200 protein-coding genes and 2 tRNA genes (2 of these 202 running past the window's edge) are annotated in these 230,686 nt (G+C 31.5%); 82 read left to right on the top strand and 120 right to left on the bottom strand.

Annotated elements, in window-relative coordinates; all coding sequences use genetic code 11:
• The 21 genes from porW to AC3VJB_RS12820 all read right to left on the bottom strand — a co-directional run.
• A protein-coding gene (gene porW / locus AC3VJB_RS12920; protein ID WP_437823583.1) for a type IX secretion system periplasmic lipoprotein PorW/SprE crosses the window boundary here: on the bottom strand, positions 1–1,438 show its 5' portion. It extends 794 nt beyond the left edge of the window; the window shows 1,438 of its 2,232 coding nt (coding positions 1–1,438); its start codon is at positions 1,436–1,438; its stop codon lies off the left edge, out of view.
• Positions 1,439–1,532: 94 nt separating this feature from the next.
• The gene (locus tag AC3VJB_RS12915; protein WP_281979540.1) at positions 1,533–2,228 is read right to left on the bottom strand and encodes an ABC transporter ATP-binding protein; all 696 of its coding nucleotides are present in this window, start codon (positions 2,226–2,228) and stop codon (positions 1,533–1,535) included.
• 20 nt (positions 2,229–2,248) lie between these two features.
• Positions 2,249–3,721, bottom strand: coding sequence for a DUF5687 family protein (locus AC3VJB_RS12910; RefSeq protein ID WP_497667224.1), 1,473 nt, complete (start codon positions 3,719–3,721; stop codon positions 2,249–2,251).
• A gap of 114 nt (positions 3,722–3,835) precedes the next feature.
• Positions 3,836–4,828: a DUF4837 family protein gene (locus tag AC3VJB_RS12905; protein WP_437823581.1), complete on the bottom strand. Its 993-nt coding sequence runs from the start codon at positions 4,826–4,828 to the stop codon at positions 3,836–3,838.
• A gap of 26 nt (positions 4,829–4,854) precedes the next feature.
• Positions 4,855–6,363 carry a lytic transglycosylase domain-containing protein gene (locus tag AC3VJB_RS12900; RefSeq protein ID WP_281979539.1) on the bottom strand — a complete coding sequence of 503 codons (1,509 nt, stop codon included), beginning with the start codon at positions 6,361–6,363 and terminating at the stop codon, positions 4,855–4,857.
• Between the two features lie 7 nt (positions 6,364–6,370).
• Positions 6,371–7,132 carry an exodeoxyribonuclease III gene (locus tag AC3VJB_RS12895; protein ID WP_437823580.1) on the bottom strand — a complete coding sequence of 254 codons (762 nt, stop codon included), beginning with the start codon at positions 7,130–7,132 and terminating at the stop codon, positions 6,371–6,373.
• A 65-nt stretch (positions 7,133–7,197) separates the two neighbouring features.
• Positions 7,198–7,851 (bottom strand): CoA transferase subunit B, encoded by a 654-nt coding sequence (locus tag AC3VJB_RS12890; RefSeq protein ID WP_073182418.1) that lies wholly within the window; start codon positions 7,849–7,851, stop codon positions 7,198–7,200.
• 2 nt (positions 7,852–7,853) lie between these two features.
• Positions 7,854–8,555, bottom strand: coding sequence for a CoA transferase subunit A (locus AC3VJB_RS12885; RefSeq protein WP_437823579.1), 702 nt, complete (start codon positions 8,553–8,555; stop codon positions 7,854–7,856).
• 59 nt (positions 8,556–8,614) lie between these two features.
• Positions 8,615–10,891 carry a penicillin-binding protein 1A gene (locus tag AC3VJB_RS12880; protein WP_159488811.1) on the bottom strand — a complete coding sequence of 759 codons (2,277 nt, stop codon included), beginning with the start codon at positions 10,889–10,891 and terminating at the stop codon, positions 8,615–8,617.
• Entirely contained in the window at positions 10,891–11,376 is a 486-nt protein-coding gene (locus AC3VJB_RS12875; RefSeq protein WP_253055530.1) for a gliding motility lipoprotein GldH, read from the bottom strand. Before AC3VJB_RS12875 ends, AC3VJB_RS12880 begins: the two co-directional genes overlap by 1 nt.
• Positions 11,366–12,802: a PSP1 domain-containing protein gene (locus tag AC3VJB_RS12870; RefSeq protein ID WP_159488807.1), complete on the bottom strand. Its 1,437-nt coding sequence runs from the start codon at positions 12,800–12,802 to the stop codon at positions 11,366–11,368. The genes AC3VJB_RS12875 and AC3VJB_RS12870 overlap by 11 nt, the downstream gene beginning before the upstream one ends.
• A gap of 227 nt (positions 12,803–13,029) precedes the next feature.
• The gene (locus AC3VJB_RS12865) at positions 13,030–14,721 is read right to left on the bottom strand and encodes a glutamine--tRNA ligase/YqeY domain fusion protein (RefSeq protein ID WP_281979536.1); all 1,692 of its coding nucleotides are present in this window, start codon (positions 14,719–14,721) and stop codon (positions 13,030–13,032) included.
• 213 nt (positions 14,722–14,934) lie between these two features.
• On the bottom strand, positions 14,935–16,785 hold the full coding sequence (locus AC3VJB_RS12860; RefSeq protein ID WP_497667223.1) for a M1 family metallopeptidase: 1,851 nt from the start codon (positions 16,783–16,785) through the stop codon (positions 14,935–14,937).
• A 1-nt stretch (position 16,786) separates the two neighbouring features.
• Entirely contained in the window at positions 16,787–17,191 is a 405-nt protein-coding gene (locus AC3VJB_RS12855; protein ID WP_159488801.1) for a hypothetical protein, read from the bottom strand.
• 67 nt (positions 17,192–17,258) lie between these two features.
• Complete coding sequence (locus AC3VJB_RS12850) at positions 17,259–18,878, bottom strand: S8 family serine peptidase (RefSeq protein WP_159488799.1); 1,620 nt, start codon at positions 18,876–18,878, stop codon at positions 17,259–17,261.
• Positions 18,879–18,888: 10 nt separating this feature from the next.
• Positions 18,889–19,734 carry an MBL fold metallo-hydrolase gene (locus AC3VJB_RS12845; protein WP_047788132.1) on the bottom strand — a complete coding sequence of 282 codons (846 nt, stop codon included), beginning with the start codon at positions 19,732–19,734 and terminating at the stop codon, positions 18,889–18,891.
• A 56-nt stretch (positions 19,735–19,790) separates the two neighbouring features.
• On the bottom strand, positions 19,791–21,443 hold the full coding sequence (locus AC3VJB_RS12840) for a S8 family serine peptidase (RefSeq protein ID WP_159488797.1): 1,653 nt from the start codon (positions 21,441–21,443) through the stop codon (positions 19,791–19,793).
• A 97-nt stretch (positions 21,444–21,540) separates the two neighbouring features.
• The gene (locus AC3VJB_RS12835) at positions 21,541–21,711 is read right to left on the bottom strand and encodes a hypothetical protein (protein WP_159488795.1); all 171 of its coding nucleotides are present in this window, start codon (positions 21,709–21,711) and stop codon (positions 21,541–21,543) included.
• A 101-nt stretch (positions 21,712–21,812) separates the two neighbouring features.
• Positions 21,813–23,522 (bottom strand): helix-turn-helix domain-containing protein, encoded by a 1,710-nt coding sequence (locus tag AC3VJB_RS12830; RefSeq protein ID WP_497667222.1) that lies wholly within the window; start codon positions 23,520–23,522, stop codon positions 21,813–21,815.
• A gap of 104 nt (positions 23,523–23,626) precedes the next feature.
• Complete coding sequence (locus tag AC3VJB_RS12825) at positions 23,627–24,442, bottom strand: thiopeptide-type bacteriocin biosynthesis protein (RefSeq protein ID WP_159488791.1); 816 nt, start codon at positions 24,440–24,442, stop codon at positions 23,627–23,629.
• 5 nt (positions 24,443–24,447) lie between these two features.
• Positions 24,448–26,658 carry a lantibiotic dehydratase family protein gene (locus AC3VJB_RS12820; RefSeq protein ID WP_159488789.1) on the bottom strand — a complete coding sequence of 737 codons (2,211 nt, stop codon included), beginning with the start codon at positions 26,656–26,658 and terminating at the stop codon, positions 24,448–24,450.
• Positions 26,659–26,944: 286 nt separating this feature from the next.
• Between AC3VJB_RS12820 and AC3VJB_RS12815 the strand changes: the two genes are divergently transcribed.
• From AC3VJB_RS12815 to AC3VJB_RS12790, 6 genes are all read left to right on the top strand, one after another.
• Complete coding sequence (locus tag AC3VJB_RS12815; RefSeq protein WP_159488787.1) at positions 26,945–28,108, top strand: HlyD family secretion protein; 1,164 nt, start codon at positions 26,945–26,947, stop codon at positions 28,106–28,108.
• Between the two features lie 99 nt (positions 28,109–28,207).
• Entirely contained in the window at positions 28,208–28,516 is a 309-nt protein-coding gene (locus AC3VJB_RS12810) for a DNA-binding protein (protein WP_167712557.1), read from the top strand.
• 172 nt (positions 28,517–28,688) lie between these two features.
• Positions 28,689–28,865: a hypothetical protein gene (locus tag AC3VJB_RS12805; protein WP_159488783.1), complete on the top strand. Its 177-nt coding sequence runs from the start codon at positions 28,689–28,691 to the stop codon at positions 28,863–28,865.
• A gap of 20 nt (positions 28,866–28,885) precedes the next feature.
• On the top strand, positions 28,886–29,056 hold the full coding sequence (locus tag AC3VJB_RS12800) for a hypothetical protein (RefSeq protein ID WP_159488781.1): 171 nt from the start codon (positions 28,886–28,888) through the stop codon (positions 29,054–29,056).
• A gap of 196 nt (positions 29,057–29,252) precedes the next feature.
• Positions 29,253–29,810, top strand: coding sequence for a CPBP family glutamic-type intramembrane protease (locus AC3VJB_RS12795; protein ID WP_159509223.1), 558 nt, complete (start codon positions 29,253–29,255; stop codon positions 29,808–29,810).
• 203 nt (positions 29,811–30,013) lie between these two features.
• The gene (locus tag AC3VJB_RS12790) at positions 30,014–32,194 is read left to right on the top strand and encodes a peptidase domain-containing ABC transporter (protein WP_159488775.1); all 2,181 of its coding nucleotides are present in this window, start codon (positions 30,014–30,016) and stop codon (positions 32,192–32,194) included.
• An 11-nt stretch (positions 32,195–32,205) separates the two neighbouring features.
• Here the strand turns inward: AC3VJB_RS12790 and AC3VJB_RS12785 are convergent.
• The 3 genes from AC3VJB_RS12785 to AC3VJB_RS12775 form a co-directional block, all read right to left on the bottom strand.
• Positions 32,206–32,276 (bottom strand) — tRNA-Cys (locus AC3VJB_RS12785).
• 55 nt (positions 32,277–32,331) lie between these two features.
• Positions 32,332–32,694 carry a dihydroneopterin aldolase gene (folB, locus tag AC3VJB_RS12780; RefSeq protein ID WP_159488773.1) on the bottom strand — a complete coding sequence of 121 codons (363 nt, stop codon included), beginning with the start codon at positions 32,692–32,694 and terminating at the stop codon, positions 32,332–32,334.
• A gap of 96 nt (positions 32,695–32,790) precedes the next feature.
• The gene (locus AC3VJB_RS12775; RefSeq protein ID WP_497667221.1) at positions 32,791–35,616 is read right to left on the bottom strand and encodes a VPS10 domain-containing protein; all 2,826 of its coding nucleotides are present in this window, start codon (positions 35,614–35,616) and stop codon (positions 32,791–32,793) included.
• 142 nt (positions 35,617–35,758) lie between these two features.
• On the opposite strand from AC3VJB_RS12775, the gene AC3VJB_RS12770 reads away from it, so the two are divergent.
• From AC3VJB_RS12770 to AC3VJB_RS12740, 7 genes are all read left to right on the top strand, one after another.
• Entirely contained in the window at positions 35,759–36,646 is an 888-nt protein-coding gene (locus AC3VJB_RS12770; protein ID WP_073182409.1) for a RimK family alpha-L-glutamate ligase, read from the top strand.
• Positions 36,627–37,592 (top strand): succinylglutamate desuccinylase/aspartoacylase family protein, encoded by a 966-nt coding sequence (locus tag AC3VJB_RS12765; protein ID WP_073182408.1) that lies wholly within the window; start codon positions 36,627–36,629, stop codon positions 37,590–37,592. The genes AC3VJB_RS12770 and AC3VJB_RS12765 overlap by 20 nt, the downstream gene beginning before the upstream one ends.
• Positions 37,593–37,758: 166 nt before the next feature.
• On the top strand, positions 37,759–39,072 hold the full coding sequence (locus AC3VJB_RS12760; protein WP_073182407.1) for a DEAD/DEAH box helicase: 1,314 nt from the start codon (positions 37,759–37,761) through the stop codon (positions 39,070–39,072).
• A gap of 217 nt (positions 39,073–39,289) precedes the next feature.
• Complete coding sequence (locus AC3VJB_RS12755) at positions 39,290–39,874, top strand: Crp/Fnr family transcriptional regulator (protein WP_073182406.1); 585 nt, start codon at positions 39,290–39,292, stop codon at positions 39,872–39,874.
• A 73-nt stretch (positions 39,875–39,947) separates the two neighbouring features.
• Entirely contained in the window at positions 39,948–41,240 is a 1,293-nt protein-coding gene (locus tag AC3VJB_RS12750) for an aminopeptidase P family protein (protein ID WP_073182405.1), read from the top strand.
• 135 nt (positions 41,241–41,375) lie between these two features.
• A complete protein-coding gene (locus AC3VJB_RS12745; RefSeq protein ID WP_164505162.1) occupies positions 41,376–41,597 on the top strand; it encodes a PLD nuclease N-terminal domain-containing protein in 222 nt (73 codons plus the stop codon).
• Positions 41,598–41,613: 16 nt separating this feature from the next.
• The gene (locus tag AC3VJB_RS12740; protein ID WP_073182404.1) at positions 41,614–42,036 is read left to right on the top strand and encodes a hypothetical protein; all 423 of its coding nucleotides are present in this window, start codon (positions 41,614–41,616) and stop codon (positions 42,034–42,036) included.
• A 50-nt stretch (positions 42,037–42,086) separates the two neighbouring features.
• Here AC3VJB_RS12740 and AC3VJB_RS12735 read toward each other — a convergent pair whose 3' ends face one another.
• The 16 genes from AC3VJB_RS12735 to AC3VJB_RS12660 all read right to left on the bottom strand — a co-directional run bounded on the left by AC3VJB_RS12735 (position 42,087) and on the right by AC3VJB_RS12660 (position 60,963).
• Positions 42,087–42,449 carry a cupredoxin domain-containing protein gene (locus AC3VJB_RS12735; RefSeq protein ID WP_073182403.1) on the bottom strand — a complete coding sequence of 121 codons (363 nt, stop codon included), beginning with the start codon at positions 42,447–42,449 and terminating at the stop codon, positions 42,087–42,089.
• 103 nt (positions 42,450–42,552) lie between these two features.
• Positions 42,553–43,110 carry a carboxymuconolactone decarboxylase family protein gene (locus AC3VJB_RS12730; protein WP_173360493.1) on the bottom strand — a complete coding sequence of 186 codons (558 nt, stop codon included), beginning with the start codon at positions 43,108–43,110 and terminating at the stop codon, positions 42,553–42,555.
• 395 nt (positions 43,111–43,505) lie between these two features.
• A complete protein-coding gene (locus AC3VJB_RS12725; protein WP_073182401.1) occupies positions 43,506–44,351 on the bottom strand; it encodes a helix-turn-helix domain-containing protein in 846 nt (281 codons plus the stop codon).
• Positions 44,352–44,566: 215 nt separating this feature from the next.
• On the bottom strand, positions 44,567–44,953 hold the full coding sequence (locus AC3VJB_RS12720) for a hypothetical protein (RefSeq protein ID WP_437823573.1): 387 nt from the start codon (positions 44,951–44,953) through the stop codon (positions 44,567–44,569).
• Between the two features lie 77 nt (positions 44,954–45,030).
• Positions 45,031–45,243 carry a hypothetical protein gene (locus AC3VJB_RS12715; protein WP_437823572.1) on the bottom strand — a complete coding sequence of 71 codons (213 nt, stop codon included), beginning with the start codon at positions 45,241–45,243 and terminating at the stop codon, positions 45,031–45,033.
• Positions 45,244–45,723: 480 nt separating this feature from the next.
• Positions 45,724–46,206 (bottom strand): SMI1/KNR4 family protein, encoded by a 483-nt coding sequence (locus tag AC3VJB_RS12710; protein WP_173360496.1) that lies wholly within the window; start codon positions 46,204–46,206, stop codon positions 45,724–45,726.
• 33 nt (positions 46,207–46,239) lie between these two features.
• Positions 46,240–47,388 carry a hypothetical protein gene (locus AC3VJB_RS12705; RefSeq protein WP_497667220.1) on the bottom strand — a complete coding sequence of 383 codons (1,149 nt, stop codon included), beginning with the start codon at positions 47,386–47,388 and terminating at the stop codon, positions 46,240–46,242.
• 6 nt (positions 47,389–47,394) lie between these two features.
• A complete protein-coding gene (locus tag AC3VJB_RS12700) occupies positions 47,395–49,035 on the bottom strand; it encodes a hypothetical protein (protein ID WP_497667219.1) in 1,641 nt (546 codons plus the stop codon).
• Between the two features lie 10 nt (positions 49,036–49,045).
• Positions 49,046–49,645: a hypothetical protein gene (locus tag AC3VJB_RS12695; RefSeq protein WP_437823570.1), complete on the bottom strand. Its 600-nt coding sequence runs from the start codon at positions 49,643–49,645 to the stop codon at positions 49,046–49,048.
• 228 nt (positions 49,646–49,873) lie between these two features.
• Positions 49,874–51,853, bottom strand: a complete 1,980-nt coding sequence (locus AC3VJB_RS12690) for a hypothetical protein (protein ID WP_167712567.1) — start codon at positions 51,851–51,853, stop codon at positions 49,874–49,876.
• A 91-nt stretch (positions 51,854–51,944) separates the two neighbouring features.
• Positions 51,945–52,670 carry a hypothetical protein gene (locus tag AC3VJB_RS12685; RefSeq protein WP_167712568.1) on the bottom strand — a complete coding sequence of 242 codons (726 nt, stop codon included), beginning with the start codon at positions 52,668–52,670 and terminating at the stop codon, positions 51,945–51,947.
• 69 nt (positions 52,671–52,739) lie between these two features.
• The gene (locus AC3VJB_RS12680; protein WP_047788116.1) at positions 52,740–53,168 is read right to left on the bottom strand and encodes a phage holin family protein; all 429 of its coding nucleotides are present in this window, start codon (positions 53,166–53,168) and stop codon (positions 52,740–52,742) included.
• Positions 53,161–53,592 (bottom strand): TIGR02594 family protein, encoded by a 432-nt coding sequence (locus tag AC3VJB_RS12675; protein ID WP_167712569.1) that lies wholly within the window; start codon positions 53,590–53,592, stop codon positions 53,161–53,163. The genes AC3VJB_RS12680 and AC3VJB_RS12675 overlap by 8 nt, the downstream gene beginning before the upstream one ends.
• A gap of 406 nt (positions 53,593–53,998) precedes the next feature.
• A complete protein-coding gene (locus AC3VJB_RS12670; protein ID WP_159610653.1) occupies positions 53,999–54,460 on the bottom strand; it encodes an SMI1/KNR4 family protein in 462 nt (153 codons plus the stop codon).
• A gap of 10 nt (positions 54,461–54,470) precedes the next feature.
• The gene (locus AC3VJB_RS12665) at positions 54,471–57,173 is read right to left on the bottom strand and encodes an HNH endonuclease (RefSeq protein ID WP_497667218.1); all 2,703 of its coding nucleotides are present in this window, start codon (positions 57,171–57,173) and stop codon (positions 54,471–54,473) included.
• Between the two features lie 229 nt (positions 57,174–57,402).
• Complete coding sequence (locus AC3VJB_RS12660) at positions 57,403–60,963, bottom strand: hypothetical protein (protein ID WP_437823568.1); 3,561 nt, start codon at positions 60,961–60,963, stop codon at positions 57,403–57,405.
• A 312-nt stretch (positions 60,964–61,275) separates the two neighbouring features.
• On the opposite strand from AC3VJB_RS12660, the gene AC3VJB_RS12655 reads away from it, so the two are divergent.
• The 7 genes from AC3VJB_RS12655 to AC3VJB_RS12625 all read left to right on the top strand — a co-directional run bounded on the left by AC3VJB_RS12655 (position 61,276) and on the right by AC3VJB_RS12625 (position 67,629).
• A complete protein-coding gene (locus AC3VJB_RS12655) occupies positions 61,276–62,076 on the top strand; it encodes a S24 family peptidase (protein ID WP_167712571.1) in 801 nt (266 codons plus the stop codon).
• Positions 62,077–62,081: 5 nt separating this feature from the next.
• Positions 62,082–62,702: a DUF6973 domain-containing protein gene (locus tag AC3VJB_RS12650; protein ID WP_047788107.1), complete on the top strand. Its 621-nt coding sequence runs from the start codon at positions 62,082–62,084 to the stop codon at positions 62,700–62,702.
• On the top strand, positions 62,703–63,392 hold the full coding sequence (locus AC3VJB_RS12645; RefSeq protein ID WP_073182391.1) for an alpha/beta fold hydrolase: 690 nt from the start codon (positions 62,703–62,705) through the stop codon (positions 63,390–63,392).
• A gap of 6 nt (positions 63,393–63,398) precedes the next feature.
• A complete protein-coding gene (locus AC3VJB_RS12640) occupies positions 63,399–63,983 on the top strand; it encodes an alpha-ketoglutarate-dependent dioxygenase AlkB (RefSeq protein WP_239178331.1) in 585 nt (194 codons plus the stop codon).
• A gap of 184 nt (positions 63,984–64,167) precedes the next feature.
• Positions 64,168–64,845, top strand: a complete 678-nt coding sequence (locus AC3VJB_RS12635; RefSeq protein ID WP_073182389.1) for a succinate dehydrogenase cytochrome b subunit — start codon at positions 64,168–64,170, stop codon at positions 64,843–64,845.
• A 12-nt stretch (positions 64,846–64,857) separates the two neighbouring features.
• Positions 64,858–66,873, top strand: coding sequence for a fumarate reductase/succinate dehydrogenase flavoprotein subunit (locus AC3VJB_RS12630; RefSeq protein WP_167712575.1), 2,016 nt, complete (start codon positions 64,858–64,860; stop codon positions 66,871–66,873).
• Positions 66,874–66,882: 9 nt separating this feature from the next.
• Complete coding sequence (locus AC3VJB_RS12625) at positions 66,883–67,629, top strand: succinate dehydrogenase/fumarate reductase iron-sulfur subunit (RefSeq protein WP_073182387.1); 747 nt, start codon at positions 66,883–66,885, stop codon at positions 67,627–67,629.
• 393 nt (positions 67,630–68,022) lie between these two features.
• Here the strand turns inward: AC3VJB_RS12625 and AC3VJB_RS12620 are convergent, their stop codons facing one another.
• The 5 genes from AC3VJB_RS12620 to AC3VJB_RS12600 all read right to left on the bottom strand — a co-directional run bounded on the left by AC3VJB_RS12620 (position 68,023) and on the right by AC3VJB_RS12600 (position 72,032).
• Positions 68,023–68,406, bottom strand: coding sequence for an ankyrin repeat domain-containing protein (locus AC3VJB_RS12620; RefSeq protein WP_047788101.1), 384 nt, complete (start codon positions 68,404–68,406; stop codon positions 68,023–68,025).
• A gap of 110 nt (positions 68,407–68,516) precedes the next feature.
• A complete protein-coding gene (locus AC3VJB_RS12615; RefSeq protein ID WP_073182386.1) occupies positions 68,517–69,656 on the bottom strand; it encodes an ATP-binding protein in 1,140 nt (379 codons plus the stop codon).
• Between the two features lie 3 nt (positions 69,657–69,659).
• The gene (locus tag AC3VJB_RS12610; protein ID WP_073182385.1) at positions 69,660–70,415 is read right to left on the bottom strand and encodes an SDR family NAD(P)-dependent oxidoreductase; all 756 of its coding nucleotides are present in this window, start codon (positions 70,413–70,415) and stop codon (positions 69,660–69,662) included.
• 134 nt (positions 70,416–70,549) lie between these two features.
• The gene (locus AC3VJB_RS12605; RefSeq protein ID WP_497667217.1) at positions 70,550–71,467 is read right to left on the bottom strand and encodes a hypothetical protein; all 918 of its coding nucleotides are present in this window, start codon (positions 71,465–71,467) and stop codon (positions 70,550–70,552) included.
• Positions 71,468–71,570: 103 nt separating this feature from the next.
• The gene (locus tag AC3VJB_RS12600; RefSeq protein WP_497667216.1) at positions 71,571–72,032 is read right to left on the bottom strand and encodes a hypothetical protein; all 462 of its coding nucleotides are present in this window, start codon (positions 72,030–72,032) and stop codon (positions 71,571–71,573) included.
• A gap of 77 nt (positions 72,033–72,109) precedes the next feature.
• Here AC3VJB_RS12600 and AC3VJB_RS12595 point away from each other — a divergent pair, with 77 nt between their 5' ends.
• Together AC3VJB_RS12595 and AC3VJB_RS12590 are read left to right on the top strand one after the other, a co-directional pair.
• A complete protein-coding gene (locus AC3VJB_RS12595; protein ID WP_497667317.1) occupies positions 72,110–73,219 on the top strand; it encodes an NAD(P)/FAD-dependent oxidoreductase in 1,110 nt (369 codons plus the stop codon).
• A gap of 21 nt (positions 73,220–73,240) precedes the next feature.
• The gene (locus AC3VJB_RS12590) at positions 73,241–73,693 is read left to right on the top strand and encodes a GreA/GreB family elongation factor (RefSeq protein ID WP_497667215.1); all 453 of its coding nucleotides are present in this window, start codon (positions 73,241–73,243) and stop codon (positions 73,691–73,693) included.
• Positions 73,694–73,880: 187 nt separating this feature from the next.
• On the opposite strand, the gene AC3VJB_RS12585 is transcribed toward AC3VJB_RS12590, so the two are convergent.
• A complete protein-coding gene (locus AC3VJB_RS12585; RefSeq protein WP_047788097.1) occupies positions 73,881–74,816 on the bottom strand; it encodes an ABC transporter ATP-binding protein in 936 nt (311 codons plus the stop codon).
• 199 nt (positions 74,817–75,015) lie between these two features.
• Here AC3VJB_RS12585 and AC3VJB_RS12580 point away from each other — a divergent pair, with 199 nt between their 5' ends.
• Genes AC3VJB_RS12580 through AC3VJB_RS12570 form a run of 3 tightly spaced genes read left to right on the top strand, consistent with a single transcriptional unit; the run spans position 75,016 to position 76,207 of the window.
• A complete protein-coding gene (locus AC3VJB_RS12580; RefSeq protein ID WP_047788096.1) occupies positions 75,016–75,546 on the top strand; it encodes an RNA polymerase sigma factor in 531 nt (176 codons plus the stop codon).
• 9 nt (positions 75,547–75,555) lie between these two features.
• On the top strand, positions 75,556–75,975 hold the full coding sequence (locus AC3VJB_RS12575; RefSeq protein WP_053056624.1) for a hypothetical protein: 420 nt from the start codon (positions 75,556–75,558) through the stop codon (positions 75,973–75,975).
• A gap of 13 nt (positions 75,976–75,988) precedes the next feature.
• Positions 75,989–76,207, top strand: a complete 219-nt coding sequence (locus AC3VJB_RS12570; RefSeq protein ID WP_047788095.1) for a hypothetical protein — start codon at positions 75,989–75,991, stop codon at positions 76,205–76,207.
• Between the two features lie 42 nt (positions 76,208–76,249).
• On the opposite strand, the gene rimK is transcribed toward AC3VJB_RS12570, so the two are convergent.
• From rimK to AC3VJB_RS12550, 4 genes are all read right to left on the bottom strand, one after another.
• Entirely contained in the window at positions 76,250–77,122 is an 873-nt protein-coding gene (gene rimK, locus AC3VJB_RS12565; RefSeq protein WP_047788094.1) for a 30S ribosomal protein S6--L-glutamate ligase, read from the bottom strand.
• 3 nt (positions 77,123–77,125) lie between these two features.
• The gene (locus AC3VJB_RS12560; RefSeq protein WP_047788093.1) at positions 77,126–77,539 is read right to left on the bottom strand and encodes an ATP-dependent zinc protease family protein; all 414 of its coding nucleotides are present in this window, start codon (positions 77,537–77,539) and stop codon (positions 77,126–77,128) included.
• A 129-nt stretch (positions 77,540–77,668) separates the two neighbouring features.
• Positions 77,669–79,771, bottom strand: a complete 2,103-nt coding sequence (locus AC3VJB_RS12555) for a M13 family metallopeptidase (RefSeq protein WP_497667214.1) — start codon at positions 79,769–79,771, stop codon at positions 77,669–77,671.
• 113 nt (positions 79,772–79,884) lie between these two features.
• Positions 79,885–82,044, bottom strand: coding sequence for a prolyl oligopeptidase family serine peptidase (locus tag AC3VJB_RS12550; protein ID WP_497667213.1), 2,160 nt, complete (start codon positions 82,042–82,044; stop codon positions 79,885–79,887).
• A 142-nt stretch (positions 82,045–82,186) separates the two neighbouring features.
• Between AC3VJB_RS12550 and trxA the strand changes: the two genes are divergently transcribed.
• From trxA to AC3VJB_RS12525, 5 genes are all read left to right on the top strand, one after another.
• The gene (trxA, locus tag AC3VJB_RS12545; RefSeq protein WP_274638809.1) at positions 82,187–82,546 is read left to right on the top strand and encodes a thioredoxin; all 360 of its coding nucleotides are present in this window, start codon (positions 82,187–82,189) and stop codon (positions 82,544–82,546) included.
• 305 nt (positions 82,547–82,851) lie between these two features.
• Positions 82,852–83,823, top strand: a complete 972-nt coding sequence (locus AC3VJB_RS12540) for a ribonucleotide-diphosphate reductase subunit beta (RefSeq protein ID WP_274638808.1) — start codon at positions 82,852–82,854, stop codon at positions 83,821–83,823.
• A 172-nt stretch (positions 83,824–83,995) separates the two neighbouring features.
• Positions 83,996–86,383: a ribonucleoside-diphosphate reductase subunit alpha gene (locus AC3VJB_RS12535; RefSeq protein ID WP_497667212.1), complete on the top strand. Its 2,388-nt coding sequence runs from the start codon at positions 83,996–83,998 to the stop codon at positions 86,381–86,383.
• 68 nt (positions 86,384–86,451) lie between these two features.
• Positions 86,452–87,114, top strand: coding sequence for an SMI1/KNR4 family protein (locus tag AC3VJB_RS12530; RefSeq protein ID WP_167712581.1), 663 nt, complete (start codon positions 86,452–86,454; stop codon positions 87,112–87,114).
• 37 nt (positions 87,115–87,151) lie between these two features.
• Complete coding sequence (locus AC3VJB_RS12525; RefSeq protein WP_047788086.1) at positions 87,152–88,489, top strand: deoxyguanosinetriphosphate triphosphohydrolase; 1,338 nt, start codon at positions 87,152–87,154, stop codon at positions 88,487–88,489.
• A 52-nt stretch (positions 88,490–88,541) separates the two neighbouring features.
• Here the strand turns inward: AC3VJB_RS12525 and AC3VJB_RS12520 are convergent, their stop codons facing one another.
• A complete protein-coding gene (locus AC3VJB_RS12520; RefSeq protein ID WP_047788085.1) occupies positions 88,542–89,114 on the bottom strand; it encodes a DUF3109 family protein in 573 nt (190 codons plus the stop codon).
• A gap of 110 nt (positions 89,115–89,224) precedes the next feature.
• Between AC3VJB_RS12520 and AC3VJB_RS12515 the strand changes: the two genes are divergently transcribed.
• From AC3VJB_RS12515 to AC3VJB_RS12505, 3 genes are read left to right on the top strand one after another with little or no spacing between them, the layout of a single operon-like run.
• The gene (locus AC3VJB_RS12515) at positions 89,225–89,806 is read left to right on the top strand and encodes a MarC family protein (RefSeq protein ID WP_047788084.1); all 582 of its coding nucleotides are present in this window, start codon (positions 89,225–89,227) and stop codon (positions 89,804–89,806) included.
• A gap of 2 nt (positions 89,807–89,808) precedes the next feature.
• Positions 89,809–90,423, top strand: coding sequence for an FAD-dependent oxidoreductase (locus AC3VJB_RS12510; RefSeq protein WP_159610635.1), 615 nt, complete (start codon positions 89,809–89,811; stop codon positions 90,421–90,423).
• A gap of 17 nt (positions 90,424–90,440) precedes the next feature.
• Positions 90,441–91,571 carry an endonuclease gene (locus tag AC3VJB_RS12505; protein WP_167712582.1) on the top strand — a complete coding sequence of 377 codons (1,131 nt, stop codon included), beginning with the start codon at positions 90,441–90,443 and terminating at the stop codon, positions 91,569–91,571.
• A 10-nt stretch (positions 91,572–91,581) separates the two neighbouring features.
• Here the strand turns inward: AC3VJB_RS12505 and AC3VJB_RS12500 are convergent, their stop codons facing one another.
• Positions 91,582–92,271 carry a LytR/AlgR family response regulator transcription factor gene (locus tag AC3VJB_RS12500; RefSeq protein WP_167712583.1) on the bottom strand — a complete coding sequence of 230 codons (690 nt, stop codon included), beginning with the start codon at positions 92,269–92,271 and terminating at the stop codon, positions 91,582–91,584.
• Positions 92,268–93,239 carry a sensor histidine kinase gene (locus AC3VJB_RS12495; RefSeq protein ID WP_167712584.1) on the bottom strand — a complete coding sequence of 324 codons (972 nt, stop codon included), beginning with the start codon at positions 93,237–93,239 and terminating at the stop codon, positions 92,268–92,270. The genes AC3VJB_RS12500 and AC3VJB_RS12495 overlap by 4 nt, the downstream gene beginning before the upstream one ends.
• A gap of 198 nt (positions 93,240–93,437) precedes the next feature.
• Here AC3VJB_RS12495 and AC3VJB_RS12490 point away from each other — a divergent pair, with 198 nt between their 5' ends.
• Positions 93,438–93,821, top strand: coding sequence for a DUF1573 domain-containing protein (locus AC3VJB_RS12490; protein ID WP_167712585.1), 384 nt, complete (start codon positions 93,438–93,440; stop codon positions 93,819–93,821).
• 242 nt (positions 93,822–94,063) lie between these two features.
• Here the strand turns inward: AC3VJB_RS12490 and AC3VJB_RS12485 are convergent, their stop codons facing one another.
• From AC3VJB_RS12485 to AC3VJB_RS12455, 7 genes are all read right to left on the bottom strand, one after another.
• On the bottom strand, positions 94,064–94,555 hold the full coding sequence (locus AC3VJB_RS12485) for a hypothetical protein (protein WP_047788080.1): 492 nt from the start codon (positions 94,553–94,555) through the stop codon (positions 94,064–94,066).
• Positions 94,556–94,649: 94 nt separating this feature from the next.
• Positions 94,650–96,296: a glycerol-3-phosphate dehydrogenase/oxidase gene (locus AC3VJB_RS12480; RefSeq protein WP_497667211.1), complete on the bottom strand. Its 1,647-nt coding sequence runs from the start codon at positions 96,294–96,296 to the stop codon at positions 94,650–94,652.
• 112 nt (positions 96,297–96,408) lie between these two features.
• Complete coding sequence (locus AC3VJB_RS12475) at positions 96,409–96,843, bottom strand: YHS domain-containing (seleno)protein (RefSeq protein ID WP_073182369.1); 435 nt, start codon at positions 96,841–96,843, stop codon at positions 96,409–96,411.
• 1 nt (position 96,844) lies between these two features.
• Positions 96,845–97,300 (bottom strand): YHS domain-containing (seleno)protein, encoded by a 456-nt coding sequence (locus AC3VJB_RS12470; protein ID WP_047788077.1) that lies wholly within the window; start codon positions 97,298–97,300, stop codon positions 96,845–96,847.
• A gap of 56 nt (positions 97,301–97,356) precedes the next feature.
• On the bottom strand, positions 97,357–98,535 hold the full coding sequence (locus AC3VJB_RS12465) for an alanine racemase (protein WP_497667210.1): 1,179 nt from the start codon (positions 98,533–98,535) through the stop codon (positions 97,357–97,359).
• A gap of 4 nt (positions 98,536–98,539) precedes the next feature.
• Entirely contained in the window at positions 98,540–99,826 is a 1,287-nt protein-coding gene (locus AC3VJB_RS12460; protein WP_497667209.1) for an FAD-linked oxidoreductase, L-gulonolactone oxidase family, read from the bottom strand.
• 58 nt (positions 99,827–99,884) lie between these two features.
• Complete coding sequence (locus AC3VJB_RS12455) at positions 99,885–100,859, bottom strand: LuxE/PaaK family acyltransferase (protein ID WP_497667208.1); 975 nt, start codon at positions 100,857–100,859, stop codon at positions 99,885–99,887.
• Between the two features lie 104 nt (positions 100,860–100,963).
• On the opposite strand from AC3VJB_RS12455, the gene AC3VJB_RS12450 reads away from it, so the two are divergent.
• From AC3VJB_RS12450 to AC3VJB_RS12440, 3 genes are read left to right on the top strand one after another with little or no spacing between them, the layout of a single operon-like run.
• Complete coding sequence (locus AC3VJB_RS12450; protein ID WP_497667207.1) at positions 100,964–101,368, top strand: hypothetical protein; 405 nt, start codon at positions 100,964–100,966, stop codon at positions 101,366–101,368.
• Positions 101,361–101,912, top strand: coding sequence for an RNA polymerase sigma factor (locus tag AC3VJB_RS12445; protein WP_317039777.1), 552 nt, complete (start codon positions 101,361–101,363; stop codon positions 101,910–101,912). Before AC3VJB_RS12450 ends, AC3VJB_RS12445 begins: the two co-directional genes overlap by 8 nt.
• Positions 101,913–101,915: 3 nt before the next feature.
• On the top strand, positions 101,916–103,298 hold the full coding sequence (locus AC3VJB_RS12440) for an outer membrane beta-barrel protein (protein ID WP_497667206.1): 1,383 nt from the start codon (positions 101,916–101,918) through the stop codon (positions 103,296–103,298).
• On the opposite strand, the gene AC3VJB_RS12435 is transcribed toward AC3VJB_RS12440, so the two are convergent.
• Positions 103,295–104,347, bottom strand: a complete 1,053-nt coding sequence (locus tag AC3VJB_RS12435; protein WP_167712590.1) for an isoaspartyl peptidase/L-asparaginase family protein — start codon at positions 104,345–104,347, stop codon at positions 103,295–103,297. The two genes, AC3VJB_RS12440 and AC3VJB_RS12435, sit on opposite strands and share 4 nt — an antisense overlap.
• Before the next feature lie 110 nt (positions 104,348–104,457).
• On the opposite strand from AC3VJB_RS12435, the gene amaB reads away from it, so the two are divergent.
• Positions 104,458–105,999, top strand: coding sequence for an L-piperidine-6-carboxylate dehydrogenase (gene amaB / locus AC3VJB_RS12430; protein ID WP_167712591.1), 1,542 nt, complete (start codon positions 104,458–104,460; stop codon positions 105,997–105,999).
• Positions 106,000–106,078: 79 nt separating this feature from the next.
• On the opposite strand, the gene AC3VJB_RS12425 is transcribed toward amaB, so the two are convergent.
• The 3 genes from AC3VJB_RS12425 to AC3VJB_RS12415 all read right to left on the bottom strand — a co-directional run bounded on the left by AC3VJB_RS12425 (position 106,079) and on the right by AC3VJB_RS12415 (position 109,234).
• A complete protein-coding gene (locus tag AC3VJB_RS12425; protein WP_047788068.1) occupies positions 106,079–107,347 on the bottom strand; it encodes an MFS transporter in 1,269 nt (422 codons plus the stop codon).
• Positions 107,348–107,350: 3 nt separating this feature from the next.
• Positions 107,351–108,010 (bottom strand): hypothetical protein, encoded by a 660-nt coding sequence (locus tag AC3VJB_RS12420; RefSeq protein WP_047788067.1) that lies wholly within the window; start codon positions 108,008–108,010, stop codon positions 107,351–107,353.
• Positions 108,011–108,238: 228 nt separating this feature from the next.
• Positions 108,239–109,234, bottom strand: a complete 996-nt coding sequence (locus tag AC3VJB_RS12415) for an NAD(P)H-dependent glycerol-3-phosphate dehydrogenase (protein WP_173361122.1) — start codon at positions 109,232–109,234, stop codon at positions 108,239–108,241.
• Between the two features lie 98 nt (positions 109,235–109,332).
• Between AC3VJB_RS12415 and dut the strand changes: the two genes are divergently transcribed.
• On the top strand, positions 109,333–109,764 hold the full coding sequence (gene dut / locus AC3VJB_RS12410) for a dUTP diphosphatase (RefSeq protein WP_047788065.1): 432 nt from the start codon (positions 109,333–109,335) through the stop codon (positions 109,762–109,764).
• Positions 109,765–109,851: 87 nt separating this feature from the next.
• Here the strand turns inward: dut and recA are convergent, their stop codons facing one another.
• The gene (gene recA, locus AC3VJB_RS12405; protein ID WP_047788064.1) at positions 109,852–110,859 is read right to left on the bottom strand and encodes a recombinase RecA; all 1,008 of its coding nucleotides are present in this window, start codon (positions 110,857–110,859) and stop codon (positions 109,852–109,854) included.
• A 114-nt stretch (positions 110,860–110,973) separates the two neighbouring features.
• Here recA and AC3VJB_RS12400 point away from each other — a divergent pair, with 114 nt between their 5' ends.
• Positions 110,974–111,549 (top strand): pseudouridine synthase, encoded by a 576-nt coding sequence (locus tag AC3VJB_RS12400; protein ID WP_497667205.1) that lies wholly within the window; start codon positions 110,974–110,976, stop codon positions 111,547–111,549.
• Positions 111,550–111,580: 31 nt separating this feature from the next.
• Entirely contained in the window at positions 111,581–113,170 is a 1,590-nt protein-coding gene (locus AC3VJB_RS12395) for a T9SS type B sorting domain-containing protein (protein WP_497667204.1), read from the top strand.
• Here the strand turns inward: AC3VJB_RS12395 and AC3VJB_RS12390 are convergent.
• The 4 genes from AC3VJB_RS12390 to AC3VJB_RS12375 form a co-directional block, all read right to left on the bottom strand.
• Positions 113,167–113,607 (bottom strand): GNAT family N-acetyltransferase, encoded by a 441-nt coding sequence (locus AC3VJB_RS12390; protein WP_047788061.1) that lies wholly within the window; start codon positions 113,605–113,607, stop codon positions 113,167–113,169. The two genes, AC3VJB_RS12395 and AC3VJB_RS12390, sit on opposite strands and share 4 nt — an antisense overlap.
• Complete coding sequence (rpiB, locus tag AC3VJB_RS12385) at positions 113,607–114,038, bottom strand: ribose 5-phosphate isomerase B (RefSeq protein WP_073182358.1); 432 nt, start codon at positions 114,036–114,038, stop codon at positions 113,607–113,609. Before rpiB ends, AC3VJB_RS12390 begins: the two co-directional genes overlap by 1 nt.
• Positions 114,039–114,722: 684 nt before the next feature.
• Entirely contained in the window at positions 114,723–114,887 is a 165-nt protein-coding gene (locus tag AC3VJB_RS12380) for a hypothetical protein (RefSeq protein WP_164505163.1), read from the bottom strand.
• A 75-nt stretch (positions 114,888–114,962) separates the two neighbouring features.
• Positions 114,963–115,874, bottom strand: a complete 912-nt coding sequence (locus AC3VJB_RS12375) for a diacylglycerol/lipid kinase family protein (protein ID WP_167712596.1) — start codon at positions 115,872–115,874, stop codon at positions 114,963–114,965.
• Between the two features lie 116 nt (positions 115,875–115,990).
• Between AC3VJB_RS12375 and rnr the strand changes: the two genes are divergently transcribed.
• The 4 genes from rnr to AC3VJB_RS12355 all read left to right on the top strand — a co-directional run bounded on the left by rnr (position 115,991) and on the right by AC3VJB_RS12355 (position 119,807).
• Entirely contained in the window at positions 115,991–118,186 is a 2,196-nt protein-coding gene (rnr, locus tag AC3VJB_RS12370; protein WP_159488703.1) for a ribonuclease R, read from the top strand.
• A 19-nt stretch (positions 118,187–118,205) separates the two neighbouring features.
• Positions 118,206–118,826 (top strand): hypothetical protein, encoded by a 621-nt coding sequence (locus AC3VJB_RS12365; RefSeq protein WP_047788057.1) that lies wholly within the window; start codon positions 118,206–118,208, stop codon positions 118,824–118,826.
• Between the two features lie 78 nt (positions 118,827–118,904).
• Complete coding sequence (locus tag AC3VJB_RS12360) at positions 118,905–119,582, top strand: head GIN domain-containing protein (RefSeq protein ID WP_047788360.1); 678 nt, start codon at positions 118,905–118,907, stop codon at positions 119,580–119,582.
• Between the two features lie 33 nt (positions 119,583–119,615).
• On the top strand, positions 119,616–119,807 hold the full coding sequence (locus AC3VJB_RS12355) for a Sec-independent protein translocase subunit TatA/TatB (protein WP_047788056.1): 192 nt from the start codon (positions 119,616–119,618) through the stop codon (positions 119,805–119,807).
• A 64-nt stretch (positions 119,808–119,871) separates the two neighbouring features.
• On the opposite strand, the gene AC3VJB_RS12350 is transcribed toward AC3VJB_RS12355, so the two are convergent.
• Positions 119,872–120,189 carry a heavy metal-binding domain-containing protein gene (locus tag AC3VJB_RS12350; protein WP_167712597.1) on the bottom strand — a complete coding sequence of 106 codons (318 nt, stop codon included), beginning with the start codon at positions 120,187–120,189 and terminating at the stop codon, positions 119,872–119,874.
• Positions 120,190–120,191: 2 nt separating this feature from the next.
• Positions 120,192–121,118 (bottom strand): SPFH domain-containing protein, encoded by a 927-nt coding sequence (locus AC3VJB_RS12345; RefSeq protein ID WP_047788054.1) that lies wholly within the window; start codon positions 121,116–121,118, stop codon positions 120,192–120,194.
• Between the two features lie 131 nt (positions 121,119–121,249).
• Here AC3VJB_RS12345 and AC3VJB_RS12340 point away from each other — a divergent pair, with 131 nt between their 5' ends.
• Positions 121,250–121,648: a DoxX family membrane protein gene (locus AC3VJB_RS12340; protein WP_437823552.1), complete on the top strand. Its 399-nt coding sequence runs from the start codon at positions 121,250–121,252 to the stop codon at positions 121,646–121,648.
• Between the two features lie 143 nt (positions 121,649–121,791).
• On the opposite strand, the gene AC3VJB_RS12335 is transcribed toward AC3VJB_RS12340, so the two are convergent.
• From AC3VJB_RS12335 to AC3VJB_RS12320, 4 genes are all read right to left on the bottom strand, one after another.
• On the bottom strand, positions 121,792–122,685 hold the full coding sequence (locus tag AC3VJB_RS12335) for a class I SAM-dependent methyltransferase (protein WP_082118590.1): 894 nt from the start codon (positions 122,683–122,685) through the stop codon (positions 121,792–121,794).
• Between the two features lie 61 nt (positions 122,686–122,746).
• Entirely contained in the window at positions 122,747–124,624 is a 1,878-nt protein-coding gene (gene mnmG / locus AC3VJB_RS12330; RefSeq protein WP_349265609.1) for a tRNA uridine-5-carboxymethylaminomethyl(34) synthesis enzyme MnmG, read from the bottom strand.
• A 30-nt stretch (positions 124,625–124,654) separates the two neighbouring features.
• Complete coding sequence (gene ybeY, locus AC3VJB_RS12325; protein WP_253055574.1) at positions 124,655–125,071, bottom strand: rRNA maturation RNase YbeY; 417 nt, start codon at positions 125,069–125,071, stop codon at positions 124,655–124,657.
• An 87-nt stretch (positions 125,072–125,158) separates the two neighbouring features.
• Positions 125,159–128,452, bottom strand: a complete 3,294-nt coding sequence (locus AC3VJB_RS12320; RefSeq protein ID WP_497667203.1) for a DUF4175 family protein — start codon at positions 128,450–128,452, stop codon at positions 125,159–125,161.
• A gap of 200 nt (positions 128,453–128,652) precedes the next feature.
• On the opposite strand from AC3VJB_RS12320, the gene AC3VJB_RS12315 reads away from it, so the two are divergent.
• The 3 genes from AC3VJB_RS12315 (at position 128,653) to gltX (ending at position 131,733) form a co-directional block, all read left to right on the top strand.
• Complete coding sequence (locus AC3VJB_RS12315) at positions 128,653–128,886, top strand: hypothetical protein (protein WP_047788049.1); 234 nt, start codon at positions 128,653–128,655, stop codon at positions 128,884–128,886.
• Positions 128,887–129,015: 129 nt separating this feature from the next.
• Positions 129,016–129,861, top strand: coding sequence for a hypothetical protein (locus tag AC3VJB_RS12310; protein ID WP_159610584.1), 846 nt, complete (start codon positions 129,016–129,018; stop codon positions 129,859–129,861).
• A 354-nt stretch (positions 129,862–130,215) separates the two neighbouring features.
• Positions 130,216–131,733 (top strand): glutamate--tRNA ligase, encoded by a 1,518-nt coding sequence (gene gltX, locus AC3VJB_RS12305; protein ID WP_073182349.1) that lies wholly within the window; start codon positions 130,216–130,218, stop codon positions 131,731–131,733.
• Between the two features lie 52 nt (positions 131,734–131,785).
• Here the strand turns inward: gltX and AC3VJB_RS12300 are convergent, their stop codons facing one another.
• Together AC3VJB_RS12300 and AC3VJB_RS12295 are read right to left on the bottom strand one after the other, a co-directional pair.
• On the bottom strand, positions 131,786–132,379 hold the full coding sequence (locus tag AC3VJB_RS12300) for a transporter family protein (protein WP_047788046.1): 594 nt from the start codon (positions 132,377–132,379) through the stop codon (positions 131,786–131,788).
• A gap of 56 nt (positions 132,380–132,435) precedes the next feature.
• On the bottom strand, positions 132,436–132,870 hold the full coding sequence (locus AC3VJB_RS12295) for a tellurite resistance TerB family protein (RefSeq protein WP_047788045.1): 435 nt from the start codon (positions 132,868–132,870) through the stop codon (positions 132,436–132,438).
• 405 nt (positions 132,871–133,275) lie between these two features.
• Between AC3VJB_RS12295 and AC3VJB_RS12290 the strand changes: the two genes are divergently transcribed.
• The 8 genes from AC3VJB_RS12290 to AC3VJB_RS12255 all read left to right on the top strand — a co-directional run bounded on the left by AC3VJB_RS12290 (position 133,276) and on the right by AC3VJB_RS12255 (position 147,235).
• A complete protein-coding gene (locus AC3VJB_RS12290; RefSeq protein WP_437823548.1) occupies positions 133,276–133,773 on the top strand; it encodes a nuclear transport factor 2 family protein in 498 nt (165 codons plus the stop codon).
• Between the two features lie 367 nt (positions 133,774–134,140).
• On the top strand, positions 134,141–137,710 hold the full coding sequence (locus AC3VJB_RS12285; RefSeq protein WP_497667202.1) for a hypothetical protein: 3,570 nt from the start codon (positions 134,141–134,143) through the stop codon (positions 137,708–137,710).
• A gap of 244 nt (positions 137,711–137,954) precedes the next feature.
• A complete protein-coding gene (locus AC3VJB_RS12280; protein WP_497667201.1) occupies positions 137,955–139,184 on the top strand; it encodes an RNA methylase in 1,230 nt (409 codons plus the stop codon).
• Positions 139,185–139,333: 149 nt separating this feature from the next.
• Entirely contained in the window at positions 139,334–139,633 is a 300-nt protein-coding gene (locus tag AC3VJB_RS12275; RefSeq protein ID WP_073182345.1) for a GIY-YIG nuclease family protein, read from the top strand.
• Positions 139,634–140,118: 485 nt separating this feature from the next.
• Positions 140,119–141,933, top strand: a complete 1,815-nt coding sequence (locus AC3VJB_RS12270; RefSeq protein WP_437823544.1) for an AAA family ATPase — start codon at positions 140,119–140,121, stop codon at positions 141,931–141,933.
• 128 nt (positions 141,934–142,061) lie between these two features.
• Positions 142,062–145,436, top strand: coding sequence for a transcription-repair coupling factor (mfd, locus tag AC3VJB_RS12265; protein WP_497667200.1), 3,375 nt, complete (start codon positions 142,062–142,064; stop codon positions 145,434–145,436).
• A gap of 346 nt (positions 145,437–145,782) precedes the next feature.
• Positions 145,783–146,076 carry a GIY-YIG nuclease family protein gene (locus AC3VJB_RS12260; protein WP_047788038.1) on the top strand — a complete coding sequence of 98 codons (294 nt, stop codon included), beginning with the start codon at positions 145,783–145,785 and terminating at the stop codon, positions 146,074–146,076.
• 298 nt (positions 146,077–146,374) lie between these two features.
• Complete coding sequence (locus tag AC3VJB_RS12255) at positions 146,375–147,235, top strand: DMT family transporter (protein WP_047788037.1); 861 nt, start codon at positions 146,375–146,377, stop codon at positions 147,233–147,235.
• Here AC3VJB_RS12255 and AC3VJB_RS12250 read toward each other — a convergent pair.
• From AC3VJB_RS12250 to dprA, 3 genes are all read right to left on the bottom strand, one after another.
• Positions 147,232–148,317, bottom strand: coding sequence for a hypothetical protein (locus AC3VJB_RS12250; RefSeq protein ID WP_047788036.1), 1,086 nt, complete (start codon positions 148,315–148,317; stop codon positions 147,232–147,234). The genes AC3VJB_RS12255 and AC3VJB_RS12250 overlap by 4 nt on opposite strands.
• A gap of 120 nt (positions 148,318–148,437) precedes the next feature.
• Positions 148,438–148,749 carry a hypothetical protein gene (locus AC3VJB_RS12245; protein WP_497667199.1) on the bottom strand — a complete coding sequence of 104 codons (312 nt, stop codon included), beginning with the start codon at positions 148,747–148,749 and terminating at the stop codon, positions 148,438–148,440.
• A gap of 152 nt (positions 148,750–148,901) precedes the next feature.
• Positions 148,902–150,002, bottom strand: coding sequence for a DNA-processing protein DprA (gene dprA, locus AC3VJB_RS12240; protein WP_497667198.1), 1,101 nt, complete (start codon positions 150,000–150,002; stop codon positions 148,902–148,904).
• A 95-nt stretch (positions 150,003–150,097) separates the two neighbouring features.
• Between dprA and AC3VJB_RS12235 the strand changes: the two genes are divergently transcribed.
• Positions 150,098–150,988: an HU domain-containing protein gene (locus tag AC3VJB_RS12235; protein ID WP_253679283.1), complete on the top strand. Its 891-nt coding sequence runs from the start codon at positions 150,098–150,100 to the stop codon at positions 150,986–150,988.
• 59 nt (positions 150,989–151,047) lie between these two features.
• On the top strand, positions 151,048–151,560 hold the full coding sequence (locus AC3VJB_RS12230) for an acyl-CoA thioesterase (protein ID WP_047788033.1): 513 nt from the start codon (positions 151,048–151,050) through the stop codon (positions 151,558–151,560).
• 6 nt (positions 151,561–151,566) lie between these two features.
• Here the strand turns inward: AC3VJB_RS12230 and AC3VJB_RS12225 are convergent, their stop codons facing one another.
• Genes AC3VJB_RS12225 through AC3VJB_RS12200 form a run of 6 tightly spaced genes read right to left on the bottom strand, consistent with a single transcriptional unit; the run spans position 151,567 to position 158,375 of the window.
• Positions 151,567–152,601 carry an AI-2E family transporter gene (locus tag AC3VJB_RS12225; protein ID WP_047788032.1) on the bottom strand — a complete coding sequence of 345 codons (1,035 nt, stop codon included), beginning with the start codon at positions 152,599–152,601 and terminating at the stop codon, positions 151,567–151,569.
• A 54-nt stretch (positions 152,602–152,655) separates the two neighbouring features.
• Positions 152,656–153,873: a murein hydrolase activator EnvC family protein gene (locus AC3VJB_RS12220; RefSeq protein ID WP_172644825.1), complete on the bottom strand. Its 1,218-nt coding sequence runs from the start codon at positions 153,871–153,873 to the stop codon at positions 152,656–152,658.
• A gap of 2 nt (positions 153,874–153,875) precedes the next feature.
• Positions 153,876–154,643 (bottom strand): lipoprotein insertase outer membrane protein LolB1, encoded by a 768-nt coding sequence (lolB1, locus tag AC3VJB_RS12215; RefSeq protein WP_047788031.1) that lies wholly within the window; start codon positions 154,641–154,643, stop codon positions 153,876–153,878.
• A 20-nt stretch (positions 154,644–154,663) separates the two neighbouring features.
• A complete protein-coding gene (locus AC3VJB_RS12210; protein ID WP_497667197.1) occupies positions 154,664–155,662 on the bottom strand; it encodes a tetratricopeptide repeat protein in 999 nt (332 codons plus the stop codon).
• Complete coding sequence (locus AC3VJB_RS12205) at positions 155,640–156,656, bottom strand: sugar phosphate nucleotidyltransferase (protein ID WP_125343892.1); 1,017 nt, start codon at positions 156,654–156,656, stop codon at positions 155,640–155,642. Before AC3VJB_RS12205 ends, AC3VJB_RS12210 begins: the two co-directional genes overlap by 23 nt.
• Positions 156,657–156,713: 57 nt before the next feature.
• Positions 156,714–158,375 carry an ABC transporter ATP-binding protein gene (locus AC3VJB_RS12200; protein ID WP_497667196.1) on the bottom strand — a complete coding sequence of 554 codons (1,662 nt, stop codon included), beginning with the start codon at positions 158,373–158,375 and terminating at the stop codon, positions 156,714–156,716.
• A gap of 305 nt (positions 158,376–158,680) precedes the next feature.
• Here AC3VJB_RS12200 and AC3VJB_RS12195 point away from each other — a divergent pair, with 305 nt between their 5' ends.
• The 4 genes from AC3VJB_RS12195 (at position 158,681) to AC3VJB_RS12180 (ending at position 171,359) form a co-directional block, all read left to right on the top strand.
• Positions 158,681–161,377 carry a GEVED domain-containing protein gene (locus AC3VJB_RS12195; protein ID WP_497667195.1) on the top strand — a complete coding sequence of 899 codons (2,697 nt, stop codon included), beginning with the start codon at positions 158,681–158,683 and terminating at the stop codon, positions 161,375–161,377.
• A gap of 67 nt (positions 161,378–161,444) precedes the next feature.
• The gene (locus AC3VJB_RS12190) at positions 161,445–164,933 is read left to right on the top strand and encodes a M4 family metallopeptidase (protein WP_437823541.1); all 3,489 of its coding nucleotides are present in this window, start codon (positions 161,445–161,447) and stop codon (positions 164,931–164,933) included.
• A gap of 240 nt (positions 164,934–165,173) precedes the next feature.
• Positions 165,174–169,421, top strand: coding sequence for a GEVED domain-containing protein (locus AC3VJB_RS12185; protein ID WP_497667194.1), 4,248 nt, complete (start codon positions 165,174–165,176; stop codon positions 169,419–169,421).
• Positions 169,422–169,496: 75 nt separating this feature from the next.
• Positions 169,497–171,359: an ABC-F family ATP-binding cassette domain-containing protein gene (locus tag AC3VJB_RS12180; protein ID WP_497667193.1), complete on the top strand. Its 1,863-nt coding sequence runs from the start codon at positions 169,497–169,499 to the stop codon at positions 171,357–171,359.
• Positions 171,360–171,366: 7 nt separating this feature from the next.
• Here the strand turns inward: AC3VJB_RS12180 and AC3VJB_RS12175 are convergent, their stop codons facing one another.
• Both AC3VJB_RS12175 and AC3VJB_RS12170 read right to left on the bottom strand, forming a co-directional pair.
• Positions 171,367–172,083, bottom strand: coding sequence for a 3'-5' exonuclease (locus tag AC3VJB_RS12175; RefSeq protein ID WP_159488662.1), 717 nt, complete (start codon positions 172,081–172,083; stop codon positions 171,367–171,369).
• Positions 172,073–173,830 carry a DUF4153 domain-containing protein gene (locus AC3VJB_RS12170; RefSeq protein ID WP_394420419.1) on the bottom strand — a complete coding sequence of 586 codons (1,758 nt, stop codon included), beginning with the start codon at positions 173,828–173,830 and terminating at the stop codon, positions 172,073–172,075. The genes AC3VJB_RS12175 and AC3VJB_RS12170 overlap by 11 nt, the downstream gene beginning before the upstream one ends.
• Positions 173,831–174,002: 172 nt before the next feature.
• Between AC3VJB_RS12170 and AC3VJB_RS12165 the strand changes: the two genes are divergently transcribed.
• Positions 174,003–174,701 carry a response regulator transcription factor gene (locus tag AC3VJB_RS12165; RefSeq protein ID WP_047788022.1) on the top strand — a complete coding sequence of 233 codons (699 nt, stop codon included), beginning with the start codon at positions 174,003–174,005 and terminating at the stop codon, positions 174,699–174,701.
• Positions 174,702–174,846: 145 nt separating this feature from the next.
• Positions 174,847–175,893 carry a sensor histidine kinase gene (locus AC3VJB_RS12160; protein WP_173359021.1) on the top strand — a complete coding sequence of 349 codons (1,047 nt, stop codon included), beginning with the start codon at positions 174,847–174,849 and terminating at the stop codon, positions 175,891–175,893.
• Positions 175,894–175,931: 38 nt separating this feature from the next.
• On the opposite strand, the gene purD is transcribed toward AC3VJB_RS12160, so the two are convergent.
• The 4 genes from purD to rnpA all read right to left on the bottom strand — a co-directional run bounded on the left by purD (position 175,932) and on the right by rnpA (position 181,120).
• Positions 175,932–177,206, bottom strand: coding sequence for a phosphoribosylamine--glycine ligase (gene purD, locus AC3VJB_RS12155; RefSeq protein ID WP_394420421.1), 1,275 nt, complete (start codon positions 177,204–177,206; stop codon positions 175,932–175,934).
• Positions 177,207–177,365: 159 nt separating this feature from the next.
• Positions 177,366–179,045: a DUF6909 family protein gene (locus AC3VJB_RS12150; protein WP_047788019.1), complete on the bottom strand. Its 1,680-nt coding sequence runs from the start codon at positions 179,043–179,045 to the stop codon at positions 177,366–177,368.
• Between the two features lie 40 nt (positions 179,046–179,085).
• Complete coding sequence (locus AC3VJB_RS12145) at positions 179,086–180,711, bottom strand: S41 family peptidase (RefSeq protein ID WP_497667192.1); 1,626 nt, start codon at positions 180,709–180,711, stop codon at positions 179,086–179,088.
• Entirely contained in the window at positions 180,701–181,120 is a 420-nt protein-coding gene (gene rnpA, locus AC3VJB_RS12140; RefSeq protein ID WP_239178283.1) for a ribonuclease P protein component, read from the bottom strand. Before rnpA ends, AC3VJB_RS12145 begins: the two co-directional genes overlap by 11 nt.
• Positions 181,121–181,231: 111 nt before the next feature.
• On the opposite strand from rnpA, the gene AC3VJB_RS12135 reads away from it, so the two are divergent.
• Complete coding sequence (locus AC3VJB_RS12135) at positions 181,232–182,410, top strand: acyl-CoA dehydrogenase family protein (RefSeq protein ID WP_047788017.1); 1,179 nt, start codon at positions 181,232–181,234, stop codon at positions 182,408–182,410.
• A gap of 84 nt (positions 182,411–182,494) precedes the next feature.
• Here AC3VJB_RS12135 and AC3VJB_RS12130 read toward each other — a convergent pair whose 3' ends face one another.
• The 6 genes from AC3VJB_RS12130 to AC3VJB_RS12105 all read right to left on the bottom strand — a co-directional run bounded on the left by AC3VJB_RS12130 (position 182,495) and on the right by AC3VJB_RS12105 (position 188,961).
• Entirely contained in the window at positions 182,495–182,629 is a 135-nt protein-coding gene (locus AC3VJB_RS12130) for a hypothetical protein (RefSeq protein ID WP_255724753.1), read from the bottom strand.
• Between the two features lie 100 nt (positions 182,630–182,729).
• Positions 182,730–183,284 (bottom strand): pyridoxamine 5'-phosphate oxidase family protein, encoded by a 555-nt coding sequence (locus AC3VJB_RS12125; RefSeq protein ID WP_073182331.1) that lies wholly within the window; start codon positions 183,282–183,284, stop codon positions 182,730–182,732.
• Positions 183,285–183,296: 12 nt separating this feature from the next.
• Positions 183,297–184,781 (bottom strand): glycerol kinase GlpK, encoded by a 1,485-nt coding sequence (gene glpK / locus AC3VJB_RS12120; protein WP_159611146.1) that lies wholly within the window; start codon positions 184,779–184,781, stop codon positions 183,297–183,299.
• Between the two features lie 710 nt (positions 184,782–185,491).
• Positions 185,492–186,169 carry a response regulator gene (locus AC3VJB_RS12115; RefSeq protein ID WP_437823534.1) on the bottom strand — a complete coding sequence of 226 codons (678 nt, stop codon included), beginning with the start codon at positions 186,167–186,169 and terminating at the stop codon, positions 185,492–185,494.
• Complete coding sequence (locus AC3VJB_RS12110) at positions 186,138–188,066, bottom strand: tetratricopeptide repeat-containing sensor histidine kinase (RefSeq protein ID WP_497651522.1); 1,929 nt, start codon at positions 188,064–188,066, stop codon at positions 186,138–186,140. Before AC3VJB_RS12110 ends, AC3VJB_RS12115 begins: the two co-directional genes overlap by 32 nt.
• A 364-nt stretch (positions 188,067–188,430) precedes the next feature.
• Positions 188,431–188,961, bottom strand: coding sequence for an RNA methyltransferase (locus AC3VJB_RS12105; RefSeq protein WP_159488644.1), 531 nt, complete (start codon positions 188,959–188,961; stop codon positions 188,431–188,433).
• A gap of 104 nt (positions 188,962–189,065) precedes the next feature.
• Here AC3VJB_RS12105 and mutS point away from each other — a divergent pair, with 104 nt between their 5' ends.
• Positions 189,066–191,675, top strand: coding sequence for a DNA mismatch repair protein MutS (gene mutS, locus AC3VJB_RS12100; RefSeq protein WP_281979466.1), 2,610 nt, complete (start codon positions 189,066–189,068; stop codon positions 191,673–191,675).
• Positions 191,676–191,683: 8 nt separating this feature from the next.
• On the opposite strand, the gene folE is transcribed toward mutS, so the two are convergent.
• Together folE and AC3VJB_RS12090 are read right to left on the bottom strand one after the other, a co-directional pair.
• On the bottom strand, positions 191,684–192,343 hold the full coding sequence (folE, locus tag AC3VJB_RS12095; RefSeq protein ID WP_253679301.1) for a GTP cyclohydrolase I FolE: 660 nt from the start codon (positions 192,341–192,343) through the stop codon (positions 191,684–191,686).
• A 12-nt stretch (positions 192,344–192,355) separates the two neighbouring features.
• Positions 192,356–192,757: a MerC domain-containing protein gene (locus AC3VJB_RS12090; protein WP_253679303.1), complete on the bottom strand. Its 402-nt coding sequence runs from the start codon at positions 192,755–192,757 to the stop codon at positions 192,356–192,358.
• 79 nt (positions 192,758–192,836) lie between these two features.
• Between AC3VJB_RS12090 and AC3VJB_RS12085 the strand changes: the two genes are divergently transcribed.
• The 3 genes from AC3VJB_RS12085 (at position 192,837) to AC3VJB_RS12075 (ending at position 195,412) form a co-directional block, all read left to right on the top strand.
• Positions 192,837–193,214: a Fur family transcriptional regulator gene (locus AC3VJB_RS12085; RefSeq protein ID WP_159488636.1), complete on the top strand. Its 378-nt coding sequence runs from the start codon at positions 192,837–192,839 to the stop codon at positions 193,212–193,214.
• Positions 193,215–193,285: 71 nt separating this feature from the next.
• Entirely contained in the window at positions 193,286–194,620 is a 1,335-nt protein-coding gene (locus AC3VJB_RS12080) for an MATE family efflux transporter (protein WP_253679305.1), read from the top strand.
• A gap of 24 nt (positions 194,621–194,644) precedes the next feature.
• Positions 194,645–195,412: an enoyl-CoA hydratase/isomerase family protein gene (locus AC3VJB_RS12075; RefSeq protein ID WP_437823528.1), complete on the top strand. Its 768-nt coding sequence runs from the start codon at positions 194,645–194,647 to the stop codon at positions 195,410–195,412.
• Positions 195,413–195,480: 68 nt separating this feature from the next.
• Here AC3VJB_RS12075 and AC3VJB_RS12070 read toward each other — a convergent pair whose 3' ends face one another.
• Positions 195,481–196,350 carry a sterol desaturase family protein gene (locus tag AC3VJB_RS12070; protein WP_394420433.1) on the bottom strand — a complete coding sequence of 290 codons (870 nt, stop codon included), beginning with the start codon at positions 196,348–196,350 and terminating at the stop codon, positions 195,481–195,483.
• Between the two features lie 266 nt (positions 196,351–196,616).
• Positions 196,617–197,504: an AraC family transcriptional regulator gene (locus AC3VJB_RS12065; RefSeq protein ID WP_497667191.1), complete on the bottom strand. Its 888-nt coding sequence runs from the start codon at positions 197,502–197,504 to the stop codon at positions 196,617–196,619.
• 137 nt (positions 197,505–197,641) lie between these two features.
• On the opposite strand from AC3VJB_RS12065, the gene AC3VJB_RS12060 reads away from it, so the two are divergent.
• The 3 genes from AC3VJB_RS12060 to AC3VJB_RS12050 all read left to right on the top strand — a co-directional run bounded on the left by AC3VJB_RS12060 (position 197,642) and on the right by AC3VJB_RS12050 (position 199,282).
• On the top strand, positions 197,642–198,016 hold the full coding sequence (locus tag AC3VJB_RS12060; RefSeq protein ID WP_167712632.1) for a lipocalin family protein: 375 nt from the start codon (positions 197,642–197,644) through the stop codon (positions 198,014–198,016).
• 3 nt (positions 198,017–198,019) lie between these two features.
• Complete coding sequence (locus AC3VJB_RS12055) at positions 198,020–198,565, top strand: hypothetical protein (RefSeq protein ID WP_073182319.1); 546 nt, start codon at positions 198,020–198,022, stop codon at positions 198,563–198,565.
• A gap of 267 nt (positions 198,566–198,832) precedes the next feature.
• Complete coding sequence (locus AC3VJB_RS12050; protein ID WP_047788002.1) at positions 198,833–199,282, top strand: 6-pyruvoyl trahydropterin synthase family protein; 450 nt, start codon at positions 198,833–198,835, stop codon at positions 199,280–199,282.
• A gap of 31 nt (positions 199,283–199,313) precedes the next feature.
• On the opposite strand, the gene pth is transcribed toward AC3VJB_RS12050, so the two are convergent.
• The 3 genes from pth to AC3VJB_RS12035 all read right to left on the bottom strand — a co-directional run bounded on the left by pth (position 199,314) and on the right by AC3VJB_RS12035 (position 201,556).
• Positions 199,314–199,949: an aminoacyl-tRNA hydrolase gene (gene pth / locus AC3VJB_RS12045; RefSeq protein ID WP_436411295.1), complete on the bottom strand. Its 636-nt coding sequence runs from the start codon at positions 199,947–199,949 to the stop codon at positions 199,314–199,316.
• 68 nt (positions 199,950–200,017) lie between these two features.
• The gene (locus AC3VJB_RS12040) at positions 200,018–200,593 is read right to left on the bottom strand and encodes a 50S ribosomal protein L25/general stress protein Ctc (RefSeq protein WP_047788000.1); all 576 of its coding nucleotides are present in this window, start codon (positions 200,591–200,593) and stop codon (positions 200,018–200,020) included.
• 21 nt (positions 200,594–200,614) lie between these two features.
• Positions 200,615–201,556 carry a ribose-phosphate pyrophosphokinase gene (locus tag AC3VJB_RS12035; protein ID WP_047787999.1) on the bottom strand — a complete coding sequence of 314 codons (942 nt, stop codon included), beginning with the start codon at positions 201,554–201,556 and terminating at the stop codon, positions 200,615–200,617.
• 111 nt (positions 201,557–201,667) lie between these two features.
• On the opposite strand from AC3VJB_RS12035, the gene AC3VJB_RS12030 reads away from it, so the two are divergent.
• Positions 201,668–201,751 (top strand) — tRNA-Leu (locus tag AC3VJB_RS12030).
• Positions 201,752–201,934: 183 nt separating this feature from the next.
• Positions 201,935–204,217 (top strand): catalase/peroxidase HPI, encoded by a 2,283-nt coding sequence (katG, locus tag AC3VJB_RS12025; RefSeq protein ID WP_497667190.1) that lies wholly within the window; start codon positions 201,935–201,937, stop codon positions 204,215–204,217.
• A 99-nt stretch (positions 204,218–204,316) separates the two neighbouring features.
• On the opposite strand, the gene AC3VJB_RS12020 is transcribed toward katG, so the two are convergent.
• The 5 genes from AC3VJB_RS12020 to moaA form a co-directional block, all read right to left on the bottom strand.
• Positions 204,317–205,435, bottom strand: a complete 1,119-nt coding sequence (locus AC3VJB_RS12020; protein ID WP_497667189.1) for an NTP transferase domain-containing protein — start codon at positions 205,433–205,435, stop codon at positions 204,317–204,319.
• Entirely contained in the window at positions 205,428–205,904 is a 477-nt protein-coding gene (gene moaC / locus AC3VJB_RS12015) for a cyclic pyranopterin monophosphate synthase MoaC (RefSeq protein ID WP_437823524.1), read from the bottom strand. Before moaC ends, AC3VJB_RS12020 begins: the two co-directional genes overlap by 8 nt.
• Positions 205,905–206,047: 143 nt before the next feature.
• A complete protein-coding gene (locus AC3VJB_RS12010; protein ID WP_317039771.1) occupies positions 206,048–206,287 on the bottom strand; it encodes a four helix bundle protein in 240 nt (79 codons plus the stop codon).
• Between the two features lie 34 nt (positions 206,288–206,321).
• The gene (locus tag AC3VJB_RS12005; protein WP_497667188.1) at positions 206,322–207,518 is read right to left on the bottom strand and encodes a molybdopterin molybdotransferase MoeA; all 1,197 of its coding nucleotides are present in this window, start codon (positions 207,516–207,518) and stop codon (positions 206,322–206,324) included.
• Between the two features lie 69 nt (positions 207,519–207,587).
• Positions 207,588–208,577: a GTP 3',8-cyclase MoaA gene (moaA, locus tag AC3VJB_RS12000; RefSeq protein ID WP_497667187.1), complete on the bottom strand. Its 990-nt coding sequence runs from the start codon at positions 208,575–208,577 to the stop codon at positions 207,588–207,590.
• Between the two features lie 66 nt (positions 208,578–208,643).
• On the opposite strand from moaA, the gene uvrC reads away from it, so the two are divergent.
• Together uvrC and AC3VJB_RS11990 are read left to right on the top strand one after the other, a co-directional pair.
• Complete coding sequence (uvrC, locus tag AC3VJB_RS11995; protein ID WP_464838582.1) at positions 208,644–210,440, top strand: excinuclease ABC subunit UvrC; 1,797 nt, start codon at positions 208,644–208,646, stop codon at positions 210,438–210,440.
• Positions 210,437–212,626: a patatin-like phospholipase family protein gene (locus tag AC3VJB_RS11990; RefSeq protein ID WP_253679323.1), complete on the top strand. Its 2,190-nt coding sequence runs from the start codon at positions 210,437–210,439 to the stop codon at positions 212,624–212,626. Before uvrC ends, AC3VJB_RS11990 begins: the two co-directional genes overlap by 4 nt.
• 58 nt (positions 212,627–212,684) lie before the next feature.
• On the opposite strand, the gene AC3VJB_RS11985 is transcribed toward AC3VJB_RS11990, so the two are convergent.
• The 6 genes from AC3VJB_RS11985 to AC3VJB_RS11960 form a co-directional block, all read right to left on the bottom strand.
• The gene (locus AC3VJB_RS11985; RefSeq protein WP_349264756.1) at positions 212,685–214,229 is read right to left on the bottom strand and encodes an Rne/Rng family ribonuclease; all 1,545 of its coding nucleotides are present in this window, start codon (positions 214,227–214,229) and stop codon (positions 212,685–212,687) included.
• A 292-nt stretch (positions 214,230–214,521) separates the two neighbouring features.
• Complete coding sequence (locus AC3VJB_RS11980) at positions 214,522–214,812, bottom strand: HU family DNA-binding protein (RefSeq protein WP_047787990.1); 291 nt, start codon at positions 214,810–214,812, stop codon at positions 214,522–214,524.
• A gap of 136 nt (positions 214,813–214,948) precedes the next feature.
• On the bottom strand, positions 214,949–216,187 hold the full coding sequence (locus AC3VJB_RS11975) for a DUF4302 domain-containing protein (protein WP_497667186.1): 1,239 nt from the start codon (positions 216,185–216,187) through the stop codon (positions 214,949–214,951).
• A 5-nt stretch (positions 216,188–216,192) separates the two neighbouring features.
• Positions 216,193–217,053, bottom strand: coding sequence for a substrate import-associated zinc metallohydrolase lipoprotein (locus tag AC3VJB_RS11970; protein ID WP_073182310.1), 861 nt, complete (start codon positions 217,051–217,053; stop codon positions 216,193–216,195).
• 10 nt (positions 217,054–217,063) lie between these two features.
• A complete protein-coding gene (locus AC3VJB_RS11965) occupies positions 217,064–218,551 on the bottom strand; it encodes a RagB/SusD family nutrient uptake outer membrane protein (RefSeq protein WP_159611121.1) in 1,488 nt (495 codons plus the stop codon).
• A gap of 12 nt (positions 218,552–218,563) precedes the next feature.
• Positions 218,564–221,899: a SusC/RagA family TonB-linked outer membrane protein gene (locus AC3VJB_RS11960; protein WP_073182308.1), complete on the bottom strand. Its 3,336-nt coding sequence runs from the start codon at positions 221,897–221,899 to the stop codon at positions 218,564–218,566.
• A 211-nt stretch (positions 221,900–222,110) separates the two neighbouring features.
• Between AC3VJB_RS11960 and mutY the strand changes: the two genes are divergently transcribed.
• The 4 genes from mutY to gldD are packed head-to-tail and all read left to right on the top strand — an operon-like array spanning position 222,111 to position 225,494.
• Positions 222,111–223,151, top strand: coding sequence for an A/G-specific adenine glycosylase (gene mutY, locus AC3VJB_RS11955; RefSeq protein WP_159509305.1), 1,041 nt, complete (start codon positions 222,111–222,113; stop codon positions 223,149–223,151).
• Positions 223,152–223,188: 37 nt separating this feature from the next.
• Complete coding sequence (locus AC3VJB_RS11950; protein WP_047787984.1) at positions 223,189–223,626, top strand: single-stranded DNA-binding protein; 438 nt, start codon at positions 223,189–223,191, stop codon at positions 223,624–223,626.
• A 19-nt stretch (positions 223,627–223,645) separates the two neighbouring features.
• Entirely contained in the window at positions 223,646–224,947 is a 1,302-nt protein-coding gene (gldE, locus tag AC3VJB_RS11945; protein ID WP_497667185.1) for a gliding motility-associated protein GldE, read from the top strand.
• Positions 224,940–225,494: a gliding motility lipoprotein GldD gene (gldD, locus tag AC3VJB_RS11940; protein ID WP_073182305.1), complete on the top strand. Its 555-nt coding sequence runs from the start codon at positions 224,940–224,942 to the stop codon at positions 225,492–225,494. Before gldE ends, gldD begins: the two co-directional genes overlap by 8 nt.
• 1 nt (position 225,495) lies before the next feature.
• Here gldD and AC3VJB_RS11935 read toward each other — a convergent pair whose 3' ends face one another.
• Both AC3VJB_RS11935 and AC3VJB_RS11930 read right to left on the bottom strand, forming a co-directional pair.
• On the bottom strand, positions 225,496–226,521 hold the full coding sequence (locus tag AC3VJB_RS11935) for a COX15/CtaA family protein (RefSeq protein ID WP_047787981.1): 1,026 nt from the start codon (positions 226,519–226,521) through the stop codon (positions 225,496–225,498).
• A gap of 115 nt (positions 226,522–226,636) precedes the next feature.
• On the bottom strand, positions 226,637–227,005 hold the full coding sequence (locus tag AC3VJB_RS11930) for a cation transporter (protein WP_231128367.1): 369 nt from the start codon (positions 227,003–227,005) through the stop codon (positions 226,637–226,639).
• Between the two features lie 89 nt (positions 227,006–227,094).
• Here AC3VJB_RS11930 and AC3VJB_RS11925 point away from each other — a divergent pair, with 89 nt between their 5' ends.
• Positions 227,095–227,967, top strand: coding sequence for a DMT family transporter (locus AC3VJB_RS11925; RefSeq protein WP_239178268.1), 873 nt, complete (start codon positions 227,095–227,097; stop codon positions 227,965–227,967).
• A gap of 82 nt (positions 227,968–228,049) precedes the next feature.
• On the opposite strand, the gene AC3VJB_RS11920 is transcribed toward AC3VJB_RS11925, so the two are convergent.
• Positions 228,050–230,104: an insulinase family protein gene (locus AC3VJB_RS11920; protein ID WP_159611117.1), complete on the bottom strand. Its 2,055-nt coding sequence runs from the start codon at positions 230,102–230,104 to the stop codon at positions 228,050–228,052.
• 21 nt (positions 230,105–230,125) lie between these two features.
• On the bottom strand, positions 230,126–230,686 hold the 3' end of the coding sequence (locus AC3VJB_RS11915) for a M16 family metallopeptidase (protein WP_497667184.1). 756 nt of this gene lie beyond the right edge of the window; the window shows 561 of its 1,317 coding nt (coding positions 757–1,317); its start codon lies beyond the right edge, outside the window; its stop codon occupies positions 230,126–230,128.

Below are 230,686 nucleotides of genomic sequence, written 5' to 3'. Positions count from 1 at the left end.
TATTATTTATAGATACACCGCCTCCAAAACCATTTCCAAAGTTCTGAGCATTGAGCATTTGTTGTCTTTTTTCTTCGTCTTCTTTCTTTATTTTTTCTATGTATGTTTCAAAAAAAGAAGTTCTTTCATCTAGCGTCATTCCAACTAAACTAAGAATACTGTCGTTATTTTTAACAGTTTCCTCATATTTTCTTAAAGTTGTTAACCCTTTACTCTTTCTACGAATTCTACGAATTCTTTTTTCTTGATCAAACTCTTTGGAAACCACCTGCAATACGCTATCATAATATGAGCCTGCTAACAAATAATTCTCTTTTTCAAAAGCTATATTTGCCAAGCGTTCATACGCATATGTTTTTTGGTAATTGTTGTTATGCTTCGCTTGTAAAGATTTTTTATAATATTCTGCTGCCGCTTCAGGATTATTTCTCCCTTCTTGAATCACCCCTGCTTGGTAGTATAACTCGTTTAAAAACTTGCGGTTATCAGAGTTTTTAATCAGTTTTCTTAACCTTGCCAACATTAATATTGATGTTGAATCATTTGGAGTATTTTTAGCAAGTTCAATATTTGCTCGAATACGGAACTTGTCTGGTGCTCTTTTAAATTCTGATAATCTTCGAAACACCATTCTTGCTGAATCTTTTCTATCTAATTCGCTGTAAACCTGACCTAACACAAACATATTTCTTGCTGTTTGCTCTTTATTGTAACGTGTTTTAGTTGCTAATTTTAAATAATCTACCATTTTTTGAATGGTATCGGTTTGTTCATATGCCATTGCCATGGCTGTATAAGCTTGTTCTTTTACCGTTTTATTTATTTTTTCTTTCTCATCTAAAACATCTAATAACAACATTAATGTTTCTATAGCTCTTTTTTCATTACCTAGACGAATATTTGTTTTCGCCCTCCATATTTTTGTTTCATAATTTAAATTTGCTTTTGGATAATTAACTATTACGTAGTTAAAGGCTTCTAATGCTGGAATAAAACGCTGGGTATAATATCTTGATTTACCTAACAATAAATAAGCATCATCTATCTGGCTATTTTTTTCATAGCCATTAATATTCATTGAATGTGTTTGAACGGCTTTTATTGCTTTTTCTTCTGCTTTTTCAAAAGGAGTTAGGTTTTTGTCTTCTTCACTCTCTTCAGTATTAAATCCTGTACCTGGTGTAAGTACTTTCGTAGCTAACTTACTTTCATCAAAAGTTATAGGTTCTATTTGTAAGCGTTTCCAGAAATTGTCTTCGTGCTTTTCTTGAATTTCTTCAAGTCCTTTTAAATACGCTTGCTCTCCATTAAAAAGCACATTGTATTTAGTAGTAACGGCATGGTAACTTCTATTCAAAAAAGCATCCTTTTTAACACTACACGAATACACAATAGCTACTAAAACACTGAATACTATTATATTTACCCCTTTTTTCATATACTATTACTTTTACAGTACAACAACGTAATAATTGTATTTTTTGTACGTAAAGAGGTAAAAATAATAATTATAAGATGATTTATACACTGTTTTATTCAGAAAAATAGCTTTCTAGTTCTTTTAAGGTTTCTTGCGATGTGCTTATATCTTTTACTACATTTCCTTTATCTAAGACTACGATACGTTCACACACCTCAGTTACGTGACTTAAATCGTGACTAGAAACTAGTACAGTTACATCATTATTTTCTGTAAGTTTTTTAATTATTTTTTTTAATCTAATTTGTGTTGTAGGGTCTAAGTTTGCAAAAGGTTCATCTAAAATTATCACTTGTGGATTCCCCATCATTGCAGCTACAATACCTACTTTCTTTTGATTTCCTTTACTTAAGCTTCGTAAGTATTTTTTCTTTCCTAAAATCTCTTCATTAAAAAACTCGTCAAACTGAGCTAAAAAAGCTTTTACATCAGCTTTATTCATCCCGCGTAAATCTCCAACAAAATCAAAGTATTCTTCAGGTGTTAAATATCCTATTAAAAAAGTTTCATCTATAAACGACCCTGTAAATGTTTTCCAGTTCTCACTTTTATTTACAATTACTTCATTATTTACAATCCCTCCTGTAGTTGGTCTAATTAAATCTAATAACAGGTTAAACAAAGTTGTTTTTCCTGCTCCATTATTCCCTACTAACCCAAAAGCTTGTCCGCTTGGAATATTCAACTCTTCTATGTTTAAAACTTGTGTACTTCCGTATGTTTTTGAAATATTATGTATAGATATCATTTTGTTTAGTTTTTGGTTAGTTATGATTTTTGGCTGAATGCATGTATTACTGCGTACTTACTTTTAATGTATCTTTTTTCTATAAAGTTCATAAAGTAATTTTTGAACGCTAATGCTAGTACTCCTGCAATAGCAATTGCTAAAACTCCTGCATTGAAACTCACAAACTTGTTGAAAACCCAGAATAAGAACATAGGAATTCCGATTATGGGAATTATGATTAAAAAATGGGTTGCACTGGTTCCTTGATAATTTGAAAACCCACTTTTATTTAGGTCTATACGTTTTCGGTTAAAAGAACCTGCAAATAACAAAAAGAGCGAGTTAAAACCAATATTAAATATTGCTCCTGCGGTTATCATTAAAAAAATATTTACTCCATAGAAATAAGCATAAGGAATACTCAATAGGTATAATGCTCCTGACATTACAACCATTAAATACCATTTACTTTCTAAGAATTTTCGGTAACGAATATTTTGACTCATAAGCATGTTGTAGTACTCACTATCCCACGCAGGAATAAATTGTCCATAATTTATCGTAAAACCTCCTGTCACAAAAATTGCTGCAAAGACTAAGAAAGCAGGCATTTTTTCTCGATATGTTTCTTCTCCAAAGAAAATAGTTCCGTAAAAAAGAAATATAAACGACATAAAAAATACTGTTTTGGTACGTTTATTCCTCCAAATTTGACGAATATCATTTTTAATAAATGGCGCGACATCTCCTAATCTATCAACAAAAGATAAGTCTGATTCTTTTGCTACTTCTTCTTTACTTTTTATAGCGTCATCTAAATATGCTTTTTCTCTTAATAATTTAAAGTTTATATAATATAAACCTATCAATAGAACCATTCCTATTAATGCAAAAGCAGGAAAGTTATATGTTGATTGAAAAACAGGAGCAAACACATCATTTACGTTAAACAGCTGGTATTTATTTCCAAAAAACAATATTGCTAGTACAACAATCATTACTCCTAGTGCATAATTGTTTTTATTTATTAAAAAATTTACGTAGTTAGCACTTAACACTAGCATAACCATTAAAAACAACCATCCTAAAACCCCCATAATATCATAGCCTTGACCTATTAATACTATTGAAAAAGGCACATAAAAAAACAACGGCACTATATTGAAGAATGACACAGCTGATTTTCCTAATACAAAATGGACTAACTTTTCTTTTTTTACCGGTAAGTTTAGAAACGGCTTAATGTTTAGTACTGGTAATTTTTGCATTAAGTAGCGAAAAATTAAATCTCCAAGTAATAAAAAAACAAGAAATCCATTCACAAAAAAAAGTGGATCTGTATTTGGATATTCTTTTTTAATGAAAAAATACCCTCCTATTCCTATCATTAAAAATGAAACTAGCATATACAATGCAAAAAAGCCCATGATAATTTTTAATGCAATACTTTTTCCGAAATAAGAAGAGCGAAAAAACTGCTTCCACTCTAACTTTAAAAAATGTGCAATCATTTGGTTTTGTATTTGGTTGATTATCTTATTTGTCTTTTTCTACAACTTTTTGTTACATAAAAAAAGCATCAATTTAAAAATTGATGCTTTTCTACCGTTGTTATGATTTATCTTTTATTTTATTTTTAAAGATTTTGCTATTGCTTCTAACTCAAATATAAAATCTCTTTTATTTACTGAAGGTGCATAAGTAAAGCCTTCAAAAACAAGAACACGTTTGTTTTCTTTATCAATTATCGAGTAATTAATAAACGGTCCTGCCATAAAATCATTCTTTACTTCCCATTTACCTCTAGTTTCATAAGCTTTTCTTCCATCAATTTCTGCATCGAAAGTAAATGGTGTATATGCTTGTTCGGTAATCATGTGCATTCCTTCTTTACTTCCTGGAATATATTTTTTACCAATCGTATCGCGCATTCTTGTTATATTATCTTCTACTTTGCTTTCATCTTCTAATGGATAACTATACACTAAAATGTTGTTGGTTCCATCTCCTCTTGCTATTCCGCTTTTTAAGTGTTGACGTAACCATAAAAAGTCTCCCGTATCTTCAACAAGTTTAAACCTTTCAGGAATGGTTAATGAAATACCTAATTTTTTTATTGTTTTGAATTGGCTTTCATCTAATTTTTCTTTTTTAAAAATGTTTTGAGTAAATTTTACATCTTCATCTTTAAATAGTTTAATAATCTCTTTTCCTCTGTTGCGAATCAAGTCAACCAAAGCTCCTTTACTTTTAGCTGTTGCATAAACTAAAATTTGAGGTTCAGCATATTTGTTTTTTTCTACTGCTATTTTTTCTTTTTCTCCTTCTCTAAGAATCAAAACAGCTCTTGCATTCCTTATAAAACCTTTAAATCCTATAGGATCTATTTGTCCTACTGAAAGTAATGTTTCAGGCTGTGGTAATCCTACCTGATGCTCCCCAAAAACAGAGCGAATTTCGTCACCAATTTTACCTTCCCAATCATTTCCTTTAATTACTACTAATATTTTATTAGTATTTCCATTTGATGTTGGTAAAACATAGTCGCTTTTCTCTCCTTTATTTTTACACGAAACTGTTATAAAAATCAGGGCAAATAATGCTATTAGTTTATTCATAGTTTGTGGTGTTTAGTAGTTGTTTTTTAGCTTTTAAATATTTTAAGTTTCATTCCTGGTTTCAAACTCTTAACACTCCAAATATTGTTCCATTTTTTAATTTCATCAACAGAAACTGATGGATATTTTTTTGAAATAGTCCATAATGAATCTCCTTCTTTAACAACATACACCTCATGCTTACCTGTTGGTGCTTTATATTTTTTCTTTGAAACCTTCTTTGGAACAGCCATTCTTTTAGGATAAACACTTAATCTCTGACCTATTTTTAAATGATGTGTGCGTAAACCATTCCAACGTTTAATATCACTTACTCGTACTCCAAATTTATTAGCTATTTTACCTAAATAATCTCCACTTCGAACTCTGTAACGAATACGTTTATCCATTTCAAAATACTTTGGTAATGGCTTTTCTCTTTTAGCGTCATCTTCATTTGCTAAAGCATATATTTCTTTTTCCTTTTCTAAGAAGTCCATTAAGTTTCTTCGAGGTAATCGAACTGCATAATTTTTTTCTTTTACATATGGAATAATATCTAGCTTATACGACGGGTTTAGAAACGCTAATAAATCAGAATCTATCCCTGTTTTTTCTGAAATCTGATCAAAACTAATGGTTCTTTTTACACGAACTGTATCTGTCTCAAAATTGAAGATTTTCGGTGCTTCAGGGTAAATATGGTGCTTTTCTGCATACTCAAAAATATACATCGTTGCATAAAATGCTGGTACATACCCTGCTGTTTCACGGGGTAAAAAAGGGCGGATATTCCAATAGTTTTTATATCCTCCTGAACGCTTTATTGCCTTTGACACATTTCCTGGACCCGAATTATACGCTGCTAAAGCTAAATCCCAATCACCAAAAATTTTATATAGTTGACTTAAGTATTGACAAGCTGCTTTTGTTGATTTCACAGGATCTTGACGTTCATCTACATACGAATTTACTTTCAAATCAAACTGAACACCTGTTCCATACATAAACTGCCATAAACCTGTAGCTCCTACCCAAGAACGAGCGTCTGGTCTTAATGCTGACTCAACAATAGCCAAATATTTCATTTCTAACGGAATATCATATTGATCTAAGTATTGCTCAAACATTGGAAAGTAATATTGGGCACGAGCCATTAATGCTGGATAGTATTTTTTTCGGTATTTTAAATAACTGTTTATTACTTTTTCTAACGCAGGATTATACTCTAAATGAAACGGTGTTTTTACGTTTAGGTCTTGTAATCTTTTCTTTAATAAATCTGTTGTTAGAATTGTGGTTGTATTTCCTAAAATATCTTTATCGTTAATTACATATTGAATACTATCAAACAATGATGAGTTGAATTTTTCTTCAATTAGTAAACTATCAATTATTTTTAAATCTTCCGTAGAAAATAGCTCTTGGTTTTGCGCTAAGTTTATAGAGTCATTTACCACAACATCAACACTATCTTTAGCTATAAAAAGACTATCAACAGGTTGTTGTGCAAAAATTGAAGTTGTAAAAAGTAGTAGTGTTAGTAATTTCTTCATGTTGGTTTTATAAATCTAATTCAACTGCAATTGGGCAATGATCAGAATGTTTTGCTTCTGGTAAAATATACGCTCTTGAAATTTTGTTTTTTAAAGTTTCTGTTACCATGTTATAATCAATACGCCAACCTTTATTATTCGCTCTTGCATTTGCTCGATAACTCCACCAAGAATACTCTTGTTTTTCTGGGTGTAAATGGCGGAAACTATCAATAAATCCACTACTGATAAACTTCCCTAACCATTCACGCTCTTCTGGTAAAAACCCAGATACTCCTTTCATTTTCGGGTTGTGAATATCTATTTCTTCATGACAGATGTTGTAATCTCCACAAATAACCAAGTTAGGAATTTCTTTTCTTAACTCTGTAGCATAGGTTAAAATTTCATCCATGTAGTTGAACTTATAGTCTAATCGAGCACTATTAGTTCCTGAAGGTAAATACATACTCATTACAGAGACCTCATCAAAATCTACACGAAGATTTCTCCCTTCAAAATCCATTGATTCTATTCCTGTACCATACTCTACATGGTTTGGTTCTTCTTTACAAAAAATTGCTACTGATGAATACCCTTTTTTCTCTGCTGAAAACCAATAATGGTATGGATACCCTGCGTTTTCAAACTCAGTTACATCTAATTGTTCTTTATGAGCTTTGGTTTCTTGAATACATATTACATCAGGGTTCGCTGCTTGTAACCAATCGATAAACCCTTTTTTTAATGCGGCTCTAATTCCGTTTACGTTGTATGAGATTATTTTCATCTATTTTTAAAATACAAAAACGTAAAGCTTAACACTTTACGTCTTTTTTTTATCCTATAATTTTGTTAAATATTCATTTCTGGAATGTCTCCTTCGACTATTAAAGTTCCTTCTGTAGCTGCTTGAATTTCTTCTACAGATACTCCCGGTGCTCTTTCTAATAAGTAAAATTTACTGTCTTTAATTTCTAATACCGCTAGGTTGGTTACAATTTTAGTTACACAACCTACACCTGTTAATGGTAAGGAACATTTTTTAAGTAACTTCGACTCTCCTCTTTTATTGGTATGCATCATTGCTACAATAATGTTATCAGCAGAAGCAACTAAATCCATCGCTCCCCCCATACCTTTTACCATTTTTCCTGGTATCTTCCAGTTCGCTATATCTCCATTTTCAGCTACTTCCATAGCTCCTAAAATAGTTAAGTGAACATGTTTACCACGAATCATTGAAAAGCTAGTAGCAGAATCAAAAAAACTAGCTCCTGGCATAGTTGTTATAGTTTGTTTTCCTGCATTGATAATATCAGCATCTTCTTCTCCTTCAAAAGGAAAAGGTCCCATACCTAATACACCATTTTCTGATTGAAATTCTACTTCTATATCATCACGAACAAAATTGGCTACTAATGTTGGAATTCCGATACCAAGGTTTACATAATATCCGTCTTTTACTTCTTTTGCGATTCTTTTCGCTATTCCGTTTTTATCTAACATAACTAGCTTCTTTGTCTTACTGTTCGTTGTTCAATTCTCTTCTCATATTTTTCTCCTTGGAAAATGCGTTGTACAAAAATTCCTGGAATATGAATTTGATTTGGATCTAATTCTCCTACTGGGACTAACTCTTCAACCTCAGCAACTGTAATTGTAGCTGCCCCACACATATTAGGGTTAAAGTTTCTAGAAGTCCCTTTAAAAATTAAGTTTCCAGCAGCATCACCTTTCCATGCTTTTACAAAAGCAAAGTCTGCTTTAAATGCTGGTTCCAGTACATACATTTTTCCATCAAACTCACGAGTTTCTTTTCCTTCTGCTACCTCTGTTCCATAACCCGCTGGGGTATAAAATGCTGGAAAACCTGCTTGTGCTGCTCTACATTTTTCGGCTAAAGTTCCTTGAGGTGTTAATTCTACTTCTAATTCTCCAGATAACATTTGACGCTCAAATTCATCATTTTCTCCTACATAAGAAGAAATCATTTTCTTTATCTGACGATTTTGCAATAACAACCCTAAGCCAAAATCATCAACTCCTGCGTTATTAGAAATACAAGTAACATCTTTTACTCCTATTTTTACTAACTCAGCAATAGCATTTTCAGGTATTCCGCATAAACCGAACCCTCCTAACATAAGGGTCATTCCATCTTGCACACCTTGCAATGCTTCTTGTACGTTATTTACTTTTTTATTTATCATTATAGTTGTTGTTTTAAGCTTTATCCTACTAGGTGAGATTTTAAATACTTTACAATTTACTAAAAATCCGTATCGTCTGGTACTGTTTCTTCTTCTCCTTCTTTAGCTTCTTCAACTTTTGAACAGTCTAAATTAATACTTATATCTTTAGGTTTTTCAAAATTTCCTTTACTAACCTCTAGCGTTTTATCTTCATAGCATTTTCTCATAAATATTCCCCATGTTGGTAGTGACATTGTTGCCCCTTGACCATATCTTAGTCCTGCAAAGTGTGTTGCTCTATCTTCTCCTCCTGTCCATACTCCAGTTACTAAATTTGGAACCATTCCCATAAACCAACCATCTGATTGATTTTGTGTTGTACCTGTTTTACCTGCAATAGGATTCGTAAATTTATAAGGGAAACCTGTTACTGCATCTCCTCCTGATGTCCATGTTGATCTTAAACGAGCTCCGGAACCTACTTGAGTTACTCCTTTCATTAAATCTAAAATCACATAAGCTGACTCTTCACTTAACACTTCTTTTGTCTCAGGAACAAACTCTTCTAAAACTGTTCCGTTTTTATCTTCAATTCGAGTAACCATTAGTGGACTAACACGTAACCCTTTGTTCGCAAAAGTTGAATATGCACTAACCATTTCTAATAAAGATAAATCAATTGCTCCTAATGCAATAGACGGATTTGCTTCTAATTTGGATTGTATTCCTGAAGACTCTGCTAGTCGAACTACATTTATAGGTGAGACTTTATCAATTAATTGTGCTGTAATCACATTTACTGATTTTGCTAAGGCGTCTTTTAACGTTAATTCACCTCCATATTTACCTCCTGCATTTTTTGGTGTCCAATCTTCTGGCATTCCATATTTTTCCTTCGGAATGGTGTATGGTGTGTTTGGTAATTTATCACAAGGTGACATTTTTAATTGATTAATTGCAGTAGCATATACAAAAGGTTTAAATGTAGAACCTACTTGGCGTTTTTGTTGCTCAACTGCATCATATTTAAAGTATCTATGATTAATTCCTCCAACCCATGCTTTAATATGGCCTGTTTGAGGTTCAATAGACACCAAACCTGAACGCAAGAAGTGTTTATAATGACGTATTGAGTCATAAGGAGTCATTACTGTATCACGTTCACCTTTCCACGTAAAAATACGCATATCAGTAGCTGTGTTAAACACCTTATCTATTTCTTTTTCAGACTTACCTGCTGCTTTCATTCGCTTATAACGGTCTGAGTTTTGTTTTGCTCTTCTTATTATTTTTTCTATGTCCTTTTTCCCTATATCATAAAAAGGAGCTTTTTTATTTCTTTTTTGTTCTTTATCAAAATATGATTGAAGGTTTTCCATGTGTTCATAAACCGCTTCTTCAGCATATTTTTGCATACGAGAATCTATAGTAGTGTAAATTTTTAATCCATCTCTATAAATATTATACTCTTCTCCATTTGGTTTTGGGTTTTCTTTAACCCACTCTTTTAAGATACTTCTTAAATGCTCTCTAAAATATGTTGCTAAACCGTCACTATGCCCTTCTCTGTTTATATTAAGTCCTAGACCTAATTTTTGTAATGAATCTTTTTGTTTTAAAGTAATAAACTCACTTCTATTCATTTGCTTTAAAACAACATTCCTTCGTTGTTTTACCATCTCTTTTCTCCTTAAAGGATTAAAAAGGGAAGAGTTTTTAAGCATTCCTACTAGCATTGCAGATTCTTCTATATCTAACTCTTTGGGTTCTTTTCCAAAATAAATTCGAGCTGCTGAACGAACACCTACTGCTTGATTTAAGAAGTCATATTTATTCAAATACATGGTTATGATTTCTTCTTTAGTATATTGACGCTCTAACTTAACAGCTACTACCCATTCTTTTACCTTTTGAAGTACTCTTTTAAAAATGTTTCGAGAGGCTTTTTTCGTAAACAGCATTTTTGCTAGCTGTTGGGTTATTGTACTCGCTCCTCCACTTCCTGGTTTTAAAATAGCTCTTGCTGTTCCTCTAAAATCAATTCCTGAATGTTCATAAAAGCGCTCATCTTCTGTTGCAACTAACGCTTTTACCATATTTTGTGGAATGTCTTTATATTTTATAGGTGTTCTGTTTTCAACAGCATACTTACCTAAAGTTTTACCATCAGCTGAAATAATTTCTGTAGCTAAATTATTCTCTGGGTTTTCTAATTCTTCAAAAGTAGGTAGCGCACCAAACACCCCCCAAGAAGCTAGTAAAAATAGTAGGCAAACAAATAAGAATCCTCCTAAAATGATACTCCAAAACCATTTAATGTACTTACTAAAATTTGTTGTTTTTTTCTCTGTCATTACTTTATTTTTTCTATTCTAAACCCTACATGAGTAATTCCTTCTAATTCTGCAATTCCTTCTAATTCTCCATTTTTTCGCATGGCTTGTCTAACTTTAAAAGTATATTCTCCTTTTCGAGGAAACGTTATGTTTTCTTTATAAAAAAGTTTATTTTCTTTAATGTCTGTAAAACCTTGTCCTAAAAATTTCCCTGTAACGTCTGCCATATCATATTCCAATGTATCTATGATTATTTGTCCGTCAGGAAAATTCATTTGCGTAATTAAAAAAAGATTGCTGTATGCATAATCTTTATTATTTCTAAGGTTTATAAAAAGATTTTTCTTACCAATAGAGTCATTAATTGGAAATGTAAACTGTATTGCATTTTTTTTATTCCATGAGCTTTTAGGAAGCGCAATATAATTGTCAAACTCACTATTTGAGTCGCATGAAGCTAATAGTATGGCTACTAAAAAAATGATGCCAATTTTACTTCTCATTATTGGTATTGTTTTTATTATCGCTATTATTTCTTTTTCGTTGATTGTTGTTTTTTCTTCTAGGGTTTCTCGGTTTTTTTTGTTGTCCTTGTGGTTTATCAGTTGTTTTACTTTCTGGTTTTGGTTTTCTAGTTTTTGGATTGTTTTTAGGTCTTGGTTTCCTATTATCAACTCTCTTTTTTTCTGTTTTTTGGCCTCCTTCAGTTTTTTCCGTTTTTCCTTGTGGTTTTTTCTTTTGCCTTTTATTTGTTTGTGGCTGTTTATCTACTTCCGCTTTATTTGCTGGTTTTCTTTTTCTACGCCTACTGTTTTTACGACTTTTTTTAGGTGCATCAAAACGCGTTAAACTATCTTGACCAACAACATTCTCAAAATCGACAGAAACCTCTTCAGCTATCTCCAATTCATATTCTTCTAACGGTAACGCAAGTTCATTATTTTTGTTTAATTCTATAATCTCTTGAACTTGATCTAACGATAGTTTATACCATTTAAAACTTTCCTCTTTGTAGGTATACCAAAGTAATTTTTTGAATATGTCCATTTTAACGAAAACAGCATCTCCTTTTTCTGTTTTTAGCACTTTATCTTGCTTCGGAAAGCTTTGTAATGCATCTAAATACGTATCTAATTCGTAGTTTAAACAACACTTTAGTTTACCACACTGTCCTGCTAACTTTAATGGATTTAATGATAGTTGCTGATAACGGGCTGCTGCTGTATTTACTTTTCTAAAGTCGGTTAACCAAGTAGAGCAACATAATTCTCTACCGCAAGAACCAATTCCTCCTAAACGAGCTGCTTCTTGGCGCATTCCTACCTGACGCATTTCTACTCGTATAGAAAAAGCACTAGCTAAGTCACGAATTAACTGACGAAAGTCTACACGTTCGTCTGCTGTGTAATAAAAAGTAGCTTTGGTTCCGTCTCCTTGATATTCAACATCAGAAAGTTTCATTTTTAACCCTAAACGGCTAATAATTTCTCTTCCTTTTCGTTGTGTTTCTAACTCTCTTCCTCTGGCTTCTTGCCAAACATCAATATCTTTTTGAGATGCCTTTCTGTAAATTTTCTTTACATCATCACTATCTGCAGTAATTTTTCTTTTTTTCATTTGAACTCTTACAAGTTCGCCTGCTAAAGAAACAATACCTACATCATGCCCTGAAGATCCTTCAACTGCAACCACATCTCCCATGGAAAGGGTTAAGTTTTCAGGGTTTTTATAAAAGTGTTTTCGTCCATTTTTAAAACGGACTTCAAAAATATTAAATGGTGCTTCACCTGAAGGTAAAGTCATATTTGATAACCAATCAAAAACAGCGAGCTTATTTCCACTTCCACATGTACCTGTAGCACAATTTCCGTTACTCTTACAGCCATTTGGCACACCGCTTTTGTTAGTTGAGCAACTGCTACAACTCATACGATAATATATTTTTTTGAAATATTTTTTAAACCTGTGGTATTTACAGTATCAAAAAATATTTTTATTATTTGATTTTCAGCTGTATAAAATTTACTTTATAACAACTATCCTTAATCTGTAAAGATACATATTCTAATGAAAAGTGGAAATTGATTTTTTTGTTAAAAAAAATGCTGCTTTTAAGTTAAAAAGCAGCATTTTTTATTTATTCTAGTCTTTGGGCACTAATTATTCTTTTTCGCCCAATTATCTCTTAGTCCAACCGTTTTATTGAATACTAAATTTTCTGCTGTTGAATCATCATCTACATTAAAATATCCTAAACGTTGGAACTGAAAACGGTCTCCAATCTTTGCTGTTTGTAAGCTTGGTTCAACGTAAGCCGTAATTTTTTCTAACGAATTCGGATTTAAAAACTCCATAAAATCTTTGTCTTTATGACTGTCTGGTGCTTCATCTGAAAACAACCTATCATACGCTCTTACCTCAGCTTTTACTGCATGTTTTATAGAAACCCAGTGTAAGGTTCCTTTGACCTTACGCTTACTTTCTTCTGTTCCACTTCCTGATTTTGTTAATGGGTCATATGTACAGTGAATTACCGTAATGTTTCCATTTTCATCTTTTTCTACACTATTAGCCGTGATGAAATACGCATTCTTTAAACGCACTTCTTTTCCTAATTTTAAACGGAAGAATTTTTTGTTTGCTTCTTCTCTAAAATCTTCACGCTCTATATAAATCTCTCTTGAAAATGGAACTTCTCTTGTTCCTGAGTTTTCATCTTCTGGATTGTTTTCAGCAATTAAAATTTCTTCTTGATCTTCTGGATAATTATCTATTACCACTTTTACCGGATCTAAAACAGCCATTACACGATTTGCTGTTTTATTTAAATCTTCTCTAATTTTAAACTCTAGCAATGCTACATCAATCACGTTTTCACGTTTAGAAACTCCTACCGTTTCAATAAAGCTACGTATAGAAGCAGGTGTATAACCACGACGACGCAATCCTGAAATAGTTGGCATACGTGGATCATCCCATCCCGAAACGATTCCTTCTTCCACCAATTTCATTAACTTACGTTTACTCATTACTGTGTAGCTTAAGTTTAAACGTGAGAATTCTCTTTGTTTTGGTGGTAATGGGTATTCTGATTGACTATATTCATACACATTATCTCTAAACCAATTGTATAGTTCACGGTGCGGTTTAAACTCTAGTGAACATAGTGAATGAGAGATTTGCTCTATATAATCACTTTCTCCGTGTGTCCAGTCGTACATTGGATAAATTACCCAGTCACTTCCTGTACGGTGATGCTCTTTCTTTAAAATGCGGTACATAATAGGATCACGCATTAACATATTTGGTGAAGCCATATCTATTTTAGCACGTAACACATGAGAACCTTCTTCAAATTCACCGTTTTTCATACGTGTGAATAAATCTAAATTTTCTTCAATACTTCTATCTCTATTAGGTCCTGCTACTCCTGGTTGCGTTGGCGTTCCTTTTTGTTCTGCCATTGCTTCAGAAGATTGGTTGTCTACATATGCTTTTCCGTCTTTAATTAATTGAACTGCCCAATCATATAATTGTTGGAAATAATCAGAAGAATAGCATTCTTTTTCCCACTGATACCCTAACCAAGCTACATCTCGCTTAATAGCGTCTACATATTCTTGCTCTTCTTTTGCTGGGTTTGTATCATCAAAACGAAGGTTTACTGGAGCATTGTATTTTTCTCCTAAACCAAAACTAATACCAATAGCTTTTGTATGTCCTATATGTAAGTATCCGTTTGGTTCTGGCGGAAAACGAAAACGCAAATTTTCTTTTGGCATTCCATTTGCCAAATCTTCTTCAACAATTTGCTCTAAAAAATTCAATGATTTCTTTTCTTCTGACATCTTTATAAATTATGTACGTGTTCTATTTTTGTTACCTTCTATTATTCTCTCTTAAAATAGAATCAATTAAGAGCTTCCTAAAAGGTTTAAGCAACAAAATTACATAGAATCTATGAGATAATTACACAAAGAAAATTATGGATTATTTTTTTTAATAAAAAAACGGAAAACCTGTATAGATTTTCCGTTTTAATAATTTTATTTGGTTTGAACTTACTTTCCGAACGAATTGTTTTCTTGATTTACATCTGCCATTAGTTTTGATGGATCAATTTCAACTGATTTCACCTCTTTTTTTGTTGTAAAAGTGTATGTTGGATGTGCAAAAGTCCAATCTGTAATAACTGTAGCATTGGTTGGTTTTTCTCCACGCATCATACGTAACGGAATATTAAATGATTCTTTTGAGCCGTCTGTGTACGTTACCTCAACATCAATAGGCATTGGCATTTGACCAATACGTTCTAAGGTAATTTCTTTTCCGTTTACTGATTTTATTCCGTAATCGATAGTATGTGTTGTTTGCGTCCATTCATTTAAATACCAGTCTAACTGAAGTCCTGAAACTTTTTCAGCTGTACGTTTAATGTCATTTGGTGTTGGATGCTTAAAAGAAAAGTCTTCAAAATATTTCTTTAGTGTTTTTGCTACATTTTCTTTTCCAATAATATATTCTAATTGAGATAAGAAAATGTTTCCTTTTGAATAACTCGCAACTCCATACGCTGTATTTGTATGATACCTATCAGCATGTGTTGTTAAAGGTTCTTCAATATTATTTTTTACCACGTAATTATACCCTCGGTAAGATCCAGCATGTGGATTTTCTTTTCCTTCTCCTAAAATTTCATTCTCTGCTTTGTTTGAAATATAAGTGGTGAATCCTTCATCCATCCAAGGATGTTTACTTTCGTTAGTTGCTAACAAGAATTGAAACCAAGTATGTGCTAATTCGTGTGCTGTTACTCCAAATAAGCTTCCCCATTTACGTTGTCCTGTAATTAAGGTACACATTGCATATTCCATACCTCCATCTCCTCCTTGAATAACTGAATATTGCTTGTATGGATACTGACCTATGTGCTCACTAAAATATTTCATTAATTCAGCAGTTTTAGGTTGTAATTTTTTCCAGTTCTCTAGATATTCAGCGTCTAATGTTTTTTTGTAAAGGAAATGTAAATCGATTCCATTATCCATCTTATAAGTATCGTGAATAAACTCTGGATCTGCTCCCCAAGTAAAATCGTGTACGTTTGGCGCAGTGAATTTCCATGTTAATTTATCACCTGACGGAAGGTTTAATGGTTTTGTTTTGTCTTCGTAACCATGACCAACCTCTTGAGGGTTTTGCACATATCCAGTTCCTCCAACTACATAATTTTTATCAATATGAAGTGTTACATCAAAATTACCCCAAACTCCATGGAATTCTCTTCCTAAGTATGGTGGTGTATGCCAACCTTCAAAATCATATTCAGCCATTTTAGGATACCATTGTGTCATAGATAAGGCAACTCCTTCAGCACTGTTACGACCCGAACGACGGATTTGTTTTGGTACTTGCGCATCAAAAATCATATCGAACGTTACACTTTCTCCTGGTTGAATTGGTTTATTTAATGTAACTTCTAAAATGGTTCCAACAGTTTCGTGTTTTACTACCGAACCATTTTGTTTTAAAGAATTTACTTTAATGTATCCTATTTCTGAAGGTGATAATTTACTAATACGATCTCCTACTCTTCTATCTGGATCTTGAATATTTCTTGAACGAACATCCATTTGTGAGTTTGGTTGAAATGCATTGAAATATAAATGATAGAATACTTTATTTAATGCATCAGGCGAATTGTTTGTATACACCAATTTTTGTGTTCCTTTATATTGATATGTTTTAACATCCATATCAATATCCATAGTATAATCAACATGTTGCTGCCAATACCCTTGGCTAGATCGCTTGTGTACTTTTGTCTTTGTTTCGGTTTTGTTTTTTGCACTATTTACGGTAGCACAAGAAATAACCGGTAACAATAAAAGGCTTAAGATTATTTTCTTCATATTAAACTGGTTTAATCCCCATTGAGGTTAGTGTTTTCTTAAAATCGCTTAGTTCTTTTTCATTTTTTAACACTGGAAAACTACGTCTTTTTCCATTATGTAATTTTAGAAAAATTCGTTCTCTTCCGTAGGCTTTTCTTGTTTCTATTCCTTCAATTTCATTAAGATGATATTTAGATTTCCATGATCTTTTTATCACGTAATAAAATATTACTACTACAGAAACTACTGCAAGTAAAAACATAAAAACAAAAAGAGTTTCATTGTTTTCATAACTCATTAAATACAACTGAACTCCCATATTAATTCCATTAATTAACATTAAAGAGATAATTAACCATGAATGCATTGGCACTTCATCTTTAATTGTTAATTCCTGTGTTTTTTTGTTGAATTCTAGTTGCATGTGTTTTCCTATAACAAAAAAAGAGCATCAAAAAATAATGCTCTTTTTTAGCTTGTTTATACTGGTTTTATTTTCTTCCGTTTACCATCCTATCAGCCATTCTAACTGCATTGTATGCATTTACAACACGTCCTGATACTGATAGTTCTGAGAAAGGTACCATCTCATCTCTAGTTCCTGGTTTAACAACCTCTAAATCTATTTTAGTTCCAGAGTTCATTAAAATGTGCTTTACTTGACTTGCTGTTAATTCAGGATAGTAAGAACGTACTAATGCTGCAACTCCTGCTGCTGCTGGAGAAGCCATTGAAGTTCCACTAATTGATTCATAAGTATCATCTGGAAAAGTGGAGTAAATTTTCACACCTGGAGCAAATACGTCTACATTCTTTTTACCATAATTAGAGAAGTTTGCTGGTAATGTTTTATCATAATTAGCACTCATTGCTCCAATTGTTAATACATTGTCTGCAATTTCATTCTCTAAATCTGGTGCATCATTAGGGAAAGTTTTCTCTACGTCTATATTTTTACCGTCATTTCCTGCTGCATTTACGATTAATACATCTTTAGACTCTGCATATTTTATTGCATCGTAAACCCACTCTTTGTTTGGTGAAAAAGCCTTTCCAAAACTTGTATTAATTACTTTCGCTCCATTATCAACTGCATAACGAATACCCAAGGCAACATCCTTATCGTACTCATCTCCTTCAGAAACTGAACGTACAGCCATGATTTTTACATTGGCAACCCCGTTCATTCCTTTATCGTTGTTTCTTGTTGCTCCAATAATACCTGAAACGTGAGAACCATGCGCTTCATCTTTTTCAGAATGTCCTGTATTACCATTTCCGTATCCTGGTTTATCATTAATATCATACGCATCATCTCCAACTACTGTACGGTAATTTATTTTTAGGTTATCTCCTTTAATTGTTTTCTTGGCTTTCTCTAATAAACTTGTTATTTCTTTTTTAGCCTTAGATAAAGACAGTCCAAAACCATTCATTCTTTTAGCTGTTTCTATAGCTAAGAGTAAATTAGAGTCAGATGTATTAATTGCTTCAATTTCTTCAATAGTGTAATCTGATTTATCAAAATATTTCGTTAACTCTTCATCTGACTTACTAACCGCTGCTAAGATCTGACTATAACGTTGCTCATTAGCTTTTGCCTCCTTAATTTTTTCTGCTTGATAAGATTTTACTTCTGCTAGGGTTTCAGCATCTGCAACTTCTGGTCTCATTAGAATACGCTCGTATTCTAAGTGCTCTTTGTAAGAATCTCCTAAAAAGTTCCATCCATTAATATCATCAACATATCCATTTTTATCATTATCTATTCCATCTCCAGGTATTTCCTTGGTATTTACCCAAGCTACATCAACTAAATCCTCATGTTTTAAATCAGTTCCAGAATCAACGACACCAACTACAACTTCTACATGCTTTTTCCCTTTTAAAAACTCATAGGCTTTATTTACACTCATTCCTGGAATAGTATCTGTAGCCAAGTCTAAATGCTGCCAGTTTTCTTGCTCATAGTCTGTTAATTCAGCTTTTTTCGCTGGAATGTTCACTACGGTATTACTTCCTGCTGGCACAGGGATTTTGCTTACTGTTTTACAACTAGCCAAGGTAGCCACTGCAATTGCCGAGTAAAATACGGGCTTTAAAACTCTCATAATCTCTATCTTAATTAAAAATATCTGTAAACTTAAATGTTTCCTTTAAACGAACTCCTTTTTCTGTATGCTTTACGGTTATTACTTCGTTGTAAGCGTCATGTTCTAAAAACAGGTAAAATTCTTTATCTGCTGCTTCGTTTAAAAAAGCTTCTTTCTCTTTTAAGGTAAGTAGTGGCCTTGTATCGTACCCCATAACATAAGGCAAAGGAATATGACCCGCTGTTGGTAGTAAATCTGCCATAAACACCAATGTTTTTCCTTGATATTCTATTTTCGGTAGCATTTGTTTTTCGGTATGTCCATCTTTGAACAACACATCAAACCCAACATAATCTTTTGCGTTTAGATGCAAAAAGTTTAGTTGTCCGCTTTCTTCAATTGGTAAGATGTTTTCTTTTAAAAAAGATGCTTTTTCTCTCGCATTTGGGTGTACTGCCCAATCCCAATGACGTTGATTACTCCAAAAACGTGCGTTTTTAAAAGCTGGTTCATACCCCGTTCTATCTTTGTTCCATTGAATTGCTCCTCCACAATGATCGAAATGTAAATGTGTTAAAAACACGTCGGTAATATCATCTCTATGGAAACCATGTTTTGCTAAAGAAGTATCTAATGAAAAGTCTCCATATAAATAATAATATCCAAAAAACTTATCGGACTGCTTATTACCAATTCCTGTATCAATTAGCGTTAAACGATCACCATCTTCAATCAACATACAACGCATGCCCATTGAAATCATGTTGTTTTCATCGGCAGGATTTGTCTTTTGCCAAATTGTTTTCGGAACTACGCCAAACATAGCGCCTCCGTCTAATTTAAAGTTTCCTGTTTCTATCGGATAAATTCGCATAACTACAAAGATGCAGAATTTTAGCGAATTAATTTGTTAAGGAAAACAAAAAGTACCTAGTTTCTAGAAATGCTATCTGCCATAATTAAAGCATTGTAAGCGTTTAAAACTTTTCCTGATTTTGATAATTGATTAAAAGGTGTTGTTTTATTTTTATCTTCTTTTGTTGGTGTACTCACTTCAAAAGTATACTCCAAACCAGAATCCATTAAAATATGCTTTATCTGAGAGGCTGTTAAGTTAGGATAGTACGAATATATTAATGCTGCTACACCTGATGTAATCGCGGCAGATAAAGAAGTCCCATTATCCATTTTATATTTATTATTCGGTACAGCTGTATATATTTCCTGCCCTGGGGCAAATAAATCTACATCTATGTTTCCATAATTTGTATCCCTATATAAAAACTTTTTGCCTAACTTTTTTGATATAGCTCCAACTAGCACAAAATTATCACTTATTTCTTTACCATTATCAATATTATCGTTTGGATAGTAATCATTTACAATGTTTAAATTGAATTTAGAATTTCCTGCAGAAGATATGATTAAAACATTATTCTTTTCAGCATATTTAAAAGCACTAAAAACCCATTCAGTATGAAGCGAAAACTCTTTTCCAAAACTCATATTAATAACTTTTGCTCCATTATCAACAGCATAACGGATAGCCAGTGCTATATCTTTATCGTGTTCATCTCCAAAAGGAGATATACAAACAGGCATTATTTTTAGTTTTTTATTCTTAAAGTTAGCTATAACACCCGCTAATTCTGTTCCATGCTCAAATAAATTGATGTTTTTATTCACAAACTTATTACCATAGCTAAAATCATTAATATCATCTGGATTATCCTTTGTTATTTTTCTATCATTAAAGCTTAAATTCAATAACTTTTTAACCCTTTCTTCCGCATTAAGCTTATAATTATTTATATAGTTTTGTGTAAATCCATATTTAATAAAGTTTGTTCTTATTAATATTACTCTTTGCAATTCTTTGTTATCTGGAAATGCTTCTTTTAAACTATCTAAATCTTTTAAAGTATAGTCTCTATTTAAAAAATATTTAGCCAATTCTTTTTTAACATTAAACATACTGGTAGACAACATATTTGCATATTCTATGTCCTCTTTGGCATATTCTACCCTTTCTTTATATTTTTTTTGTGCTCTTATGAAAGTTTCATACAAAATAGAATCTTTAGAACCTACTTCTTCAGCCTTCTTTTCTTTAAAAAAAGAATCATACTTTTTTAAAAAACGAGTGAACTCATAACTCGTAAAGCTATTATTTTCTCCATTCATATTACCTAGAAAATTCCACCCATTAACATCATCAATATACCCATTATCATCATCATCAATACCATTATTAGGAGTTTCTTTTACATTTTCCCAGATAATATCTTCTAATACCTCATGGTTAATATCTATCTCAGAATCTAGGAATGCTATAACCACATCTTCTCCTTCTCTGTTTTTAAGTAAGCTGTCATTTGCTCTATAAAGACTAATCCCTGGCACTGTATCAAACTCTATATCTTTAGCATACCAACTTCTTAACTCTTCTTCTGAAAAAACCTCTCTTTTTTCAGATTGATCAATTAAGTTTGGAGACAGTTTTAATTTAGAATATTTTTTTTTGTAGTCACACCTAATAAATAAAATTATAATGGTAGAAAAAAGAAGAATGTTTTTAAGCATATTTAATGTTTAGAAGTTATAAAATGAGTTAGTAATTTACTAACCCATTTTATTTAATTTAAAAAAATATAAAAGCATTTGCCTATTTATATAATTATCATCTTGCCTCTTGGTCTTTTTCTTTAACAAAAACAGCAGATGCTAGATAACATTTATTTCCTTTTCCTGTTTCTCCTCCATCAGTCCCATCGTTTCCTCCTAAAATTTTTGATGGGTTTTTCAATTTTAAAACAGTAAATTTTTCTAGAGTTAATTTTTGTTTTTTCATTATATCTTAATTTTTCGGTTAAGCAAATGAAACATTTTCTTTTCAAAAAAACACCCTCTTTTTAGAAAAAAATACCGATATTTATAAATATCGATTGATTCTTATCTTTTATTTTCTCTTGTTTCTAATTCTTTCAAAAAATAAGAAGGTTTAATACCTTTTGACTTATAAAATGCTTTAGAAAAAGACTCTGCATTATTAAACCCTGCTTCATCTGCAATAGCTTTAATTGTAAATTTCCTAAGAACCTTATCTTCTTTTAACTTATCAACTATATATTCAATTCTTAAATTATTTAAATAGTTTGAAAAAGATTCATTTTTAAAATGATTGATAATTTTTGACAAGTAATTTGTATTTGTATTTAACTCTTTCGCCAAAGAGCTTAGTGTTATATTTTTAACGACATACTTTTTTTCCCTTTCGAAAAGGGATAAATCGCCTAATACTTTATCTATTGTTTCTTTAGGAATATTTAATTTTATTTCTGTTGCCTCAGTTGCCTCTGTTGCCTCTGTTGCCTCTGTTACCTCTGTTCTTTTAAGAATTCCCTCAAATCTATCTTTATATATCTTTCTTTTTTTATTCTGAACTATTACAATAATAATTAACACAAGAGTCGCTAATAATAATACCCCAAAAAACACTATAGATTTCTTCTCTTTATTCTTTAATTGAGAAATTAGTTTTTCTTTTTTTGAAATAAGGTTTGGTATATCATATTCTTTAATTAAGCTTTTATTTATGAAAAGCTCATTAGAATGAAGAATACTATCTAGTTTTATAAGTTGATTTGTATAACCGATTTGTGCCTTTAAATCATCATTTTTTTGTGCATGCTCAATCAAAAAATAATATGTGCTTCTCAAAACAGGCAGAAGATCGTATGTTTTTCTGAAAATAGAATCTACTCGTTTAAAACTTTCTACTGCCTCTGTAGTTTTACCTAATTTTTCATATGACTTTCCTAAAAAATAATATGATTCAGAAGTATTCGGTAAATCTCCTTTAATTTTGAAAAACTTAGATGCTTTAGTTAAACTATCAATGGACAACTTATATTGTTTTTTATGGTAATGTGTAATACCTTGACTTAAAGTAAAAAAAACAATACCTTCTCTTTCTTTTAATTTCAGAGCTTCATCTACTCCTAATTTATTATAATAAAAGGCTGAGTCTAAATTTGGTATATAATTGTATGTATCTGCTATTGCATAAATAGATTGAAGGTACTCTTTGTTAAGTTTTCCCTTTAAATACTTACTTGTTAGTTTTAGGTTTTTTTTATGAATACTCAGAGCCTCTTTATACTCCCCTATTCTATTTTTTACCAAGCCTATATTGTATTCCAGTAAACACCCTAATATTGGGAACTTATCATAATCTGCATACTCCTTAGCCAGCATGTAATTTTTTAACTCCCTCCTAAAGTCTCTTTTATTGTAAAAAAACTCTCCTTTTCTCATGTAAGCAGATGCTGTGAAAGCCTTATAATTATTATTCTTCAAACTTATTGATAGTATACTATCTAAATAAATTAAAGATTTGTCGTTATTATATAGTGTGCTTGCAAGTTCATAGGCAAGAAGTAGCTGAATCTCATTTTCTTCTTTTTTAGCTTTTTTTATCCAGTAACTCAAATAAAGTTTACTTTTTTTTAAACTTCGCTCATTATTATAAATATCCAACAACTCATCAAAGCTTTTACTTGAAAGTGTATCAACATTACTTTGTCCAAAAGAACTTATAGATAAGAATAAAAAGAAAAATAGTACAATATGTTTTTTATGTGTATTCAATTTATTTTTCATGTGTATATTTTTATTGTTTTTCAACGGTCACATGTAAACTTTGATGTTTAAAATGAATTCCGCTGTATGTTTAATGATGATTTTAAACATGTTGGTTTCATTGCTTAATAATTTCTTTTACATTTCTTATACAAAAAATCATATACTATCATTTCATACATTCGTTGCTTACTTTTAAATATTCTATTTACAGACATATGAATCAAGCTTCCAACTAAATCTTCTATAGAAACCAATAGTTTTTTCTCTGCTGCTTTGGTTTTAAAAACATTTATGAGTTGTTTTTGTGAGGTACTCAATACAACTGGCTCTATGTTTAAAGGAGCTTCACTTACCTCACTGTACATCACATTCATTTCTTTTTTCATCTTCTTATCAGCATTAAATTCTCTTTGAAATTGATTTTTATATCGTTCTAGAAACAACAACTCTTCATGTTTTGAAAAGTTGAAAGTGTTTATAATTTGCTCTAGGTATTTAAGTGTGTAAATAAACCTGTCCTTATCATCAATCGTTTGTTCAATAAGACCTAAAACTGTTTCACTATCTCTGTAAAAAAAAGTTTCTGCATCGGCAATCGTGTTTTTCCCATAACGTTCCAATTCTCTTTTATAGGTTCCTAATTGAATATCCCAAACTTGTTTGGTTTCAATAAAAGACGCTATATATTTTTGAAATTCTAAAACAACACTCCCTATATTTTCTGTTTCATTTAAATGAAAACGGATTCGTAAATGGTTGTCAGGATCGGTGTAACGAATGAAAAACCATTTATTTATAAGTTTCTTTTCAAAAAGAATTTCTACTAAAGGTTTTACACATTGTAACAACACATTCTCCGCTACTTCTTTTCCACAATATACTTTGTAGTACACCCACTTTTCTCCTGGAAAAAAATTTCTTTTTATTACAACTTCCATTTTCATCAATTAGTTTTATTGTTATAAAAAGATACTACAAATTGATTGCAAAAAGACGTCCCTTCTCTCTTTACAAGCTCATCATCAACAAATAAGAACTCTTCTAATACAAAGTTCTTTTTTCTTTTAACTGCATTGTATAACATTTGAACCGCTGTCTTATTTTCTAAATAAATAAGTAGTCTGTTGTCTCCTTCAACTAACTCAACATAATTGGGTAATTGCAGTTCCTTTTTCCAATTGACCATTTGTTTAAAAAAGTCTTTGCTTTTTAATATTTCTCCTAATTTATCGGTTTCAAGGTTCCATCTAGTTTTAGAAAAAATAATATCTTTATATACTACTCTTGGTAAAAAAGGTAGGTTCAAAAAAGTTGCATTCCAACTAAATCCTATACTAGCTCTTTTATTTTGAGTTTGTAATTCGCACAAAAAATGATAAATCGGCAATGTACTATTGCTATAATTATGAGCATTCCCTAATCTTGGAATTACTTCTTTATTTAATTTTTTAGAAAAAAGTTTAATCTCATCGTTTTTAACAGTAACTAAAATATCACTTAGTGGAATTTCTCTTTCTTTAGCTACATTGGATTTTCCTAAATAAGGAATTTCATAGTCTCTAAAATTAGGACGCTGTAAGATATTTCCTGTTCTAGCCTCTGGCAAATGGACTATTTCAGCTATGACTTTATCCTTTTCAATATTTTTTTCGGTTTCAGCTATATTATTTATGTGTTGTGACAAGCCTTCGCTACCGTGACCAAACCTACCTAATAAATTTATAGCACTACTACCTGCAGTTCCTTTTATAAACAGTTTTTCTTCACCTGAACTCTTAAACACTTCTATAATTGACGAAAACGTGTCGGGCAAATCGTCCCATCTTTCTTCTATACTTTCAAAATCTTGCTCCGTTAATTTAATTGTAGTTTTTCCTTCAGTCAGTACCTCAAATAACTTCTCTTGTAAAATACTATCTACATCTCTCCAAACTATATGTTTATATCTTTTCTTTTTGGGAGTGTTTACAATTTTATCTAAAAAAGGAGTGTTGTTTTCTTCTTTTTTTCCATAACCAATACCTGTTTCAACATCTAACACTAAACTTAACGGCAACCATTCACTTTCGTAACGTTTTGTATAAGCTCTTTTAAAATCTTCTAACCTTCCACTTGTAGAACGCAATGTCATTTTATTAAAAATCCTTAACGCTTTGTATAGATTGCTTTTATGTTTTCTGTTTAGTTTATTTTGAGTTGTTTTTGAAAAAGTATCCGTTTGGAATAAATACTTGACACCCTTTTTTGGGGTAACCTGTTTGCTTAGTTCCTCAATTTTTTTATATCTAGATGCTGAGTTTCCTAAAGAATCATCTATCTTATTTAAATGATTTGATAATTCCATAAGTTTGTTTTTAAGTTCTTCATTCTCAGAAATCTCAGAAACTTTTTTTATTAAATTAGAAAAGTAATCGCTTCCTGTAACAGTAACTTCAAGTTCAGACACCAAAATCTGATGCTCAATTAACTCTTCTATAAACCCTTTTGCTTCTATTAATTCAATATCATCGCTAACAAGCACTTTTGCTAACGCTGCAATTGTGTTTCCTTCTTTTGCAGCTTCAAGCACATCTTTCAAATAGGTAGAAAACTTAATTCCTTCAATTGAATACGCTCTTTTTTTGTTTTGTATTACATACTCAACATATCTGTAATGTTCTCCTACTTTATATAAGCTTGAATTCGGAAAAAACAGTAATTGTTTTCTAATTTCATCTTTCTTTATCAACTCTAAAGATAACTCTGCTAAAAAAGTGGTATCAAAACGAGTTATTCTTTTATAGTCCTCTATTGCTGCTAATTGAATTGATGTTTTATCACTAAAACTTCCTTGAGAACAAGAAGCAAATAAACCAAAAGGAGTACAACGAGTAGTTATTCTTGTAAAATATTTTAAAATTGTTAGTTCTAAGCTTTCTTTTTTCTTCTTGTCAAGAATTTCTTGATTTTCCCATTTTTGAATTTGCACTACCAATTCAGGAGAAGCTAAAAATAAAGCCTCTCTAAAAATTTTGTTTTGTAACAAGTTTCTAAAATCCGTTTCTAAAACCCCTTCTCTTTCTATTAAACTTTTATAATCAGAAAGAGAAAATAACGGAGTTCTTAAACAATAAGAATCAAAAATTTGATATGGTATTTTCTTCTTTTGAGTCAATTTTTAGTGTCTTTATCCTTGCAAATGTAGTTATTATTAAGACAAGCTCATAAAACAGTTAAATCCTTAAAAAACAGATACAAGCTAACAAAATTATAACTCGAAATTTATAAATAACGTCCATTTTTTTATAAATCTCGCTATATATGGATTTTTTACTGCATTTATTTTGCGTTGGTTTGTAGTGTATTCGTAGACAGGGAAAGTTATACGTGAAAAAGAAAAACCACCCCTTTATTTTTACTTTTTGTTCTCATAAATAAAGGGGTTTTATTTTAAAAAAGTTATGAGCAAACAAATATTTCCTAAAGAAATTATTGAAAACAGTACCGAAGTGCATCAGTTTAAGCACACCAACAAAAGTAAAATTATTTATAGTGTCTTTTTAGTAGCTTTAATAATTACTATAGCTTCTTTACCTTTTATTAAAATAACTATTTACAATACTTCACAAGGGTTGATACGCCCCGATAAAGAACGAATTTCTTTACAAAACAGCACTAATGGTAAAGTTATTTTCCATCAACTTAAAAATAATCAAGAAATACATGAAGGAGATACCTTATTACTGGTAAACAATTTAGCTATTACTCAAAAAATTGAAAACATTGAAAGTCAGACGCATGAAATTAAAGCTTTTATTGAAGATTTAGAGTTTTTATCTAAAAGCAAAAAACAAGTAACCCAAATACAATCATCAAAGTATCAACAAGAATATAATTTTTACCAACAAAAATTAAATGAGTTACGTACTCGCTTTAAAAAACTAAAAGATGATTATAAACGGAATCAACAATTATTTAAAAAAGGAGTTATTGCTAAAGTTGAATTAAACAATAGTCAATTAGAATATGATTTGGCGCTGAATGCTATTTATCAATATAAAAAGCAACAGTCGAGTACTTGGCAATCACAATTGGTAGACTATCAAAATCAATTAAAAGAGCTAAAAAACAATCATACTCAACTACAAGAGAGTACTAATTTATCAATCATAAAAGCTCCTGTTTCGGGTACTTTATTAAATGTGAAAGGAATTGAAAAAGGAAGTTTTATTCCTTCTGGTACTCAACTTGCTGAAATATCTCCAAAATCTGATTTGATTGTTGAGTGTTTTATAAGCCCAAGTGATATTGGATTGCTAAAAAAAGAAAACAAGGTAAATTTTCAAGTAAGTGCCTTTAATTATAACCAGTGGGGGTTAGCAACAGGAAACATACTAGAAGTAGGAAACGACATACAAATAGTGAACGATACGCCCATGTTTAGAGTAGCATGTTCTTTAAACCAACGTTTTTTAACGTTAAAAAATGGTTTTAAAGGTCAGCTAAAAAAAGGGATGTTGGTAAATGCTCGTTTTGAACTCACAGAACGTTCATTATTTGACTTATTATATGATAAAATAGATGATTGGTTGAATCCTAGTACTCAATTATTACATAACAATTAATAACATATCAGTTCGAGTAATTTTTGTTGGTTGAACGAAGTCGAAACCACCAAAAAATGTATTAAGAACTCACTAAAACATATAGAAAAAGGAAGAAGTATGAAAAACTTAAAAACATTAGAACGCTTACAGCAACTGCATAATTTAATTACAAACGAGAATACAGGAACTCCTAAAGAATTGGCTAACTTATTACAAATTAGCCAACGTTCGGTTCATTTATTAGTAGAACAATTAAAAGATTACAATGCAAATATCTGTTATAGCAGAAGTAGAAAAACTTATTACTATTGTGATGATTTTGATTTACAAGTATCTATCTCAGTAAATGTATTAACGAACAATGAGGTAACCCAAATATTTGGGGGTAGTTACTTTTTACAAAATAACTTGCACATTGCAAGTTAGTTGCAGTGAACGAAACTATACTTGTAGCATCAAAACAAACAAGAATAGGTGCACATATTTGGGTTAGTTTTGATATGGATTGTGATTTTTTATGTTATCCCTATTACTAGGTGATTAAGCGTAGTCGAAACCACAACCAAAAATCAAATATTAATTAAAAAATTTTATTTTTATGAAAAATTTAGAAAGTCTTGGGGTTCAGGAGATAAACACTAAAAGCGAATTATTAGATATAAATGGAGGTTGGTTTTACTCTTGGGAAGAGTTCACTAGGGCAGTTGACACAACAACTTCCTTAGTCCATGGTTTTTTTGACGCAGTAAATGGCGTAGAACATCATCAAGTATAATTAAAATAAAAACTATAAAAATGAATCTTAAAAATTTAACTACAGAAGAATTGCTAACTATTGATGGAGGCAATCAAGATGCTTATGATGCTGGGTATGCAGCTGGTCAACATGTAAGGGCTGCAGCCGAAACAGTAGGAAATATAATATCTTGGTGTGCTGATATAATTGATAAAGTTGTACCTGGATAGACAAGCTAACCTATTGAAAAAACATTAACACTTTTAAAGTGTTAATGTTTTTTAATTTAAATTATTAAAGTTGTATAAGAGTATAATTAAATTTTTATCTAGACCTGATTTCAGTAAAGTAGATATACATGTCAAGAATAAATTAAAAAATATCTTAAAAGTATATTTGTTTTATTTTTTATTAATATTAATAATAATGGGAATTGCTTTTTATATTTTCAATATTAAAGAGCAGAACTTAGTTGTAGAAAAAACAAAAAAGTGGAGCATTTTCAAAATTCTTTTATATGGTGTTTTTCTTGTGCCTATGCTTGAAGAATTAATGTTTCGACTTTCTATGGTTTATAAAAAAAATAACTTTTTAGTTTCCATTTTTATTTGTTCTTTTTTTTTAACCTCAGTTCTTTTTTTTAATCAAAACCTTTTAGATTTTTCAAAAAACCTACTAGAAAGGTTAATGTTTTCTTCTATTATTACATTTTTTGGATATTCTTTAATTAGCAAGTATAATCAAAAAATACGTTTTTTTTGGAGAAATAAATTTCCGTTTATATTTTATTTTTTTACTATGGCGTTTGCTTTCATGCATTTTTCTAATATTACTGAAATTCTTAACCCATATATAGTTCCTATTCTAATTTTACCGCAAATCTTAAGCGGTATATTGATAGGATTTTTTAGGGTAAAATACGGGTTTACATATGGATTACTCTTTCATTGCTTAAATAATTTTGTTATAATGGTTATTTTTTAATAGTGGTGGCGCGGATTTACAATTCGTGCATATATATTAAAATAAGTCTCTCTTACGAAAGCATCACACTTGTGCCTTTACATTTTTTAAAATATACATTAACAAAACAAGTAATAGCTTTTTTAGAACGGCATATAAATTCCACCCCCTGCAATCAAATTGCGCTAAACATACCTTTCTTTGCCTCTCTAAACTGAAAAAGAATGGCAAAAATTACCATAAAACAACACGATATTACCGACTGTGGTGCCGCTTGTTTGGCATCTATCTCAGCACATTATAAGTTACAACTTCCTATTGCGCGTATACGTCAATATGCAGGTACCGATAAAAAAGGAACTAATGTATTAGGCCTTATAGAAGCTGCTGAAAAACTAGGCTTTGAAGCCAAAGGAGTACGTGGTGAACTCGATAGTTTGTTTAAAATACCTAAACCAACCATAGCCCATGTAATTGTTAGAGAACAGTTACAGCATTATGTGGTTATTTACGAAGTTACCAAAGAGTACATAAAAATTATGGATCCAGGTGATGGGAAAATCCATAAAAAAACACATGAGGCCTTTTTAAAAGAATGGACAGGTATTTTGGTCTTACTCCTACCTAAAGAAGAGTTTTCAGCAGGTAATGAAAAGGTGTCTGTAATCAAACGTTTTTGGTTTTTACTAAAGCCTCACAAGTTTGTTTTGTTACAAGCTTTAATAGGTGCTGTTATTTATACCCTCTTAGGTTTTTCAACATCCATATACATACAAAAAATTACAGATTATGTATTGGTAGGCGGTAATACTAAGTTATTGAACTTACTCAGTATTATAATGCTTGCGCTACTAGCTGTACAAATAATTATCGGGGTGTATAAAGATGTATTTTTAATAAAAACAGGGCAACAAATTGATGCTCGATTAATTTTAGGCTACTACAAACATTTATTAAAACTACCTCAACAGTTTTTTGATACCATGCGAGTAGGAGAAATTATTTCTCGTATTAATGATGCTGTAAAAATTAGAACTTTTATCAACGGAGTGTCGCTAAGTTTAACAGTAAACATTCTTATTTTGTTTTTCTCTTTTGGGTTGATGTTCATGTATCACTGGAAATTAGCGTTAATTATGTTGTTGGTAATTCCTTTCTATTTAACAGTATATTTCATCATTAATAAACTAAACAAGAAAACAGAACGTAAAATAATGGAACGTTCTGCTGATTTAGAAAGTCAGTTAGTAGAGTCTTTAAACTCAGTAGGCACCATAAAGCGTTTTGGTTTAGAAAGTTTTGCCAATATAAAAACAGAAACACGTTTTATAAGTTTATTACACATAGGTTACAAATCGGCTTTAAACTCAGTTTTTTCTGGAACCTCAACTACTTTTATCGCACAGTTGTTTACTATAGTTTTATTATGGAGTGGGTCTTATTTTGTAATTGAAAGGCAAATAACTGCTGGTGAATTAATGTCTTTTTACGCTATTATTGGCTACTTTATGAATCCTGTTGCTAGCTTGATAGGTGCTAATAAACAAATACAAAATGCTTTAATTGCTGCAGATCGTTTGTTTGAAATTATGGATTTAGAGCGTGAAGAAAACACAGAAAAAGTAGTTCTTACAAAAGAAAAAATAGGAGATATTGAGTTTAAAAATGTAGCTTTTCGTTACGGAACAAGAGTACAAGTTTTTACAGATTTTAATTTAAAAATTAAAAAAGGGAATATTACCGCCATTGTTGGTGAAAGTGGCTCAGGAAAATCAACCTTAATTTCACTATTACAAAATTTATATCCTATTCAAAAAGGACATATTACACTGGGAGATTTAGACTTAAAATATATTCAACATGAAAGTCTACGGGAGTTAGTAAGTGTAGTTCCTCAAAAAATAGATTTATTTGCAGGAAATGTAGTTGACAATATTGCTGTTGGTTATTTTGCTCCAAACATGGAACTAATTATTGAAATTTGTAAATCTATAGGTATTTTAGAGTTCATTGAAGGTTTACCTAATGGTTTTAACACCTATTTAGGAGAAAACGGAGCTACTTTATCTGGAGGTCAAAAACAACGAATAGCAATCGCTAGAGCTTTGTACAAACAACCTGAAATACTCGTTTTAGATGAAGCTACCTCATCTTTAGATTCTACTTCAGAAAACTATATTCAAAAAGCTGTAGAAAGGCTACGTCAAGAGAACAAAACTATTATCATTATTGCTCATAGATTAAGTACTGTAATTAATGCTGATGAAATTGTAGTTTTAAATAAAGGAAACGTTTTAGAGCAAGGAAACCATAAAGAACTATATGCTTCTAAAGGAAAATATTACAATTTGTGGCAGCAACAAATGCCCCAAATAGAATTAAACAAAAAAGCTCATCAAATTTGATGAGCTTTTTGAGGTGTCGAGCGGATTCGAACCGCTGTAGATGGTGTTGCAGACCACTGCCTAGCCACTCGGCCACGACACCTTATATTGATAAGGACTGCAAATTTACAGCTTTTATCTTTTTTTGCAAGCTTTTTTTACTTTTTACGCACATCTGATAAAACAATTGCTACCTCAGCAACGTTCCCTCCAATGGGTGGGTTAATTTTTGCTACGCTAACCTCCGCTTCATCAACAAGTTGTATTTCTTTAAAAATTCTACTTAAAATTCGTTGAGCAACATGCTCTAATAATTTAGAACGAATCGCCATTTCTTCTTTTACAATTTGATTCAAATGCACATAATCTACCGTATCAACCAAATTATCTGTTTTTGCAGATGTTTGTAAATCAGCTTTTACTTCAATATCAACTCTATATTCCGAACCGATTCTTGCTTCTTCATCTAAGCATCCGTGATTTGTAAAAACACGAATGTCGTTTACACGTATTATTCCCATACCGCAAAAATAGTAATGTTTCTTTATTAAGTTGTGTAAATTTTATTTCAAAAAAAGAGAAAAACAGTTTTGTTTTTCTCTTTTATAATCTCTTTGTTAAAGAACTTCAAATGTTTGACTTAACTCACCCACTGTTACTTTATATTTCCCTTTAGGTAAATAATACTTGTTATTCTTTGCTTTTTTTACCTTAGCTTCTTTGTTTTTCTTTAAGTACTTTTTTCTTCCTTTTTCAGAAAAAGAAACATCGTACACTACTTCATTAAATCCTTTTGTTGCTTTAGCCTTTATAGTATTTACCAAAACTTTACCCGAATATATTTCTAACACAACTTCTTTATCTGCATTTACATAAAAAGGAATTGTGATTTTTGGTGTATTTGGTTCTAACCATTTACTCCAAGAACTACCCCAAGATTTTCTTTTCTTAATATCCTTCATACTGAAAATAGCTTCTTTGTTATCAAATTCTTGTAAAGAAGTAATATTCGCTTTGTACAAACTACGCCCATGCGTTCCTACTAATAAATGTTTTGCTTTAGGTTGAATTACTAAATCGTGTACTGCAACATTTGGCAATCCGTTGCTAAAAGCTTCCCATGTTGAACCTTGATTGAAAGAAACATACAATCCGTTGTCAGTTCCTAAGTATAGGACATTCTCTTTTTTAGGATCTTCCTTAATCACATTTACCGCAGAAGCTGGAATATTACTACTTATATTTTTCCATGTTTTTCCATAGTCATCAGACATGTATACATACGGTGTAAAATCATCAAAACGATATCCGTTTAACGTAACATATACACGCTCTTTTTTATATTTTGAAGCTATTACACGACTTACCCATAAATTTTGGGGTAAAGAATTAGAGGTTTTCTCCCAATTTCCTCCTCCGTTTTTAGTTACTTGTACCAATCCATCATCAGAACCTACGTAGATTAACCCAAATTGGAATGGGCTTTCAGAAATAGTAGTTAACGTTCCGTAAGCTACATTTCCTTCCTTTTCTCCTTTGGTTAAATCTCCAGAAATTTCTTCCCAATCATCACCTTTATTTAAAGAACGGTGTAACTTATTTCCTCCTAAATATAAAATATCTTGATTGTGTTTTGATAGCTGAATAGGAGTTTGCCAATTGAATCGATATGCTGGTTTATCTTTTTTTGGTTTCGGCTGAATATAGGTTTGCTTTCCTGTTGCTCTATCAATTCGATAATAGTTTCCAAATTGATACCCTGTATACACAATATTCGGATTTCTGTCATCAACTGCAACTTGCATTCCGTCACCTCCCATTAAACTTTCGTAAGGATTTTGTCCTGTTTGATGCCAGCTTTTGTCAATTTTTGCATTGTGGTTTCCTACCCAAACTCCGTTGTCTTGTAATCCTCCATATACCTTGTACACTTCTTGATTATCAGCATATACAGTATAAAATTGCCCAACTGCTGGTTGGTTTAATTTAATCCAGCTTTCACCATCATCATATGAAATATTTAACCCACCATCGTTTCCATCAATTAGGTGTCCCTGTTTTTTAGGGTTCACCCATAATGCTTGATGATCGGCATGTACATTTTCTTTACTAATAGATGTAAATGTTTTTCCACCATCTTTCGACTTTAAAATTGGAACTCCCAATACATAGATTCCATTTTTGTCTTGAGGATCAACACGAATTTCTCCAAAATAATACCCATACGAATAGTATAAATCATCTAAATGCCCTTCATGTGTTTTTTTCCATGTTTTTCCTCCATCAGTAGTCTTAAAAACCTCCGCTCCTATTACTGGAGTATCAAATAACGCTGCATTTGCATCTTTTAAATAACCAATTAAATCACTTGGTTTCATTTCTCCCGGACTTGAGCGAATGATTTGCTTAATATTTTCCGCACGATATTTTTCTTGAAGACCATTCATTTTGATATATGAATTCAATTTTTTGTCTTTCATATTCAAAAGTTCATCTGCCGAAATTGATGCAAGCTCCTCTTTTGTTAAGGCTCCTGCTCCCTTCTCTTTCTTAGCAGGATCTTTTTTTCTTCGGAATTGACTATCGTGAAAAGCATATACCGTGTTTTGATCATATACTGCTAAACCAATTCTTCCTACTCCATCTCCATTGGGGAAACCATTGTTATCAGAAATTTTAGTCCATGTACTCCCAGCATCTGTTGATTTATAAATTGCAGAATTTTTTCCATCTCCATCAAAATTCCATGCTTTACGTTCACGCTCCCAAGCAGCAGCATATAAAATATTGAAGTTATTTGGTACAGGTTGAATATCTATAATTCCAGTATTTTCATCAATAAATAAGGTTTTTATCCAGGTTTTTCCTCCATCTGTAGTTTTAAAAATTCCTCTTTCATTGTTTGATGAATATAAATGTCCTATAGAACCTACTATTACTTCATCAGGATTTTTTGGATTGATTAAAATTCGTCCAATATGATGTGAATCGAGTAACCCAACGTTTGTCCAAGTTTTACCTTTATCGGTAGATTTTAAAATTCCGATTCCTGCATACGATGATCGAGAAGAATTATTTTCTCCTGTACCAACCCAAATTGTTCCATTTTTCCAATCTACAGCAATATCTCCTACGTTTTGTGTAGGAGAGTTGTCTAGAATTGGAGTAAAAGTTGTTCCGTTATTATCAGTATGCCATACTCCTCCTGAAGCATAACCTACATAAAACTCTGTAGTATTTGCTGGGTTTACATCAATATCCACTACACGCCCACTCATCACTGTAGGTCCTATATTTTTAAAGGGAATATTTTTTACTGTAGAAGTTAAAGTTAATGCTTCTTTTTGTTGTAAAGCTTGTTGTATTTTCTCTGCAGATGTAGGTTGCTGTGCAGCTACTGTAAACGGAAATAAAGCTATTAAAGCTTTGGCTAAGGTTCTCATTATAATTTGGTTTAGAAGAAGTGAAAATACTGTAAGCAAAAACTATTTCAAAAAAATTAACAGAATATTGAGAGACTTCTTTTTGAAGTTCTTGTCAAACAAAAAAATTAGTAGCTTTGTTTAACCTCAAAATTTTTAGGTTATGACTATTTTTATTCTTTCTGTTAGTGACCAGATTTATTCAACACAAAGAATATATAAAGAGGCAAGTCGTCGTGGACATAAAGTTGAAATTATAAACCATTTAAAATGTTTTATAAAACTTGGCGATGGTAAACCTGCTATTCTATACAACGGTAAAAATATTATTGATATTCCTGATGTTATTATTCCTCGAATAGGTGTTTCAGCCATGAAACATGGAACAACAGTTGTAAAAGAGTTTGAAATGAACGGAGTATATAGTACTGCTAGTTATTTAGGTATTGTTGATGCACAGAACAAAGCTCGTACTTTACAAATAATGAGTAGAAATGGACTTCCTATTCCGCAGACTGTTTTTTCTGTTGACGCTGAAAATATTGGTGAGCAAATAGATTTATTAGGTGGTTCTCCTGTAATTATTAAGCTACAAGAAGGAACACATGGCTCTGGAGTAATTTTAGCTGAAAGCAAAAAATCTGCGATGTCTATTATTGATACTATGCACGGAACAAATACCAGTATTTTACTACAAGAATTTATTCAGGAAAGTAACAGTGAAGATATTCGTGCTTTTATTGTAAATGGCAAAGTGGTATCTTCTATGAAACGTAAAGGGCTCGAGGGGGACTTTCGTTCTAACATTCATAAAGGAGGTAGCGGACACAAGGTTACATTAACTCCCGAAGAAGAAGAAATAGCTATTAAAGCAGCTCAACACTTAGAACTTCCTATTGCTGGCGTTGATATGATTCGATCAAAAAGAGGACCTCTATTAATTGAAGTCAACTCAACTCCTGGCTTACAAGGAATTGAATCCTACACCAAAGACAATATTGCTAAAGTTATTATTAAATTTTTAGAAGAAAATGTTCGAACAAAATTTTAAAAACGAAATCATAGAAATTCGTGGACAAAAAATTGGTTTAGGCGAATCTAAATTAATTAAGATTCCAATTGATAGGTTACCTACAGGTACTCTAATAGAAATTCCTGTGTATATTTTTAATGGTAATCAATTAGGTCCTACTATTCTACTACAGGGTGGTCTACACGGAGATGAAGTAAATAGTATTGAATTAGTCAGAAGAATGTTAATTGATAAATCGTACAAAATTCACCGAGGTTGTGTTATCGTGGTTCCTTTACTTAATGTGTTTGGCTTTTTAAATATGTCGAGAGACATGCATGGTAAAGATGTAAATCGTAGTTTCCCTGGTTCAAAAACGGGTTCTTTAGCTAGTAGAATGGCGTATTATTTAATGAAAGAAATTACCAATAATGTAGATTTTGCTATTGATTTTCATACGGGAGGTGAACAACGAAATAACTTCCCACAAATACGATACACTCCTGAAGATAAAAAAGGAGTTCAACTAGCCAATATTTTCAATGCTCCATTTATGTTTGGCTCTAAACTTATTCCGAAGTCTTTTAGAAATCAATGTTATAAAAATAATATTCCTGTAATTGTTTATGAAGGAGGAGAATCGTTACGGCTTGAAGAGCATGCTATTAAACAAGGTATTAACGGAACACTTCGTGTTTTAAAACATTTTAAAATGATAAGTGAAAATATAGAAATACCTAAAAACACTACTTCAATACACATTAATAAACATAAATGGGTTCGTGCTAAAGTAGCTGGCTTATTTACTTCTGTTGTTAACAATGGTAATCAAATAATAAAAGGACAAATATTAGGGTATATTATGGATACCTATGGAGAAACAAACTTTTCCGTAAAATCACCTTACGATGGCTATATCATTGCTAAAAATAATTTTCCAATCATTAATATGGGAGATGCTTTATTCCACATAGGGAAACCATAACAACTTTTCTTAATTGTTGTTTTTAGTTCTCTCATTAAATCAGTTATATTAATATAGAAGCATCTTAGGTAAGGCTTTTTTTATTTATAGCCGAAGCCCAATAAAATAGCAGTACCTTTGCTGGCTCATAGTAGTATTTTCTTTAAATACTACTGAAGAATTATATATGACATTTACATCGTTAGGTTTATCAAAAGCTTTAGTGAAAGCTGTAACCGAAAAAGGGTACGAAACTCCCTCTCCTATTCAAGAAAAAGCAATTCCCGTTATTTTAGAAGGTAAAGACGTATTAGCCTCTGCACAAACTGGAACCGGTAAAACAGCAGGGTTTACTTTGCCTATTTTACAAAACATATCAGAAAAAAAGAATCCGAAATACCGTCCAATTAAAGCATTAGTGCTAACTCCTACAAGAGAATTAGCAGCTCAAGTATATGATAATGTGCGCGAATATAGCACGCATTTAAACATTAAATCTACCGCTATTTTTGGTGGTGTAAAACCAAGTTCTCAAATAGCTACTCTTAAAAAAGGAATAGATATTTTAGTAGCTACTCCTGGTAGATTAATTGATTTACATGAACAAAATCAACTTTCTTTAAAACGTGTAGATGTTTTGGTTTTAGATGAAGCCGACAGAATGTTAGACATGGGGTTTTTACGAGATATTAAAAAAATCATCTCTTTTTTACCACAAAAACGTCAAAATTTATTGTTTTCGGCAACTTTTTCAAAAGAAATAAAAAAATTAGCACAAGGTATTTTACACAACCCGGTTTTAGTTGAAACAGCTCCTGAAAATACAACTGCCGAAAAAGTAAATCAGAAACTATACAAAGTTCCGAAGAGCAAGAAAACAGAATTGGTTGGTCAGTTAATTTCAAAAGGAAACTGGAGCCAGGTATTAATTTTTACTCGAACCAAGCACGGTGCTAATAGGTTGACTGAAAAACTAATTAAACGAGGAATTTCAGCAGCAGCTATACATGGTAACAAAAGTCAAGGAGCAAGAACCAAAGCTCTAAAAGGCTTTAAAGATAATTCTATCAGAGTACTGGTAGCTACCGATATTGCTGCTCGTGGATTAGACATTCCATTATTACCACACGTTATTAATTTTGAACTTCCCAATGTTCCTGAAGACTATGTACACAGAATTGGTAGAACAGGAAGAGCTGGTGCTAGTGGCGAAGCAATTTCTTTGGTCGCACAAGAGGAAGAAGCTTATTTAAAAAGTATTGAGAAGTTATTAGGGCAAAAAATAGCTATTTCTGAATTAGAAGGTTTTGATTTATCTACTATAAAAAATGAAATAACTACTGAGCGACCAAAGCAGCAATCTAGAAACAAACCGACTAAAAAAACACTTAAAACATCTTCTAATTCAAAGAAAAAAGTGTCAACAGAAAACACTAAAAAACATACTCCTAGAAAACGAAATAATCGTAATAGGAAAAATAATAACAAAACATCTCGTTAACAATTTTACTTCTTTAATTATTACGTTTTTTGAAGTTTCGTTACTAAAAAGCTTCTATGTTAATTCTTTGAAAAACTAAAGAAGTTATTAAAATATTAGATAAAAAGCCTATACCAGATTAGTTGAGTTAAAATCAATTATCAATACAATTTATTTCAAAGGATGCTGTAAAAAGCATCCTTTTTTATACTTTTAAGCTAAAAATTTATTTCCATAAATGGATGCTTCTAAAAAAGCTATTACACAGCACATACAAAACATTATAAATAATGAAGTCTTAAATATGTTAATTCCAGAAATTATTGACTGTTTTAAAGAGTTTTCCTTATCTAGAAATGATTTTTTTGTTAAAAAAGGAAACGTTTGTTCCTATTTTTGTTTTATAGAAAGTGGCATTTTACAACATGCTGTCTCGGTTTCAGGAGAAGAAAAGACCACTTATTTAGCTTTAAAAAATAGTTTTACCTCATCATTAAAAAGTTTTTTACAACAAACTCCTTCTCCTAAAAACATTAAAGCTTTGAGTGCCTGCAAGCTTTGGATTATTAACATAAGTGATTTTAAACATTTAATGAAACATAATAAGGCCTTTTATCAGTTTTATTACAACTTAGTCGAACATCAAATTTTTTTGATTGACGATTACCGCATTGATTTACTGACTTTAACTCCTGAAGAGCGTTATAAAAAACTACTCGTAAACGAACCTAAACTACTTCAAGAAGTTCCACTACATTATTTAGCTTCTTTTTTGGGAATTTCTACTCGCCATATGAGTAGAATTCGAAAAAACATAAATTAGCGCCAAATGGCTAATATTTGCATAGTTTCTTTCCGTATTTTTGAGGGAATCTTATCAATTTAATTGAAACATTATGAAGTACGACGCAATAAACAGTCAATTATTTATAAAAAACCGTAAAAACTTCATGGCTCAAATGAAGCCTAGTAGTTTAGCTATTTTTAACTCAAACGATATTTATCCTGTAAGTGCCGATAGCACGTTACCTTTTGAACAACACCGTGATATTTTCTTTTTAAGTGGTGTTGACCAAGAAGAAAGTATATTAATTTTATTTCCTGATTGTCCGAAAGAAAATCTACGTGAAGTACTATTTTTACGTGAAACTAACGAGCATATTGCTGTATGGGAAGGTGAAAAACTAACCAAAGAAAGAGCATTAGAGACTAGCGGTATTAAAAACGTATACTGGTTACAAGACTTAGAAAAAGTACTAGCTGAAATGATGGCTTTAGCTGATACGGTTTATATCAACACGAACGAACATTACCGTGCTAGTGTTGAAACTGAAACTCGTGAAGCTCGTTTTACTAAATGGTTATTAAACAAATATCCTGCACATTCAGTAGCAAAAAGTAACCCAATTTTACAACGTTTACGTTCGGTAAAAGATCAAATCGAAATTGATTTAATTCAAACGGCTTGTGACATTACTGAAAAAGGATTCAGACGTGTGTTAGACTTCGTAAAACCTGGTGTTTGGGAATATGAAATAGAAGCAGAATTCATTCACGAGTTCATCAGAAATCGTTCTAAGAAATTCGCTTATACCCCAATTATTGCTTCTGGTAACAATGCAAACGTATTGCACTATATTGAAAACAACCAACAATGTAAAGCAGGTGATTTATTACTGATGGATGTTGGAGCTGAATATGCTAACTATTCTTCAGATATGACTCGTACCATACCTGTTTCTGGTCGTTTTACCGACAGGCAAAAAGCGGTATACAATGCTGTTAACCGTGTAAAAAACGACGCTACAAAAATGTTAGTTCCAGGAACTCTTTGGGCTGAGTACCATGTTGAGGTTGGTAAATTAATGACTTCGGAATTATTAGGCTTAGGATTATTAGACAAAGCAGATGTTCAAAACGAAGATCCGAACTGGCCAGCATACAAAAAATACTTTATGCACGGTACTTCTCACCACATGGGCTTAGATACGCATGACTACGGATTGTTACATGAACCAATGCAAGCAAACCAAGTATTTACAGTAGAGCCTGGTATTTACATTCCTGATGAAGGTTTTGGTATTCGTTTAGAGGACGATGTTGTTGTTCAAGAAAATGGTGAGCCATTTAACTTAATGCGCAACATACCTATTGAAGCTGACGAAATAGAAGATATTATGAATAAATAGTATCATTTCCCATATTTTAAAAACGTCATTAAAGCTCCTTTTTATGGAAACTTAATGGCGTTTTTCTTTTACATTAAGAAAGTATTTTTATTTTATTCCTGTTATTTTTACTATTTTAGTACTCAAAATATTGTTATGATGGCTTATTTACGAATGATTGGAGTATGGCAAATTATAATACTTCTAGTTGTGGTATTACTTGGAATTATTCCAACAGTAATTGCGCTTATTGATATTTTAAAAAGTAAATTTAAAGGAAATAATAAAATTGTCTGGATTCTCGTTGTTTTATTAGCTAACTTTTTTGGTGCTTTTTTATATTTCCTAATTGGAAGAGAACAAAAAATAAAAGAGTGAACAAAAATCCTTTACCATGAAAACTCTACTTTATATATTCGCTTTTGCATTGATTTCTTGTGCTTCAACTCAAATAAATAAGATTGATAATTCCGATTTGGTCGGAACATGGAATTGGACCAATACTGATGGTGGTTTTGGAAACCATATTCATAAAACTCCCGAAACACTCAACAAAAACGTACAATTAACCTTGTTGAAAAACAATCAGTTTTCTATATCAAAAAATGACTCCCTCATTTCAAAAGGTACATACACCCTAGAAATGAAAAAGGCAATTTATTCAAATAAACAAGAACGTTTTATACAACTTTCCAACGATCAGCAATTTTCAGGAATTGTCCTCTCAGGAATTATTAGGTTCATAAAACCAAATACTTTAGAAATTTCTGACAATAACTACGATGGACTTGGAAGTAGATTTGTAAAATTGAATTAAAAAAAAACCCGTAAAAACGGGTTTTTTATTATTAATCAATTATTAAAACACTACTCTACTGTTAAAGTATATTGAGGTGTTGGATTAAGCGGACAAAAGTACACGTACTCCCCTTTTGTTAAAGTTACTTTTTTAGAGCTTGACTTACTGTTGTTTTTTACTAAAGAAGTTACATACGCGTTTTTTATATGATGCTTTTCTTCTGTTTTTCCTTTTGGTGCTAATACAAACCCTACATCGTGTCCTACATTCTTGTTTGAAATTTCAAAAACATAAGTTCCTTCTGAAAGTGTTAACGATTTTTGAGTGAATTTTCCTTTTGTTTGCTCTAAAGAAATGGTTTTTGCTTTTTGTGCATTTGCTGTAAATGCAAACCCTACTAATAATACTAAAATAGCTACTACTTTTTTCATTTTTATTGATTTTTATGATTTTACTTTTTATAGATGAATAGCTCTGTAACCTAAAACCCCGTAACTACACTTTGTAAATAAGGCCACAAGAGCTATTCGTTTTTTATGCATTTTGTGTGAATTTTCCTGCTTCTACTTTTGGAAAATCAACTTCAGTTTCTGCTATATGATTTACATAGTTTGTTAAGGTGTTGGCTACAACATTTAATACAATTTCTAAAATATCTCCGTCGTTATACCCAGCTGCTTTTACCTCAGCTATTTCTACTGAACTTACATTTCCTTTGTTTTTTGTAACACTTTGTGCAAATTTTAAGCCTGCTTTGGTTTTAGCATCAGAAGCCTCTGCTTGTCGGTTTTGTTCAATTTCTTCCTCTGACAAGCCATTGTTTTTTCCTATTGCCGTGTGTGCTGATAAACAATAGTTACATTCATTTTCTTCTGCTATAACTAATGCTAATTGCTCTCTAAATTTGTTTGAAAAATTCCCGCTTCCATTTAATTCTCCCAAGCTTAGATAGCTTTGTAAAAGTGCTGGTGAATTTCCCATTACTTTAATTAGGTTTGGAATAAATCCTAACTTATTTTGAACTGCATCAAACAATTCTTTTGATTTTCCTGTTGTGGTTTCTGGGTTTAAAGTTTCAATTCTTGTGCTCATAATTTTACTATTTTAAAGTTGTCTTTTTAGTTTGTTTTTTCACAGTTACATAATTCTCTTTCAGGAAACTGCTCATCGTATTCTTGATATCCCCAACAATTAGGGCATTGGTTAATTTCTGTTCTCATAATTCGTTGTTTTTGAATTCTGATACAAAGGTGCGACAGGAATAAGCCTTAAAAAATGGACAAAGGTTCTTAAAACTTGGACAAGCTATTTTTGCTAACATTTTTCTTACAAAAAACTAGCTTTTAATTCATGGTTTCGTAAAATACTGGTAACGTAACAACACGTTTATAGTAGTACTTTTAAGGCGTCGAAAAGGTTGTTTGTATTAGTGTAACAAAAAACTTTATTAGTTGTGTAGTTTACCACGCATTGCGTGGTTTTTTCTTTTATAAACTATAGCTTCTTTTAAATTGTTTTGGCGATTGCCCTGTAGCTTTGGTAAAAAACCGAGAAAAGTACGCAGGATCATTAAATCCTAAATCAAAAGCAACTTGTTTAATAGAATCATCTGTATACAACAACAGTCTTTTTGCTTCGGTAATAATTCTGTTTTTTATAAAGTCGCTTGGAGTTTCCGTTCCTATTTTTTGAAGGTGTTTTGTTAGTGATTTTGGTGATAAGCCTAACCGATAAGCATATCCTGTAACTCGGTGTATCTTTTTAAAATTTTGCTCTACCAATAGGCTAAAATCTTTAAAAAGCTTGGTTTCTACACTCTCTTTTACAACATCTTTTTCTTTTTTTATTCGTACTGAATATACAATAAACTGTTTTAAAAGCGATTGTAGCATATCGTATTGGGCTGTTTCTTCTAACTCAAACTCTTCTTTTAGGTTTTGAAGAATAAAATCTAATTTTTGCGTTTCTTTTTCTGAAGGTACTACAAAAGGTGTTTCATATATATTATTAAACAATACTCCATTACATGATACCTCTGCATCGTGTGTTTGAATACAATAAAAATCTCTTGTAAAACTAAGTTGATAGGCTTCTTTAATTTTTTCGGAATCTACTGAAAATACTTGTCCTGGTGATAAAAAAAATAATACTCCATCTTCAAAAGAGTAACTTTTAAAATCGATATTATACTTACCTGTTCCTTCTTTTATCCAAAATACTTTGTATTGATTTATTTGCTGTGGTGAGTTTACTACACATGATTCTTCAAACTGAACTGTTTGCAACGAAAAAATATTTTGATAGGAGTAGTTTTGAATATCTTGTACCGCCATTTATACATAGTTTTATTGTTTGTCGAAAAAAATAGAGAGAGCTGACAAGTTTTTAAAACTTAAAATTCGCTTTAAAACCCGAATCATCAATTATTCGGGTTTTAAAGCGAATTTCAACAAGCTTATTTAAGTTACTAGACCCTATAACGGTATATTATTTAGTTTTCTATGAATAGCATCATTAATCATTTTACTAAACGTATACTTTACATCTTTTAAAAAAGGTTCATTTCCTTCGTAAGCCCCTGAAGGATGTAATATATATATATATCCGGATCTTCTTTATCTTCGTCTAAAAAAAAGATACTATAAATATCATCTAATCTATCAAAAACAAAATACGGACGTTCCATACTATACCCACAATATTCTAAATCTTCTTCGCAATCTTCTCTTAATTCTTCAAAATCATTATCAACAACTCCTGTTCCACTTCTTACACCAGCTAAAAATAAATATTCTCTAAATGCTAATGGAAACTTATCTCCTCTATTATAGTGAGACTCTAGTTCTTGAATTTTATCTTTCCCTAACCCTTCTATCTTAATTCTAGGATTTAAGCTTGGGTTGTCTTTTAATTTTTGTAAATATTTTAATTCCATATTAATTTATTAAAAAAAACAGAAAACACCTCACAGTCAAGTGAAGTGTTTTTCTTATATATTATGGTTTTGAATTCTTAAAAAGAAATATCGTTTTTAATTCTGTGAATTGCTTCATTAATTAATCCTGAAAAGGTACCTATAAAGCTGGGACGAACTAGAGGAAACTCTCCTTCTTTTTTTCCATAAGGGTCTAATATATAAATCTTAGGATCTTCATCCTCTTCATCTAAATAAAAAATGCTAGACTGTCCATCTAATCTATCAAAAACAAAATACGGACGTTCCATACTATACCCACAGTATTCTAAATCTTCTTCGCATTCTTCATGTAACCAATCAAAATCATTATCAACAACTCCTGTGCCTCCTTTTTCCCCTCCTATAAGTAAATACTCTCTAAAAGCTAAAGGAAATTTTTTTGTCTAAGTTATATTTTTTTTCCAAAGCTACTATCTGACTCTCATCTAAGCCTTTTATCGAGTAATCCCCCCCTATCATCGGGTTTTCCTCTAACAATTTCATATATTTTAAATTCATTTTTGTCTTTTTTTATATTCTTTCGTATACTTTTTAATGAGTTCTTTAAACTCGTCATCTATTTCTTTCAATTTTCCAAAACCTGTAACTCTACTATCCGTCTTTACTATAAAACTAACTTTTTTTCCTCTAGCCTCAAGAACTTGTTTTAAAAATATAAATTCAAAATAAAAACAGGTGCACTTTTTATTAGTACACCTGCGTTATTATATAAATCTATTTATTGGTATTTACCATATTCCTCTTTCAACAATATCATAAGCTTGTTCAATAGCTCCTTCAATCCCTTTACTAAAGGTATTCTTAGATTTTACTATTTTTTGTGTTTCAAAATTATTATTATGATCATAATCTACAACATAAATGTATGGATCATCTCCTTCATCTAAATAGAAAAAAACAAATTGCTCACAACCATTACTTTCAGCATATAACCAAAAGGGCCTCTTAATTTTTGTTCCAAACTCCTCCATTGTTTCTTTCATTATTTCTTGATGCCAATCGGATGCTAGTGTTTCCAAATCTGCAGTATCATACAATGGTAAAGCTCCACAATAGTCTCCTGCTAAAAATAGAAATTCTCTATACGCTTGAGGAAACTTTATTTTAAATTTTTTTTCTACTTTGTCAATTTCTTCCTCTGAAACTCCTCTTATCTCTCTTACTCCTATTTTTTTATTTTCTACTAGCTTTTTCAAATATTTTATATCCATAATTTATGCTTTTTAGATTATTCCTAATTTTTTTTAATCATTATTTCCTTGAACAAATTCTCCTTTCCCTAAATAAACTGCTCTAACATCTATGCGCTTAATATCATAAATTTCTTGACGAATAATAATCTGTTTTTTACAAGATATACACGGTTCATAAAGTGTATTTAATCTCATATTCGTTACCTGAATGTTTTCTTTTCCATATGTAACATGAAAAACAGACAAATCTTCATCAAACGTATCTAACATTTTTACTTCACTATCTTGAAAACGATTTTTTAAATCACCTGTTTGTTTGTCTATCGCTTGAAAATGACTGTTTAATTCGTTTTTGTCATTTAACTCCAATTGTCTAATTAGGTCTTCTTGGTTTGCCGACTTAACTAAACCTTCAGCTGATTGTCCTTTTCCTGCAATTGCTTTATACTTTAAAGTTACTTTTTTTCCCTGAACTAACAAATCTACTTCTAAAATAGCTGTATTTTTATTGAAAGCACTTTTCTTTAACTTTCTCAAATCTAATAATTCCTCTATCTCTAGTTTTAATAATGGCTTTGATAAAGCAATGTTATTCCATTTTTCGATAATAACTACATCAGAATTTAATTTCAATAAAACACTTTTATACTGTTTATAAAACACCTGTTTCAATCTTCTTAAATATGCTTTTTCTGCTGCATGAGTTAATTTTGGTACTATTCCTAATACTTTTAAGTCTTCTATGTATTGTCTATATACTGTAAATAATTCTTCATAAAATTTAAACTCTTCTAATTCACTAATCTTTTCATTTCGGACAAGGTCATCCAATGATTTAGTCAGTTTGGGATTTTCAACAAGTTCCTTAGCTGTTTTAGATAATTTATCTTTTAACAATGCAGTTGCCTCACCTGCTAAAGACAACATTTCTAGGTAAAATAGGTATTTGGTTATGGTTTTTCCTAATTCGGTATCATCTAGTTCTGTAAGTTTTAATAAGGTATTTACCGTACCTGAACTTACTTCTATAACACCCGCAACTGCTTTTGCTGTAGCTATAGTTTTAGTTACCTGCGCTGTTTTATACAATAAGGTTTTTCCATTTTTTAACAACCTATAAATACGACCTGCTTTAAGGATGTTTCCTACACCAGAAACAGTGGTTACTATATCTACTGCATACCCTACTCCTTTTAACACATTCTCTCAAAAAGCTTTTTCTTTATTGGCAAACAATACAAAGGCAGGTAGTTTGGTAAATGATATATTTGAATTTTCTTCTTCTTTTAAGATAAACTTAGGGTTTTCACTACTTACCAGTACTATAGGTGCAAACGGATGGTACTGATATGCTAATTTTACCTTTTTTTCTACTAAAATTTTTTGTGTTATGTCTTCTCTTTCTATTTCTTTTTCTTCAAACTCTCCAGTCTTGGCACTTACTACAATATCAATCATGTTTTTTTCTCCTTCCCAGTCTATCGTAGCGTTATCAGTATAGAAACCTAATTTTTTATTGGAACGGTAGTCTAGTAACACGGGGCTTTTTTCGGTAATGTTTATTAGCTTATTTGTTTCTGGGTTGATGTCTGCATATGAGCTACTTTTCCAGATCTTCCAAATAAAATACACATAGGTTTGAAAATGCTCTCCATCTAACCCTTTTACAAGCTTATATAACAATAATTTACCATCTACTTTTCTGGTGATTAAATTGGTAATAAATTCATTATTAATACCAGCTATATGTTGTTTTTCTTTTTCGGTTTTAATAGTTCTATTACCAAATGTCTCTTCTATCTGTTTATGCGTATATCTGTGGTAAATAATTTTTAACAGCTTTATTATCAAGTCCTCATCATTAATACTTAAGTTATTGCGGACATATCCTTTTGCTAAAATTTCTAAGGTGTTCCACAAAGAGGCACTCCCTTCAAACCTATCATATAAAGGTTGTGATAAGTGATATATTAATGCTACCTTTTTTGCATCGGCTCCACTTCTATTTAAAATTCTTACTATATGTGCTGTAACTTCTACTAAAAAATAGCTGCGCCATTTTGATCTGAAATCATTAAACTCATCGTAATAATAAAAGATGGTTTGGTTTAAAAAACTTAATACCGTTGTTAAGTCTTTAAAGTGAATTCGTATCCCCATAAAAGGATAATCTTCTTCAGCAGGTACAACTCTTCTAACTTCATTGCTATCTTTTTTATAATAATAATATGATAATTGATAAGTATATTCTCCTCTTGCACCACTTCTGGATAAAATTGGAAAACGATGCAATAGCCCCCCTGTATTTTCAGATTCTATTTTTATTTTTTCATTAGCAGAAGTACCATATACATTTATATAATGATACGTGAGTATAGGTGCGTATTCTTTTACATATGAAAAAGTACTGGGCTTATAGCTTATATAATCGTTAGAACTACTAGCATAGGTAGCAAAAATTACCGCTACTAAATGATTTTCTTCGTTTATATAAAATTCATATCCTTGGTTATATATTTCATCTGGTATACGTACTTCTTTAAGGTTAGCTAGTTCTTCTTTATCAAAAACCCTATCATCTTTATCATAAGAAATGTTTTTATAAAAAACCTCTCCCGAACTAAATCCATGCAATGTATAAGCCACATTATTTTCATCTATATACAAGGTTTGAGGTATACTAACTTCCTTGTATGCTTGTTGAAAAACTCGTATTTGCATCGCTTCTTCTTCAAATAATGCTTGTTGTGTAATTTTCTTTAAAATTACTTCTTGGCTTCCTTTTTCTTTGAATTCTGGTATTTTCAGATATTCAAGTAAACCTTCTATATCTATAATTTTTTTCATTCTTTCTCTTTTAATTCAACAATCGGTATCCTACACCTATATTGTGGGTAGGTTGATTGAGTTGGTTGATATTTAATCGGTAACTAGCAAACCATTTTCCTTTTCGGTTGTATTGTAATCCGAAACTAAGGTTGTCAAAGGTTTGTGGATTTCCTCCTATGTCGGTAAAGAGATACAAGCCACTTCTGTAGGTTTTTGGATGCTCAATCGTTTTGGTAATAGTTATTTCTCGGGGTACTTTGAGTTTATACGATAACTGACTATCTAACAATTTTCCTTTTACCAAATCGTAGTTATAAATTTCTATATCGGCATTCTTTAAAGTATCTCGGTATATTTTTGCGGTTACATAGTCGTTAGTGTCTTTGATAAAAATGGTGTCTTTTACAATCTTGGTTACATCATTTTTATGGACATACACTTTTTGGTATTTAATGGTTTGTACCTTAAACGTATCTATTTTGGTTTGCCAAACGGTGTCTTTTACGACAGTTATTTTAGGTTCTTGAGGTACTAATTTTTGATTTCTCTTAGTAAAAAGATTGATAAATAACAGCACTATAATGACACCCAATAATAACCTGTCGGTTTTATGATTAAAAAAATTCATGCTATTTTGTTTTAGGGTTTATACCTTTTACAACTTGAAATTATAACTGGTATTAGAAAAATGTTTGTCAGTTCAAAGAGCGAAGAATGAGTGACGTAAAATCTCTTAAAGATGAGATTTCTCCTCATATCTCGTCGAAATGACACCAAACACTAAAAATTAACAGGAAAAAGAACCACTAAAAACGATTGTTAGGGGTTAGACTTTAGTTTTTGGTTATTCTCTCTATCAAACCAATTGAGGAATAAATTTAACCATTGTTGCAACTCCTGAAGCATCAATATCTTGATAGTATAAATCTATACTATCATCTGGTTGCTTATAATAATTAGTAAAATTAAAGTTATAATTATATTTATCTCCACTGTACGCACTTACTGAAGGTATATTTAACCTACCTGTTAATTCTTTTATATTAAACTTCGCACCCCAAAAGCTTACCTTATTCTTAGGGTAAATTATTTCAAAGTCATTTATAGATGTATTAAATATACATTCTTTAAATGTAACTAAATTAGTGTAAGACTCACTAATGGGAACGTATGTACTTTCATCAAACTGGAGTTTAAAAGAATTTATTTTTCCATTAAAAATTACATTATATAATTCAGCAAAACAAGTGAATCCGTTTACCGTATTATTAAATGTTGTTCTTCTTACGTTATTAATAAAGTAACAAAATTCAATGTCTCCTTTAAATATTCCACTTAAACTTCTTCTAACAATAGTCCCTATTATTCTAACTCTATTGCTCGAGTTATCACTTTTAAGAAATATTGAGTTGTTTATACTACTAATGTAACCATAAGATATAAACAAGTCAGGTGCACTATCAATCCCCTTACTTAATTCTGTTTCTCCATTAAGAATCTCTAAATTACTTAAGTTAAAAACTACTGTATTTCCACTTATATTCACCAACTTTTTTTGCATCTCTGTTATACTTCCTAAAAAAACAGTACCAGGTGCTGCTGAAGAGTTTGTTTCATTTCTACCTACCATCAGTCTAACTTCTGAACAATTGGTTATAGTAACTCCTTCATTATATTCTGAATTAACATACTTTATCTCACAATCAAAAGCTTTACCTTTAATCACTATATTTCTATTATGAAGCTTTACCTTACAAGCTTGTTCTTTTGTAGGAATTGCTGTATTAGAAAAAGTTAAATACTCTTGTGAGTCGTTTACATCAATAACAATATTCATGTAAGCTTTAGTTTTTGTGTAATTATAGTCTTCAAAAAAAGTAGTTGTAGTACCAAAAGGTTGCCTATTCCAATAAAACAGGTTATTTATATTGTCACCTGCAGAAGAATTATCATTTTTATAAGCTACTCTCATATAACTCAAATCTTCTGGAGCTTTTGCCAAACTATATCTAGGATAACTAATTGATGAATCATATACAGGTATTGAACCTTTATATCTTACAAATTTTTCTGTTCTAAAATCGTAAGGAGTTTCAATTTCTAACTCCTTGTCAATCCTATTCAAAATAGTTCCTTGGTTAGCTATATTTGTTACAGGACTGTTTGCCTCATCTACTCCATCAAATGTTACAGTAGATACATCATATTCAACTTTATCATTTACATAAGTTAAACTTCTTGCTGTAGAAAATAAAGTATTATTAGTTTCTGCTTTTACGACTAGTTTTTCAACAGGTGAATCTTGCTTAATAACATCTGTATCAATCTGTTTATAGATATTTTTAAAATCAAAAGAGTATTCTTGATTTGGTACTAAACTATTTGTTGATATTAAATTTAATAAGTCATCATAAGTCGTTTCAATGACTGACAGCTCTGTTCCAATAGTCCCCACTAATGAAGATATATCAATACTAAAAGCACTATCATCATCTCTTTTAACAATAAGGTTGTTTCCTTGTACTTCTCCACTTACCAATCGTGCTAAATTTATATTATCTAAATAAGGCGTTAAGTCAATTTGTGAAACGCTTACGCCATCTTTTAATAAATCAACCGTGTTAGTTCCAGAAATGGGAGATAATGTATATTCAGGTGCTTGTTGCTCAGAAGCAATACTAACCTCTCCTGTTTCATTAATGACAAATCTGCGGTTGGCTTCTCCTTCGGGTTGTTTGGCATCTATATAACTATCAATTAAATCGGCATATTGTTGTTGTGTTGGCTTATCGCCTGTTTCAAAAAATTGTTTTAATGTTTCTTTGTTTTGTTTCATTTTTGTTCTTTTTTATCGTTTTTAAATTGTTTTTGATAAAAAAGAGCCACTAAAAACTACTTTTGTTAGGGGCTATACTTTTATTTTTAATTTATGGTGTGTATACATTTGTTATATATGTTCCTGTGATACTTAATTCATGAGCAACTCCTCCTCCATTAAAAACAACATCAGTTACTCTACTAGTTCCATCAGCATCTACCAAAAGTAAACCGCTAGAAGTCACTAATACTTTTACATCCTCAATATTAACTCCAGCTTCAATAGAGGTAGGTCTAAAAGTTACTAGACTCCCTCCAGCAGCATAAGAAATTCCGTTCAAAGAAACAGGAATTGGTAACCCTGTAACAACAACTCCATTATTTCCAGTTATATTTGTTACTGGAGGATCTGTTATATCTCTAAAGCTTATTTCAAAATAAACTTTGTTTCCCGTTCTTATTGCTCTTCCATTTTTAGTACTAGAACCATACTCATTTGCTAAACCGGTTGAACCTGTTCCTAAAAACATTTGGGGGGTAAATGTATATTCTTCATAATAACCATTTGGTAATCCTGATTCTCCAACACTATTAATCACTGGTTGTAAAGGATCTGTTTCATCAATCATAATATTAGTTCCTGCTTGGTAAGTTGGAACTTGTTGTTCAGAAGTTACACTTACCTCTCCTGTTTCATCAATAACAAACCTTCGGTTTGCTTCTCCTTCGGGTTGTTTGGCATCAACATAACTATCAATTAAATCGGAATATTGTTGTTGTGTAGGCTTATCGCCTGTTTCAAAAAATTGTTTTAATGTTTCTTTGTTTTGTTTCATTTTTTATTCTTTTTTATCGTTTTTAAATTGTTTTTGATAAAAAAGAGTCGCTAAAAAAAGTGTTAGCGACTAAACTTTTTCTTTGTCGTTGTTTTTTTGTTTTTCGGTTGTTTGCTCTAAGGTACCTTGCATACCCGCTTGTTTTAACAAACTGTGCAATGCTTTAAAGGGGTTTACTCCATAAATTTTGTTGTAGTTTTCTAAAATTGACTTTGTTTCTGTAATAGCTATAAATCCTGCTATTATTTTTAAAAAAGGAACTTCATTTACAATGTGTTTTTCTAAAAAATAAGCTGATATTATTACCAAATTATAAATAACAAACTTAGAAATGGTATGTCCAATTCGTTCACTTTTTATAGGTATTTGTAATTTTAAAGAGGCATAGGCTCCTGTAATAAAATCAACTACGATTAGTAACATCATGGTAGTTAACACTCCATTTAAAGGCGACAGTAAAGCAAGCAACCAAAAAATGAAATGCGAAAATTTATCCATTCTTTTTTAGTTTTCTAAAGTCTAATACCCTGTTTTTAGGATATGCTTTAATACTTACACTATTTCCTTGATTACCTCCTAATAGATATACATATCGCTTGGTTTCTTTAATTAAAAAGCCAACATGCCCTTTCCAGCTATTAGGGTTATCTCTCCATAAAACCACCACATCTCCTGGTTCTGGATTTGTAGTAGAATCTCCTACCGACAACCAACTGCGCGCAGTTAGCTGGTTTGTGTGTTCATAACCTGCTTTTTTAGCTACCCAATTTGCAAAGGCACTGCACCAAGCGGTTTCATCTTTAAATTTTCCTCCATCAAAACCTAATGAAGTAAAATAGTTTACAATTTGAGGATGATCTTTTGAGCCTTTCACCTCTTTGACTCCGTATTGCGATAACGCTACCGATATTAAATTATTCATACAAATGTTTAATTTTTTAAAGCGCTTGCAGACAAAACTTGTAAGTTGTTGATTCTTTTTCTTTTTCCTAGACCTGAAAGGGGTTAATCATAACTTTTTTTCGTTTCTGCTTACATTAAAGATTAATAAATAACAATGAACTGTTAGAAAAGCAAGACAAATATACAACATATTACAATTAAAAACAAAACAAATTACAAATATTTTGCATTATGTTTTAATTTAGAAATGTTCTCTGAAATTTTATAAAAGAAAAAACCAACTAAATTTAACTTTAGTTGGTTTCAATATTAATACCTAAATTACAAGGAAACTCACTAGATTACATTCTTTAAATAAAGCTAATCTTCTATATTTTATATAAGTGCTGATAAAAAATTAACTCTTCTCAATATATAATGAGAAACTATTTTAATCCTTCTATAAACTCCTCAAAAGAATCACAAATAAATTGTAATTCACTCCCATCCCAATAATGTAGATAAACAACACCATAATCTTCACCTTTAGTAGAAATACAATATGTAGCTCCTCCAGAATTCTGTCCAAAAGGATACAAAAAAGTAGGTAACTCCTTATCATTAATCTGATAGTTATCTATGATTTCATTAACTGTCACTAAATCATCTATAGCATCCAATACATCTTTATCCTCATACTTTGAATCAATTGAGTAGAAAAAATCGAAATCAAACTCTAAATCTACTTTTTTAGAATAAAAAAAAGATTTATCTGGATAACCTCCATTATTTTCCAGAATAAATTCTATATATGATTTAGGTAAGTTTAAATTATATACTTTTACAAACTCACCAAACTCATCTGGTGAAATTCTTTCAATATTGTCTGTTATTTGAATTTTATTCATAATTAAATTTTTATTTTGTTTTTGATCTCGCAATACCAAAGAAAAGCTCTATTATACCGGGAGCTCCTTTATGAGGAAAACATGCTGTATGTATTTTTGTTTTTACTAACTGCATTGTACATTCTCCTGTAATAGGATTATAATCATCCATATGATGCCATGTATATTTATTAGGCTTATTCTTACCATTTGACACATACTTTTTTGTAAATCCAGGCATAAATTTTTCTACAGCTTCATTACATAGGCGAAAATCGTCACTATCAACCCCTGTAACCTTTATCTTAATCTCTCCAAATCTTTTATCAGCATTAAATAAAAATTCTGGTGTATGCAAAAAATCAGGAACCAAACCTCTTCCTTTTTCAACTCCTCCTTTGAGTCCACTTTTTAAAATATTAACACCTTGTTTTCTATATTTTAATAACGCTTTTTTTAATGGATCAAATCTTTTAGAATCATTTTTAACTGCTATTTTAAGTACCTCATCAAACTCAGAAATAATTTCTTCATTACTTTTTCTCATTTTTTCAAGATACTTCTTAATATCATCTTCCTTACCTTTCATCACAATATCTCCATGCTTATCTAAAACTGAAACATTTGTACTAGCTCCTTTTTCCCTCAAGACTTTTAACCCTCTTTTATCTAATACACTTCTATACTTTAAATTTAAACTCTCAGCCAACTCATCCAAATAATTTTGAACTTTCTTTTTGCTATTTCCTCCACTAGAACGAATTTCATCTATTTTTTTAGCAAATTTTCGAATAGCATCTTCAGTCCCTTCTAAAATGGTTTTATCTCCTTGTTTAATAGTATAAATAACTCCGTCAGGGCTTACTAAAACTTTTCCTGTGTTAGGATCTAGTTTCTCAAAAATAACAACTCCTAAATCATACAACAACTCTAAAACTGCTTCGAAGCCTTTAAATAATTGGTTTACTGTACTCGCAAGCTTCTCTATAAACTCTCCAATCCATTTTTTAAGATTATCTAAATGTTTCGCAAAGTTTTTAGCAAATTCTTTAAGCTTTCTAATCGCAGCTAAAACTACATCTACTGTTATTTCTGCTGTTTTTACCACTTTTTTAGCTACTACATTCGCTAACTCTTGATACGATTTTAATACTGCTTTGGTTGCTTTGGCTATATTCGCTGTTCCTCCAGTAGCAATAAACTGTACTACTTCCGAAGCTATAAAACCAACTAAAAACCCTATATAATACCCTAAAGCACCTGGATCTATCGTGATTTTTGTATTGGATGCCTTAGCAAATAAACCTATTAATAGTTTAGCAGTAGTTACAGGCATTTCTATTAAAAACTTCATCCATGCTTTTAGGTTTGTTAACGTGAAGGTATTGAGTACTAAATCGATAAGGTTTTCAAAACCTTCTGCTAATAACCGTAGGTAATGACCTGGTTTTTCAAAGAACTTTCCTGTTTGGATAACGCCGTTTAAAACATCTACCAAAATAGCTAAAATATCAAAGATAGATTTAAAGAAATCAATAATACTATTAATAAGCCCTACTAACAATCCGTTAATAAAATCGTAGGTGTTTTGTACGTTTTCTTTTACACCATCTAAAAACTCTTTAAGTATGCCTGGTACGTGCTTAAATAACTTAGTAATACGTTCACTTTTAAAAGGCATAAGCTCTTTAAACAACCAATGTTTGTTAAATCGCTCTGCAAACGTTACAATTGGAGCTTCAACAGGAACTACATAATTTTTATAAATTGAATTTGCCAATTCCTCGGAAGAAAAACTCTCATTAATATTAAACTTAGGCAATAACGGATTGTATTTTGAGTTCTCTTTTCCTTCATCCGTTGTTTTCCAATAGTTTTCACCTAACTGTAACTTACCTATTTCTTCGCCTGAGCTTTTTAAGAATTTAGACAAGTTACTTAAAGTAACATCCGCTCCCCAACGTACTATTTGCCCTCCTTTTTTCAATACCAAATAAAAATCGCTCTCTGTTGATTTTTTAAGTTCTTGTTCCAGCATTTTACTTAGCTCGTTCGTAAATACATCTACTCCATAAGCTCTAACAATTTCCGCTATGCGAATTCTGTTCGTTTCTATAAGAGAATTTACATTTTTCCCTTTTTTTATTCTAAACACTGTTCCGAAAAGGTTACTTCCTGAACTGCGTTCAATAAAAATAACTACCTCGTGTGCACTTACATTTTGTATCGCTTCATAAGCTTGTAATAATTGCGCTCCATCTTCAGAAATAAATACAGTTGTAAAAGCTTCATATTGGATACTTTTAACATCTCTGGTAGTTGGTGAAGGGGTTGCATTTACAATTACCTCCTCTAAATCGATACTATTATCAAGTTGGATATAAAACTTTTCATTAATTTTATAATAAGGCAATGTTCCGTTTTGAAAATCAACAATGGTATTTTGAATAAATGCAAAGTTTTCATCATTTTCTTCATATTGCAGTTTATTAATTTGCCCATAAGGCGAATTATTTTCTAGAAAAAAATCTCCATATTCACCAGACAATCGACTATTAAAATGTAGTAACCATTTATTTGCAGTTTTTACTCCTTTTTCTATTTCTACATATATATTGGGACTTGGAACTGCGGTTTCTTTTATTTTTTGTTGCTGAACATCTGAAAACACCACCAAATCTTTAAAATTGGTTTTGTGTTTAAAATGTTTGCTTCCATATTCATGAGCATGCATATTTTTTTGTTTTTTATGATTAATAAAAAACAAACCTCACCCTGCTCTTCTCTTTTAAAGCAAAGAGAAGAGAAGTGTTATTACGAGCTATACTTGGCAATCCTTTAAGTTTAAAACTCTTGATACATAGATTGCTTCATTTTTTTCGCAATGACGTAAAAAAATATAGGGTGAGGTTTGTGACTGTGTGTATAGAAAAATGTTTGTTTAACAAACATTTTTACTGCACTTATGCTACATTGTTGGTCTCGCCTACAATATCGTAATCTACACCATCAGGTCCCTGTCCTATCTTATAAGTACTTACATCAAATAAGCCTTGACCTTCACAGTCTGGATTACACGGCAAACCTCCTTCATTTAATACTACAGAATCTGCTTGTAACACAGTTAACGTTGTTGGCACACGGGTTTCCCAAGTGCCTTCTACTTCACCTTCAATAGTTTGCATTTCTTCGGCAACAGAAACATATAAATCATCGTCCATATCGGTAACCATACCTTGACCATTCCAAATTTCACCCGTTTTCATATACCAGTTTACCATTTCTTCAAAACCAGGACGCACTGGTACTACGGCTCTTGCCATACCACTTTGTAAAAAAGCTTGGAAAATAGGGTCGCTACCTTCGTTATATTCAAAATTAGCATCCCAATCACCTTTGTCTGCATAAAAGTATGGGTAAAAAGTATATGCCATAATCTCCCAATCAAAAGCTTGTTCAAAAAACTTAACCGTTTCAGCATGGGTTTGGAATTCTGGTGTCCTTGTAATGTTTTTAGAACTTTCACCATCGTAGTTATCTCGAGCAAACTCTACATTTTTATGCTTCATTAAACTTACGGCAATACGTTTTAGCTCACGTTTTTCGATACTACGATTGATTTGAGAACTCAACTCTTTTTTCTTTTCATTAGGTTTGTTTTCTTGATTTTGAGACTGTATAAAGTCATTATATGCTAACACTTGTTCATTGTATGCTTCCACAATGGCTTTATAAGCTTCATTTTGCCATTTTTTTAACGCTTCTTCTGTTCTAATACACTTGACAACAACGTTAAAATTTCCCGTTAATGAATCAAAGCTTGAGGCAGAAACTGCTAATAAGTTTTTTGCTCTTGAAAAACTATCGTCTGATTTAAACGAGAATTTCGTATCTCCTTTTACTTCATTTTCCTGAATAGTATTACCTACTGCTATACGAAGTCTCCCTCCAATTTTACCTGAATCATGGGAGTATAAATTACCTACCACCTCAAAAGATTCTGTAATATAATTTTCTGAAATTTCAATTTCATCAGCAATAACACTTCCTTCTTGGCCCTTTAAGTCTTGAAAATCTAACTTATAAGATTTCATTATATTAATCTCATTTTCAGGATAATCAATATAATCAACTCCATATTGAGATAAAATATTAGCATAATTACCTTCATTCAAATCAGAAGATTTTTCAATCTTTTTAGACAACTTACTAGGGTGTACTGGTTTTTTAGGAATAATTAGCCCTTCTGTTGTCTTTTCGTCTCCATTATTGTTTTTTAAATATGAATCAATATAAAACTTTGCAGGTTCTGGTAAGGCAAATTCATACATTAAGCGCTTACCATAATTTATCAACTTATTTTTATAAATCTTATCTACCCAACGATACACTCCTGTAACATGTTTATCTCCTTTACGGTTATCAAATCCATGAGTATTATTCTCTTCAAACTCACGTAACATGCGAGACGTACGTTTGGTACTAATTTTTTGAACCACGCGCTCTAAAGCCCTTTCTGTAACTTCCTGTGCATACGTTTGTGCTTGTAAATTAGAATTTGATACTGAGTTTGAAGAAGAGGAATTAAAGTTTGTACCAAAACTATACTTTGGACCAATACTCCCACCACCACTTACACTTGCATTCGCTCCAAAACTAGTAGCACTATCGCTATTTACAATAGAAGACGCTTCACTTTGTAATTCATTGCGCTCAGTAGAAGTCGTATCCGTTAGGTTTTCTACTTCTTTTTCTGTTGCCGTTTCCGTTGTTGTTTCTGAAACTCTTAAATCTCTAGTAGAACGCTCTTTATATTCGCGTGCCATGATGTTTTCAATGTGCGACACCTCACCTGGTACATAACAACACACCTCTTGCTCCACACGTCTAAAATCAGCAATTCCCAATTGAGAAACTCCATACAATACAGTATTTTCAGCATCTATCGCTGTATTTTCATCTGTAGCAGTTTCACTTCCTTCTATAACTTTGGTTCCAATTCCTGAATACACACCAAAACGCTCTAACTCTCCTAACTTAATAGGATCATATATATCCTCAAAACTTGGTGAATTCCCTGTAATATATATTGATGAACTAAACTGTATCTTAACATCATTACTTAATGTTACCTCTCCCGAAAAAGTATTCTCTCCCAATGTAAAAACTTCTCCACCAGAGAAAAACTGTAAGTTTAATAAATTATCAGTACTTGATAGTTTTCTTACATCACTTCCTGTAATCATATTTCCAAGCGCATCTTGTAATTGGTAGCTTGCACTTTTTACAAATGCATTGGCATACCCTACATTTATACTCATAGACATCACAAACCTATCTAGTAAAACAGCTGGTTTTATATTTCCTGAATACGAATACAACTGTGTTCCTCTCATAGCGCTTAGCGTTACTGTAGTATCTCCTACACTCACTTTTTGAGCCTCTTGAGGAGTATCATCGTACACTAACTGATAATCCTTCTTAATTCGATCTCTTAAAATAGGTTTTACTTCATCAAAAGTATCATATACACTTAAACTATCAGAGTTTATTATGTTTAATGTTTCTGTAGATAAGTTTGTTGTCGCTACATCCCTATCAATCTCTAAAGCGCTTTCAAACTCAAACTTTGGCAATTGTAAGTCTGGATACGTTTTTATTTGTCTTGTAGAACCTGTGTCTGCATAAAATACTGTTTGAATTTCAGGAATTGCCTCTTCTTGTAATTGATCAATAGTGGCGTCGTAAGCTTTGAGTTCTGTTTTGTAACGTGTTGTCTCAGCCTTTCTATATAGCGTTTCTGCGTAGTCTAAATCTTTTAATACAGCTTCGTGTAATTGAATTCTGTCTTTTGCTAAAGCTACCTCTAACTGAGATTGCATATAGTCTTGTGAGCTTTTTGAAATAACGGGTTCTGTATAAGAAAACTCATTTTGCGCAGCAATAATCACCTCTTTAGGTACAATAACACTTGCATTCGCTAAACGCAGAAATTCTTTTTCATTTTCTTCAGTAAAAACAATTTCCCCTTCTGTACCTTCTGTAAAACTATTCGTAAAAGCACGAAACACTTTTAAGAACTTATTTGCTACTAATACTTGTATCAAAGCTTCTCTTACAGCAACTAACTCTTTGTCAATTGTTTGATGAAATAAATTTTCCCATAACACAAACTCTTCGTTTATAGTAAGTTCTTGTGCTCCATTCAAATTAGCTTCAATACTAGCATACGATAGCACATTCTTGTTGCGCATTAACCACCCAGAAAACTGATACAACTCTGGATGTAAGTTTTTAATTTCAAGCCTACTATTTATCGGAGTAAAACTTGTACTGTAAGCCCCTTTTAATGCTGTTTTCCTTTCTTCGTCTGTGGTCGCTCCTTGTACTGCTTGAAAAGCTAAACTTTCTGCTTTTTTTTCTTCTGGAAAGGAAACAAATCCAGTTTCTTTGTCTTCAATTAATTGTGGACTACGTAATGTTACAAACCTAAATAGGTTTGATTTGATTGGTTTTTTACTCATTTTTATAAAATTTAATTAATTTTTTAATCAAGCTCAAAAAGAGCCCTGTTTAGTTGCTTTTCTAACAGTTCTTTTTTCTTGATTTTTGTTTTATTCAAAAAAATGTTTGAATAAACGAGTATAGATTTCAAAAAAGTGAAGAAAATCAAGTTGAAATCTTAAAAACACAATCGCTAAAACCACACAAATGTTTGATTGTTACAATTTTTTTGTATATTAGCAATTCATTAACGAGGCAAATATAAAACATATTACATATTTAAACAAACAAAAGTTTAATTATTTTTGCAATATGTAAAAACATAAAATGTTATGGGAATTTCCGAAAAAATAGCAGCAATTAGAGATGCTTTTAACTTAAATAACTTTTCTTTTTCAAAAAAAATAGGTGTTACTGGAACCACTATAGATAGTATTATTAATGGGAGACCTCAATCTGACGGTAGTAGAAAAAAAACAAAACCTGGTTACGATGTTCTTACTTCTATTATTAATGAATTTAACATTAATCCTGATTATTTATTTGGAAAAAGTGATATAATGCTAAAAACAAAATCTACAGATATTCAAACATATTCTGGAGTTCCTCAGGTTGTTTCTGTGAATTCTTCAGGTAATGAAAACGTGGTTTATGTTCCTATACAAGCAAGAGCTGGTTATTTAAATGGTTATGGAGATTCAAATTATATAGAACAACTTCCTTCTTTTAATATGCCTCATCTTAACAATGGCACCTTTCGTTGTTTTGAAGTACAAGGAAACTCTATGGTGCGTACTTTTTTTGATGGAGATTTAGTTTTTGGAAAGTATGTTGAGAATTTACATGATATTAAAGATGGTCGTGTATATATAATTGTAAGTAAAAATGATGGTATTGTTTTAAAACGTGTAATTAATAGAATAGAAGAAAGAGGTAAACTTATTTTAAAAAGTGATAATAAAGATGGTAACTACCCTACTTATACCATAAATGCTGAGGAAATTATGGAAGTTTGGTATGTAACTATGTTCGCCTCTAAACAAATGCCTGAACCTGTTGATGTTTATGATAGATTACACGATTTAGAAAGTAAAATTGTTGAATTAGAAGAGCAAATTAGCAGTAAAAATTAATTTTTATGCTTAAAAAACTGCTTTTTTTAGTTCTTTTACTGCCTTTTTATACCACTGCACAATCCAACTGGCAACAATTTAAAAAATTACAAGGAGCTCAAAAAACATGGGTACTACTCCATCCTTTTAAAGCAAAAAAAGCTTTTATTGTTTCACGTGAAGCATCAAGAGTAAGTGACTCTCTAAGAGTTTCTCCCTTGTTAGATGGCGATCATGCAGGTGGACAAGTAGATGCATTTCGTCATGCTTTTTGGATGGCTTTATTAAAACAATCAATTGGTGAAAATGCTGCTCGTTCACTTGGCAAAGCTCACGAAAAAGACAACTACAAAACCTACAAAGAACGAAAGTTAGAAGATGGTGTTATTCCTGATCAAATTTCTTCTGATATGGATTTATTTAACAACGAAGTTGGTTTAACTTTATCCAAAAAGGGCAACAACCTTCCTAAAAGTGGATTGATTTACAGAGTAATCAACGCCATTCATCAAGGAAAATTAAAAATTATTAAAAAAGATAAAAACGGTAATTTTCTAACTTGTAATAATGAGATAATTCCTAAAAAAACATTAATCGGCAAGTGGAAGAATAACAAATGTTTGGTTAGTTCTAATTATAATAGATAAATGCAAAAAGTATATGTAATTTCAGGTACCATGTGTACGGTAGATTTATGGCAATATGTTTTTCCTAAACTAAAAAACATATTGCCAGTCCATATTGATATTACTCCTGCTAATTCTTTTGAGGAAATTAATCAAATGATACTGAATCACGTTGAAGAACCAGCCACTATCATTGGGTTTTCTTTAGGTGGGTTTTCCGCTATGAACTTTAGTGCTCATTATCCTGAAAAAGTAAAAAAGTTAGTTGTAGTTGCTGCCAATACTGATGGATTGAGTGATTCAGAAATTCAACTAAGAAAAAGCACTATTGACTTTTTAGAAAAACACACCTACAAAGGAATCTCTCAAGCAAGAATTCAACAGTTTTTACACCCAGATAATCACCGTAATTCCGAAATTATTTCTGTTATTAAAAAAATGGATGCCGATTTAGGAAAAGACGTACTACTTCGTCAGTTAAAAGCAACTTCAACTAGATTAAATATTTCACAAGAAGTTTTAAATTTAAACATCCCTATCTTTTTTATTGCTGCCGAAAATGATGCGCTTATCAACCCAAAAAAACTAAAAGAGTTTGCCAATAAAACTGAAAGAGGAACATACGTAATGATTAAAAATTGTGGTCATATGGTTCCTCTTGAAAAACCTGAAGAACTGGCATCAATAATGAACCTAACCATCAACGAATAATATAAAATGTTAACCAGCCTTAACAATGTTATCAGTTACAGCCCTAATTTTTTAACTGAAAAAGATGCTACAGAGTTATTTAAACAATTAATAAGCCTGTCTGAACTTACAAATATGATGGAAATGAGACTTTCATCTGATAAGGTAATTAAATACAACTTTGGTAAATTAATGTTTATTGACCCTGATTTAATGGAGAAAAATGTTTTTCAAAAATCAGCTTGGGGAAACACTATGATATGGCCAAAATATATGCTTCCTTTAAAAAAGCAAGTTGAAGAACACACTAGACAAGAATTTAAAACTTGTGTATGTATTTATTATCCTAATGGAAATTCTGGCATTGATTATCATTCAGATAAAGTTGCTTTTGGAAATACTGATATTATTCCTTCCCTTAGTTTAGGTGAAGAACGTATGTTTTATCTTCGAGAAAATAAAACGATGATTGAAAACAATATACTTCTGGAGCATGGAAGTTTATTAGTTATGAAAAAAGATTGTCAAGAATACTACGAACACAGCCTACCCGAAAACCCTGAATATTTAAACCCAAGAGTAAATTTAACATTTAGAAAATACGGTTTTTGAAACCCCATACATGAAAAAAAGCTTAAATTCACTCTCATTTTTTCCTCTACAAATATCAAAAAAACTGTTTTCTTAAATCACTATTTAAACCCATTCTAAATATTTAAGAAAACAATTCGTAAAGTTTGTTCAAGTACTGTCATCCTCTTAAATTTGTGCTATTATTTAATCAATAAACAAAATAATGAGCGGATTACTAAAATCTTCTATCGGAAGAAAGTTTGCCATGGCACTTTCGGCATTCTTCCTGATGTTTTTCTTATTACAACATTTTGCAATTAACATTACTTCGATTTTTCCAGATAACGGAGCTACATTTAACAAACTGTCGCACTTTATGGGAACAAACCCGTTAATTCAATATGTAATGCAACCAATTTTAATATTTGGTGTGGTATTTCACTTTGTAATGGGATTCGTCTTAGAAATTAAAAACAAAAGTGCTCGTAAGGTTAGCTATGCTAAAAATAATGGAGCTGCAAACTCTACTTGGATGAGTAGAAACATGATTTACAGTGGTGCTGCTATTTTAGCCTTTATTGTATTACACTTTATCGATTTTTGGTTTCCAGAAATCAACACCAAATTTATTCAAGGTGACTGGAGTGGTTTACACGATGGTGAGTTTAGATACTTCCACGAACTACAGCACAAGTTTTTAAGCCCAATTAGAGTTGGTGCTTATGTAATTGCTTTTGTTTTCTTAGCATTACATTTATTACACGGATTTAATTCTGCTTTCCAATCTGTGGGAGCAAATAATAAATATACTAAAGGATTGAAAACTTTTGGTAAGCTTTACGCAATCTTAATTCCGTTAGGATTCGTAATTATTGCATTATTTCATCATTTCAATCACTAATACGCAACAAGTATGGCAACTTTAGATTCAAAAATTCCAAAAGGTCCATTAAAAGATAAATGGACAACTTATAAAGATAAAATTGACTTGGTAAACCCTGCTAACAAACGTTTAATTGACGTTATTGTAGTGGGTACTGGTTTAGCGGGTGGTTCTGCTTCTGCAACGTTAGCAGAATTAGGATATAACGTTAAAGCTTTTGCTTACCAAGATTCACCTCGTCGTGCACACTCTATTGCAGCACAAGGTGGTATTAACGCAGCAAAAAACTATCAAGGTGATGGTGATTCTTTTTACCGTTTATTTTATGATACAGTAAAAGGTGGAGATTACCGTTCTCGTGAAGCAAACGTTTATCGTTTAGCTGAGGTTTCTGCAAATATTATTGACCAATGTGTGGCTCAAGGAGTTCCTTTTGCACGTGATTATGGTGGTCAATTAGATAACCGTTCGTTTGGTGGAGTATTAGTATCTCGTACCTTCTACGCGAAAGGTCAAACTGGTCAGCAGTTATTATTAGGAGCATATTCTGCAATGAACCGTCAAATTGCTCGTGGTAAGATTGAAATGTTCAATCGCCATGAAATGTTAGATTTGGTTATTGTTGATGGAAAAGCTCGTGGTATTATAGCTCGTAACTTAGTTACTGGTGAAATTGAGCGTCACTCTGCACATGCAGTAGTAATTGCTTCTGGTGGATACGGAAATGTATATTTCTTATCAACTAACGCAATGGGATCTAACGCAACTGCTGCTTGGAAAGTTCACAAAAAAGGAGCTTTCTTTGCGAACCCTTGTTATACGCAAATTCACCCAACTTGTATTCCACGTTCAGGAGACTATCAGTCTAAACTAACCCTAATGTCTGAATCGTTACGTAACGATGGTCGTATTTGGGTTCCTAAGAAAATGGAAGATGTATTAGCTATTAGAGAAGGAAAATTAAAACCAACTCAAATTGCTGAAGAAGATAGAGATTACTACTTAGAAAGAAGATATCCTGCCTTTGGTAACTTAGTACCTCGAGATGTGGCTTCTCGTGCTGCAAAAGAGCGTTGTGATGCTGGTTATGGTGTAAATGCTACTGGTGAAGCTGTTTACTTAGATTTTAAATCAGCTATTGAGCGTTACGGTAAAGAGCAATGTAAATTACATGGAATTAAAAACCCTTCACAAGAGAAAATTATTGCTGAAGGTGAAAAAATAGTAGAAGCTAAGTACGGGAACTTATTCCAAATGTATGAAAAGATTGTAGATGACAATCCTTACAAAACACCAATGATGATTTATCCTGCAACTCACTACACCATGGGTGGAATTTGGGTAGATTATAACTTAATGACTACTATTGATGGTTGTTATGCTATTGGTGAAGCAAACTTCTCTGATCACGGTGCCAACCGTTTAGGGGCTTCTGCATTAATGCAAGGTTTAGCTGACGGATACTTCGTGTTACCTTATACAATTGGTGATTATTTATCTAATGATATCCGTACAGGTAAAATTTCAACAGAAACTAAAGAATTTGAAGAAGCTGAAAAAGCGGTTAAAGATCGTATTAATTTCTTCATTAACAATAAAGGAGAGCATTCTGTAGATTACTACCACAAAAAATTAGGAAAAATTATGTGGGAAAAATGTGGAATGGCACGTAACGAAAAAGGTTTAAAAGAAGCGATGGCTGAAATTAAAGAGTTACGTGAAGATTTCTGGAAAAACGTAAAAGTTCCTGGAGAGGCTAATGAAATGAACCCAGAATTAGAAAAAGCTGGAAGAGTAGCTGATTTCTTAGAGTTAGGAGAATTATTTGCTAAAGATGCCTTAAACAGAACTGAATCTTGTGGAGGACACTTTAGAGAAGAGTCTGTTGAATTAGACGGACCTCAAAAAGGAGAAGCAAAACGTGATGATGCAAACTTTGCTTATGTAGCTGCATGGGAGTATAAAGGAGAGCCAGCTGATGCTGTATTACACAAAGAAGAATTAGAGTTTAACGATATTGAATTAAAACAACGTTCATACAAATAAGAGAGAATTATGAATTTAACACTTAAAATTTGGCGTCAAAAAAACGCAAGTGATAAAGGAAAAATGGTCGAATATAAGGTGACCGATATTTCTGAGCATATGTCTTTCTTAGAAATGATGGACGTATTAAACGAACAATTAGTTAATGCTGGTGAAGAGCCTGTAGCATTCGACCACGACTGTCGTGAAGGAATCTGCGGAATGTGTTCAATGTATATTAACGGTGAAGCACACGGACCAGATCGTGGAGTAACTACATGTCAGTTGCACATGCGTATGTTTAACGATGGAGATACTATTACAATTGAACCATTTAGAGCTGCTGCTTTTCCAGTAATTAAAGATTTAGTGGTTGATAGAGGTTCTTTTGAAAGAATTCAACAAGCAGGCGGTTATATTTCAGTAAACACATCAGGAAACACCACAGATGCCAATGCTATCTTGGTTCCTAAAGAAAATGCTGATAAAGCAATGGATGCTGCCACATGTATTGGTTGTGGTGCTTGTGTTGCTACTTGTAAAAACTCATCTGCCATGTTATTTGTTGGAGCAAAAGTATCTCAATATGCTTTATTACCTCAAGGACAGGTTGAAGCGACTGAGCGTGTTAAAAACATGGTTGCTCAAATGGATTTAGAAGGTTTTGGTAACTGTACTAATACTGGAGCTTGTGAAATTGAATGCCCGAAAGGAATTTCTTTAGAAAACATTGCTCGTATGAACTCAGAGTTCTTAAAAGCTAGCTTTAAAGGATAAAAATAAAACTTAACCGTATTAAAGCGTTACTATTTTCTAGAATTAGAAATAATTAAAATACAGATAAGAAAGTTGTCTTATCTGTATTTTGTTTTTATTCTAATTTTATTTTGCTTATTGTTTTATGTAGGTATTAGCATTTCATATGATAAATACGTTCTTTTGTATTATACAATATCAACTCTTTACTTCGTATTTTTCATCATTCTAACATTATTTGTATTAATATTTATTAAGAATTCTTTATTTATAAATGTAAAGATTTAAACAAACTTGTAAAAGAATCAGTATAGCTTATACTAAAAGATCTTTGAAGCTAAATTTCAAAGATCTAAATTAATACTTTATAAAAACTATCAACCTATACTAGGTCGACTCAAAGTCTTGGTTATATTACTTTCCTAAAGCTTTAGCAATAACTTTATAAGACTCATGTGCTTTTGACATTTTAGCATATTCTAAGGCAGTATATCCTCTTTCAGACTTTGTTTTTAATTTTGCTCCGTTATCAATTAATAATTGAACAATATCTGCTTTGTTATATCTAGCAGCAAACATTAAAGGAGTTAGTCCTGTAGACTTTCTGTTAATATCTGTTCCGTTTTCAACCATAGCTTTTACAGCCTCAAAGTTTCCAGCTCTAATTAATTTACAAAAAGTACTTACATTAGGGTATTCTAGGTTAGTTTTAACAGGTGTTTCATATGGAGTTGAAGTAGCAGTAATAGTTCCGAAGGATAAAGTAATTGCTAAAGCTGATAAAATTAATTTTTTCATGATGTTGTGTTTTTATGATTAGGTTACAGCTAAAAGACGCCTATTAAAACAAAACGTTTCACCAAAAACAGACACTTAACAATTATTTAAGATAAGGTCTTAAAAATCTCTTAATGATATTTTACTTTTCGTATTACTCGCATAGCTTCTTTGTATTTAATATAGGTAGTTTTATCTTCTAAGTTTTTGATATAATTTTTTGCTTTTTTAAGTTGTAGAGGAGCAATTTCAAATCCATTTAAATAACAGATTAGATAGGTAGTAGGTAGTCGATATACATCTTCATGTTCAATAACAGAAAGAGGTTTGTCGTTCATAATTTTAGCGACAATACTATTATTATTATCATAAATAAGTTGTAAAATATCGTTATGGTATTGAGGAGCTTCAAATAAAAATTCCGTAACAATATCATGCTTTCCGTTATCTTTAAAGTTAATAATGGTTTTTTCTAACGGATAGCGTTTTTCACTCTTATCAATCCCTAAAACAATGTATTCGGTGATAATAAAAGACTGTTCGTTGTAACTAATTTGTACATCATCTAACGAAGAAAAAAACAAACGTACTTGTTCGTTTACCAACTCAATATCAACACGAGTAAAAAACGCTTCATTATTTATAATTTTCTTTTTTCCTGCCCAACAAAGCACAAACTGTTCGTTAAATACTTTGTATTGCGGATTATATTCTGGTTTGTGCCTATTAATAAAGTCGAAAACGCCATCAAGGGTAAGTTGAATATTGTTACTTGCGTTTTTTTCAATGGCTTCAACAATAGCTTTGTTGTTATTCTTTAAAATAAAACCTTCTTCAGCAGGCATAGAATTACTACCTCTACGATAAAAAATAGTTCCTTTACGATATTTCCAGACATTTTTGGCTAAAGAGGTAATTAATTTGGTAGGATAAATAGTTACTAATCCAATTACTTTGTGGCGTTGCAAACGTGGAAAAGGAACATTTTCATATTCTATTTTTGGTGGATTATTCAGATAAGCATTTACCAAATTTTGAATTTTGCTATCATCATAAAAATCAACTCCTATAATTTTATTTTCTTCATCCTCAATACCAATAACAATATATGAGTTGTTGTTAGGGTTTGAATTAGAAAGTGCACAAACGTGTTTTATAAACTTAGCTTTTCCTTCTTTAGAACCAAAGGATAATTTTTGTTTTTTATCATAAAAACTATTCTCGTCGTTATGAGACAGTAAGTTTTTAATTAAAAGACGTTTGTTAATCACAACTTAAGCGTTTTTGTTCACAATAGTTGCACTAGCTTGCGCTGTAGGGTATACAATTAAATCTTCAATATTTACATGATACGGACGAGTAACTACAAAGTGAATAATGTCTGCTATATCTTCAGGTTGTAGTGCTTTGTATCCTTGATATACAGTTTTAGCTCTTTCAGAATCTCCTTTAAAACGAACATCAGAAAACTCAGTTTCTACCAATCCTGGGTGAATGGCACATACGCGAATGTTGTGTTGATTCAAATCAATACGCATTCCTTTATTTAAAGCGTTTACAGCGAACTTTGACGCACAATACACATTTCCGTTAGGATACACATCTTTTCCTGCGATAGAGCCAATATTTACAATGAAACCATTGTTTCGTTCTACCATTTGAGGAATAATAGCTTTTGAAACGTATAATAAGCCTTTAACGTTTCCGTCAATCATAGCGTCCCAATCGTCAATATTTCCATTTTGAATGCTGTTTAATCCATGAGCATTTCCAGCATTGTTAATAAGAATATCAATATGTTTAAATTCGTCAGGTAAACTGTTGATCGCATTTTGTACTTCTTCGTTATAACGAACATCAAACTGAAGTATATGTACTTTGGTAAATTTTGATAATTCTTGTTGCAGTTTTTGTAGCTTTTCAACACGTCTACCACAAAGAATTAAGTTGATGTTATTTTTAGAAAAAAGTTGAGCGGTTGCCTTACCAATACCTGAGGTTGCTCCAGTAATTAAAGCAGTTTGTTGCATGGTTTTTTGTTTTGTATAAAGGTAATATTTTTTATGTTAAGCTACCATTATAAAATGAAAAACCGCCCCTAGCGGAGCGGTTTCTTTTAGTTGGCTACTACACCAACCAAAAATCAACTAACCAAACTTTATTTTTATTTCCTTTTAGGAACTGTTTCTCTTTTTATTTTAGTACGTTTTCTACCGCTACTCCTTACAGCTGGTTTTGTAGTACTTGTTTTTTCTGCTTTTAAATACTGGATAAATTCTATACCAGAAAAAATATATGTTGTTCTTGAACTTACGTGCTTTAATCGTATTGTTTCGTCATTTATAACGGTTAAATCAAACTCTTCAGTATCTCCGTTATCATAATTAAGTGTTAAATATTTTAGATTGTTTTCTCCTATAACATTTCTAACAATATAACTTCCTTCAAAATCCCAATTTATATAATCAACATTTGTGCCAAAAGGGTCATGTGATGAATAGAATGTCACATCATTTTTATGAGTAAATTTTAGATAATGCTCGTTATCAAAAGGATTTGGAGTACCTCCAGTTTCATCAGTTCTTTCCCAAGCTTTAAATTCTTGTAAGAAATACTCAATATTTTCATAAAACAACATGTTATAATCAAATGTATCTGTTTGATACCCTACTAGATAATAACTTACATTTTGTGATAAATCATCAATTCTAATTTCGTTATTAGAAAGTTGTACTACATCAAATTCAAAATATCCATCTATATCATGACGCGTTTCTAAAATTGTTCCGTATGTACCATAGTTACCAACAGCTATACCTAAACCATTTCCTGTTTTACCAATATCAACAATATTATTATTTGCATACATGGTTCCGTTTAAAAAAGAAATAGTAAAAGCTCTTGATAAAAAAGGAACTTCGCCACTACCAGTTGTTCTGTGATAATCTACATACCATAAATCATAACTTGAAATATATTCGTTTAAAGAAAAACCATCATCTACAATTTCATTTCTTACAACACATGACGTAAGTGTTACACCACCAATAAGTAGTATTAAAAGTAATTTTATACGTTTCATAAGCATTCATTTTATGGTTATGCTTATAGGTTTTCAAATTACGTGCCAAAAATAAAAAACACCTCAAAAAAGAGGTGTTTAAAGTTATTCGATGCTAAGGTTTTTATTGCATAAAGACCTTATCTTTTTTTATAATGTTTTCTATTTTAACGTAGTGTGTTTTCTCTTCAATAATATAAGAAACCATTGCTTCATTTTCTTTTAATTCAAAAGGAAATTCTTCTGCAGGAGTGTTACCAAACTCTTTTTTTGGGTCAGCATGTAAAATAAGATCATTTAACTCATTAGATGAGGTTTTATAACGAGCAGTAATGTATTGTTTATCGTTATGTTGCTCAACAATAGCCTTGGTAATCCTATTTTGAAAATATACTTTTTGAAAGTCAACTGGCTTCTCAGCAGTAAAATTAATAATCAAGTTAGTAGAGTTATAACTACCTTTTACACCTCCTGTTACATGAGAATAACTTGCAGATTCTATTTTGAAAGGATGATTGTTCTCCATTTTTACACTTGCGCATTTAGTAAAGCTTAGAGCTAAAATTAAGATTACAATTAATTTCATAGAGTTGTTTTTTAATGTTTAAATTTAGACATTCAAGGAGTGTGCCAAGTCACAAATATAATCAGATTTATATGAAGTTGAATTTCAGTTACTGGGAACTAAAAGAGTGGTTTACAAATGTTGATTTTACTGTAGTAGGAAGTGGAATTGTGGGGTTAAATTGTGCATTACAATTAAGAGAAAAATACCCCAAGGCAAAAATTCTAGTTTTAGAAAAAGGAGTGTTACCACAAGGAGCCAGCACTAAAAATGCAGGTTTTGCTTGTTTTGGAAGTTTATCTGAACTGATAGATGATTTAAATACACATACCGAAGAAGAGGTTTTTAGCTTGGTAAAAAAACGTTGGCAAGGTTTACAGCTTTTACGCACCACACTGGGCGATAAAAACATAGATTTTCAACAAAATAAAGGATATGAATTGTTCTTAACAACAGAATTATACGAATCGTGTTTAGAGCAAAAAACATCGATAAATGAGCTTTTAAAGCCGTTGTTTTCTAAGGATGTTTTTTCGGTTGATGATAACAAGTTTGAGTTTCAAAATATTCATCAACAATATATAACCAACCAGTTTGAAGGGCAAATAGATACTGGTAAAATGGCGGCTAATTTGTTAAAAAAGACATTGTCTTCAGGAATAAAAATTATCAATAATATTCAAGTTAAAGAATTTATAGAAAACAATGATCAAATAGAGGTTGAAACGAACCAAATTACATTTAACACAAAAAAACTATTTATTGCTACTAATGGTTTTGCAAATCAATTATTAAATGAAAGCGTGAAACCAGCTAGATCACAAGTATTAATTACGAAACCAATTGAAAACTTACATATAAAAGGAACCTTTCACCTAGATAAAGGATATTATTATTTTAGAAATATTGATAATAGAATTTTGTTTGGAGGAGGAAGAAATTTGGATTTTAAAGGTGAAGAAACTGCTGAGTTTGGACAAACATTGCTTATTCAAAATAAACTAGAAGAAATTTTAAAAACAACAATTTTACCGAATACTAAAGTTGAAATAGAGCATCGCTGGAGTGGAATTATGGGGGTTGGAAATCAGAAAAAAGCGATTGTAAAACAGCTTTCAAATAATGTGTTTTGTGGTGTACGATTAGGAGGAATGGGAGTTGCTATAGGAAGTTTGGTAGGAAAAGAGTTAGCACAACTTGTAAATTAGTATTACTTAGAAAAGTAAGAAATGAATATTAAAGAAGAACTATACAAACAATGTGAGTTGTATGTAAATAAACGTTTACAAACTGTAGAAGAAACAATTTCTTCTCATCAAAAAGCATTACAATCTGAAACAAAAAGTTCTGCAGGAGATAAACATGAAACCGGTAGGGCAATGCTACAGTTAGAAATGGAAAAAGCGAGTCAGCAACTTAGTGGAATTGCTCAAATGAAAGAAACACTTGCTAAAATTAATACAGATACAACTTCAAAAATTGCTCATTTAGGCAGTGTAGTTATAACCACCTCAACTATAAACTATTTTATTAGTGTGAGTGTAGGATTGTTAACTTTTGAAAATAAAAAATACTTTGCAATATCTCCATCTTCACCCATAGGAAAGTTTATTTTAGGTAAAAAGGAAGGAGAATCTTTTGAGTTCAATGGATTAAAAAGTGTCATTAGAGAAATTTTTTAAGAAAAAGTAGGGTAAAACAAAAATAACTTGTTTTACATGCAGGAAAGGTTGTTATAACCAGAACAGAAAAAGAAGCTATAATACACTTTTATCTTTTGGTGTTTAAGATGGTAAGGGTGTATTTTTTTTAGAAAATAATTTATTTTAAGATAGTTGAGTAATAATTATAGAGATAGTTATTATTGGTTTAAACAGTCTCTTTTAACTTAAATGAGACTGTTTTTTTATGCTCAATATTTTCAAAGTGGTTTATAAAAATGGATTGGTTGTTATAAGCAACTTCTATTAGCCAATACCCCCCCTTAAAATAAGATTTCAATACAGTTCCTTCTAGTTTTGATGGTTTTTTGGTAATCTCAAGTAAGTTAGGATATAGTAATAATGTTTGTTTATTTATGGTAAGTTCGTTTACATCATCAAATAAAGAAGCAACATACTTTTCTTTTGGGTTTTTATATAAGTTTGCTGGACTGTCATGCGCAATGATTTGGTTGTTACGGATTACCATCATGGTATCAGCAAAAGAAAGAGCATCATTTCCATCGTGCGTAGCAACAATACAGGCAATATTTTTCTTTTTTAAATAAGCAAACAATCGTCTTCTTAATGAGTTCTTTTTAAAGTTATCTATTTGACTGAAAGGTTCGTCTAACAATAATAATTCTGGTTCTTTAGCCAACGCTCTAGCAATGGCTACTCTTTGTTGCTGTCCACCACTTAAGTTTTTAACTTTTTCGTTCGCTAATTCAGTCATTTCAATAACATCAAGAAGTTCTTGTGTTCTTTCTTCAGCTTCTTTAGGGTAAAATCGTGACAAGAACTTTTTAATATTTTCACTTACAGATGTGAAAGGCATTAAGTCAAAATCTTGCGCTACATATTTGAAAAACTCCATTCCAGGAACTAAATGATGTTCAGGTCCTAAAATTTGAATATCATTCCAATATAAGTTCCCTTTATCAACATCTAGTAAACCATATACAATTTTTAAAAGTGTAGATTTTCCACAACCGCTTTCACCCATTACACACAAGTGCTCACCTTTTTGAAGTGTAAAATGGATGTTTTCTAAGGTTTTTTCTTTAGATGGATAAGTGAATGAAATATTATTTACTTGTAGCATGGTTGCAAAAATACATAAAGGTTTAAGATAAATTATAAACAAGATTTTTCATTCCAAGTTTCTCTTTAAATAGTCTTCTTTTTTAAAAATTAGCTCTAAGTATATTTGTTATAAATGGTATGAAGAGTTTTTTTAAAAAAATGCAATAGAAAATAAAAAGTACGTCTTTATAATTGAGGAGCTCAAAGAAAGCCTATAAATGAACCAAGAAACGGAAAATAAAAAGAAATTAAAAGCCTTTTTTGATAAAGAATATGGTGCCCTTAAGTCTTATGTTGGAACTAAAATTAAACAAAGTATTCATCAAGATGCAGAAGATATTATTCAAGAAGTTGCTTTAAAATTGTTTTCTGGAGTTAATGGAAATTCACCTATAAACAATGTAGCTAGCTTTGTTTACAGGTCTCTAAAAAATAAAATCATTGATAATTTAAGAAGAAAGAAATACGAAGCTTCAGCTTCAGATATTGATGAAATAAAACTGATTGAATTTACAGAGGTTTTATATGGTACTCCTGATAATACGTACTCTGAAGTAATGAAAAAGGAACTAGAATTAAGAATAATGAACCTTAAACCTGTATATAAAGAAATAATTATAGCTATTGATTTTGAAGGGTACACATACAATGAACTATCGGAGGAACTTAAAGTACCTGTTGGAACATTAATGTCAAGAAGACATCGAGCATTAGGAATATTACTTAGAAAAATTGAAAACAAAAAATAAAAATAAAAGATGGAAAATTTGTTTAAAGAAAGAAGAGATGGAGAATCTCCAGGAATATTTGTAGGAAGAATAATATTCGGAATAATTGCAGTTTTAATGCTTGCAATACTTTTTGGATATGCAATTATGTGGCTTTGGAATAACCTTATGCCAGATATTTTTGGATTATCAGTTATTAACTACTGGCAAGCAGTAGGGTTATTTATTTTAGCTAAAATTTTATTTTCTTCTAGTGAGTGTGGAGGAAAACATAAATCAAAGAAATATTCTAACAAAAGAAGAAAACACAAGTTCAAATCACATTATGAAAAGAACTGTAAAGGAAAGTTTTCAGAATGGGAACATTATGATAGGTTTTGGAAAGAAGAAGGCAGTGAAGCTTATCAAAAATATGTAGACAAATTAAATAAAGAAACGGAACAAGAATAAAAACCATTGAGTTATGAAACTATTTATCTATGGAACCGATATTGACACAAAGAAAAAAGAAGATTCTATACGTCAGTTATTCAATAAAGATAATAATATAATTAATATATCTATTGATCTTGAAGATGTTGATAATGTTTTAAGAATAGAGGCAACTGATATTATAACAGAAGCTGACATTATAAATAAAGTAAAAGAAAAAGGATTTAACTGTATGGAATTAGCAGATTAAATATTAAAACAAAACCGACATTAAATAATGTCGGTTTTGTTTTTAAGCACTTCTTTCTACGTAACGTATAATACTTTTTGCTATATCTTTTCCAGTGGCTTTTTCAATGCCCTCTAAACCAGGAGAAGAATTAACTTCTAAAATCAAAGGACCTCTATCAGACTGTAACATGTCTACACCGGCGATACCTAATTTCATTGCTTTTACAGCTTTTAAAGCAGCGTTTTCTTCTTCATCAGTTAATTCTATAATTTCTGAAGTTCCTCCCCTATGTAGGTTGGATCTAAATTCACCTTCTTTTCCTTGACGCTTCATAGCTCCAACAACAACACCATCTACCACAAAAACACGAATATCAGCACCTTTAGCTTCTTTAATATATTCTTGAACAATTACACGAGCTTGCAAACCATTAAAAGCTTCTATAACAGATTCTGCGGCTTTTTTGGTTTCTGCTAACACAACACCTAAGCCTTGTGTTCCTTCTAAAAGTTTAACAATTAAAGGAGCTCCTCCTACTTTTTTTATAATTTCTGAAGTGTCTTTTGAATAATTAGTGAAAACCGTTTTTGGAAGTCCTAAATTTGCTCTTGAAAGTACTTGTAAACTACTTAGTTTATCTCTAGAGCGTACCAAAGCTTGAGACTCTACAGCAGAAAATACTTTCATCATTTCGAATTGACGTACAACTGCGGTACCATAAAAAGTAACTGAAGCACCAATACGAGGAATAATAGCGTCAACATCGGTTACAAGCTCATGGTTGTATACTATCGCAGGCTTTCTTTTTTCGATAATAAGATCACATTTGGTATGGTCTAATACGACCATTTCATGTCCTCTTTTTTCGCCTGCTTCTACTAAGCGTTTGGTTGAATATAATTTAGGGTTTCTAGAAAGAACAACAATTTTCATTTTTTATATTTCTTTTGATGTGATGTTTTTTTGTGAAACGTCCACAATAAATTTTTTGTTTAAAAATTTTCTACCAATTAATACTGGATAATTCATTTTACCTCTATCTGATAACGATAGCTTTATTTTATATTTTTTACCATAAAAAATAGCGGATGTAGAAACAACATATCTTTTTTGTTTCTTTCCGTTTGAGCTTCTTATGCTTTTTACTTTATACTTTGTTGTTTGAAGCAATTTATTATTATATTTTTCTGTTTTTGGGCAGAGTAATATAAACTCTAACACACCGTCTTTTTCTTCAATATGCTTACAATGTATTGCAGAAGTATAGGCTCCTGTATCAATTTTTACAGGTAAATCTTCTATTTCCCAGTTTAAAAAGGATATTTTTTCAATCCTTCCAATTAGTCTCATTCTATTAAAAATTAAGGAGGGCGAATTACTTACTATTTTTTGGAATATACAAAACTTGTTGTTAATTTTTGGAAAACAAAAAACCAGTGTATATACACTGGTTTAAAGGTACTTATTTTTTAATTGAATTTACCAAATTCTTACACGATCTTCTGGTTTTAAGTACATTTTGTCTCCTTCTTTAACATCAAATGCTTCATAAAAAGCATCTACGTTTTTAAGAGGCATATAAGCTCTGTACATTCCAGGAGCATGCGTATCAGTCATGATACGGTTTTTTAATGCTTCATCACGCATTTTAGTTCTCCAAATAGTTCCCCAAGAAAGGAAGAAACGTTGTTCAGGAGTAAATCCGTCAATTTTTTCTGGACGACCATTCTTTTCTAAGAAAATTTGTAATCCTTCATAAGCAGCTTGTACACCACCTAAATCACCAATATTTTCACCTAAAGTAAACTCACCATTTAAGTTCATACTATCAATAGCAACAATATCACTAAATTGCTTTATTAATTTACTTCCTGCTTCTTTGAACTTTTCTGAATCTTCTTCTGTCCACCAATTTTTTAAGTTTCCGTCACCGTCAAAACGAGCTCCAGAATCATCAAAACTATGTGAAATTTCGTGGCCAATAACAGCTCCAATTCCTCCATAGTTTACAGCTTCATCAGCTTTGTAGTTATAGAAAGGAGGTTGTAAAATAGCTGCTGGGAATACGATTTCATTGTTTACAGGGTTAAAGTAAGCGTTTACTGTTTGAGGAGACATTCCCCATTCAGTTCTATCCACTTCTTTACCTAACTTGGCCATATCTTTTTCAAAGTTCCACTTGCGAACATTAACAGCGTTGTCAAAATATGTACCTCCCTCATCTAATCCTTTAACAAGTAAAGTTGAGTAGTCTTTCCATTTATCAGGATATGCAATTTTAACAGTTAATTTGTGTAATTTTTCTAAAGCTTTTTCTTTAGTTTCAGCACTCATCCAAGGTAATTGCGCAATACGTTTTTCAAAACCTAACATTACGTTATCAATCATTTCCTTAGCTTTTTGCTTCGCTTCTGGTGGAAATTTCTCATCTACATATAACTTACCTAAAGCTTCGCCAATAGCTCCATTTAAATTAGCTAAAGCACGTTCGTCTCTTGGACGTTGTCGTTTAGCTCCACGCATTTCTTTACTGTAGAATTCCCAGTTAGCTTTTTCTAAATCAGTAGATAATAAACCTAATGAGTTGTTAATAGCATTCCAACGTAATGATAATTTAACTGTTTCAATAGGACTATTTTTAAGTACTTCATTCATTGCTTTGAAATATCCTGGATCTGTAACAATAATCTTTTCAAGACCTTTAGAACCATCTAATCCTTCAAGATCAACACCAATTCCTTTTAAATGAGCTTCCCAATCAATTACAGGAGCCAATTCAGCTAATTCAGCAAGGGTCATTGGGTTGTAAATTTTACGTGTATCTCTACGCTCTTCTTTTGTCATTCTAGGTTCAGCTAAACTCTTTTCAAAAGCAACAATAGTTGCTGCATTCTTTTTAGCTGTAGCTTCATCATCACCAAACTCTTGCAACATTTTAGCTACAAACACCTCATATTTTTCAAGCTTGTCTTTTACCTTTTCATCTACGTAGTAATCTCTTGATAAACCAAGTCCGCCAGCTCCCATGTAACCAGCATTCATACTACTGTTCTTAAGGTCATTAAAAACGCCAAAACCATAAAAACCGGCACCTCCATAAGGAGCCATATTGGTAATGAAAGTTTGTACGTCGTTTAAGTCTTTAATTTCTTCAATTTTTTGAAGGAAAGGTTGTACAGGTGCTTTACCTGCTTTATTTCTAGCTACGGTATCCATGATGGTTTCGTAGTAGTTTACCGCTTTTTCTTGATCAGAATCTATTTCTTTTCCTTCAGCATCTTTTATTTTTGGGAAGTTACCTTCTTCAATAGCCTTGTTTAAGATAGCTAATACATCTTTGGTAGTGGTTTTTCTTAATTGATTAAATCCTCCCCAAGAAGTTTCATCAGCAGGAATTTCAGTGTTATCAATCCAAGAACCGTTAACATATCTAAAGAAATCATCGGTAGGCTTAACCGAAGTATCCATGTTTTCTAAAACAATTGCCTGTACTTTTTCTTCAGGCTTTTTATCTGTTTTACATGCAATAACTCCTAAAGAAGCAACGGCAGTAGTAAACAGCATTTTGTGAATGGTTTTCATTTTTAATGTTTTTTGAATGAATCTTAATTTTAACAAACTACCTCGAGGATTTTGCCCCGAGGTAGTAAATTTACTCTAAATAAGAGTCTGTTTTTATAAAAATGTTACAGTTTTTAACTTTTTATTTTCGATTTTGGAGCATTTGGTAATGTTTCAAAGCCCATGTTGAATAATGTAAATCCAAAAATATCAGCATACTGCTCAATAGTTTTTGCTACAGGAGTTCCTGCTCCATGACCCGCATTGGTTTCAATTCTAATTAATACAGGGTTGTCTCCTTGTTGTTTCTCTTGTAATTCAGCAGCAAACTTAAAACTGTGAGCTGGTACTACACGATCGTCATGGTCTCCTGTGGTTACCATAGTTGCAGGATATTGAGTACCTTCTTTTACATTGTGTACTGGTGAATATCCTTTTAAGTATTCAAACATTTCTTTGCTTTGTTCAGAAGTTCCGTAGTCATACGCCCAACCAGCCCCAGCTGTAAATGTGTGGTAACGTAACATATCTAATACGCCTACAGCAGGTAAAGCTACCTTCATTAAATCAGGACGTTGTGTCATCGTAGCTCCTACTAATAAACCTCCGTTTGATCCTCCTCTAATAGCTAAGTAATCAGAAGAAGTATAATTTTCTTTAATTAGGTATTCAGCAGCAGCAATAAAATCATCAAATACATTTTGCTTTTTTAACTGTGTACCTGCATCGTGCCATTTTTTACCATATTCACCACCACCACGTAAGTTTGGTACAGCATATACACCACCTTGTTCCATCCAAACGGCATTGGCAATACTAAAGCTAGGAGTTAAGCTTACATTGAATCCGCCATAACCATATAAAATAGTTGGATTTTTACCGTTTAACTCTAATCCTTTTTTATAGGTAATAATCATAGGAACTTTTGTTCCATCTTTTGACGTGTAGAATACTTGTTTACTTTCATACTCATCTGCGTTGAACGAAATAGCAGGTTTCCAGTATAATTCATAAGTTCCATCTTCTGGATTGAATTTGTATGAAGAACTTGGAGTATTGTAGTTGGTAAAAGAGAAATATAATTCTTTTGCATCTGTTTTTCCTCCAAAACCACCTGCAGAACCTACACCTGGTAATTTTACTTCACGGATTAATTTTCCATCAAAATCATATTGTAATACTTTAGATACTGCATCTACCATATACTTTGCAAAGAAATATCCAGACCCTGTTGATGGAGATAATACATTTTCAGTTTCAGGAATAAAATCTACCCAGTTTTCTGGTGTTGGGTTTGCAGCATCTACAGTAACAATTTTCTTGTTAGGTGCATTTAAGTTGGTTACTAAGTATAACTTACTTCCTTTACTATCAATAACACCAGTGTCGCTATCAAAATTGTTAATGATTGGTGTTAATTTGCTATTAGGGTCTGTTAAATCCTTAATAAACAACTTGTTTCCTGAAGTTGAGGTTGAAGCAGATACAAATAAGTAATTGTTATCCTCTGTTAAATACCCACCAACATAACGGTGTTTTTCTTCTGGAGTAGCTCCAAAAATAATTTCATCAGAACTTTGAGGAGTTCCTAATTTGTGGAAATATAATTTATGTTGATCTGTTTTTGCAGATAACTCACTTCCTTTAGGTTTGTCGTAACTAGAATAGTAAAAACCTTCGTTTCCTCTCCAAGCAATTCCAGAGAATTTTACATCTACTAAAGTATCTTCTTTAATTTCTTTGGTTTCTGCATCCATTATAATAACCTTTCTCCAATCGCTTCCTCCTTCAGAAATTGAATAGGCTACAGTTTTTCCATCTTTGGTAAAACTTACTGAGCCTAATGATGTAGTTCCATCTTCAGCAAACGTATTAGGATCTAAGAAAACCTCTTCTTTACCATCTTTATCCTTTCTATATAAAACATATTGATTTTGTAACCCGTTGTTTTTATAAAAATAAGTATAATCACCTTCTTTAAATGGAGTTCCTACTTTTTCGTAGTTCCATAACTCAGATAAACGATTTTTTAATTGTTCACGATATGGAATTTTGTCTAAGTAATCGAAAGTAACTTCGTTTTCAGCTTTTACCCAAGCTTCAGTTTCAGTACTTCTATCGTCTTCTAACCAACGATAGTTATCGGTTACTTTAGTTCCAAAATATTCATCTACAACAGGTTTTTTAGTTGTTTCTGGATAACTCACACTAATATTGTTTTTAGGTTGCTTTTCTTCTTTACAAGAAACTAAAATAGTTCCTGCACAAATAATGGGAAGAAGGATTTTTTTCATGATTAAAAAAATTGGTTAATTAGACCAAAGTTAGAAGAAAAACATTCACAGCAATTTATTTTAAGATGACTTTAACAAAAAGGCCCTTGTAAATCTATTGAAATAAAAACGACTACCTTTACATAATTATAATATAATAAGCATGACTGAAAATTTAAACAAAGAAGCTTTTTTTAAAAAGGTTTTTAACTATGAAGAAAATAAAGAATGGAAATTTGAAGGAGATTTACCTGTAATAATTGATTTTTATGCTGATTGGTGTGGACCATGTAAAGCACTTGCTCCAGTTTTGGAAGAACTAAGTACAGAGTATGATGGAAAAATTAATATTTATAAAATAGATACAGAAGCAGAACAAGAATTAGCAGCTGCTTTTGGAATAAGAAGTATCCCTTCTATGTTATTTTGTCCTGCTAACGATGATCCTCAAATGGCTCATGGAGCATTGCCAAAAAAACAAATTGAACAGATAATTGAAGACGTTTTAAAGGTTACGAAATAACCAAAAAAAACAAGAAAATTAAGGTTTAAAAAGTGACACATTTTGTGTCACTTTTTTTATGTTGAAACACAAAATAAGAAACTCAGTGAGTATCACTTATCAAGCGTTTTTTTTAATTTTAAAACATTGATTTATAAGTTTTTGTAAAAACTTATAAATATTGTAAATTGAAGAAGGAAAAGTAATTTGTTAAAAACTTCAAGGGATTTGTGAATAAGTATAGCTTTCAGAATTTAGCAAATTTTCCAATCTTTGTTTCTATACTCAGGGAATAAAAATAACACACTAAAAAGAGCTTAAAAAGCATGGCATCGATTGAACCAATTTTACAAGAAAATAAAGACAGATTTGTAATTTTTCCAATTCAACATAATGACTTATGGGAATGGTATAAAAAGCAACAAGCTTGTTTTTGGACTGCTGAAGAAATTGATTTACATTCAGACTTAACAGACTGGAATTCTAAACTAACAGACGATGAGCGTTACTTTATTAAGCATGTTTTAGCATTTTTTGCCGCATCTGATGGAATTGTAAATGAAAATTTAGCAGAAAACTTTGTAAACGAAGTTCAATATTCGGAAGCAAAATTCTTTTATGGTTTCCAAATCATGATGGAGAATATTCATTCTGAAACGTATTCATTATTAATTGATACGTATATTAAGGATGAAGAAGAGAAAGATAGATTATTCAAAGCAATTGAAGTTTTTCCAGCAATTAAAAAGAAGGCAGATTGGGCTTTAAAATGGATCGAATCTGATTCGTTTGCTGAGCGTTTAATCGCTTTTGCCGCTGTTGAAGGAATTTTCTTCTCAGGATCTTTTTGCTCAATTTTCTGGTTAAAGAAACGTGGGTTATTACCTGGATTAACATTCTCAAATGAGTTAATTTCTCGTGATGAGGGTATGCACTGTGATTTTGCTGTACACTTACACAACAATCACTTAGTAAATAAAGTGCCAAAAGAAAGAATAAGAAATATTATTATCTCAGCTTTAGATATTGAAAGAGAGTTTATTACCGAGTCTCTACCTGTTAGTTTAATAGGTATGAATGCAACGTTAATGACGCAATATTTAGAGTATGTTACCGATAGACTACTTTTAGAATTCGGATGTGAAAAAGAGTATGAGTCTACCAATCCATTTGACTTCATGGAAATGATTTCTTTGGAAGGGAAAACTAACTTCTTTGAAAAAAGAGTATCAGAGTACCAAAAAGCTGGAGTAAAATCAGGTGGTACAGGAAGCATCAGCTTTGATGCAGATTTTTAGGAACCAATAAGCTGCTATTTCCCCTACATGCAGTATTACTCAGCTAGAGCACTTTTTTCAGTGCTTTAGCGTTATAATCGTTTCAAAAGAAACAAACAAGTATTAACATTTTACATGTTGTCATAAACAACTATGTTTTGGCGACGCTATTAACCAAAAAAACAATATCAATATGTATGTAGTAAAAAGAGACGGCAGAAAAGAGCCTGTGATGTTCGATAAAATCACAGCAAGGGTTAGAAAAATGTGTTATGGATTAAACAATATTGTTGATCCAGTAAAAGTAGCAATGCGTGTTATTGAAGGACTGTATGATGGGGTAACTACTTCTGAATTAGATAATTTAGCAGCTGAAATTGCTGCGACAATGACAACTGCGCATCCTGATTATGCGAAATTAGCAGCTAGAATTGCCGTATCTAACTTACATAAGAACACCAAGAAATCGTTTTCGGAAACAATGACGGATTTATACGAATACATTAATCCACGTACAGGAAATAAAGCTCCTTTACTAGCAGATGATGTGTATAAAATTATCATGGATAATGCTGATAAATTAGATTCAACAATTATCTATAGCCGTGATTTTAACTACGATTATTTTGGTTTTAAAACATTAGAGCGTTCTTACTTATTAAAATTAAACGGAAACATTGTTGAGCGTCCGCAACAAATGTTAATGCGTGTTGCTATAGGTATACATAAAGAAGATATTGACGAGGCAATTGCTACATACGAATTAATGAGTAAAAAATATTTTACCCATGCAACGCCAACGTTATTTAATTCAGGTACGCCAAAACCACAAATGTCGTCTTGTTTCTTACTACAAATGCAAGATGATAGTATTGATGGAATTTATGATACTTTAAAACAAACAGCTAAAATTTCACAATCAGCTGGAGGTATCGGTTTATCTATTCACAATATCCGTGCTACTGGAAGTTATATTGCAGGTACTAACGGAACATCAAATGGAATTGTACCTATGTTACGAGTATTTAACGATACAGCTCGTTATGTAGATCAAGGAGGAGGAAAGCGTAAAGGTTCATTTGCAATGTATTTAGAACCATGGCACGCTGATATTTATGATTTCTTAGATTTGAAGAAAAACCATGGTAAAGAAGAAATGCGTGCACGTGATTTGTTCTACGCTATGTGGATTTCAGATTTATTCATGAAGCGCGTACAAGAAGATGCTGACTGGACGTTAATGTGTCCGCATGAGTGTCCACATTTATATGACACTTATGGTGAAGAGTTTGAGCGTTTATATACAAGTTATGAAGCTGCTGGAAAAGGAAGAAAAACTATTAAAGCGCGTGATTTATGGGAGAAAATCTTAGAATCACAAATAGAAACAGGTACTCCGTACATGTTATATAAAGATGCAGCAAACCGTAAATCAAATCAAAAGAATTTAGGAACAATTCGTTCTTCAAACTTATGTACTGAGATTATGGAATATACTGCTGAAGATGAAGTAGCGGTATGTAACTTAGCATCAATAGCAATACCAATGTTTGTTGCTGAAGATGAAAACGGTAATAAGTTTTTTGATCATCAAAAGCTATTTAAAGTAACTAAAAAGGTAATCCGTAATTTAGATACGGTAATCGATCGTAACTATTATCCAGTAAAAGAAGCAGAAAACTCAAACTTCCGTCACCGTCCGGTAGGGTTAGGAATTCAAGGGTTAGCAGATGCTTTTATCATGTTACGTTTACCGTTTACTTCTGAAGAAGCAAAGAAATTAAATCAAGAAATTTTTGAAACCTTGTATTTTGCTTCTGTAACCTCATCAATGGAAGTTGCTAAAACTAAAGGAGCTTATTCAACTTACAAAGGATCTCCAATGTCACAAGGAGAATTCCAGCACAATATGTGGGGAATCAAAGACGATGAGTTGAGCGGTCGTTGGGATTGGGAAAAACTACGAAAAAACGTAAAAAAACATGGAGTTCGTAACTCATTATTAGTAGCGCCAATGCCTACAGCATCTACCTCTCAAATATTAGGAAACAATGAAGCTTTTGAACCATATACTTCTAATATCTACACACGTAGAGTATTATCAGGAGAGTTTATCGTAGTAAATAAACATTTATTAGAAGATTTAGTAGAGTTAGGTTTATGGGATAATGATATGAAGGAAGATATTATGCGTGCCAACGGATCAATTCAACATATTGATGCTATTCCACAAAACTTAAAAGATTTATACAAAACCGTTTGGGAAATGAGTATGAAAGATATTATCGATATGGCACGTCATAGAGGGTACTTCATCGATCAATCTCAATCGTTAAACTTATTTATGCAAGATCCTGATTATGCGAAGTTAACCTCAATGCACTTCTACGCATGGAAATCTGGATTAAAAACAGGAATGTATTATTTACGTACCAAATCTGCTGTAAATGCGAAGCAGTTTACGTTAAATATAGAAAAGAAGGAAGAAGACAAGCCAATGAGTACAGATGAATTCAAAGCGATGGTTGAAGCTTCTAAAAATGCAGAAGGACCAGACGATTGTTTAATGTGTGGATCTTAAGCTAGAATTAAATTAAAAGTGATAAAGAGAAGTCGATAGGCTTCTCTTTTTTAATATTTTAGAGGTCTATGGAGATAAAATATTTTATAATTCTTGGCATTTTTTCCGCCGCTGTTGCTATTTTAAGAAAGAATAACAGAATTGATTCAGGTAAAATAGAAAAGAAAAAAGCTGTTAGGAGTAAAGCAAAAAGTTTGCTAGATAAATTTAGGAATTCTACTGATTACAATCATCCTATTTCTAAAAGTATAGTTAGGTTATTAGAAAACTACCATTATCATGAGAATGTTGGAAAAACATTAACTGATGAAGAAATTAAAATGATTGAAGAGAAGTTAAATCTAAAACTCCCAAAGTCATATAAACTATTTCTGAAATATTTTGGAGATGGAGGCGATTGGGTTTTTGTACAAAATATAGATAGCATCCAAAATGGAGGCTTTTATAAAGAATACGATTACAATAAAACTTTAAACGAATTTGTTTATTTAGGAGAGGAGAAGATTATGACAGAAAGTTTACTTTCTTTAATGATAGGAGACTCAAACGGAGGAGCATGGTGTTGGTTAACTCATGAAGAGAGAAAGGATAATGAATGGTCATTAGCTTATTATATGGATGGATGTTTACATTACAAGGTGAAAAATTTTACAGAATGGTTAGAAGTAGCTGCGTCGGATAGAGAGGTTATTAGAGAATATGATATAGAAGAAAAACTAGGTTTAGGGTAAAGATTTTGTATTTTCGACAAAATTTTATTTACGAATGATGAACTGGGAACAACTCCTTTCTTTAAAACGTTTTGGTGATACCCAAAAACGTGAACGTGCAAAACAAGATGAAACTCGTTTAGGTTTTGAGGTAGATTTTGATAGAATTATATTTTCATCGGCTTTTCGTAGTTTGCAAGATAAAACACAAGTAATTCCATTATCAAAAACCGATTTTGTTCATACACGTTTAACGCATAGTTTAGAAGTATCAGTTGTAGGGCGCACGTTGGGACGAAGAGTAGGTAAAGAATTACTAGAGCGCCACCCAAAATTAAAAGAACTAGGATACACTTTTAATGATTTTGGAGCTATTGTAGCTGCGGCATCAGTAATGCACGATATTGGGAATCCACCATTCGGACATTCAGGAGAAAAAGCCATTGGAGAATATTTTAAAACGGGAAAAGGTCTTCAGTATAAAAATCAATTAACTGATTCGGAATATCAAGATTTAATAGATTTTGAAGGAAATGCCAACGGGTTTAAAATCCTAACAGAAAATAGAGAAGGAATTCAAGGAGGTTTACGTTTGTCATATGCAACACTAGGAGCTTTTTTAAAGTACCCTAAAGAGAGTTTGCCAAAGAAACCAACAAATCATATTGTAGATAAGAAATACGGCTTTTTTCAGTCAGAAAAAGATGCTTTTTTAGATGTAGCTGAAGATTTAGGGTTATTGAAAAAAGAATCTGAAGGAGTTTCTTATTATCGTCACCCATTAGCATACTTAGTTGAAGCAGCTGATGATATTTGTTATACAATTATCGATTTTGAAGATGGAATCAATCTAGGTTTAATTGAAGAAGATTATGCCTTAGAATATATGATTAAGTTGGTAAAAGATACGATTGATAGTAAAAAATACCATTCATTACAGCATACTAAAGATCGTGTAAGTTATTTACGTGCCTTAGCCATAGGAGTATTAATTAATGAAGCAGTAGCCATCTTTTTAGATAATGAAAAAGCTATTTTAAATGGAACCTTTGATAAAGGGTTATTAGATAAATGTAAATATGAAGCTCAGATTAATGATATTATTAAATTAAGTGTTGATAAAATTTACAGAAGTAAAGAGGTTGTTGAAAAAGAAGTTGCAGGATATAAAATCATAGCAGATCTTCTAGATGTTTTTGTAACTGCTTTAAATAATAAATTTGATGATAAACAATCTAATTATGATAAGTTAGTACTTAATCTAATTCCACAGGAATATCAACAAGATAAAGAAAGCTTATATGATAGAATTATGCAAATTTCAAGCTATGTTGCAGGTTTATCTGATGGATATGCTATTCGTTTACATAGAAAAATAATGGGAAATATTAGTTAAGTATATATACTAATAAGATAAAAAACGACGCTAAATAGCATCGTTTTTTATCTTATTTTTTTAAATATTTTTCTGCTGTTTTTTCAAGTTCATCATACCAGTTTTGGCCGAACTTTCTAATTAAAGCTTGTTTTACAAATTTGTATACAGGAACTTGTAATTCTTTACCTAAAGAACAAGCATCGTCGCAAATTTCCCATTTGTGGTAGTTTACGGCAGCAAATTCACTATAATCCTTTACACGAACAGGATACAAATGGCAAGAAACGGGTTTTTTCCAATCTACAATACCTTGGTTATATGCTTCTTCAATGGCACATAAGGCAGTGCCTTTATCATCAAAAATAACATAAGCACAATCGGCATCATTAATTAAAGGAGTTTCCAGTTCACCAAAATCACTAGTAATCCAAGTACCTTGTTTTTCAATAGCTTCAATTCCTTCTTTTCGTAAAAAAGGTTTAATTTTTGGGTATATTTCTTCTAAAATTATTGTTTCCTCTTTTTCAAGGGGTGCTCCCGCATCGCCATCTATACAACAAGCCCCTTTACATGCAGATAAGTTACAAACAAACTCTTTTTCTATAAGGTCTTCTGAAACGATGGTTTTTCCTAATTGAAACATAAAATGTCTTTAATATTGGGAAGTTTATATTAACTTCTTGTAAATTTAAATGCAAAAATACTAGATTGTAACATTACTTATATAATTTTGCACGCGAAAATATAGCAACTATGGACTTTAACTTCAAAGAAATCTTCACAGCCTTTATGGTATTATTTGCGGTAATTGATATTGTTGGAAACATTCCTATCATTATTGATTTACGTAAAAAAGTAGGACACATTCAATCAGAAAAAGCTTCTGTAATAGCAGGATTTATTATGATTCTGTTTTTATTCTTAGGACAGAGACTATTAAATTTAATAGGTATAGATGTACACTCATTTGCAGTGGCAGGTGCTTTTATCTTGTTTTTCCTAGCATTAGAAATGATATTAGGAATTACTCTTTACAAAGAAGATGATGAGGAAGCATTAAGTGCAACTGTTTTTCCTTTAGCTTTCCCATTAATAGCAGGTCCTGGTAGCTTAACAACACTACTTTCATTACGTGCGGAATTTAACCTTGAAAATATTATTGTAGCCGTTTTATTAAATGTAATTGTAATTTATATTGTGTTAAAAACGTCCAGAAAAATTGAAAAAGTAATTGGACCAAACGGAATAAAAATTATAAGAAAAATATTTGGTGTAATCTTGTTAGCTATTGCAGTTAAATTATTTGCGGCTAACTTTAAAATGTTAGTAGCTTAACTATGGTTTTTGATGTACTTATTGTTGGAGGAGGAGTATCAGGTATGCAATGCGCTTTAGTTTTAGGTTCTGCACTTACTAAAGAATATGCAAAAGGAAAAACAGTTGGAATTATAATGCATCAGCGTTCTTCTCACCTACAAGATGCTCTCTTTAATAATGTTCTAGGCTTAGCTCCAGAAACTTTAGGAAAAGATATTCTAGAAAGCGGTAGAAATCAGTTAAAAAATTTATACCCAGAAGTATCTCAAATTGAAAATGAAAAAGTGATAGCTGTTTTGGATGATGAAAATGGATATAAGATAATCACTAATAAAAATGAATATTACAGTAAAAAAGTTGTTATAGCCCTAAACTATTCAAAGCCTTTTGAAATAGCTGGTTTAGAACAATATGTAGAGCGTCATATTAGAGCAAATGCTATGAAAGATAGAATTCAGTTACGTAATTTCAACCACTTAATAAAAGAAGGGTTATATGTTTGCGGAACCTTAGCTGGGTGGAGAAGTCAGTTTGCAATTGCAGCAGGAAGTGGAGCAAGTGTAGCGACAGATATTTTAACAGTATGGAATGATAATGTACCTACCAAAGTACATGATAAACATAAAAAAGACTAATTATTTAAGATAGAATCATGAAGAAAATAATAGGAATAATAACAATTTTAATGTTGTTTATTAATTGTGGAGGAAGTGATAGTGATGTTGTACCAACAGAAGATAAAGTAGTAGCTGTTGATGATTCCTTTGAAGCTGAAGAAAATAAAGAGAATGTATTAGCTAGTTTTTTAGAGAATGATACTTATACTTCAGGAAATGTAAAAGTAACGTTTGAGACTAGTTCTGCAAGAAATGGAACTATAGTTAAGAGCAATAATGCTTTTATATACACGCCAGCACAAGATTTTGTAGGTACAGATTCTTTTAAGTATACTATTTGCAGTACAATTACGCCAAGTAATTGTTCTACTGCAACGGTAATCATTAATATAAATGCTTCAGCCAATGGTAATCCAGGAAGTTTTAATATCCCTTCTGAATTATCAGAATATTATAAAGATGTAGACTTTACCTTAACAGGAAGTTCTTTAAAAGATATTTTAGCTACTGAAATTATTAATAGTCATACTACCTTCTTAGATTATACGCCAGATGTTTGGAATGTATTAAAACAATCAGATTTAGACCCTAACGATAATAGCAAAGTAGTTTTAATTTATGGTCATGACGATACAGATGGTAATTATGTAACAGATAGAACTCGTAGTAAAGATGCCAATGGAGGAAATACAGGAGATTGGAATAGAGAGCATGTATACCCTAAGTCATTAGGAAATCCAAATTTAGGAACTTCAGGTCCAGGGGCAGATGCGCATCATTTAAGGCCTTCAGATGTAACTTTTAATTCTCAAAGAGGGAATAAATTATTTGCTGCAGGTACAGGGAATGCCGGAGACGTTTCAGGGAACTGGTACCCTGGTAATGAATGGAAAGGAGATGTTGCTCGTATGATGATGTACATGTACTTGCGATATGGAGATAGATGTTTACCAAAGAATGTAGCTGTCGGTTCTGTTACAGCTTCTGATAGTAATATGGTTACTTTATTGTTACAGTGGAATGCTGAAGATCCTGTATCTGATATAGAGATACAACGTAACAACGCAGTTGCTAATGCGCAAGGAAATAGAAATCCGTTTATTGATAATCCGTATTTAGCTACGGTTATTTGGAATGGTGATGCAGCTGAAAATACTTGGGAGTAGTCCCAATAACCTATTGATTCTTAATTTTTAAAAGAGTCAATAGGTTATTTTTATAAGTTCTACCAATAGGAATTTTGATGTTTTCTATATAAAGAAAAGTTCCTGTATATTTTTCAATCTTTTCTAAATTTACAATATATGATTTGTGTATTTGTACAAATTTGTTTGAATTTAGAGTTTCATTCCAGTTTTTTAATGAATCTATAATCGTCAATTTTTTTGATGAGGTGATAAAATGCACATAGTTTCGATCAGATTCTAAGTATAAAATATCGGCTAGATATACTTTATGTATAATTTTATCTATATTTAAATAAGTAGCTTCTTTTTCTGAAGTTTTTGATTTTAATAATTGACTTTCTACTTTACTAATTGCTTTTAAAAAGCGATCAAAAGAAAAGGGTTTTACCAAATAATCAACAATTGTTTCTAACTCAAAACTATTTACTGCATAATCAGGATATGCAGTTGTAATAACTATTTTAGGAGGGTTTTTAACTGTTTTTATAAAGTCTAATCCAGAAATATCAGGTAAATTAATATCTAGAAAAATAACATCAACAGTATTGTTTTTCAGAAACTCATTAGCTTGTATGGCTGTTTGAAAAGCATGTACAATTTCAGTATCTGGAATTTTACCGATATACTTTTTCAAAATAGCTTGCGCAGGCAACTCATCTTCAATAATTATACATTTCATAATTGATCTATTTTCAGTTCTATAGTAAAAACATCTCCTTTTTGATGAATGTAAAGAGAATGATTATCTGGATAAATTAATAGCAATCTCTTTTTTAAGTTTTCTAAGCCAATGGCTTTGGTATTTTTATTTGTGTTTATATTGAATTGATTACTACTTATTAAATGTAATTGATGGTTAGTAACGTTGATAAAAATACCAATCTTACTATATGCAATGCTATGTTTAAAAGCATTTTCAATAATGGTAATTAAAAGGAGTGGAGCAATTTGGTATTGATTACTATCAGTTTTATAATGGTAATCAATTTCTTTCACTCCTTCAGTTCGAATTTTTTGAAAATCGATATAGTTTTGTATGAAAAGTAGTTCTTTTTCAAGAGAAACCTTTTCAGAAATTGTCTCATATAAGACATGTTTAAGGTTTTCTGAGAGTTTTAAGATTAAATCAGGGGTTTGGTTAGGTTTGTCAATAGAATACGCATAAATCGTGTTTAAATTATTTAAGAGCACATGCGGATTTATTTGTGATTTTAAAAATTTCAACTCCATTTCTGTTCGTTCTTGGGTTGTTTGTGCTAATTTTTCTTGTCCGTCTAAAAACTTAAACAACATCCATATAAAAGAGAAAAATAATAGAGGGACTAGAGTTTGCCATAAATAATCGCTTAAGCACTTCATAATGGAACATCCACAACGTGCAAAAACATTACAGTATAGTTGAGTTGCTAAAACAGAAATAAGAACAAAAGCAATTCCGTATAACACATACCATTTCTTTTTAACGAATAGCGGTAACAATAGTTGATTGTTAGTATATACGATAATGATAAGAATAAAAAAGTACTGTAAAAAAGGGTTTTCTGCCCAATAATATTGGGTAAATACAAAAAGTGAGATAAAGATAAATAAAGCCCAAAAAAGTAAGTGGATTAAAATTTCAGCGCTATGTTTTTTTAAAAGGCTCATTGTGTATTTCAAAGTAAACAAAATATAAGCTGTAATCAAAGTAGAAAGTACTAACGACGTTTTTCTTTGTATCAATAACATGTTATAAGTTGTTTGTACATGTTTTATAGTAGTGTATACGATTAGTTTTTTTATGGGGAGATATTAAGATACATTCGAAGAAATAAAATATTTATTACTAACTAAAAAATATTAAAAATGAGAAATACTGTATTATGTGTAATTGTAGGATTAATGGCAATTATGGCAAACGCTCAAGAGTTTCAATTTGAAACAGCATCAATCGATTACGGAAAAATTAAACAAGGCGCTGATGGGGTTCGTGTGTTTGAGTTTACAAATATTGGTACTGAACCGTTGATTATAAAAGATATTAAATCCACTTGTGGGTGTACAGTTCCTAAAAAACCAGAAAAACCAATTATGCCAGGTGAAAAAGGGCAAATAGAAGTATTATATGATACAAGAAGAGTAGGAGGGTTTTCAAAAGCCATTACGATTATATCGAATGCTAAAGCATCTAGAAAAATGTTAAAAATAAAAGGGCATGTTGAAAAAGAGAAAGAAAAAGATAGAGTTTAATAATTTAAAAGCCTGAGTTTATAAGCTCAGGCTTTTTATCTCTAATTGGAGATATGATTGATTTAGTAATAGATAGCCCCCCCGGATTACCATATTGTAATCATCGGAGACAAATGTATATGCTTTTCATTTCTTTAAATTTTAAAAAGGCATAAGTGTGTAAATATTAAGTATAAAAGAAGGTATAAAAAAACCGAAGCATTAGCCTCGGTTTTTTAGAACCTATGATTTTTAAAAATCAATTATGACATATCAAAATAATTGATTTTTGTAATTTTTTTAGTAGTTTGATCAAAATTAATATTAATAAAAACATCACAACTATCACATTCAGCATATAAAATACTCTTAGAGCCATTTCTACCAGTTGTTAAAGCAACTTCTCCTAACTTACTTATTGGATCTCCAACAGTAATTGTTATTCCTTTAATAGTAAAAGTAGCTTCATTACTTAAAACATCTAAAGACTCGATATATGGTTTTCTTCCAGAAGTAGAAAAATCTAGTTTTAAACCATTAAACTTAAAATAGTAATAAAAACCATTATCTTCAAAAGAAACAGTTGCACCTAATAAAGACTCTACTTTAGCTTGTTTACCTAAAGTTTTTTTAATATCAGTTAAGGCAATATTATTTATTTTAATATTATCAAAATCAGAGTTCGAAATAATATTAGTTTGACTTTTTGCTATAAACGCGGTTAATAGAAAAAATACTAGTATTAGTTGTTTCATATTACTTAAAAATTAATTGTATAAACCCTTTCGAAGAACGAGGTTTTTGCAGTCGCCAAAGATATAATACTCGATTAATTTTCTATGTAAGAAACTAGTTAAATTTTAAGGTTAAAGCTATTTTTTTATCCAATTCTTGTTGATGTTTTAAAGTTGTATTTTCATCCCAATTAAAGCGGCTTGTAAATTCTTGAATAACAAAGTTTTTATAAAGATCAACACTAGGTTTATCAAAAAATAAACGACCAGTTCTTCTCATAAAGAAGTCGGTAGGAGTACAGGTCATTTCATGCTTTATTACAAACCATATTTCAGCTTTTAATAAGCGCTCTTGTATATTTTCTTCATTAAGCTCATCAAACTTATCTAAAATAAGTTCGGTTTGTTTACCATAGTTATATACTAAATAACTGGCATCTTTTTCAGTAAAACCATGTAATTTTAGTTGTTTATAAATTTGATTAATGTATAGTTTTACTGATTTATAATTTTGAAAAGGCCCTCCTGATAAAACAATTTCTTCAGTTTGAATTGGATCAAATTCAACTTCAAAACGACGTTTCATTTTTTTCGCAACAATATCCACAATCCGTTCTGCCATTTTTCTATAACCTGTTAATTTTCCTCCAGCAATTGAAATTAACTTGGTATCAGAAACAAAAATTTCATCTTTTCTAGATAATTCTGAAGCCGATTTTCCTTCTTCGTGAATTAACGGGCGTAATCCTGCCCATGATGATTGAATATCATCTATGGTTAATTGAATATCAGGAAACATGTTATTTACTGCTTCAATTAAATACAAAGCATCCACCATTGAGGTTTCAACGGTGTCTTTATCTTCTTGATAATTGGTATCGGTAGTTCCAAAATAGGTTACTTTTCCACGAGGAATAGCAAACATCATACGACCGTCTGGAATATCGAAATACACAGATTGTTTTACGGGTAATTTTTCATGCGGAACAACTAAGTGAACTCCTTTGGTTAAATGTAAACGTTTTCCAATTTTAGAATTGTTAATTTGGCGTAATTCATCTACCCATGGTCCAGCTGCGTTTACTACATATTTAGCTCTAATATCATAACTTTCTTCAGTAAAAGCATCCGTTACTTTAGCACCTACCACACGCTTATTTTCGTAAATAAATTCGTCTGCACGCGTGTAGTTTAATATTTGTGCGTCGTACTGACTTGCTGTTTTTAAAACCTCTATAGTTAAACGAGCATCATCAGTACGATATTCAGCATAAAAACCAGCGCCATTTAAAATACCTTTAGGTAATAAAGGTTCTTTTTCTAACGCTTCTTTTTTATCAAGCATTTTACGTTTATCATCTCCTTCAACAGAAGCTAACACATCGTATACTTTTAATCCGATAGATGTTAGCCATGAACCGTAAGTTCCGCCATCAATTAATGGTAAAATCATTTTTTCAGGAATTACCAAATGTGGCGCTAGTTTATGAACAATAGCACGCTCAGTACCCACTTCTTTTACCAACCAAAAATCAAATTGTTTTAAGTAGCGTAAACCTCCATGAATTAGTTTGGTAGATTTACTAGAGGTTCCCGAAGCAAAGTCATTTTTTTCAATTAAAGCGACTTTCATTCCACGTGAGGCAGCATCTAAAGCAATACCTGCACCTGTAATACCACCACCAATCACTAGAATATCAAATTCGGTAGTTTGTAATTCTTGTTGAATGTTTTTTCTATTGAAAGAAGAGAAATTATTCATAGAGCTGTTTTTATTAACCAAAAATAAGAATAAAAAGAAACGATAAGCATAAAAAAAAAGCTGAAATTATCAGCCCTTTTAGAAGTCGCCCCCACAACTATTAAATCTAAAACTAACGATTCAATTTTTTCCAATTAGTATCTGCTTGTTTTTTGAGCTCTTCTGGATTTTCTTTTAACCACATTTTTAAAGTATTGGTTCCCCAAGAGTTATAAAATAAATACAGTTTACCATCTCGTATTTCAAAAGTTTTCGGATCAATATCCACCTTTTCACCAGTTTTTCCAATGGCATAGGCGCAGTACCCTCCATATTGTGGATTGTATTTTTGAGGATTTTTAAGGAAAGTAGCTAAATTTTCTTTTGACGAAAAACGAAAGGAAACGTTATTATATTTAGTTGTAATTTTTTTATTTCCTTTTTCGGCTTTATTATGAAAATAACTTACTACATCGTAACCTTTAGCAATAACTCCATTTTTAGTATTGTATTCTTGTGAGAAGACAATACTTGAAAAAAATAGAAAGAAGATAAATATATGTTTCATTTTATTTTTTTTTATGTTTTAGTTCTTCCCAGTTTATATCTCCCTGAGCTTGTAACTTTTTAGTATCACCATTTTTCCAATCATCAAGTTTGCTAGAAAGCCAAGAACTATAAAAAAGGTATAATTTACCATCTCTAATTTCATAAGCTTCTGCATCAATATACATTTTAGTTTTCTTAGCAGCTACAGCATATGCACAATATCCACCATATTGAGGAATGTATTTTATTGGATTTTCTTTGAAAAGGGATAAATTTTCTTTTGAAGAAAACTTGAATTTAGCTCCATCATAAGTTGTTTGAAACTTCTTTATTCCTTCAACAGGTTCACTATTTGTAAAGTAAGAAACAACATCGTAACCTTCGGCTACATAACCTTTTTTTGTATTGTAGTCAGTTTTTTGAGCGTATAATGCAGTAGAGACTACTACTAAAAGTAGTGTAATAAAGTTTTTCATTGTTTGTAGATTTTATGAGTAGTCGACGAAAAACAAAAAACATTACAATTGAATAATTAAGAATTATTTAATAATTGCCAAGGCTGTTGAATTTTACCGTTTCTAATAGGTAAAATTTCTCCAAATTGTAAAAAAACAAACTCACTTTGGTGTGGTCTTAAAAAGACAAAATCATCTACTTGTAAAGGTATGTTTTTAGGAACATTAATCATTGTTTGATTAGTAGAAGAACCAAACAAATTATTCTGTTTTACCCCTACAGGGTAGTAATAGTCAGCTTTCCAAAAACCGCCATAAATAAAAGCAGATTTCTTACTAAAAATTTGTTTTACTTTTTCTAAACCTGGAAGCGTTGTATTTGAAAAAGTTTTTAAAACTGGTGTTGCTATAAACGTTGCTGGTTTATAGTTTTTTAATGAAAGAATATCAAATGTTGTAGGTTTTACAAAGCATGAACCAATGGCAATATCGTTTATTGGAGAATTTTGTTCTTTGTGTAAGTTTAAAGTAGGGCTTCCGGCTCCGTTAAAGGTTAAATTTTCATTCCATAGCTCTGGAAAATCATTTTTAACTAAGGTTTTACAGTCTTCATAATATTGATTCGCTAATCGTAGTGCTTTCTTTTGAGAACGAATAATCTTTGGAAGTTTTACTACATGTGGATCATAACCCATAAACCCAGAAAATTCAACAAAATTTTGATTGTTTTCAATAAGTGATAGTACTTTTGTTAAACTTTTTAAAGAAGAAAACCCACCGCGGTGTAAACCCACATCAATTTCAATATTCAATCGTAATTTTTGATTGAGTTGTTTTGCCAAATTAATGTATTCTTCAATTCTTTTTTTGGTATCAACTAACCATTGAATTTGAGTAAATGGGTTAAATCCGTTGTGCTGTTGAGGTAAGTTGTTGTAAAAATATTCCGCAGTTTTTATTGGCATGGGTTTACCCAATAAAATATCAGCTTTGTCCCCAAATCGAGCAACTAAATCAGTTAAAAAAGGTTGATGAAAAACCATCAACTTGCTTGAATGTGTTTTTTCTAATATATATTCAATTAATTGGACCGAAGGCAATGATTTTACTACAACTCTGAGTGATGCATCTTTTCTAAAATTAGAAATTACTTCTGTAATATTTTCATCTAGAATATCTAAATCTACTAACAAACAAGGAATGGCCCGTTGGTAGTTTTTAAGTTCTTTATTTAAGATTTTAAAATAAGCATCCATAATATTAAATACCTAATAGTTTTTGAAGATACGGGTTCACAAATATATTTTCTGGATCATGTTCTTTTCTGAAAGTCATAAAGTTGTTAAATTTAGGGTACATTCTAGCAATATCATCCGAAGTAAATGTATTCATTTTACCCCAATGAGGTCTTCCGTCATAGGCTTTAAAAACTTCTTCTAAAGCAGCAAAATAAGCATTACTATCTTTTTTATTGTATACGTGACAAGCAATATATGCCGAATCCCTTCCGTAGGCAGGGCTCATAAAAACATCATCTCCTTTTACCCAGCGATTTTCAATAGGAAAATGAATATTGAACTTTTTTGAGTTGACAATTTTTTGCACATCCTTAAATACATCTTGATAGGCTTCTGCAGGAATATTATACTCCATTTCATGAAACTTTACCATTCGCTGTGTTGCATATACTTTATGACTGTGATATACTTTTTTTACGTTACTTATACTAGCTGCTGTAATGTTAGCAACTGTTTTGTTTTGTGAAGGAAAAACTTTTGCAAACTCGCACATCAACTTAAAAACATAGTTTTCGAGTACATATTCTGTCCAATAATTAAAAAAGTTTACTTTATCGGGTTCAGAATCTTCAACAATGTTGGAAGTTTTTGTCCAAGCAGTATTTGTGTATGGAATCCAGTAAAACTCAAAATTACGGTTTTGAGAATTTCTTTTGTCCAAAGTAGCCAACACATCGCTTAATTTCTCCTTTTTGTTTTGAAGTTTTAGTTTATAGTCTGGAACACATTGTAAAGTAACTTCAGTGATAATGCCTAAACAACCTAATGATACTTGAGCAGCTTTAAATAACTCAATATTTTTTTCGGTAGAACACTCAATGATTTCACCTTTTCCATTCACAAATTTTAATCCAACGACTTGGTTACTGATAGATTTTAGACCAACACCAGTTCCATGTGTACCTGTACTTATGGCTCCTGCAATTGATTGAACGTTGATGTCTCCCATGTTTTCCATGGCTAATCCTTCTTTAAAAAGGAGTTCTCCTAAAAGTGATAGTTTTGTTCCTGCTTTTACAGTAGCTTGATTTTTTTCTTTATCAATTGAAATGAGTCCTTGAAAATTGTCGAGTGTTACCAATATTTCGTCAGTACTACATAAAGAAGTAAAAGAGTGACCAGAACCAATGACTCTAATTTTTTGATTAAATTGTATAGCTTTTAAAACAAGTTGTTGAATTTCATTTTCCGAATGAGGAAATGCAACTGCAGATGGATTCCACCGTACATTTTCTGCCCAGTTTTTCATAAGACCTTGAAATAATAGAGGTTAATTGACTGGGAAGATAGTAAAAAATAAAAAAGGATTACAAAACCATCAAATTACAACCGCGTATATCTGAATTATCAAAACGTCCTATAATTTCAAAACTATTGTCTTGGTATACCTTTCCTAAATCTTGTGTAGCAATAAAAGAACAAGAATTGTAGTTTGCTAAATCAATTACATTAATTCCGCCAGATTTTCCTTTAGGTAAAATAGTCAAAGCATCTTCAGTATCACGAGTTAAGACCTGCATCCATGGCGGACAGTTAAAAATACCATTTCCTTTTGAATATCCTTGACTTAACAACTCTGTCATTCCGTATTCAGAATGAATTTCATTTACTCCAAAACCATTGCTTAAAATCGCATGTAATTCGTTACGAATAAGTTCTTTTCTTCTTCCTTTCATTCCACCAGTTTCCATAATAATGGTATTAGAAAGATTGAATTCATATTGTTCTACCAAATCTAATAAAGCAAAAGAAACGCCTATAAGTAATATTTTTTTTCCTTGTGAATCTAAATGTGTAAGCTTTTGAGCAAGTTCATCTAAATTGTTGAGGTAAAATCCACTTTCAGGATGCTGAGAACGTTTAATTAAGTCTTCAACCATATAAATCAAAGAAGATCCTTTACGTTCTAAATAATTGGGTAACAAAGCTAGTACAACATAGTCTTCAATATTACCGTAAAAATGTTCAAAACCTTTTAAATAGCTGGTTTCGTACCAAGATAAATCGGTAACTAAATGCTTACTGGTTGTACTTCCTGTAGTACCAGAACTTGTAAAGGTTTCTTGAATTTCATTTGTAGACGAAAGTACTTCTCGAGTTTTAAAAAACTGAATAGGTAAAAACGGAATTTGTTCAATAGTATGTACATCAGAAGGATGAACGTATATCAAATCACAAAAAGAACGATACACTTTATTATTTGTAAACTGATGTTTAAAAACTTGTAGTGCAGTTTTATTAAAATCTTCTGTAGACTGTATGTTAAAAATGGTGTTCTTCATAAACTTTTACAAAAGTAAGAGTATTCGACGCAACCTTTTTAATTTTTTTTCATCTACTATATAAACCATGGAAAGTTAAAATAATAACCCTAATTATATATGTCATGAAAAAAATTTTAATCCTTTTTTTAAGTGTATTTACGTTTTATTCTTGTTTAGATGATGACAGCCCTAATGTTAGATATGAGTTTTTAAAGGTTGATAGTGCCACAACTCCTGAAAGTTTTACATTCGGAGAAGTTGATACAATTAAGATAAAGTATACACTACCCAATAGTTGTTACTCTTTTAATGGATTGTATTATCAAAAAATGGATACAACTAGAATTGTAGCTGGTACAGCAATAGTAGCTCTTGATGTTGCTTGTACTCAAGATGTAAGACAAGAAGAATATGCTTTTCCTGTTGAGGCAACACAAGAAGAAGATTATGTTTTTAAGTTTTGGAAAGGTAAAAATGATGAAGGAGAAGATGTATACGAAGAAGTGGTAATTCCAGTAAATTTGTAACATCAATTTAGAAAAACTCATACAAGGATGCTGTCATCAAAATATCACAGCGCAAGCGCAAGTTTACCAGTTGTTTTCTGGTAAACTTTTTGCGCTGTGTTTAAAGTATTCACGTAATTATCAAGATGCAGAAGATACTTTACAAGATAGTTTTTTAACTATTTTTAAAAAGATGCCTCAATATCAGCATAAAGGTTCTTTTGAAGGATGGATGAAGAGAATAACTATAAATACAGCATTACAAAAGTATAGAGAAAAATCACCTTTACAGTTAGTTTCAGAAGCTCCTGATGAGGAAATAGTAGAAGAAATAGAGCTTGAAACTGAAAATGTGAATATTGATGTTTTATTAGAGCTCATTCAAAGTTTACCAGATAGGTATCGTTTAGTTTTTAACTTATATGTATTAGATAATTATTCACATAAAGAAATAGCAGAATTATTAAATATTTCTGTAGGAACATCAAAATCAAACTTATCACGAGCAAGACAGATATTGAAAAAAGAAATGGAATTGTATCAAGCAAAAGAGGCAAAAGCATAACTGATGGAAGAAAAAAATATCGATAGACTATTTCAAGAAAAACTTAAAGATTTGGAGGTAACTCCAAATGAAAATGTATGGAATGCTATTGAAGAAAAGCTCCAAAAAAAGAAAAAACAGCGTGTTTTTCCTATTTGGTGGTTTTCTGGAGGGGTTGCAGCTATGCTTGTTTTAGGTTTTTTGTTTTATCCCTTTACTTATGAAAAGGGAAATATAGATGATACAGATGTAATTATAGTTGAATCACCAAAACCAGCAACTAAAGAGCAAGAAAATAAAAATGAAGAATTAAAAGATAATTTATTAATAAAACCAACAAAAGAAAATATAAGGGAAATACTTGTTGTAAAAGAAGTAACGAAAAAGAAAAATAATTTGAAAGAAAAACATCGTAAAAACGAAGTTTTAACCGCTAATCATGTTGTGAAGGTTAGTAAAAAAGAATTGCAAGAAAAAGATAGCAATAACGTGTCAAGTAGAGTAGTTGAAGGGGCTTTACTGGCTAAAAATGATGTTGTGAAAGAAGAAAATTCTGCTGGCAAGCTTGAAAATAGCTTGCCAGTTCTTAAAAAAGAAGAAAAAAGTTTTTTCAAAAAAAACAATGATACAATTCGTAAGATTATAAAACCAAAAAAAGATTTTTTAGCGGTTGTAAATGCTGAAAAGGATAAAAAAGAAGAGGATAAGATAAAGAAACTTTGGACCGTTTCTCCAACAGTAGCAGTATTAAACTCAAATTCTTTTTCTAAATCATCTCCAATAGATGCAAGTTTATCAAACTCTACAAAAGGAAGTACAAGTTATTCTTATGGTGTTCAAATTGCTTATCAATTAAGTAAAAAATGGTCTATTCAGTCAGGAGTACACCTCCAAGAAATGGAGTATTCTAATACCAACGTAGCTGTTAATCCTGCAAATTCAAGTAGTGCAAGTGTAGCTTTTAGTTCAGGAGAAAGTTATGAGTTAAATGATACTTCTCAAATAAATTTTAGTACAAATTCAGTATCCATTAGCTCAGGTAGTCTAGATGGTAAGTTGAATCAAAGTTATGGATATATTGAAGTTCCAGTAGAAGTTAAGTATAGTGTATTAGAAGGAAAAAAGCTAAAAACACAATTAGTTATGGGTTTTAGTTCTTTGTTTTTAAATAAGAATGATGTAAACTTAAAAACTACAGATTTTTCAACATCAGGAGAAGCAAACAACTTAAATAGCGTTAACTTTAGTGGAAATTTAGGGGTAGATTTTAGTTATAAGTTCAGTAAAAAATGGTCTCTAAATATTAATCCAATGCTAAAAACCCAGTTAAATACATTTAAAAACGATTCAAATGGGTTTCTGCCATACTTTATTGGTGTTTATACAGGTTTAAATTATCAGTTTTAATCGTTGTAAATTTTAATTACTAAATTACCTTTATCATCCATTGAAGCTCTGTACATTCCTGCAGTATTAAACTCAAAAGACATATTTCCATTTTTATCAAGTGCAACAACACCACCTGTTCCACCAAGTTTGGTTAATTTATTTTGAATCACATCTTTGGTAGCTTCTTTTAATGATTTTTGTTGATATTCCATTTGAGCAGAAATATCATACGCTACTTGAGATCTTATAAAGTATTCACCCCAACCAGTTGAAGAAACACCACAGGTTTTATTATTTGCATAAGTACCTGAACCAATAATAGGAGAATCTCCAATTCGTCCCCAACGTTTGTTAGTCATACCTCCAGTAGAAGTTCCTGCAGAAATGTTTCCTTTTTTATCCAGAGCAACGCAACCTACTGTACCGAATTTACTATTTTTAATGTCAATATCATAAAAAGCAGCTTCTTTATCATCATGATCTAACTCCGTTTTTTCTTTGTCTTTAATTCGTTGTAAAGATTTAAAGCGATTTTCAGTATAAAAATAACTCGGGTCTACAATTTTCAACCCTTGTTCTTTAGCAAATTTGGAAGCTCCACTTCCAGAAAGCAGCACATGATCGGAGTTTGTCATCACCGTTCTAGCAGCTTCAATAGGGCTTTTTATATCTTTTACCCCAGCTACAGCACCTGCATTCAATGTTTTTCCATCCATAAAAGAAGCATCTAATTCATTAGTTTCTTCATGTGTAAATACAGCTCCTTTTCCAGCATTGAAAAGAGGAGATTCTTCCATAACCTGAATAGTTTTTACAACAGCATCACCACTAGAACCACCGTTCTTTAAAATCTCATATCCTGTTTTTATAGCTTCCTCTAGCTTAGCTTTATAAGCAGTTTCTTTTTCGGGAGTCATATTCTCTTTTAAAATGGTACCAGCACCCCCATGAATAATAATAGCGAACTCATTAGTAGGAGTATTATTTAGCTCTTTGGAAGTTACTTTAGATTGATTGCAAGAAAATAGTAACAAAATTAAAGCAAGGTAGTTGTAAATATTTTTCATTATTTTGTTAATTTTTAAACAAACTAAGTTGTTTTTGTTTAATTTATTAATTGTAAAATTATTCGTAGTTTTGAGTTTTAAATATAAAAACTAAAATTACAATATAAAACATGGCAGATTTTGGTATTAAAGAAGCTTTAGCTCAATTAGGCTTAAAAGATATAAACAACGGAACTTCTACAGGTTCAGTAAACTTTGCAAATGGAGAAGTTATTGAAAGTTATTCACCTGTTGATGGTAAGTTAATTGGTAAAGTAGTAGCAAGTACTCGTGAAGATTATAATAAGGTGATGGATGTAGCTACAACTGCTTTTAAAGAGTGGAGAGCAATGCCTGCACCTCAACGTGGAGAAATTGTTCGTCAATTTGGAAACAAGTTAAGAGAATTAAAAGAACCATTAGGTAAGTTAGTTTCTTACGAAATGGGAAAATCTTACCAAGAAGGTTTAGGTGAGGTTCAAGAAATGATTGATATCTGTGATTTTGCTGTAGGTTTATCTCGTCAGTTAAACGGACAAGTAATTCCATCAGAAAGACCAGGACACGTAATGAGAGAGCAATGGCACCCATTAGGAGTGGTTGGTATTATATCAGCATTTAATTTCCCTGTGGCTGTTTGGTCTTGGAATACAGCATTAGCTTGGATTTGTGGTAACGTATGTGTATGGAAAGGTTCAGAAAAAGCTCCTTTATGTTCAGTAGCTTGCCAAAATATTATAGCTGAGGTTTTAAAAGCTAACGATTTACCAGAAGGAATTTCTTGTATTGTTAATGGAGATTACAAAGTTGGTGAATACATTACTGAAGATACTCGTATTCCTTTAGTATCAGCTACTGGTTCTACAAGAATGGGACGTATTGTTGGTGCTAAAGTTGCTGAGCGTTTCGGTAAATCATTATTAGAATTAGGAGGAAACAATGCAATTATTATTACTCCAACTGCTGATTTAAAAGTAGTAGTTCCTGGAGCTGTATTTGGTGCTGTAGGTACTTGTGGTCAGCGTTGTACATCAACACGTCGTTTAATCATCCACGAATCTGTATATGATAAAGTAAGAGATGCGATTGTTGGAGCTTACGGTCAAATTAAGATTGGAAACCCATTAGATGAAAACAATCACGTTGGTCCATTAATTGATAAAGATTCTGTAAATACATATTTAGCTGCTATTGAAAAAGCAAAAGCTGAAGGAGGTAAGGTATTAGTTGAAGGAGGCGTTTTAGAAGGAGAAGGTTATGAAAGTGGTTGTTACGTTAAACCAGCAATTATTGAAGCTGAAAACCATTATGAAATTGTTCAACATGAAACATTTGCTCCAATTTTATACTTGATGAAGTATTCAGGAGATGTTGAAAACGCTATTGAATTACAAAATGGAGTAGCGCAAGGATTATCTTCTTCAATTATGACAGCAGAAATGAAAGAAGCTGAAAAATTCTTATCATTTGCAGGATCTGATTGTGGAATTGCAAATGTAAATATAGGAACTTCTGGTGCTGAGATCGGAGGTGCTTTCGGAGGTGAAAAAGAAACAGGTGGTGGACGTGAGTCTGGATCTGATGCTTGGAAAGTATACATGCGTCGTCAAACAAACACAGTAAACTATTCTGATGAATTACCTTTAGCACAGGGAATTAAGTTTGATTTATAAGAAAATATAATTTTCAAAACATAAAAAAAGCCCAGAAACAAAGTTTTTGGGCTTTTTTATGTCTGTATAATTAATCTTATTATTCTTCCTTCTCATGCTCTTCCAAATCTTTAGTTAAATCTAACTTTCTAAGCGTTGGATTTAAAACTCCAGTAGTAATAACGGTAATTAAAGTCATAGTACCACCAAAAACTACTGCTGTTACTGTTCCCATTAACTTTGCTGTTACCCCACTTTCAAAAGCTCCTAATTCGTTAGAAGAACCTACAAACATAGAATTTACTGAAGCTACTCTACCACGCATATGATCAGGTGTTTTTAATTGTAAAATGGTTTGACGAATTACCATAGAAACACCATCGGTTACACCACTAAAAAATAGGGCTACAATAGAAATCCAAAAAACGGTTGATAAACCAAATACTATAATACAAATTCCGAAACCAAATATAGCTGTTAAAAGCTTCATTCCTGCATTTCTACTTATAGGTATATATGCAGTAACTAACATCGTTAAAAAGGCTCCTATGGCTGGTGCTGCACGCAATGCACCAAACCCTTCTGGTCCAACTTTTAAAATATCTTGAGCATATACTGGTAATAATGCTACTGCTCCACCAAATAATACCGAAATCATATCTAATGTAAGTGCTCCTAAAATAGCTTTTGTTTTATATACAAAACGTACTCCTTCTTTTAAACTTTTCATTACGGGTTCTCCAATTTTTGGATTTAGAATTGGTTTCTTTTTGATAAAAAATACCGTAAAAAATGATATTGAAACTAAACCAAATACAACACATAAAGACCAATGTACTCCAATCCAAGAAATAGTAAACCCTGCAAAAGCTGGTCCTAATACTGAAGCTATTTGCCAAGTTGAACTACTCCATGTTGCAGCGTTAGGATATAATTTTTTAGGTACAATTAAAGCAATTAATGAAAAAATCGTAGGTCCGAAAAAAGAACGTAATAATCCACCAAAAAAGACCAGAGCATAAATAGCATATAGCACAGTATTTTTATTCCAATCTTCAATAAAACTAGGTAATGTTAAAAAGAATAGTCCTAAACTTATGAGTGAAAATAGGCCAATACACAAGGCTAGTAGATTTCTTTTTTCTTTTTGATCTACAATATGACCAGCAAACAACGCCATGGATACTGCAGGAATTACTTCCATTAGTCCAATAATTCCTAATGATAATGGATTTTTAGTGATACTGTAAACCTGCCATTCGATAATAATAAATTGCATAGACCATGCAAATACTAAGGCAAAACGTACTAAAAGAAAAATATTAAATTCTTTAATTCTTAAGGAAGCATAGGGGTCTTTTTTTTCCATAAATTAATTTAATTTCAAATCCATTAAAATTGCAAATGTTTCATTTACATCTCTTTCCTTTACTACTATAGTCATTTCATGTGTTGTAGAAATTACTTCTTGTACCGCTATATTTGCCCAAGCAAATTGTTTTAAAATAAAATAGTATATACCTGATTGATCTAAGTTTCCTTTTGGTAGTTTTATAGTTATAGAAGCTAAATCGTTTACATTATTAATTAATGCTTCTTTCTTAAAAATTTCTTCAACAAAAGGTTGTAAGTTTTTACTTGTTACAATATTTGTTTCAAAAATACCTTGTGAAACCGTTAAGAAATAATCTTTACTATCTGCTGATTTACTTAAAATTTTAGCAATTTCTTTTAATAAAGACGTTGTATTTTTGAATGTAAAATCACATAAATCAGAACGGACAATCACGTCACCCAAATTTAAAGCAAGTCTTTTAATATTTTTTCTAACTCTCAATTCATTTGCTGGAGATAACCTGTTAATAGCCATCATTACAGCACCTACTTTTACTTCTTTTTTTAAAAGTTTAGAAACTTCAGGTAAAATTTCTCTTGCTAACGATGACACATTAATTAACTTTTCATTAAGAGCCTCCTCTATGAAAGGAGTTTTTCTGATAGTTATTTCAACAGCTTCTTGAATTGTTTTCATTTTTTGTTTAATTTTAAACCAAAGAAACAAAAATAAAACTTATAGTAAAATTATTTCATAATTAAAATATCTAATATTTTTAATTAAAAACTTTGTTAATCAGAATTTTAATCTAAATTTGTTACTATTGTATCTTGTATACAAGACCTATACACAACTAAATATAGGAGCGATTGATGGGGCTTCTTAATTTTTATTAAGAAGGATTATTTGTACAAATGCAAACAACTAATCTAATCTATTTGTTAACTTTAAAAACTCATCTTTCGCTTCTTTCTTGTCGTATAAAACGTTATAAACAGCGTCGATTATTGGAGTTTTAGCTTTGTTTTTTTGATTAATTTTATAGGCACTTTTTGTTGCATAGTATCCTTCAGCAACCATACTCATTTCTAACATTGCAGATTTTACAGTGTAGCCTTTTCCTATCATATTTCCAAACATTCTATTTCTACTAAATGTAGAATATCCAGTAACTAATAAATCACCTAGGTATGCTGAATTGTTAATATTGCGCTTCATTTTATGAATCTTTTTAATAAAGCGTTTCATTTCTCTAATACCATTACTCATTAATACCGCTTGAAAATTATCTCCATAGCCTAAACCATGAGCAATTCCTGCAGCTATAGCATAAATATTTTTTAACATCGCTGCATATTCAGTACCAATAATATCATCAGAAATTTTAGTTTTAATATAGCGTCCTGCAATAGCTTCACTAAGTTTTTTTGCTTTTTCTTCATCTTGACAAGCAAGTGTTAAATACGATAAGCGTTCCATTGCTACTTCTTCTGCATGACATGGTCCAGATATTACCCCAATATTTTCATATGGTATATTGTATTTTTCATGAAAATGTTCACCAACAATTAATCCTGATTCTGGTACAATTCCTTTAATGGCTGAAAAAATAACTTTATTCTCTAAAGAAGCAGTAAGTTTTTCTAATTCTCCGTTTAAAAAAGCAGAAGGAACGGCAAAAATTAACACATCATAATTTTCTACAATGTAATTTATATTTTCAGACAAATCTAACTGTTCAGGATGTAACTCTGCAGAACTTAAATAACTAGGATTATGTTTATTACGTTTAATATGTTCAATAGCATATATGCTGCGCATATACCAACCAATAGTTTCTAAGTTTTCAGATAACATTTTAATAATAGCTGTTGCCCAACTTCCACCTCCTAAAACGGCTATTTTAGTTTGATTGTTCATAAGTAGTATTTGTTTGTATTACAAAATTAAGAAATCTATAATCGACTCTCTAAACTTAAAGGTTATTATATTTGAATTTTAAAAACTATATGAAACATATGAACGTACAAATCATAAACAAATCCAAACATCAAACACCAGCTTATGAAACCGAGGGATCTGCAGGAATGGATTTACGTGCAAATATAGATGCTGCTATTATTTTAAAACCTTTAGAGAGAGCTATTATTAAAACAGGTTTATTTATTGCGCTTCCTGTTGGGTATGAAGCTCAAGTTCGTCCACGTAGTGGACTCGCAGCCAAAAAAGGGATTACCGTATTAAATTCTCCTGGTACAGTTGATGCTGATTATCGTGGAGAAATTGGGGTGATTTTAGTAAATTTATCTAACGAAGATTTTACAGTTAACGATGGTGAGCGAATTGCGCAATTAGTTATTACAAAACACGAACGTGTAAACTGGCAAGAAGTAGAAGTTTTAAACGAAACTGAACGTGGTGCTGGTGGTTTTGGTAGTACTGGAATTTAAACACATATCTTATTCTTTCTAAAGAAAAAAAGCTGTTGAAGTTTTCAACAGCTTTTTAGTAATAGTTAGAACTTTTAAATTTAAAACTTAATCTTGATTTTCAATAGCATCTTTTATTTTATTTTCTAACTCTTCCATTAATTCAGGGTTGTCTTTAATAACACCTTTTACAGCATCTCTACCCTGACCTAATTTAGTGTCTCCATAACTAAACCATGAACCACTTTTCTTTATAATTCCGTATTCTACTCCAATATCCAAAACTTCACCAACTTTTGATATTCCTGCACCATACATAATATCAAATTCTGCTTGTTGGAATGGTGGAGCTACTTTATTCTTTACAATCTTAACTTTAGTACTGTTACCAATTACTTTATCCCCATCTTTAATTTGTGTTCTACGACGAATATCTAAACGAACAGATGCATAAAACTTTAAAGCGTTACCACCTGTTGTAGTTTCTGGGTTACCAAACATAACTCCAATCTTTTCACGTAATTGGTTAATAAATATAACTGTACAGTTTGTTTTACTAATAGTACCTGTTAATTTACGTAGAGCTTGTGACATTAAACGTGCATGTAATCCCATTTTAGAATCACCCATTTCACCTTCAATTTCAGATTTTGGTGTTAATGCTGCAACCGAATCAATAACTACAATGTCAATAGCTCCCGAACGAATTAAATTATCAGCAATCTCTAAAGCTTGCTCACCATGGTCCGGTTGAGAAATAATTAAATTATCAACATCTACACCTAAACTTTCAGCATAAAAACGATCAAAAGCATGTTCTGCATCAATAAAAGCAGCAATACCTCCTGCTTTTTGAGCTTCTGCAATTGCATGTATTGTTAAAGTTGTTTTACCTGATGATTCTGGTCCGTAAATTTCTATAATTCTTCCACGAGGATACCCTCCTACTCCTAAGGCTAAATCTAATCCTAAAGAACCTGACGATATTGCATCTACATCTTCTACTTGGCTATCTCCTAACTTCATTACGGTTCCTTTACCGTAAGTTTTGTCTAACTTATCTAGTGTAAGTTGAAGCGCTTTTAATTTCGCTTCTTTTTCTTTATCTGCTGCCATAAATCGTACTAATTATTTTAAGTAATAAGAACGGCTAAGTTATGAAAAACTAGCTTTAGTATCCTATCTTTTTATGTTACATTTTGTAATATTGTACTTCTTAAAAAAGAAAAGATGTCAAACCATCGTCACTTCATGATTTACAAACCTTATGGTTTTTTATCACAATTTATTACAAATCAAAAAAAAGGAGGTAAACACAAATTATTAGGTGAATTATACAATTTTCCTGAAAAAACAATGGCTGTTGGTAGATTGGATGCAAAATCGGAAGGTTTATTGTTATTAACAACAGATGGAAAAGTAAGCGACTTTATCACTACCAGAGGTGGAGTTGAAAAAGAATATTATGTTCAGTTAGACGGAGCAATTACTTCAGAAGCTATTAATCAATTAAAAAATGGGGTTGAAATTGGTTTTGACGGAAAGAAATATATAACTAAAGCTTGCAAAGTCAGAGCAATGGATACGCCAGATTTACCTGAACGTTCTAAAAAAATTAGAGATGCTCGTCACGGTCCTACTCCCTGGATATCAATTACCTTAACCGAAGGAAAATTTAGACAAGTACGTAAAATGACCTCAGCTGTTGGTTTTCCTACACTTCGTTTAGTACGTGTTCGTGTGGGTAATATTTTATTAGGTAATATGCAAGTTGGTGAAGTTAAAGAAGTTGAGGAATTGATTTAGTTTGTTACTTTTACAGCTTTATAAAAAAGCCATGAAAAAATATATAACTCTTTTACTTTTCTTTTTTACTTTATTTTCTTACTCACAAAATACTTATGTACCCGATGATAATTTTGAACAATTTTTAATTGATTCAGGCTATGATTCTGGTCCTTTGGATAATTATGTTTTGACTAGTAATATTGAAACAATAAAAAAATTAGATCTAGAAAATAAGAATATTAGTGATATGACAGGTATTCAAGATTTTGTTTCTTTAACATACTTGGATTGTTCTGATAATTTTTTTACCAATATTGATGTTAGTCAACTTATTAAATTAGAAACCTTAATTTGTGGTGCAGGTAATCTAAATACATTAGATGTAACAAATAACACTTTAATAAAGTTTCTTTCTGTTAATGATTCAAAACTTTCTAGTATAAATGTTACCAAGAATATTAAATTAGAGCACTTTGTTATTTATGGTAATAATCTTAGTGACCTAGATATTTCAAATAATCTTAAATTAAGGTTTTTAAGTTGTTCAAGTAATAATCTTACTCAACTAAATACTTCTAACAATCCCGATTTATATTGGTTGGATATTTATTTTAATAAAATATCAAGTTTAGATTTAAGTAATAATTTAAAATTAGCAAGATTAGATTGTTTTAATAACTCCATTAAAGAGTTAAATTTAATTAATAATAAAGAACTAACATTTTTAAACTGTAGATACAATCAATTAACTAATCTTGATATAAGAAACAATAACAACACTAATATTTTATCAAATAGTTTCGATTTAAGATATAATCCTAACCTTACATGTGTTTTAGTTGATAATGTAAACTATAGTATAACAAACTGGACTCAAATAGATGATAATACTGTTTTTAAAGAAAATACAAATGAATGTAACCAAACTACATGTACTATTACAGTAGATACTTTAAATGATGTTATCACCTGTGATAATTACTCTTTACCTAGTTTATCTGATGGAAAATACTATACTGAATCTAATGGAAATGGAAATCGATTGAACTCTGGAGATATTATAAATAAATCTCAAACAATTTTTATTTATAACGAAGATTCAAGTAATCCTTCTTGTTCAATTGAATCTTCATTTATGGTTACTATAAACAATTCACCTGATATTGATATTTTAAATGATGTTTTTGCTATTAATGAATTTACTTTACCTAATCTAATAAATGGAAATTATTATACTGAATCTGGAGGAAATGGAAATCAATTAAATTCTGGAGATATTATTACTGATTCTCAAACAATTTATATTTATAATGTAAACCCTATAAATACTAGTTGTAATAATGAAAGTAGTTTTACCATTCTTATAGAGGAAGAAAGAGATGTTACCATTACAAACTTTTTTACTCCAAATAACGATGGTAACAATGATACTTGGATTGTAAACGCTAATAACAATCTTATTAAAGAAATTTATATTACTGATAGATTTGGAAAGATAGTAGGTAAAATTAAACCAAACACTATTGGTTGGAATGGTTTATACAATGGAAAACCACTTCCAAGTACTACATACTGGTATCAAATAATTTTTACAAACGGAGAGGCTAAAAATGGTGCTTTTGCTTTAATTAGAAACTAATTTCTAACCATTCTTATATGCGGAATACCATCTTCTAAATAACCTTCACCTATTTGTTTAAATCCGTGAGATTCGTAGAATTTTTGCAAATAGGTTTGTGCAGAAATCGTTATGGTAGTTTCATTGTAGTTATCAACAATAGCTTTTATGGATGCTTTAATCAAATCGTGTCCGTAACCATATTTACGTTCCGTTTCTTTAACTACTACCCTACCAATACTTGGTGTATCAAAATATTCACCACTATTAAATAATCGTGTATAAGTTACTATTTTACCTTCTTTAACTCCTATAACGTGTAAAGCCTTTTGATCTTTACCATCAATATCTTGATACACACAATCTTGCTCAACAACAAAAACTTCAGAACGTAATTGCAAAAGCTCATACAGTTCTGAAGTTGTTAATTCTTGAAATCTTTTTACTATAAAATTCATTAACAGCAAGCTATTTTATTTACTCTATTCGCGTGACGACCTCCTTCAAATTCGGTAGATAAGAAAATCTTTACAAAACCTAAGGCTTGTTGTAACGAAACAAAACGCGCAGGAATTGTTAAAATGTTAGCATCATTATGCTGACGTGTTAATTCCACCAATTCATTGTTCCAACACAAAGCTGCACGAACTCCCTGGTGTTTGTTAGCGGTCATTTGCGCTCCATTACCACTTCCACATAAAATAATTCCCATTTCTGCTTGTCCTGTCTCCACAGCTTCAGCAGCTGGATGAATTGTATCTGGGTAATCCATACTATCGGTTTCATTCGTACCAAAGTTGATTACTTTATGCCCTAATTCTTCTAAAAGTTTAACTATTTCAAATTTGTATTCGGTGCCTGCGTGATCATTTCCTACAGCGATTGTCATAATTTGTTGATTTTAATTCAGTTGTGAATTACAAAAATACAGTTATTCACGGTTATCAACAGTAATTAACAATGCTTTTTTTAGCATTCTTAATAACCTATTTAAAATTAAGAAGTTAAGCTATATTATCAAATTGTTAAGAAGTAATAGTATATTCTGAAAAGAAAATTTGATTTTCTAGATATTTTTTACAATACAAGAACAAGAATTAATTATGCAACTTTTTTTTTGAGATTTTAATGAACATTTATCAACATTAAATTAACCCTTTTTTTACATTGAAAAGAATATTAACTATTCAAAATTTTCAGTGAATTGCTGTTTATAACTTTTGTTAATAACTCTATTTTATAGTTGATTTTTAAAGTTTTATTTAACTAATAACTTGTTTATTTATTTTAATAAGTCACTTCACCAAAAATAAAATCCACTTTTTATGCTACATATTAACACACTATAATAACAATCATTTCTTTTTTTAAATTTTTAAAATCTCTTTTATTAATAATATAATATGTTAATAACAGTTTTTTTGAAGTTTGAGTTTTACAAATTCTTCTACTAATCATTTACTGATTTAAAAAAACTAGTGTAACCTTTTTGTCTTCTTTTAGGGCAAATTGCAAAAAATAAGGCGTAAATACTACGTTTGTTGAAAAGTGATAATAAGTGAGTAAAAAAGGCTTATACGGCTTTCTTAGAAGCTTTGATAAGGTAAATAGTATCTTTAGTTACTACTTCTGAAGGAGTTTTTTTATTTAAAGTTGTATTTATACTCACTACTGTTACGATAATTCCTGTAATGAATATGAAAATAAACAGTGCTATTATTTTGCGTAAGTTTTTCATTTATAACGACTTTCTTACTATAAAGACGTATGAATTTAAGAAACGTTACAATTTTATTAAGTTTTTTTTAACTTTTTAAGGAATAACTATTTGAATAGCACTTTTTAGAATACTAACTTTAACTTGTCCTCTACCTATTAACTCACCATCTGCTTGAATATAAGGAAGTTCATCATTGTTTTTGGGAGTTATTAACAATGAGTTAGCCAAATGCGTTTCTACTTTTTTATGCTGAAGAATTTTTCCGTTGTATAATTTTTTAATTGAAAATAGTAAGTCCCAAAAGGACAGATTTTTAGCTATTGTTATATCAAATAAACCATTATTAGAACCTTTATAATCAGTTAATTGCATACTTCCTGCCGAATATTTACAAATACCAAACAAAGTCATTAAACACTTTGTTTCAACAGATTTATTGTTAATAGTTATGTTAAAAGTAGTTTTTTTGTAGAGTAATAAACCCGCTATCCCACTCAATAAGTAGGCTATAGATCCAAATCTCTTTAATTTATTCAACTTATTAGCAACATATCCGTCATAACCAATACCAGCTACATTATTAAAATAGGAAGAAGTATCAGGTAATTCTAAGTAACCGATGTCTTGAAAAATAGTTTTTCCGTGTTTTATTAAACTAACGGCAGCTTTTATATTCTTAGGTATATTATAAGTTTTAATCCAGTCATTACCAGTACCTAATGGAATAACAGCAATAGTTATTTCTTCAGGTTTTATAGTATTTTGAGTCATAATTCCGTTAATAACATGATGTAAAGTACCATCACCCCCAACAGAAATTATTTTCTTATAACCTTTGTTAATAGCTTGTTTAACAATAATTTTTTCGTGATTTGAATATTCAGTTTTTGCATATTCATAGGTTATATTATTAAATTTTAATTCCTGTTGAATATCTGACCAATATTTATTGAACTTACCATTACCAGCTACAGGATTAACAATAACAAACCAAGAATTATTCATACTATCACTTTAAATAAAGATTGGAAAAGTACGAAATCAATTTATAACAGTTATTTAAATTACTAGCATTAATTTTATTCGTACTTTGGTTGAAAATTAAATAAGACGAAAGATTAATGACTAGAAAGAAAAAAATCTACAAAAAAAAGGGTAAAGTTATCAAAGATCTTACCCGTAACATTTTCAAAATACTTAACGAAGACAGTAATAAATATTACAATTACAAACAGATTGCTTCTAAATTGAAAGTTTCTGATACTGATGGTAAAAATCAGATTATAAAAAAATTAGCAGAATTAACAGCTAATAAGAAAATTAAAGAAGTTGATAGAGGTAAATATCAAATAAATGAAGACCGTAAATACCATGTTGGTACTTTAGATGCTACCTCTAATGGCAATGCTTATTTTATTTGTGATGATTTTGAACACGATATTTTTGTGCCTTCAGTAAATTTAGGAAAAGGTTTACATAACGATACTGTAAAAGCCTATGTGTATAAAAAGCGAAGAAGCAATAAACTTGAAGCTGATGTTGTAGAAATTATTGAGAGAGCAAAAACTGAATTTGTTGGTGTATTACAAATGAATAAAAATTTCGGATTTGTTATACCAGATAGTACTAAAATGTATGCAGACATTTTTATTTCTCAAAGTAAATTAAATGGGGCAAAAGATGGTGATAAGGTTGTTGCTACAATGACTGATTGGCCAGAGAATTCTAAAAATCCGTTTGGAAAAATTACTCAAGTTTTAGGAAGACCAGGAGATCACGATACAGAAATCCATTCTATTTTATTAGAATATGGTCTACCTTATGAATTTCCTACTGAAGTAGAGAAAGAAGCATCTGAATTACCTATTGAAATTACTAAGGAGGAAATAGCTAAGCGTAGAGATATGCGAGGAGATTTAACATTTACCATAGATCCTAAAGATGCTAAAGATTTTGACGATGCTTTATCATTTACAAAACTTGAAAATGGTAATTATGAAATAGGTATTCATATTGCTGATGTTTCTCATTATTTACAACCAAAAACTGTTTTAGATGATGAAGCTTATGATCGTGCTACATCAGTATATTTAGTTGATAGAGTGGTACCAATGCTACCTGAAATGTTAAGTAACGGAGTTTGTTCTTTACGACCAAATGAAGAAAAATTAACTTTTTCAGCAGTATTTGAAATAAACGAGAAAGCACATGTTATTAACCAATGGTTTGGAAGAACTGTTACTTATTCTGATAAACGCTTTGCTTATGAAGAAGCACAAGCAATCATTGAGAATAAAAATAATATAATTCCTGCTGATGTTTCTTTAACTGGAGAAGTATATGAAGTTGATGAAACTATTGTTGAAGCTACATTAAAACTTGATGAACTAGCTAAAAAAATGCGTAAAAAGCGTATGAAATCAGGAGCTATTTCTTTTGATAGAGTTGAAGTTAAATTTCATTTAGATGAAAATGCTAACCCTACAGGAGTTTTCTTTAAAGAAGCTAAAGACGCTAATAAACTAATTGAAGAATTTATGTTATTAGCAAACAAAAAAGTAGCTGAATTTATAGGGCTTTCTGCAGGGAGACCAAGTAAGAAAACTTTTGTTTATCGTGTACACGATGAACCAGATGTAGAAAAACTAGCATCGTTACAAAATATTGTTAGTAAATTTGGATATAAAATCAATACAGAAACACGCCAAAAAACATCGGATAGTTTAAATAAATTATTATCAGACGTTCATGGCAAGGGAGAAGCCAACATGGTAGAAACCTTAGCCATTCGTTCAATGAGTAAAGCTGAATATACTACACAAAATATAGGTCACTATGGTTTAGCTTTTGATTATTACAGCCATTTTACTTCACCAATACGTCGTTATCCTGATGTGATGACACATCGTTTATTACAACACTATTTAGATGGCGGAAACTCACCAAAAGCCGAAATTTATGAAGAAAAGTGTAAACATTCTTCAAAAATGGAAGAATTAGCTTCAAAAGCGGAAAGAGATTCCATTAAATATATGCAGGTTAAATACATGCAAGATCATAAAGATCAAGAATTTGAGGGAGTAATTTCAGGTGTTACAGAATGGGGAATTTATGTTGAGATAAAATCCAATAAATGCGAAGGTATGGTACGTATTAAAGACATTAAGGATGATTATTATATCTTTGACGAAAAACAATATGCTGTGGTTGGACAGTCAACTAAAAACATTATTCAATTAGGGGATGAAGTTGTTGTAAAAGTAAAACATACCGATTTAGAACGTAAACATTTAGATTTTAACTTAATATCACATTAAAAATTATATATAAAAAACTATGAAAATTTGGATTACTACTGAAGAAGAAAAAAATAATATTTATCTAATTGCTAATAAGAAATCCCTGTGGATAACAGAACAACCTGTTGAAGTTGATGTTAGTAATCTAATTTCAGAACAGAAGTTAACAAATACTACTATTATAAGATTTGAAGAAATAAAAGAAATTTTATTAAATGATACAGATCAGATTATAACAATTAGTTTAAAGGATGATAAGGAAAATGAAATTGAAATAATAATTAATTCAGCTACTTATTCTGAAATTAAAACATATTTATTAAATAATTTAAAAGGTATAGCAGTAAAAAATTATTCACTTTTCAAACAAATTAAATCTTATATATTTGGTTTATTATTATTTGGAGTTGTTACCTGGATCCTACATAACACTGCTCTAAGTTTACAAAATGGTGAAACATTAAACACAAGTGGCAGAAGAGGTTTAATAAAAAAAATATTCGTAGGAGTAGCAGACTTTTTGGGACCAACTGGAGTATTAATAATTGGAGGAATTTTTATACTTATTTTTATAGTAGGCCTTGTTAATACAATTAAGAAACCTAAAGTAGGAGAAATTATAAAATTTAAGAATAATACAGAATTAATATTCAGTTAAAAACAATATTTTTAAGTATTTACCTTTATAGTATTGGTATAATTATTGGTTATACTCAATTAACTAATGGAATTTATTATGAAGAAGTTAGCAATATTAAGTTTGTTCTTGATGACCGTTTTAGCATCAGCTCAAACAACCATAACTAAGAATTTAGGAGACTTTTCAATAGTAAAAGTGTACAATGGTATAGATTTAAAACTAGTAAAATCTGATGAATCTAAAATAATAGTTACTGGCGAAAAAACAGACAAAGTTAAAATTAAGTTGGATGGAACGACCTTAAAAGTATTATTAAGGTTCCCAGAAACTACTGCCGATGGTAAAGTTAAAGCAACGTTATATTACAATAAAACTTTATCAATTATTGATGCAAATGAAGGAGCAACGATTACAGGTAAAGACATTAACCAACAAAAAGTCGAAATTAGAGCTCAAGAAGGAGCTTTTATCAACCTTGTGGTTAATGTTAAGCATTTGAATGTAAAAAGTTCTTCAGGAGCGGTTATTAGGCTTTCTGGAGCAACAAAGAATCAAAATGTAAATGCTGATCTAGGAGGAATGTATCACGGTTACAAATTATCGGTAGAAGAAATGACAGCTGTAAAAGCAGGATCTGGTTCTAAGGTTGAAGTACAAGCTGGAGAAACCTTAGATGCTAAAGTATCGTTTGGAGGCTCTATTTTTTATAAAGGAAAACCAGAAGTATTTAGAGACAAAAAAGTAATTGGCGGAGTAATAGAACACCGAAGTTAATTTTGTATCTTTGTAGCGCAAAATTTAATAAAAATGAATTTACTTACTATATTTTTAGGAATTATTGGACCATGGCAAATAGCTATAGTCGTTGCATTAGTATTATTATTATTCGGAGGAAAAAAAATTCCTGAATTAATGAGAGGTTTAGGTACTGGTATTAAAGAATTCAAAGATGCCACTAAAGATGAAGAGAATACTGATAAAGTAGAAGAAAAGAAATAAGATCATTATCTTATTAACAATAAAAAGAAAACCGAAACATTTAATGTTTCGGTTTTTTATTTAATTAAAGTTTTACCGCTGTTCCAGAAGCAGTAACCATTAACATGCCTCCATTGGCGCCAACGGTTTCATAATCTAAGTCGATTCCTATAACTGCATCAGCTCCCAATCTTAGAGCTCTCTCTTCCATCTCTTTTAAAGCTATTTCTTTAGCTTCTCTTAGAACTTTTTCATAAGAACCAGACCTACCTCCTACTATATCTCTAATACCGGCAAAGAAGTCCTTAAAAATGTTTGCACCTATAATTGTTTCACCAGTAACAATACCTAGATATTCTTTAGCTGGTTTATTTTCTATTGAAGGTGTAGTTGATAGTATCATAATTATTCTTTGTCTTTATTTTCTTGTGCTTTCTTCATTGCCTCACCTATTTGATTACTTGCTGTAAAGCTAGCTACCATATCATTTAACATATTACTACCTGCTTGTGGTGAATTTGGTAGTAAAATTAAGTTACTGTTAGTTTCTTCACCAATTGATTGTAAAGTATCGTAGTGTTGTGTAACAACAATTAAAGCTGATGCTTCTTGACTGTTAATTCCTACTTTATTTAAAACTTCAACAGATTCTTCTAAACCACGAGCAATTTCTCTACGTTGATCAGCTATACCTTGTCCTTGCAAACGTTTGCTTTCAGCTTCTGCTTTAGCTTTTTCAACAATTAAAATACGTTGTGCATCTCCTTCAAATTGAGCTGCGATTTTTTCACGTTCAGAAGCATTAATACGGTTCATTGCTGCTTTTACTTGTGCATCCGGATCAATATCAGTTACTAAAGTTTTTATAATATCATAACCATAATCAGCCATGGCATCGTTTAATTCAGTTTTTACAGCAATAGCAATATCATCTTTTTTAACAAATACATCATCTAACTTCATTTTAGGTACTTCTGCACGTACTACATCAAATACATAAGATGTAATTTGATCGTGCGGATAATCTAGCTTATAAAAAGCATCGTACACCTTATCACGAATTACTTTGTATTGTACAGAAACTTTTAACTTAACAAATACATCGTCTAAGGTTTTTGTTTCCACAATTACATCTAGTTGTTGAATTTTTAAACTCAACTTACCAGCAATTCTATCCACAATAGGAATTTTTAATTGTAAACCAGAATGACGAATGCTTTGAAAGCGACCAAAACGCTCAATAATAGCTGCTGTTTGTTGCTTAACAATAAAGAATAATGATAAAAATACTAGAATCCCGATAACAATAACCGGATACATATAAATTGACATAGTTTTTAATTTTTAAATGTTAGTAATTTTTTTGATAAAGATACTATTTAATAGTAGATAATTATTAGACGAATTTTATTTGAATTGTTACAATTCTTATTTAAAATTTATATTTGTAAAAAATCAATTATATGGAACTTATACAACAAAGCATAACAGAAATCTTACTTTTACTTTTTTTAATCGTTACTTTTTTACAATCCGGATTAGATAAGGTAACAGACTGGAAAGGAAATTTATCTTTTATCAGAGGGCACTTTAAAGACTCTCCCTTAAAAAATTCGGTACCTCTTTTACTTGCTATAATTTTAGTAATGGAATTATTAGCTGGTGCATTAATGTTTGTTGGAATTTTTCATTTATCAACAACAGGTAACCACAATATAGCTTTAATTGGTGCTGAGTTATCAGCAGTAACTTTAATCTTTTTATTAGTTGGTCAGCGATTAGCAAAAGACTATGCAGGAGCTATGACATTAGCAGTTTACTTTATAATTGCAATTTTAGCTGTTTATTTATTAAATAGATAAAAATTATATATATTCATATTTAATATAATTTTTTATTATTTAAAAACCTCTTAAAAAGTACTTTTTAAGAGGTTTTTAAATTTTAGTAAGGTATTTGTATATTTTATTTTTAAAAGTAGTTAAAAACAATGTTAAATTAAGTTTTACTTGTTTTTTAAGATGTAAATCAAAGAAGAATACTCACCAGAACGATTTGCTTTAAAATTTGATTTCAATCCAGTTAAAAAAGCACGAATTGGTCTTGATTTTTTTGTTTTATATTTTTCAGATAATAAAGAAACATAAAAAGAATCAAATTTCATTGGAAGTGTTTTTTCTACTTTCATTTCAACCAATGAAAATATTTTTGATATTGATATTCTTGAAAAATGCCACAAGTGTCTTGGAACATCATAAGCTGCCCAAAATTCTTTGTAGTGTTTTGCATCAAAGCTTTTATGATTAGGAACAGCAATAATTAAAACACCATTTGTTTTTAAAAGTGATTTTAATTGCTGTATGTATTCTGTTAAATTAGGAATATGTTCTAAGACATGCCAAAGAGTAATAACATCAAATTGTTTGCCTTCTATTTTTGAAAGATCTTTTAAAAGATTTATGTTTTTATTTTTAGCAAAATTTCTTGCTTTTTCAGAAGGTTCAACACCAGCAATTTTCCAACCACCATTTTCACATACTTTTAAAAAGTCACCAGTACCAGCACCAACATCTAAAATTAATTTATCTTCTGTGTTAAAAGAGTTAATTAATTTTAGTTTCTTTTTTAAAGTATAGTTTTTTACAAACTGATATGTTTTATCAAAAAGAGATGTTTTACTATCTGTATGTGAAATATAATCTTCACTAGCATAATATTTATCTAAATTATTAGGTACAGGTGAAGTTACTAATATATCGTATTCTTCATTTTTCATTACCTCATAACTTTCTTTAGATACTGTATGATCGATACAATTTAAAAAAGGTTTTAAGTCTTTATATAACTTTTTTTCTGTAATCAAATTAATATGTTGTGTTGAGTGTTCCTTGTGGAACATTAGTTTTAATCGAACAATTATACATAAAAAAATAAAACGTTCCACATGGAACGTTTTATTTTTATCTACCCATATATACAAGTAATACAGAAATATCACTTGGTGATACTCCACTTATTCTACTTGCTTGTGATATTGAAGTAGGTTGTATTTTAGATAACTTTTCTCTAGCTTCATATGATAAAGATTTCACTTTACTATAATCAAAAGTAGCGGGAATAGGCACGTTTTCTAATCTATTTAATTTGTCTGCATTATTCTTTTCTTTTTCGATATAACCAGAGTATTTTAAGTGGATTTCAACTTGCTCTATAATTTCATTATCAATTTCGTTTTCCTGAATATAATTTTCAAGCTTATCAATAGATCTAAAATCAGAAAACGTTAATTGAGGTCTAGCAGCAATTTTATACAATTTCATAGATTGATTAATTGTTGCTAAATTTTTCTCTTCTAGAATAGGGTTGATATCCTCTTTTGTCACACTCAATCCTTTAATGTAATCGATTAAGTTTTGAGTCTTATTTTTCTTCTCTTCTACTCTATCCATTCTTTCTTGAGAAGCTAATCCTAATTTATAAGATTTTTCTGTTAAGCGTAAATCTGCATTATCTTGTCGTAAAAGAGTTCTATATTCAGCACGAGAAGTAAACATACGATATGGTTCCTCGGTCCCTTTTGTTATTAAATCATCAATTAAAACACCTATATAGGCTTCGCTTCTTTTTAGAATAAAAGGCTCTTTATTTTGAGTTTTTAATGCTGCATTTACACCTGCCATTAAACCTTGAGCAGCTGCTTCTTCATAACCTGTTGTACCATTAATTTGACCAGCAAAAAATAAGTTCTCAATTAACTTAGTTTCTAAGTTGTGTTTTAATTGTGTTGGTGGGAAATAATCGTATTCAATTGCATAACCGTATCTAAAGAATTTTACGTTTTCAAATCCAGGAATAGAACGAATAGCTTTGTCTTGAATGTCTTCTGGAAGTGATGTAGAAAATCCATTCACATAAATTTCTACTGTATTCCAACCTTCTGGTTCAACAAAAATTTGATGACGTTCTTTCTCTGCAAAACGATTGATTTTGTCTTCTACAGATGGACAATAACGTGGTCCTGTAGATTTAATTCTACCATTAAACATTGGTGAGCGTTCAAAACCCTCACGAAGTAAATCGTGTACTTCAGGATTGGTGTAAGTAAGATAACAAGAACGTTGTTTTGTTAATGTTTTTGTTATTGGTAAATAAGAGAATTTTTCTGGAGCATCGTCACCAGGTTGTTCGGTCATTTTAGAGTAATCCAAAGAGCGTCCGTCTACACGAGGAGGAGTTCCTGTTTTCATTCTACCAGCTTCAAAACCTTTAGCTACTAAATCTTCAGTAATACCAGTTGAAGCTCCTTCTCCTGCTCTACCACCACCAAACGTTTTTTCACCAATATGAATCAATCCGTTTAAAAAAGTACCTGCTGTAACAATTACTGTTTTAGCTTTTATTTCTAAACCTAAGGCAGTTTTAACACCAATAATTGTATCGCCATCAAATAATAATCCATTAACAGAATCTTGATAAAAATCCAAATTATCAGTTTGCTCTAACATGGTTCTCCAGCACTCTGCGAATTGCATTCTGTCCGATTGAGCTCTAGGGCTCCACATAGCTGGTCCTTTAGATTTATTTAGCATTTTAAATTGAATAGCAGTCTTGTCAGTTACAATGCCACTGTAACCACCAAGTGCATCTATTTCACGAACTATTTGCCCTTTTGCAATTCCACCCATAGCAGGATTACAACTCATTTGAGCAATGTTTTGTAAGTTCATTGTAATTAACAAAGTGTGTGCTCCCATGTTTGCACTTGCCGCAGCTGCTTCGCTACCAGCATGTCCACCTCCTACTACAATTACATCGTATGTTGTATTAAATAAACTCATTCTTTATAATCAGTTCCACGTGGAACTCTTTTATTTTTTATCTAAAATTTCTAAACATTCATTTTCTTTAGAGCGCATAATTTGCTTCTCTTCATCCGTCTTATCTTTGTATTTCATGTAATGTAAAATACCATGAATTATTACGCGGTGTAATTCATTTTCAAAAGAAGTATTAAACTCCTTTGCATTCTCTTCTACTCTTTCTACTGAAATAAAAATATCACCTCCAACTAACTTACCTAACGTGTAATCAAAACTAATAATATCAGTTAATGTATCGTGTTGTAAAAACTCTATATTTATTTTATGTAAATAAGCGTCATCACAAAAAATATAGTTGATTTCTCCCAATTCAAAACCTTCTTTTTCGATACATTCTTGTATCCATTTAGAAGTATTTTCTTCATTGTTTAATTGAAACTCGGTTTCGTAATTAAATGCGATCATTTTTTTATATCAAATACTATTGTTATTATTTAAAAACATAATTAAAAAGCAATAGTATTTTTTATAATCTAAAGGCTTTTTAATACGTTATTTTCTATCCTTTGGAAGGCTAAAGTACTCTTGCACCTTCTTTTTGTAATTTTGGCGCAAAGGTAGTGATTGTCTGTTTAATATCTCAGTTTGGTTATAAAACAACTTTTTAAACTTCAATTCCTTAGTTGTATTGTTATTAAACTCTTGTAAATTGGTGTTTGATTTACGTTGTTTATCTCTGTTTTGTTCGAATGTAGCCTTGTCTAATTTAAGTAGCTCGTAGTTTAATTGCTGCATTCTATTAATACTCTCTTGTGTAAAACCTTTTTCCAAAATTTTATTTTCTAACTCCTCCATCTTTTTTAAAGCTTTTTTAGCTTCTTTATTCCCTGCATTTCCTTCGTTAATAGCATTTTTTAACTGTTCTCTAAGTTGTGATTGTTCTTTGTAAATTTGATATAATTCACCATCTAAATCATCACTTTGTTCACCGTTTTGCCCTTCTTTTTCACCTTTATTTTTACCGTCCTTTCCATCCTTTGGGTTTCCTTGATTTTTCTTTTGCATGCCTTGTTTCATCTTTTCCATTAATTCACTTTGCTTTTGAATGATGTCTGGCAAGCTAAACGATTTACCTTTTCCCTTCCCTTTTCCATTTCCAGGTTTAGGATTTTGCATAGCATCTAAAGTATTACTCAACATATCCGCTAATGTATTTGCTGAAGTCATTACATACTGTTGATTAGAGATTCCGTTTTGAAAATAATTATCTGCAAAATTTTCTAAAGATTGATCTAAGTTATAATGTGCTTGTGCTAAGTGATCTTGAATTTTTGAAGATATACTAGGAACTCGCATTGAAAGCACAAATAAGCTATCATCAATATGTTCAAAATAGGTTTTAAGTTGGTGTTGTTTCTGAAGGTTTTTACCAAAGTTAGGATGTGATGAATTTGAGGAAGAAAATTCATTCATTAAAGCTTCTTGATCAAATGAAAAAGTAATAAGGTTTTCTAATATTTGACGTAAACCTTCCATGTTTTCTTCTTCCATTTCTGCACTCATCGATTGCATTGATTGTTGCATCTTCTGACTCATTTCCTGCATCTTTTTAGCAGCTTTTTTTTGATTTTTCTTTGTTTCAGAAGCGTTATTTTTATCTAAATTTTCTTCAGCTTTATTCAGTTCTTCTTGAGTTTGCTTTTCTAAATTTTCCATAGAAGGCATTTCCATGGGTTGTTTTAATGCTTCATTATCTTTCTTTAAGTCATCTAACTCTTTCTTTGCCTTTTGAAATTCTTCATTAATTTGTTGCTGTTCTTCTTTACTAGATTCTTTGTTACTTAACTCTTCTTGTTTTTTTGACAAATCTTCTAGTTTGTTTGCTAATTGATTCATCTTTTGTTCTACATAAAAGCGCTTAGTCATTTCTAAAATACGTTCCAAACTACGTTCTTGTTGTTTGTTTTGTTCAGCTAGTTCTTTTGTCTTTTTAATTAAATCTTCTTTTTTAAGTTTATCTGCTAGCTTGTGTAATTCATCTAATAATTTTTGTTGCTTTTCTAACTTTTTAAGTTCTTCAATACGTTTTTTAAGGTTTTCTTTTTTCTGCTCAAGAGTTTCATTTTCCTCTTTCTTTTCAGAAAAATTCTCTTGTAATTTTTGTGTTTGACGTTGCATCATTTGCTTGTATTGTTCCTGACGCTTTATTAAATTCTGAATTTTCTTTTGATCGTTCCAGTTAATATTCTTTTTGTTTTGTAAATCAAACTGTATTTTCTCTAAATCTTTCTTACTTTTTTGTTGTTGATCTAGTGAGTTAGTTATGTTTTCTATGTAGTTTTTTTGTTCTTGTAATAGCTCTTCCTCTATTTCTTCTTTTGTTTTTTGTTGGTAGCTAAACTTTCTACTCATGGCTTTTTTACTACCATTTACAAGATCATTATCGTATACTTGAAAGTACATTTCATAGTCTATTCCCTCTTTTAAATCCAAACTTCCAGGAAATTCAAAATAAAAGGTTTGAATGTTCTCTTTATTTATTTTAATTACTTGATTATTAGTATTTTGATTATTTTTTTTATCGTAATAAACCAATTCTAACCTCTTAAAACCATAATCATCAGCAATTTGACCCACAAACTGGGCATTTCCACGAGAAATACTATCAATATTTGAATTTACATTGATAGTTGGATATTCATCTTTAGTTACATTAATAGAAAACTGTAGCTGTTCGTAATCTGTTAGATTTTTGTTAGATGTTGTAATTTGATAATTAGTATTGTTCAGTACACGTTTAGAAAACTCAAATTCGTTGTTTTCTTTTTGTTTAAAAATTATTCTTTTTTCTTTTTCTATAAAGGTAACTGTATCGGTTTCAGAAGTTTTAATATCCCATTTTACAATTGTTCCTTGTGGAACATTTAAGTTTCCGGTGTTGTTAATTGTTTCAGAAGCTTTTCCTATGTATGATGGATAGGTTAGATTTAATGAAATATTTTGAATCGATGGAGTTTTAATAATCGTTATAGTATACTCATTAGATTCAATTCCGTTGGCACTTGCATAAAATAAAATAGGATTTTGAACTTCAGAAAACGTATATGAAAACAAACCATTTTCTTCACTTTCCATAAAGTATTGTTGATTATTAAAATGAATTTTGGTTTCCTGAGGTATTACCTCCCCTTCTGTTTGTATATATACAGTTATATCTTTTCCTTTAATAACACGTAAATCTTTTGCGGTTAAATTAAAATAAAAAGGAGCTGGAGGATTATAAGCTACCGAATGATTTACTACACGATTAAAACTTTGTGAGAGCTTTTTAGAGGTTCCTGTAAGTAATGAAATTCCCCAAATTAAGAAAGGAATTAAAACATATTTTACATACTTTCTATTTCTACTAAAGTCAATGGCCTTATTAAAAGAAACAGGTTGTAATTCTTTCGATTTTTGTTCAATACTAGCAGCTAATAAATCAGACTGCTGATTGTTTTGTTGTAGCTGTAAAACATTTAATAATTTATCTTTTACTTCAGGAAAGTGATTTCCGATAATTTTAGAAGCTTCTTCAAAAGAAATTCCTTTTTGTAAACCTGCAATTTTAAAAATAGGAAAACAAATAAAACGGAAAAATAAGAACACTTCTACTATAATAAATAACCAAAATAAAAAAGTTCTGGCGGTTGGTTTTAACCACAAAAAGTATTCAATAAACAGAGTAAAGAGCAAATAAATTAATCCTAAAGAAACAAATAAAATGCTTCCTTTTATCAATTCATTTGTGTAAAATTTCTTACTAAACTGCTTTAGCTTTTGCTGTATTTTATTAAAATCTTCCATATCTAAGTATAAAAATACGTGTTTTAAGAGAGAATTTTAGTTAAAGATTTATTTAAACCCCTATTTTTCATTAATAACCCCCTTTAAATATGTTATTTGAAGAAAAAATAAGGATTTACCATACCTTTTATAAGGGAAAAAAGACGAAGAGTTTTTAAAGTTGAATTAAATTGCTGGTACTAATTTTAAAAACTTTAAAGATGTTAAAAAACATTTCAAGCTTAGGTGTTTTACTTAATAAGGTAGCACAAAAAAACATAAAAGGAGGTTTCTTTTCAGGAAATAATGGATGTGATATTACAGGTTGTCATGAAAGGTATCCGGGAGGAAATGGATATGTAGGTTTTGGAGAAGGTAATCCATGTGCGTTTGATACACCGACAGGAATAAGTTGTACAGGGATTATACAAAATGATTTATGTTGTATAAGCTAAGATCCAGAAAATGTATGAAAGTAGTGTTAATTAAAATACTACTTTATTTTTTAGAAAGGTATTATAAAAAATAATGTCCTTTTGTAAGGAATGAAAGCTTTTGTAAACTAATTATAAAATCTTTTAAGCATGAAACAACTAATTTTACCAGCATTATTTTTAATTACATTTAATGCTTTTTCTCAAAGTCCATGGACAAAAAATAAAAATGAAGGATATCTTCAAGCTTCATTTACTACTATTGGAAGTTATGATAAAATCTATGGTAATCCAGACTACAAACCCCAACGAGAAATCACCGACAATACATTACAACTGTACGGAGAATATGGTGTAACAGACAAAACAACACTATTTGCTAACATTCCTTTGAAAATGGTTAAAACAGGTGACTTTACTGAAGATATGTCTGTAATTTTTCCTTCTTTTACTATTGAAGAAACTTCTGAAACCTTATTAGGAAATATTCAATTAGGAATAAAACACAACTTTTCTAATAACAAATGGTTGTTATCAGGACAACTTTCTATTGAAGCAAATACAAGCAGTTATAAAGAAAATTCAGGAATACGAAGTGGCTATGATGCGTGGACATTCACACCGTTGTTTTTAACAGGAAGAGGTTTTGATTCATGGTATATACAAGCATTTACAGGATTTGATATTAGAACAAACGACTATAGCTCTAACTATAAATTAGGAGGAGAAATTGGTTATAAAGCACTAAATTGGTTATGGGTAGCAGGCTTTTTAGACGGTGTTGCTTCTTTAAAAAATGGAGACGTTATATTGCCTCAAGAAAATTTGGCTACAGGTTTGTATGTAAACGATCAAAGCTATGCTGCCTTTGGATTAAAACTTATAGGTGAGTTCAATAAATCTTTTGGAGCTAATGTTGGTTTCGGAGGTGCTTTTGCGGGAAGAAATGTAGCTAAAGCTCCAGCATTGAGTTTCGGATTGTATCATAAGTTTTAAAAAAGTAAGGCTTTTCCTTACATTTTGTACGGTAAAATAAACGAAGAATTTTTAAAGTTAAATTAAATTGCTACTACTAATTTTAAAAACTTTAAAGATGTTAAAACACATTTCAAATTTAGGTACTACCTTAAAAAAGACAGAGCAGAAAAATATTAATGGAGGTTTCGGACTTACCAGGTGTAAATATGATCAAGACTGTCCAAGAAGAGATATGTATTGTTTTCATGGCTACTGCCAGTATAAATAAAATTTTAAAAGCGAGTTTAACTCGCTTTTTTCTTTTTTTCTCTTACCTCCCTTTTCTTTTCTATTAACATAAAACTATCTTTGCGCTTTCAAATCAATAAAAAAATGACTGAGAACGTAAGAGTACGCTTTGCTCCGAGTCCGACAGGACCATTACACATAGGTGGTGTAAGAACTGCTTTATTCAATTATTTATTTGCTAAAAAGCATAACGGAACCTTTGTTTTACGTATTGAAGATACCGATCAAACACGTTATGTAGCTAATGCAGAAAAATACATAATCGATTCTTTAGAATGGTGTAACATTCCGTTTGATGAAGGTCCAGGTAAAAACGAAAAATTCGGACCCTATCGTCAGTCAGAACGTAAAGATTTGTATAAAAAATACGCAGATCAGTTAATTGAATCTGGTTGGGCATATTATGCTTTTGATACAGCTGAAGAATTAGATGCACACCGTAAAGATCATGAAGAAAAAGGAAAAACCTTTATTTATAATTGGCATAATCGTTTAAAGTTAAACAATTCGTTGGCTCTTTCTGCTAATGAAGTTTCAGAAAAAATAAATGCAGGAGAAAAGTATGTGATCCGTTTTAAAACTCCACAAGACGAGACCTTAATTTTACAAGATGAAATCCGTGGTACGATTAAAGTGGAAACAAACACCTTAGATGATAAAGTATTGTTTAAATCTGATGGTATGCCAACATATCATTTAGCAAATATTGTAGATGACCATTTAATGGAAATTTCACATGTAATTCGTGGTGAAGAGTGGTTACCTTCTCTCCCACTTCATGAGTTATTATATCGTGCATTTGATTGGAAAGCACCAAAATTTGCACACTTACCATTAATTTTAAAACCAGTAGGAAAAGGAAAATTAAGTAAGCGCGATGGTGATAAACTAGGTTTTCCAGTATTCCCATTAGAATATACTAATGAGCAAACAGGTGATGTTTCACGTGGATACAAAGAAGACGGTTATTTTGCTGATGCATTTATAAATATGTTAGCATTCTTAGGATGGAACCCAGGAACAGAACAAGAAATTTTTAGTTTAGAGGAATTAACAGAAGCGTTCGATTTAGCGCGTGTAAGTAAATCAGGAGCTAAGTTTAGTCCAGATAAAACAAAATGGTTTAACCAACAGTATTTACAACAAAAGTCTAACAAAGAGCTTACAGCCTTATTCATACCTATTCTTGAAGAAAAAGGCATAACAAAAGATAAAGATCAGGCAGAAAAAGTAGTTTCTTTAATAAAAGAGCGTGCGACGTTTGTAGCTGATTTTTGGGAGTTATCTAACTTTTTCTTTGAAAACCCTTCAGAATATGATGAAAAAGCGGTTAAAAAACAATGGAAAGATACTACGAGTGAATTAATGCAAGAATTAGTAGAAGTAATTTCTAAAATAGAAGATTTTTCAATTGAAAATACTCAAACAGAAATCAAAGGATGGATTACTTCTAAAGAAATAGGATTTGGTAAAGTAATGCAACCACTTCGTTTAAGTTTGGTAGGAAAACTAGCAGGTCCAGATTTGTTTGATATCATGACAATGATAGGCAAAGAAACTACTATTACCAGAATACAAAACGCGATTAATGCGTTATCATAAAGCAAAAAAAAGCCGCTTTTAAAGCGGCTTTTTTGTATATTAAATTAGAAGATTAAAACATACAACCTCCTAAATGTTTTGCAGCATTACGAGCATTGTTATCACCTCCATTGTTCCAATTTAGTTTAAATACAACACCTAGAGTTCCTTGAATATGTGAACGCATACTTTCATAACCTTCAAAAGAATGTTTGTAGTATAGTTGTGGGTTAATACCAATATTATCACTAACCCAATAAATTCCACCAGCACCAACATTAAGTGTAGGTGTCATTTTACGTTCAGAATCTACTACACTACCTCCTATAAAAACATACGGAGCAAACTTGTTAAAAATAGCATTTAAGTTATAACGAAATGAAGCATCCATAGAAAAATACTTTGCAGAGTTTTTGATAAAACCAACGTCATCAATAGTATTAAAAGATACAGCACCATCTAAAGAAAAACGATCGCCAATAGGCATGGTTAAACTTACAGTAGGCACTTGAAATAAATATTGATCACCAATAAAAGCGGCGTCACTTTCACTAAATTTTGTTATTCCAAAACCTACACCTATTTGCCAAGAGTCGTTTAAATTTTGTGAAAAAACAGACGTTGTTAAACAGGTAAGTATTGCTATGAATAAAATTTTATGTTTCATCGGGAGATAAGTGTTTAGAGTAATAACTGGTTTAATAAGTTTTTAGTATAATTATTTTAATTGGCATTTACCTTTTTAATAGCTTCGGTAAAATTATCTAAGTCGTTATTGTTTAAAACTAAATGAACGGCTTCATCGCAAACTTTCTCAGCATTATCAGTAGAGAAATGTAAAGCTATAGCTATTTTACGTAGTATACCAACTTCTTCTTTGGCTACATTTTCATCAGCAAAAATCATTTTTGTTAAATGAAATAAACGTTCAATACGCTCTTCGTAACTAATAGGTGCATTTATTGGATACTTCTCAGGATTTTTTAAAATACCTTTATATTCTTCCTCGTTAATATTTAATTTTTTTGCAGCTCTGTCCAATAGCAATTGTTCTCCTTCAGAAATTACTCCATCAGTTTTAGCAATTTTAACTATACTAGCAAAGTGTCCTATTTCTTGTTTATGTTTTCCACTTGAATATAAATCTGATATTGACATAATTTTTTTTAAATTTTTTTAATTGAAAGTAAAGTGTATTTATTTAAAAACAAGTTTTAAATAAAGTCACAAAAATATCGCCGAAAGTTAACAATTCTAGTCAAAAACGAAGTATTATTTTTTCTTATCGTAATTTATAAATACATAAGATATGTTAATTTAAAACAGTGTTTTTTTATCTGATTTAAAGGCTTTTTATTCTTAGCTAATACAAATCCTTAGGGCAGCTTTTTTAAACCCTTTAAAACACCGATTACGTTAGTTTAAATAAAAAAGATAGAGAAAAAAATAAAAGAATAAATAATACTTATAAAACTAAAAATAACAATTGATAAAACTTAAAGTAGTTTTTACTCTTTAAAAATCACTAACTTGTTAACAAATGAAATTCTAATCTTATCAAAAATGAAAACGGTATATACTATTTTAATTTTATTAGTTTCGGTTGCGTTGAGTTTTTCACAAAACAATGGAATAATAGAAAAAGAAGTTAATCAACAAATATGGCAACCATTTAAAAAATCTTTTGAAGCTAGAGATTGGGAATCATTTAATAATTTACATACTAACGATGTGTTAAGAGTAAATAAGTACGGAATACGCAAAGGAGAAGAATACAAGAATTCAATACAAACATCCTATCAAAAACCAACAACAAAAAAAAGACAAATAGATTTTTGTTTTAATCAAAGAATCTATAAAGAAAACACAGGTTATGAAGTAGGGTATTATCGGGTCATATATACTGAAAAATATAAAGAACCTCGCACAGTATATGGTAGGTTCCACGTGGTACTAAAAAAAAAGGAAAATACTTGGTTAATTGCACAAGATTGGGATACTGACACTATAAATGGAAAATCAATTACCAAAGAAGATTTTGAGTCAGGTAAATGTTTGTGAATTAGATAATAACTTTTAAGTTCTCTTATTCTACATTTTTTATTTCGACTTTAAAGAGAAGTCTGTTTTAATTTTTAGTAGCAAACATCCTATGAAAACTGAAGCTGGCTTAAAAAAATGTATCTAATTCAAAACTAAATAACTAAGAAAAACACCTTTTTTTCATCTGTTAAAGTATTGTAAAATTTGAATTTTATTAAGTGTAAAACCTGAACGAAAACGTAAATTTGTGTAGAGTTTTGCGCAGAGTTCCCCACGATTGTTAATTACTTCAGCTTAAAAAAAGAATAGCAAAAACATTGCTGTAGTTTCTATTCAGTCACTCTTCTCAAAAAAATTGAAAAGAAAACTAAAAATTTTATTGTAAATGAATCAATTTGATAAGCATCAAATCATTCCTTTTTATTTAGGAAACGAAACCTCTATTAAAGAAGCTCTAGTAAAGTACAAAGAACTATTAGACAGCAATAAAGCAGTCGTAAACCAGGTGTTTGATGTAGAGTTTAAAATTATTGAAAACGATACTCAACGTCGTATTCAAGTAGCAGATACCAACAATCAAAAGTTGGTAAAAAATGCACTGAACATGGGACCAGATGGAGGTCCAAGCTATTACCCAAACCATATTAGAGATACTGATGAAATTTATATTTCAGAAGTACTCTTTTTTGCCATTGCACTAGAGTATCCTTCATTAAAAGAAGCGGTAGTTACCACCGCAAAAGCAATAGTAGCACACAGTAGGCGTTTTAATGATACTTGGAATTTATGGATAGACGATATGCGTGTTTTTGGTATCGAGGCGTTGTATATGCTAGCGCGAACAGATGCTAATTATACCTACTTATTATCGCAATTTTTAATTCCTTATTGGGATGATGAACACGCTGTAGGTTACGAAGAGTATTTACGCGATTTATTCCAAAAAAATGGATGGAATAGACCTATGATTAAAGCTTTTATTTGGTGTGATAATAGTTATTTTAGACAAGCAATTGTAACATCACAAGAAACATCATTAGGAAATTATTTAAAAGCAAATCCAGAAGAATATACCTATTTTAAACGAGCGCTTCAAGAGCGATTTGTAGAAGAACCAGTACTATTACCTTACGGTGATGATGACCCAGAAGAAACACATCCTGTATTAGATATTTACTTCAGTTTAGTAGTTGTTGCTGAAGAATGGGCTGAGTCGATAGAGGATAATGAAGAGGTATTACAAGAACATTTTATTGAAGACACCTTAGAAAATGAGGCATTTGATTTAGAAAAAAAGATTAAAAATACACTTCAAAAACCTTTAAGTAAAATTAATGAAGAGGCGCAAAGAGAAAAGGACGAAGACGAAGAAAGAGAAGCCTATTTTGATAATTATGAATATGGAGACGGTTTAAAAAGTGTAAAAGAGTTAATCTTACATTTACATCGTGGTGCAGATCTTTGGAAATATGTACAAACAGGTCAACATAAAGAAGCTTTAAACGATTTACCACAGACAGATTTATTACCCTTAGCTAAAGAGCATGCTCGTGTTATGTACTTACGAATGCTCTATTTCACAGGTGGTTATCGTGATGAAAATGAAGTTCGTGAATCTCTAGAAAACATTATTAGCGATGTTACAGCAGAATTGCTGTCATTAGAAGAAGATGATGTTGAAAAAATCTATCAAAACGGTCTAATTCTTACCATTAAAACACGACCTACAGGTACACCAGAAGATACAGAAGTAGCACAAAGACAACAAGAACGTAACGCTATGTATTTACGTATACTAGATGTGTTTTATTACGCCTTTGGTAAAAAACCGTTTGATGACGATATTAAAGATGTTGTAACTAAAAACGATCCTTTATTAAGTGTTGAAGAATATCAGCAACGTTATCATCCGCAGCTTTCAAAAGGAGCAACACCAGAAGAGAAAGAAAAGCATGAAAAAAATATCATAATAGAAGTATTACGAGAGTTTGCAGATCTTGATACAAAACTTTCTAAAAAGAATTTTGACGATGCAGCTTTTGTTTTTGAAGAAAAAAGAGAACGACGCGATTGCTCTTGGTGGCCAAAAGACAATTTAGGATGTTGTGCTTTAGCAACGCACCTACTCTTTCAAGACTTTCAACAACGTGTTGGAGATGATTATACACAAAGACTTTTTAACTACGTTAATGAAAATGTTTGGACGTTGATAGCTAAAATGGTAGAAGAATCATTGGTAAATCCTATTGATGAAAAAAATAAAGACTTAGATCCTATTAAGGAGCAAGCTTTACGATATATCACTGAGGCAAATACCACGTTAACAGAAGAAGAAGCGTTAGAAGCTTTTAGTAGAATACTTTTGGTAGAAGAAGGAAAAGAAGCAAGTATTAAACAAAAAAAGTACGATTTATTCGATAATGCTTATGAAGACAATCAACGTACAGTACTTATTTGTTATTGGTTATCACAAATGCCATTACCAAGTCAGCATCAAGCAAAGCGATTGTGGAAACTATGGGTTGCTTTAGCTCCACAAAAAGTAATACAATTATTAGCAAAAATAACAGCAGACGATGAATACGACTATTCATTTGAAAACCCATTAAAAGAAATTGATTTTTACGACAGAATTGAAAAAAATGGAGTACCAAAATCACAAAGTATTGCTTTTCAAATGGTAGTAGCTCAAAAAATGTTTCATAATAGTTGGGAAGGAGATAAAGCCCCATATTTAGTATGGTTAGATAAATATAATGAAATAGACAGTACTGCAACAGGTATGTTTGATGTAATAGATAAAAAGCGTGCACTAGCCTTAGATGAAGGAATGCATTACATTGATGCATATAGACGAATTGAATATTTTATCGATTTATCGTTACAAAATGAACGTTTTCCTTTCAATCAACCAGAAGCATTTAAAGAAACAGTAAGTAAATTATTTCAAGAAAACCTAGTACCGTGGTATAAAAGATTGGCTACATACAATGCCACCGTCTGCAAAAGTTTTTATAATTACTACAACGATGAAAATAAAGAAACTTCTGCTTTAGAAAAATTACCAATATCATTTCATCCAAACGCAGTTACCAACCTTTCCACAAAAATTAACGACTATAACCAAGTTCAATTACTTCAAAAGAAAGGAGAAGAACTTGTTATTTTACAGTTAGATAAATCGTATAATGACCATAGGCTTGAAGACTCACAAATAACATTAAAAAAAGTATCATTACCATACGGTCAGTTTGTGTTATTTCCAGAAGAAATAGATACAGAAGCAATTTTAAACTCCATTCATAATAAAAATACTGATAAGGAAGATGTTGAAATGTTAGTTACCAAATTACAAGAATATTTAGATGATGAGGTGAGTTATGCAGATATGGCATCATTATGTAATAAAATGCTCAAAAAAGAAGATTTCAACGCCTATGATAGAAATTATTCAGCGATGACAATTCAGCAATTTATTTGGATGCTATCTGAGGAAAAACAACATCGTTTTATCAAACTTTTTGCAAATCACAGCCTCGAAGGAACCAAAATGTTGACGAGAGACTTTACCAAAGCATTTTTACGAATGAAAGTACGTGAAAAAGAAGTTAGTTTAGAAGAAATAAGAGAAAAATCAGAAGAAGAAGAGTACAAAGAAGCAGCATTTACATACCTACTAAACCTTTTGGATAGTTTAGAAGTTAATCCATTATACATTGCAGATATAGCACTTGATGAATATAATGAAGCCTCAAAACATTGGTTTATTACTTTAGGAGCAGAAAAACTGTTTGATTTATCACAAAACTTTTCAGTTGACAAACGTGTAGAACTAATAGAAATGCTTTCCGAATCTGAAGAAGCTACAAATGTTTTAAAACCTTTTTTAGAAGATGTATCCAGAATGGTAAGAGATGCTGCAGAAAGTGTCTTAAATACTTCAGAAACGATGTAAAAACAAAAAGCTGTCTATTTTAGACAGCTTTTTTATTCATACCTTTATTGTCATTTAAACCGTCATTGCGAGTGCTAACGAAGCAATCTTTCAGTCGTTTGTTCCAAACAAACAAATTACTTCACCCCTCACCTACATCATAATAACATAGAGCAGGTATAACTGATTAAAATAAAGGAATAAAAGCGTAAAAATAATTTTCAAAATACCTTATTTTTATCAACATAAGCTCTAAAACCAGACAATGAATAACGAGAAAAACTCTGAAACTTGGAAAAAACTCTACCAAAACTCACAAGAACTCACCAAACCAACCTCTGTAGATAACATACTTTCTGATGACGATGTAATCTTTTTAAAACAAGAATTAAAAAACATCATCAATCGGTTTTTAGACAAAGGAGAATTGCACAAAGGCATCAAAGTATACATAAACCACGAGCTTCAAAACGGAATAGCAGAAGAAATGGTAGCCAATAGACCAAAAGAAGAGAAAACTATTGAACAATGGTGTATGAAGCTTTTCAGAGATCAAAAATTCGGAGTTGTTTTCAATAGTTTAGAAAGCTTTAGTAATGAATTTACCGAGAAAATGTGTCAGATTGTTGCTCCATTACTTCAAAAAGCAGGAATGCCCTTGGGCGGACTCTCTTTTTTATTTTTTATGGGAAACTATGGCTTTACCCCTTTCGGAATTCATAAAGAAGCCAAAGGAGAAGAAGGTTTCTTGTTTCATTTAGGCCCAAACTCTAAAGACTTTTATACTTGGGACATTGAAGAATACAATCAAATAGAACATAATACGCAAGTGTTCCACGAGGTAGATGCAATGTTACCAACATCTACAACATATCCGTTAAAGGCAAAATCGGCGATGTTTATTCCGCATCATGTATATCATATTGCAAAAACCGATGAGTTTTCGTTGAGTGTGGTAATGGATTATATAAATCCGTCGAGAGACTATTTAGAAAAAACAATTGCCACACAAATAGCCTCAAAAGAGCTACAAAAAAATCCGAATGTAGGGTATTTATCACCAGTAGATATCACAACCGATGAATTGGATTGGAATAGCTTATTAAACCGTAAAACGTGGGAACAGCAATACAAAAAAACACTTTCAAAATATATTACTAGGCTAAAAAGTAACGCAGGAGTTTTACAACCTTCAATAGTTGAGAACAAAAAAAGTTTACCCAACCCGCCATTTCAAATTAAGGGAAAAACGATTTTTCCGTTGTTAATACATACAGAAAACACAGAGAAAACCTGTATAATGGCAAGAGGAAATGAAGTTGTTGTTAGTAATAACTCACAACTAAACACAATTATAGAAAAGCTAAACATAGGAGAAACCATAAGCTTTGAAGAATTACAAAGCCACCTCACTCCTACTTGGGAATTGATGGATGTATTTGATTTTGTAAGTCAGTTAGCACGAGTTGGAGCGATTGTTATTCATAAGGGATAACCTTACTGTCATTTCGAGCGATAGCGAGAAATCTCTCTCAAGGGAGTCAGAAATACCTGTGAAAGTACCTAACACGCAATTTTAAGATTTCTCAGTCGTCACCTCCTTCGAAATGACACTAAAAAAATTATTCTATCTTTAAAAGAAAAATGCTAAACAAATACGTTGTATACATCATTACAAACAAGAATAAAACCACATTGTATATTGGTGTTACCAACAATCTTCAAAAACGATTATCTCAACATTATTTTGATAGCGAGCATGCTAAAAAATCATTTGCAGGAAAATATAATTGCTATTATTTGATTTATTATGAAGCTTTTGAAACGATAAACGAAGCAATTCACAGAGAAAAAGAATTAAAAAAATGGAGTAGAGAAAAGAAAGAAAACTTGATTAACAGTTTCAATCCTGAGTGGCGTTTTTTGAATAATGAAGTGTTTTAATTAATACTGTCATTTCGACCGAAGGGAGAAATCTCACTCACGGGAGTTACAAATACACTTGAAAGTGCTCAATACACAATTATAAGATTTCTCACTTCCGTTGCACTCCAGTTCGAAATGACGTTGAAGTTGCATGGTGTCCTGTCATTTCGACCGCAGGGAGAAATCTTTTTAAAGAGAGTTACAAATACTCTTAAAAGCTACAAACACCCTTACAAACTCACACACAAATAAATAACACTTGCCTCCCTCCTCTTTTTTTACTATGTTTAACACGCTAAAAAAGTAAAAAGTAGTACTACCCCTTATCTCAACTATTTTTTATAAATAACAAGTAACAACAAACACTTCTTTATGGGTTGCCGTAAAGGATTGTGGTTGTATACATCTAATTTTGGTATATAAAATAGGTATTTATACAATCATTTGTAGAAGTATAAAGCTGTATTTTACATAGATATAAACAAGTTGGCAGTAATTAAAATATGATAAAATTAACATTAAATAAGACCTTTAAGTCATTAGAGCCTTTCACATTAGATTTGCCAGAATTTGTAATTCTAACTGGTCTCAATGGGGCTGGAAAAACTCAATTATTACAGGCAATCCAAAATAATCAACTAAGTGTAAAGGATGTGAATGGAGCGGAATTGAGTCCTAAAAAATATGTTACTTCTCAAACTCTTTCTCCAAATGAAAGTACAGTTGTTACTAAACAACAATTGGATCAAAAAATTCAAAATCTATGGAATCAAATCCAGGGGTATCAAAGCACTAAGAAATCAAATCCCAATTATCGACTTACAAGTGTATTTGGGAATAACACACCTCTAATTAAGCTAATAAATAAAATAGCTGAAAGTACTGAAAAAAACATTGAAGAATTAACAGCGGATGACATCTATCAATATTACCCTTTAAATGATGGGTTAAATCAAACGGATGTATTTTATCAAAACTTCTCGAGTCTTTTTAAACGATATCAAGACAAATATGAGGAGAATGAGTATAGGCAATATAGAAATGAGGTAAAAGGTCATTCTTCTATTACCTTTCTAACCGACGAAGAATTCATTAGTACTTATGGTGAAGCACCTTGGGACTTCGTCAATAAAATAATTGCTGAAGCAAATTTGGATTATCACATTAATTCTCCTACAGATAATCACAGAGACGCTCCTTTTGAATTGAAATTAATTAACAATTTAAACTCAGCTAAAATTAAGTTTGGAGATTTATCTTCTGGCGAAAAAGTACTTATGTCACTCGCTCTAGCGTTGTACAATTCCAATTTTGACATTGATTTTCCGAAAGTATTATTGATGGATGAACCAGATGCTTCGCTGCATCCATCAATGTCAAAGCAATTTTTAGAAGTAATTCAAAATGTTTTCGTTGAAGAAAAAGGAGTTAATGTTATTATGACAACTCATTCGCCGTCAACTGTTGCAATTGGTCCGGAAGATTCAATTTATGTAGTAAATAAATCAGGTGTAAGAGTTGAAAAATCTTCAAAAGACAAAGCACTAAAAATACTGACCTCTGGTGTACCTTCTTTCAGTGTGAATTACGAGAACAGGCGTCAAATTTTTGTTGAAAGTCCCAATGATGTTACTTTTTTTGAAAAATTATATCGGATTTTTTCAGATTCATTACACTCTGAAATTTCATTAAGTTTTATTTCATCTGGTGAAAGTAGAACGGATAAAAATGGAATTAAAATTTCTAATTGTAAACAAGTTGAAAACATCACAAACACGTTAAGAGATTCTGGAAATAAATTTGTTTGGGGAATAATTGATTGGGATTTAAAAGAAAACACAGGAAATGACTTTGTCAAAATACTAGGGAATAAGAACAGATATAGTATTGAAAGTTATGTTTTCGATCCTATTTTGGTTGGAGCCTTATTGTTAAGGCAAAAAATAATTCAAAAAACTGCTGTTGGGTTAGAGCAGAACGAGACATACATCGATTTGAGAAACTTCGAAGAATCAAGATTGCAGAAAATTGCGGGTTATGTAATATCAAAAGTTGCAGAAAAAATCAACTCTTCTGTTGAGGGTGAACAGGTATGTCCGTTATTAAATGGAATAAATATTACTACTCCAAATTGGTATCTTCATCATCAAGGACATCAGCTCGAAGAGAAAATAATTGAGGCTTTTCCACAACTTAATGAAATAAAAAGAAACAAGGAAGATGCTTTAAAGGTTGAAATCATTGACAAAATAGTAGACGACTTACCAGAACTAATTTCTGTTGATATTTTAAATGTTTTTAAAGCTGTACAAAAATAAACTACTACCGATAAAGTGAATAGTGCATAGCATCCTGTGGGATGCTACGACACCATACACAGACCGTTAAAAACAAAACTTCCCACACAAAAAATAATCCTCGTACATTTGCGTAAAATTTTTGTACGTTGAGCAAGCAAGCAATTGTAAACCACTACCAACAATCTGAAAATGTAAAACAGATTGTTCATCAGCTTCAACAAGATCCACACCATTTTCAACTAACGAATTTGGTCGGTTCTTCGTTGTCTTTTGTCATTTCCGAAACTTTTAAACAAGCCGATAAACCTTACTTGTTAATTTTTAACGACAAGGAAGAAGCTGCTTATTATCTAAACGATTTAGAGCAGTTATTGGGCGATAAAAATGTGCTGTTTTATCCGGGTTCGTATCGCAGACCCTATCAGATTGAAGAAACCGACAATGCCAATGTACTGCTACGTTCAGAGGTGTTAAACCGTATCAATTCTCGTAAAAAACCTGCGATTATTGTTACCTACCCTACTGCCCTGTTCGAAAAGGTAGTCACCAAAAAAGAGCTGGAAAAAAACACGCTTAAAGTAGTGGTGGGCGAGCAAGTATCGCTCGATTTTGTCAACGAAGTACTGTTCGAATATCATTTTAAACGTGTCGATTTTGTAACCGAACCAGGAGAGTTTTCGGTACGTGGTGGAATTATCGACGTGTTTTCGTTTTCGCACGACGAACCGTATCGTATAGAGTTTTTTGGTGATGAGGTAGACAGCATCCGAACGTTTGATGTAGAAACGCAACTTTCTAAAGAAAAACTGAAGAAAGTGAGCATTATGCCCAATGTAGAAAACAAAACACTACAAGAAAGCAGAGAAAGCTTTTTAAAATACATATCAGCAAAAACCGCTGTTTTCGTTAAGAATTTAGATTTACTAAGTGATTCACTAGATAAATTCTATCGAAAAGCAGAACTATCGTTTAACGAATTATCTACCGAAATCAAACATGCAAAACCCGAAGAACTGTTTTGCAACGGAGAACTCATACGTAATCAACTACAAGATTTTACAACGGTTGACATCAGTAAAAACCGTCATTCTGAACGAAGTGAGAAACCGCAAGGTTCAGCGGAGCTAAATCTCACTAACGTAAGCATCAACTTCGATACCCACCCACAACCGTCTTTCAACAAAAAATTCGACCTGTTAATTCAGAATTTCAATGAGTTTTCGGCCAAAGGATTTACCAATTATATTTTATGTTCTAACGAACAGCAAGCACAACGTTTCCACGATATTTTTGATGACCACGAAGAAAAGGTTTCTTATGAAACCATTGTGTTTCCGTTGTATCAAGGGTTTGTGGATATTGATAGTAAAATTGTTTGTTATACCGATCATCAAATCTTTGAGCGTTATTACAAATTCCGACTCAAAAACGGATACGCAAAAAAACAATCTATCACCCTACAAGAGCTCACCAAATTAGACGTAGGTGATTATGTAACCCATATCGACCATGGTATTGGAAAATTTGGAGGACTTCAAAAAATAGATGTAGAAGGCAAAAAGCAAGAAGCTATCAAGTTAATTTATGGCGATCGCGATATTTTATACGTAAGTATTCACTCGCTACACAAAATTTCCAAATTCAACGGAAAAGATGGTAAACCGCCTAAAGTATACAAACTAGGGTCGAATGCTTGGAAAAAAGTCAAGCAAAAAACTAAAGCTCGTGTAAAACATATTGCGTTTAACCTAATTCAGTTATACGCAAAACGAAAACTACAAAAAGGATTTGCTTTCGGACCCGACACGCATATGCAACACGAGTTGGAAGCGAGTTTCTTATACGAAGACACACCTGATCAGTTCTCTTCTACCCAAGAGGTAAAAGCCGATATGGAAAAAGAACAACCGATGGATCGTTTGGTATGTGGTGATGTTGGTTTTGGAAAAACAGAAATTGCCATTAGAGCGGCTTTTAAAGCGGTAGATAACGGAAAACAGGTTGCGGTGCTTGTACCAACTACAGTTTTAGCATTTCAGCACTTTAAAACCTTTTCTAAGCGATTAAAAGACTTTCCGGTTACGATTGACTACCTAAACCGTTTTAGAACCACAAAACAGCGCAAAGGCGTGTTAGAAGGGGTTGCTGATGGAAGTGTAGATATTGTAATAGGAACGCACCAGTTAACCAATAAAGCAGTTCAGTTTAAAGATTTAGGATTGTTGATTATTGATGAGGAACAAAAATTTGGAGTAGCAGCAAAAGACAAGCTAAAAACCATTAAGGAAAATGTAGATACATTGACTTTAACGGCAACGCCAATTCCGCGTACTTTACAGTTCAGTCTGATGGCGGCGAGAGATTTATCGGTAATTAAAACACCACCACCCAACCGTCACCCCATAGAAACCAACGTGATTCGCTTTAGTGAAGAAACTATTCGCGATGCGATTTCGTATGAGATTTCTCGTGGTGGACAGGTATTTTTTATTCATAATCGTATCGAAAACATCAAAGAAGTAGCAGGATTGTTGCAACGTTTGGTGCCAAGTGCTAAAATTGGCATTGGTCACGGACAAATGGAAGGAAAAAAGTTAGAAGAACTCATGCTTGGTTTTATGAATAATGAGTTTGATGTATTGGTGTCTACCACCATTATTGAAAGTGGATTGGATGTACCGAATGCGAATACGATTTTCATCAACAATGCGAATAATTTTGGGCTTTCAGATTTACACCAAATGCGTGGTCGTGTAGGACGTTCGAACAAAAAAGCCTTCTGTTATTTTATCACGCCACCGTATCACCATATGACCGATGATGCACGTAAACGAATTCAGGCATTAGAATTGTTTTCTGATTTAGGAAGCGGATTGAACATTGCCATGAAAGACTTGGAAATTCGTGGTGCTGGAGATTTATTAGGTGGAGAACAAAGCGGATTTATCAACGATATTGGTTTTGATACCTATCAGAAAATCTTACATGAAGCCATTGAAGAACTCAAGGAAAATGAATTCAAAGACTTATATCCTACGGATGAAAATGCACCGAAAGAGTATGTGAAAGAGGTGCAAATTGATACCGATTTTGAAATTTTGTTCCCAGATGATTATGTCAACTCAGTTACCGAACGTTTGAGTTTATACAACAAATTAGGAACCTTAACTACGGAAGAGGAATTACAAACTTTTGAGACTGAAATTATCGATCGTTTTGGAGAATATCCAACGCAAGTGGCCGATTTATTAGACAGTGTTCGTATTAAATGGTTGGCGAAAGAATTAGGTTTAGAAAAGGTAATTTTAAAGCAAAAACGCATGTTAGGTTATTTTGTATCCGATCAGCAAAGTGCTTTTTATCAAACCGAAGCATTTACCAAAATGTTGAGGTATGTACAGCAAAACCCGAAGAGTTGTGTAATGAAAGAAAAGAAAACCAAAAACGGATTGCGCTTACTCATCACATTTATTAAAATTGATAGTGTATACAAGGCGTTAGAAACCTTACAGAAAGTATAAAACGTCATTGCGAGCGAGGAACGAGCGAAGTAATCTGTTTATTAATAACTCACGACTTAGAGATTGCTTCACTTTAGTCTGTCTTGAGCGACAGTCGAAAGATTCGCAATGACGGTACAAAGAAGTTGTCAGTTCGAGTGGTTTTCACGATTAGAATGAGTGAAAATTGTATCGAGAACTAGTTTGTATACATCTCGATACAAATTTCTTTCCTCTATCGAAAAAGAAATTCACTCGATGTGACAATTAAGCTCACAACCAAAATATGGGTATGCTCACTTAGCAATGACGGAATAAAGAATTGTCATTTTTGTAAAAAGTAATTAGTTTGTTGATAAATTTTAAAATGAAAATATACTTTGTTTACATATTACAATGTTCAGATAAAAGTTATTATACAGGAGTAACTTCAAACCTATCTCAACGAATATTTCAGCACCAAAACGGAACTTTTAAAGATAGTTACACTTCAAAAAGAAGACCTGTTGAATTGGTTTTTTATTGTGAGTTTACTAATGTAGAAATGGCTATTGAAAAAGAAAAACAAATTAAAAAATGGTCAAGATCAAAAAAAGAAGCTCTTATAAATAACGAGTTTGAAAAACTACCGAACTTAGCAAAGAAGAAGTTTAATAATTAAGCTTTGTCAGTTCGAGTGGTTTTCACGATTGGAATGAGTGAAAATTGTATCGAGAACTAGTCTATACATCTCGATACAAATTTCTTTCCTCTATCGAAAAAGAAATTCACTCGATGTGACAATTAAATTCACAACTGGAAGATTGCTTCATTTCCACTTCGATTCCGCTCAGTGTCCATTCGCAATGACGAGAACAAACAAAACGTCATTTTGAGCGGTAGCGAGAAATCTCATTCAATTGAGTAACTCATCTTCTTAAGATTTCTTCCTCTGGTTGAAATGACATACATTTACCCTCATGCAAACTAACCATATAAAAAACCTTTCAGGGCTATTATTAGCTACCTTATTCATCAGTACATCGGGTGTGTTAGGTAAGTATATTGCAATGCCTTCAGAAGTTATTGTGTGGTTTCGTTCGGTGATTGCTATGGTGATTTTGTATGTCTTTTGCCGATTCAAAAAGATTGATTTAACCATACAATCAAGAAGGCACTTGTTCCCTTTTTTAATGGGGGGAATTTTTATGGGTGCACATTGGATTACGTATTTCTATGCGTTAAAACTGTCCAATGTAGCTATTGGAATGTTGTCATTGTACACGTTTCCAGTAATGATTGCCTTTTTAGAACCCCTGTTTTTAAAAATAAAATTCAACCCGATTCATATTGTTTTAGGGTTGATGGTGTTGCTAGGTTTATACATTCTAGCCCCTGATTTTGATATTAAAAATACACAAGTACAAGGCGTGTTATTTGGCTTGCTTTCTGCATTGTGTTATTCTGTTAGAATTTTGATTTTAAAGCAGTATGTACAGCAATACAATGGAGTAATGTTGATGTTTTATCAAGTGGTAATAATTACCGTAACCTTAGTTCCCGTTTTATTTTTTATGGATGTTTCCGGGTTTCAAGAGCAACTCCCCTATTTACTATTATTGGCTTTGTTAACTACGGCTATCGGACATAGTTTAATGGTACATTCACTACAGTTTTTTTCGGCATCAACCGCAAGTATAATTAGTAGCATTCAACCTGTTTTCGGAATTTTGTTAGCGTTTATTTTCTTAAACGAAATTCCCACGTGGAACACGTTTATTGGTGGAAGCTTAATTTTAGCAACAGTGATTATTGAAAGTATTCGAAGTAGAAAAGGCTAGTGTAATCTTTGCTGTTGTTGAATAATGGTTTTCATACTCACATCTTCGTAATTTCTACGAACAAAAGTTAGTGCACTGTCTAAAACTTCACCCATACCATCACTATCTCTAAAATTAATATCTCCTGTAAATTCAAAAATTTCTGATTTTAATTGTTCGATATTTTTTGGTATAGAAATATTATCTGATTTCATAGCGGAAAGCAAACGATTCAATCGAGAACGAGAACCTAAAATTCTTTTAGCAACAATTGATCGCTCTTCTATTTGATATTGCTCAATAGATTCTGAAGTAAGCTTATCTCCTACCAGTTGAACGAGCTTTAAATTTTCTTTAAAAAACTGTGGATAATACACTTTAAACTTCCCTTCATAACATTGTTGGTCAAAATCTATCGGACGAATTTTATATACAACATTTTCAAAATCGTGTGTGGGTACTACTACGTAGTTATACGAACGCATATCGCCTAACAAACGAATCATACAACGCTCGTTAAATTTAACAAACTCTTTGGCCAGTTGCGCTTTTTCAATGTCTAAACAATCATCTAAATAATCATTGATAAAAACATCTCCTGGAATTCCTGATATATGCTCTTCTATCAACGTGTCTTCATATACCAAAAAGTTTAGGTTGTAAGGAGATAAAATATCCTCTAACTCTAGTCCGTAAATACGAGAAGCATCGGTTTTCTTTACGTAAAAATAGGTGTAGTTATCATTTAAAATATTTCGAATTTTTATACGAAAAGGTTTAGAGTTACCAAACGTACAAAAATCGATAGCATCAACATTTAAATGCTTAATACTGGCGTCAGAACCGTTAGAGTGTAAGATATTATATACTTTTTTTAGGTATAAATCAATTTCAGCCCGCTCAAACTCATTATAAAAAACGCGTATCCATAAGGTATCATTATCGTGTTTATCATACACAGCAACCGAACCTTGAAAACGCAACAAATCATCATAAAAAATAGGAATTTTTATAGTTCTGTTATGTCTTTTTAAGTAGTTTCCTAGTTTTTTGGTAACAGGAAAAGCTGGTTTTTTTTGTGATATGAGTTTATATTCTGACATGCATGGAAGATTATTTCTCAAAAATAATTAATTTTAAAGGAATTTATGTTGATAATACTTTAAAACAAAGCAGCTACATAAATTAAATGTAGCTGCTTTTTTTATTATATTTTTATCGAGTTATAACTTCTCTATTAAATATTTGATTAAATCACGATTTGATCCTACATAATTGTGATATTTATCGTCATTAATAAAACCTATTTGTTCACCTGGCCCTGAAATACTTGATGGTGGATTACTTGAAGAGTTAGAAGAACCAGAGAAAGATTGTTTAGCAACTCTATACGCAGTGTCATAGTAGCCAAAAGGTACCATATCTAAAGACATGGAATAACCATTCATTAATCTAACTCCAGATTTTGCGTCTTGTACAGCTTTAGTAATTACTTCTTCTTTTGATTGACTGTTGACTGATATTGCGATAAACATCAGCAATGTAGTAATAGTTAAAATTTTTTTTCTCATTTTTAATTAAATTACAATTTTTTGCCTACTCTTTTTTCCATTTTCGACTGCCTGGTTTTTAAAGCGAAACTAAATGTTTGTTTCAAGAAAAACAGGTAGTATAATCACTTTAACTATTATTTAACTTCAAACACTTTTCCGGGTAAAGGTTTTATAACCCCTTTTAATTCCATTTGAACCAAAATAGAGGATAGTTGATAAGTAGGAAGATTACAATCTAACGCAATAACATCTAACAACTGTTTACCATTTTGTTGTAAGTAATTGTGTATTTTTTGTTCGGTTTCATTCAAATCAACAAAAAGCTTGTTTTGAATAGGTGCCGAGGCTCTCGGCAGATCCCAATTAAGCATTTTTACAATATCTTCAGCAGAGGTTAATAAATGTGCTTGATTGTTTTTAATGAGGTTGTTACAACCTTTGCTATATATATCGGTTGCTCTACCCGGTAGCGCAAACACATCACGATTGTACGAATTGGCAATATCAGCAGTAACTAACGACCCTCCTTTTTTAGCAGATTCAATAATAATGGTTGCTTTAGATAGCCCAGCTACAATACGATTTCGTTTTAAAAAGTTTTCTCTCATAGGTTGCTCATGGTGCCAAAACTCGGTAATAAAACCACCATTCTCATTTACTTGATGAATATATTTTTTATGTGTTTTTGGGTATACTTCATCCAATCCGTGTGCTAAGACAGCAATAGTTTGCAGGTTGTTTTTTATTGCAGCTTTGTGTGCGCAAATATCTACTCCATAAGCAAAACCACTTACAATTATAGGATTGTATTCTTTTAAGTCTTTAATAAGTTGATTGCAGAAATCGCGTCCGTACGAACTCATTTTCCGAGTTCCTACAATCGAAATAATTTTATCATTGTTTAAGTTGAGGTTGCCGTCTTTAAAAAGTAAGATTGGAGCATCAATACAATGTTTTAGCTGTTGCGGATAATTATCATCTAAAAAATAAGAAAAAGTAGTGTTGTTTTGTTGAATATAATACAGCTCCTCCTCTGCTCTTTTCAGGTTACTTTCATCAAAAAGATATTGAGTTACATGAGTTCCTATTCCGTTAATTTTATGGAGTACATTTTTCTTCTCTAAAAATACTTGTTCAACACTTCCTACAGAGGTAATTAGCCTTTTTGCCAAAATATCACCTATGTTTTTAGTTGCTTGTAAACGTAAAATAGCAAGTAATTTTTCTGTATTCATGATAGCAATAATTTGAGTATCAATATACAAAAAACTGTTGATAAAAATTACAAGATTACTTGAAAGTAATTCACTAAAAAACTATATTTGTTATTATGACATTAGCCAACTACATTAACGATTTATTATATAGATACGATTGCGTAATTGTTCCTAATTTTGGAGGATTTGTAACCAATAAAATTGGTGCTAGAGTAAATACAACTACTCACACTTTTTATCCGCCAAAAAAACAACTCACGTTTAATGCATATTTACAGCATAATGACGGTTTATTGGCAAATTATATAGCTTCGAGTAAAAATATTTCTTTTGAAGAAGCTACTGCTTTTATAGCAGAGGAAGTTGCACAATGGAAAGAAAAGTTAGCAACAACAACTGTTACTGTTGCTTCTGTAGGAAGCTTGTCATTAAACGAGGCAAAACAAATTATTTTTGAACCAAATACATCAAGTAACTTTTTAAAAGAATCTTTTGGATTAGCTGAGGTTTCAACACCTTCTGTAGAAAGAGTAAAAGAAGTAACAATTAAGTCATTACCTACTACTAAAGAAAACAGAAAAACAATTCCGTTGTATTTAAAAAGGACTGCCGCTGCAGCTGTTTTTGTAGGAATTGCCTATGTGGGTTGGAATGGTGTTCAAAATCAACAACAAGTATTAGCAAATCAAGAAGAAGCTGTTGAGAAGAAAATTCAATCAGCAACTTTTGTAATAGAGAATCCGTTACCAACAATTAACTTAAACGTTAGTAAAGAAGATAGAAACTTTCATATCATAGCTGGAGCTTTTCAAGAAGAGCATAATGCTGAAAACAAATTAACAGAGTTAGAAGATAAGGGCTATGATGCTTCTATTGTTGGAAAGAACAGATTAGGCTTAACTCAAGTAGCTTTTGCTAGCTATGCAACTAAAGAAGAAGCTAGAAAAGCTCTAGAAATTATTAAAGAATCTGTTAGCGAAGACGCTTGGTTGTTGGTTAAATAAACTACATTTATTTTAGGTAGATTTTTTTGTTGCTGTATCTTTGCATCAAAATTTAATTGATGAGAGCAAAATCACCAAGAGAATCGTTAACTGTACTTACCGATTTAGTTTTACCAGGAGAAACAAATTATTTAGATAACCTTTTTGGAGGAGAGTTATTAGCTCGTATGGATAGAGCTTGTAGTATTGCTGCACGCCGTCATTCGAGAAGAATTGTAGTAACAGCCTCTGTAAATCACGTAGCCTTTACCAAATCGGTACCTGTAGGAAGTGTGGTTACTTTAGAAGCAAAGGTTTCACGTGCTTTTAAATCGTCAATGGAGATTTATGTAGATGTTTGGATTGAAGATCGTCAATCGGGTGAAAAAACGAAGGTAAATGAAGGAATTTATACGTTTGTTGCTGTTGATGAAACAGGAAAACCAGTACCAATTCCTCAAATTGAACCAGAAACCGAATTAGAGAAACAACGTTATGAAGCTGCATTACGTAGAAAGCAATTAAGCTTAGTTTTAGCAGGTAAAATGGATCCTAAGGAGGCTTTGGAGTTGAAATCTATTTTTATGGATTAAAATCGTTTATATGTCATCAACATTGCCATTTTCTGATAGAAAGATGGCAATGTTTTTTGTTTTTTCAAACTGAGAGAAAATAATAATCATAATTACTGTAATTGGTACCGATAATATCATACCAGTTATTCCCCAAATTTCTCCCCAAACAGCTAAAGAAAGTATTGTTACAAGTGGGCTTAAGTTTAGCGACCTTCCAAAAACTTTTGGTTCTACAACATTACCAACAATAACTTGAACGGCTCCTACTGCTATAGCAACAATTAAAAAAGGAGCAAACTCTCCAAATTGTATTAGGCAAAAAATAGCAGGAAAAGCTGTAGCTACCAATGAACCAATAGTTGGTATATAATTTAAAAGGAAGATTAAGAAAGCCCAAAAAGGAGCGCCATCTACTCCAACCATTAATAAAATAAAGTAGCTTAAAACACCTGTTAGTAGGCTTACATATGTTTTTAATCGTAAGTAATTAGAAATAGAGGTTTCTACTTTTTTTAAAATTGCTTGAAAACCTTTTGAATTCTCTGAGGTATCTAAAAAAACCTTTTGTAACTTTTTTTTAAAGTTACTTTCCTCTAAAAAGATAAATAAAGCATAAATTATTATCATAAAGGTATCACCGAGCAAGCTGCTGATTCCGTTCGCGATATCACCTAAAAAAGAGCCATAGTCAAAATCTCCAATAACAGATTTAAGTGATGTAACAATATCTATATGAAAGTAAGCATTAAAACGCTTTATAATAGCATCAATATTTGGTTCATATTTTGAATATGATGTGGTTAAGTTTGAAATACTATTTGTTATAATTTCAGAAATAAAACCAAAACCAAGTATAATTAATGTAAATACAAAAACATTACTTAACCAAAATGGAATAAATCGTTTTGCAAAAGGTATTCTATATATTGTTTTTCGGATTTCACGTGTTAAAAACCAAAAAATAATAGCAAAAATAAAAGGAATTAAAATCCCTTTGCCAATGACTAATGTTGCAATAATTGCTACAGTTACAATAATAAAGTTTGATGCGTTTTTCACACGTTTAAATTTGGTTACAATTTAAAAATAAAATTTATAACTGTTTTAATGGTGTTAAGAACGAATCCATTGTGCAGGGTTCAATCGGTTTCGGTCTTTATACAACATAAAACTAAGTTGTGTTTTACCTGTTACTTTGTTAGTGAATACTTTTCCTAGTTTGTCGCCAGTTTTAACAGCATCACCTTTTTTTACATAAACTTCTTTTAACTTATTGTATGCAGAAATATAGTTACCATGTTGTACTAAAACTGATTTTCTTCCATCAGGATGTAATTGAATAACTAAAACTTTTCCGTTAAAAATACTCTTTACATCGGTATTTGCTTTGGTTGCAATGTATAACCCGTGGCTATTGATAGTAATTCCAGGAAATGTAGGGTGTGGTTGAACTCCATATTTTCGTGTAATAACACCTTTAACAGGCCAAGGTAAATTACCTCTATTTTGCTCAAAGTTAGCAAGTAAAGCTTTTTCTTCGGCATTTAAAATAAAACCAGAGCTTTTGGTTTTACCTTTTGTAGTTTTTTTGCCTTTGTTTGCTTTAGCAATAGCATCTCTAATTAACTTATCAATTCTGGCAGCAATTCTTTTTTCTTCTCGTTGTTTTTTCTGTAAATCGCTTTTGTATTTTTTCTCTTCTTTTTTAATTTTAGAGATGAGTTTTTCTTGGTTTTTCTTATCGTCTTCAATTTCTTTTTTCTGACTTTTCTCGTCAGAAAGTAACGCTTCTTTTGATTTTTTTTGCGCAGTTAACGAGTCGTTTAGTTGTTCTACTTCTTTCGCTTTAACTATAATTTCTTCTCCTTGTTTTTTTCTGTAGTCTTTATATTGTTGCATGTATTTTAATCTCTTATAAGCTTGATAAAAGCTTTCTGAAGACAATAAAAACATGGTTTTACTTTGTTGCGATTTACTTTTGTAAGATTTAACGACCATATCTCGATAGTCATTTTTTAATTTTTCTAGCTCGTCATTATATTTTTTTAATTGCTGCTCGTTTGTATTGATTTCTTGAGAAAGTAATTTTGTCTCTAACTCAATAGTTTCAATTAAACGCTCTCTAACACTTATTTTTTGATTTAAGTCTTTTAAATCGTCTAAAGCACTAGTCTTTTTTTTCTTTGTTGTGAACAAAAGATTATTAACTAGCTCTATTTCATTTTTAAGTTTCTTTCGCCTATTTTCAAGCTCTTTCCTACTTTGAGCAAAAGAAGAAATTCCTACAAAAAATAGGCATAAAAAAGAGATGTAAAAAACAGGGTACTTCATAATTATAATTGAATTTCTTTATAACCGTTAGGGATATTAAAACTTACATTTAACTTAGTGTTATATTCTACTGAACGAGTTGTAATATCAATAATAGTAAACTTATTTTTTTCTTTAGCTCTTATGTTAATTTTTTCAGGAAAAAAGGTAGTGTTTTTCTTATGATATTTTGGATAACTAATGTCTAAACGTTGGTCTTTTAACGAGTTTACTATTAATTGCTTGTTTAGTTTAAAGTGTTTAGGGTTTACATAAAAAAATAAGTCGAATAAAGTAGGTTGTTTTTTAGGAGACAATTGATATGATTTTTCTTGAATTTGAACTTCTTGACGTTCAGATTTTACATCCATCAACGCCTCACCTAATAACATGCTTTGTAACTGTTTAAAATTAATATCGGTTCCTAATAATTTTTTTAGCATCATAAAATCTCCATCAAAGTAGCTTTTTTCATATGGAGAGTAAAATTGCACTTTGGTAGGAGTGATTTTAGCTTTAAAAATAGAGATGATTTTGGTTCCTTTCAACCAAATAACTTCGTCTTTTTTAATCTTCATTCTTACTGAAAAGCCTAAACTTTCTTTATTGTTTTTGTAATTAACTTTTAAACGAGCATCTACCGTTTTTTTGTCAAAATTTGAGGCAATGTGTTTTTTAGCTACTTTGCGTGCCGATAATTCTTTAATAACGACATCACCAGTAACGTTTTTGGTAGATTTACATGAAGTTAAACCTAAAAATAATATAAGTAATAAAGTGGTGTATTTCATAAATTTTATACTAACGAAACCTATTTTAAAATCTTTTCAGCTTTGTTTTTATAAGAATTGGCTTTTTTAATATCATTCAATCCTTGGTAAGCTTTAGATATTTCTAAGTAAAATTTAGCTTCTATTTCATTATTGTCAATAACAAAATCAATGCCGTTCTGTAAGGTTTCTATTGCTTTTTTATAATCTTTATTGTTATTAAACGCTTTTCCGTTCATTAAATATACAAAAGGTTGCGCAGGAAAAAGAACTAAACCTTGTTCACTGTATTTTAATAAGTCAGTATCATTGTTTGCGGCCAACTTATCTAGTAACGTTTTTAAATTGGTATAAGATTTTTCTTTTTCAAAAAGTGATTTTGGATCAAGGTTTTCAGTGATTTTTTTTGGTTGTGCCTCGGTTGTTTTTCGAGCATTTATTTTTCTTTCAATAGAGCGAAGTCTGGCATTTAATAACTTAGCTTCTTTTAACTCTGTTAATACTTTTTTAGCAGAGGTAACATCTTTGTTTTGGAGATGTAAGAAAACAAGTAACTGTTTTTTCTTTGGGTTTGTTGTAGCTATTTTTTGTTGCGTAATAATAGCGTCCTCAAAATCAGCTAACTTTCTTAAAATAAAAACTTTGTGTTCAAGCATCCAAACATTATTAGGTTCTATTTCTAAAGCTAAATCAATATAAGATAGGGCTTCAGGGTTTCTACCTAATTTTTCATAGTTTTTAGAAAGTTCAAATAAAACAGCTTTATTATTTGGAAGTATTCTGTTACACTCTTCTAAATTTTGTATAGCTTTTTGGTAATTAAAAATAGCTTTGTTTGAAAGCGCTTTAAAAAAATATTGTTGAAATTCAATATTGTTTTTTTCAGCAATGTTAATTGATGCTGGAATGCTATCTTGAGCGTTTAGAAAGTATGAAAAGAAGAGAAAGAAAAAAGACAGTATTGCTTTAGAAAAAAACTTTTTTTCTCTCTTCTCTCTTCTCTTTTCTATTGAGTTTTTATGTAAGTTCTGTATAATCACCTATACTTACCGATGTATAATTAGCATTGTATTTTGCATGGTTACCAACCATAGCATTATCTAAATTGGCATTTGAAATATGCACGTTTGTTTGAATTAAAGAGTTAGTAATTGTTGAGTTTTCAACAACACTGTTTTCACCAATTGAAACAAAAGGACCTATTTTGGTGTTTTTTAACACTACATTTTTTCCAACATAACAAGGTTGAATAATTTCAGCGTTCTCTAATACAACGTCTTCAGATACTAAATTGTTGCCGTCTGCTTGTTCAAAGCCTAAAACTTGTTTGTTGGTATCTACTGTAGGGTCTTTCTTACCGCAATCCATCCAAGTATTTACTTTTCCAGGAATAAACTTGGCTCCTTTTACTTTTAAAGCTTCTAGAGCTTCTGTTAGTTGATATTCACCAGAAGGTCTGATATCATTATCAATTAAATATTTTATCTCTTCTAATAATTTATCAGCATCTTTAAAATAATAAATACCAATAATTGCTAAATCAGAGACAAATTCTTTTGGTTTTTCAACAAAATCAGTAATAAATCCGTCTTTTAATTTTACTACACCAAAAGCACTTGGATCTTCGACTTGCTTCACCCAAATAGCCCCATCAGCGTTAGCATCTAATGTAAAATCAGCCTTAAATAACGTATCAGCAAAAGCTACTACGCAAGAACCACCTAATGATTCTTTAGCACAATAAATAGCGTGAGCAGTTCCTAATGCTTCTTCTTGCACGTATACAGAACCCTTTGCACCTAAGTTTTCTGCTATTTTTATTAATTTATCTTTTGTATCTGCAGGAAACCCTTTAGCAGCAGGTCCAATTATAAAAGCAATTTCCTCTATAGGTTGATCTACAACAGAAGTGATATCTTCCACTAATCGTTGTACAATTGATTTACCAGCAATAACTGTTAATGGCTTAGGAGTTGTTAATGTATGAGGTCTTAAACGAGACCCAATTCCTGCCATTGGTACTATAATCTTCATATTCTTTCTTTTCGTTTTTAACGGTGCAATATACCATTAATAACGCAGTGAAAAAAGTTACAGCCCTTTTGGGATGGCTTCTATTAAAGTTTGGGTGTATTTTGTCTTTGGATGTTGGTAAATTTCGTCAGCATCAGCTATTTCTTCAATTCTACCCTTGTTCATTACAACTAATTGATCTGCCATGTATTTTACCACAGATAAATCATGAGAAATAAATATATAAGTAAAATTAAATTCTGTTTTTAATTGATTCAATAAGTTTAATACTTGTGCTTGCACTGATACATCGAGTGCAGAAACCGATTCGTCACAAATAATTAGTTTTGGTTGTAGAGCTATAGCACGAGCAATTCCTATACGTTGGCGCTGTCCGCCAGAAAATTCATGTGGGTAACGATTAAAGTGAGTTGCTTCTAAACCTACTTTTTCTAATAGGTTGCAGACATATTCTTTTCGCTCTTTATTAGAATTTAAAATGTTATGAACTTTCATCGGTTCTAAAATAGCATCACCAACAGTAATTCTTGGATTCAATGAAGAAAACGGATCTTGAAATATAATCTGAATTTCTTTTCGAAGTTTTTTAAAGTCTTTTCTCGAGAGTTTAGTAATATCTTTTCCGTTATATAGAATACTTCCCGAAGTGGCTTTTTCTAGTTGTAAAATAGTCCTACTTAAAGTGGTTTTTCCACAACCACTTTCTCCTACTAGTCCTAAAGTTTCACCTTTATAAATCTTAAAAGAAACGTCATTGACGGCTTTTACAACAGTTGGTTTTGAAAACCATGAAGCATTGCTGATAAAATCTTTATGCAAATCAATAATTTCTAACAACGGAGGTTTATTATATATTGTTTGATGAAAAGCAGTGCGCTCCTCATTTGTATACACTGTAGAGTTTATAGTTTCATTAATAAAATCGTTAACTGTAGGTAAAGTTTTTAATCGTTTTTCTGTATTTGGTTTTGAGTTGATTAAAGCTTTTGTATAACTTTCTTTTGGGTGTAAAAAAACATGATTAGCACTTCCCTTTTCTACTATTTTTCCTTTATGCATTACCACAACAGAATCTGTAATTTCAGAAACCAATGCTAAATCGTGTGAAATAAAAATAATTCCCATTTCAAACTCTTGTTGTAGTTCTTTCAAAAGTAAAATAATTTCTTTTTGTACGGTTACATCCAATGCTGTTGTAGGCTCATCAGCAATAAGTAATTGTGGCTTGCAGGCAATTGCCATAGCAATCATCACACGTTGCTTTTGCCCGCCACTTATTTGATGAGGATACGAATCGTAAATAGTTTCAGGTCTGGGAAGTTTTACCTTTGAGAATAAGGAAATAACTTCCTCCTTAATTTCTTGATTAGATAATTGTGTATGCTGTTGTAGCATTTCAGCAACTTGAACACCACAAGTTAATGTAGGGTTCAGAGAACTCATAGGTTCTTGAAAAATCATGGCTATTTGGTTACCACGTATTTTTTGAAAATCTTGCTCATTAAAACCCAACAAAGATTGTTTGTTAAAAAGTATCTCCCCTTTTATGGAAGCAGTTTTAGGAAGTAATCCTAAAATAGCTAAAGAACTTATTGATTTTCCACTACCGCTTTCACCAACAATTCCTAGTATTTTGTTTTTTTGAAGGCTAAAAGAAACTTGTTGAACTATGGGTAGAGAGTTTTTAAAGGATATTTCTAAATCTTTAACTTGAAGCATTAATTATAAATTTTAATAAAAATACGATTAATATTTCCATTTTCTTTCCTTGAAAGAAGATTTTGCTATAACTGTTTGATAGTGAGTAATAATAAAAAACTTTCTCTATATCCTATAAAACCTAGTGTTTAATTGGTGTAAAACAATGTTTTTGTTTTGTAAAGTGAATATAAACAGTTAATTAACTATTTTAAATTTATATTTTTTTATCTTTTTTTATATATTTGTCAATGTTTTAACAAATAATTAAGAGTCGAAATAAAAAAGCTCTTAAATTTTATTAACTCAATTAAAAACCCTTCAAAATGAAAAACAAAATTACTCTAGCACTTATGTGCTTATTTTTTGTTGGTGCTTTGTATGCCCAAGAAAAAAGAAACTGCCACTCAATGGAAAACCTTGAGTACAGACAATCCCTCAATCCTTCTTTAAAAAGTAAAATGCAAGAAATAGAATCCTTTACCCAGAGGAGACTAGCTGAAAAGAAGAATCAACAAGGAAAAATAGTAGGAAATATAATTCAAATTCCTGTAGTTGTCCATGTAATTTATAACAATTCTCAAGAGAATATTAGTGTGGCACAAATTCAATCACAAATGGATGTTTTAAATGAAGACTTCAGAAGAACTAATTCAGATAAAACAAACAAATGGTCACAAGCAGCAGATACAGAAATAGAGTTTTATTTAGCTCAAGTTGATCCTAATGGTAATCCAACAAATGGAATAACAAGAAAGTCTTCTACTAGAACTTCATGGGGAACTAATGATGCAATGAAAAAATCTTCACAAGGAGGAGTAGATCCATGGGATACTTCTGAGTATCTTAATATGTGGGTATGTAATATTGGTGGTGGAATTTTAGGATATGCACAGTTTCCAGGAGGTAGTGCATCTACCGATGGAGTTGTAATGAGTCCACAATATTTTGGTAGTTCAGATAAAGGATCAGGTTTTTACTTATCAGCTCCTTTTGACAAAGGAAGAACAACTACGCATGAAGTAGGTCACTTTTTAAACCTAAGACATATTTGGGGTGATGGAGGCTGTGGTGTTGATGATTTTGTTTCTGATACTCCAGAGTCTGACGCTGCAAATTATGGATGCTCAACAGGACACACATCTTGTGGTTCAGAGGATATGGTTGAAAATTATATGGATTACTCAGATGACTCTTGTATGAATTTATATACACTTGGACAAAAAAACAGGATGCGTGCTGTTTTAGAATCTGGTGGCGTACGTAGGAGCTTAGCATTATCTGATAAAACAGGAGGTTCTACTTCATGTACAGCAACTGTACCAACAGGAGTAACAGTATCTGGTGTAACTTCATCTGAAGCATCAGTTTCTTGGACAGTAGTTTCAGGAGCTACTTATGATGTAAGATACCGCCAAACAGGAACATCATCTTGGACAACTAATGCAGTTTCAGGAACATCAACATCTTTAAGCGGATTATCAGCTTTAACTCAATATGAAGTACAGGTGCGTAGTAAGTGTTCTGATGGATCAAACTCAGCGTATAGTGCATCTTCAACTTTTACTACTCCTGAAGTTACACTTTCTTATTGCTCCTCAAAAGGAAACAGTGTTTCTGATGAGTATATTGGAAGAGTACAATTAGGAACTATTGATAATAGCACAGGAGGAGGAAATGGATATTCAGATCATACAGCCATTTCAACAAATTTAGCAAAAGGAACTTCTCATACAATTACTATTACACCAATTTGGACAGGAACAGTGTACAATGAAGGATATGGTATTTGGATAGATTATAACCAAGATGGTGATTTTGCTGATGCCGGAGAAACAGTTTGGACAAAGGCACCATCAAAAGACACACCAGTTAGTACATCTTTTACAGTGCCAGCTACAGCTACAGATGGAGCAACAAGAATGCGTATAGTTTTAAAATATAATGCAACTCCAACGGCATGTGAAGCTTCATTTTCTTACGGTGAAGTAGAAGATTATACAGTAGTAATAGGAGCAGGAACAGCAGATACAACAGCACCAACTGTACCAACAAACTTAGCAGCTTCTAGTGTAACACAAACATCATTAACACTAAATTGGTCTGCTTCAACAGATAACGTTGGGGTAACAGGTTATGATGTTTATCAAGGAACAACAAACATAGGATCTGTAACAGCAACTACAATGAATGTAACAGGATTATCAGCTGCTACTGCCTATACTTTCTCAGTAAGAGCAAAAGATGCAGCAGGAAATGCTTCTGCTTCTAGTAGTGCAATAAACGTAACAACTTTATCAAACTCCGTTTCATACTGTGACTCAAAAGGAAATAATTCTTCGTATGAGTGGATTGATAACGTTGAGTTAGGAGGAATGACGAATGCAACTGGAAATAATGGAGGGTATGCAGACTTTACCTCTAAAACAGCAACATTGGCAGTTGGAAGTTCAAACCAAATGACTGTTAGCGCAGGATTTAATAGCTCTTCATATACAGAACATTGGGCTGTTTGGATTGATTTTAATCAAAACGGAACATTTGAGAACAGTGAAAAAGTCGTAACAGGATCTTCATCAAGTGCTAATAACTTAACATCTACGGTTGATGTTCCTGCAGGAGCCGCTTTAGGAACAACAAGAATGCGTGTTTCTATGAAGTATAACTCTGCTCAAACAGCGTGTGAAACATTTACTTATGGAGAAGTTGAAGACTACACTGTAAATATTGTTTCTAGTACAAGACAAAACCATTCAGCTAGTGTGAGTGGAGAAAGATTGGGCAATGAAAACAGTTTAGACTTCATGGCTTACCCTAATCCAGCAGTAGACTTTATACAAGTAAAATTAGCTTCTAGGGCTGATAATATGACTTATAAAATTGTAAATACAATTGGTAGAGTAATGAAATCAGGTCGTTTAAATTCATCAAATATCGACGTTTCTAAACTAAATACAGGTATGTATATCTTAGAAGTTAATGATGGTCAAAAACTACTAACTACTAAGGTATTTAAAAAATAAATCTTACAAAAGCCTGAGTTATTTCTCAGGCTTTTTAATTAAAATCAATTAACTAAACCCTTCAAAAATGAAACACAATTATGCAAGAACTGTGTTTTTATCTGCTTTTCTATTCGCAGGAGTTTATACAATAAATGCCCAAGAAAATAGAGAGTTAAAACACCTTAAGTTCAACAAATCTTCAAAACTGTCTTTACAAAAGGCACCAGATTTAATTAGAAAAAAATTAAAGCTATTTAAAAATGATGGCTTACAAAAAATCCAATCAAATAGAGATGATTTAGGTTTTACACACGAGAAATTTCAACAAAAATTTAAAGGAATAAAAGTAGAATTTGCCACTTATACAGCCCACGCAAAAAATGGTGCTTTAATGAGCATGAATGGTGAGTTTTACGATGTTGGAAAGGTTAATATAAGCCCAAAATTATCCAAAGATCAAGCATTTCGAAAAGCTTTATCACACACAGGAGCAGAAAAGTATTTATGGGAATTTCCTGAAGCAGCTAAAGAAATGGATAATTATGAGAAACCTAAAGGAGAACTATTAATTCTTCCAAGAGAAGTTATAGGGAAAAAAGAAGCAAGGCTAGCTTATAAATTCGACATTTTTGCTACAAAACCGCTAAGCAGAGGGTATTTATACATAGATGCTCATACAGGAGAAACGTTATTTTATAACGCTATAATTAAGCATGCAGATAAATTTGGTCATGTAGGAGAGCTTACTAAGCATGCTAAAAAAAGTAAAAAAGTAGCAGAAGCTATTACTACCACATTAGCATCAGGTACTGCACAAACTCGTTACAGCGGAACTAGAACAATAGAAACATCACTAAGTGGAGGTAACTACATTTTAAGTGACTCCGGAAGAAAAATCCACACAAGAGATGCAAAAAACCAAGCTCCAGGTTCTACTTATCCCTATGTTACAAATTATGACCAGTTTACTGATAATGATAATAATTGGACTACAGCTGAACATAGTGCAAATAAAGATGATGCAGCCTTAGATGCTCATTGGGGAGCTATAATGACATATGAGTACTTTTTACAAAAACACAATAGAAATAGCTATGACAACAGTGGAGCTCAAATTAGAAGTTATGTACATGTTGATACTAACTATGATAATGCCTTTTGGAATGGTTCTGTAATGTCTTATGGAGACGGTTCTTCTAATGGGCAGGAAGGAAACGGAAACTTTGATGCTTTAACTTCTATTGATGTAGCTGCTCATGAAATAGGACATGCCGTTTGTACTTATACAGCAAACTTAGCATATCAAAGAGAGTCAGGAGCTTTAAACGAAGCTTTTTCAGATATTTGGGGAGCAGCTGTTGAACATTTTGCAAAAGGAAATGGAAATGATTTAAACCCAGACCTTTCAGTTTGGTTAATAGGAGACGAAATAGACAGACGTAGTGGTTCTGCTGCTTTACGTTCTATGAACGATCCAAAATCACAAGGGCAACCAGATACTTACGGAGGAACTTATTGGAAGAACCCAAACTGTGGAACACCTACAAGATTTAATGACTACTGTGGAGTTCATACAAACTCAGGAGTTTTAAATAAATGGTTTTATTTATTAACTGTTGGAGGTTCTGGAACAAATGATGCGTCTGATACATACAATGTTACTGGAATTGGTATGGCAAAAGCTGCAAAAATAGCGTATCGTACCGAAGCTAATTACTTATCAGCTAATTCAACATATGCTGACGCAAGAACAGCAGCAATTCAAGCAGCTACCGATTTATACGGAGCAAACTCTCAAGAAGTAATTTCAACAACAAATGCTTTTTATGCAGTAAATGTAGGAGAAGAATTTGTACAAACTTGTGCTTTAGCAGCACCAACAAACTTAAATTCATCAAATATTGGTGATAATGGATTTACAGTAACTTGGACGGCAGTTTCAGGAGCAGCTTCTTACGATGTAACCATTGGAGGAAATACAACAAATGTAGCAGGAACAACATTTAATGCTACAGGGTTATTAAGCGGAACAGAATATATTGTATCTGTAGCTGCTAAATGTACAGCAGGTGGAACAGGAACACCAGCAACATTAAATGTAACGACAACAGGTACACCACCACTTAATTATTGTTCTTCAAAAGGAAATAGTGTTGCTGATGAATATATAGAAAGAGTTCAATTAGGAAGCATAGATAACACTTCTGATGGAGGTGGAGGATATTCTGATTTCACTACAATTTCAACTGATTTATCTATTGGTGAATCTAATACAATAACTATCACTCCAAAATGGACAGGTACTGTTTACAGTGAAGGTTATGGAGTATGGATTGATTATAATCAAGATGGAGATTTTTCTGATGCTGGAGAAACAGTTTGGACAAAAGCAGCATCGAAAGATACTCCTGTAAGTACATCATTTACAGTGCCAGCTTCAGCAACCGAAGGAACTACTAGAATGAGAATTGTATTAAAATACAATGCTACACCAACGGCTTGTGAAGCAACATTTTCTTATGGTGAAGTAGAAGATTATACAGTTAATATTACAAATGCTACACCAGATACAGAAGCACCAACAGCGCCTTCTTCAGTAACTGCATCTAATATTGAAGAAACAACAGCGACATTAAGTTGGACAGCGTCAACAGATAATGTTGGAGTAACTAGTTACGAGATATTTAATGGAGCTACAAGTGCAGGAACTGTTAGTAGTGGTACATCAATGAACTTAACTGGATTAACTGCAAATACTACATATAACTTTACAGTAAAAGCTAAAGATGCTGCAGGAAATGTTTCAGCAGCAAGTAATACAGCCACTTTTACAACCAAAGATGTATCTGTAGTAGAATATTGTACTTCTCAAGGAAACAATTCTTCTTACGAATGGATCGACAGAGTTTCTATGGGAGGAGTTGATAACACTACAGGAAATGATGGTGGTTATAAAGATTATACAAACTTAACTATGAATGTAGCCCAAGGAGCTAATCGATTATATGTGAGTGCTGGATTTAATAGCTCTTCTTATACCGAGTACTGGAAAGCATGGATTGACTACGATAAAGATGGTATTTTTGAAGATACAGAAGTTGTGTTAAGTGGTTCTTCATCAAGTGCAGGAGATATTTATGAAGACTTTACAATACCATCGAATGTTTCAGGAACTACAAGACTCAGAGTTTCTATGAAGTACAATAGTGCTCAAACGGCATGTGAAACATTTACTTACGGTGAGGTAGAAGATTATACTGTTAACATTTCTTCTGGCTCTTCAGTAACTACAATAGCTGGTTTTGCAGCAAATATTAATGGAGAAGCAATAGGAAATGAAGAAAGTTTAGACTTACTAACATATCCTAATCCAGCAGCAGATTTTGTACAAGTAAAACTAGCTTCAAAAGCAGAAAAAATACATTATAAACTTATAAATACTGTGGGTAAAGTAATAAAAGAAGGTCGTTTAAAATCTTCTAATCTAGACGTTTCAAAATTAAATACTGGAATGTACATTTTAGAAATAAATGACGGACAAAAACTACTTACAACAAAACTGTTTAAAAAGTAAGTTTTAAAAACATTAAAGAAAAACAAAAGTCTGAGTTTTTACTCAGGCTTTTGCTTGTTTTAAATTGTAAATACCATTGAGAATAAAATCTTTGACTTAGCTAGGGGTGGCTGAACTATTAAAGTTGGTTTATAAAGGGTTAAAAAATGAGTCTATTCAAAAAGGTAAGAGACGAAGAAAAGGTAGTATTATAAAAGAGCTAGGAAATAAAAACTTAATTATTTAATTAAATTAATTCAAATGAACAAAAAGTTTAAATTTCTGATTGGAGGACTGTCTGTTGCAGCAATTTCAATTATTGGTTCAGATTATCTTAAAAAGCAAAGTGTTACTGATAAACTGGCCGAACAACGTAAAGTACACAGTACTTTTTTAAAGGAAAGCCCTTTAAATGAATCGTTAAAATGGGGGAAAAAAGAAAGAAAACTTAGAGGGTTACCACCTAATAGGTATTTTGATCAAATGCAATTACTTACCATGAATCCAGCTACAGGAAAAATGGAAGATGGAAGTCTAGCAGGATTGAGAGAAGATCTGTTAAAAAAAAGAGCACAACAAAAAAACCCAGGAGACAATGGAAACTCTTGGACAGAAAGAGGGCCTAATAATGTAGGAGGCCGTACAAGAGTCGTTTTATTTGACCCAAATGATGCTACAAACAATACTGTATATGCTGGTGGAGTAAGTGGTGGTTTATGGAAAAATACAGACATCAGTAATGCGAATTCGCAATGGACAAGAGTACAAAACGTACCAGGAAACTTATCTGTTACGTCTATCACTGTAGATCCAAGAAATTCTAACAGATGGTATGTAGGTACAGGAGAACAATATACAGCAGGAGACGTAGTAGGAAATGGTGTTTATGTAACTACCGATGGTGGTACAACATGGAATGCAGTTAATATACCAGCAGCTGGAGAAGCAATTATTAATCACAATGCAAGTAATGTTTTCTTATCAGGAATTCATTATGTTAACGATGTATTAGCATGGGATAATGGAGCTTCAACAGAATTATTTGTTGCAGTAGGAGCACATGTGTATGGAGATTCTTCTAGTCCTAGAAATTGGTTAGGATTACAGTCTGCAGGGTTGTATCGTTCTACAGATAATGGGGCTACATGGAACAGAATAGAATCTGCTAACATGAAGTATGCTTTTGGAGGAAGAGACTATTATTACATAGCTAATGATTTAGAAGTAAGTGCAAATAATACACTATGGATGGGAACTATTGGTTCTGCTTTAGGTCAAGGCGGAGGTAGAGTGTTTAGCTCTACAAATGGAGGTACTTGGACAGAAGCAGCTGCATCTCCATTAACTGAATCTAATAGAGTAGAAATTGAACCTTCTGCTACCGATGCAAATAAAATTTACGCATTAACACAAGGTACAACAAGTACAGCGCCTGTTCATATTTATAAAACAACCAATGCTTTTTCAACAGCAAGTGCAACATCGTTACCGAATGATGCAGATACTGGAATTGCGGCGAACGATTTTTGTCGTGGACAAGCATTTTATGATTTAGTAATTGAAACAGATCCAACAAATGACAACATAGTATATGTTGGAGGTATTGATTTATTTAAAACGACAAACGGAGGTTCTTCTTGGTCTCAGTTATCACACTGGTATGGAGGTTTTGGTCACCAAAATGTTCACGCAGATCAACATTCAATGGCTTTTGGAAATAATGACTCTTCTAAAATATTATTCGGAAATGATGGAGGAATCTATTATTCAGGAAATGCAGGAAGTACAATTAGTGTAAGAAACAAAGGCTATAATGTAACTCAGTTTGTAAAAGCAGGAATTGGTCCTGATGGCGCAGGAGATGTTAATGGAATTTTTAGTGCGGGTGCTCAAGACAATGGAACACAAGCATTCAGAAATGCAGTAGCAGGAATTAATAGTTCAACTGAATTAAGTGATGGTGATGGGTTCTATACCTTTGTTGATAAAGATGGAGACTATATGATTGCAACCTATGTAAATAATGTAATATATAGGTTTAGCTTACCTTGGAACGGATTAGGTAGACGACAAGGAGGAGCAACAACATTATCAAGCGATCAAAATACGGGAGACTTTGTAAACCCTATGGGATACGATAATGATGCAAACCGTCTATTATCAAACGCTTCAACAAGTTCTGCGAAGTCAATTTTGAGTATTAATGTAGCATCAAATTCAAAAGGAAATATTACAAACGCATTATTAGATGCAAGCCCAACTGCTTTTCAAGCATCTCCTTTTACAAATAATGCATGGTTTGTAGGATTAGCGAATGGTAAACTATTAAAGTTAACGAATGTTACAAATTCTAGTGCTACATGGTCAAATATCAATACACCTTTTGTTGGTTCAGTATCTTCAGTAAGGTTTGGAGCTACAGAAAATGATATTTTCGTAACGATACATAACTATGGAGTAACGAGTGTTTGGGCTACTTCAGATGGAGGAGCAAATTGGGTGAGTAAAGAAGGAAACTTACCAAATATTCCTGTAAGAGATATTTTACAAAATCCATTAGATAGAACAGAAGCTATTTTAGCAACACAATTAGGAGTTTGGTCAACATCTAACTTTAATGATGCAAACCCTAATTGGAATCAAGCGTATAATGGAATGAGCGATGTTAGTGTTACTTCATTTGATTACTGGAACGTAAGTGGAGATCATGTTACTAACAAAGTAATTGCTTCTACTTATGGTAGAGGAGTATTTACAGGCTCATTTACAAGTAATGCAGCTGCCGATACAGAAGCACCTTCTGCTCCAACTAATTTAGCTGCGAGTTCTATAACAGCAACAAGTTTAACATTAAATTGGACAGCATCAACAGATAACGTAGGTGTTACAGGGTATGATGTGTACCAAGGAGCAACTAAAATAGGAAGCTCAACAACAACTTCATATAATGTAACAGGTTTAACAGCAAGTACAGCATATACATTTACTGTAAAAGCAAAAGATGCTGTAGGAAATATTTCAGCAGTGAGTAATACAGCAAATGCTACTACTACAGCAGCAACAATTACGTATTGTACCTCTAAAGGAAATAGCGTTTCAGATGAGTATATTGGGAGAGTTCAGTTAGGAAGTATCGATAATTCTTCAGGAGGAGGAAACGGATACTCTGACCATACTTCAATTTCTACCGATTTAGAAAAAGGAAAATCAAACACAATTACAATTACTCCAAAATGGACAGGAAATAGTTATGACGAGGGGTATGGAGTTTGGATTGATTATAACCAAGATGGAGATTTTTCTGATGCCGGAGAAACGGTTTGGACAAAAGCTAAATCGAAAGATACTCCTGTAAGTACATCATTTACAGTGCCTAGTTCAGCGATGGATGGAACTACAAGAATGAGAATCGTTATGAAGTATAATGCAACACCAACAGTTTGTGAGGCATCATTCTCTTACGGTGAAGTAGAAGATTATACAGTAAATATTACAGCTGCTGTAGCAGATACTCAAGCACCAACTGCACCTAGTAGTTTAGCTTCATCAAACGTTGCACAAACTACACTAACTTTATCTTGGACAGGATCAACAGATAATGTAGGTGTTACAGGATATGATGTATATCAAGGAGCAACTAAGTTAACAACTGTTACAACAACATCTTACAACGTAACAGGATTAACCGCTAATACAGCTTATACATTCTCTGTAAAAGCAACAGATGCAGCAGGGAATATTTCTGCAGCAAGCAATACAGTAAATGTTACTACATTAGATAATGTTGTTACTTATTGTGCTTCAAAAGGAAATAGAGTTACTTATGAATGGATAGATTATGTTTCTTTTGGAGGAATGACCAATACAACTGCTGCAAATGGAGGATATGGTGATTTTACAAACAAAATAGCAACAGTTACTCAAGGAACAACCAATCAAATTATTGTAAGTGCAGGATTTAGTGGTTCTTCATATACTGAGTATTTTACCGTTTGGATTGACTACAACCGTAATGGAACTTTTGAGGCTAGTGAACAAACTTCTTTAGGTTCGTCTGGTACAGCGGCAAACAGATCAGCTAATATCTCTATTCCAGCAGATGCGTTATTAGGACAAACAAGAATGCGAGTTTCTATGAAATATAACGGAGCATCAACAGCTTGTGAAACTTTTGCAGATGGAGAGGTAGAAGATTATACAGTGAATATTGTTAATTCATCATCTTCAGTAGCAGTCTCAGGTACAAGTGATGAGTTTGCTGAACCATTAGATAAAGAAGCAAAATCAAGCTTAACAGCATATCCAAATCCAGCTGTAAGTAATGTTACTGTAAAATTTGGAAGCAACGAAAATGTAAGTTATAAAATAACAAATACCATTGGTAGAGTTGTGTTAACAGGAAAAACAGTTAATGGTACTGTAAATGTTTCTAACTTAAAAACAGGAATATATTTATTAGAAGCAAATGATGGTAAAAAATCAGAAACCATTAAATTAATGAAGAAATAAAAGCATTTCTTTTAATTATAATAAAACCCGAGCAATTGCTCGGGTTTTTTGTTTCTTTGCATAAAATTATAGAGAATGAATTACCTATCAGTAGAAAACATAGCAAAATCGTACGGTGAAAAGGTCTTATTTGAAGATATTTCTTTTGGAATTAATAAAGATCAAAAAATAGCCTTTGTTGCTAAAAATGGTAGCGGAAAAACCTCTATTTTAAACATTATTGCTGGAAAGGATACACCAGATGAAGGACAAGTTATAAGTAGGAAAGGAATTAATATTGCTTATTTGGCGCAAGACGATGACTTGAATCCAGATTTAACCATTGAAGAAACTATTTTTTCTACTGAAAATACTATTCTTCCTATAATTCAACAATACGAAAAAGCATTGCAAAATCCTGATGATGCAGAAGCATATCAAAAGGCATTTGAATTGATGGAGCAACACAATGCATGGGATTTCGAAACACAATACAAACAAATTTTATTCAAGTTAAAACTTGATGATTTATCACAAAAAGTAGGAAATCTTTCTGGAGGACAAAAGAAGCGATTGTCGTTAGCTATTATTCTAATTAATAAACCAGATTTATTAATACTAGATGAGCCAACAAACCATTTAGATTTAGAAATGATTGAATGGTTAGAAGCCTTTTTTGCAAAAGAAAAAATTACGTTGTTTATGGTTACGCACGACCGTTATTTTTTAGAGCGTGTGTGTAATGAGATTATTGAATTAGACAACGGAAAACTATATAAATACAAAGGAAACTATTCCTACTATCTTCAAAATAAAGAAGAACGAATGGCTTTAGAAGCCACAAATTTAAGTAAAGCTAAAAGCTTATTTAAAAAAGAATTAGATTGGATGCGTCGTCAACCCAAAGCCCGTACAACCAAATCTAAATCACGTATTGACGACTTTTTTGAAATAAAAAAGAAAGCACATCAACGTAGAAAAGAACACGAAGTTCAGTTAGAAATTAACATGGAGCGTTTAGGAAGCAAAATTGTAGAGCTTCATAAATTAAAAAAGAACTTTGGAGATAAAATTATTTTAGATGGATTTGACTATGTTTTTAAACGAGGAGAACGTATAGGAATTATTGGGAAAAACGGAACAGGAAAGTCTTCATTTTTAAATATACTAACAGGTAAAATTCCTGTAGATGGAGGTAAGGTAATTGTAGGTGAAACGGTAAAATTTGGGTACTACACTCAAAAAGGAATCCAAATAAAAGAAGGGCAAAAAGTAATAGAAGTCATCAAAGAATTTGGAGAAGAAATTCCGTTAACTAAAGGAAGAAGAATTTCTGCAGCTCAATTATTAGAACGTTTTTTATTCGACCGAAAAAAACAACACGATTTTGTTGAAAAGTTAAGTGGAGGAGAGCAAAAGCGTTTGTATTTATGTGCGGTGTTAATTCAAAACCCTAACTTTTTAATTCTAGATGAGCCTACCAACGACTTGGATGTAGTAACGTTAAATGTGTTAGAAAGCTTCTTATTGGATTATCCCGGAAACTTAATGGTAGTATCGCACGACCGTTATTTTATGGATAAGATAGTTGACGGTTTATTTGTTTTTAAAGGAAATGGAGAAGTAGAGAATTTTCCAGGAAATTACTCAGATTACAGAGCATATGAAAGCTCTTTACCATCAGAACCTAAAGAAGAAAAGAAAGTAGCTGAAAAGCAAGAAAAAACACCACAGAAAGGGAAGTTAAGTTATAACGAAAAACGAGAGTTTGGTCAATTAGAAGTAGATATTGAAAAGTTGCAAAAAAAGAAAGCAAAATTAGAAGCGCAATTTACCAACGGAGAAATAGCGATGGATGATATCAATGAAAAATCCCTAGAGCTACAAGAGGTTATAGAGAGTTTAGAAGAAAAAGAAGAACGTTGGTTTGAACTTTCAATGAAATTAGAAGGAGAATAGGTTGATATTACACCTTTATAATATCAATTTCTTCAACCATAGGCTTATTTAAAAACCTTAATAAAAGCTGAGCTACCGCTACAGTATCTCGTTCACAATACTCAACAATACGTGATAGATTTTTTTCTTGGTAATATACATTAGCAACTTCACTTCCATCAATATCTTGTTTGGGTGATGGAATTCCTAAAATAGCAGTCAGTAATTTTAAAGAAGTGTAGTGCTTATAATCGCCAAATTTCCATAAATCCATCGTATCTAAATGCGGAACTTCCCAAGGTTTTTTACCAAATAAATTGAGTTTATTAGGCAATTCAATTTGATTGATAATCATACGTCGTGCGATATACGGAAAGTCAAATTCTTTACCGTTGTGTGCACATAAAAGATGGTTTGGGTGATTAAAGTGTGTGTCTAACAAATTTTTAAAATCAACCAAAAGTTTGTGTTCATTATCACCATAAAAAGAGGTAACTCGAAGTTGGTTTTCACCTTTACGTTCTACAAAATACCCGACTGAAATACAGATTATTTTCCCAAACTCGGCCCAAATACCAGCTCGATGATAAAATTCTTCAGGAGTAAATTCATCTTTGCGTTGATATTGTGTTTTTAAAGCATACAATTCTTGCATTTCAGGAGATAAATCAGCAAACAATTCTACTTCAGGAACGGTTTCAATATCTAAAAACAAGATGTTTTGTAAGTTGATTTTATTCAGCATTTTTTTCTTTGATTAAAACATAAGCGTTAGCATTAGATAAATATTCTTTGGTAGTGTTATTATCACTTTTTGATAGGTTTATGTTTTGAAAAATGAATTTTATATTCAGCGTTTCAAAGTCGTGTTTAATTGTCATTAAATTAGGAACTACATTGTAATTCCTTTCAAGATTTTTAAGTTTTTTAATCATTTCAGAACAATTAACTTTTCCTATTAAGATCTCATTTTTAGTTATTTCAATAATATTTGATTCTTTACTTAAAGAAAAATGATATCCATTTATAGAATTTTGTTTTTTATACCTGTTGATATAAAGTTTCTTTAAAATATCGTAGTTTTTAATGTTAATGGCGTTATTTTCATCAATACTATAGTAATGATTTGTATAGGGGTGAGTTACATTATCAGTTACTTTTATATCTAAACTATCCATTAATCTATTTTGTAATTGCCAACGACTATCAGTTTTAAAAGTTGTTTTTGGGTTATAACCTAAGATGTTCTTTACTTTATGCAATTCATGTTTATTGTTTAAGTATCTAATAATAGAACGAAGTTGATTTTTCTTTTCAAACGTGGTAGAAAAGTTATCTTTTTTAATATCAGTATATACCTTTTCAAATCGAAGAAGTTGACTTTTAGTTGATACCGAAAAAACGCCCCAAAACCCAAAAGAAACTAGAAAAGTAATAAGAGCCAAACTAAAAGGAAATATCTTAATTTTTTTACGTTTACTAAAAAGTATGTAGAGGCACATGGCTAAAATCCAACAAGCTAAAACAAATACGAAATAACGGTTTTCGGTGATACCATATTCATTAATACGTCTAAAAATGGCAATAAAAAGTAAAACAATTAACGGTAATAATAAATAATAAAACCATGGATAAAACTTTTTAATTGTGCGAGAATTTATAGTTTTTTGAATAGGATTGATAAGTATTTGAACAATAAATCCTAAGAAAGAAAGAGCAATAACTAAATAAGAAACCCATCCTTTAGGCAAGTTCCAGTTGATTACTATTTTTAAACTATAGGCATATAAAATGATGAGGTATAAAATTACTAGCGGAATTAAGATGTACTTAACCAATACTTCTAAAGCTTTGGTGTAGTTAATAGCAAGTTGATTATGAACATCTTTTGGAAAATCAGAAAGATAAATCCAGGTATTTATAATTCCTATGCAAAACACAAAAACCTGAAAAAAACGTTCTCCTTTAAAATCAATAGCAAACAAATGTTTAATAGCCAGAAGTGCTAATACAATTCCTAAATATAAAATCAGAGAGAAAAAAAGACTTCTAACTAAGGCTATAAAAAGGGATTTTAAATAATTAAAATACGCAGATTTATTCCAACTGAATATGAAAGGAGTTACCATTACAAGTAAATGCCCAGTTATGAAGTAAAGAGCAAAACGAATGATTGAGTTTTGATGAATTTCAAAACCATCAACCTCAATACTAATATAGAATAGGCTTAGAAAACCTAAAGTTAGTAAGAATATCCAAGTTTTATCTTTTTTAAATTGTTCTTCAAAAAAACGAGTTGCAATCAACCAACTAACTCCTAAGATAAAAGTTAAAATAACCTTGCCGTAAAAAGCATTATCAAAAGTATCAGTTTCAATTGCAAATAACGTAAATAAGGTACCTACAATTGCCCAGAACAATGTTATAGGGAACCGCTTAAAAGTATTTTTAGCTCTGGAAGTAATTTCCCCAAGAGAAGAAATGATTTTCATAGTAAACAATTTGTATAAAGATACAAAAACGACAAAAAATGAAAAACAAAAGATTTCTTGTATTTCTTTTAAGCAAAAGTTTGGTCAATATTAAATGAACGTTAAGTTAAGCATGCATATAAAGGGTTTATTTTTTTATGATTACTTTTGAGTAACACAATAAAAATGAATAATGAACACTAGCGACATTAAAATTTTACTAGTTGATGATGAACCAGATATCTTAGAAATTGTAGGATACAATTTAAAATCAGAAGGATATCAGGTTTTTACTGCAAATAATGGTGCAGAAGCTGTTAAAACAGCAAAAAAAGTAACTCCACATTTAATTTTATTAGATATTATGATGCCTGAGATGGATGGTATCGAAGCGTGTGAAAAAATTAGAAACGTAAAATCTCTCGAAGACGTTATAATTTCTTTTTTAACCGCTAGAGGAGAAGACTACTCGCAAGTAGCAGGTTTTGACGCTGGAGCAGACGACTACATAACTAAACCAGTAAAGCCAAAAGTACTGATAAGTAAGGTTAAATCGTTATTACGTCGTTTAAAGACAGAAGAAAAAGCAGATACTACTACAAAAATTGGAGATATAGTCATCAATAGAGATGAATATGTAGTTTTTAAAGGAGAAGAAAAAATATCTTTACCAAGAAAAGAATTTGAACTATTCTCTTTATTAACTTCAAAACCAGGAAAAGTATTTAAAAGAGAAGTTATTTTAGACAGCGTTTGGGGAAATGAAGTAGTTGTAGGAGGTAGAACTATAGATGTACACATACGTAAACTCCGAGAGAAAATAGGAGATCACTATTTTAAAACAGTAAAAGGAGTTGGATACAAGTTTGTGCTAGACGAAACAGACAAATAATTTTTAAACTCAAAAATTAATAAGTAGATTGCTAGCTAGCAATCTATTTTTTTATCATGAAATGAGCTATAATAATTCTTGATATTATGCAAGATAACTATTAGCGAATTACATCTGATATTTAAAAACAATAGAAAATAAACAGATGAAAAAAATAAAAAAAACATATAACTACGCACTTTGGTCGGCTTTATACTCAACACTATTATCTATAGTTATAGCAGTATTATCGTATTTATTTTTATTAAATAGCTTAGGAGTAATAACCATTGTAATTTTTGGTATTGCAATGTTTATCATCTCTTTTTTCGTAATTCAATATAGAGCAGAACACTTTATTTATCAACGAGTAAAAAAGATGTATGAAGATATTTCTATTTTAGATGTGAATGACTTAAAAAGAAATAAAGTAACTACAGATATAGAAGCGTTAACCAAAAGTGTACAAGAATATGTAGAAGGTAAGAGTGAAGAAATTGCTAGTTTAACACAACGAGATTCATTTCGTCGAGACTTCTTAGGTAATGTTGCTCATGAGTTAAAAACGCCACTTTTTACCGTACAAGGCTATATTTTAACCCTTATTGAAGGAGCTGCTGAAGACAAAGAAATTCTTGAAAAATATTTAGAAAGAGCTAATAAAGGAGTGGAAAGATTAACCTCAATTGTGAAAGATTTAGATATGATTGCTAAGTTAGAAACAGAGGGAATGAAAATGAATATGCAAACTTTTAACATTATTGAGCTAATTCAAAACGTATTTGACTTGTTTGAAATGAAAGCAAAAAAGAGAAATATTACATTGCGTTTTGACCGTGTGTATGACTTTCCGCATTTGGTAAAAGGTGATGTTGAGCGAATAGAACAAGTGTTAATTAACCTTGTTGTAAATTCTATTAAATATGGTAGAGTGGGAGGAATTACTACTGTAAGTGTTGAACCCTATAATCAGCATAAGCTTATCATTAAAATAAATGATAATGGTGAAGGAATAAAGCAAGAACACCTTTCACGTTTATTTGAGCGTTTTTATCGTGTAGATCAAAGCAGGTCTCGTGAACAAGGAGGGTCTGGATTAGGACTTTCTATTGTTAAGCATATTATTGAAGCACATAATGAAACAATTCTTTTAAAGAGTGTACATGGTCAAGGTTCTGAATTCTCGTTTACGCTAGAAAAAGCAATGAAATAAAAAAGGAGTTGACTATCAACTCCTTTTTTTATTGTTATTTATTTTAAATCGAACCCAATATCTTTTCGATAATTCATTTTATCAAAAGTTATTTTATCAATGTTTTTGTATGATTTTTCTAAGGCTTCTTCCATAGAATCTCCAAAAGAAGTAATTGCCATAACACGTCCACCACTAGTAACTACTTTACCATCTTTTAAAGTAGTTCCTGCATGAAAAACAATAGAATCTTCCACAGTATTAAAACCTGTAATTTCTTTTCCTTTTTCGTAAGCTTCAGGATATCCACCAGAAACTAACATAACGGTAGTTGCTGTTTGTGGAGTAACCTCATATGATTTTTCTCCTAAAGTTTGCGTTGCAACTCCTTCAAATAAATCGACTAAATCTGATTGTATACGAGGTAATACTACTTCTGTTTCAGGATCTCCCATACGAACGTTGTATTCAACAACAGATGGATTTCCATTATCATTCATCAATCCGATAAAAATAAATCCTCTATAATCAATTCCTTCTTTTTGCAAACCGTTTATCGTTGGTTTAACGATTAATTCTTCCACTTTCGTTAAAAAATCACCCGTTGCAAAAGGAACAGGAGAAATAGCACCCATACCGCCTGTATTTAGCCCTGTATCGCCTTCTCCAATACGTTTGTAATCTTTAGCAGAAGGTAAGATTTTATAATTCTTTCCGTCAGTTAAAACGAAAACAGATAATTCAATTCCCTTTAAAAATTCTTCAATAACGACTGTTGATGAAGCGCTTCCAAATTTTTGATTAGAAAGCATTTCTTCTAATTCAGCTTTGGCTTCGTCTAAATTATTTAAGATTAAAACTCCTTTTCCAGCAGCTAATCCATCCGCTTTTAATACATAAGGAGCGCCTAAGCTTTCTAAGAATTTTTTTCCTTCAGCTAAGGTTTCAGTAGTAAAAGATTGGTAACGAGCTGTAGGAATGTTGTGTTTTTCCATAAATTGCTTCGAAAAATCTTTACTTCCCTCTAATAAAGCACCATCTTTTTTAGGTCCGATTACAGGAATGTTTTTCAACTCTTCATCTGCTAAGAAAAAGTCGTGAACTCCTTCAACTAAAGGTGCTTCAGGACCTACAACTACCATGTTGATGTCGTGTTGTAAAACGGTTTCTTTTACCTGTGCAAAATCAGTTGGATTAATGGCTACATTTTTAGCAATTGCATCAGTTCCTGCATTACCAGGAGCTACAAAAAGGTTGTTGATTTTCGTGCTTTCTGAAAGTTTTTTAGCAAAGGCGTGTTCTCTACCGCCCGATCCTAAAATTAGAATATTCATTGTGTGTGTTGTTGTATTGTAAGTGCAAATATAAAATAAGAAAAAAGGCTATGAACAAAACCAGTCTTTAAAATTGCATAAAAAAGCTAAAAAAGCATCATTTCATTTGAAATGATGCTTTTTTGTAGTATAACTAAGTTTTTGATAGTCGTTCTATGACTAAAATATTTGTTCTAGTATCTTTTGTGTAATAGCGTAAGTTGGTGTTACTCCACTCATTCCAAGACCTCCAGAAGCAAGTGTAGCACCAGTTTCTAGCGGGTTGTCAGAAGCATAATACGCATAACGTACTTTCACATTTTCTGAAATATTTCCTCTAATTTTCGAGGCAGATTGAATGGCTTTTTGGTAGTGTGCACCTTCCATTTCTAATCCAATTACATCCCAAGTTGAATCGTGGAAGAATCGTAGTAAATCTTTATTTTGTAATGAAGTTCCTAACACAGTAATCATTGCACCATCAAAAACGTGAACACCAAAACCTTCTAAATCTTCTTTTGATAATTCGTTTTTAAATGGATAGTTATCAGCAGTTCCCTCAAAAATATGTGAAGAAGGAATCATAATATCTCCTTTGCCACCTTCTAAAATACCTGCTTTTCCCATGATAGAAACAGATTGAACATCTAAATGAATTTTTTCTCCTTTTGTTTTATAAGGCTTTAACAATTCATCCATAGTTTCAAAAGCCTGTTCACCAAAGGCATAGTCCATCACAATAATTACAGGGTCTTTTCCAATAGAATTAACTTTGTTAAAAGAGTTCGTTTCAAAATTAATTTTTTGGGTATCAATTACCTGAACATTAATGTTAGTCCCAGATGTATCTTTGATATATATCAGTCCGTTTTCGGAAGCATAATTTTTAACGGCAGACTGTAAAGTACTGCTATTAGCATTACTCAATACTTCAAAAAGTTGAAAATCTTTATGTTTTTTAGCTTCTTTTGGTAAAGCATTTTGAGCGTAAATACTATTCATTACACTGTGCATGTTTGCACTAATGATATGGATAGGACGTTCTATTAACTCGTTGTCTAACAATACTTTTTTAATATTGTTAGCCCACATTTCTCCATAATAATGGTGTCCTATTTCTTGAGTTAGAACAGAACTGAATTTAATAGAACGTTTTTGGTCATACAATGTTTCATTAATAGCTAATTTACCTAACCAGTAAATTAGATGGAAAAACCTGTTAGGGTTCTCTTTTGTTGAAAATGTGTTATAAGCATCATATACCTCATCGTAAGTTCTTCCTAAAATATTACCAAGATGTACAACAATTACATCTTTTTCTTCATCCGTAAGTGTTTTATTGTGTATTACAATATCTTCTAATAATAGCCATTCACGAATAAAGCTTTCTCCATTATTAAAAACTACACGGTCTTTAATTTTGTGAGATTCAATAAATAAAAAAGTTAAGTGTGTAAGAATATCGTAAATTTCTGAGCGTCCTCTAGTAATTTCAATATTCATTTGATCTTTATCAATGCGATAGCAATTTCTCCTTCTTTTAGGAGGAACGATAGCCTTAAATTTTGAGTTACGATATCCCTCATCTGCGGTTAAATATATAAACTGACATTCTTCAATTCCTTCAGGTAAGCGTTCAATAACGTATACCAGTCCGTTTAACTCAGTTTTGTTTTCTGCAATAGAACCATAAATTTCTGGACGTAAAGATAATAGTGATTTTCGTAAGGTTTCACCAGAAACACCCATTGGTTTGTAAAAACCGCGACTAAATAAGTGTCGCATTGAAATGTATAAACGCTCAATAGCATTTGTAGATTCTTGGGCTCTTGTACGTTCTTTTAGGATAGGTTTTGACATATGTTTTTAAAGTACAAATATACAAATTATGTTAAAGAAGCTATTTTTTTAAAATACTGCTATATTTTTTAGGATTATTTAGCAAGTTAACAGCATTTTTTATAGTTATATCATTTTTAAATAAATGCTTATACATTCCTTCTTTGTACGCATAACGCTCAACAATTTCATTTTCAATTTCTTTTGATAAAAGATCTTCATTTACCAAAACTTTAGCAACTTTAGCTGCTTTTAATTGTTGGATAATTGCGTTATATTCAGAAGTAATTTTGTTGTTGTTTTCTACTGATTCATATGCTTTCTGAAAAAGCTTCTCTTCTTTAGAAACAAAAGCGGTGTCTTTACGAAGTAAATATTCTTTAAAGTTATTGAAATCAGAAGAAGAAAAAGTATAGTTTTCAGTAGATAAATTAGGATTTTGATATGTGAAATCTGTTACAAAATTGAATATTGCTCTTGATTTTAGTAAATCATCTGTTTCTTCTGTTTTTTTAGAAAACTCACTTGTTATATCTGGAGTTACCCCTCCACCATCATATACTTTTCGTCCGTTTTGAGTTGTGAACTCATTAAGAGTAGTATCAGAAAACTTAGGTACTTCACCTGTTTTAGGATCTCTATTGGCATAATCTAATTCTTGAATACAACGTCCGCTTGGGGTGTAATATTTAGAAATTGTTATTTTCATTTGTGTTCCGTAACTCAAATCAAAGTAACGTTGCACCAGTCCTTTTCCAAAAGAACGCTCCCCCATAATTACAGCTCGGTCATAGTCTTGCAAAGCACCTGAAACAATCTCTGAAGCAGAAGCCGATCGACCATTAATTAAAACTACAATAGGAATTTCAGCATCTAAAGGAGCTTTATTTGTTTTATAGGTTCTACTGTTTTTTTGAGTTTTTCCACGAGTATCTACAACTTTCAAGCCTTTAGGAATAAATAAATTGGTAATATTTACTGCATCAAATAAAGAGCCACCAGGATTGTACCTTAAGTCAAAAACCAATTTTTTCATCCCTCTTTTTTTAAGATCACTAAACGCGTTGACAACGCTTTCGGTAGCTTTTTGACTGATAAATCGTGTTAAAACAATATACCCAGTTTCGTTATCAATCATATCGTAAAAAGGGACAGGGTCTAAAATAACTTTGTCAAGTTTAACTGACACACTTTTTGTTTGACCGTTTCTTTCTACCTTTAAAGAAAGCTCTTTTCCTGGTACACCTTTTAGCATTTGTGAAAATTGACTTCTTTCCAAAGAAGCTAATTCTTGTCCGTTTACATTGGTAATAATATCACCTGCTTTTAAGCCAGCTTTATCTGCCGAAAAACCTTTATAAATTTCAGAAACCACAATTCCTCTTTTGGTGTAAAATGTAGAAATACCAATACCTCCATATTCACCTTCACGACGAATACGTGCATCTTCAACATCTTGTTCGTTGTAAAAATTAGTATATGGATCTAAATTTTTAAGGGTGTTTTTTATCGCTTTGTCAGTTAAATCACCAGGGTTGATTTCATCAATATAATTAATGTTCAACTCTTTAAAAAGGTTGTTATAGATTTCTATTTGTTTAGCAATCTCAAAAAAACGAGATTGAAAAGAAAAGAAAAGGGAGATGACTATAAGTGAACCAAAAAAAAGGAGTTTTTTATTTTTCATCTTGAGTAACTTCTGTAATAAATTGTGTTAATAATTTCTTCATTTTATGCTCAATATCGGCATATTTCCATTCATCTCTTGCAAGATAAGAAATCATAAACACATACGGTTTATCTACAGTCTCATAAATAGTATGCTTTTCTTTACGGTAAGTTTCACGAAGTAATCGTTTAATACGATTTCTATCCACCGCTTTTTTAAAATTACGTTTAGGTACAGAAACTCCAACTTGTGCAGGAAACTTAGAGGTATGTTCGGTTTGTACATATACCATTCTTAGTGGAAAAACTTTTATCACTTTTCCCTCTTCATATAGTCTTCCTATGAGCTTTTTGCTTTTTAAGCGCTCCTCTTTTCCTAAAGTAAATCTCATTAGTACAAACATACGCAAACCTGCACGAATAACCATTTTTTTAAGTATTTTTGAAACAATTCTTTTAAGAAATCACATAAAATCAAACCGCGATTAATTTTACACTTCTCTTATACAATTAGTAAAAATTAATTTTAAAACATATTTATGAAGTCTGATTTATTTCAAGCGCCAGATTATTATCAAGTAGACGATTTATTAACTGATGAACATAAACTTATTCGTGATACAGCTCGTGAATGGGTTAAGAAAAACTTGTCTCCAATTATAGAAGAATATGCACAACGTGCTGAGTTTCCAAAGGAATTAATTAACGGATTGGCAGAAGTGGGAGCTTTTGGATCTTATATTCCTGAAGAGTACGGTGGTGCTGGGTTAGACCAAATTTCTTACGGGTTAATTATGCAAGAGCTAGAAAGAGGTGATAGTGGAATTCGATCTACTGCTTCAGTACAGTCTTCTCTTGTTATGGGGCCTATTTATAACTACGGAACGGAAGCTCAACGACAAAAATATTTACCAAAATTAGCTTCTGGTGAATGGATGGGGAGTTTTGGGTTAACAGAACCTAATCATGGTAGTAACCCTGGAGGAATGGAGACTAAGTTTAAAGACATGGGAGACCATTACTTGTTAAATGGAGCAAAGATGTGGATTTCAAATGCACCAATTTGTGATGTAGCAGTTGTATGGGCAAAAAATGAAGAAGGTCGTATTCATGGTTTGATAGTAGAACGTGGTATGGAAGGTTTTTCTACACCAGAAACTCACAACAAGTGGTCGTTAAGAGCATCCATTACTGGGGAGTTAATTTTTGATAATGTAAAAGTTCCAAAAGAAAACTTATTACCTAATAAATCTGGGTTAGGAGCACCATTGTTGTGTCTTGATTCTGCACGTTATGGCATTGCTTGGGGGGCTATTGGTGCTGCGATGGATTGTTACGATACAGCGTTACGTTATGCGAAAGAACGTACACAATTTGGAAAACCAATAGGACAGTTTCAGTTACAACAAAAAAAGCTAGCGGAAATGATTACCGAAATTACCAAAGCGCAGTTACTAACATGGCGATTGGGAGTATTAAAAAATGAGGGTCGTGCAACATCAGCACAAATATCTATGGCGAAACGAAACAATGTGGACATGGCATTAAAAATAGCACGTGAAGCAAGACAAGTGTTAGGTGCAATGGGTATTTCTGGAGAATACTCAATTATGAGACATGCAATGAATTTAGAAAGTGTAATAACCTACGAAGGAACGCACGATGTACATTTATTAATCACAGGATTGGATATCACAGGATTAAACGCATTCAAATAAAAAGAAGAAGAAGCACTCAAACGTTAAACCACTAACACATTATTAAAGAGTGCTTCTTCAATCAACTATTAAAACTAAATTTACCTACTCTTTCTTCTTGCCACCATTAACAAGAATTAAAAGAGCGGTTATTAAACCTATACAAACCAAACCGAAAATAACCATCATAATGGTTCCGTTTGTCCAAGACACCATTGGGATGTTCATTAATTGTACCATTTCTTCTTATACTTTACTGTCTCAAAAGTACAAGCATAGTTTAAGTAAAAACATGATTTTTATCAGGATTTTGAAAAAAGAAGATATTTTTTTAAATAATTTAAGAAGATGTTTCTTCTTTTAATAAAGAATCAAAGCCATCGATACTAGTTTGGTTTCTGTCATTCCAATATTGTTTAATTCCTTCTTCACCTTTTTCAATAGCCCAATCATTTAATTGATTTCGTTCTCCTTGGTATTCATAAAAAGGAATAGACATTCCACAAGAGGTTTGTACACTTTCAACAGAAACAATAAATATTTGACGAGTACCTGGAAAATTAGGAAACAACTTGACATAATTTTCCCATTTATTATAAGTTGGAAGAATTTCTTCTGCCCTTCCGTATAGTCTTAGTATGTTTGGAGCTCCTTCAAAAGCACAAAACATAATTGTTATTCGGTTATCAGCTAACAAATGTGCAGAGGTTTCATTACCGCTTCCTGTAACACTTAACCAAGCTACTGTATTTTCGTTAAGTATCCTAAAGGTATCCATTCCTTTAGGAGAAAGATTAATTCGTCCTTCTTTTGCTGCTGTAGCAACAAAAAAGAGCTTTTGTGCTTCAATAAACTGTTGAATTCTAGTTGTTATTTTATCGTAAAACTTTGCCATGATTTTTATTTTTTAATCAATCCAATCTTTAGTACGTTCAACAGCTTTTTGCCAAGTACGGTATAATTTTTCTCTTTTTTGTTTAGAGAAAGAAGGAGTAAATGTTTTATCTATTTTTCTTTTGTTAACAATATCGTTTTGTTGCCAAAAACCAACACAGAAACCGGCCAAATAAGCAGCTCCCATTACGGTGGTCTCAATTTCTTCAGGACGCTCTACAGCTACATTTAAGATATCTGCCTGAAATTGCATCAGTAAATTATTAGCACATGCTCCGCCATCTACTTTTAAAGAAGAGAGTTGAAGCATGCTATCTTTTTGCATAACATCTAAAATATCTTTGGTTTGATAAGCTAATGATTGTAATGTGGCTTTAATTAAGTGATTTTTTCCTGTATCACGAGTCAAACCAAAAACAGCACCTCTAGCGTACATATCCCAATACGGAGCGCCCAAGCCAGCAAAAGCAGGAACTACGTAAACAGGGTTTTCTTCGGTAACTTCTTCAGCAAAAAGTTCACTTTCCTCTGCATTATTGATAATTTGTAGTCCATCTCGTAACCATTGAATTGCTGAACCAGCAACAAAAACACTTCCTTCAAGAGCGTAATACACTTTGTTGTTAATTCCCCAAGCAATTGTAGAAATTAAACCATTTTCAGAATATTCTAAGTTTTCACCTGTGTTCATTAACATAAAACACCCTGTTCCGTAGGTGTTTTTTGCTTCTCCTTTTTTAAAACATGCTTGTCCAAATAAAGCAGATTGCTGATCTCCTGCTATTCCAGCAATTGGAATTTGAACTCCCTCTAATTCGTAGTTTCCAAAATGAAAAGATGAGGGTTTTACTTCAGGTAACATTGAAATTGGAATGTTTAGTTCTTTTACTAAAGTTTCATCCCAACACAAGTTTTTTATGTCGTATAGCATGGTACGTGAGGCATTACTATAGTCTGTTGCATGAACTTTTTTATTGGTTAAGTTCCATAAAAGCCAAGAATCAATAGTTCCAAATAACAAATTTCCTTTTTCAGCTTCTTTTTGAGCTCCCTTTACATGATTTAAGATCCAATGAATTTTAGTTGCAGAAAAATAACTGTCAATTACCAGTCCAGTAGTTTTACGCACATAGTTTTCGAGTCCAGTTTCTTTGAGTAACTCACAAGTATCAGCTGTTCTTTTATCTTGCCAAACAATAGCATTGTATATTGGTTTACCTGTGTTTTTATTCCAAACTACAGTTGTTTCACGCTGATTAGTAATACCTATTCCTGCTATTTGTGAAGGTGATATTTGAGCCTGCTCAATAGCTTGTTGTAAGGTTTTTAACTGAGTTTGTAAAATTTCATTAGCATCATGTTCTACCCAACCAGGTTGTGGAAATATTTGTTGAAACTCTTGTTGAGTTTTTGCTATAATCTTTTCCTCTTTATTAAGAATTACGGTACGACAACTAGTTGTTCCTTGGTCTAGAGCAATAATATATTTTTGAGTCATTTAGGCATAAAATGATTGAACGCCTAATTTACAATTTTAGTAATGGTAATAAAAAAAACCTTCTAGAATTTCTAGAAGGTTTACACGTTTAAGTTTGGTTAATTAACTTTTAGTGTCTTAGAGCATATCCAGCACCTTTACCGAATTCGGCTAGAACTGAAAGTAAAGTGTTAAAACCTCTGCTCATTTTACGTAATAGTAGTTTCCCCATTTTTAAAATGATTTAATTAATTCCCCTTTAATTAATTGTCATTAAATAATGAACATGTCAAATATATGCTGATAATCAGGAGTATAAAAAGGGATTTCCGAAGTTAAAAGTGCAATTTTCCGAAATAGCATAAAAAAACCTTCTAGAATTTCTAGAAGGTTCATTATTCCCCTTAAATGTCTTTTTCCAATTAATCTTGAAAAGAAGATGTCACAAATGTAAAGAGAGATTAAAGGTTAAAAAAGGGTATTTCCGCAAAAAAATGTGTGGTTTTCCGCAAGAGAAAAAATAAGTCAATTTTACAATAGCATATTTTAGGACGAGATAGATAGCATAAAAAAGCCTTTAAATATTTAAAGGCTTTTTTTACATTCTCTCTCTTTTCAAGATTCTTCCCAACAATGGTTTGAATTCCATTGCGAAATTACTGTTTAGTTGTAATTTGTAAAATGGGATAACCGCAAAAATAAATGTGTATTTCCGCAAAAAGAGGTTAAGCTTAATCTATAATTCCTAATTCTTTTGCTTTTAATATCAGGTCTGTATTATTATTGGCTTGTAAGTCTGTTCTTAGTTTAGATAGTTTGCTTTCTATGGATCTGACTTTTATTAATGATCCATCGTCCTTTTTAATTAAGCCTTCTAAGTTAGAAATTTTAGCATGTTTAGGTAGCTCTTTTAAAATTTGGATGGCAATATCATCCATTTGTATTTCAACTAAAGCCCTTTTTAAGAGTTTTTGGTGAATTTCGTGCGTATAGTATATTTCACCTTTTAACATTTTTTGAATAGCAAAGGTTAGTTCATCTGTACTACACTTTCCCTTTAAAATATAGGCAGAAGGGTTTAAATTATGTATAACATTAAAAATTCTGTTTGTTTCAGAGTGTCCTGTAATTACACCTACTTTAATAGGAATTGCTTCTTTAAGTATAGATTTTATAAAAGCTTCTCCTCCATCTAAAATAACATTTTTGTTTTGGTTGTCAAAGCTCAGGTCGGTAAAAACGATATGAAATGGATTTTCGCTTAAACTTGATTTTATTTTAGAAAAAGCTTCATCGCATGAATTAGCTGTTTCAATTTCTAAGTTATCTATATCTTTTAGATATGAAAGAATTCCTTCCAAAATCAATTGATGATCATCAACTAAAAGTATTTTTGTTTGTCCAGCCATTTAAGGGTATTTGAATACTGGTTTGGGTTCCTTTACCTACTTCACTACTAATAGTTAATTTACCATTTAACTCTTCAATGCGTTCTTGTAGGTTTTGTAAACCAATTCCTTTTTTATTAACGGTGGTATTAAAGCCAATACCATTATCAATAATCCCCAAATGTACGTATTTTTTACGTACAGAAAAATTGATAGTTATTTTACTCGCTTTTGCGTGTTTTTTACAGTTTTGTATACTTTCGCGAATACTTAAGTAAAGTAAACGTTTAATAGAATTATTAATTGTCGTCCAATCGTAGTTTTGCAATCCATTCACTTTTATTTTAAAATCAGGTTCAAAATAATCACTTACTAAATTGATAATTTGATCTTTAAAAGGTACTTTATCAAAACTAACACTGCTTAATTGATGTGATAAATTACGAACATTTTCTTTTACTGCATCTAACTTTTGAGCTTCCTCTAATAAGTTAGATTTCTCTAATTTACGATGTAGTAAGCGTAAATCACCAGCAACCTCATCATGTAAAGATTTAGCTATTTGTTGGCGTTCATGTTCTCTTACTTGTACCTGTTGTAGTTGAGCTTGATATAATAACTTTCTTCTACGTTGAAAATAAAACATAACACTAAAACTAAATAGTAAAAGGCCAACTGCAGCAGCTAGCCACCCTATCGTTTTTTGTTGTTTATGATAAAGAATTTCTGCTTGTTTTTGTTGATTCTCCGTTTTTAAAACTACATTTTCTTTTTCTTTCTTATCGGTTTCGTATCTAATTTTAGCAAACTGATTTTTTAACCTGCGTTCATTTTGGAATAGACTATCATTTAAGGTAATATACTCTTCTAAATATTGTTTTGATTGTTCTCCGCTAGTTAAATCTGAAAGGTTTTTTAAAGCTTCTAACCATTTTTTATTGTTGTGAGTTTGTTCGGCATATTTTAAAGCTTCGCTAGAATGGTGTTGAGCTTTTTTTAGTTGATTAAGATTTTTGTAATAATCTGCCAAGTTTATATGTGTTGTGCTTAATTCTGCAAAATCATTTTCTTCTTTCCTTATGCTGAGAACTTCATTATATTGTTTTAGCACATTTTCTTTTTTACCCAATAAAAAATTACTAGCAGCTAAATTTTCTAATAACAAAGCATATTGTATTGGATACTTTTCTTTAATACTATCTTTTGATAATCCTTTTTTAAAAAGAGAAATAGCTTTTTTATACTGTCCTTTACTTTGATAAAAAAAACCTAAATTATTAATAATGTATAAATAACCAGTGTTTTTTTTGTTTATTTTATTATAAGTTAATGCTTTGTTGTAGTATGATAAAGCTTCGTTTTGTTGTTTCAATTCTTCCGAAACAATTCCTAAATTATTATAAACACTTTCCAAATAAATAACAGAATTGATAGGTTCTAAGTATTGTAAAGCTTCAATTAAACTTATTTCACTACCTAAAAAATCTTTAGCTTCTTTTTGTAAAATAGCTAAACTTAATAAACGCCTTCCGACAGCTAAAGAATCATTGATTTTTTTAGAGATATCTTTTGAAAGATGATAATAGTAAAAAGCACTATCGTTAGTATAAGTAAGTTTATTTTGTAGGGCTTTAAAGTGAAAGTATTTGGCAAGTAGAATAGAGTCATTAGTTCTTTTGTATAAAGAATCAACCTGTAAGGTGACTGTATTTAATAATGCAAGGTTTTTATCAAAAAATGCCTGCCTTCCTGATTCTATTAATGTATCTCTTTTAGAAAAATAATCCTTATTTTCCTGAGAAAATACAAAGGAAGAACAAAATAGAATAATGTAAAGGAAGTTTTTCATAGAGTAGTTATAAAATAAAACCATTACTTTTCCAAAAGTAATGGTTTTTAAACTTATGTTGTGTGCCAAATGTAATTTTTTGGCTCTAATCACCTCCGTCACTTCCTGTTGCTCCACCAGTATCACTACCTCCTTCAGTAATTTCAGTATCTCCACCAGGGCTTAAACTCATTGTTGTTTCTTTTAAGTACTTGTTTTCCATATTAAATAGGGTTTTTAATTACAAAATAACTCTTGGGGATGGGGTAATCAAGTGCCTAATATAGTAGGTTTTTAAGATAAATTCAAAATTTTAACACTCTACTTTAAAAGAATGATATTGTCATTGCGAATCTTTCGGTTCTCGCTCAAGACAGGCTAAAGTGAAGTAATCTTTGAATTATGAACTCTAATTAAGTAAATTACTTAGTTATTATTGTTGTTAATAATGATGTTACTTTTTCATTTTAGTAAACAAATCCCATAACACCACACCACAACTTACCGAAATATTTAACGAGTGTTTGGTTCCTAATTGCGGAATTTCAATACAAACATCAGAAGCAGAAACAACCTTTTGTTGTACACCTTTTACTTCATTTCCAAACACTACTGCGTATTTTTGGTCAATTTCAGGAGTAAAAGTATCTAACATTGTACTATTTTCTGCTTGTTCTATAGATAAGACCTTTACGTTTTCTGCTTGTAATTTTTCAACCAAGTCTATAGTATTTTCAACATATTCCCAATCTACAGATTCAGTGGCACCTAAAGCAGTTTTATGAATTTCTTTGTTAGGGGGCGTAGCAGTGATACCACACAAGTAAATTTTTTCAATCAAAAAAGCATCCGAAGTTCTAAAAACAGAACCTACGTTATTCAAACTACGAATATTATCCAATACTACAATGATGGGAGTTTTGTTAGTTTGCTTAAACTCTTCAACTGTTTTCCTGCCTAGTTCGCTGTTTTTTAATTTTCTCATAAAGTGGTTTTCAGGTTCAAAAGTTTAAAGTTGTGGATAACTTGAAACAAAAGAAACTCTAAACTTTTCTATCTTCGCAAAACTAACCCAAAAAATCTAGAAACTTGGCAAAAACAAAGGCAAAAAAGGTAACTCCATTAATGCAGCAGTATAACGGAATCAAGGCAAAATATCCGGATGCGATGTTATTATTTAGAGTAGGCGATTTTTATGAAACCTTTGGAGAAGATGCTGTAAAAGCGTCAGAAGTTTTAGGTATTATTTTAACCAAAAGAGGAAGTGGCAGCGAAAGTGAAACAGCATTGGCAGGGTTTCCGCACCATTCTTTAAATACGTATTTGCCTAAATTAGTAAAATCTGGATTGCGTGTTGCTATTTGTGATCAGTTAGAAGATCCAAAAATGACTAAGAAGATTGTGAAACGGGGAGTGACGGAATTGGTAACTCCTGGAGTTGCGTTGAACGATGAGGTATTACAATCGAAGTCGAATAACTTTTTAGCAGCAGTTCATTTTGGGAAAAAGCTATTAGGGGTTTCGTTTTTAGATGTGTCAACTGGAGAATTCCTCATTGCACAAGGAAATGAAGAGTACATCGATAAGCTTTTACAAAACTTTGCGCCAAGTGAAGTTTTGGTAGAAAAAAAATACAAGCAACGATTTTTAGAAGCTTTTACCAATCGTTTTCATGCTTTTTATTTGGATGATTGGGTGTTTCAAAAAGAATATGGTGATGAATTACTTCGAAATCATTTTAAGGTAAAAACGTTAAAAGGATTTGGAGTTGAAGAGTTAGAATATGGAATTGTGGCAGGTGGTGCAGCCATGTACTATTTATCTGAAACGCAACACAACAAAATAGAACACATACAATCTATTAGCAGAATTGCGGAAGATAATTATGTGTGGATGGATCGCTTTACCGTAAAAAACTTAGAGTTATACGGAGGTAATTCTGTGAATTCGGTTTCGTTATTAGATGTAATCGATAAAACGATTTCTCCAATGGGAGGGAGATTGTTAAAACGTTGGTTAGCGCTTCCGTTAAAAGATTTAGACCAAATTCAGCAGCGACACGAATTAGTGAAGTTTTTAATTGATAACGATACTTTTTCTGAAACTGTAACCTACCAATTAAAACAAATTTCTGATATCGAACGATTGATATCGAAAGTTGCGACAGGAAAAGTATCTCCAAGAGAAGTCATCTTGTTAAAAAATTCGTTAAAAGCGATTCTTCCGATAAAAGAATCCGCAGAAAGCAGCGAAAACGCTGCCGTTAGGTTATTAGGAGAAAAAATTAATACTTGTGATGAATTAATTGATAAAATTACCGAGACTGTTTTAGAAGAAGCCCCTGTAAACATCAATAAAGGAAATGCGATTGCAAACGGAGTTTCAGAAGAGTTAGATGAATTGCGTAACATTTCAAACTCTGGAAAAGAGTATTTAGATACGATGCTAGCTCGTGAAACGGAACGTACAGGGATTCCGAGTTTAAAAATTGCGTTTAATAATGTTTTTGGATACTATATTGAAGTTAGAAATACGCACAAAGATAAAGTTCCTGAAGAGTGGATTCGTAAGCAAACTTTAGTGAATGCAGAGCGTTACATTACTGAAGAATTAAAAGAATACGAAGCAAAAATTTTAGGAGCAGAAGAGAAAATTCAGCAATTAGAAACGGAGATTTTTGCCAAGTTAGTACAGTACATTATAGGCTTTGTACAACCAGTACAACAAAATGCTCAAAATGTAGCTAAGATTGATGTGTTGCAATCTTTCGCAACCTTAGCTACCGAGAATAATTATGTGCGCCCTTTGATGGACGATAGTACCGATATTGAAATCAAAAATGGTCGCCACCCGGTTATTGAAAAACAATTACCAATAGGCGAAGAATACATAGCGAACGATGTGGTGCTGAACCGTAATCAGCAACAAATTATCATGATCACAGGTCCTAACATGTCGGGTAAATCAGCAATTTTACGTCAAACTGCTTTAATTGTGTTATTAGCGCAAATGGGAAGTTATGTTCCTGCTCAAAATGCTCGTATTGGTATGGTGGATAAGATTTTTACTAGAGTAGGTGCTAGCGATAATATTTCGATGGGAGAGTCGACATTCATGGTTGAAATGAATGAAACTGCATCGATCTTAAATAACATTTCTGATCGTAGTTTGGTGTTGTTAGATGAAATTGGACGTGGAACATCTACCTATGACGGAATTTCTATTGCTTGGGCAATTTCGGAATACTTACACGAACACCCATCGAAAGCAAAAACACTATTTGCAACGCATTATCACGAGTTAAACGAAATGACTTCCACGTTTGAACGTATCAAGAACTTTAATGTATCGGTAAAAGAGCTAGATAATAGTATTATTTTCTTACGTAAGTTAGTAGCTGGAGGAAGTAATCATAGTTTTGGAATTCACGTGGCGAAATTAGCAGGAATGCCAAGTATGGTAATTCATAGAGCAAACAAAATTCTAAAAGAGTTAGAAAACTCACATTCACACAAGGAGGTAAAAGAAACCTTGAAAGAAGCACAGCATGAAGATATGCAAATGAGCTTTTTTCAGTTAGATGATCCGTTGTTAGAAGATATTCGAGAAGAAATTTTAACTACAAACATCGATACACTAACACCTATTGAAGCTTTAATGAAGCTGAATGAAATAAAACGAATGTTAACGAAGAAGTAATAGGTTAATTATTCTCTATTTTCAAACTCACAAATTTTAAAAAACTCATTACGAACAGCTAAATCATTAAAACTTCCTCCGTACTCAATAGTTGTTGTGTAACTATTCTTGTCTTTAATTCCGCGAGAAGAAACACATAGGTGCTTTGCATTCACCAGTACAATTACATCTTCTGTTTCCAAAGTTTCTTGTAAATCTGTTAAGATTTGTAAACATAATCGCTCTTGTACCTGTGGTCTGTGTGAATAATAATCTACTAAACGATTAATTTTCGAAAGCCCGATAACCCTATTTTTTGGAATATAACCAATATGTGCATAGCCACTAATAGGAAGAAAATGGTGTTCACATGAAGAATCGATAGTAATGTTTTGTTCCACTAACATTTTACTATAACCGTATTTATTATCAAAAGTAGAAGCTTTGGGTTTATTAGCTGGGTTCAATCCATAAAACAACTCTTTAACATACATTTTAGCAAAACGATAAGGTGTCCCAGACAAACTATCATCTGTTAAATCCAAACCGAGCTCCTCCATTATTTTTGCAAAATGACCTTGAATATTTACAATCTTTTCTTCGTCTGATTTATCAAAAGCGTTTGGTGTTAAAGGTGTTTTAATATTTGTTAAAATGTGATTATCACCTATGTAATCATGCTTGTTCATTACTTAAACTATTTAATTATTAGCGCAACAAGTGTTGTTTGCACATTGACAATACTTTCTATTATATATATGTAGAAGCACTAAACCTAATGATGGTACATAAATACTTTTTTCAGGTAATTTCATGGCTTGTGTATATTCGTTTAAAATGATTATAAACAAAATCAAAAACGTAATCCAAAGAGCATACTGCATCCATTTTTTTGAAGTAGTTTGAACAGATTTTTGAATAGCAAAAAATGAAATGACTAGAAATAAAACGTCTATACTTTTCCACCAAAAAGGAACTGCTTCATGACTACAACAAGCAGCATGAGATTGTATAACAAACAGAAAAGGTGTAAATACGCAATGTACCAAACATAGACCGCTCGACAAAGCTCCTAATGTATCTGATTTTTGTTTGAGTACCATTGATTTTCTTAATTTAGTATTTTGAAAAGCAAAAGTACATTATTTTTTTAATTGCAACAATGTTGCATTAATTAGTTTTATGGGAGTTATTAGGAAAACAAAAGCAGTAAAAAAATTATTAAGCTTATTTGAGTCTGGAGTCTCAGCAATTGCTGCTGTTGATTTAGTAAGCAAATTAAATGACGAAATGAATAAAACTACGGTTTATAGAGTTTTGGATCGTCTGGAAAACGATGGCGTTATACATTCTTTTATGGGGAAAGAAGGTGTAAAATGGTATGCTAAATGTACTAGTTGTTCTTCGCATCATCATAATGATATACATCCTCATTTTCAATGTACTGACTGCAAAAAAGTAACATGTTTATCAGTTGATATTTCAATTCCTCAGGTTGAAAATCATATCATAGAGAGTGCTACTGTTTTTTTAACAGGTAAATGTGAGATTTGCTCTTAAATAACATTAATAGAACAATACACTGCAATTTCATTTTCCAACTTCAATAATAGTTATTTTTGTTAACTATTATGCAACACAACATTAGTTTTAAACACATAAATAAATTAGCAATGCCTGCATTAATTGCAGGTGTTGCTGAACCGTTACTTTCTACCACAGATTTAGCCATCGTAGGTAACATTGAGCACAATGCTACCGAAAGTATTGCTGCGATTGGTATTGTAGGGGCTTTTTTATCCATGTTAATTTGGGTATTTGGGCAAACACGTAGCGGAATTTCTTCTATCGTTTCTCAATATTTAGGAGCTGATAAACTTGACGAAATAAAAAACCTACCAGCACAAGCTATTGTTATTGTGTTAGGAGTAAGTGCGCTTATTTTAGGAATCAGTTACCCTTTTGCAAAAGAAATTTTTGAGTTGTATAATGCTTCAGGAACCATTTTAGACTATTCTGTTTCGTATTACAAAATTCGTGTTTTCGGATTCCCGTTTACGCTTTTTACGATTGCTGTTTTTGGTACGTTTAGAGGGTTGCAAAACACGTATTATCCGATGGTAATAGCACTCATAGGTACGTTTATTAATATAGGGTTGGATGTTGTATTGGTATATGGAATAGAAGGCTTGATTCCTGCAATGCATATTCAAGGTGCAGCCTATGCAAGTGTTGTAGCACAAGCTACTATGGCAATAATTTCGGCGGTATTATTGTTAAAGAAGACAGATATTCCATTAAGGTTCAACCTGCCTCTTAATGCTGAAATACCAAAGTTTATAAACATGGTTTTAAATTTATTTGTGCGAACTATAGCGTTAAATGTTGCTTTATATTTTGGTACTTCCTATGCTACTGATTATGGCGACGCTTATATCGCAGCTTATACGATTGGTTTCAATTTATGGCTTATGGGCGCTTTTATGATTGACGGCTACTCTTCTGCAGGAAATATATTATCAGGAAAATTATTAGGAGCAAAAGCATATAAAACCTTAGTCATGTTAGGAAATCGATTAATTACATACGGATTCCTTTTCGGACTCTTACTCACAGTTGTAGGTTTTGTTTTATATCAATTTATAGGAAAAATATTCACGAAAGAACCTGAGGTTTTAAAACAATTTTACAATACTTTTTGGATTATTTTACTCATGCAGCCTGTATGTTCTATCGCTTTTATTTATGACGGAATGTTTAAAGGTATGGGAGAAATGAAGTACTTACGAAACGTTTTATTATTAGCAACAGGATTCGTATTTGTCCCAACCTTATTATTTTTTGATTCACTAGATTATAAACTGTATGCTATTTGGATTGCTTTTTTCCTGTGGATGATTGCTAGAGGAACTCCATTAATTATAAAGTTTAGAAGAAAGTTTTTACCACTTGCTCAAAAAACGTAATTTTGAGCAAACAACAATAAACAAATGACTACAACTAGAGAAAACGGAAGTTTATATACACATATTGAAAATAAGATTGCTACGGTTGAATTTGGGCATCCAGCAAGTAACTCCTTTCCAAGTGTGTTATTAGAACGTTTAGCAAATGAATTTGATAAGCTTTCAATTAATAATGAAGTTTCAGTAATTGTACTAAAATCAGAAGGAGAACGAGCTTTTTGTGCTGGAGCTTCTTTTGATGAATTGGTAGCAATTGATAATTTAGAAGATGGGAAAGCTTTTTTCTCAGGGTTTGCCAATGTAATTAATGCGATGCGTCGTTGTTCAAAGTTAATTGTTGGTAGAGTACAAGGAAAAACTGTGGGCGGTGGAGTTGGATTAGCAGCTGCTTGTGATTATGTATTAGCTACAGAGCACGCTTCTATTAAACTTTCTGAGTTTACGATAGGTATTGGTCCGTTTGTAATTGCTCCTGCCGTAGAACGCAAAATAAGCGTAAGTGGATTAGCAGAGTTAACCTTAGATGCAACAAGCTGGAAAAATGCGTATTGGGCTAAAGAAAAAGGGTTGTATGCGCGTGTTTTTGAAACACAAAGGGAATTAGATAAAGAGGTTGAAATCTTATCAGAAAAATTAGCTTCGTATAACCCAGAAGCATTGGTTGAAATGAAAAAAGCGTTGTGGATTGGAACCGAGCACTGGGAAGAACTGTTAATAGAACGTGCAGAGACTTCTGGAAAGCTTGTTTTATCTGAGTTTACCAAAAAAGCCTTAGAAAAATTTAAGAAGTAAAAAAGTACGATATTAGGTATAAATTTTAAAATAACTAATACCGTTACAAATATCATAGTAAAATAAACTTATTTACTTTTAAAATAATCAGGCTTCCAAATTAGGTTTCCAAAAATTATTTTTAGCTTATGTTTTAGTGTTTTACATCTTTTTACTTCTTTGTAAATATTAATATATTCTATAAAATTAATTTTAATAGGGTTGTTAGTTTTTATATTCTTTGTAAGCCCATAAACTACTTTTTCTTGTTCTCTTTGAAATGTTCCAAAAAGTTTATCCCATATAATAAAAACACCTCCGTAATTTTTATCTAAATATTTTCGGTTAGATCCATGATGTACTCTATGATTGGATGGTGTGTTGAATATTTCATCTAACCACCCTAACTTACCAATTCGCTCCGTATGAATCCATGTTTGAAATTGTGCGACTAATATTAACCCTATAATAGCCTGAAATGGTGAAAAACCTATCAGTACCATCGGTATTAAAAAAGCCCACTCAAACAATCCTTCTACAATACTTAATCGCATAGAAATAGTTAAGTTATAATCTTCTGAAGAATGGTGAACACTATGGCTAGCCCATAATATTCGATGTTCATGCTCTAAACGATGCATCCAATAATACGTTACATCTGCTATAATAAAAGCCAGGATCCATGTATATACATTACTAGGAATCGTTATTGGTGTTATCCAATGAAAAGGCATTAAACAAATTACACCAATCGATCCTATAATTGTTTTTTCTATAAGTTGATTCATAAAAAAAATAGATATATTGGCTAAGGTATCTTTCCATTTTCTCTTTTTTCTAAACAGCACATCAATAATTATTTCCAATACTATTAAACTTGTATTAAATAAAAAAAAGTAACCGATATACAACATGATTGTAGACTCTTCAAAAAGTGATATTAATTTAGCAAAACTCATTTCTTAACTTTTTTTAATTATGTATTTAGGAATAGGACAAGAAAACCAAAATAGAATTGTTTCCTTGAGAAAAGCCAATTATACAATCCCAGAAGAAGGTAAGAATCTATGTGCCAATACTTGTGTAATTTGTAACTTTTCATGTGTTTTATTTGTTTAATAACACAAAAGTAGGCTGGAAAATGTAGGTGTGTTTGTTTATTTAGGACAAAGAGGAAGTATAAATTTCAAAGAAAAAATATTAATTTTTATTTGTTGGTTTTGCGTTAAACAATAGGAATGTAAATTTCTGTTATTAATTCTTCTTGAGGAGTATTTTTATCGTCATTTAAATAAAACTCTAAAATTGGTGCGTCCGCAAACTCTAATTGGATGTCATACATCCAATGTGCATAAACTGTATTGTATGTTTCAAAACAGCTTTCATGACTTCCTTTATGAACAAACTTGGCATATTTTTGAGAAGTAACTTCTTTAACTTTAAACATTCCTTTAACTTCAATTTTTTGTACTTCTGTAAGCATAATCCCTGCATTATACCTACAATTAACAAATTCTGTTATTTCATCATCATCCAAAATTTCACCAACAATAATAGTTTTATCAGTTAATAAATCATGCTTATCAGCATACTTTAAAAGCTGTTTCCATGTTCTTTCAATCCCTTTTATATCTTCATAAGTTCCTTGATATTGTAAATACAACATTTGAAATGATGGTATAATTTCAATTTCAAATTGTAATAAAGAATCATTTTTTTTATTAGGTTCTTCTAAAATTTGATTCGTAATTTTTTGTTGAAATGTATAAGAGCTTTTAAAGCTAGAAGGTGTACAGCGAAAATGTTTTTTAAAAGCTTTACTAAAAGCTGCCACATCACTATACCCAACTTCTAGGGCAATATCTGAAATTTCAATATCTGAAAATTTTAAATACTGTGCAGCTTTTTCTAGTTTTCTTCTTTTAAGAAATTGACCAATAGTTTCATGTTGTAACGCTAAAAATATTCTATTGATATTTCGATAAGAGTAAAAGGAAATATCTTCTATTTCATGTGTGTGAATTGATGTTTTAAAACGCTTTTCTAAAAAATCTAACAACTTATTATATCGCTCTATTTGTGTTGAGTTTTTCATTTGTGATGCTTTATCCATCAAAATTACAATAGTTTCTTACTTTATAGTTTGTCTATTTACGACAAAAGGTAATAAAATAATCATTGTCTTAAATAAACAAACTCACATTTTACTTGCCTTATACTTTTACCTGGAATTTAATAACCACTTGTAATATGTATCGAATTGTTTTACTTGTCTTCTTGTTTTTAATATCTCTATCTCTTTTTTCTCAAAAAAGTCTAAAATCTAAATTAATTGGAAAATGGCGCATTCAAAACTATGAGGTATTTGGTGAAGTGCATCAACCTTCTTTAAAAGAGAGTAATGATTATATCTTATTTAAAACTAACATGTTTTTTGAAGCCTTCTCTGAAGGATATCATGATAAAGGAACTTGGAGACTAAACGGGGAGACTAAAATATCTCTGATAGTAGATAATAATGAAATTTTAGATGCTACTGTATTACAAATTACCTCAGATTTTTTAACTATAAAGTACAACACTAAAGAATTAAACTACATTATTTTTCACTATAAAAAACAATAAAATATGCGTTGCTTATTTTGGTTAATTTTTTTTGTTAGCTTCGTTCATGCTCAAAACCCTAGCATAAGTAATAAAAAAGCTCCAAGAACTATTCATATACTTTCTTACAATACTGTTTTTAGTAAACACTATAAAGGATTTAAAATAAAATACTCTGAGTTTTCAGATACAGAGGAGGATTTTATAATTCCAACTGTATTTTCATTCAATAACTATCAATTAAAACCCAACCTTTTAAAGAGTAAGGGGTATAAAAGTTTTAATCAGTTTTTATTAGGAGCTGGTTTAGATGGGTTTATTAAATTTTACAAAGGTATTTATGTAGGTGTTGGTATAAATGTTCCTTTTGGATATGAAACAACTAGGGGTCTGAATAACGAAAAAAAATCCAAACTCTTAATTGGGCTTGAATCTAAACAAGGAATAAGGTTAATTCCTTGGGAAGAGCTAGGTATAGTTTTAGGTATAAATTACAAACAGCATTTTATCAATTCTAACGTATTAAATAAAGAATTTAACCTTGAATTGGAGTTAGGTGTTAATTTTTAAAGATTTTATTCTCTAGAGAGTGAAAAAATAATAGCATTTAAAATCAAATTCGTACTTTCGGCGAATAAAAGTAAAATATTATGGGTGGAGATTATTTATTTGCCATTTTAGCGGCGGGTGTAGCTGTAGTTTATTTCTTTAATAAATACAGAGCAAACAAAAAGTTTAAAAGAAAATAAGAGTCAATACACATCTTTAGTTGTCATTTAAGGCAGGTTAAAAGAGAAGTAATTTTTTAAGTTTATTTCACTTTAGAGATAGATATTTATGAGTAAGATTCGAATTACCAAGCAGTTTACTTTTGAAACTGGACATGCGTTGTATGGTTATGATGGAAAATGTAAAAATGTTCATGGGCATAGTTACAAGCTTTCGGTTACTGTGATAGGCTCTCCAATTACTGATACATCCAATGTGAAGTACGGAATGGTAATTGATTTTGGAGATTTAAAGAAGATTGTAAAAGAAGAGATTGTAGATGTATTTGACCATGCTACGGTATTCAATAAGAATACTCCCCATGTAGAGTTAGCTAAAGAGTTAAAAGACCGTGGACATCATGTTATTTTAGTAGACTATCAACCAACAAGCGAAATGATGGTGATTGATTTTGCTAAGAAAATTCAAAAAAGGCTTCCAGAAAACATAAAATTACACGGCATTAAGCTACAAGAAACAGATACTAGTTTTGCTGAGTGGTATGCTTCTGATAATTAATTTTTGAATAAGTTAACGGTGTAAAACGTAATTATTTTCCGTTAAACTCATTCATGGTATTAGCTAAACCAGCTGTAATAAAAGAAGTAACCGCTTTTACAGAAAAAGGAATACGCTCAATCATTGCGCTTTCCTCATCAGGATTCCATTTGCCTAAAACGTAATCTACTTGACGACCTTTACTATATTCAGCTCCTACACCGAAGCGAAAACGAGGATAAGCACCTGTATTAAACTTATCTTGGATGTCTTTTAGACCGTTATGTCCGCCAGAACTTCCTTTTCCTTTGATACGAATTTTTCCAAAATCAATATTTAGGTCATCAGTAATAATTAACAAGTTTTCAACTTGAATGTTTTCTTTTTGCATCCAGTATTTAACCGCTTTACCACTTAAATTCATATAAGTATTAGGCTTTAAAACAAGTACTGTTTTACCCTTAATTTTAAGTTTAGCTATATCTCCTAACTTTTCGGTTTCAAAAGAGCCTTCATGCTCTTTAACAAAAGCATCTGCGATTTTAAAACCTATATTGTGACGTGTATTGTCATATTTTTCGCCAATATTACCTAAGCCTACAATTAAAAATTTCTTCATAGAATCGTCTTCTTTATCTGTTAATTGTTTTGTAGAAAAACCAAATAATTGTTTAAAAAAAGGTGTAATAATCATACATCAAAAATAAAAAAAGCGCTACACATGGTAACGCTTTTGTATGATTATTGTTTTGCAGTCTATGCTTCAGCCTCAGCTGCTGCTTTAGCGGCGTTACGAGACATACGAACTTGAGCAACCACTGTGTTATCTGGGTGTAATAACGTATAGTTGTCATTCTTTAACTCAGTAACATATAATTTATTACCAATTTCTAACTCAGTAATATTAGCTTCAATAAAATCTGGTAAGTTAGCTGGTAATGCTTTTACTTTTAATTTACGTAAGTTGTGACGTAAAGCACCACCTACCATAACACCTTTAGAAGATCCTACTAAACGTACAGGAATATCCATAGTCACAGCCTTGTCTTCAAATAATTGGTAAAAGTCTACGTGTAAAATGCTATCATTTACTGGGTGAAACTGTATGTCTTGTAATACAGCGCTATATGTTACACCATCTAATTCAATCGTAGCAGTAAATACGTCTGGAGTATATACTAATGGCTTGAACGATTTTTCTTCAGCTGAAAAGTGAACAGGCTTGTCTCCTCCGTATAATACGCAAGGAACCTTTCCAGCATTACGTAAGGCTTTTGTTGCTTTTTTACCTACGCTTTCTCTTTGAGATCCTTTGATTGTAATTGATTTCATTACTTTGTTTATTAAATTTATTTACATTAAAAACTTATCGCTAATAGATGTATTGTCTTGAACTTTATGCATCACATCAGCAAATAAAGCGGCGCAAGATACAACTTTTATTTTAGAAATACTCTTTTTTAAAGGAATTGTATCTGAAACGATTAGCTCTGTCAACTGTGAATTTTGAATTCTTTCGTAGGCATTTCCTGAAAGAATTGGGTGTGTACAAATAGCACGTACACTTTTTGCACCACGTTCCATCATTAAATCGGCTGCCTTTGTAAGTGTTCCTCCTGTATCAATCATGTCATCAACAAGAATTACATTTTTACCTTCTACTTCACCAATGAGTTCCATATGAGCAATTACATTGGCTTTTTGACGCTGCTTGTAGCAAATAACAACATCACTTTCCAAGTATTTGGAATAAGCATAAGCTCTTTTTGAACCTCCCATATCAGGAGAAGCAATCGTTAAATTATCAAGCTTTAAACTTTTAACATATGGTAAAAAAATTGTAGAAGCATATAAATGATCTACTGGCTTTTCAAAGAAACCTTGAATTTGATCAGCATGTAAATCCATGGTCATAATTCTAGTTGCACCTGCAGTTTCTAATAATTTAGCCACTAATTTAGCGCCAATTGCTACACGAGGCTTGTCTTTTCTGTCTTGACGAGCCCAACCAAAATAAGGCATTACAGCGGTAATATGTCTTGCCGATGCACGTTTTGCAGCATCACACATTAATAACATTTCCATTAAGTTATCAGTAGAAGGAAAGGTTGATCCAACGATGAAAACTCTTCTTCCTCTGATTGATTCTTCAAAAGCTGGTTGGAATTCACCATCACTAAAATGTGTGGTAATTACATTTCCTAGTTTGGTTCCGTAGGCACTGGCAATTTCCTCTGCTAGTTCAATACTTTGTGAACACGCAAAGATTTTTGGGCTTAATTGATTTGTAGCCATTTACAAAAAAATATTTTTAGTTAGTGTTGTTGTTGGGGCAAAAATAAAACTATTTTAAGAGTTTAAAAGATATTTTAAATGAAATATTTTATAGATTTGCACTCACCAAAAGCCAAAGTGGTGGAATTGGTAGACACGTCGGATTCAAAATCCGATGCTCGCAAGGGCGTGTGGGTTCGAGTCCCACCTTTGGTACAAAAGCACACTATTTTTTAAAAAAATAGTGTGCTTTTTTTATGCGCCTAGTTTAAAAGTAGAGAATTACCACTTGCTCAAAAATAAATCTAAACTACATTAATATAAATTATTTCTATTTAAAATTTAAAAAACATAATTATTTCAAATATAGATTTGCTGAAAATCAATTAATAATTTATAATGAAAAAAATAATCTTAAGCGTAGTAACAGCTTCTTTGCTTTTTTCTTGCAGTGGTAAACAAAACCATGGAGAAGAAAAAGAAAAGGGAGGATGTCCTTTTGGTTTTGACAAAGGACACAAAAAAGAACAGTTAAAAGAAACTAAGTCAAACAAAGATTGGTGGCCCAATAAGTTAGATTTGGATGTACTTGCACAAAACTCGGAATTATCGAATCCGATGGGTGAAGAATTTAATTATGCTGATGAATTTAATAAGCTAGATTATGTAGCGTTAAAGGCAGACCTAACTAAGTTAATGACAGATTCTCAAGATTGGTGGCCTGCTGATTACGGACACTACGGACCTTTATTTATTCGTATGGCGTGGCATAGCGCCGGAACATACCGTACAGGAGATGGTAGAGGAGGAACCCGTATGGGAATTCAGCGTTTTGCTCCACAAAATAGTTGGCCAGATAATGCTAACCTAGATAAAGCTAGAAGATTGTTATGGCCTATTAAACAAAAGTACGGCAAGAAAATTTCTTGGGCTGATTTGATGATTTTAACAGGAAATGTAGCTATAGAGTCTATGGGATTAAAAACTATAGGGTTTGCAGGAGGAAGAGAAGATGTTTGGGTACCACAAGAGGATGTGTATTGGGGTTCTGAATCAGGCTGGTTAGAAAGCAGAAGGTTAAATGAGGATGGAGAGCTAGATTTAGAAGTAGAAAACCCTCTAGCAGCTGTACAAATGGGATTGATTTATGTAAACCCTGAAGGTCCAGATGGAAACCCAGACCCAGTAGCATCAGCAAAAAACATACGTATTTCATTTGGTAGAATGGGAATGAATGATGAAGAAACAGTTGCTTTAATAGCAGGGGGACATACCTTCGGAAAAACTCACGGAGCAGGACCAGCTGATAACGTAGGACCTTCACCAGAGGCTGCTGGCATTGAAGAACAAGGATTAGGATGGAAAAGTAGCTACAAATCAGGAAAAGGGAAAGACGCTATTACTTCTGGGTTAGAAGTTATTTGGACGCCTACGCCTACTCGTTGGAGTCATGCTTTTTTAAATACGTTATTTGATAATGAATGGGAACTAACCAAGAGTCCTGCAGGAGCACATCAATGGGTAGCAAAAGACGTTGGAGAGGTTTTTCCAGATGCTTTTGATAAAAATAAGAGACATAGACCTACGATGTTAACTTCAGATTTAGCTTTAAAGTTTGACTCTGAATATAAGAAAGTTTGTGAGAAGTTTTTAGAAGACCCATTATCTTTTGATAAAGCCTTTGCTCGTGCATGGTTTAAATTAACCCACAGAGATATGGGGCCTAAAACAACATACTTAGGATCAGATATTCCACAAGAAGAATTTATTTGGCAAGATCCTATTCCTATACGTACTCATAAACTGATAACCGAAGCAGATATCAATTCTCTTAAAAAAGAAATTTTAAATTCGGGAATTCCTTATAATCAGTTAATAGAAACAGCTTGGGCTTCAGCGTCTTCTTATAGAGGTTCAGACAGAAGAGGAGGAGCAAATGGAGCTCGTATTCGTTTAGAACCACAAGTTAATTGGGAAAGTAATAATCCAGCGCAATTAAAAAAGGTGTTGGCAGTTTATGAGAAAATTCAAAATAAATTCAATGAATCGTTAAAGGAGAAAAAAGTTTCCATTGCTGATTTAATTGTTTTAGGAGGATCCGCAGCAGTAGAAAAGGCAGTAGAAAGAGCAGGATTTTCAATAAAAGTTCCTTTTAATCCTGGTAGAATGGATGCTACGCAAGAACAAACCGATGTAAAATCTTTTGCTGTTTTAGAACCAATGGCTGATGGTTTTAGAAACTATCAAAAAAAGAAATACACACTTAAACCAGAAGAATTGTTAGTTGATAAAGCACAATTATTAACTCTAACAGCTCCTGAAATGACGGTGTTGGTTGGTGGTATGCGAGCTTTAAATGCAAATTATGATAGTTCAAAAAAAGGAGTTTTTACAACCCAACTAGGAGTGTTGACAAACGACTTCTTTATAAATCTGTTGGATATGAATACGTATTGGGAGCCTATCTCTGAAGAACAATTAATTTTTGAAGGAAAAGATAGAGTTACAAATGAGGTAAAATGGACAGCAACTAGAGCAGATTTAATTTTTGGATCTAATTCTGAATTAAGAGCTTTAGCTGAGGTATATGCGAGTAATGATGCAAAAGAAAAGTTTGCAAAAGATTTTATTGCAGCTTGGGTTAAGGTGATGAACCTAGATAGGTTTGATTTGAAGTCTTAAATAATACAGTACAAGAAGGAAATATTATAAATATATAAACCTATACCAAGATGTTTCTGGTATAGGTTTTCTTATTAAATCTAATTTTGTTTGTAGCTTTTAAGAGTTAACCTCTTTTATAGCTTCTTTATAATCTTCTGGAGTGTTGATGTTTCTAATTAAATTATCATCAACCTCAATAATTTCAACATCAGAATTAATTAACATTTTACGAGGACACGAATAACCTTGTGCTAAATAGGCTAATAATTTTCCGTAAGCTTTTGGTTCGTATATTGTGATTAAAGGTTCAGGAAATTCTTTGTTTTTTCCTTTAACTGTAGTTGCTATTTTAGATGGATTTCTTTTTTGTAATAATAATTGAATAAGCTCATTATTTACAAATGGAATATCTGTAGCCATTACCAACCATGCTGAGTTTGGATTTTTTTGAAAAGCAGAACAAATACCTCCAAAAGGTCCTAGATTTAAAAAGGTATCGTGAATTTCATTTGTCGTTTCTGGTGAGGTAGATAAATCTCTTACAGAGTAAAAAGTTTCTAAATTGTTGTTTTCTAGTAACTCTTTTACATGTTCTTTTTGAGGCTTTTTATAGTACAATAATTCCGATTTGTCACGACCCATTCGAGTACTTTTCCCGCCTATTAAAACCAACCCTTTTACAGGAGCAATATTTTCTTTAATGAGATTATGTATATGATTAGATATTTTATCAATCTCATTAATCGTATAAGAGGTGCTATTTTTGATGTTTGGAAAACGTTCTAACAAACAATCAAAATATCTTGAGTTTTTATTCAACTTAACTATAAACTGAATGTTTGTTAATTGATCTAACCTTTTTTTTACAGAAGCTTCTTTCTCATCATCTAAAATCAAAATTTGTTTCGCCCCTTCGTAATGATTTCCATTAATAAAGACAAAATCGTGATTGTAAAACTGTAAACGTTGTTCGTACTTGTTTACAGGTGAAGAAGTGTTTATTTGTAAATTTCCTTCATGATGAAAGGTATATTCAGCTAACGTATTTTGTTCGACATCTTTAGCATGTGAAGCGTCGAAATATCCTAAATTGTATTGTGATAATTTTTTTGAGACTTCATGAACTAAATCAGCAATAATTCTACATTTGGTTCCTAAGATAGCTACTTCATTAGGCGCAAAATTATCATTATACTTCTTAACTAGATTTGTATGTTTAGTATGTTTTTTATCCATTTTTAATATCCGATTTACCACCAGTTTTCTCTACCAATTTCACTTCTTGAATCACCATTTTTTGACTGATTGCTTTACACATATCGTAAATGGTTAAACAAGTTGCAGAAGCTCCTGTAAGCGCTTCCATTTCTACTCCTGTTTTTCCTTCAATGGTTACTTTACAAAAAACCACTACATACTCATCGTCTACAATATTGATGTCAATATCCACTCCATTGATTAACAAAGGATGACACATTGGAATAATATCAGAGGTTTTTTTCACTGCTTGAATTCCAGCAATGATAGCGGTTTGAAAAACAGGTCCTTTTTTAGTGATGAGTTCATTATTGGTAAAATGACTTACAATTTTTGAACCTAAAAACATAGTAGCTTTAGCAATGGCTGTACGTTTCGTGATTTTTTTATCAGAAACATTTACCATTTTAGGTTGATTTTGTTCGTTTATGTGGGAAAAGTTGCTCACTTTGTATAAATTTTAAATGTTGAGTTTTTAATTTTTAGTTAAACTCTGTTGTGATGTTTTTACAATTGCTGTTAATAGCCTAATTAGCTCGTGAATGTCCGAAAGTATATCTGTAATATCAATATTTGTTAAGTCACTTTCTTTTAATAAACGTAACCAATATTAGTTTCTCTAGCTTCTTTTGAAGAAATAGACATTTTAGAAATAAAGTCTCTCTTACTTTGACCAGCTAAAGCCTCTTCTATATTTGCTCCTATTGAAGTTCCACTTCTTAAAAGCTGTTTTGAAATTATAAACTCTTTTTCTTGTTGTAGTTTTTTGTACAGAGAAATTATTTTTAAAGAGAATTGAAAACTCTTGCCTTGAACAATACTTTCCTTCATTTTAAATTTTTAACTCAAAACTAAACATTAATAATTAAAAACCCCGATACGTTAGTATCGGAAAAACACTTCCTTTTTTAAATTCTATCTCTTCAGTTTTTGGGAGTTCAATAAAACCATCAGCCTCGACCAAACTAGCTAAATCACCAGAGCCATTTCCTTGTATTGGAGTTGCGTATACTTGTCCGTTTTCCGAGGTTAATTTTACTTGTAAAAAACAGCTTAGATTAGGTTTAAAAGTAATGTCTTTTGCTAAAGTTGCTGTTTGTTTTTCTTGTTGTACACCTATAGATTTATAATACCAAGGATAAAAATAGACCAAACAATTTACAAAGGTTGAAACTGGATTTCCAGGAAAAGCAAACACTTTGCAGTTATCGGTAACACCAGCCCAAAAAGGTTTTCCTGGTCTTTGTGAAACTCTATGGAATAATTTTTTAACACCCAATTCATCTAAAACTTCGGGTAAAAAATCAAACTTACCTTTACTAACAGCACCACTAAATAAAAGCACGTCATATTCTTGTAGAAAAGACGCTATATTTTCTTTTAAAACTTGTTTTTCATCAGTAATATGAGCTGTATCTGCTGGGATTTTTAAATCGTTCAATAAGGAAACTAATGTGTATACATTGCTTCTACGAATTTGGTGGTCTAACGGATATTCATTTACATCAACCAATTCATCACCTGTAGAAACAATCATTACTTTAGGTTGCTTGGCAACTTTAACAGTGGCTTTACCTACAGTAGCTAATACTCCAATTTCAGCAGCAGAAATTATAGTGTTCTTTTTTATTAGAATTGTACCTTCACTTTTATCAGAACCCTGTGTGTGTATGTTTTGTCCTTCTTTAATTTCATCAATAGTAATAGTGGCTACTAACGTATTAATATCAACATCTTCATAGCGAATTACCGTGTCAGTATTGTTAGGTAATACAGCTCCTGTCATTACCTCATAGCAGTTGGCTGCATTATCTAGTGTTTGTTGTGGACTTCCAGCAGCTTGGATTCCTTCAATTTTAAAATCGCGAACACCGTGTTCAAAAAAACGATGATTGATAGCAATACCATCCATTGCCACTCGGTTGAATGGAGGAAAATCTCTATCGGCAACAATATCTTCCTTTAAAACTCTTCCGACAGCTTCTAAAAATGGAACTTCTTCAATTCCGAAATCTTGTGTGTTTTCTAAAATTATATGTTTGGCTTCTTCTACTGTTATCATATGTTAAAGTGTAACTGTTAAAAAGTTTAATTGTTACATTTTTCAAATTATCTAATTGATACATTGAAATTACCCCCCAATCGTACTCATACTTTCGGTTACGTTTCCTTTTCTATTTGCCTCAGCAACAAAACCATTTTCAGGTTTTTCTTTTATCAATGATAAAAACAAGGCTTTTAAGTTTTCATTGCTTGCACCATTTCTAATAAAGTCACGTAAGTTGAAAACGCCATCATCAAACAAACAGTTCTTAAAAGCTCCTGTTGATGTAATTCTTATTCGGTTGCAATCATTACAGATAGTACGAGTGAATGCAGGAATAATTCCTATAGTTCCTCTATGATTTTCTATAGAAAAATTTCTAGAAGTAGATGATTTTTTTGAGGGGAGCTTAGTTACAGTGAACTGAGACTGGATTTCATCTAAGATTTTGTGGTAGTTCCAAACCTCTTCTGCATTTCGTTGTCCTCTACCATTAAAAGGCATTTCTTCAATAAAACGAACTGCAATATCCTTGTCTTTAGTAAGCTGCACAAAATTGTTAATTTCATCAGTGTTAAATCCAGACTGAACAACTACATTCAGTTTTAAATTCAACGAACTTTTTTCTAATAACTCAAAGGTTTTATATACTTCTGGGAAAACATCTCTACGGGTAATTTTAGCAAACTTTTCAGGGTGTAAACTATCAATGCTTAAATTGATATTCTTTACCTTTTTAAGGTTTTCTATCGTTTTGATGTGTTTGGAAATAAGCGCTCCGTTGGTCGTGATATTAATATCCTCTAACAAATCATTATACGATAACATTTCTAAAAAAGAAACAAAATCTTTTCTAACAAAAGGTTCTCCACCTGTTAAACGAACTTTGTTAACACCCAACTCAGTAAGTACTCGAATTATTCGGTACATTTCTTTGTAGGTAAGTAGCTCTTTTCTTGGAACAATATCAATTCCTTGAGCAGGCATACAATATTGACAACGTAAGTTACAGCGGTCGGTTACTGCTAAACGAACGTAGCTAATTTGTCTTCCAAAATTATCTATGAGTTTGCTCATATTGTAAAGGTAGTAAAACTAAAAATCATACCCTTTTAAAAGGGTAAAAAATCGTATTTTCGTAGTATGCCAACATCACTCGAACTTCAAGTACAAACACTACCGAACTCACCAGGAGTTTATCAATATTTTGATAAAGATGATACAATTATTTATGTTGGAAAAGCGAAGAATTTAAAGAAACGAGTTTCATCGTACTTTACTAAAAATCATGAGAATGGTAAAACACGAGTTCTAGTAAAAAAAATTGTTCGAATAGAGCATGTGGTAGTTGATACTGAAACAGATGCGCTACTTCTTGAAAATAATCTTATAAAGAAGTATAAACCTAGATACAATGTTTTGTTAAAAGATGATAAAACATATCCGTGGATTTGTATAAAGAAAGAGCGATTTCCTCGTATATTTTCTACAAGAAGAGTTGTTAAAGATGGATCGGAGTATTTTGGACCTTATACTAATGTACGAACTGTATATGCATTGTTAGACTTGATTAAAGAACTATATCCGCTACGCACTTGTAATTATGATTTAAGTCAAGAAAAGATTGATGCTGATAAGTATAAAGTTTGTTTAGAATATCATTTAGGTAATTGTAAAGGCCCTTGTGAAGCATACCAAAGTGAAGAGGATTATTTAGAGGACATCAGAGCAATTCGAAATATCATAAAAGGAAATTTTAAAGAAAGTTTACAGCAGTTTGAAAAAATAATGTTTGATTTAGCTGCAGATATGCGATTTGAAGAAGCACAAAAAATCAAAGAAAAGTTAGCTTCTTTACAAAACTATCAAGCCAAATCAACAATAGTGAATCCATCAATTAATAACGTGGATGTGTTTTCTATTATTTCTGATGAATCGCATGGATATGCAAACTTTTTCAAGATAATGAACGGTTCAATTGTACAATCCTATACCACAGAAATTAAGAAAAAACTAGAAGAGACAGATAAAGAACTTTTAGAGTTGTTTATTATTGAAACTCGTCAACGATTTAACTCGTTATCAAGAGAAATTTTTGTTCCTTTTAAAGTAAATGTTGGTAAAGATATTAAAGTAACCATACCTAAATTAGGAGACAAAAAGCGTATTGTTGAATTGTCTGAACGTAATGCAAAGTTTTATCGTCAAGAACAGTTTAAGCAAATAAAGATTGTAGACCCTGATCGTCATGTAAAAAGAATCATGGCACAAATGCAAAAAGATTTAAGACTAAGAAAAGAACCACGTCATATTGAATGTTTTGATAACTCAAATATACAAGGAACAAACCCTGTTGCTGCGTGTGTGGTTTTTAAAGATGGAAAACCGAGTAAAAAAGACTATCGTCATTTTAATATTAAAACAGTTGAAGGCCCTGATGATTTTGCTTCTATGGAAGAAGTCGTATATCGAAGATATAAACGATTATTAGATGAAAATCAACCACTACCACAGTTAATAGTGATTGATGGAGGTAAAGGACAGTTATCTTCAGCCTTAAAGAGTTTAGATGCTTTAGGTTTAAGGGGTAAAATAGCTATAATTGGTATTGCAAAAAGATTAGAAGAGGTTTTTTATCCTGGAGACCCTATTCCGCTATATCTAGATAAAAAATCAGAAACACTTAAAATAATTCAGTACCTACGTAACGAAGCTCACCGTTTTGGAATTACTTTCCATAGAAACAAAAGAAGTAAAAGTGCTATACAATCAGAATTAGAGCAAATTCCAGATGTAGGAAAGCAAACTATTACAAACTTACTGCGTAAGTTTAAATCAGCTAAAAGAGTAAAATCAGCTACTTTTGAAGAATTAAAAGAAGTGGTTGGGAATGCTAGGGCTCAAAAAATATACAAACACTATCATAAAAAAGGGGAATGAAAAAGTTATTAATTTTATTACTGCTGCCAACATTTATGTTGGCGCAAAACCAACCTAAAGTAGGACTGGTATTAAGTGGTGGAGGTGCAAAAGGGATTGCGCACATAGGGATTTTAAAAGAGCTTGAAAAAGCAGGTGTACAAGTAGATTATATAGGTGGTACAAGTATGGGGTCTATAGTAGGAGGCTTATATGCTTCTGGTTATACAGCCAAACAAATAGAAGAGGCTGTCTTAGAAACTAATTTTATAGATTTATTACAAGATAAAGTTTCTAGAAGACAAAAGCCTTTTTTTAATAAAGAACATGGAGAAAAATATGCTGTTTCGTTACCTATAAAAAAAGGAAGTTTAGGCTTGCCTTTGGGTTTGTCAAAAGGGCAAAACGTGTTGAATTTTTTAACAGAGTTATTAGCGCCAGTTGATGATATTACAGATTTTTCTAAACTACCAATACCTTTTTATTGTATAGGAACAAATATAGAAACAGGTGAAGAAGAAGTGTTAGAGAATGGCTCATTACCGTTGGCTTTAAGAGCAAGTGCTGCTTTTCCTTCGTTGTTAAATCCAGTAGATATAGACAATAAATTATTGGTTGATGGCGGTGTAGTTAATAACTTTCCTGTTGATGTAATGAAAAAGAAAGGTGTTGATATAATTATTGGAGTTAGTGTACAAGGAGAATTATTGAAAAGAGAAGAATTAACTTCTGTGGCCTCTCTGTTAATGCAAATAATTAATTTTCAAATGTATCAGAAATCAGACCAACAGGTTGAACTGTTAGATGTTTACATAAAACCAAATGTAATTGACTACAGTGTTATTTCGTTTGATGCTAAGAAAGAAATTTTAGAAGAAGGAGAAAAAACAGCTAAAATGTATAGAGTGGTTTTTGATAGTATTGCTAAGATGCAAACTAAAAAGAATAGAAGACTAAAAATATCACCAAAAAGAAAAAGGTTTTTAGTTGATAGAATTATTATAAAGGGTAATAAAAACTATACTAATAATTATATTTTAGGAAAGCTACAGCTACGTGAAGGAGATAGTGTGTCTTACAAAGAAATTTCTAAAAAAATAAACACATTAACAGCTTCAAAAAACTTTAAAAGAATAGATTATCATTTTGAAAAATCTTTTCAAGGAAAAAAATTAGAGATAACTGTAAAGGAAGAAAAAATACAATCTTTTTTAAGACTAGGTTTACATTATGATTTACTATACAAATCAGCAGTACTACTTAATTATAATCATAAAAAGCTGCTTTTCCAGAATGATGAACTTTCATTAGATGTAGGAGTTGGTGATAAAATAAGGTATAATTTAGAGTATTTCATTGATAATGGGTTATCTCCAAGTTATGGAATAAGAACAAGGTATAATACTTTTAATAGTGATTTTTTATATAATAAAGGGATTATAAATGGAAAGTATAGAGATTTTTCAACCTCTTTATATTTACAAACAACATTTGATAAAAAGTTTGCAATAGGTGTAGGAACAGAACATAAAAATATTAATGCAAGAACAAAAAACATTTCTACTGAAGGAAAAGAAGATTTTTTTGATAAAAGCAATTATATAAACACTTTCGCTTTTTTAAAATTAGACACCTATAACAAAGAGATGTTTCCAACAAAAGGGTTTTATGCAGATATAGGTTTTAAGTGGTTTATATGGTCTGATAGAGATAATAGACTGGATGAATTAATACAAGGTAGTGAACCTTTCCATCAGTTTTCACAATTGGGTGGTACGTTGGGGTTTGCAACTACTTTTTATGATAAATTGACATTTCAATATACTTCACAAGCAGGATATACGCTCGGAAAAAAATCGTTTGAAATATTTGACTATCGTTTGGGCGGATATAATCAAAATTATATTAATAATTTTATTCCAATGTATGGATACGATACAGGTGGGCTAAACAATCAGTCTTATTTAAGATCTGAATTTAACTTACGCTATGAGGTTTATAAAAAACATTATGCAATGTTTATAGCAAATTATGCTCGTGTTGAAGAAGATATATTTGAGGATGGAGATTTGTTTAAAAACACCAAATCAGGATATGCTATAGGGTACAGTGTAGAAACATTTTTAGGTCCTATAGAATTAAAATACACATGGTCTCCTGATCATTCAGATCATTATTGGTTGTTTAATTTAGGTTTTTGGTTCTAAAAATAAAAAAATCCCATATCAAAACGATATGGGATTTTTATTTCATAATAAGATTGCCTTACTTACTTTTTTTGTTTTTTTTCAAATAAAACTTATACTGTAAGTATTGGTAAGCATCTCGAGGTAATATTTTAATCCACTTTTTGTGTTGAATAAACCATTTAAAACGAATTGAATTAACGCCTTTTGTTAAATAGGCAGCTATAAACGGATGCACATTTAATGTGATTTCTTTATATTTTTTGCCGCTATTAAGTATACGTTCTAATTCTGATTCTATTTTATCTAATAAAACAATAGGAGCTTCAACTTCTCCATTTTTATTAGGGTTTGGTTCACGTGTTTTTATTTCTAATTCAGGTCGTACACGTTGTCTTGTAATTTGTACTAAGCCAAACTTACTTGGAGGTAAAATTTTATGTTTAGTACGGTCTAAAGACATTACATCTTTTAAATGTTGATATAGTTTTTGTCTATTTTCTGCAGACTTCATATCAATAAAGTCAACAACAATAATTCCACCCATGTCTCGTAATTGTAATTGACGAGCTATTTCACTGGCAGCAATTAAATTGACTTCTAAAGCAGTTTCTTCTTGGTTTAAGGATTTGTTAGAGCGATTACCACTATTCACATCTATAACATGTAAAGCTTCTGTATGCTCAATAACTAAATAAGCTCCTTTACTCATTGAAACTGTTTTTCCAAACGATGTTTTAATTTGTCGTTCAATGCCATATTTTTCAAAAATAGGAACATCAGAACGATGATGTCTTACAATATTTTCCTTTTCAGGATATATTTCTTGTAAGTACTCTTTAATTTCAACTTTTAAGGTTTCATCGTTGGTTACAATACTTGTAAAAGAATCGTTCATAACATCTCTTAAAATAGAAGATGCTCTGTTTAATTCACTTAATATTTTTGTAGGAGTATTATTATTAGCTATGCGTTTGCACATAGTTTTCCATCTATCAAGTGAGTTTTGTAAATCTTTGTCAAGTTCTGCTACCTTTTTACCTTCGGCAACAGTACGTAAAATAAGTCCAAACCCTTTTGGTCTGATACTTTTTGCTAATTTTTTTAAACGTTCCTTTTCTTTCGGATCTGCTATTTTCTGTGATACCGATATGCGGTTAGAAAAAGGAACTAAAACTAAAAACCTACCTGCAATAGAAAGTTCCGAACTAATACGCGGACCTTTGGTAGATATTGGTTCTTTTACAATTTGTACTAATAAATTTTGACCTGATTTTAGTACATCGTTAATACTTCCGTCTTTATTGATATCTTCTTCAAAACGAAAGTTTTTTAAAGTGAATTCTTTGTAATTACCTGTGCTTACTTTTTTAATGAATTTATTTAAAGATTGTACTTGTGGACCTAAATCGTGATAGTGTAAAAAACCATCTTTAGGATAACCAACATTTACAAAAGCGGCATTTAAACCAGTCATTACCTTTCCTATTTTAGCAAGGAAAATATCACCGACTGAAAAATTATGATCGCTCGTTTCTTTGTTTAACTCAATAAGTTTACCATCTCTAAGTAAGGCGAAATCAATATCAGAAGAATTGGAACGAATTATTAATTCTGTTTTCATTCTGAATATGGTTTTGTGCCATCGTAAATTTTTACGAAGACGGATTAAAATTTGTAAACAGGTATGTTGTTTATACCATTTAAGGTGTTAAAACCTTAATGTCAATGAACGTAATTTATAAAAGCAACGAAAAAGTAAGCTACTGCTTACTTTTTCTTATGGCGATTTGCTCTTGCTCTTTTCTTTCTTTTGTGTGTAGAGATTTTAGCTCTCTTTCTTTTTTTACCACTTGGCATAGTTAAAATGTTTTGTAAAACCTTTTATTGAAGGTTTTGGGTTAATACTTTTTTAATTATTTTACAGCTACTTTTGTTTTTACCCCTTCGGTAAATACTTTAGAAGGCTTAAAAGCAGGTATGTTGTGTGCAGGAATTTTGATAGTTGTATTTTTAGAAATGTTTCTACCAGTTTTTTCTGCTCTAGTTTTAATAATGAAGCTACCAAAACCTCTTAAATATACATTGTCACCATTCTCTAATGCATCTTTTACCTCTTCCATAAATGCTTCAACAGTGGCTAAAACATCTGCTTTTTCAATTCCGCTCTTATCTGAAATCTTAGATACGATATCTGCTTTTGTCATTATAAATATATTTTGTTTGTTTTCTTTTAAAAAATTGAGGGTGCAAATATATGATAATTAATTCATTCCGGAAAAAATAAGAATAAAAAACCCAAAAAACAATTGTTTTTTGGGTAAGTTTAATGAGAACAAGCTTTTATTTAACTATTGTAAACACAAAGTTAGGGTCGCCATCACTTGTTAAAATGGCAGTATCAGGGTTTATTAACTGCACTTTATAAGGAGATTTATTCACTAATAAATCAACTAGAGGATTTAAATGTGGTAGTAAACTCCAGTTTCTACCAGGGGCTAATTTACCTATAGCTAATAAATCTTTATTGCCTAAGACACCAGAAAAAGACATGCCATGTACACCAGAAGTAGAGCCTATTAAAAATGTAATCTCACCTTCACCAAGAAGATATATGTCATTTAAAGGGAAAGAAGGAAATAACGAGTCGTGGATAGGTTTTACTGTGTTAAAAGTATCAATAAATTCTTGATTACTAAATGCAGGTCTAGCAGCTGTAGTCCAAGTAACAGTCATGTCGATAGGACTAGACACTATAGAAATAGAAAAGCTTCCATCAGCCGAAGTGTATTTATTTTCCGTTTCATTTAATGTAAACTCAGAATATTTTGTTCCGTTAACATCAATCGCCGGTGAAATTTCGATGCCACTAGACGTGAAGCCTACTCCGAAGTTCAACGAAGAATTACCTTCAAGGTTTGTAGCAAACCTTATTTCATCGTTTCCGATATAAGAAAAATTGTGAACAGTTCCATTATTTTCATAAGCTAAATGACCAGAAGAACTATTAAGGAAATCTTTCATGTCTTGGTACTTTTGAAAATCTGTCCAATCTTCTTCTGTAGCTTTTTTAAATCTCACCTCAACAAAATCTCTAGAAGTTCTAAAAACAATTTCATCGTTTTCAACACCGTAGTACATAAAGTTAAAATCACCTTTATATCCACTACCACCAAAATTAGGCAATGGAGCTGAGTTACCAGAATCTGATAATTCATGAAGTTCACTTTTTGTTGTGAAAATTAAAGTTGTTGTAGTGTTTAAACCTATGGTATATTCACTTTCAACTGGTGAAATATTATTATTAAAGTTACCTATTGTTCTAACTCTAGATTCATCTAAAAAATCAAATAAGAAAGTATATCCTCCTAGGTTATTATTATCAGTAAAGTATACTGTTTTCCATCCGTGTTCTGAAGAAAGAAGTAAATCTCTTAATTCTTTCTCTCTTTGATTCATACGTTCGGTTGGCGATTGATTAAATAACTCCTCTTCTTTATTTTCATTACAAGATGTAATAAAAAGAGATAGAGTAAATAAAGCCAAAAGCACACGTATTTTAGTTATATGTTTTTTTATCATTTTAATTATTTAGTGAATTCATCAACATTTTTTGCTACTAACTCTTGTAGTTCATACAAGTCTATATTAAAATTATCTTTGTAGTATTTAACTACAATAGCTTCCTTTTTTCTGATATCTTCTTTTGCTTTAGTGCTTGTAATACCGTTTACTTTTGCATCATAATCTGCTTTGTTTGAAGATAGCATAGCGTTTATCATTTCAGCAAAATCTTCATGTTCGTTTGCTCTTGCATAAGCAGAAATAAACCCTAATTCTCTAGCCTCAGCATCAGATATCTCGAACCATTGCCCTGTGTAATCAGACGGAGTAATGTTTCTATAAGCTATCTCATCAAAGGGAATTCTTTGGTTTAAAATATGTATATATTCATGTTGAATTGTTCCAATGAATTGTATTAATTGATCTTTGTTTTTATAGTCTTGATTATCTACTTCAAAAAACACGATTCGCATTCCACTTTCGGCTAAACCTAAAACAGAAGTTGCTCCACCTGGGTTTATGTTTTGTCCACCCACTAAAAGAATTTCTCTAGGTGCTATATTTTTAATAAAGTTTTCACCTCCTAATTGTGAGTAAGGTTCAACCCAAACTGCTTTAATAGCCTCCATTGCAGGTCTAACATTCTCTATCTTAGGTGGGTGTAAATATCTGTTTAAATCAACTTTCCCTGGCCCCCATTTGTAAGAAACCTCTATGTTATAGGGTGTAGTATAATTATCTCGTAACCACTTGTCGGTTTCATTCAGTACAGGTGTAGAAATATTTATATTACTTGAACCCAAATCTTCCTCCTTTGTTGTGCATGATGAGCAAATTAATCCCAGCACGCCAATACCTAATAATAATTTGTTTATTTTTTTCATACTGTTTGTTTTATCTTGGATTTTGCTGTAAACCTCCGTTTTGAGCTGTTAAAGGTATTTGTAATTGTTTTCTTAAATCCTGTTTTTCAAGCACAACATTTGAACCATTATCTAGTTCGTGTGTAATACTTAGGTTAAAACGTCTTACATCGAACCAACGGAAGCCTTCGTGGTAAAACTGTCTTCTTTTAAACTCAGCTATAGCTTTAATGAAAGAGGTTTGCTTATCATTTAAGCCATAAGCTGGTGTGTACTCATTAGCAATAACAGGATATTCTGACTGAATTAAGCTTTCTGTTAGTATATCGGTTTTAGGATCATAGGTTTCTGTTTTGTTTCCTATGTAAGCGTTTAAGTAATTTAAGGCTTCATTATAATTTTCTAACATAACAGATGCTTCTGCTCTATTTAGTATTACTTCGTCTTTATCAAACATTGTTTGTGCTAAATAAGGTAAGCCGATACCAGCACTTTCATTTGTATACTTGAAATATTCGTTATATTTTGGAGTAAAATAAGTGTACTGATTAGATCTATATGTGTCATAAGCCCAATTCTTTTTAAATGGATTTGATGATCCTGTAAATAATTGAGGTCTTATTTTGTCTACCGATAACCCAAATCGTGAAGATCTATGTCTTCTTGCCCATATTGAGTTTGTAGAAATGATTAATAAATTGGCAGGCTCGTCAACACTATTATATAACATTCTTATTCCTGTTAAATTCATATTTCCATAAGCAACCATATTTCTAGCTTCAGAAACAGGATTGGTAACTACTTTATCTGCATGCTCAATTACTTTATCCCATTGACCTTTGTATAAATAAAATCTAGCAGCAAAGGCATTAGCAGCATCTTTAGTGAAATGAAACTTAGGAGAGTTATAATTATCACCAACCATTGAAAGTCCTTTAATTAAATCTTTCTCAATAAGATCGTATACTTCTTGAACTGTATTTCTTTTGTAGGTTTTAAAAAGAACAGTTTCAGGTTCTAATACGTAAGGAATTCCTAGGTCGGTAGAAGCTGTATTAGCATCATAGTGTTTTGCCCAAAAATTAACTAACATAAAATGAGCATAAGCTCTAGCAATTAAAGCTTCACCTTTTTGAGCATTTAAGTCAAACTTATTTTTTAATTCTTCAATAGAAGCTAATGCTTGGTTTGCTTGTGAAATTGCTTCATAACAAGAATTCCAATAGTTAACAGGAGAGCCTCTTTCTTCTAAATTAGAGTCTTGCCATTGATATAGTTGTAGATCTAATTGTTCAACATTTGAAACATTACCTTTATCATCAGCATTGTCAGACATTATTTCTGCCATTAGTGCATAATCTTGATCTGGATATGCTGCTGTAATTAATTGAGAAACTTTATCAGGAGAATCAATTAATGTTCTGTTATCTGGTAATTCAGATAAGTATTCACTACATCCTACAAAAGTAAAGGCTAATGTAGCATATAGTATAACTTTGTTTATTTTATTTTTAATCATACTATTATTTTGTTAAAATCCTAAATTTAATGAAAAAGTATATTGCCTAGTAATTGGTAATGCAACTCCACCTGTTTGATAGAATTCTGGATCTTGACCGTTAAGTTTAGAGTCAGAGTATAATAAAAACAAGTTTGTTCCTTGAAATTTAACTTTTAAATGTGAAAGGCCTAGTTTTTCAACTAGTTCATTATTAAACTTATATCCTAATGAAATGTTTTTCATACGTAAAAAATCCCCATCTGCTACTCGCTCAGTAGAATAGTTGTAAGCATTATAAACCGTTCTTAAGTTTGAGTTTCTTTGAAAAGCAGAAGGGTCTGGTAATACAGGGATGTTGGTTATATTCTCATCTCCAGGGTTAAGCCATCTGTTTACATGACTCTTAGAAAAAATGCTTGTATCAGAATAAGTAGAGCTAAATACAGGGTTTAACCTTACTTTATTTCCTCCGCTACCAGTTATCAATACTCCTAAATCCCAGTTTTTGTAAGTGAAATTGTTAGAAAAACCAACTGATATATTAGGGTTTACAGAACCTTCGTGTTTTAAGTAGTCAGTTAAGTTTTCGTTGTTTTGAAAGTCTAAAACAGAAGCTACTTCACCATCTTTATTTATAAACTGTGGTAATCCTTCGTTATTTAAACCTGCAAATTGAAAAGAAAACATTGAGTTGATAGGGTACCCTACAACATTACCTCCAGTTTGGTCTACTAAATCAAAAGCAATAGGTGTATTGTCTAATTTTGTAATTTCTTGATCAAAATATGAGAAATTAATGTTAGAAGACCATGTAAAGTTATCTGTTACTATGTTTTTAGTGTCTAAAGTAAATTCTATACCATAAGTTTCAACATCTGCGTTATTTCCTTGTTTTATAAATTGCCCACCGATACCAGAAGTTCTTACAAAATCAATATTATCAAATATATCTCTTTTGTAAACATCTGTTATTAAATTAACTCTATTGTTGAATAAGCCTAAGTCGACACCAAAGTTTAATTCATATTGCTTTTCCCATGTTAACTCAGAATTTTGTAATGCAGTTATATTTAAGAAGTTTTCTCTATCTGCTGGTAAAAGTCTGTCTGCTATTTGACTTGTAAATATAGCTAATGCATTTGTTGCGTTACCAGGAGTTGCCACTAAACCATATGAAGTTCTAAACTGTAAGTTACTAAAAGTGTTAGAGTTTTCTAAGAAAGACTCTTTACTAGCGTTCCATTTAGCACTAACAGTTCCTGTTGGTAACCACCTTGAGCTACTACTGCGCCCTTGTCTGTTAGACCCATCATATCTTCCTGTTAAAGAGAAAACATATTTATCGTCATAAGAATAAGTTGCCTTACCAAAGAAAGCTACTGTTCTTTCTCTTTCTTTAGTTAATCCAAAATAAGCTTCGCCTCCATTTATCAGTTTTTCAAGAATTCTAGGGTCTGTGAATGCTGTTAAACCATTGTCGTATTGTAATCCATATCCTGTAAACCTGTCTGAATTTCTATTTACAAATCTTATCTCTTGACCTAACAATGCATTAAAATTATGTTTTTCATTAAACGTATTGTCGTACTTAAAACTATTTCTAGCATAAAAAGTCGTTAAGTAGTCGTCGTTTTTAAAATAGATACCACCGTTTGGTAAAACCGCAACAGGTAAAGCATCAGAATCTGTAGGGTCTTGATATAAAAATATATTATCATCTCTTAAAACAGTTGAAGAATCAGCATTATAAGCTCTTACAACATTTGAATTTTCTCTAACGTTATGTTCTCTTACGGTATTAACAAAACGACCAGCACCATTAAAATCGTAAGTAATGTTGTCTGTTATTTTATAAGATGCATCTAATTGGAATCGAATATCTCTTTGGTTGATGTCAATAGAGTTGTTAGCTAACTCTTCTAATATATTAAAGTCAGCCCAGTTGTTTCTATAATACTCATAACCTCCAGTATCGTTATATGGTCTTAATGTTCTAGAGGTATTAAGAGCGTAACTAAAAGGGTTGATATCAAATTCACGAGATATGTCTCCTGTTACTGGATCTGATTCTCTGCTGAATGTACCTGGTGCTTTTTGTTTTCTTATGGATGCGTTAACAGCAAGAGTAGCATTAAACTTATCAGAAAAATAGAACGTATTTTTTAAGTTAGTTGTAAAACGAGTTACCTTATCAGCAATCGTCCATCCCGGATCATGCAAAAGACTCACAGAAGCATAGTAAGAATTATTTTCACTACCACCAGAAAGACTTAAAGAGTGGTTTTGCATTAAAGAGCTATTTCTAAATAATGTTTTAAACCAGTCAGTATTAGCTAGCTCATACTTACGTAAAAAAGCTTCTCTAGCTTCAGGAGTATTTCCTAGTTCAAACATTCCAGTAGATTCATTGTAATTATCTAAAGCAGTAGCTCTAATATAATAAACACCACCATATCTGCCTCTAGAAACGCTAGGTAATTGAAAAAAACCCCTACTTTCATTTTCTCTAAAAATAGCCATACTTTCTTTAGAGTTTAATAAATCAAAATTACTATACGAAGGTATGTCGCGTATTGTTTGTTCTAGGTTATAATTAAGTTTTAAAGGAGAATCTTTTCTACCAGACTTAGTAGTTATTACTACTACACCATTTCTTGCTCTAGCACCATAAATAGATGTAGCTGAAGCATCTTTTAAAATATCTATTTTTTTAATATCATTGGCATTTATACCTGCTATAGATGAGCTGATTAAGGTTGAAGGGTCACCAGATGTTAATTGATCTAGGTTTTGTTCAATAACATCTTCTTGTACCACACCATCAATTACATACAAAGGTGTGTTGTTTCCAAAAATAGAAGAAGACCCTCTAATGGTAATGTTTGGAGCAGTACCGAATGTTCCTGAAAGGTTTTGAATGTTAACCCCTGCAACTCTACCTTCTAACATGCGAGTTACATCTACAACTCCATCTAATTTAAGATCATCTATCCCTACAGAGACGGCGGAACCCGTAAAGGTTTTTTTGTTTATTTTGTCGTAACCAGTAGCGATAACTTCTACTTCATTAAGAATGTTAGCGTCATCTTCTAATACTAAATTAATTACGGATTGGTTTAGTACTTTTACTTCAGTAGTCTTTTTTCCAATAAAACTGAAAACAAGTACATCTCCTTGATTTACTCTAATGGTATAATTTCCATCAAAATCTGTTTCTGTTCCTTTGGTTGTGTTTTTAATTAAAACAGTAACACCAGGAAGAGGTCCAGTTGTGTCGGAAATTGTACCAGAAATACTTTTTTCTTGAGCGTATGTTATTCGCCCAAGTAACACTATAAATAGTGTTAGCATGAATTTAGATTTCATTAATTAAATTATTTAAATTAGTACCCGGAAAAAAATAAATTTTCCCCTTCATTATCAGAAGTAATAACAGTTTAAAGTATTTTTACCCTACTTTTTTGTAAAAAAAAACTAACTAAATTATGTTTTTGTTTGTTTTTTGTTGTTTTAAGTAGTTATAATGTAATTGTGTTTTTGTTTGTTGTGTTTTTTTTAATTTAAATAGTGTTTTTTTTTGGTTTTTAAATTGATTTGTTGGTATGGTGAGAATAAAAGGAGTCTTCCTTGGAGAGAGACAAAGAATCCTTATTTTATTTGGTTGAGTGAAATAATGCTACAACAAACCAGAGTAGATCAAGGTTTGCCTTATTACTTAAAGTTTACAAAGGCATTTCCAACAGTGTTTGATTTAGCAAAAGCAGATGAAAGTGAAGTGTTAAAATTATGGCAAGGTTTAGGTTACTATTCTAGGGCGAGAAATTTACATTTTACAGCTAAATTCGTGGCAAATGAATTAAAAGGTATGTTTCCTAGTTCGTACAAAGAGTTGATTAAGTTAAAAGGCGTGGGAGATTATACGGCTTCAGCTATTGCTTCCATTTGTTTTAAAGAACCAGTTGCTGTTGTTGATGGTAATGTGTACAGAGTTCTTTCTCGTTATTTCGGCATAAGTACCCCTATAAATTCTACTAAGGGAATTAAAGAGTTTAAAGAGTTGGCGCAAACACTTATTGATACCTCACAACCGGATGTGTATAATCAAGCTATAATGGATTTTGGAGCGATGCATTGTAAACCTCAAAATCCTCTGTGTAATAAATGCCCATTAGCTAATGGCTGTGTGGCTTTAGCAAAAAATCAAATAAAAGAGCTTCCAGTAAAAGAGAAAAAAACAAAAATTAAAAAAAGATATTTTAATTATTTGGTTCCAATAACAGAAGAAAATAAAACTGTTTTAGAAGAGCGAAAGGGTAAAGGTATTTGGCAAGGATTGTATCAATTTCCTTTAGTGGAGACACAAAAGAAAACAAGCGAAGAAGAATTAGTGAAAAATAAACAGTTTACAATGCTTTTTCCAGAAGAAACTACAATTTCTCTTTTTAATACTGAAGATATTATTCATAAACTATCGCATCAACACCTAATTACTAAGTTTTGGATAGTAAAAACTAGGAAAGTTAATGAACAAACGATGGATTGGACTGTAGTAAAAAAATATCCAGTACCAGTGTTAATTGATAAGTTTTTAGAGGAATATTTAAGCAAAGAATCTTAAAATTTGTATATTTGATTTTACGCAAAATTATAATGCTATGGCAGGAACAATAAATAAAGTCATTTTAATAGGGCATTTAGGTGATGAGGTTAAAATGCATTATTTTGAAGGAGGAAATTCAATAGGGCGATTTCCTTTAGCAACCAATGAAACCTACACCAACCGACAAACAGGAGAAAGAATAACAAATGTTGAATGGCATAATGTAGTTGTACGTAATAAACTAGCAGAAATTTGTGAAAAATACTTAACTAAAGGAGATCGAGTGTATTGTGAAGGGCGTATAAAAACACGACAGTATGAAGTTGATGGACAAAAAAGGTATACAACCGAAATTCATGTACAAGACATGACGTTTTTATCAACGAAAAAAGATCCAAACAATGCACAACCAAATGTGGTGCCTACTCAAGGAGCTCCTAATCATACACCACCAAATGTAGGTAATGAAGAAGATGATGATTTACCGTTTTAGTTTAATTAAATTTTAAAAATTGGACCCAGAACCCGAACCTTTACTTTTAGTATTATCAAGTTTTGATTGGTTGACTGCTATCAACTGTTTGTTGTTACTTTTATTATTGATTTGTTCTGCATTAGTTTCAGGAACTGAAGTTGCTTTCTTTTCAATTTCACAAACAGAATTAGATGAGTTGTCAACAAACACCAAAGAAGAAAATACCGTAGTAAAACTGCTTCAAGATCCTAAAAAGTTATTAGGGACCATTTTAATAACAAATAACTTTATTAATATTCTTATTGTATTACTCTTTGCAAGTATTGGTAGAGTGTTTTTTATTGGTTTATCAGATGTTTTGAGGTTTTTGGTAGAAGTGATTCTTGTTACTTTCTTAATTTTATTATTTGGTGAAGTGTTACCTAAAGTATATGCTAGTAGAAAATCATTACAGTTTGCAGAGTTTATGGCAAAACCTATTTTAGCATTAAACACTTTACTTACACCTTTAAGTTTACCGCTTATTAGATTAACAAGTGTTGTTGAAAACAAGCTTGGCAATAAGAATAATAACCTTTCTGTAGAGCGTTTGTCACAAGCATTGGAGTTAACATCTGATGACGCAACGACTAAAGAAGAACAAAAGATTTTAGAAGGGATTGTAAGTTTTGGGAATACTGAAACGGTACAAATTATGAAGCCTCGAACAGATGTGTGTGCAATAGCAGATGATACTAGTTACGAAGAGGTGTTACAAACTATTTTAAAAAACGGATATTCAAGAAATCCAGTATATCATGAAAGTATTGATAATATTACTGGAGTTTTATATGCTAAAGATTTATTAGAGCACTTGAGTAAGAAAATGTTTAAGTGGCAAAAGTTGTTGAGGGAACCATTTTTTGTGCCAGAAAATAAAAAACTAGATGATTTGCTAGTAGAGTTTCAAGAAAAGAAAAAACATTTGGCAATTGTAGTCGATGAGTACGGTGGTACAAGCGGAATTGTAACATTAGAAGATGTAATAGAAGAAATAGTAGGTGATATCAATGATGAATTTGACGATGAAGACCTCACTTACTCGAAACTTGATGAAAATAATTATATTTTTGAAGGAAAAATAACTATTAAAGATTTTTGCCGTGTCTTAGAAGATGAAGATGAGGAAAAATTTGAAGAGGCTAAAGGAGAAAGTGAAACTATAGCAGGTTTTATTTTAGAAGTCTCAGGTAAATTTCCAAAAAAAGGTGAAAAAATAAACTTTAGTAATTATACGTTTACTATTGAAGCGTTGGCTAAAAAACGTATAAAACAAGTAAAAGTTACCCGAAATGCGTAAACTCTCTTTGCTGATATCAGCAATATTTTTAATAAGTTGTGGTGAGGAAACCTTACCTAAGCCAAAAGGTTATCTAAGTTTAGAGTATCCTGATAAGGTTTATAAAAAAGAAAATTTAAATAAACCATATGCGTTTGAAATAGCTCAAATAGCTCAAACCAAAGATTTACCGAAAGGCTGGATAAAAATTGAGTATCCAAGTTTAAAAGCATCGGTAGATATCACATATCGCCCTATTGAAGGAAATTTAAGAGAGTTATTAATAGAATCTGAAAAACTAGTATTTGAACATGCTATTAAAGCAGATCAAATTACTGCTCCAGTAGAATATGCAAATCCAAATACAAAAGTTTACGGAAGTTTATACCAAATTTTAGGGAATGCTGCATCACAAGTGCAGTTTCACGCAACAGATAGCTCTAAACACTTTTTAAAAGGGTCTTTATTCTTTTATACCAAACCAAATTACGATTCTATTTTACCAGCAGTTGAATATATTAAAAAAGATATGATTCATATGATGGAGACGTTGGAATGGAAAGATTAAGCTATTGAATCGTTACTTTCCTAGATTGTAGCCATAAATAAAATTGTAATCCGAATAAAATAGCACCTGATAATAAGTGTACAGCTTGCGTGCCTAAAGGGAATTCTGCATAGTACATTAAAATACCTGTAATCGTTTCTAAAAAGATTAAGAAAACTATCCAATTTACTAGTTTATATCCTAAATTTTTTATTTGATTTAAGTAGAATAATCCAAGATTTACCAATACAATAGCAATAGTAAACGAACGATGAATATAAAATTTAAGGTTAGGATCCATTAAGCTGTAGTGCTTGTTTTCAAATCCGTGTAGTTTTACTTGTTCGTCAATAAATTGGCGTACTTGTGTTCCTAAAGCAATTTGTATTAGCGAAAATATAGCTGAAAGAATTACTAACTTACTAAATAATGAATTGTATTTGTAAGATGTTTTCTTTCGATCGGAAACGATGTAAAGCAGCCATAATAATAAAGCAACAATAACTAAACCTCCAACCATATGAATGGTGATAATTGTTGGTTTTAAGTTAGAATCTACTACAGTTTTACCAAGCCACGCTTCAAACAACATTAAAAAGAAAGCTCCGAATGATAAAAGAGTTATTTGTTTGTTTTCTTTCCAAAATTTAACAGAAACAAAAATTAAAAATAGAAAAGGAATACCCGCGAGAGCAGAGCTCAATCGGTTAATATACTCTGTCCAAGTATGAAATTTGTTGAATTTAGCGTAATCGTGTTTGGTGTACTTTTCCCAGTTGTTAGCGTTAAATTCATCAGTGGTTTTTATGTTATGACCAGCGACAAATAAGGCTTCATCTTTTACGATGATCATTCCTTTTTTGTACTCGTAATTAGGTTGCCAAGTAATTTCTTCTTCAGAAGTTGGTGGGATGTAATACCCGAAACATTTTGGCCAATCAGGACACCCCATTCCTGAACCTGTCATACGAACAACAGAACCGGCTAGAAAAATAACATATACAGCAATCAACGAGATTTTTACAATGAGAGGAAAATGTTTCTTCATCTGACGAAAAGTTTTAGCAAAGATACTTAAAAGGCATAAAAAAAGCTCCTTATTAAGGAGCTTTCGATATTGTTTAAATTGAATCTTATTTACGCCAAATTAAGATGTAGCAAGGTTATTCTTCTTCTTTTTTTGTAATCTCTGAAGCCTTGTACATGTCACCGCTACCAATTCCTTCAACAAAAGCAATTAAATTAGTTTTGTTTGTTTTGTTAGCATCATATTTAATAGTTGCAATACTATCATTAAAAACAACGTTTGCTTCTAAAACGCCTTCTTTCTTACTTAAGTCAGAAGCTATTTTTCTAGCACATCCTATTTCACAAGTCATTCCTGAAATACTTAAAGAAAGTTCTTTAGCATTAGCAGCAATTTCAGTTTTTTGTTCTTGAGTAACCTCCTCTTTTTTAGCTTCATTTTTACATCCAACAGCTAAAAAACTTACGATAACTAAAGCAAATAGTATTTTCTGAATTTTCATCATTTTTATTTATTGAGTTATTCAGCAAATTTATCAATAAAATCAAAATTAAAAATAGAAATAAACGACTTTTGTGCTTAAAATTATTGAAAATGAATAATCAACAACAAAAATGGTTGTTTTTAATTGTGCTTTCGCTAGTTTGGGGAAGTTCTTTTATTTTAATGAAAAAAGCCTTGATAGGATTAACTCCAATTCAGGTAGGTGCTTTACGAATGTTAATTACAGCATTTTTTTTATTGTTAGTTGGGTTTAAGAGTTTAAAAAGAATTCAAAAAAAACACTGGAAGTATGTGATAATTACGGCTGGTTTAGGAACTTTTTTTCCTGTATTTCTATTCGCATTTGCAATACAGGGAATAGATAGCTCAATAGCTGCTATTTTAAATTCGCTTACCCCTTTTAACACTTTTGTTTTTGGAGCATTAGTTTTTGGGTTTTCTTTTAAAAAGAAACAATTAGTTGGAATTTTAATAGGTTTAATAGGTACTTTAATTTTAATTTTAAAAGGAGCAGAGTTAAATCCTAACCAAAATTACTGGTATGCATTATTAGTAGTAGTTGCGTCAATAGGTTATGCTTTTAACGTTAATACAATAAAAAAATACTTATTTGATTTGGATGCTTTAGCAATAACAGTTGGACATTTTGTAGTGCTTACTGTTCCAGCATTTATGGTTTTAGCGTTTTCTGGCTTTTTTTCAACTTTTGCAATAACAGCAGAAACAACTTCTGCATTGGGTTATGTAGCAATATTAGCTGTTGTAGGTACAGGAGTAGCAAAAGTGTTATTTAATAAAATGGTGCATTTATCATCTCCTGTTTTTGCAGCTTCTGTAACATATTTAATTCCAGCAGTTGCTGTAATGTGGGGAATTATTGATGGAGAAAAATTAAGTTTAATTCAGTTGTTAGCGGGAGGAATTATTCTGCTTGGAGTTTGGTTGGTAAATAAAGCAAGATAATTTTAAAAATGACTTAAATAAAAAGAGCCAAAATATAATATTTTGGCTCTTTTTTTAGTTTTTATAGATTTAAGTCTAACTATTATTTAAAATCAGCGTCAGAAACCCCTTCATTAATTTTAATTTCTTTCGTGATGAACTCAAAAGTCATTGGTCCATTCTTTTGAATCATTTTATGAGGGAATTTAATTCCATTTACTTCTTTGTAATCTGAAAAAACAACAGGTACTTTCATTTCTCCTTGTGGTCCTTTAGCGGTTTTAACCTCTTTAACCTTTAACCCAGATTTTACATCATAAAAGATTTCTTTTTTACCATGTTTAATCACATAAGCATTGTTTCCGTCTATAGGCTCAATTCTGTCCAAAGTGCCTGTTTTATAAGCTTTGTCAGCAAAAGGAGCAGCAGTGTTTTTAACTTCTTCTAAATCTTCACCTGTCATTTCTTTTTTCTGACCTTGAACTTCTTGATATCCTTTAGTTCCGTCAAAAATTACTTTTTGCATTACGTTGCCCATCATAGAAACGACTACAGAAGATTTATTAGGTGTAGCGCTTTTTTGGACTAAACTTAATTGCATTCCTTGAACTTTTGCTTCAGAAGAAATCATTAAAGAATTCACGTTTCCTACTTTATCTAATCCTCCAATAGCCTTAAAGTAATTGTTAATAACTGAACTTGCTGTAGTTCCTTCAGGAATAGGTAAGCTCATTTCAGGTTTTTTAGTAGGGTTAGCATACGCATCAAAATAATTTATTTTATATTCTGATGTTTTTTCTAAGTTCTTTAAAACATCAATTCCTTTACCTGTAATAATTATACGAGCTTTATCTCCTCTGAAATGTTTAATTGCTGCGTTTTGTACATCGTCTAAAGTAACAGAGTTGATATTTTCTAAATATTTTTCATAAAAATTGTTTGGTAAATTATAACGAGCAATATTTAATGCAAAATTCGCTGCTACAGATGGTTTTTGAACATTACGTACAAAACTACCTATATATTCAGCTTTTGAATTTTTTAATTCTTCAGGTGTTACTTTTTGATAACGAATTTTATTAATTTCTTTTTGAATTTCTACAACAGCACTATCTGTAACTATATTTCTTACAGCTGCACTTGCTTTAAAAACACCAGCATTTTTATTTTTATCTTGTGAAAGATTCGAATAAGACCCGTATGTATAGCCTTTATCTTCACGCAAGTTCATGAATAAACGTGCAGTACCACCGCCTCCTAAAATATTATTTGCTAATAGAGCTGCGTAATAATCTTTATCACCTAATGTTAAATCAACTGTGTTAATTACAGCTACTTGAGATTGTACTGCATTTGGCATGTTTATAAAATTAATTTCAGTAGTTTCAACATTGGTAGGTACATTGTAGCTAGTGGTAGGTATGGTTCCTTTTTTCCAATCGCTGAATAAATTCTTAACTAATTTTTTAGTCTCAGTAGGGTTAATATCTCCAACTATTACAAGGTATGCGTTATTTGGCTTGTAGTAGGTGTTATAATTGTTTTTTGCATCTTGTAGTGTAATATTTTTAATACTTTCTTTAGTTATGAACTCGCCATACGGATGATTTTTACCATATACTAAAGCATCTTCAACCCTTCTAGCAACAGCTTCTACACTTTTTTCGTTAGATTTAATTCCTTCTAAAGTACGTTCAATTACTTTATCAAACTCTTCTTGTGTAAATTTAGGGTTTTTAACCCCGTCAGCCATTAAACCTAAAACCTCTCCAAAATACTTTGTTAATGATCTTACTGAGGCTCCATTGCTTCTAAAAGAAACATTTGCTCCAAGGTAATCAACCCTTTCATTAAACTCATCTTTAGGCATATTTGTTGTGCCGTTACCTAGCATGTCTCCCATAACCTGAGAAACACCTGTTTTATCACCTTCTAAATAAATAGGGTTATCAATTGTTAATGAAGCAGAAACCCTTGGTAATTTATGGTTTTCAACCATAATTACTTGTAAACCATTGTTTAATTTGAACTTTTCGGCTTTCCCTAACTTAATTTTAGGAGCTGGCCCTGGCTTTGGTTGTACACTTCTATCTATTTGAGCATTTACAGCAAAAGACATGCTTACAACTGCTAATGCTGCTATTATTATTTTTTTCATATTGAATGTCTTATTACTGAATTATTTTTTTGATTCTGGTAAATATTCCATTACCAAACGTTGGTTAGTGTTTAAGTATTTTTTTGCTACGTCTCTAATTTCCTCACGTGTAATTGATCTATAAATATCAATTTCAGTATTTATTAAATTAGTATCACCATACAATACATTGTAGCGAGCTAATGAATTAGCAATACCTTCTACACTTGAGTTTGCATTCACAAAGTTGTTTTCAAATTTATTTTGTAGCTTTTGATAATCTTTTTCTGAAATTAAATTTGTTTGAAGTTTTACAACCTCTTCATCAATTTCTTTTACTAAACTTTGTAAAGAGTTATTTCCTAGCGGAAGTGCAAATAAAATATAGGTCCCATAATCTTCTTGACTTAGGTTTATTGCACCAGCCTGTAAAGCTATTTTTTTAGTATCAACTAATTTTTTATAAAGTACAGAGCTTTTTCCACCACTTAAATAAGTAGAAATCATATCTAACACTCTAGCATCTCTGGTTTTCATAGAAGGAGTTCTATAAGCAGCCATAATTGCAGGTATTTGAATGTTAGGGTCGTAAGCTTTGGCAAA

This window comes from Tenacibaculum sp. TB-53 (assembly GCF_059716285.2).
Note: the sequence above shows the minus strand (reverse complement) of the source record. Positions and strands in the feature narration are given on the sequence as shown.

Coding starts and splice junctions, on each gene's coding strand:
- AC3VJB_RS12590 (WP_497667215.1), top strand. CDS start 73,241: ATGAATATTAAAGAAGAACTATACAAACAATGTGAGTTGTATGTAAAT.
- AC3VJB_RS12670 (WP_159610653.1), bottom strand. CDS start 54,460: ATGAATAAAATTCAAATAACAGACAATATTGAAAGAATTTCACCAGAT.
- AC3VJB_RS12270 (WP_437823544.1), top strand. CDS start 140,119: ATGATAAAATTAACATTAAATAAGACCTTTAAGTCATTAGAGCCTTTC.
- AC3VJB_RS12200 (WP_497667196.1), bottom strand. CDS start 158,375: ATGCTTCAAGTTAAAGATTTAGAAATATCCTTTAAAAACTCTCTACCC.
- AC3VJB_RS12870 (WP_159488807.1), bottom strand. CDS start 12,802: ATGAGTTGTAGCAGTTGCTCAACTAACAAAAGCGGTGTGCCAAATGGC.
- AC3VJB_RS12440 (WP_497667206.1), top strand. CDS start 101,916: ATGGAAGAAAAAAATATCGATAGACTATTTCAAGAAAAACTTAAAGAT.
- AC3VJB_RS12390 (WP_047788061.1), bottom strand. CDS start 113,607: ATGAATTTTATAGTAAAAAGATTTCAAGAATTAACAACTTCAGAACTG.
- AC3VJB_RS12250 (WP_047788036.1), bottom strand. CDS start 148,317: ATGTCAGAATATAAACTCATATCACAAAAAAAACCAGCTTTTCCTGTT.
- AC3VJB_RS12680 (WP_047788116.1), bottom strand. CDS start 53,168: ATGGATAAATTTTCGCATTTCATTTTTTGGTTGCTTGCTTTACTGTCG.
- dprA (WP_497667198.1), bottom strand. CDS start 150,002: ATGAATACAGAAAAATTACTTGCTATTTTACGTTTACAAGCAACTAAA.
- AC3VJB_RS12170 (WP_394420419.1), bottom strand. CDS start 173,830: ATGAAAATCATTTCTTCTCTTGGGGAAATTACTTCCAGAGCTAAAAAT.
- AC3VJB_RS12125 (WP_073182331.1), bottom strand. CDS start 183,284: ATGGCAAAGTTTTACGATAAAATAACAACTAGAATTCAACAGTTTATT.
- AC3VJB_RS12150 (WP_047788019.1), bottom strand. CDS start 179,045: ATGTCAAAACCTATCCTAAAAGAACGTACAAGAGCCCAAGAATCTACA.
- AC3VJB_RS12335 (WP_082118590.1), bottom strand. CDS start 122,685: ATGTTCCACAAGGAACACTCAACACAACATATTAATTTGATTACAGAA.
- AC3VJB_RS12425 (WP_047788068.1), bottom strand. CDS start 107,347: ATGGAAAAAAAAGACCCCTATGCTTCCTTAAGAATTAAAGAATTTAAT.
- AC3VJB_RS12470 (WP_047788077.1), bottom strand. CDS start 97,300: ATGAAAAACTTTATTACACTACTTTTAGTAGTAGTCTCTACTGCATTA.
- AC3VJB_RS12205 (WP_125343892.1), bottom strand. CDS start 156,656: ATGAAGATTATAGTACCAATGGCAGGAATTGGGTCTCGTTTAAGACCT.
- AC3VJB_RS12695 (WP_437823570.1), bottom strand. CDS start 49,645: ATGAATTTTTTTAATCATAAAACCGACAGGTTATTATTGGGTGTCATT.
- AC3VJB_RS12580 (WP_047788096.1), top strand. CDS start 75,016: ATGAACCAAGAAACGGAAAATAAAAAGAAATTAAAAGCCTTTTTTGAT.
- AC3VJB_RS11920 (WP_159611117.1), bottom strand. CDS start 230,104: ATGAAAAAAATAATAATAGCAGCATTAGCAGTTGTAAGCATGTCTTTT.
- AC3VJB_RS11965 (WP_159611121.1), bottom strand. CDS start 218,551: ATGATTAAAAATAAAATAAACAAAGTTATACTATATGCTACATTAGCC.
- AC3VJB_RS12450 (WP_497667207.1), top strand. CDS start 100,964: ATGAAAAAAATTTTAATCCTTTTTTTAAGTGTATTTACGTTTTATTCT.
- AC3VJB_RS12915 (WP_281979540.1), bottom strand. CDS start 2,228: ATGATATCTATACATAATATTTCAAAAACATACGGAAGTACACAAGTT.
- AC3VJB_RS12165 (WP_047788022.1), top strand. CDS start 174,003: ATGAACACTAGCGACATTAAAATTTTACTAGTTGATGATGAACCAGAT.
- AC3VJB_RS12355 (WP_047788056.1), top strand. CDS start 119,616: ATGAATTTACTTACTATATTTTTAGGAATTATTGGACCATGGCAAATA.
- AC3VJB_RS12465 (WP_497667210.1), bottom strand. CDS start 98,535: ATGGATGCTTATTTTAAAATCTTAAATAAAGAACTTAAAAACTACCAA.
- AC3VJB_RS12460 (WP_497667209.1), bottom strand. CDS start 99,826: ATGAAAAACTGGGCAGAAAATGTACGGTGGAATCCATCTGCAGTTGCA.
- ybeY (WP_253055574.1), bottom strand. CDS start 125,071: ATGATCGCATTTAATTACGAAACCGAGTTTCAATTAAACAATGAAGAA.
- AC3VJB_RS12865 (WP_281979536.1), bottom strand. CDS start 14,721: ATGTCAGAAGAAAAGAAATCATTGAATTTTTTAGAGCAAATTGTTGAA.
- AC3VJB_RS12505 (WP_167712582.1), top strand. CDS start 90,441: ATGAAGAAAATAATAGGAATAATAACAATTTTAATGTTGTTTATTAAT.
- AC3VJB_RS12075 (WP_437823528.1), top strand. CDS start 194,645: ATGACTACAACTAGAGAAAACGGAAGTTTATATACACATATTGAAAAT.
- trxA (WP_274638809.1), top strand. CDS start 82,187: ATGACTGAAAATTTAAACAAAGAAGCTTTTTTTAAAAAGGTTTTTAAC.
- AC3VJB_RS11985 (WP_349264756.1), bottom strand. CDS start 214,229: ATGAAAACAGAATTAATAATTCGTTCCAATTCTTCTGATATTGATTTC.
- AC3VJB_RS12085 (WP_159488636.1), top strand. CDS start 192,837: ATGGGAGTTATTAGGAAAACAAAAGCAGTAAAAAAATTATTAAGCTTA.
- AC3VJB_RS12650 (WP_047788107.1), top strand. CDS start 62,082: ATGCTTAAAAAACTGCTTTTTTTAGTTCTTTTACTGCCTTTTTATACC.
- AC3VJB_RS12635 (WP_073182389.1), top strand. CDS start 64,168: ATGAGCGGATTACTAAAATCTTCTATCGGAAGAAAGTTTGCCATGGCA.
- AC3VJB_RS12235 (WP_253679283.1), top strand. CDS start 150,098: ATGACATTAGCCAACTACATTAACGATTTATTATATAGATACGATTGC.
- AC3VJB_RS12080 (WP_253679305.1), top strand. CDS start 193,286: ATGCAACACAACATTAGTTTTAAACACATAAATAAATTAGCAATGCCT.
- AC3VJB_RS12455 (WP_497667208.1), bottom strand. CDS start 100,859: ATGAAGAACACCATTTTTAACATACAGTCTACAGAAGATTTTAATAAA.
- AC3VJB_RS12005 (WP_497667188.1), bottom strand. CDS start 207,518: ATGATAACAGTAGAAGAAGCCAAACATATAATTTTAGAAAACACACAA.
- AC3VJB_RS12740 (WP_073182404.1), top strand. CDS start 41,614: ATGAAAACTCTACTTTATATATTCGCTTTTGCATTGATTTCTTGTGCT.
- AC3VJB_RS12575 (WP_053056624.1), top strand. CDS start 75,556: ATGGAAAATTTGTTTAAAGAAAGAAGAGATGGAGAATCTCCAGGAATA.
- AC3VJB_RS11925 (WP_239178268.1), top strand. CDS start 227,095: ATGAATAATCAACAACAAAAATGGTTGTTTTTAATTGTGCTTTCGCTA.
- AC3VJB_RS12500 (WP_167712583.1), bottom strand. CDS start 92,271: ATGAAATGTATAATTATTGAAGATGAGTTGCCTGCGCAAGCTATTTTG.
- AC3VJB_RS12540 (WP_274638808.1), top strand. CDS start 82,852: ATGGCATCGATTGAACCAATTTTACAAGAAAATAAAGACAGATTTGTA.
- recA (WP_047788064.1), bottom strand. CDS start 110,859: ATGGCAGCAGATAAAGAAAAAGAAGCGAAATTAAAAGCGCTTCAACTT.
- AC3VJB_RS12610 (WP_073182385.1), bottom strand. CDS start 70,415: ATGCAACAAACTGCTTTAATTACTGGAGCAACCTCAGGTATTGGTAAG.
- AC3VJB_RS12145 (WP_497667192.1), bottom strand. CDS start 180,711: ATGAAAAATAAAAAACTCCTTTTTTTTGGTTCACTTATAGTCATCTCC.
- AC3VJB_RS12690 (WP_167712567.1), bottom strand. CDS start 51,853: ATGAAACAAAACAAAGAAACATTAAAACAATTTTTTGAAACAGGCGAT.
- AC3VJB_RS12090 (WP_253679303.1), bottom strand. CDS start 192,757: ATGGTACTCAAACAAAAATCAGATACATTAGGAGCTTTGTCGAGCGGT.
- AC3VJB_RS12360 (WP_047788360.1), top strand. CDS start 118,905: ATGAAGAAGTTAGCAATATTAAGTTTGTTCTTGATGACCGTTTTAGCA.
- AC3VJB_RS12435 (WP_167712590.1), bottom strand. CDS start 104,347: ATGAAAAATATTTACAACTACCTTGCTTTAATTTTGTTACTATTTTCT.
- AC3VJB_RS12645 (WP_073182391.1), top strand. CDS start 62,703: ATGCAAAAAGTATATGTAATTTCAGGTACCATGTGTACGGTAGATTTA.
- AC3VJB_RS12910 (WP_497667224.1), bottom strand. CDS start 3,721: ATGATTGCACATTTTTTAAAGTTAGAGTGGAAGCAGTTTTTTCGCTCT.
- AC3VJB_RS12280 (WP_497667201.1), top strand. CDS start 137,955: ATGAATAACGAGAAAAACTCTGAAACTTGGAAAAAACTCTACCAAAAC.
- AC3VJB_RS12835 (WP_159488795.1), bottom strand. CDS start 21,711: ATGAAAAAACAAAAATTAACTCTAGAAAAATTTACTGTTTTAAAATTG.
- AC3VJB_RS12605 (WP_497667217.1), bottom strand. CDS start 71,467: ATGAAACGTATAAAATTACTTTTAATACTACTTATTGGTGGTGTAACA.
- AC3VJB_RS12715 (WP_437823572.1), bottom strand. CDS start 45,243: ATGGAACGTCCGTATTTTGTTTTTGATAGATTAGATGGACAGTCTAGC.
- AC3VJB_RS12885 (WP_437823579.1), bottom strand. CDS start 8,555: ATGATAAATAAAAAAGTAAATAACGTACAAGAAGCATTGCAAGGTGTG.
- AC3VJB_RS12660 (WP_437823568.1), bottom strand. CDS start 60,963: ATGAGTAAAAAACCAATCAAATCAAACCTATTTAGGTTTGTAACATTA.
- AC3VJB_RS11935 (WP_047787981.1), bottom strand. CDS start 226,521: ATGAAGAAACATTTTCCTCTCATTGTAAAAATCTCGTTGATTGCTGTA.
- rnr (WP_159488703.1), top strand. CDS start 115,991: ATGACTAGAAAGAAAAAAATCTACAAAAAAAAGGGTAAAGTTATCAAA.
- rpiB (WP_073182358.1), bottom strand. CDS start 114,038: ATGACAATCGCTGTAGGAAATGATCACGCAGGCACCGAATACAAATTT.
- AC3VJB_RS12105 (WP_159488644.1), bottom strand. CDS start 188,961: ATGAGAAAATTAAAAAACAGCGAACTAGGCAGGAAAACAGTTGAAGAG.
- AC3VJB_RS12320 (WP_497667203.1), bottom strand. CDS start 128,452: ATGGAAGATTTTAATAAAATACAGCAAAAGCTAAAGCAGTTTAGTAAG.
- AC3VJB_RS12290 (WP_437823548.1), top strand. CDS start 133,276: ATGAAAACGGTATATACTATTTTAATTTTATTAGTTTCGGTTGCGTTG.
- AC3VJB_RS12065 (WP_497667191.1), bottom strand. CDS start 197,504: ATGGATAAAGCATCACAAATGAAAAACTCAACACAAATAGAGCGATAT.
- AC3VJB_RS12815 (WP_159488787.1), top strand. CDS start 26,945: ATGAGCAAACAAATATTTCCTAAAGAAATTATTGAAAACAGTACCGAA.
- AC3VJB_RS12850 (WP_159488799.1), bottom strand. CDS start 18,878: ATGAGAGTTTTAAAGCCCGTATTTTACTCGGCAATTGCAGTGGCTACC.
- AC3VJB_RS12795 (WP_159509223.1), top strand. CDS start 29,253: ATGGGAATTGCTTTTTATATTTTCAATATTAAAGAGCAGAACTTAGTT.
- mnmG (WP_349265609.1), bottom strand. CDS start 124,624: ATGAGTTTATTTAATACAACATACGATGTAATTGTAGTAGGAGGTGGA.
- AC3VJB_RS12295 (WP_047788045.1), bottom strand. CDS start 132,870: ATGTCAATATCAGATTTATATTCAAGTGGAAAACATAAACAAGAAATA.
- AC3VJB_RS12675 (WP_167712569.1), bottom strand. CDS start 53,592: ATGAATAATTTAATATCGGTAGCGTTATCGCAATACGGAGTCAAAGAG.
- AC3VJB_RS12760 (WP_073182407.1), top strand. CDS start 37,759: ATGACATTTACATCGTTAGGTTTATCAAAAGCTTTAGTGAAAGCTGTA.
- AC3VJB_RS12220 (WP_172644825.1), bottom strand. CDS start 153,873: ATGAAGTACCCTGTTTTTTACATCTCTTTTTTATGCCTATTTTTTGTA.
- AC3VJB_RS12530 (WP_167712581.1), top strand. CDS start 86,452: ATGGAGATAAAATATTTTATAATTCTTGGCATTTTTTCCGCCGCTGTT.
- AC3VJB_RS12300 (WP_047788046.1), bottom strand. CDS start 132,379: ATGAAACATAAAATTTTATTCATAGCAATACTTACCTGTTTAACAACG.
- AC3VJB_RS12700 (WP_497667219.1), bottom strand. CDS start 49,035: ATGAAAAAAATTATAGATATAGAAGGTTTACTTGAATATCTGAAAATA.
- purD (WP_394420421.1), bottom strand. CDS start 177,206: ATGAATATTCTAATTTTAGGATCGGGCGGTAGAGAACACGCCTTTGCT.
- AC3VJB_RS12525 (WP_047788086.1), top strand. CDS start 87,152: ATGAACTGGGAACAACTCCTTTCTTTAAAACGTTTTGGTGATACCCAA.
- AC3VJB_RS12035 (WP_047787999.1), bottom strand. CDS start 201,556: ATGGCTACAAATCAATTAAGCCCAAAAATCTTTGCGTGTTCACAAAGT.
- AC3VJB_RS12895 (WP_437823580.1), bottom strand. CDS start 7,132: ATGAAAATAATCTCATACAACGTAAACGGAATTAGAGCCGCATTAAAA.
- uvrC (WP_464838582.1), top strand. CDS start 208,644: ATGCCAACATCACTCGAACTTCAAGTACAAACACTACCGAACTCACCA.
- AC3VJB_RS12550 (WP_497667213.1), bottom strand. CDS start 82,044: ATGAAAAAAATCCTTCTTCCCATTATTTGTGCAGGAACTATTTTAGTT.
- AC3VJB_RS12720 (WP_437823573.1), bottom strand. CDS start 44,953: ATGGAATTAAAATATTTACAAAAATTAAAAGACAACCCAAGCTTAAAT.
- AC3VJB_RS12520 (WP_047788085.1), bottom strand. CDS start 89,114: ATGTTTCAATTAGGAAAAACCATCGTTTCAGAAGACCTTATAGAAAAA.
- AC3VJB_RS12415 (WP_173361122.1), bottom strand. CDS start 109,234: ATGAACAATCAAACTAAAATAGCCGTTTTAGGAGGTGGAAGTTGGGCA.
- AC3VJB_RS12640 (WP_239178331.1), top strand. CDS start 63,399: ATGTTAACCAGCCTTAACAATGTTATCAGTTACAGCCCTAATTTTTTA.
- AC3VJB_RS12510 (WP_159610635.1), top strand. CDS start 89,809: ATGGTTTTTGATGTACTTATTGTTGGAGGAGGAGTATCAGGTATGCAA.
- folB (WP_159488773.1), bottom strand. CDS start 32,694: ATGGGAATAATACGTGTAAACGACATTCGTGTTTTTACAAATCACGGA.
- AC3VJB_RS12380 (WP_164505163.1), bottom strand. CDS start 114,887: ATGAAAAACTTACGCAAAATAATAGCACTGTTTATTTTCATATTCATT.
- AC3VJB_RS12620 (WP_047788101.1), bottom strand. CDS start 68,406: ATGAAAAAATTAATTTTATCAGCTTTAGCAATTACTTTATCCTTCGGA.
- AC3VJB_RS12710 (WP_173360496.1), bottom strand. CDS start 46,206: ATGGATATAAAATATTTGAAAAAGCTAGTAGAAAATAAAAAAATAGGA.
- AC3VJB_RS12810 (WP_167712557.1), top strand. CDS start 28,208: ATGAAAAACTTAAAAACATTAGAACGCTTACAGCAACTGCATAATTTA.
- AC3VJB_RS12685 (WP_167712568.1), bottom strand. CDS start 52,670: ATGAAACAAAACAAAGAAACATTAAAACAATTTTTTGAAACAGGCGAT.
- AC3VJB_RS12555 (WP_497667214.1), bottom strand. CDS start 79,771: ATGAAAACCATTCACAAAATGCTGTTTACTACTGCCGTTGCTTCTTTA.
- AC3VJB_RS12365 (WP_047788057.1), top strand. CDS start 118,206: ATGAAAATTTGGATTACTACTGAAGAAGAAAAAAATAATATTTATCTA.
- AC3VJB_RS12900 (WP_281979539.1), bottom strand. CDS start 6,363: ATGAAGAAATTACTAACACTACTACTTTTTACAACTTCAATTTTTGCA.
- AC3VJB_RS12255 (WP_047788037.1), top strand. CDS start 146,375: ATGCAAACTAACCATATAAAAAACCTTTCAGGGCTATTATTAGCTACC.
- AC3VJB_RS12230 (WP_047788033.1), top strand. CDS start 151,048: ATGAGAGCAAAATCACCAAGAGAATCGTTAACTGTACTTACCGATTTA.
- AC3VJB_RS12730 (WP_173360493.1), bottom strand. CDS start 43,110: ATGAGCACAAGAATTGAAACTTTAAACCCAGAAACCACAACAGGAAAA.
- AC3VJB_RS12830 (WP_497667222.1), bottom strand. CDS start 23,522: ATGAAAAATAAATTGAATACACATAAAAAACATATTGTACTATTTTTC.
- AC3VJB_RS12585 (WP_047788097.1), bottom strand. CDS start 74,816: ATGCTACAAGTAAATAATATTTCATTCACTTATCCATCTAAAGAAAAA.
- AC3VJB_RS12845 (WP_047788132.1), bottom strand. CDS start 19,734: ATGCGAATTTATCCGATAGAAACAGGAAACTTTAAATTAGACGGAGGC.
- amaB (WP_167712591.1), top strand. CDS start 104,458: ATGGCAGATTTTGGTATTAAAGAAGCTTTAGCTCAATTAGGCTTAAAA.
- AC3VJB_RS12275 (WP_073182345.1), top strand. CDS start 139,334: ATGCTAAACAAATACGTTGTATACATCATTACAAACAAGAATAAAACC.
- katG (WP_497667190.1), top strand. CDS start 201,935: ATGAAAAAAATAATCTTAAGCGTAGTAACAGCTTCTTTGCTTTTTTCT.
- AC3VJB_RS12475 (WP_073182369.1), bottom strand. CDS start 96,843: ATGAAACATATATTTATCTTCTTTCTATTTTTTTCAAGTATTGTCTTC.
- AC3VJB_RS11930 (WP_231128367.1), bottom strand. CDS start 227,005: ATGATGAAAATTCAGAAAATACTATTTGCTTTAGTTATCGTAAGTTTT.
- rnpA (WP_239178283.1), bottom strand. CDS start 181,120: ATGGTTATTCGTGCAGGTTTGCGTATGTTTGTACTAATGAGATTTACT.
- AC3VJB_RS11950 (WP_047787984.1), top strand. CDS start 223,189: ATGGCAGGAACAATAAATAAAGTCATTTTAATAGGGCATTTAGGTGAT.
- AC3VJB_RS12245 (WP_497667199.1), bottom strand. CDS start 148,749: ATGTTTATCGCAATATCAGTCAACAGTCAATCAAAAGAAGAAGTAATT.
- AC3VJB_RS12070 (WP_394420433.1), bottom strand. CDS start 196,350: ATGAGTTTTGCTAAATTAATATCACTTTTTGAAGAGTCTACAATCATG.
- AC3VJB_RS12420 (WP_047788067.1), bottom strand. CDS start 108,010: ATGAAAACAATTCAAGAAGCTGTTGAAATAACTATCAGAAAAACTCCT.
- AC3VJB_RS12725 (WP_073182401.1), bottom strand. CDS start 44,351: ATGGCGGTACAAGATATTCAAAACTACTCCTATCAAAATATTTTTTCG.
- AC3VJB_RS12485 (WP_047788080.1), bottom strand. CDS start 94,555: ATGAAACAACTAATACTAGTATTTTTTCTATTAACCGCGTTTATAGCA.
- AC3VJB_RS12625 (WP_073182387.1), top strand. CDS start 66,883: ATGAATTTAACACTTAAAATTTGGCGTCAAAAAAACGCAAGTGATAAA.
- moaA (WP_497667187.1), bottom strand. CDS start 208,577: ATGAGCAAACTCATAGATAATTTTGGAAGACAAATTAGCTACGTTCGT.
- AC3VJB_RS12395 (WP_497667204.1), top strand. CDS start 111,581: ATGAAAAAATATATAACTCTTTTACTTTTCTTTTTTACTTTATTTTCT.
- AC3VJB_RS12490 (WP_167712585.1), top strand. CDS start 93,438: ATGAGAAATACTGTATTATGTGTAATTGTAGGATTAATGGCAATTATG.
- AC3VJB_RS12190 (WP_437823541.1), top strand. CDS start 161,445: ATGAAACACAATTATGCAAGAACTGTGTTTTTATCTGCTTTTCTATTC.
- AC3VJB_RS12805 (WP_159488783.1), top strand. CDS start 28,689: ATGAAAAATTTAGAAAGTCTTGGGGTTCAGGAGATAAACACTAAAAGC.
- AC3VJB_RS12315 (WP_047788049.1), top strand. CDS start 128,653: ATGTTAAAAAACATTTCAAGCTTAGGTGTTTTACTTAATAAGGTAGCA.
- AC3VJB_RS12860 (WP_497667223.1), bottom strand. CDS start 16,785: ATGAAGAAAATAATCTTAAGCCTTTTATTGTTACCGGTTATTTCTTGT.
- AC3VJB_RS12535 (WP_497667212.1), top strand. CDS start 83,996: ATGTATGTAGTAAAAAGAGACGGCAGAAAAGAGCCTGTGATGTTCGAT.
- AC3VJB_RS12770 (WP_073182409.1), top strand. CDS start 35,759: ATGACTATTTTTATTCTTTCTGTTAGTGACCAGATTTATTCAACACAA.
- AC3VJB_RS11970 (WP_073182310.1), bottom strand. CDS start 217,053: ATGAAAAAAATAAACAAATTATTATTAGGTATTGGCGTGCTGGGATTA.
- AC3VJB_RS12480 (WP_497667211.1), bottom strand. CDS start 96,296: ATGAATAATTTCTCTTCTTTCAATAGAAAAAACATTCAACAAGAATTA.
- AC3VJB_RS12515 (WP_047788084.1), top strand. CDS start 89,225: ATGGACTTTAACTTCAAAGAAATCTTCACAGCCTTTATGGTATTATTT.
- AC3VJB_RS12775 (WP_497667221.1), bottom strand. CDS start 35,616: ATGAGAACCTTAGCCAAAGCTTTAATAGCTTTATTTCCGTTTACAGTA.
- AC3VJB_RS12285 (WP_497667202.1), top strand. CDS start 134,141: ATGAATCAATTTGATAAGCATCAAATCATTCCTTTTTATTTAGGAAAC.
- AC3VJB_RS12875 (WP_253055530.1), bottom strand. CDS start 11,376: ATGAGAAGTAAAATTGGCATCATTTTTTTAGTAGCCATACTATTAGCT.
- AC3VJB_RS12055 (WP_073182319.1), top strand. CDS start 198,020: ATGCGTTGCTTATTTTGGTTAATTTTTTTTGTTAGCTTCGTTCATGCT.
- AC3VJB_RS12180 (WP_497667193.1), top strand. CDS start 169,497: ATGAATTACCTATCAGTAGAAAACATAGCAAAATCGTACGGTGAAAAG.
- AC3VJB_RS12630 (WP_167712575.1), top strand. CDS start 64,858: ATGGCAACTTTAGATTCAAAAATTCCAAAAGGTCCATTAAAAGATAAA.
- AC3VJB_RS12880 (WP_159488811.1), bottom strand. CDS start 10,891: ATGACAGAGAAAAAAACAACAAATTTTAGTAAGTACATTAAATGGTTT.
- AC3VJB_RS12310 (WP_159610584.1), top strand. CDS start 129,016: ATGAAACAACTAATTTTACCAGCATTATTTTTAATTACATTTAATGCT.
- AC3VJB_RS12790 (WP_159488775.1), top strand. CDS start 30,014: ATGGCAAAAATTACCATAAAACAACACGATATTACCGACTGTGGTGCC.
- AC3VJB_RS12890 (WP_073182418.1), bottom strand. CDS start 7,851: ATGTTAGATAAAAACGGAATAGCGAAAAGAATCGCAAAAGAAGTAAAA.
- AC3VJB_RS12570 (WP_047788095.1), top strand. CDS start 75,989: ATGAAACTATTTATCTATGGAACCGATATTGACACAAAGAAAAAAGAA.
- AC3VJB_RS11975 (WP_497667186.1), bottom strand. CDS start 216,187: ATGATAAAAAAACATATAACTAAAATACGTGTGCTTTTGGCTTTATTT.
- AC3VJB_RS12400 (WP_497667205.1), top strand. CDS start 110,974: ATGTCAAACCATCGTCACTTCATGATTTACAAACCTTATGGTTTTTTA.
- AC3VJB_RS12375 (WP_167712596.1), bottom strand. CDS start 115,874: ATGAATAATTCTTGGTTTGTTATTGTTAATCCTGTAGCTGGTAATGGT.
- dut (WP_047788065.1), top strand. CDS start 109,333: ATGAACGTACAAATCATAAACAAATCCAAACATCAAACACCAGCTTAT.
- rimK (WP_047788094.1), bottom strand. CDS start 77,122: ATGAAAATTGTTGTTCTTTCTAGAAACCCTAAATTATATTCAACCAAA.
- lolB1 (WP_047788031.1), bottom strand. CDS start 154,643: ATGAAATACACCACTTTATTACTTATATTATTTTTAGGTTTAACTTCA.
- AC3VJB_RS12350 (WP_167712597.1), bottom strand. CDS start 120,189: ATGATACTATCAACTACACCTTCAATAGAAAATAAACCAGCTAAAGAA.
- AC3VJB_RS12750 (WP_073182405.1), top strand. CDS start 39,948: ATGAAGTACGACGCAATAAACAGTCAATTATTTATAAAAAACCGTAAA.
- AC3VJB_RS12185 (WP_497667194.1), top strand. CDS start 165,174: ATGAACAAAAAGTTTAAATTTCTGATTGGAGGACTGTCTGTTGCAGCA.
- glpK (WP_159611146.1), bottom strand. CDS start 184,781: ATGACTCAAAAATATATTATTGCTCTAGACCAAGGAACAACTAGTTGT.
- gltX (WP_073182349.1), top strand. CDS start 130,216: ATGACTGAGAACGTAAGAGTACGCTTTGCTCCGAGTCCGACAGGACCA.
- AC3VJB_RS12655 (WP_167712571.1), top strand. CDS start 61,276: ATGGGAATTTCCGAAAAAATAGCAGCAATTAGAGATGCTTTTAACTTA.
- AC3VJB_RS12115 (WP_437823534.1), bottom strand. CDS start 186,169: ATGGCTGGACAAACAAAAATACTTTTAGTTGATGATCATCAATTGATT.
- AC3VJB_RS12905 (WP_437823581.1), bottom strand. CDS start 4,828: ATGAATAAACTAATAGCATTATTTGCCCTGATTTTTATAACAGTTTCG.
- AC3VJB_RS12345 (WP_047788054.1), bottom strand. CDS start 121,118: ATGTCAATTTATATGTATCCGGTTATTGTTATCGGGATTCTAGTATTT.
- AC3VJB_RS12745 (WP_164505162.1), top strand. CDS start 41,376: ATGATGGCTTATTTACGAATGATTGGAGTATGGCAAATTATAATACTT.
- AC3VJB_RS12020 (WP_497667189.1), bottom strand. CDS start 205,435: ATGGATAAAAAACATACTAAACATACAAATCTAGTTAAGAAGTATAAT.
- AC3VJB_RS12495 (WP_167712584.1), bottom strand. CDS start 93,239: ATGAGCCTTTTAAAAAAACATAGCGCTGAAATTTTAATCCACTTACTT.
- AC3VJB_RS12755 (WP_073182406.1), top strand. CDS start 39,290: ATGGATGCTTCTAAAAAAGCTATTACACAGCACATACAAAACATTATA.
- AC3VJB_RS12060 (WP_167712632.1), top strand. CDS start 197,642: ATGTATCGAATTGTTTTACTTGTCTTCTTGTTTTTAATATCTCTATCT.
- AC3VJB_RS12665 (WP_497667218.1), bottom strand. CDS start 57,173: ATGCATGCTCATGAATATGGAAGCAAACATTTTAAACACAAAACCAAT.
- AC3VJB_RS12050 (WP_047788002.1), top strand. CDS start 198,833: ATGAGTAAGATTCGAATTACCAAGCAGTTTACTTTTGAAACTGGACAT.
- AC3VJB_RS11980 (WP_047787990.1), bottom strand. CDS start 214,812: ATGACAAAAGCAGATATCGTATCTAAGATTTCAGATAAGAGCGGAATT.
- AC3VJB_RS12800 (WP_159488781.1), top strand. CDS start 28,886: ATGAATCTTAAAAATTTAACTACAGAAGAATTGCTAACTATTGATGGA.
- AC3VJB_RS12175 (WP_159488662.1), bottom strand. CDS start 172,083: ATGCTGAATAAAATCAACTTACAAAACATCTTGTTTTTAGATATTGAA.
- AC3VJB_RS12560 (WP_047788093.1), bottom strand. CDS start 77,539: ATGAGACTAATTGGAAGGATTGAAAAAATATCCTTTTTAAACTGGGAA.
- AC3VJB_RS12010 (WP_317039771.1), bottom strand. CDS start 206,287: ATGAAGGAAAGTATTGTTCAAGGCAAGAGTTTTCAATTCTCTTTAAAA.
- AC3VJB_RS12130 (WP_255724753.1), bottom strand. CDS start 182,629: ATGGTACAATTAATGAACATCCCAATGGTGTCTTGGACAAACGGAACC.
- AC3VJB_RS11990 (WP_253679323.1), top strand. CDS start 210,437: ATGAAAAAGTTATTAATTTTATTACTGCTGCCAACATTTATGTTGGCG.
- AC3VJB_RS12765 (WP_073182408.1), top strand. CDS start 36,627: ATGTTCGAACAAAATTTTAAAAACGAAATCATAGAAATTCGTGGACAA.
- AC3VJB_RS12855 (WP_159488801.1), bottom strand. CDS start 17,191: ATGCAACTAGAATTCAACAAAAAAACACAGGAATTAACAATTAAAGAT.
- AC3VJB_RS12040 (WP_047788000.1), bottom strand. CDS start 200,593: ATGAAATCAATTACAATCAAAGGATCTCAAAGAGAAAGCGTAGGTAAA.
- AC3VJB_RS12195 (WP_497667195.1), top strand. CDS start 158,681: ATGAAAAACAAAATTACTCTAGCACTTATGTGCTTATTTTTTGTTGGT.
- AC3VJB_RS11960 (WP_073182308.1), bottom strand. CDS start 221,899: ATGAAATCTAAATTCATGCTAACACTATTTATAGTGTTACTTGGGCGA.
- AC3VJB_RS12260 (WP_047788038.1), top strand. CDS start 145,783: ATGAAAATATACTTTGTTTACATATTACAATGTTCAGATAAAAGTTAT.
- AC3VJB_RS12160 (WP_173359021.1), top strand. CDS start 174,847: ATGAAAAAAATAAAAAAAACATATAACTACGCACTTTGGTCGGCTTTA.
- AC3VJB_RS12600 (WP_497667216.1), bottom strand. CDS start 72,032: ATGAAATTAATTGTAATCTTAATTTTAGCTCTAAGCTTTACTAAATGC.
- AC3VJB_RS12825 (WP_159488791.1), bottom strand. CDS start 24,442: ATGGAAGTTGTAATAAAAAGAAATTTTTTTCCAGGAGAAAAGTGGGTG.
- AC3VJB_RS12840 (WP_159488797.1), bottom strand. CDS start 21,443: ATGCTTAAAAACATTCTTCTTTTTTCTACCATTATAATTTTATTTATT.
- AC3VJB_RS12135 (WP_047788017.1), top strand. CDS start 181,232: ATGAAGTCTGATTTATTTCAAGCGCCAGATTATTATCAAGTAGACGAT.
- folE (WP_253679301.1), bottom strand. CDS start 192,343: ATGAACAAGCATGATTACATAGGTGATAATCACATTTTAACAAATATT.
- AC3VJB_RS12735 (WP_073182403.1), bottom strand. CDS start 42,449: ATGAAAAAAGTAGTAGCTATTTTAGTATTATTAGTAGGGTTTGCATTT.
- AC3VJB_RS12340 (WP_437823552.1), top strand. CDS start 121,250: ATGGAACTTATACAACAAAGCATAACAGAAATCTTACTTTTACTTTTT.
- gldD (WP_073182305.1), top strand. CDS start 224,940: ATGCGTAAACTCTCTTTGCTGATATCAGCAATATTTTTAATAAGTTGT.